This is a genomic window from Enterobacter cloacae complex sp. SHL020 (assembly GCF_049236945.1).
GTDB classification, from domain to species: domain Bacteria; phylum Pseudomonadota; class Gammaproteobacteria; order Enterobacterales; family Enterobacteriaceae; genus Enterobacter; species Enterobacter dykesii.
Genome location: NZ_JBMKJF010000002.1, coordinates 1 through 229924, shown reverse-complemented (window position 1 = coordinate 229924; position 229924 = coordinate 1). Strand labels below are relative to the sequence as shown.

Genomic DNA, 229924 nt, shown 5'->3' with positions numbered 1-229924 from the left:
GTTTTACCCTCGGGCCAGAGGCGGTGGTGGCCAAAGTGCGCCATGCTTTTGAGAGTGAACATCCCAAAATGCGCTATCCGGTAACGCTGGTCACCCATGCCGTAGGCTGGTTAAAGCGCCTGCTGCCGGGCCGGATGATGGACAAAATTTTGCGCGGTTGAGTTGAAGCGACGACGCTCATCCCCATGTAAAGAACAAACCGACAAAAGAGAAAGCCGCATGTCCGTACAGAATATCGTCAATATTACAGAAGCTAACCTGCAACAGACCCTTGAACAGTCGATGACCAAACCGGTCCTGTTCTACTTCTGGTCTGAACGCAGCCAACACTGCCTGCAGCTGACGCCAGTGCTGGAAAGCCTTGCTGCGCAGTACAACGGTCAGTTCATCCTCGCTAAGCTGGACTGTGACGCCGAGCCGATGGTCGCGTCCCAGTTTGGTCTGCGCGCCATTCCTACCGTCTATCTGTTCCAGAACGGCCAGCCCGTTGACGGTTTCCAGGGGCCGCAGCCGGAAGAGGCGATCCGCGCCCTGCTGGATAAAGTGCTGCCGCGTGAAGAAGAGCTGAAAGCGCAGGAAGGCATGGCGCTGATGCAGGAAGGTAAATACGACGAGGCGCTGCCGCTGCTCAAAGAGGCGTGGCAGCTGTCGAATCAGAACAGCCAGATTGGCCTGCTGCTGGCGGAGACGCAGATTGCCCTGCACCGCTCGGAAGACGCGGAAGCCGTGCTCAAAACGGTTCCGCTGCAGGATCAGGACACCCGCTATCAGGGGCTGGTCGCGCAGATTGAGCTGCTGAAGCAGGCCGCAGACACCCCGGAAATTCAGCAGCTGCAGCAGCAGGTTGCCGACAACCCGGCCGATGCCGCGCTGGCAAGCCAGCTGGCGCTGCAGCTGCACCAGGTGGGGCGTAACGAAGAGGCGCTGGAGCTGCTGTTCAGCCACCTGCAAAAAGACCTGGCAGCCGCAGACGGTCAGGCGCGCAAGGTGTTCCAGGAGATCCTGGCCGCGCTGGGCACCGGAGACGCGCTGGCGTCGAAGTATCGTCGTCAGCTGTACGCCCTGCTGTACTGATAAAAAAAAGCCCGGTGGCGGCTTCGCCTTACCGGGCCTGGAAAAGCCGATATTACCCCGTCTTTTTCAACTGCGTCACCACCAGCTGGTGGCGCGCGTTGTAGAACTTCCGATAGGTCAGGTAGCAGGCAATGATGGTTGACAGGCTTGCCGTGGAAAGCAGCATAAACGTCACCATGATCTGATACTTAATCGCTTTTACCGGATCGATACCGGCAAAAATCAGCCCCGACATCATGCCAGGCAGGCTCACCAGCCCCACCGTTTTGGCTGAATCGACCGTTGGGATCAGCGATGAACGAATGCTCTCACGGATCAGCCGCGCCGAGGCCACTTTTGGCGTCGCCCCCAGGCTTAGTTTCTCCTGGAGCTGCTGCTGTTCGCTGCTGAAGCGCTGGCCGAGATTGTTATAACAGAGCCCAACGGCCACCATGGCGTTCCCCGCAATCATCCCGGAGATAGGGATAACCTGCATCGGCGTAAACGCAATCGAGCCGGAGAGCACCAGCACCGCCAGCGTGAGCGCCGTCCCGGTGGTAATGGCGATAAACGACGAGATAAACGCCTTATCAATGTATTTACTGCGCTTTTTCGCATTCCACGCCGCGTTGAAGCAGATAAAGAGCACCATCAGCAGCGTCAGCACCGCGTGGTTGACGTTGAAAATATACTTCAGCACATAGCCGACGATGATGAGCTGAACCACCGCGCGGCAGATACTCCACACAATATCTTTTTCCAGCCCCAGCTTTTCCCGGTAGCTGACCACAATCGCAATCAGCACCAGCACCATCGAAAACGCCAGTGATTCGTTGGTAATGTTATGCTCACCCACGGTTTGCCTCCTGCATTTTCCCGCCGTGCGGCTGGAGCGTAATAACGTCATCCGCATGGGTTATCTCGTTAGCGTCGTGCGTCACCCACAGCACGGCAATATTTTGCTCCCGGGCATAGCGATGAATAATCTCGTTGACGTTGCGCTTGTTGACGTCATCGAGCGCGCTGGTGATTTCGTCCAGCAACAACACCTTGGGTAAAAACTGCAGGTTGCGGATCAGCGAGACCCGCTGCTTTTCTCCGCCCGACAGCGAAGTGATGGATTTGGTCAGCGTCTCCTGCGCCAGGCCAAAGCGGGCCAGATCGTGGAGAAACTTTTCCGGCTCCGGCGTTTTATTGCGGATTTGCCACGGGAAAATCAGGTTGTCATAAACCGTGTCGCCAAACAGCGCGGGGGTTTGCACGCAGTAGGAGACCTGCTGGCGGTAGCTTTCCGGGGACAGCGTTGCGATATCCTCTCCTTCAAACAGAATGGTTCCCTCCGTCGGGCTGAGGAGTGAAGCCACAATTTTCAGCAGCGTGCTTTTACCGCAGCCTGAGGGGCCCGTGATTAATTTAAACTCGCCCGGCGACAGGCTAAACCCGACGTGCTGAAGAATAATGTTTTCTCCAACACGAAATCCAATATCCCTGAGTTGTAATAGTTCTTTTTTATCGTTCATTACGCTTCCGTTAACCGCTTCGTGTAATAACCGCCTGTAGCATAATCCTTTCGCGCGCACAGCGCGAATAGCCTCACGCTAAAGCAAGTGTTAAACTTTTTGTTTGTCATTTGTCTCCACCATCACTACAGGAAGTAAGCAGCATGGCACATATCTTTTATGAGTTTCCTTCCCTGAAGCCTGGTGTTCCTGATGTCGAAACATTAATGGAAGTCATCAAATCTTCGGAACTCACGCGTTTTGTCATTGGTGCAGAGGTGGTGGATTTTGTTAAGAAGGCGCTCATCGTGAACACCACGATTGGCAGTTTCAAAAATTGCTATTTCGCCTTCGGCAACGGGACACACTTCCTGGAATTTGACGGCAAGGGAAAATCAAAACGTTTCAATGAAGTACCCGACTGGTTCGTCTCTCCGGCTGAATTTTCTCGTACCCAGTGGCTTATCAACCACGATCTTGCGGATGTAAAGGCCACCCAATTCATTGACGTGCTGATGTCCTACCCGCTGAAAGAGCGCCGCGCGCACTGTAATTTGTTATTCGGACTGGAGCTGGAAAAGGTGAATGCGGTTCCGGCCGCAGCGTCAGCCGCAGGGAAAATCGGCAATAAAAACGGCAAAACGACCAAACCGCGCGTGACCGATCTGGGATCGTTTGAATTGTTCAGCCAGTTCTTTGCGCGCATGAAAACCGCCGTGCTGGCCGATGAGTTCCCTACTCTGCAGGTCCTGACGGGCATGGATAACCTGACTAAAGCGCCGCATAATTTAAAGCAGGGTATCAGGACGTGGTTCAAGGCCATCGCGGGCGACCTTCCTCCCAATAACAAACGCGTAGAAGCGGGGAATGCCGTTCTGTTCTGCGCCCCTGTCCGCGAACAGATCCAGCGTATCGAAGCGCTGGGGCTGGAGAAGTACTACCAGGGATTATCGAAAGCCATTGCCGAAGCGGGTGATGGATTCATCTCTGACTTTACCTATACTTACGAGCAATAAACACACACTTTCACTCATCAAAGCATGCAAAACAGGAGGTTTTTATGCTTATCGTTGTTCCTGTCCTTATTTTCGTTGCGCTGGTTATCGTGGGCGCAGGCGTCAAAATTGTCCCTCAGGGCTATCAGTGGACCGTCGAGCGTTTCGGTCGCTACACCAATACCCTCCAGCCAGGCTTAAGCCTGATTGTTCCGTTCATGGACCGGATTGGTCGCAAGATCAACATGATGGAACAGGTACTGGACATTCCTTCTCAGGAGATCATCTCCAAGGATAACGCCAACGTCACCATCGACGCCGTCTGCTTTATTCAGGTGATTGATGCGCCGAAAGCGGCCTATGAGGTCAGCAACCTGGAGCTGGCGATCGTCAACCTGACGATGACCAACATCCGTACCGTGCTCGGCTCGATGGAGCTGGACGAGATGCTTTCCCAGCGCGACAGCATCAATACCCGCCTGCTGCACATTGTCGATGAGGCAACGAACCCGTGGGGGATCAAGGTCACTCGTATCGAGATCCGCGACGTGCGCCCGCCGGCGGAGCTGATCGCCTCCATGAACGCCCAGATGAAGGCCGAGCGAACCAAGCGCGCCTACATTCTGGAAGCCGAAGGGGTGCGTCAGGCGGAGATCCTCAAAGCGGAAGGGGAAAAGCAGTCGCAGATCCTGAAAGCGGAAGGCGATCGTCAGTCCGCGTTCTTACAGGCAGAAGCGCGTGAGCGTTCAGCCGAAGCGGAAGCCCGCGCCACTCAGATGGTGTCTGAGGCGATTGCCGCAGGGGATATCCAGGCCGTGAACTACTTTGTCGCGCAAAAATATACCGATGCGCTGAAAGAGATAGGCTCCGCGAACAACAGCAAAGTGGTGATGATGCCGCTGGAAGCCAGCAGCCTGATGGGCTCTATCGCCGGTATTGCCGAGCTGATTAAAGACAGCGGAAACGAGCGTAAAAAATGATTGAGCTGATTGTTGCACATCCTCACGCCTTCTGGCTAAGCCTCGGTGGCTTATTGCTGGCGGCGGAGATGCTGGGCGGCAACGGCTACCTGCTTTGGAGCGGTGTTGCCGCCGTCATTACGGGCCTTCTGGTCTGGATCCTTCCCCTGGACTGGGCGTGGCAGGGCGCACTGTTTGCCGTGCTCACGCTGGTGGCAGCGTGGCTGTGGTGGCGCTGGCTCAACCGGCGGGTTAACGAGCAGAAACCGCTGGACGCGCACCTTAACCAGCGCGGACAGCAGATTGTCGGCAAGCGTTTTACGCTCGACACCGCGCTGGTGAACGGGCGCGGGCACATGCGGGTGGGCGACAGCTCGTGGCCGGTGGTCGCCGACGACGACCTCAGCGCCGGCACGCGGGTTGAGGTCATTGCGGTGGAAGGCATTACCCTGCGGGTGAAAGCCTGCTAAGCAGAAGCCTTACGATGACAGCAGCCGGCAAGATTGTCGATAATAGGGCAGTCGGCGCTGTCATCCCCCGGACAGGATTCCGCGAGCTGCAGCAGCTGTTCGCGCATCGCCTGCAGCTCGAGAATATGGCGTTCGATCTCGGCCACCTTTTCCAGCGTGCGTTTTTTCACGTCGGCGCTGTGACGCTTCGGATCGTTGAACAGATTTACCAGCTCGCCGCACTCTTCCAGATTAAAACCGACCTGTCTTGCCTGGCGCAGCAGCGTCAGCTCATCCAGATGCAGCTGCGTGTAGCTGCGGTAGCCGTTTTCACTGCGCAGCGGCGGCGTCACCAGCCCCTTCTCTTCATAAAAGCGAATCGCTTTGCTGGTTAAGCCGGTTTTTTTTGCCACGTCACTGATATTCACATTTCCCCCTTGACCTTCCCCTTGATGGAAGGTTTAACCTTTATAACAGTCAGTGAAAAGCACTGTATCGGTCAACAACTGACCAGATCATTATACGGGAGTTTTGTTATGTCTCACACTATCGACCTGACGCTGGACGGCCTCTCATGCGGCCACTGCGTCAAACGCGTTAAAGAAAGCCTGGAACAGCGCCCTGACGTTGAAAGCGCTGACGTGACTATCGATCATGCCGCCGTAACAGGCAGCGCCAGCGCGGATGCGCTGATTGATACCATCAAGCAGGCCGGTTACGGGGCGGAGTTAAGCCACCCAAAGGCTAAACCGCTGGCAGAGTCATCATCCCCGTCGGAAGCGCTGACAGCGGCCACTCCTGAGCTTCCGGCAGCGGATGATATTGATGACAGCCAACAGCTGCTGATCAACGGCATGAGCTGCGCCAGCTGCGTCTCCCGGGTACAAAACGCCTTGCAGGCCGTTCCGGGCGTCGCGCAGGCACGGGTAAACCTCGCGGAGCGCACTGCGCTGGTAATGGGCAGCGCCTCCGCCGCAGAGTTAGTGCAGGCCGTTGAGAAAGCGGGCTATGGCGCAGAGGCCATCGAAGATGATGCCGAGCGCCGCGAGCGCCAGCAGGAAACGGCTATCGCCACAATGGAGCGCTTCCGCTGGCAGGCGATCGTCGCCCTGCTGGTGGGTATTCCGGTGATGGTGTGGGGCATGATGGGTGACAACATGATGGTCACCGCTGACAACCGCACGCTGTGGCTGGTGATTGGCCTGATTACCCTTGCGGTGATGGTGTTTGCAGGCGGGCATTTCTATACCAGCGCCTGGAAGAGCCTGAAAAACCGCACCGCGACCATGGATACGCTGGTGGCGCTCGGAACCGGCGCGGCGTGGCTCTATTCGATGAGCGTGAACGTCTGGCCGCAGTGGTTCCCGATGGAGGCGCGCCATCTCTATTATGAAGCCAGCGCGATGATTATCGGCCTGATTAACCTGGGCCACATGCTGGAAGCCCGCGCCCGCCAGCGCTCCTCGAAAGCGCTGGAAAGATTGCTTGATTTAACCCCGCCGACGGCCCGCGTGGTCACGGACGAAGGGGAAAAAAGCGTCCCGCTGGCGGAAGTTCAGCCCGGCATGACGCTGCGCCTGACGACGGGCGATCGCGTTCCCGTTGACGGCAAGATAACCCAGGGCGAAGCCTGGCTGGATGAAGCGATGCTGACCGGCGAGCCTATCCCCCAGCAGAAATCAGACGGCGACGCCGTTCATGCGGGTACGGTGGTGCAGGACGGCAGCGTGCTGTTTACCGCCAGCGCCGTCGGCAGCCACACGACGCTGTCGCGTATTATCCGCATGGTGCGCCAGGCCCAGAGCAGCAAGCCGGAAATTGGCCAGCTTGCTGACAGGATCTCGGCCATTTTTGTGCCGGTGGTGGTCGGCATTGCCCTGCTGAGCGCGGCGATCTGGTATTTCTTCGGCCCGGCACCGCAGATTGTTTACACCCTGGTGATCGCCACCACGGTGCTGATCATCGCCTGTCCTTGCGCCCTTGGCCTGGCGACCCCGATGTCGATTATCTCCGGCGTAGGCCGCGCGGCCGAATTTGGCGTACTGGTGCGGGACGCGGACGCACTGCAGCGGGCCAGCACCCTTGACACGCTGGTGTTTGATAAAACCGGTACGCTGACCGAAGGCAAACCGCAGGTGGTGGCCGTCACTACCGCTGGCATTGCGCAAGAGGAGGCGCTACGCCTCGCCGCCGCGCTGGAGCAAGGCTCCAGCCATCCGCTGGCGCGCGCCATTCTCGATAAAGCGAATGCTTCTGCCGTGGCGCAGGTCAGCAATTTCCGCACCCTGCGCGGGCTCGGCGTCAGCGGTGAAGCAGAAGGCCATACGCTGCTGCTGGGCAACCAGGCATTGCTCAATGAAAACGGTATTGATACCGCCGCCCTGGAAAGCGAGCTGAAGGCGCAGGCGTCTCAGGGCGCCACCCCGGTTCTGCTGGCGGTGGATGGCAAAGCCGCCGCGCTGCTGGCCGTGCGCGATCCGCTTCGCCAGGACAGCGTGGACGCCCTGCAGCGCCTGCACCGTGCGGGCTATCGTCTGGTGATGCTGACCGGGGACAATCCGACAACGGCCAACGCCATCGCGAAAGAGGCCGGAATTGATGAGGTCATTGCAGGCGTACTGCCGGACGGTAAAGCGGACGCCATCAAGAAGCTGCAAAGTCAGGGTCGTCAGGTGGCGATGGTCGGCGACGGCATCAACGACGCCCCGGCGCTGGCCCAGGCGGATGTGGGGATTGCCATGGGCGGCGGGAGCGATGTCGCCATCGAAACCGCTGCGATTACGCTGATGCGCCACAGCCTGATGGGCGTTGCCGACGCGCTGGCCATTTCAAAAGCCACGCTGCGCAACATGAAGCAGAACTTACTGGGAGCGTTCGTCTATAACACCCTCGGTATCCCAATCGCGGCCGGGATTTTATGGCCGCTGACCGGCACGCTGCTTAACCCGGTGGTCGCGGGCGCGGCGATGGCGCTCTCCTCCATTACCGTGGTGAGCAACGCCAACCGCCTGCTGCGCTTTAAACCGAAGGATTGAACCTTGTACCCGTACGCGCTAGCATGAACCTTTCCATTCATGGAGCGCGTATGGGTCTGTTTAATCGTATAAAAGCATCGTTTCGCGCCCTCTTTCCTCGCCGTTACGCCTGGCCCGGTCTGGATATCTCTCTCCCCGGCGGGCAGCACCTGCATCTGGTCGGCAGCATCCATATGGGTACGCAGGATATGTCTCCCCTGCCCCCCGGCCTGATTAAACTGCTGAAACACGCCGACGCGCTGGTCGTTGAAGCGGACATTTCGGGTCAGGAGTCGCCGTTTGCCGGGCTGGAAAGCGATCTCAGCCTGGCGGAACGTCTGGATGATGCCCGGCTTGCCGAACTGACGCGCGTCGCGGATGAAACCGGCGTGTCGCTCTCCATGATTGACACCCTGCCGCTCTGGCAAATTGCGATGGTGCTGCAGGCCACGCAGGCGCAGCGTCTGGGACTGCGCGGTGACTACGGCATTGATTATCAGCTGCTGAACGCGGCAAGGGCGCGCAGCCTGCCCGTCATCGAGCTGGAAGGGACGGACAGCCAGATTGCGCTTCTGCGACAGCTTCCCGACGACGGCCTGATGCTGCTGGATGATACGTTGACCCACTGGCACACCAACGCGCGCCTGCTGCAGACCATGATTGGCTGGTGGCTGGACGCGCCGCCTGAAGACGGTAAGCTGGCGTTACCGTCGACGTTCAGCGAATCGCTGTATGATGTGCTGATGAACGCGCGCAACAAAGCCTGGCGGCAGACGCTGCACGCTTTGCCCGCGGGGCATTACGTGGTGGCGGTTGGGGCGTTACATTTGTACGGAGAAGGGAATTTGCCGTCACTGTTGAAATAAAAAAATGGCCAATATTTCTATTGGCCCGTCAAAGAGGAATTTCATCGTTTTTATTATGCCGAAGGAGACCTTCGGTTGAGCCGATTGTCGCTCAAAGTAACCATCACTGCCAATACTATTGCGCAAGATGGTGCTATTTTTTAGACAAACGTCAGGCGTATGCTGTGGGCATGATTTGTCTGTCGTAAGAAGGATAGCTATGACTCCCGCCGTTAAATTACTCGAAAAAAACAACATTTCTTTCCGGATCCACACTTACGATCACGATCCGAATGAAACTAACTTTGGTGATGAAGTGGTGCGCAAACTGGGGCTGAATGCCGACCAGGTTTATAAAACGCTGCTGGTGGCGGTGAATGGCGATATGAAACACCTCGCCGTCGCGGTCACTCCGGTGGCGGGGCAGCTGGATCTGAAGAAAGTCGCCAAAGCGCTGGGGGCGAAGAAGGTGGATATGGCGGACCCGATGGTTGCGCAACGCACCACGGGCTATCTGGTGGGCGGGATCAGTCCGCTCGGGCAGAAAAAACGCCTGCCGACGCTGATTGATGCCCCTTCACAGGAATTTGAAACCATCTTTATATCCGGCGGCAAACGCGGGCTGGATATCGAGCTTGCCGCGGGCGATCTGGCAAAAATGCTGGACGCGAAGTTTGCGGATATTGCGCGCAGGGATTGATGAATGTGCCCGGCAAGCGCAGCGCCGCCGGGCAACACAACCCCACTACTGCCAGCTCACCTCACCTTTCGGCTCGTAGGCATTCACGTCAATCGGCGAATTCTGCTCGATGAACTGCTTCAGCACTTCCGCATCAATAAAGCCGGTATTCACGTAGCCCGGTTTGTTATCGATGTGCGGATAGCCGTCGCCGCCGGTGGCGTTAAAGCTTAACGTTGCCAGACGGTACGTTTTGGCGGGATCAATCGGCTCGCCTTTGATCTTCAGGTCGTTAAGCTTGCCGTCTTTCGCCACAAAGCTGACGTTGGCAAACTGCGGATAGGCCCCGGAATCCGGCTTCATTTGCGCCACGGCGGTCAGGTAGTCAATCACCTCTTTCCCGCTCATGTCGGCATAGACCACCACGTTGCCGAACGGCTGCACCTTCAGGACGTCCTTATAGGTAATGTTTCCACCCTCGATGGAATCACGAATACCGCCGCCGCTCATCACGCCAAAATCAGCGCCGGTGCGCGCGATTTGCGCCGCCAGCACCAGGTGCCCCATGTTGGTCTGCACGAAGCGAACTTTACTGCGGTCCCCTTCCAGACGACCATTTAGCGTGCCGATTTTCACGTCCAGCTGCGCCTTGCCTTTGTTCTGGAACGGCGTCAGCAGGGAGAGCATCTGCTGGTTTTCAGCGATCTCTGGCGTGTAGAGTACGCGCTCACTTTTCCCGTCCGGGTAGGTGACTTTCTTCTTCAGGTTGACCGGGATGAGCTGATAATGGACCAGCTTCATCTCGCCGTTACGGAACTCGAAATCCGCCCGGCCAACGTATTTGCCCCACTCGTGCGCCTGAACAATCCAGATACCGTTCTGACGGTCCGGCGCGCACGGCGTGCCCGGCACGTAGTCCACCTGCTTTTTGTTCTCCGAGGCCATACACACCGGATCCTGTGAGTGACCGCCCACAATCATTGCCAGCGAGCCCGCAGGCAGGCTGCGCGCCATCTCCACGTCGCCGGGCGCGTTAGAGCCGTGCTCGCCGTTGTCGTAGTGCCCCATGTGCGTGGTGGCGATGATCACGTCCGGCTTTTCGTTTTGCTGCAGCTCCTGAATCACCAGCTTCGCTTCGTCTGCCGGTTTACGGAATTCGATATCGGTGAAGAACTCCGGGTTGCCAATTTTTGCCGTGTCGTCGGTGGTTAAGCCGATGACCGCAATCTTCAGATCCTGACGCTTAAACAGCGCCCACGGCTTGAACAGGCGCTCGCCGGTGCTTTTCTGGTAAATATTGGCGGAGAGGAACGGGAATTTTGACCACTTTTCCTGCTGACGCAGCACGGTCAGCGGATTATCGAATTCGTGGTTACCCACGGCCATCGCGTCGTAGCCAATCAGGTTCATGCCGCGAAAATCAGGTTCCGCGTCCTGTAAATCGGATTCCGGCACGCCGGTATTGATATCGCCCCCCGACAGCAGCAGCACGCTGCCCCCCTGGGCCGCCACCTCTTTGCGAATGCCGTCCACCAGCGTTTTTTGTGCCGACAGGCCATATTCGCCGTATTCGCTGCGCCAGAAATGACCGTGGTGATCGTTGGTATGCAGAATGGTGATTTTATAGGTTTTATCTTTTTCATACGCCTGCGCGGGCAGGCTTACCAGGCCCCATGCGGCGATGAGCGCCAGCGCGACGCCCCGCTTCATTAACTTCATCTTCTCTCTCCCTGACCAATAGACAAAGGCAAAAATTACAGTGACTAACAAGAATAGACAAATAAGTTTTCAGAATTGCGACTTTCTTCAAATGTCCCGGGCGGGTATGTTAGTCGGATAATAATTACACCCTGCATAACTAATAACTAAAGACGTGGTACTTCTCTCTATGGCAATCAGTGAATCAACCCAGCCCGTTCCGGGCGCACCGGCGTCTCGCACCTCCTTTAAGGTCTTAGGCGCAATCAGTCTCTCGCACCTTCTCAACGACATGATCCAGTCGTTGATTCTGGCCATTTATCCGCTACTTCAGTCCGAGTTTTCGTTAAGCTTCGTGCAGATCGGGATGATCACCCTGACCTTCCAGCTGGCTTCCTCGCTTCTGCAGCCCGTGGTGGGCTACTGGACGGATAAATACCCGATGCCGTGGTCGCTGCCGATTGGCATGTGCTTTACCCTAAGCGGGCTGGTGCTGCTGGCCATGGCGGGGAGCTTTGAAGCCGTGCTGATTGCCGCCGCGCTGGTGGGTACCGGCTCGTCCGTTTTCCATCCGGAGTCTTCCCGCGTGGCGCGCATGGCGTCCGGGGGGCGTCACGGCCTGGCGCAGTCGCTGTTCCAGGTAGGCGGTAACTTCGGTAGCTCTCTGGGCCCGCTGCTGGCCGCGGTGATTATTGCCCCTTACGGCAAAGGCAACGTGGCCTGGTTTGTCCTGGCCGCACTGCTGGCCATTATCGTGCTGGCGCAGATCAGCCGCTGGTATGCCGCTCAGCATCGCGTGAATAAAGGTAAACCTAAAGCGAAGATTATCAATCCCCTGCCGCGCAACAAGGTTATCCTGGCGGTTTCCGTGCTGCTGGTACTGATTTTCTCGAAATACTTCTATATGGCGAGCATCAGCAGCTATTAAACCTTTTATCTGATGCAAAAATTCGGATTATCGGTACAGAATGCGCAGATCCACCTGTTTGCCTTCCTGTTCGCCGTCGCGGCCGGTACGGTTATTGGCGGGCCTGTGGGTGATAAGATTGGGCGTAAATATGTCATTTGGGGCTCTATCCTCGGCGTGGCGCCGTTTACCCTTATTTTGCCGTATGCGAGCCTTGAATGGACGGGGATTTTAACCGTGATCATTGGTTTTATCCTCGCATCCGCCTTTTCCGCCATTCTGGTCTATGCCCAGGAGCTGCTGCCTGGCCGTATCGGTATGGTTTCCGGGCTCTTTTTCGGTTTCGCCTTCGGCATGGGCGGGCTTGGCGCGGCGGTGTTGGGGATGGTGGCGGATCACACCAGCATCTTCCTGGTTTATAAAATCTGCGCTTTCCTGCCACTTCTTGGGATGTTGACCATATTCCTGCCTGATAACCGTCACAAAGCGTAAATTACGGGTAGCCAAAGTTTAACTTTGGCTACCTGATACCCTGATGCCATAAGGGTTTCTTCTTCATCCCCTCGCTGAATTTATCAAAACGCGCTTTTTTACGTACATATTGCTGTTTTATTCAAACTTCAACAATAATTCATAAACATAAGGGTAAAAATTGTCATAAACTATTACTCGGTTTTTTGGTTTTCGCCAAAAAGGAACACCCACAACGAAAGGAGACGGAATGCACCACGCCACACCGCTTATCACCACCATTGTTGGTGGACTTGTGCTCGCTTTTATCCTCGGCATGATTGCCAATAAGCTGCGTATTTCTCCTCTTGTCGGCTATCTGTTAGCGGGTGTACTGGCGGGACCGTTTACGCCAGGCTTCGTGGCGGATACCAAACTGGCCCCTGAGCTGGCGGAATTGGGCGTGATTCTGCTGATGTTTGGCGTCGGCCTGCACTTCTCCCTGAAGGATCTGATGGCGGTAAAGTCGATCGCCATACCGGGAGCGATCGCCCAGATTGGGGTGGCGACGCTGCTGGGGATGGCGCTTTCGGCGGTACTGGGCTGGTCGCTGATGACCGGCATCGTATTTGGGCTGTGTCTCTCCACCGCCAGCACCGTGGTGCTGCTGCGCGCGCTTGAGGAGAGACAGCTGATAGACAGCCAGCGCGGTCAGATCGCGATTGGCTGGCTGATTGTGGAAGACCTGGTGATGGTCCTGACGCTGGTACTGCTGCCTGCCGTCGCCGGGATGATGGAAAAAGACAACGTCGGTTTTGCCTCGCTGGCGCTGGATATGGGCATCACCATCGGTAAGGTGGTGGCGTTTATCGCCATCATGATGCTGGTGGGACGCCGTCTGGTGCCGTGGATCATGTCCCGCAGCGCGGCAACCGGCTCGCGCGAGCTGTTTACCCTCTCCGTGCTGGCGCTGGCGCTGGGTATCGCTTTTGGTGCCGTAGAGCTGTTTGATGTCTCCTTTGCCCTGGGCGCGTTCTTCGCCGGGATGGTGCTGAACGAATCCGAGCTGAGCCACCGTGCGGCGCACGACACGCTGCCGCTGCGCGATGCCTTCGCCGTGCTGTTCTTCGTCTCCGTCGGGATGCTGTTCGATCCGCTGGTGCTGATCCAGCAGCCGTTGGCCGTGCTGGGCACGCTGGCGATCATCATCTTTGGTAAGTCGCTTGCCGCCTTCTTCCTGGTGAGAATGTTCGGCCACTCCCCGCGCACGGCGTTGACCATCGCCGCCAGCCTGGCACAGATCGGTGAGTTCGCCTTTATTCTGGCCGGTCTGGGCATGGCCCTGAACCTGCTGCCGCAGGCGGGGCAAAACCTGGTGCTGGCGGGGGCGATTCTGTCGATTATGCTGAACCCGGTGCTGTTTGCCCTGCTGGAAAAATACCTCGATAAAACCGAAACGCTGGAAGAACAGACGCTGGAAGAGGCCATCGAAGAAGAGAAGCAGATCCCAGTGGATATTTGCAATCACGCCCTGCTGGTCGGCTTTGGCCGCGTGGGCAGCCTGCTCGGTGAGAAGCTGATGGCACAGGGCATTCCGCTGGTGGTGATTGAGACCTCACGCACCCGCGTCGACGAGCTGCGCGAGCGCGGTATTCGTGCGGTGCTGGGCAATGCGGCAAACGAAGAGATCATGAATCTGGCGCATCTTGACTGCGCGCGCTGGCTGCTGCTGACCATACCTAACGGCTATGAAGCGGGTGAGATTGTGGCTTCCGCACGCGAGAAGTGCCCAACGATTGAGATTATCGCCCGGGCGCACTATGACGACGAGGTGGAGTACATTACCGAGCGCGGTGCTAATAAGGTGGTGATGGGCGAGCGCGAAATTGCGAACACGATGCTGACGCTGCTGGAGAGTCCGCCGGTTGAAGAGGCTGTGACGAGTTAAGTTTTAAGCGGTCTGATGCCCTTACCCTGACCCTCTCCCACAGGGAGAGGGAACGAACACTAAAAACGGCAACCCCAGGTTGCCGTTTTGCTTTTATCTGTCCCAGTACGCCTCTTCGAGACTGTCTTCCCGTTCCGGCAGGCCGCGCGTTAAGCGCGGGGAGTGCTGGTTCAGCACCTGATAGCTCACGCGGTTGGCATATTTACACACCTGCGCCAGTGAGGAATAGGTCAGCCAGCTGAACTTGTGCTTGCTGGAGTTCGGCACGTTGGTTTTGTGGTAGGCGTTAGCGGTGATGTCGTGCAGCAGTGCGGCCAGCGCGCCGTCGCCCGCACCGTTGGTGTTCATGATCTTCTCCGGTCCGCCCATGTATGGCGCGATATGAGAGTAGATACGCAGCGGATTCACGCAGTCTTTGTAGCGCATGCCGCGGCTGAACTCGTACTGGTTGAACTCGGCAATCGCACCGGGCAGCAGCGGGTGCTGGGTTTTGCGTTTGCTCTCTTCTTCCGTGAAGCCCGCCATGTACAGACCAACCGGGCCGGCGGTGCAGAGCACCAGATCCACCCAGTCCAGCGCTTTGTCAGACGCCAGCAGCGGATCGCTTTCGCCGGTCAGCGCTTCGGCCTCTTCTTCGTTCATCGCCAGAATCGAGACGTGCTCTTTCAGGAACGCCTGCCACCACTCCGGGTTATCGGCGATAACAAATTTCGTGCCCAGCGTCAGAACGACAGGCACGTTGTATTTCTTCGCGTACTCGATCGCCTTCATGGTCGCTTCCGGCATCGGCTCGCCCGGCTTACAGCGCACCAGGTAGGAGGTCAGCACCAGTGCCGAGGCGCCCGCAATCACCTCTTCCGGAATACTCTCGGCGCGCAGCTTGTTCATATGACCCGGGCTGATGGCAAAAGTACGCTCGCCGGAATCACTAATCAGCGTAAAGCAGCGGCCAATAGGCCCGTCGACGCCCTGAAGGTAGTTCAGATCGGTACGGCTGGAGGTGTTGCAGAGATAGCGGTAGGCATAGCCGCCGATTTCGATATTGCTGCACATCACGCCGAGCAGCACCGAGCGGTCGTCGGCCAGCACGGAGTAGTTGTGCATGGTATTGCCGATGGTGCCACCGGCGAACTGATGGGTAATCAGGTTTTCGCGCACCAGCTCCTGGTACAGCGCTTCGGCAACGTCGTCCTCAATCACCAGCGAGTGACCGGCGCTCAGACCGTAACGGGCGACAAACGCATCATCCACTTTCGCTTCAATGTCCACCAGCGTCTGATCGATACCGACGACCCATGCCGCGCTGGTTTCGTTTTCAGGCTGGATTTGCTGCAGGAGCGGATCGCGGGCATCGACGGGGAAGTAGTGTTTGGATTTGCGTTTACCGGGAAATTTCATGGTCTGAACTGTACGAAGAATATGGGCCGGGAATGGTAGCACAAACCCGGCCCGGAGTGCGATCAGCGGCTGTTCGTTACCAGCGAGACCATCATGTCGATATGCTCAGGCGAGTCGTTAAGCGCCGGAATGTACTCGTACTTTTCGCCGCCAGCCTCAAGGAAAAATTCCCGGTTTTGCACCGCGATCTCCTCCAGCGTTTCCAGACAGTCAGCCGAGAAGCCCGGCGACATCACCTGAATGTGCTTCACGCCCTTCTCACCCAGCATTTTGAGGGTTTCATCGGTGTACGGCGTCAGCCACGGCTCGCGGCCGAAACGCGACTGGAAGGTCATCATCACCTTCTCCGGCGGCAGGCCAAGGGCGGAGACCAGCTCGCGCGTGGTATCGCGGCAGCGCTGCGGATAATCATCCCCTTCGTTGGCGAAACGCTGCGGGATCCCGTGATAGGAAAGAAGCAGCAGATCTGGCTCGCCGTGCTTTTCAAACGACGCGCGCGCGCTGTTGGCAAGCGCCTTGATGTAGAGATCGTTATCCGCATAGTCGCGAATAAAGGTCACGCCCGGAATGCGGCGGCGGGTCGCCAGAATGCGGGCCAGCTCGTCCCAGACGGCGGCCACCGTCGAGCAGGAGTATTGCGGGTAGAGCGCCAGCACGACGATATGGTCCACGCCCTGCGCCAGCAGTGATTCCACCGCGCTTTGCAGGGACGGTTTTCCGTAGCTCATGCCGAGCGCGACGGGCATATCCGGCAGGCGGGCGGCCAGCGCTTTTTCCTGGCGACGGCTGTAAACCATTAGCGGCGAGCCCTCTTCCATCCAGACGGACTGATAGAGTTTGGCGACGCGCGGAGAACGAATCGGCAGAATGACGCCACGCAGCAGCGGCCACCACAGCAGTCTCGGGAAATCCACGACGCGCGTGTCGCTTAAAAATTGTCGCAGGTAGCGTTTTACCGCGTCTGATGTAGGTGCTTCTGGAGTGCCCAGATTGGCAAGCAGGATGCCGGTTTTCGCCTGACTCATTCACGCCTCTTAACCATTTGATAGGTTGTCAATTGTAGCGGAAATGCGTTTAAACGAAACCCATTGCTGTAATAGGTAAGATGAGAATATTTCTCACCCGGGAGCCCGGGTGAGAGGCGCGCGATTAGCCGAGGATTTTTTCCAGCTCTGCACGTACGTCAGCCACGGCTTTGGTGCCGTCAACTTTGGCGTATTTGGTGTTACCCGCCTGCGCTTCTTTGGTGTAGTAGCCGATCAGCGGCGCGGTCATCTGATGGTATTCCACCAGGCGTTTACGCACGGTCTCTTCCTGATCGTCTTTACGGGTGGTCAGCTCTTCGCCGGTCACGTCATCTTTGCCTTCAACCTTAGGTGGGTTGAATTTGATGTGGTAAACGCGGCCAGAAGCAGCGTGTACGCGACGGCCAACGATACGGTCAACGATCAGCTCGTCCGGTACGTCGAACTCCAGAACGTAGTCCACGTTGATGCCCGCTTCTTTCATGGCGTCAGCCTGAGGAATGGTGCGTGGGAAGCCGTCCAGCAGGAAACCGTTACGGCAGTCTTCCTGCGCAATGCGCTCTTTGACCAGAGCAATAACCAGCTCGTCGGTCACCAGCTTGCCTGCGTCCATGATGTCTTTCGCTTGTTTACCCAGCTCGGAGCCAGATTTTACAGCGGCGCGCAGCATGTCACCGGTGGAGATTTGCGGAATACCGTATTTCTCCATGATGAACTGAGCCTGAGTTCCTTTACCCGCGCCCGGAGCGCCAAGCAGAATAATACGCATTGCGAAAATCCCCTCAAAAGTCGTTTCAATTTTTCAAAAGCGCTAAACAATACCACCAGAACGGACATCGCTCAAGGAAGGCGGGAAGGCTGAAACGGTTAACGGAGGGAGATTATTTGGGTTAGTGCGGTCTGGCGCCCTCACCCCGGCCCTCTCCCACGGGAGAGGGAGAAGACCAGGGGAGGCGTGCTCAGTTACGCCAGCAGCAGCGCATTCACACGTTTAATGAAGAGGTTAGGATCTTCCAGCGTGCCGCGCTCGGCCAGCAGGGACTGATCCAGCAGCAGTTCAACCCACTCGGCAAATCGGGCGTCGTCCTGGGTATCCGCCGCGCGTTTCACCAGAGGATGATCCGGATTAAGCTCAAAGATATATTTCACTTCCGGTACCGCCTGGCCCGCCGCAGCGAACAGTTTCGCCATCTGGGTGCTCATTTCGTCCGCATCGGTGGTGACAATCGCCGGGGTGTCGGTCAGACGGTGCGTGAACCGCACCTCTTTCACGCGCTCGCCCAGCAGGGTTTTCACGCGCTCAACGAACGGCTCCAGCGCCTTCTCGGCTTCTTTCGCGCTTTCGTCAACTTCATCCGCCAGCTTGTCGATGGACTCGTCGGCTTTGGCTACGGACTGGAACGCCTTACCGTCGAACTCGGTCAGATAGTTCATCATCCACTCGTCGATGCGGTCAGAAAGCAGCAGCACTTCGATGCCTTTCTTACGCAGCAGCTCCAGGTGCGGGCTGCTCTTCGCCGCCGCGTAGCTGTCGGCGGTGATGTAGTAGATCTTCTCCTGCCCTTCTTTCATGCGGGAGACGTACTCTTCCAGCGACACGGTCTGCGCGGATGAGTCGGTATGCGTAGAGGCGAAGCGCAGCAGTTTGGCGATCGTTTCAACGTTCGCGGTGTCTTCTGCCGGGCCTTCTTTCAGCACCAGGCCGAACTGTTTCCAGAAGGTCTGATATTTTTCCGCATCGTCTTTCGCCAGTTTTTCCAGCATCTGCAGCGCACGTTTGGTCAGGGCGTTGCGCAGGTTACGGGTGACGGTGCTGTCCTGAAGGATCTCACGGGAGACGTTCAGCGGCAGATCGTTGGAATCTATCAGACCACGCACGAAGCGCAGGTAGTTCGGCATGAACTGCTCGGCGTCGTCCATGATGAATACGCGCTGCACGTACAGCTTCAGGCCGTGCTTGTGATCGCGGTTCCACATGTCCCACGGCGCCTGTGCCGGAATGTACAGCAGGCTGGTGTACTCCTGCTTACCTTCCACGCGGTTGTGGCTCCAGGTCAGCGGGTCGGTAAAGTCGTGGGCGATGTGCTTATAGAACTCGTTGTATTCGTCGTCTTTAATTTCAGCCTTATTGCGCGTCCACAGCGCCTGCGCCTTGTTGATCTTCTCCCAGGAAACCACGGTTTCACCGTCTTTCTCTTCCTGTTTTTCAATCTCTACCGGCAGGGCGATGTGATCGGAATATTTGCTGATGATGGAGCGCACGCGCCAGTCGTTCAGGAAATCATCTTCCCCTTCACGCAGGTGTAGGGTGATTTCGGTCCCACGATCCGCTTTGGTGATGTCATCAACGGTATATTCGCCTTCCCCTTTAGACTCCCACAGCACGCCGTTCTCGGCGCTGTCGCCCGCCGCGCGGGTGCGCACGGTGACTTTGTCGGCCACGATGAACGCCGAGTAGAAACCGACGCCGAACTGGCCGATGAGCTGGCTGTCTTTCGCCTGGTCAGAGCCCATGGACTCGAGAAACGCTTTGGTGCCGGATTTGGCGATGGTGCCGAGGTGGTCGATCACCTCGTCGCGGTTCATCCCGATGCCGTTATCGGCGATGGTCAGGGTGCGGTTCTCTTTATTGAACGAGACGCGCACGCGCAGCTCGCCGTCGCCTTCGTACAGGTCCGGGTTAGACAGCGCGCGGAAGCGCAGCTTGTCCGCCGCGTCCGAGGCGTTGGAAATCAGCTCACGCAGGAAAATTTCTTTGTTGGAATACAGGGAATGGATCATCAGGTGCAGAAGCTGTTTTACTTCTGACTGGAAACCACGGGTTTCTTGTCCTTTCATCTATGTCGACCTCAACAATGCCATTTAATGGGGTTTTAAAACGTTGAGTGAGAGATGGGGATAAGGGGGGGAATTTTCAAGCGGAGGCCGCGCGCGCAGCCTCCGTTTGGTCAGAAAATAATCTTGTGACGCCCGGCCAGAGAGTGCGACAGCGTGGTGCCGTCGACCATCTCCAGCTCGCCGCCCACCGGCACGCCGTGGGCGATGCGGCTGGCGTCAACGCCGTACTGCGAGCACAGTTCGGCGATGTAGTTGGCGGTTGCTTCCCCTTCCACCGTTGGGTTGGTGGCGAGGATCACCTCTTTGATGGTTTCGGACTCAAGACGCTGTTCAAGGCGGTCAAGACCGATATCATCCGGGCCAATACCGTCCAGCGGGGAGAGATGCCCCATCAGCACGAAGTAGCGACCGGAAAACTGCCCGGTTTGTTCGATGGCGTAGATGTCCGCCGGACTCTCCACCACGCAAATCTGACCGTTCTCCTGACGACGCGGGTTCGTACAGATGTTACACACGTCCTGCTCGGTAAAAGTACGGCAATCCGCACAGTGACCAATTTCTGACATGGCGCGGGTTAAAGCCTGCGCCAGGCGCATCCCGCCGCTGCGGTCGCGCTGCAATAGCGTAAACGCCATGCGCTGCGCCGACTTCGGGCCAACGCCCGGCAGGCAGCGCAGTGCTTCCATTAACTGCGTGAGCAGCGGACTGGTTTGCATCAGAATGGCATCTTGAAGCCAGGCGGCAGCTGCATACCGCTGGAAACAGAGGCCATTTTCTCTTTCTGAGTTTCGTCGATACGGCGAGCGGCATCGTTAAACGCGGCTGCAACCAGATCTTCCAGCATCTCTTTGTCGTCTTCGAGCAGGCTCGGGTCGATTTCCACGCGACGGCAGTTGTGCGCACCGTTGATGGTCACTTTGACCAGACCGGCACCAGACTCACCCGTGACTTCCAGCTGAGCGATCTCTTCCTGCATCTTCTGCATTTTTTCCTGCATCTGCTGAGCCTGCTTCATCAGGCCACCCAGACCGCCTTTTCCACCAAACATAGGCTTCTCTCTTCTTTCACGTTTAAGGATTACAACCGTAAGTCAGACTCACGATCAAATGGGGCGAATACTCTCTTCATCCAGATCGGCGTCGAAGAACCGGCGCAGGGTCTGAATGTTGTTATCCGCAATAATCGCCTCGCGCGCCTGCGCGAGCTTTTCTTCATAAATAGCCTGGCGCCACTCGAGCGGCGTTTTCACTGCCGGATTATCATCTTCAATGATAGTCAATTCAACCGGCGCCCCCTGTAATGCGGTGAGCGCCTCCGCCAGCGCCTTTTGCGCGCCAGGAGAATTGAGGTGCCGCTGACCCGGACGCAGGTGCAGACGCACCTGATTGCCGTCCTGCTCTTTCCAGGCATTCAGCGCGACCTGCTCAACCAGCTTCGGCAGCTGGAGTTTGCTGACCTCGGCGGCCCAGGCGTCGCGCGCAATGGACTCTTCAGCAAGCTTCGCGGAAAGCTCCGGCGTTTTTTCATGCTCCAGCGCCTTTTTCAGCGCTTTCGGCGTGGCGACCACTTCCTTCACCTCTTCGGTGATGGTGGTTGCCTTCCAGCGGTAAGCCTCTTCTTTCACCGGGGCTTTCTGCTCGAGCGCGGACGGTGCAGGACGCGACTGCACGCGCTCCGTTACCGAGGCCAGTCGTTCAAGCGCGGCGTTGTTCACCGGCCGCGCTCTTGCAGGCGCTGCCGGTTCACTCTTTTTTGGTTTGGTTACTCCCTGGGCACGCTGCAGCTGGCTGCGTGCGGCAAGCACCGAACTGGTGGCATCCGACAGCGGCACGTTCTGCTGCGGCGGCGGTGTCGGCTGCGGTGGCACCTGCTGCGGCGACATCACCGCCGTAGGGGCAACCGGCGCGAAAGACTGCCGCGGCACTTCCGGCTCCGGCAACGGCATGCGCGGGTGGAACGCCAGCGCGCGCAGCAGCGTCATTTCAACGCCCATCCGCGGATCCGGCGCGAACGGTAATTCTTTGCGGCCTATCAGCAGCGTCTGGTAATACAGCTGCACGTCAGCAGGCGGCACGGTGCGGGCAAGCTCACGCATCCGCTGTTCAATAGCGGCCATGTCCGCACCGATGGCGGACGGAGAAAGCTGCAGCATTGCCACGCGGTGCAGCAGGCTGAGCATCTCAACCAGCAGCCCTTCCCATTCAATACCCCGTGCAGCGGCCGCGTTCACCTGCGACATCACGCGTTCGCCGTTGGCGGCAATCATCGCTTCGATAAGCGACAGCGCCTGATCGTCATCCAGCGTGCCGAGCATGGTGCTGACCGCCTCGGTGGAGAGCTTGCCGTCACCGCTGGCAATGGCCTGGTCGGTCAGGCTGAGCGCATCACGCAGGCTACCGTCCGCCGCGCGGGCCAGCAGCTGCAGGGCGCGCGGTTCGTGGACAATTTTCTCTTCATCAAGAATGTGCTCAAGCTGAGCGCGGATCTGCTCAACGTCCAGCGCCTTCAGGTGGAACTGCAGACAGCGTGACAAAATCGTGACCGGCAGCTTTTGCGGATCGGTAGTCGCCAGCAGGAACTTCACGTGCGCGGGCGGCTCTTCCAGCGTCTTCAGCAGGGCGTTAAAGCTGTGGCGCGACAGCATGTGCACTTCATCGATCAGGTAGACCTTGAAGCGGCCGCGCGCCGGGGCGTACTGCACGTTATCGAGCAGATCGCGCGTATCTTCCACTTTGGTGCGCGAGGCGGCGTCGATCTCGATCAGATCGACAAAACGCCCCTGCTCGATCTCCCGGCAGTTATCACACACGCCGCACGGCGTGGCGGTGATCCCGGTTTCGCAGTTGAGACCTTTTGCCAGCAAACGGGCAATAGAGGTCTTACCGACGCCGCGGGTGCCGGAGAAAAGATAGGCGTGATGGATGCGACCTAGCGACAAGCCGTTCGCCAGGGCCGTCAGCACATGTTCCTGACCGACAACGTCAGCAAAGGTTTGTGGTCGCCATTTACGGGCTAACACCTGATAACTCATGGGCAGGCTCTGCAACGCTGGAAGGTGAATTTATGGAGGGGAATGCTATCACAACCTCACCCATTGAGCGAGGTTGTGAAAACCGGGATTAATGACCCGGGAAAGGCACCAGGCTGTAGCTGGTAATACCCTGTTTTTCCAGGCGCTGTTCACCGCCGAGATCGAACAGGTTGATGATGAAGGCCGCGTCGGTCACTTCCCCACCCAGACGACGGATCAGCTTCACGGTCGCTTCAATGGTACCGCCGGTTGCCAGCAGATCGTCCACCACCAGCACCTTGTCGCCAGGCTTGATCGCGTCAACGTGGATCTCCAGCTGATCGGTGCCGTACTCCAGCTCATAGCTCTCAGCAATGGTTTCACGCGGCAGCTTGCGCGGCTTACGCACCGGCACAAAACCCACGCCCATTGCCAGCGCAACCGGTGCGCCAAACAGGAAGCCACGGGCTTCGGTACCTACTACTTTGGTGATCCCGGCGTTTTTATAACGCTCGACCAACAGTTCAATGCTGAGCGCGTACGCTTTCGGGTCTTCCAGCAAGCTGGTGACATCACGGAAAAGAATGCCAGGCTTTGGATAGTCCTGGATACTTTTGATGCTGTTTTTCAGATATTCAAGCTGCTGTGCAGTTGCGGTCATCGGTTTTGCCTAAATGAAACAGTGTTACTCACAGCGCGCAACGAGTCGGCCAAGGCAACAATTGTTTAACCTTTGACCAGGCGCACCTGTGCTCGAAAACGGTCGAATTTACTGGCTGTGCGCAATAATTGCAACAGCCATGATAAGGCTTCAGTGCTTTTGTTGCTTTTCATCAACCACGGGGATCCGCCACATGAAGATAAGCAGGCAGGAGAGGATCGCCAGCAGCAGAATGCGTACCCACATCATTTTCACCAGCCATAATGAAATAGCGAAGGTGATAAGGATCACCGCGATCGCGCGCGGCTTCGCGCCGGGCGGCATGGCCCGGTGTTTTTGCCAGTGCCGCAGATAGCCGCCAAACCACGAACGATAGAGCAGCCAGTGGTGAAAACGCGGCGACGAGCGGGCGAAGCACCAGGCCGCAAGCAGGATAAACGGGGTGGTCGGCAGCAAGGGTAAAAACACACCCAGCGTGCCAAGCACTACCGCGAGCCAGCCAATGATGATTAAAATAGTACGCTTCATAATGCGAATCGTTATCAAACTGAACGGCTACTTTACCACTGGAGAGCGCCTTGAAAACAGTACTGCTTCTTGAGAGGCTGCAAAATCAGCTCATTGCTCTGCGGGAGCAGGCTACACCGCTGATGGGGCACGCCACGCTGAAACCGCGCTTTGACCGGCAGCTTTTTCGTACCCGCAGCACCGTCATTCAGGATTATCTGGCGGAAGCGCAGACCAACCTCGACGAGCTTCGCCATGCGGTTGAGAGTGAACAGCAGGAACAGGTGGCGTGGCTTGCGGAGCATCTCACAGAGCAGATCACTGCTCTGCATCGCGAAATCGCCGCCTGGCCGCTGCGCGCCTGGGACAGCGCCTCGCCGGGACTCGGTAAATGGCAGCGCAAGCGGCTGGAGAACCAGGAGTTTGAGCGCCGACTGTTTGAGATTAAACGCGAGCGCGAGACGCGGCTAAACAACAGCGAGACGCTGGAAGAGCAGCAGCTATTGATGCGCGAGATTAGCGCGCTGGAAGGACGTATCGTCCGCTGCCGTCAGGCGCTGGATGAGATTGAGCGCGTCATTGAACGTTTGACCCGTTAACAGGAGCCACGCCCATGTCACTGGAAAATGCACCCGATGAGGTCAAGCTGGCCGTCGATTTGATTATGCTTCTCGAGAATCATGAGATCCCCACCGAGACGGTGCTTAAAGCTCTGGACATTGTGCGGCGGGATTTTGAAGGTAAATTACCCTCACCCCAGCCCTCTCCCTGAGGGAGAGGGGGAAAAACGTTCCCTCGCCCCTGAGGGCAGAGGGAAAATAGATTATGCAGGCGTAGGATCGTCACCCTTAATGTCGCGCTTCACTTCCGTATGCTCATCACCTTTCTCGTTACGCAGGTGAACCTCGAGCTGGTTGAAGGCGATATTAATATCGTTTTCACGACACAGACGATCGATAGAACGGTTGAGTTCATCCACCGTGTAGCTGCGGTCGCGCAGCTCGCGCACGTATAAACGCAGCTCGTGATCCAGCGTGCTCGGCCCAAAGGTGGTGAAGAAGACCGCCGGGGCCGGATCGTGCATCACTTTCGGATGTTCTGACGCCGCCTTCAGCAGCACCTCTTTCACCTTCTCCAGATCCGATCCATAGGCAACGCCCAGGCGGATCACCACGCGCGTCACCGTATCGGAGAGCGACCAGTTGATCAGACGCTCGGTCACGAACGCTTTGTTCGGGATGATCACCTCTTTGCGATCGAAGTCGGTGATGGTGGTGGCGCGAATACGGATCTTGCTGACCGTTCCCGAGAACGTGCCGATGGTGACGGTATCGCCGATACGTACCGGACGTTCGAACAGGATGATCAGGCCGGACACGAAGTTACCGAAGATCTCCTGCAGGCCAAAACCAAGACCGACCGAGAGGGCCGCCGCCAGCCACTGCAGTTTATCCCACGAGACGCCAAGCGAGCCAAAGACCGTCATCGCCCCGACAATAATGATCACGTAGTTGAGGATCGTGGTAATGGCGTAGGACGCCCCCTGGCGAAGATTCAGACGTGACAGGAGCAGCACTTCAAGCAGGCCTGGCAGGTTGCGAATCAGCGCCCAGGCCACCACCGACGACACCAGCGCAAACAGCAGGCTGCCCATGGTCACGCTTTTCATGACCGCAGCGCCCGCTTCGGTACCGTTGTATTGCCAGAGGGTAATACTGTCGAGATAGGCGAAAACGGTAATAAGATCTGACCAGATAGCCCAGAACATCACCGCAAACAGGGCGATCATCACCAGCATGGTGATACGTAGCGTCTGCTGGTTAACCTGCTCCAGGGCGATGGTCGGCTCTTCCTGCGGCTCCGCGCCTTCGGCCCCTTCTTTCACCTGATGCTGACGACGCGCGATAGCACGGCGATAGGCGATACGGCGAGCCGCCACGCTCAGGCCGCGCAGCACGGTCTGATAGAGCAGGTTCCAGACGATCACCAGATAGACCGTTTCAATCCAGCGCCCGGACAGGCGCAGCGTGGTATAGAAGTAGCCCGTTGCCGTCAGCACCATCAGCGCCAGCGGAATGATCGCCAGCACCGTTACGGTGGCCAGGCGAATATTGTGGGACTCTTTATCACGCCAGCTGTCGCGGCACATCGGCCACATCAGGATCGCAATCAGCAGCAGGTTCAGCAGGATGACCAGCTGGCCCAGCACGTCATCCATCAGGTGCAGCGGAGAAAGCTCAGAGACAACCGACCAGAAGTGCAGCGGCAGGAGCGCCAGGCTAATGCGCACAATCTGACGGCGCCAGTGGCTGGTCAGCTGCGCTGGCATGTTGAAATGACGCACCGCCACGCCGTCTTTTTCCAGCACCTTCCAGCACACGCCAAACACCAGCCAGAACAGCGCCAGTTTTTTACTGAACGCCCACAGCAGATCGCTGACGTTGAGCTGCATGGTGAGCAGAATCAGGCCCACAGCCAGAATAATCAGACACACCGGCAGGGCGCGGATGAGATCGATGAGAATCGCTTTTGGCGTATGGAGCTGGCTATCGTTGCGCAGCTGCCCCACTTCGGAGGCCAGCTTCGCCTGGTATTTTTTCAGCCAGCCCAGACGCCAGCGGATCAGACCGGCAATCAGCAGCAGCGGTAAACCGGCCAGGAAAGCAATCATGACCGCAGGCCAGGCTTTCTCCCAGTTTACGGTGATCTTCATGCTCTTAATCTGCGTTTTCAGCGTCTCCGGGAAGGATTTGACCCAGTCCCAGTCCATCGGCTTGTTGCTGTTCACCCAGAAAATCTGCTGGGTCAGGATCTCCTGCAGACTTTTCGAGACGCTCACCAGCTGCTGCTGGTTGATTTGCAGGTTAATGGCCATCATCAGCTGGTTGCCCAGCTGTTTGTTGAGCTGGTCCAGCAGCTCGCGACGCATATCGACGACCTGGAGCAGCGCGTCGTGCACTTCCGGGTTCACGTCGCTGGAATGCCCCTCTTCAATTTTGGCGACAAAGGCATCGCTCTGGAAAAGGGCATCGCGCTGCTGGTTGACGTCAAACTGTTCCAGACGTAAATCCGCAATGCGGTTGGTCATGTCTTCCAGCTCATCGGCGGACGGGAGGGTCTGCTGCTGCTGGTAGAGAATACGCGACAGCAGGAGGCTGCCCTTCAGGACCGCAATCTGCTCTTTGATGTTGCGCTCAGCCTGCAGCGCGCGATCCAGCCAGTTCTTCACTTTGATATTTTGCTGAACCAGCGAGTTGCCGTTTTCCGTCGCCAGTATCAGGCGCTGGCTAAGCTGGTGGTTAGCCTCGAGCTCCTGTTTCACCAGCGGATTCGCCTGAATGCGGGCGGTTTCGTCAGGCGATACGGCCTCCTGGGCGGTTTTTTCCGTCAGGGTCAGGCGTTTGCTGTTTACCGCCTCCTGCAACAGCTGAAGCTGGTGTTCCAGGCGATTAATGTTCGCGGTGACGTAATCACGCTGTTTCTGAAGCGTGTCCTGCAGCACCGTATTCCCTTCCAGGCTTTTACGCTGCTGTTCGATCTGCGCATTGAGCAAGGTCTGCTGAACCAGCAGCAGGGTTTGCTGCGTCGGGCGCAGCGTACCTTCGCCTACCGTCGTGCCGTTCAGACGGTTGCGGATTTGCTGCAGCTGCTGAGACGCGGCGTACATCGCGTTTTGCACGCGCTCGGGCTGGGTCTGCAGAGAGACAAGCTGGCTGTTATACGTTGCAAGATCCGACTGCGCGGTTTGCAGATCGTCGAGCAGTTGCGCGACGCGGGACTCCAGCTGGCGTAAGGAGAGCGTCGAGAGCGTCTTGCGCGTCTCGTCGTCGTTATCCACATCGCTGAGGGCATTCAGCGCGTCGGTGGCCTTACGCATGTTTTCAGGCGCCTGCGCCACCTTCTGACGAAGCTGGACGGTTTCCGCTTTAATGCGTTCGATTTTATCCAGCGTTTCCAGCGTTTCCGTCAGATCCTGCTGGACGAGTTTCTCCTGAGGGGAGAGATCTTTTTGTTTGTTCAGCGTGTCGAGCTGCGACTGAACATCGCCGCGCGAGGGAATATCATTGCTGTTATCGGCGCGGGCCCAGGTCAGCGGCGCCGTGGCAAAGAAAAACAGCATCGCAAAGAGCAATGCAAAAACAGGATGTTGCGAGCGATTGATGGGCAGCATAGTTGTGAATGATGTCAGAAGATGACCGAAAATAGTCCGGCGTGAAGAATATCACGCTCGCTGAAAGCAGAATAGCGCGAACGTTATCCTCTGAGATAAATCCTGGAAAGGGATCAGGCCGTTAGCGAAGGCGCGTCGCTGCGCAGCGTGGGGCAGAGCTGTAGCATTTCCAGTAAAATCGCCACGTAGCTGCGGGCTTCCTCTTTGAGGTCAAAGGATTGCGGCGCGAAAAGCCAGTTTTCCATCAGACCTGAAATGTAGCTGCGCATCAGGATTGCCGCCCGTCGGGTCAAGAGATTGGCCGGTAATAATTTTGCCTGCATACACAGGTTCAGATTCTGTTCAATACGATCATAGCTCTCCAGGCTAAGGCTGCGTTGCGCCTGCTGCACCACCGCCATCTCGCCCACGAACTCGCATTTATGAAAAATAATCTCCATCATTAATCTGCGACGTTCTTCAACTACCGTTGCTTCAAGGATATATACTAATATTTCTCTCAATACTGAGAGTGGATCGTCAGGGAATTTTGCCCGATACTCACTCTCGAGATCGCTAATGCTGGACTCTGAAAGTTCCCAGATTTCACTGAACAGATCTGACTTATCTTTAAAATGCCAGTAAATCGCTCCTCGCGTCACACCGGCAGCCTGAGCAATCTGCGCCAGCGAGGTGGATGAAACACCCTGCTGCGAGAACAAACGTATTGCCACATCCAGAATGTGTTGCCGGGTTTCCAGCGCTTGTTGTTTAGTTTTTCGTGCCATAGGTGGGTGAATTTACAGGAGTCAGATTTACATACATTTGTGAATGTATGTACCATAGCATGACGATAATATAAACGCAGCAATGGGTTTTTAGACTCAGGACCCTTGATCAATTTGAAATCGGACACTCGAGGTTTACATATGAACAAAAACAGAGGGTTAACGCCTCTGGCGGTCGTTCTGATGCTCTCAGGCAGCTTAGCGCTAACAGGATGTGACGACAAACCAGCTCAACAAGGAGCTCAGCAGGCGCCAGAAGTAGGCGTCGTGACGCTCAAATCTGAACCTCTACAAATCACCACCGAATTACCAGGCCGTACCAATGCTTACCGCATTGCGGAAGTGCGTCCTCAGGTCAGCGGCATTATCCTGAAGCGTAACTTCACCGAAGGTGGTGATGTGAAAGCCGGTGAGTCTCTGTATCAGATTGATCCAGCAACCTATCAGGCCTCTTATGAAAGTGCGAAAGGTGACCTGGCGAAAGCACAAGCCGCGGCCAAAATTGCTCAGCTGACGTTGAACCGCTACCAAAAGCTGCTCGGTACCAAGTACATCAGCCAACAGGATTACGATACCGCCCTGGCAGATGCACAGCAGGCTAACGCGGCCGTGGTGGCAGCCAAAGCGGCCGTCGAAACCGCGCGCATTAACCTGGCCTATACCAAAGTGACCTCCCCTATCAGCGGTCGCATTGGTAAATCCTCCGTCACGGAAGGGGCACTGGTGCAAAACGGTCAGACCAATGCGCTGGCAACCGTGCAGCAGCTTGATCCGATCTACGTTGACGTGACGCAGTCCAGCAACGATTTCCTGCGCCTGAAACAGGAGCTGGCTAACGGCACTCTGAAACAGGAAAACGGCAAAGCCAAAGTGGAGCTGATTACCAACGACGGTATCAAGTTCCCGCAGGAAGGTACCCTGGAATTCTCTGACGTGACGGTCGATCAGACCACCGGTTCCATCACCTTACGTGCGATTTTCCCGAACCCTGACAAAAATCTGCTGCCAGGTATGTTCGTTCGCGCGCGTCTGGAAGAAGGAACGAATCCAACCGCACTTCTGGTTCCACAGCAGGGTGTGACCCGTACGCCACGCGGCGATGCGAGCGCGCTGGTTGTTGGGGCTGATGACAAAGTCGAAACGCGCAATATCACCGCCACCCAGGCGATTGGCGATAAATGGCTGGTGACGGAAGGTCTGAAAGATGGCGATCGCGTGATTGTTACTGGTTTGCAAAAAGTTCGTCCTGGCGCGCAGGTTAAAGCACAGGAAGTGAAATCTGACGATAAACAACAAGCTTCGGCCGCTGGCCAGTCAGAACAAACCAAGTCTTAACTTAAACAGGAGCCGTTAAGACATGCCTAATTTCTTTATCGATCGCCCCATATTTGCGTGGGTGATCGCCATAATCATCATGCTGGCCGGGGGACTTGCGATCCTGAAGCTGCCTGTCGCGCAATATCCAACGATTGCGCCACCGGCGGTAACAATTTCCGCAACCTACCCGGGGGCTGATGCGAAAACGGTGCAGGACACCGTCACCCAGGTTATCGAACAGAACATGAACGGTATCGATAACCTGATGTACATGTCCTCAAACAGTGACTCCACCGGTACAGTGCAGATCACCCTGACCTTCCAGTCAGGTACGGATGCTGACATTGCGCAGGTTCAGGTGCAGAACAAACTGCAGCTGGCAATGCCTTTGCTGCCGCAGGAAGTACAACAGCAGGGTGTGAGCGTCGAGAAATCGTCCAGTAGCTTCCTGATGGTTGTCGGCGTTATCAACACCAACGGCACCATGACGCAGGAGGATATTTCCGACTACGTGGGCGCCAACATGAAGGACGCCATCAGCCGTACTTCCGGTGTAGGTGACGTGCAGCTGTTCGGTTCCCAGTACGCGATGCGTATCTGGATGGATCCGAACAAGCTGAACAACTTCCAGCTGACGCCGGTTGACGTGATCAGCGCGATTAAAGCGCAGAACGCCCAGGTAGCGGCCGGTCAGTTAGGCGGTACGCCGCCGGTGAAAGGCCAGCAGCTTAACGCCTCGATCATCGCGCAGACCCGTCTGACCTCTGCCGATGAGTTCAGCAAAATTCTGCTGAAAGTGAATCAGGACGGTTCGCAGGTTCGCCTGCGCGACGTGGCGAAAGTTGAGCTGGGCGGTGAGAACTACGACATCATCGCGAAGTTTAACGGTAAACCGGCTTCCGGTCTGGGTATCAAACTGGCGACAGGCGCGAACGCCCTGGACACCGCCACGGCGATCCGTGCAGAGCTGAAGAAGATGGAACCTTACTTCCCGTCAGGTCTGAAAATCGTTTACCCGTACGACACCACGCCGTTCGTCAAAATCTCGATTCACGAAGTGGTTAAAACGCTGGTTGAGGCGATCATCCTCGTCTTCCTGGTCATGTACCTGTTCCTGCAAAACTTCCGCGCGACGCTTATCCCAACGATTGCCGTGCCGGTGGTATTGCTCGGGACCTTTGCGATCCTGTCGATATTTGGCTACTCGATAAACACCCTGACGATGTTCGGGATGGTGCTCGCCATCGGCCTGCTGGTTGATGACGCCATCGTCGTGGTCGAGAACGTCGAGCGTGTGATGGCGGAGGAAGGTCTGCCGCCGAAGGAAGCGACCCGTAAATCAATGGGTCAGATCCAGGGCGCGCTGGTCGGTATCGCGATGGTGCTGTCTGCGGTATTTATCCCGATGGCCTTCTTCGGGGGCTCCACCGGTGCGATTTACCGCCAGTTCTCCATTACCATCGTTTCCGCGATGGCGCTGTCGGTGCTGGTGGCGTTGATCCTGACGCCTGCGCTGTGTGCCACCATGCTGAAGCCGATTCAGAAAGGCGGTCACGGCGAGCACAAAGGGTTCTTCGGCTGGTTTAACCGCATGTTCGATAAGAGCACGCACCACTACACCGACAGCGTGGGCAACATTCTGCGCAGCACCGGTCGTTACCTGCTGCTCTATATCATCATCGTGGTGGGCATGGCCTTCCTGTTCGTTCGTCTGCCAAGCTCGTTCCTGCCAGATGAAGACCAGGGCGTGTTCCTGACGATGGCACAGCTTCCGGCGGGTGCTTCGCAAGAGCGTACTCAGAAAGTGCTGGATGAAGTGACGGACTACTATCTCACCAAAGAGAAAGACAACGTTGAGTCCGTGTTTGCGGTTAACGGCTTTGGCTTTGCGGGTCGTGGTCAGAACACCGGTATTGCCTTCGTTTCTCTGAAAGACTGGTCTGAACGTCCGGGCGAAAAGAACAAGGTTGAAGCCATCACCGGCCGTGCAATGGGCACCTTCTCGCAGATTAAAGATGCGATGGTCTTCGCCTTTAACCTGCCAGCGATTGTTGAACTGGGTACCGCGACCGGCTTCGACTTCCAGCTGATTGACCAGGGCGGTCTGGGTCACGAGAAACTGACGCAGGCGCGTAACCAGCTGTTTGGTGAAGTCGCTAAACACCCTGACCTGCTGGTCGGCGTGCGTCCAAACGGCCTGGAAGATACGCCGCAGTACAAGATCGATATCGACCAGGAGAAAGCCCAGGCGCTGGGCGTATCCATCAGTGACATCAATACCACGCTGGGCGCAGCCTGGGGCGGTAGCTACGTTAACGACTTCATCGACCGCGGTCGTGTGAAGAAAGTGTACGTGATGTCAGAAGCGCAGTACCGTATGTTGCCGAACGATATCAACAGCTGGTTCGTGCGCGGCAGCAATGGCCAGATGGTTCCGTTCTCGGCGTTCTCAACCTCACGCTGGGAATACGGTTCACCGCGTCTGGAACGCTATAACGGTCTGCCATCGATGGAGATCCTGGGTCAGGCCGCTCCGGGCCGAAGCACCGGTGAAGCCATGAACCTGATGGAAGAGCTGGCGAGCAAATTGCCTTCGGGTATCGGCTACGACTGGACCGGTATGTCCTATCAGGAACGTCTGTCCGGAAACCAGGCCCCTGCCCTGTACGCGATTTCACTGATCGTCGTCTTCCTGTGTCTGGCGGCGCTGTACGAGAGCTGGTCGATTCCGTTCTCCGTTATGCTGGTGGTTCCACTCGGGGTTATCGGTGCGCTGCTTGCGGCAACGTTCCGTGGACTGACCAACGACGTTTACTTCCAGGTAGGCCTGCTGACAACCATTGGCTTGTCGGCGAAGAACGCGATACTTATCGTTGAATTCGCCAAAGATCTGATGGAGAAAGAAGGTAAAGGTCTTATTGAGGCGACGCTTGAAGCGGTTCGTATGCGTCTGCGCCCAATCCTGATGACGTCGCTGGCATTTATCCTCGGCGTACTGCCGCTGGTTATCAGCTCCGGTGCGGGCTCCGGCGCTCAGAACGCGGTAGGTACAGGCGTGATGGGCGGTATGGTTACCGCGACCGTACTGGCTATCTTCTTCGTACCGGTGTTCTTCGTGGTGGTTCGCCGCCGCTTCAGCCGTAAAAATGAAGATATTGAGCACAGTCATTCGGTAGAACCTCACTGATACCGGTTCCACATGATAAAAAGGCCGCATTAGCGGCCTTTTTCATTTTCAGAAAAAATCATAAATTACGCTTATTGTGGCTCTATTTATTTTCTGCCATCTTAAATAGACATATCATAATTAACTGATACCTTAATCGGTGAATTCAGGATTTTTTTAATTTCATTTCCCCGCCTAAGGTATTAGGAATATTCCTAATAAGAAGTTCTTACAAAGATAAGTCTGAATCTGAACTTTTCTCATCATTTTTGCTAAGCCGATGAAACGTAAGGAAGCGATAAAACCCCGTCGTTAATTTGGATAAAAACGTTGAGTCCAGGGTGACCATTTGCGTACACGCTCCCAGCCTGCGGATTTTATTTGTAATTTTTCGTAATAGCGCGGTGAAATCCAGGAAGGAGTGGCTTATAGTTAGGTTATCAGGAACACAGCACTCATGTAGCTAAGTCAGTTGTATCCATCCCGACAATGATGTTCGGTGAGTAAGAAATCACTCAGAAGGGGATGCGCTATGGACGAGTACTCGCCAAAAAGGCATGATATCGCGCAGTTGAAATTTCTCTGCGAATCCTTGTACCATGACTGCCTTGCCAATCTTGATGAAAGCAACCATGGCTGGGTAAACGACCCAACGTCTGCCATCAATTTACAGTTGAATGAGCTGATAGAGCATATCGCAACCTTCGCACTTAATTATAAAATTAAGTACAATGAAGATAATAAGCTCATTGAGCAAATTGATGAATACCTGGACGACACCTTTATGTTGTTCAGCAGTTACGGCATTAACGCTCAGGATTTGCAAAAATGGCGTAAATCGGGAAATCGGCTATTCCGCTGTTTCGTCAACGTGAGCAGAGCTAACCCGGTGAGTCTTTCCTGTTAAAATTATTACAATTACTAAGGTGAATTTATGTCTGATAAACCACTCACAAAAATCGATTATTTGATGCGCTTACGACGTTGTCAGTCAATTGACACGCTCGAGCGCGTCATTGAAAAGAATAAATACGAGCTTTCTGATAATGAACTGGCGGTATTTTATTCAGCCGCTGACCATCGTCTTGCTGAACTGACAATGAATAAGCTGTATGACAAAATCCCTACTTCTGTGTGGAAATTTGTCCGTTAATCTTTGAAGGGTGTCTGTAGAGTTCTACGCCTCGTTCTGAGTATTTACCTGTCCCGTTATGCTCCCTGTGCGTAAGCCAGGTCTCCGTATAAAACGTGTTCATCAGCAGCAATGTTGTGACGACAGTCACAACGGCTTTTCGGGAACGTTCCCCTTTGGCCTGTTCCGATTATCCTGCGGTAATAACATCCAGAGAGGTTTCCAATGAGCTTAGAAAAACAGAAAATGATTGCCGGTGAACATTACCGCCCCGGCGATGAGACGTTACGGGCTGACCGACTGCGGGCCCGCCATCTGGTTTACCGCTATAACCACACCGCGCCTGATGAAAAAACAGAACGACAGAACATTCTGGCGGAACTTCTGGGACAAAGCGCAGGAGCTTATATTGAGCCGAGCTTCCGCTGCGACTACGGATATAACATTTATCTGGGCAAAAACTTTTATGCAAACTTCGACTGCGTGATGCTGGATGTCTGCCCTGTTCATATTGGCGATAACTGCATGCTCGCGCCGGGTGTTCATATTTATACGGCTACCCATCCCCTGGACGCGGAAGAACGAAACAGCGGCGTGGAATTTGGAAAACCTGTCAATATTGGCAATAACGTCTGGATTGGTGGCCGGGCGGTCATTAACCCTGGCGTCACCATTGGTGATAATGTGGTCGTGGCCTCCGGCGCCGTCGTGACGAAAGACGTCCCGGCTAACGTCGTCGTTGGCGGCAACCCGGCAAAAATCATCAAAACGCTGTGAGGTTGCGGGGAGTCAACTGTTATAGTCTTTTAGCTCCAGACTGTTACTTTTTTCAGCCTGATGGCTCCCCTAAAATTGGCAGACACCCTGTATTGTCAACTCTCATGAAGGCAAAAAATGACCGAGATACAGCGCCTGCTTACCGCCACCATCGACGATCTTAACCTCCGCGAAAAGCGCGATAATCGCCCGCGCTTTAGCATTAGCTTTATTCGCAAACATCCTGGCCTGTTTGTCGCCATGTATGCCGCCTGGCTGGCGACGCTTATTGTGATGCTGAAGTCCGAAACGCTAGTGGACTCCGTCTGGCTGCTGATTGTACTGTTTGTCGTCTTTAACGCCTTTTTCTTTTTCGACGTGAATCCGCGCTACCGTTACGAAGACATCGACGTGCTCGATTTCCGGGTCTGCTATAACGGCGAATGGTACAACACGCGTTACGTGCCAGAGGAGCTGATCGAAAACATCATGCACTCTCCGGCGGTTGAAAACGTGCAAAAAGAGAAGCTGCAGAAAATGGTCTCCACCAAAGGTCAGCTCTCTTTCTATGATGTCTTTACCCTTTCCCGCCCTGCTGCTGCGTAATTAACGTCTGCAGACGTCGGATCCCCGGCGCAAACTGAGAAGCAGGGGTATTGCCGTAACCTAAAACCAGACCGGTTTGCCCCTGCTTCGCCTCCAGGTAGTACCCGCTCAGTGCAGCGGGTGCCAGCTGAAACGCCCTCGCCTGCTCCACCATTCTCTGATCGTCAATACCGTCTATTTCCAGCGTCAGATGCATCCCGCCTTCGCCAGCGAGAATACGGTGCGGCGTATTAAGCTCTGCGCCCAGCACTTCCCGCAGCTGTCGGTAACGCTTACGATAAAGGCGACGCATGGAAGCCAAATGACGGGCATAGTGCCCCTCCTCAATAAACCGCGCCAGGGTACGCTGCTCCGCACGATGCCCCCCACGCAGCAGCGAGCCGATGGCCGGATGAGCAGCTTTCGCCAGCGCTGGCGGTAACACCATGAACCCCACTCTGAGCGACGGAAACAGCGTTTTACTGAACGTCCCCAGATACATAACGGGCGCGTTAGCGACCATTCCCAGCATCGCCGGTACGGGCTCACCGGTATAGCGGAACTCGCTGTCGTAATCGTCTTCAATGATCCACGCGTTGTGCTGCCGTGCCAGCTCCAGCAGCGCCAACCGCCGCCGCGCGCTGAGCACGCTCCCGTAAGGGAACTGATGCGAAGGTGAGGTAAAAATCATTGAGGGCGCAGGCGCATCCAGCCCTTCCCAGCACATTCCCTCGTCATCAACCGGTATTCCCGTCATTGCCAGGCCAGTTTTAACAAACGCACTCTTTGCCCCGCTATAACCGGGGTTTTCTACCCAGGCGACATCCCCAGGCTCGCTTAACAGCATCGTGCAGAGGTTGACGCCCTCCAGCGCTCCTTCGGTTATCACAATCTGGCTGGCGTCGCAGTCGATACCGCGGGACAGGGCGAGATGCCGGGCAATCGCGGCACGCAGCGACGGCTCGCCGGCCGGGTCGCCATAGCCTAACAGGGCACTCCCCTCCTCGCGCAGGACGCGATCGTACAATCGCCGCCACAGCGGCAAGGGGAAATAGTTAATAGCAGGCGTTCCCGGCGTAAACGCCATCACCGGGGTGTCGCGCGGCACGGGCGCGGACAGCAGGGCGACCCGTTTTGTCAGCCTGACGTCAGGATCCGGCAATGCCCGGGCAATCGTACGATGAGCGAATTGCCCCACCCGCGTACCCTGACGGTTACGCAGCAAATAGCCTTCGAGCGCGAGCTGGTCCAGCGCCGCATTGACGGTGTTTCGGGAAACCGAGATCTGCTGCGCAAGCGTTCGCGAACCGGGCAGCTGGCTGCCGGACCGAAGCCTTCCGCCCAGTATGGCCTCCCGCAAAGCGAGATAGAGCGCGCGCTGGAGCGTCTCCTGCCCACGCTTTTTCAGCGCAGCATGGAGCAAAGTGTAAAGCTCATCACCCGGTATATTCATCTTCCCTCCTCTTGGTACCAGAAAAACATAGCCTGGTGGTTCTTTTTAAGGAACCAGCAATTCACTAATCTGGAGATCTTTTCAACGTCATGGAAATAAAGATGAATACATTCAACGAGTTTGGACAGCCTGTAGGCGAAGCCCTTATCGACTGGCAGCCTCGTCCGCACCCGTCCCGGGTGGTCCTTCAGGGTCACTATTGTCGGCTTGAACCGCTGCGCGTGGAGCATGCCCACGCGTTGTTCTCAGCCTATTCCCTGGCCGAAGATACCCGCAGCTGGACGTGGCTGCTGCGTGAACCCGATGCCACCGCAGAGGAGTTTGCCGAATGGGTGGCGAGCGTAAGTGAGTTATCCGATCCCATCCACTTTACCGTTATGGACAACCGGACCCAGTCTCCTGTCGGGACGCTGTCCCTGATGCGGATCGATCCTAAAAACGGGGTCGTGGAAGTGGGGCATGTTCACTTCTCCCCTCTGTTAAGCCGCACGCCAGGGTCGACAGAAGCGCAGTATCTGCTGATGCGGTATGTGTTCGATACCCTGGGCTACCGGCGTTATGAGTGGAAGTGCAATAGCCTGAACGAGCCTTCCCGCAAAGCGGCGCTGCGTCTGGGCTTTCAGTTTGAGGGGCGTTTTCGTCAGGCGCTGGTTATAAAAGGCCGTAACCGGGATACCGACTGGTTTTCGATTCTCGACAAAGAGTGGCCTGCGCTGGCGAGCGCCTTTGAAAGCTGGCTTGCCACCGACAATTTTACTGCCGATGGCAAACAGATTAGATCCCTGGAAAGCTGGCGAGAAACGCGCATTTAGCGTCTTTTTTTACGTCCCTGAACCGCCTTAAAGCGCGGATTGGATTTGCAAATCACGTACAAGCGCCCCTTGCGTTTGACTATCTGGCAATCCGGGTGACGCTGCTTTGCACTGCGTAATGAGTTAAGTACCTGCATGGTTAGCCCCGCTTCGCATTGAGAAAACCGCCAAAACGCTTGCGGAAGCGTGCTGCGCTGCCGTCCGTGGAGAACGTTTTCTGCTTACCGGTATAAAACGGGTGCGATTTTGAAGAAACCTCGATGGTGATGTACGGGTACGTCTCACCGTCGAGTTCAATTTCGCGGTCGGTTTTAATGGTTGAGCCGACTTTAAAGTATTCATTGGCACTGGTGTCGTGGAAAACCACGGTGCGATAGGCTGGGTGGATATTGGGTTTCATCGTAAATCCTTTATGTTTTGTTATAACATAACAAAATAATATCCAGGCCAGTTAGAAAAAACAACCCCCTCTCGCCTGGCGATATTTTCTCATTTGCCTGAGATAAAATGAAAACCATGCCAACCACGTGCTATAACTATATCATTTCGCGGTAAAATCTTTCTCTTCAGGCAGGGAACTCAATGCCCAGGAACGGGTGTACGAGGAAGGACACTACAGCATGAAAACCCGACATCTGGTCAGTCTGGTGACTGGCGTACTTATCTTTTCCGTGCTGGTCCCCATTTGCCTGAGCATCTGGCTGGCCCACCGCCAGGCGGAAGATAAATTTGCCGATGCGCTGGATAACTATGCCTCCCGCGTGCTGGTACGCACCGACAGGGTTGTGGATCAGGCAAAAGAAGCGCTCGATCACCTGCAGGCCTTTGAGGGTGTGCCGTGTAGCCCCTTGCAATTGCGGGAAATGCGCCGGGTCGCTTTCTCGTGGCGATATGTCCAGGAAGTGATTTATATCGACAACCTTCGACCGCTCTGCTCCTCCCTGGAGCAAACCAGTCATGCGTCCCCTTTCCCTCCTCCAATGCGCATTACCGAAGATGGTTACAGCGCGTGGCTGACCACGCAAAACGATCTTGGGTTTAACCGCTACATGACGGTGCTGGGAAAAGGCAACTATCTTGTGATGGTCGATCCTGCCTCGCTGGTGGACGTGATCCCTTTCGGCGAGATTGCGATTGATGCCGCCCTGGTAGGAAGCGCAACGCACCGCATATTCGCCAGCAGCAGCAAGCTTGATTCTCACATCCGCGACATGGTTCAGGAGCGGGGTGTGAAAAGCGTGCAGTACAACGGTTCAATGTACGTTATGAAGTCTGTACCTGAGCTTGGGTTTACCGTCGTCGCATGGGCAACGCTCAAACCGCTCGCTGAAACCTGGCACCGGCAGCTTCTTTTCTGGTTACCGTTCGGCATGTTGATAAGCCTGCTCGCCGCACTGTTTGTCCTGCGGATCCTGCGGCGTATCCAGTCGCCGCGCAATCGCCTGCTTGACGCCATTCACAGCCGGGATTTTGTGGTTCACTATCAGCCCATCGTGGCGCTGTGTAGCGGAAAAATTGTGGGCGCTGAGGCGCTGACGCGCTGGCCCCAGCCGGACGGAAGTAGCCTCTCGCCGGATATTTTTGTCCCCCTTGCCGAGCAAACGGGGCTTATTTCGCAGCTGACGCAGTTAGTCATCGAAAAGGTGTTTGAAGATATGGGACACTGGCTGCAGCGTCATCCGGATCAGCATATCTCCATTAACCTCGCCCCTGCCGATTTAACCTCCGGTATCCTGCCGCCTCTGCTGAGTCAGCTCCTGAATAAGTGGCAAATCCATCCCCGACAGATCGCCCTTGAGCTCACCGAGCGTGGCTTTGCCGATCCCAAAATTAGCGCACCGGCTATCGCCGCATTCCGTCGTTCGGGCCACCCTGTCTATATTGATGATTTTGGCACGGGCTATTCCAGCCTGAGCTATCTGCAGGATCTGGACGTCGATACGCTAAAAATTGATAAATCGTTCGTGGATGCGCTGGAGTATAAAAACGTGACGCCGCACATCATTGAAATAGCGAAGTCGCTGAAGCTGGCGATGGTGGCGGAGGGCGTTGAAACCGCAGGGCAGCTCGCCTGGCTACACCGCCACGGCGTGCAGTACGGTCAGGGATGGTTTTACAGTAAAGCGCTGCCAAAGACGGAATTTATTCTTTGGGCAGAAAATAACCTCGGCATGCATTCTACTTAAGATAGGATTTCATCACCCGCAACACCACGCCAAGATCGGCTTCACGCTGCGCTTCTTCAGGCTCTTTCACCACATGATCGGTTAAATGCCCTTCGATCACCTGCATCATCATGCCATTGACCGCTCCGCGGATCGCCGCCAGCTGCTGTAACACCTCGGCGCATTCGTGATCGCTGTTGAGCATTTTCTCCAGCGCAGTGCTCTGCCCCTGAATTTTCTTCAGGCGAGTCAGTAACATCTTCTTGTCGCGAACGGTATGTGACATCTCTGTATCCCTTATTTTTAGGCTTTTAAAGCATATCACGCTCTACTCCCCCTGAGTATTTTTCTACTGGGGGGTAGTATTAAACTACTGGGGGGGAGTAGTATCTCCGCACGCTTTCCACTCCGGAATTTCCCATGACCGATTTTGCTTCACTCCTTCAGCAGGGCAACGCCTGGCTGTTTGTTCCCAGCGCTATCCTGCTCGGTGCACTGCATGGCCTGGAACCGGGCCATTCAAAAACAATGATGGCCGCCTTTATTGTTGCCATCCGCGGCACGCTGAAACAGGCGGTGCTGCTCGGCCTGGCGGCCACGCTCTCCCATACGGCGGTGGTCTGGCTCGTTGCGATGGCGGGACTATGGTTTGGTCGGGGCTGGGATGCGCACACGTCCGAACCCTGGTTCCAGCTGATCTCCGGGGTGCTGATCGTTGCGATCGCCCTGTGGATGGCGTGGCGAACCTGGAAAGAGAGTCAGCCGCACGATCATCATCACGACCACGATCACCACCACCATGACCATGACCATGACCATGACCATGACCACCATCATGATCATCATCATCACCACGAACACTCGCTGGTTGAAGAAGAGTGGCAGGACGCCCACCAGCGCGCTCACGCGCAGGATATTAACCGGCGCTTCAGCGGTCAAAATGTCACCACAGGACAGATCGTGATGTTTGGCCTGACCGGCGGGCTTATCCCCTGTCCGGCGTCCATCACCGTGCTGCTGATCTGCCTGCAGCTGAAGCATTTCGCCCTCGGCGCGACGCTGGTGTTCAGCTTCAGTATTGGTCTGGCGTTAACGCTGGTCGCTTCCGGCGCGATTGCCGCCTTAAGCCTCAAGCACGCGACCAAACGCTGGCCCGGGTTTAGCGAATTCTCCCGTAAAGCGCCGTGGATCTCCGCTGCGCTGATTACCATAGTAGGGATTTACATGAGCCTGCATGGCCTGAGCGGCATTCTGGCGTAAGACTGCGGCCACGCTCTGTGGCCGCATCTTCATGGTCAGTTAAGGGTTCTGCTGCCAGCTGAAGGTATAGCGAAGCTGGCGTGTCTGCAGGAGGAATTCCGGCGAGACGCTGGGGCTCCAGGAGTCGTCGCCGCCCACGCCCATATGGAACGCATCGAGATTGAACCAGCATCCCGGCTCTTCCCGCAGCAGGTGATGATGGGTGGTCTCACGCAGCTGCTGCTGGCCGTAGCGGCTCACCGAGAAGTGGAACCAGCCGTTCAACTGATGCGCTCCCACCACAAGTTCCCGCGTATCACAGCGCAACCCATTTTCCGTCGGGAAGATATACGGCGTGTGCATCTCCGCCAGGGGTAATGTCCAGCGCCCCTGCCGTGCAGCCAGCTTTCTGTCCGGATAGTTTTCATGCGGCCCCAGCCCCAGCCAGTGAACGTTTTCCGGCGTTTCGGCAAGATGAACGCTCAGGCCAATGCGCGCAGGCTCCGGGATATCAGATGCAACATCGATCTGAATATCGCCATGCAGAACGCCTCGCTCGTCCACCCGCCAGACTTTACGGCTCATGAACAGGGCTTTGCCGCGATGCTCAAGGACGTGCTGGGTTGTGACCACCACTTCACCCGCATGCTGCTCTGCCTGACAGTGTAGAACGCGCGAGGTGAGATCGTACATGCCCGCCGCTTTCCAGCGTTCAACCCAGGCGTTCGGATCGATCTTCGTCGCTTCACTCACGCCAATGTCGTTGTCCAGCGGCGCGCGGCTGACGTTATCCGTCAGAGGTGAAAGCAGCGTTTCAACGCCATTTCGCCACCATTGAGTCAGATTTCCGGTTGCGCGATCGAATTGCCAGCGCTGTTGACGATGGGAGATCTCCAGGATGCGATCGTTTTGCGTTAACACCGGCGGCTCGCCCGCCGGGACTGGGGGAGCAATAAAGAGGGGAGCCGGAAGCGGCCACTGCTCCCACGCGCAGCGATGGTCAGCCGGAGACCACGGCGTTGCCCGCGGCTGGCGTACTTCAAGGTTAAGCCAGACCTCACCCGGACCGGCTTTCAGCGCCGGCAGGTCGATCTCCAGACGCTGGGTGCCTTCAGGCGCCATCGAGAGCGTCACCTCGCCCGCGGCCAGCACGTCCCCGTCCCGGACAACCGTCCAGTTCAGCACTTCGTTATCGGTATGGCGGAACAGGTAGCCGCTTTGCACCTCAATCACCAGCGGAGAGGTGCTGACCCGCGTAAAGGTAAAGAACTGCTGGGCGCGCTGCGCCTCGAACAGCGCCGGGTGCGGCGAGCGATCGGGGAACACCAGCCCGTTTAGACAGAACTGCCGATCGTTCGGCTTATCGCCGAAGTCTCCGCCGTAGGCCCAGAACGTATTGCCCTTTTCGTCCCGTTTCGTCAGGGCCTGATCGACCCAGTCCCAGACAAACCCGCCCTGCAGGCGAGGATGGCTGCGAAACGCTTCCCAGTATTTCGCAAACCCGCCAAAGCTATTTCCCATCGCGTGGGCATATTCACAGAGGATCAGCGGGCGCGTTTCATCCGGCATGCCGATCCATTTCTTGATTGACCATTTAGGCACTGCCGGGAAAGGCTGATCCCAATCGACCCGGGCGTACATCGGACAGACAATATCGGTCGCCGCGGTGTTCGCGCCGCCGCCTTCATACTGTACCGGACGCGTAGGATCGGTGGTTTTCAGCCAGCGGTACAGCGCATCGTGATTCGCGCCGTGGCCCGACTCATTGCCCAGAGACCAGATGATAACCGAGGGATGATTACGATCGCGCTGCACCATGCGGGTCACGCGCTCGCTCATGGCGGGCAGCCAGCGCGGATCGTCAGCAAGGCGGCTCATCGGCACCATGCCGTGCGTTTCGATATTGGCTTCGTCAACGACGTACAGCCCGTTGCGGTCGCAAAGCCGGTACCACAGGGGATGGTTCGGGTAGTGCGAGCAGCGCACGGCGTTGAAGTTGTGCTGCTTCATGATTTCGATATCGCGGCGCATGGTCGCTTCATCCATCACCTGGCCGTTTTCCGGATGATGCTCGTGCCGGTTAACCCCGCGGACTAGCAGCGGTTTACCGTTAAGCTTCAGCAGGCCATTGCCGATCTCAACGCGGCGGAAGCCAACGTCGCACGCCTCAATCTCCAGCAGCTCACCCTGCGGGTCAAGAAGCGCAATCGTCAGGCGGTACAGTTCTGGCGTTTCAGCACTCCAGAGCGCGGGCTGGTCAACGGGGATCGACGCCGTTAAGCGCTCTGCCCAGCTGCCGCGCTCGTCGACGATGGCAGATCCCGGACGCCGGGAAACGCTGGCGCATTTTTCACCCCTGCGCCACAGGGTCATGACCACCTCGCAGTCCGCAAAGCTGGCGCCTGCCAGCGCGACATCCACCTTCAGCACCGCGCGGTCCAGCTCCGCATTCAGGTCCGTCACCACGTGATAATCGGCAATCTGCGTCTCGGGTTTATGCAGCAAGGTCACATCACGGAAGATGCCGCTCATGCGCCACATGTCCTGATCTTCCAGATAGCTGCCGTCGCACCAGCGCAATACCATGACCGCCAGGCGGTTCTGCCCGGGGCATAGTGCCCCTGAGAGGTCAAATTCAGCGGGCAATCGGCTGTCCTGGGAATAGCCCATCCACTGACCGTTGCACCACAGATGGAACGCCGAATTCACGCCGTCGAAGATGATGCGGGTCTGCCCGCTCTGAAGCCAGGCGTCATCCACCTCAAATGTGAGCGAGTAACAACCGGTCGGATTTTCCTGCGGCACGAAAGGCGGGTTAACGGGAATGGGATAGGTGACATTGGTATAGATGGGTGTGTCGAACCCCTGCATCTGCCAGTTAGACGGCACGGGCATCGCAACGGCATCTGCGCAATCTTCGGTTACCCATGCCTGAGGAACCCGCTCCGGCGCGGTAAAGTAGCTAAACTGCCAAAGCCCGTTGAGAACGTGTCTGCTGGCGGATCCGGCGTCATCTCTGGCCGAAAGCTCATTGCGCCAGCTGTGCAACGGCGCGTGTGCGGCCAGACGGTTCCACTGGGTGACGCCAGGATTTTCCCAGTCCCGACGGGCCAGAATGGCGCTGAGGGTCAGCGGTGAAGTGGTGGACATAGTAACCTCTTTGCGAAGCGCTCACAATTTTAGTTAACATGCCCTGGCACCCGACAACGGTAAAGCGTTCAATCGCGGGGTAGCGAGTCCGATCACAAAGTTTTATTTGCGGGCAATCTGCTCGGCAAGCAGTGCCAGGCTTCTGAGCTGCTGCGCCAGATCCTCGCGTTCGGCCTGCTTCGGGTTGCAGCGCGCGCTGGAATGACGGGTAACCAGCGTCACCGGCAGTTGAACCTGCCAGCACGCCTCGTCCCCGGAGGGGGCCAGCAGCCACTCCACGCTGCGTTCGCCCGCCTCGCGAAACGCCTGACGAATAGTCGTCAACGGCGGGGAAAACCATGCGCTGTCGGCCGTATCGTCAAACCCCACCACCGAAAGCTGGCCTGGGATCGCGATCCCTTTTTCCGCGCAGGCGCGCATCACCCCGAGCGCCATCTGATCGTTCGCCACCAGAATCGCGTCCGGTAATGCCGCACCCGACAGCAGCACGTGTCCCTTCTCATAACCGCTGGCCGCGCTCCAGTCACCGTAGGCCACAGCCGTCGCGTTAAGACCCGCCTGCGCCAGCGTCGCTTTCCAGCCCGCCAGGCGCGCCCGCGCAGAGACCGAGCTTTCCGGCCCGCTCAGCAGAGCAATATTCCGATGTTCCAGTGAAAGCAGATGCTCAACGCCCAGACGCGCCCCCTGCTCCGCGTTAAACACGAGGCTGTTTACCCGCGCTGAGGGTGCCACATCGAGGAACAGCACCGGGACGGGCGACGCCAGCGCCCCAAGCTCTTCGGCATGCGGATCGTCAAGCGGCACGTTCACCAGCAACGCGTCCACCCGCTGTGCCAGCAGCGCCTGAAGCGCGGCCTGACACTGCTGGGGTTGCTCCACCATGGAAATCAGGACGCTCGCCCCCTGTTCCGCCGCACGCGATTTGACCGCCGACACAATTTGCGAAGGCGCGTGCAGGGCCAGGTCGGTGGTGATGAGGCCCAGCGAACGAGTGCGTTTACCCGCCAGCTGCTGTGCCCGAAGGTTTGGAACGTAGTGCAACTCCGCCATCGCCTGCTGCACCTTTTCTCGCGTGCGGGCAGACACATGTTCCGCATCGTTAATGACGCGCGAAACGGTCTGGTAAGAAACCCCCGCAAGGAGGGCGACATCATAGAGAGTGATTGCTTTCATGCTTTCTGGCATCGCGATTTTCGAAGAGCCTATTCTGGCACAGCGACGCCGTTAAAACATGTGAGCGCTTCGCAAAATTAAACAACCTGCTCCGGCTGGGGGATTTCCGCAATGCGCGGCTTCTGGCGGAACCAGGGCAGACAGAGCTGGATAAGCGGGCCAATGGTCAGAGCATACAATACGGTTCCCACCCCAAACGTGCCGCCAAGCACGCACCCAATCAGCAGAACGGACACCTCAATTGAGGTACGCACGCTGCGAATGGACCACCCCAGCCGGGCGTGAATCCCGGTCATCAGGCCGTCGCGCGGGCCTGGTCCGAAACCGGCCCCGATGTACATGCTGGTCGCAATCGCGTTCATCACGATGCCCGACACCAGGAAAGCAATTCGAACGGGTAACGAATCCAGCTCCGGGATAAGCGCCATGCTGGCGTCCGCCGCCAGACCGATACAAATCACATTGCTTATCGTGCCAAGGCCCGGCATCTGGCGCAGCGGGATCCACAGCAGCAGCACCGCAGCGCCGGTCACAATGATCACTGTCCCGATAGTCATCCCCAGCTGCATCCCCACCCCGAGGTGAAACACATCCCAGGGATCGACACCCAAATCGGAACGAATGAACATCGCGGTGGAAAGGCCATACAGTCCTAAACCGACATAAAGTTGTAGCAGACGACGTACCATTTTTATCTTCTCCAGTGAACCAGGCTTTCATCCTGACCTAAAATGGCACTATGATTAATGTCCAGTTTTCAAATAGTGGACTGCATATGTCATCACGTCGCTTCGGAAGCCAGTCGCTGGTACGCCTTTTAGGCCACTGGCAGCAAGCCTCATCCCGCACCCCGCTCTGGCGACAGCTGGCCGACGCGCTGCGTCTATTAATCCTTGATGGACGGCTGGCACTGAATACGCGGCTGCCGGGCGAGCGTGAGCTGGCCGCGGCGCTGGACGTGAGCCGTACCACCGTCAGCAGCGCGCTCGCCCACCTGCGTGAAGAGGGATATCTTGAAAGCCGCCACGGCAGCGGGTCGCGGGTCATTCTCCCGGACACGCGCGCCGTTCCCACTCTTTCCGCGGCGAGCGCCGCACTGGATCTCTCCACTGCCGCCCTCAATGCCGGGCCGGAGATCCATCAGGCTTATACCCATGCGCTCACGGCCATTACCCCGCATCTCTCGCTAACGGGCTACGATCAGCTAGGGCTACCGACGCTGCGGGAGGCCATCGCAGCGCGCTATACCGCGCGGGGTCTTCCCACCCGCGCAGACGAAGTGATGGTCGTCAATGGTGCCGTCAGCGGCTTTGCGCTGGTACTGCGAATGATGACCGGACCGGGGGACCGCGTCGTGGTCGATCATCCCACCTATCCGCTGGCGATTGCCGCCATTCAGGGGGCGCAGTGTCGGCCCGTAGGAGTGTCGCTGCCGGAAACCGGCTGGGATACGGATGGCTTTGCCGCAACGCTTGCCCAGACGGCGCCGCGCCTGGCGTACCTGATGCCTGATTTTCATAATCCGACCGGGCGCTGTATGGATATCGCCACCCGTCAGGCCATCACGGATATTGCAGCCCAAACCCGCACGGCGCTGGTGGTGGATGAAACGATGGTGGATCTCTGGTTTGATGCGCCTCCCCCGCCGCCGCTGGCTGCCTTTAACCCGCAGGCCACCGTCATCACCTTAGGCTCTGCCGGTAAAAGCTTCTGGGGCGGGCTGCGTCTCGGCTGGATCCGTGCCTCATCGCGCATCATCGCCACCCTTGCCCAGACGCGGGATACCCTGGATTTAGGCTCGCCGCTGCTCGAACAGCTGGCAATGCAGTGGCTCATTAATAACAGCGAGACGTTTCTGCCCGCACGCCGGAAGATGCTGGCGGAACGGCGCGATCGCTGTGGTGACCTGCTGCGCGAACATTTCCCGGAGTGGAAATTCCACGAGGCGGAAGGCGGGCTCTCTTACTGGATAGAACTCCCGGGCATGCTGGCGACACAGCTTGCTGCGCGGGCTGAAATTCTGGGGATCAATCTGGGGACCGGTACGCGATTTGGTTTATCGGGGGCGTTTGACCGCTATTTACGTATGCCCTTCTCGCTGGAATCGACAGAGCTTGAGCAGGCATTGCTGAGGATCAAACCGTTATGGCTCGCCCTGAATAAAAACGTGCCATCGTTAAAACGCAGCGTGATCTAATATTAGAATATTTGAAGCAGATCATAAAATAAAAACTGCTGACTGTAACATATGCAATCAGCAGTTTTCACTGGTCAGGTTTTAATGCTGAGGAGGAATAGGAAAGCCTTTTAGTGAAATAACGAAGTTATCACCGTCTTTCTTTATTTTTGCACCGGTATCACACCAGTCAGACGCAATACGAAAGAACTCATCGCTTCCAACATTCCAGCCAAGACGTACATGCTTCACGTAGCCTGAACGCAACAGATCGCAGGCCTCGTTGTAGTCACTGGCGGTTGACAGTTGTTGTTTCATTTTCTCTTCTTCAGAAGTTTACGTAGAGCCTTGATTTCTTTGGGAGTAAAAGGAGAAACACTCTCTTCTTCCGTATGCTGATTATCAATATCCTCTTCCGATACTCCCGCCTCTTCTACTGCTTCGAATGCCAGCAGCAGCAGTTTCTCTGTCGTCACGCTTAAATTCTCGTTATTGCTTTCCGCATAGTGGCGAAGCCTTTCTTTTAGCGCGTCATCAATCTTAACGTTTAATACCGCTGTAGCCATGTTTGTCACTTCCCTTCGGAATAAGTACTTTATTTAATACACGAAGTTAACAATATTATCCAGATATATATATTTTCGAGTTGTGGAAGAAAATAACCGTCCGATTATAAAATGACAGTCTATTATTACAGGTTTATGACAATATTATTTCAGTGCCATGAAATATATATTACACGATATAGGCGCATTTTTATTGTGGGATAATGATTTAATGGAGAGGCGAAGCTGAAGACTCTTATGAGGCCACAAATGGGTGGGGGCCCTGCCAGCTACATCCCGGCACACACGTCGTCTGCCCTGGCTGCTTCCTTCCGGACCTGACCTGGTGAACAGAGTAGCGTTGCGGGAGAACCAACAGAGCCCCCATTGAGAGCGTTGATAACCAACGCGCTGGCGCATTATCCCTGTGCTAAGGCCCAATTGCAAGCGACCAGCAACCGGATGCTGGTTTCTTGCGCAAACAGGCGCAGCAATCATGACGATCTTCGTTTACCATAGCTTTGCATAAACTCCCCACAGGTAAAGGTATGGACGAACACGACTCCTTTCCACAGCGCGTATGGCAAATTGTGGCCTCAATCCCGGAAGGCTTTGTCACCACCTATGGTGATGTCGCGCGTCTGGCCGGTTCCCCGCGCGCGGCACGGCAGGTTGGAGGCGTCCTGAAACGACTGCCGGAAGGCAGTACGCTGCCCTGGCATCGGGTGGTGAATCGTCATGGTGCCATTTCGCTCACCGGACCGGATCTCCAGCGTCAGCGTCAGGCTTTACTTGCAGAGGGAGTGCAGGTGTCGGGGTCGGGTCAGATCGATTTGCAAAAGTTTCGCTGGGTGTATTGACCCCTCTCCTGAAGGAGAGGGGTCAATACAGACATTACATCTGAGTCGGTGGGGTTGGCAGGGACGGCTGATTGGTCTGCGGTGCGATCGGGACTTCGGTCTGCTGCACCGGCACCAGGTTCAGATCAATTTTGGTACCACCGTTGTTGATCGCTTCCTGGACCGTATCGGTGATAAAGACCAGCTTACCGTTAATCGTTACCGCAGCACTCAGCAGGATGCGGGCGTTAGGCTGCACGTCCGACGGGTTATACGGCAACACGAAGCTAAACGGCGCCTGCTTGCCTTCAGTACGAACGGCACGCTGGGCCACAACTTTCGACGGCGCGTCAGCCAGAGAAGCATCCGACAGTGTTACGGTTAATACCGCATCTGGCGGCAACGCAACTCTCTGTTTAATCCAGATGGTACCGGAAACGTTAGGCTGCTGAATGGATTGCTGCGAAAGGGTATTAATCCCGTTCGGGTCTGCAGCTGGTACCGGCACCTGGGCGCTCTTACCGGCACAGGCGGACAACGCCACCGCAATCGCTACACCACCTAGCATAGGCACGAGTTTCATTGAAGTCTCCTTATCAATGCACCAGCGGGATCGATCCCATCCGATGTCGTTTCAATCACATAACGTATCCAAGTGTGGCACAGATCACCGATTTATGCCTGAAAACGTCACGATATTCAGATTATTCTACCCATCCGACCACTTTCATTTCTGCGTTATACTCTGCCTATCTTTCGCTACGGCGTTTATTGAGGACAACTATGAGTCAGGCACTGAACAATCTGCTGACATTACTGAATCTGGAAAAAATTGAGGAAGGACTCTTTCGCGGACAGAGCGAAGATCTCGGCTTACGTCAGGTTTTCGGGGGGCAAGTCGTCGGACAGGCTCTGTACGCAGCAAAGGAGACCGTCCCGGCAGACCGTCTGGTGCATTCATTCCACAGCTACTTCTTACGCCCTGGCGATAGCGCAAAACCAATTGTGTATGACGTTGAAGTTCTGCGAGACGGCAACAGCTTTAGCGCGCGCCGCGTAGCGGCCATTCAGAACGGCAAGCCGATCTTTTACATGACCGCCTCTTTCCAGGCGCCGGAACCCGGCTACGAGCATCAAAAAGTGATGCCCCCGGCTCCGTCGCCCGACTCTTTAAAATCAGAGACGGATATCGCCCGCGCGCTGGCGCATCTGCTTCCGCCGCAGGTCAAAGAGAAATTTCTCTGCGATAAGCCGCTGGAGATCCGCCCGGTTGAGTTCCACAACCCGATGAAAGGCCATACCGCCGAGCCGAAACGCCAGGTCTGGATCCGTGCCAACGGGACCGTGCCGGAAGATTTCCGCGTGCATCAGTATCTACTCGGCTATGCGTCAGATTTCAACTTCCTGCCGGTGGCGCTGCAGCCGCACGGGGTAGGTTTCCTGGAAAAAGGAATGCAGGTCGCGACAATCGATCACTCTATGTGGTTCCACCGTCCGTTCAACATGAATGAGTGGCTGCTTTACAGCGTGGAGAGTACGTCAGCGTCGAGCGCGCGCGGGTTTGTGCGTGGGGAGTTTTATACTCAGGATGGCGTGCTGGTCGCGTCTACGGTGCAGGAAGGGGTGATGCGTAATCGCGGGTGATTGTGTACGGCCTGATGCCCTCACCCTGACTATCTCTCGCGAGGAGAGGGAATAAACATTAAAAACGGCAACCGAAGTTGCCGTTTTGCTGTTTATTATGCGTTATACGCATTCTCGCCGTGGCTGTTGACGTCCAGACCTTCGCGCTCCTGCTCTTCCGGTACGCGCAGACCCACCGTCATATCCGCCAGCTTATAGCCAATGAAAGCGACTACGGCAGACCAGACAACGGTGATAGCGATACTTTCCAGCTGCACCAGCACCTGATGAACCATGGTCACGCCTTCTGCGTAGCCCACGCCACCGAGCGATTTCGCGGCAAAGATACCGGTCATGATACAACCCACGATGCCGCACACGCCGTGCACGCCAAACACATCGCATGGGTCGTCAACGCGCAGCACACGTTTCAATGCGGTCACGCCCCACAGACCCGCCAGACCGGACACCAGGCCGACCAGCAGCGCACCGCCCACGCCGACATAACCACACGCTGGCGTAATGCCAACCAGACCGGCAATGGCCCCCGAACAGGCACCCAGCAGAGAAGGTTTGCCACGTACCGCCCACTCACCAAACACCCAGGAGAGGATTGCACCCGCAGTTGCCACAACGGTGTTCACGAAGGCCAGCGCGGCGATTTCGTTTGCTGCACTTGCCGAGCCGGCGTTGAAGCCAAACCAGCCAAAGTAGAGGATAGCCGTACCGGTAAATACCATCGGCAGGTTGTGCGGTTTGAACGCTTCTTTACCGAAGCCCACGCGTTTGCCAATCAGGTAGGCACCCACCAGGCCCGCTACCGCGGCGTTGATGTGAACAACGGTACCGCCCGCGAAGTCCAGCGCGCCGTGCGTTGCCAGCAGACCGCCACCCCAGACCATGTGCGCAATCGGCACATAGGAGAGCGTCATCCAGACCACCACGAAGATCAGCACGGCAGAGAAACGGATACGCTCGGCGAGCGCGCCCACAATCAGCCCGACGGTAATACAGGCGAAGGAGCCCTGGAACGCAACGTGGATGTACTGATAGAAACTGCCCATCAGCGCGGTCAGCTCAATATTTTTCAGCATCACCCAGTCGAAGTTACCAAAGAACGCGTTGCCCGTACCGAACGCCAGCGAGTAACCGTAAACCACCCACAGCACGCAGACCAGTGCGAACGTCACGGCAACCTGCGTCAGCATGGAGAGAACGTTTTTGCCACGGATCAGGCCGCCGTAGAACAGCGCAATGCCCGGAATTGACATGAACAGCACCAGCGCGGTGCTGATCATCATAAAGGCGTTATCGGCTTTGTCGACCACCGCTGGGGTAGCAGCCAGCGCCAGGCCCGGCAGCAGCGCCAGCGAACCCAGACCCGTTTTGAGTGTTGCTATCTTCATTTTCTCGATCCCTATCACTGTGTGCCAGGAGTTACTTACAGAGCCGCTTCGTCAGATTCGCCGGTACGGATGCGAATGACGCGCTGCAGTTCGGCAACGAAAATTTTGCCGTCGCCAATTTTGCCGGTATAGGCCGCTTTGCTAATGACATCAATGACTTCATCAAGCTGATCGTCAGCAATCGCGACATCAATTTTTACTTTTGGCAGAAAGTTAACGCTGTATTCCGCCCCGCGATAAAGCTCGGCATGACCCTTCTGACGACCAAAGCCTTTCACTTCGGTGACAGTCAGTCCCTGAATACCCATTGAAGACAACGCTTCACGCACGTCTTCGAGTTTGAATGGTTTGATTACAACCGTAACCAGCTTCATAGATCCCCTCCAGTCAGAATTCGGTAATGGCCGCAGCTTACGCAGAAGGTATTGCAAGGGGTGTGCCAGAAATGAAAACGAGGGGGAACGGCGGCGCACAGAGCATTACGCAGCCGTAATAAACAAACAAGCGAAAAAAAACGCACCATGCCGGTGCACGGTGCGTTTCAGTTTTGCACCAACAGGAATGACTGTTAGCGCGTCGCCTCATTTTGGTGCATCAGGCGCTAAGCGACTCTTCATCACGCACGCTGGCCGCCAGCTCTTCGCCCGCCAGCTGCAGCTGGTACATCTGCCAGTAGCGACCTTTTGCTTCCAGCAGTTCACGGTGCGTACCGCGTTCAACGGCCTGTCCGCGGTGTAGCACCAGAATGGTATCGGCATCAACGATGGTGGAAAGACGGTGGGCAATCACTACCAGCGTCGTATGGTCGCGTACCGCGGCCAGCGCCTGCTGGATGGCCTGCTCGGTACCGGAGTCAATACTGGCCGTGGCTTCATCCAGAATCAGAATCTGCGGCGTTTCAATCAGCACCCGCGCCAGCGCCAGGAGCTGCTTTTGCCCGACGGAGAGATTGTTCCCCTGCTCGCCCAGTTTGGTATTGATCCCATCGCTAAACCCGCGCGCCAGCTCTGCCAGCTGCACTTTTTCCAGCACGTCCCAGACCTGCTCCTGCGAGTAGTCTCGCCCCAGGGTCACGTTGGCGTAGAAGGTATCGGCAAGCACGACCGGATCCTGCTGCACCATCGCGACGCCTTTACGCAACACGGTGTGGCTGAGAGACGCGAGCGGGCGCCCGTCGAGGCGGATTTCACCGTGCGTGACCGGGTAATAGCCCATCAACAGGCTGGCAAGCGTACTCTTACCGCTGCCGGTATGCCCCACCAGGGCCACAAAACCGCGCGACGGAACGTCAAGCGTGATGTCCTGTAGCACAAGCCGGTCTTCGCGATAGGCAAACGAGACGTTATCAAAGGCGATAGTCCCGCTTTGCAGAGGCCGCTCGTCATTGCCGTAGGCCTGGCGCGGCCTGTCCATCAGCTCAAAGACGCGCTCCCCGGCGACCACTGCCTGCTGCAGCATCGATTGCTGGGTGGTGAGCTCTATCAGCGGCTCGTTAAGACGCCCGAGATAGCTGATAAAGGCGTACAGCACGCCCACTTCAATCGTACCGTTTGAGCTCAGCCCAAAGAGCATCAGCAGCCCGCAAAGCACCAGCGCCGAGAAAAGGCTCAGCAGCGGACGCAGCAGGAAACCATCAAGCCGCAGCGTCTGCATACGCGCCATATAGTGCGAACGGCTGGCTTCTCCCATGCGTTCGCCAAAGCGGGCCTGCTGGCGGAACTGCTGGATGACGCTCATGCCGTTGATCACTTCGTTGAAGCCATCGTTGATGTCGGCCAGATACGCGCGAACCCGACGCACGATTGGCGTGCTGTAGCGCTGGTAAATGACCATGACAATCAGCACCGCCGGGAAGATGGTGATCGCCACCAGCGCCATGCGCCAGTCGAGGCTGAACATCGCCACCAGCATCGCGCCAATCAGCGCCGCGCTGCGTAACACCGTCGCAACCACGGTAACGTACAGATCGCGGATCACCTCGGTATCGTTGGTCACGCGCGAAATCACCTGCCCGACCGGCTGGATATCAAACTCGCTGAGCGGCTGGCGAAGCGCCGCGTCCATCACATCCGTACGCAGCTGCTGAACGACGCCCACGGCTGCGCGGTTAAACAGCAGAGACTGAGCATAGTGCAGCCCTGCCGCCGCCAGCTGCAGGCCAACGTAGGCCACGCCTAAGCCCGCCACCAGCCCCAGCGGAAGGTAGCTTTTGGCGACCATGTTGTCGATAAAATAGCTGATGAGCAGCGGACCGCTCACTTCAGCAATCGCCGCTATCCAGAGTAGAAGCACGGCCACGGAGAGCGGTTTACGCCACGGTGAGCCGTAGGCCAGCAGACGTTTGAGCGTCGGCCACATCGTTCCAAGCTTACGCACTGGCGGTCTCCTCATCCTGCTCAGGCGCATCGTCCAGCGCCGCCTCAAGCTGTTGATAGCGGTACATATCGCGATACCAGCCCGGCTGCTCGGCAAGCATTTCATGCTGCCCGCGCTGGGCAATGTGCCCGTGCTGTAAGACCACAATTTCGCTGGCTTCGGTGAGCGCCGACAAACGGTGGGCGCTGATAATCACCGTGCGTCCGTCGCCCCACTGGCGCAGGTTATGCAGGATCTGATGCTCGGTACGGCCGTCCACGGCGGAAAGCGCATCATCCAGGATCAGAATTTCAGCATTCAGCAGCAGCGCGCGGGCAATGGAGATGCGCTGTTTTTGTCCCCCGGACAGCATGACGCCACGTTCCCCGACTTCCGTTTCGTACCCCTGCGGCAGACGCAAAATATCATCATGTACGCTGGCCAGACGCGCCACATGTTCAATCTCGTCCTGCGTCGCTCCGGGGCGTCCCAGGGCAATGTTGTTCGCCACGGTGTCTGAAAATAAAAACGGCGTCTGGCTGACGACCGCCAGGCGACCGCGCCACTCATCCAGCAGCAGTCTGGTCAGGGGAATATCGTGGAAGCGGATATCGCCCTCGGTGACGTCAAAGTGGCGCTGAAGCAGAGAGAGCACCGTACTTTTGCCGGATCCCGTCGGGCCGCAGATGCCCAGCATTTGCCCTGGCTGCAGGGTAAAGCTGACGTTCTCCAGCACCGGATGCTCCGTATGCGGATAGACAAACTTGCGGACGTCGACGGTCATGACGCCGCGTCCTTCCGGCACGGCTTCGCTACCGTCGATGACCACCGGCGCTTCGGCCAGCATGGCGCGAATGCGGCTGTAGGCAGCGCTGCCGCGCTCCACGATGTTAAACATCCAGGCCAGCGCCAGCATCGGCCAGATCATCAGCCCCAGATACATCGCAAAGCTGGTCAATTGCCCCAGGGTAAGCGTGCCCTGCACCACCATCCAGCTTCCGCCACCAATGGCCAGCATATTTGCCATGCCGATTGCGATATAAATCGTCGGATCAAATCGCGCATCAATGCGCGCGACGCGCATGTTTTTCGCCCCGGTGTCTGCCGCATCGGCGGCAAACAGCGCAGACTGCCGGTCTTCCAGGCCAAACGCTTTGATCATGCGGATGCTGGTCATGCTCTCCTGGGTGCGATCGTTCAGAGACGAAAACGCCGCCTGCGCCAGCTTGAAGCGCTCGTGCAGCTGTTCGCCATAGCGATTGATCGCCAGCGCCATGATCGGCATCGGCAGCAGGGCGAGCAGGGTCAGCTGCCAGCTGATCTGCGTGGACATCACGATCAGCACCGCACATCCCATCACCAGCGAGTCCACCAGCGTCAGCACCCCTTCCCCGGCGGCAAAAACCACGCGATCGACGTCGTTTGTCGCGCGGGCGATGAGATCCCCGGTGCGATGACGCAGATAAAATTCGGGATGCTGTCGGCTCAGCTGGCGGTAAAAATCTTCACGCAGCTCAACGGCCAGCTGATAGGACGCACCAAACAGCAGCACGCGCCAGACGTAGCGCAGCAGATAAACAATGACCGCCGTCAGCACCAGCGTGCCGACCCACATCAACACCCGTGCGGTGGTGTAATGCTGTTCGGTGACGCCATCAACGACGTACCCCACCACTTTCGGCGGGATCAGCTGCAGGATGGCAATAATAATAAGCAGGGCGACTGCACCGAGGTAGCGTTGCCACTCCCGACGAAAGTACCAGCTTAATTGGGCAAATAATCGCACGCGGTTTGTTCCTGAAGGTATTTTACGAAGTTATTCAATGGGTAATGCTGTGGTGTATTTAATCTGTTCCATGGCGAAGCTTGAGGTGACGTCCGACAAACCCGGTACGCTGTTCACCAGCCGCTTGTAGAAGTCATCATAGCGCTTCATGTCGGCCACCTGGACGCGCATCAGGTAATCATACTCTCCGGCCATACGCCAGAAACCGAGCACCTCGGGCATCTCAGACACCTGAGTAACGAAGCGGCAATACCACTCGCTGCTGTGATGCTGGGTTTTTATCAGCACAAATGCCGTCAACCCAAGCCCCAGTTTTTCGGGATCTAACAACGCGACGCGCCCCAGAAGAATGCCGTCATCTTCCAGCTTCTTAAGGCGCTTCCAGCATGGAGTGGTGGTCAGATTAACGGCATCTGCCAGCGCCTGCAAAGAGAGGGTACAGTCATTTTGCAGCAATGAAAGGAGCTTGCGGTCAATTTTATCTAGCATACCCACCTCACAGAGAAAATTTTTCTCTCTTCATTCTATTTTAAAGGCCAGATAGCAACAATTTTTTCTGTGCTTTTCGCTATCCTAGGCACAAAATGACAAACGGATAACGATGATGAATAGCACCTGGGTTAAACATGCGATCAGCGAAATCAATGCCGACTATCAGCGCTCGGCGGATACGCACCTGATTCGCCTTTCCCTGCCGGGATTTGACGGCATTCAGCTCTATCTGAAAGATGAAAGCACCCATCCCACCGGTAGCCTGAAGCATCGCCTGGCGCGCTCGCTGTTTTTATACGGTTTATGTAACGGCTGGATTAAAGAAGGCACCACTATTATTGAATCTTCATCCGGTTCAACGGCGGTGTCCGAAGCCTATTTCGCCCGCCTGCTGGGCCTGCCGTTTATCGCGGTGATGCCGTCCTGCACCGCAAAACGCAAAATCGAACAGATCGAATTTTACGGCGGACGCTGCCACTTTGTGGAAAGCGCCTGCGAAATCTACGCCGCCTCCGAAATGCTGGCCCGCGAGCTGAACGGCCACTATATGGACCAGTTCACCTTCGCCGAGCGCGCGACGGACTGGCGCGGCAATAACAACATTGCCGACAGTATTTTCCGCCAGATGACCCACGAACCGCATCCGGTTCCGTCCTATATCGTCATGAGCGCCGGTACCGGCGGCACGTCAGCCACGATTGGACGCTACATTCGCTGTCAGGGCTACGATACCCAACTGATGGTGGTTGACCCGCAGAACTCCGTGTTCCTCGACTACTGGCAAAATCGCGATGCCGCTCTGCGCAGCCCGGTGGGCAGTAAAATTGAAGGGATTGGCCGCCCGCGCGTGGAGCCCTCTTTTATCCCCGACGTCGTGGATGAGATGATGCGCGTGCCGGATGCCGCAAGCGTGGCAACGGCGCACTGGCTGGAAACGCAGCTGGGCCGCAAAGTGGGCGCATCAACGGGCACAAATATGTGGGGCGCACTGCAGCTTGCCGCCCGTATGCGCGAAGAGGGGCGCACCGGTTCCATCGTCACGCTGCTGTGCGACAGCGGCGAGCGCTACCTTGAAACTTACTATAACGCGGAGTGGGTGCAGGCCAACATCGGCGATATCGCCCCGTGGAAAGCACAGATTGCAGACCTGGTGAAATAAAAAAAGCCAGACCGAAGTCTGGCTTGCTGGAAGGGTCTCACTATTCGGGGGAATACGGGAGATTGTTGTTGTCCAGCCAATGCGTCAAAAAATGGGACACTGCTTCATTGCGGCAGTGGCCAATAACCGGCAGATGAGGAAGTTCAGCTTTCAGCTGCGCCATCGCATTCCCCATGATCAGACCGCGACCTACGCTACCCAGCATTTCGCGGTCGTTCATGGCGTCACCAAACGCCATACACTCCTGAAGCGTTAAGCCCAGGTGGTCGCTCAGCACCGCCAGAGCGGAGCCTTTGTTACAGCCCACCGGCAGCACTTCCAGACAATCCTCCGCCGAGAAGGTCAGATGCGCCCGGTCGCCCAGCGCCTCATTCAGCTGAATCCTTAAGCGGGACAGATCGTCATGATCGCCGCAGAAGCAGATCTTGGTTACCGCATGGGCGGGGATCCGTCGAAGATCGATAAGCTGATATTTGAAACCGCTGTATACATGCGCGTGCAGCAGTTCAGGAATTTCACGTCCGGTAAACCAGCCCCGATCGTTAAAAACGTGGATACTGGCCTGCGTGTCCCAGGTGCTGTGCAGCACGATATCCGCGACTTCCGGGTTGAGATCCTGGAGGTGCAGCACATCCCCTTCTACGGAGTGAATTCGCGTCCCGTTGCCGGTGATGAGAAAGGCGTCGAGGGAAAACGCGCCCAGCAAATGGCGCATCTCCAGCACATGGCGGCCAGTGGCAAACGTCAGGGTGACATCACGCTCGCGCAGGCGCTTCAGCGTGTTCAGGGTTTTTTCCCCTAAACGGTGATCCGGCATTAACAGCGTACCGTCCATATCAAATGCAGCGAGCCGAGCCATGATTACTCCCGAAATGTGATGCGGTTAACTTGTGCAACAGTATCGTGTGAGATATACGGAAGTAATAGTGAATAGATGAAAATTATTGTTCCGGGTTTCTTATGCGCCAGCTCAATCGACTCAACCAGTATCACCGCCTCTGGCAGCCTTCTCAGGGCGCAACGCAACAGGTCACCATCAGCGAGCTGGCCGCCCGCTGTTTTTGTAGCGAGCGGCATGTCCGAACCCTGCTGCGCCAGGCTCAGGAGGCGGGCTGGCTCAGCTGGCGCGCGCAGTCTGGCCGCGGTAAGCGCGGTGAGCTAACGTTCCATGTCGCCCCGGAGTCACTGCGCAATGCGATGATGGAAGAGGCGCTGAAAAGCGGGCAGCAGCATAACGCGCTGGAACTGGCCCAGCTTGCCCCTGAAGCGCTGCGGTCATTACTGCATCCTTTTTTGGGCGGGCAGTGGCAAAACGACACGCCGACGCTGCGCATACCCTACTATCGCTCCCTGGAGCCGCTTCAGCCGGGGTTTTTACCGGGCCGGGCAGAGCAGCATCTGGCGGGACAGGTCTTCTCAGGCCTGACGCGTTTTAACGGTAACAGCAGTGAACCCACGGGCGATCTGGCGCATCACTGGGATGTCTCTGATGACGGCCTGCGCTGGCATTTCTACATTCGCTCCACCCTGCACTGGCATAACGGCGATAAAATAGAAACGGCGCAACTCCAGCGAAGTCTAACAGCACTGTTGACGCTTCCCGCCCTGCGCACTCTGTTTCAGAGCGTCTTATGTATTGAAACAACGCATCCACAGTGTCTGACGTTTACGCTGCACCAACCTGACTACTGGCTGCCGCACAGGCTGGCAACCTACTGTAGCCGTCTGGCGCATCCCGACCATCCTGCGGTTGGCAGTGGCCCGTTTCGGCTGGCTGCCTTTGAGTCCGACCTGGTTCGTCTGGAAAGCCATGAGGAGTATCACCTGAGCCATCCGCTGCTCAAAGCCATCGAATATTGGATCACCCCCCAGCTTTTTGATTACAGGCTGGGTACCAGCTGTCGCCACCCGGTGCAAATCGCGATCGGCGAGGCTGACGAGCTGGAAAGTCTGCGGCTGGTAAGCAGCAGCACCAGCCTGGGGTTCTGTTACCTCACGCTAAAACAGAGCGCGCGCCTGAGTGAGATCCAGGCAAAGCGGCTTATCAATATCATTCATCTCTCCAGGCTTCTCCACACACTTCCGCTAAACGAAGGGCTTATCACGCCCACCCAGGAACTGCTTCCCGGGTGGACCATCCCCGAATGGCCTGATTTATCGGACGTAACCCTCCCTGAAGCGTTGACGCTGGTTTACCATCTCCCTGTTGAGCTTCACACCATGGCCAGCCAGTTGAAGGCATACCTGGCGCTGCAGGGGTGTGAACTGACCGTCATCTTTCACGACGCCAAGACGTGGGGCGGATGCCTGGAGCTTGCCGATGCAGACATCATGATGGGGGACAGGCTGATTGGCGAAGCGCCGGAATATACGCTTGAACAGTGGCTGCGCTGCGATGCCCTCTGGCCGCACGTTCTTAGCGCTCCGGCTTACGCTCATCTGCAAGCGACGCTGGATGCGGTACAGACTCAGGCCCAGGCTCGGGATAGACACGCGGGACTGCAAGCCATCTTTAACCGGTTAATGGAGAGTGCGGTGCTGACGCCACTCTTTAATTATCAATACCAAATCAGTGCTCCACCTGGCGTGAATGGTATACGCCTCAATACCCGCGGCTGGTTTGACTTTACCGAAGCCTGGCTGCCCGCGCCCAAATCGTGAAGAAGCTGGTCGCCGTCGTGGTCAGACGGTAACATAACGTTTTTACCGTAACAGTCGAGATGATTTATGAAACGTGCCGTCGTCGTGTTCAGCGGAGGACAAGACTCAACTACCTGCCTGGTCCAGGCCCTTCATCAGTACGATGAAGTTCACTGTGTCACTTTCGATTATGGTCAGCGTCATCGCGCTGAAATCGACGTTGCTCGTGAATTAGCCCTGAAACTGGGCGCACGCGCGCACAAGGTGCTGGACGTTACGCTGTTAAATGAACTGGCCGTGAGCAGCCTCACCCGCGACAGTATTCCTGTACCAGACTACGAACCCGATGCCAGCGGCATTCCAAATACCTTCGTGCCGGGCCGTAATATCCTCTTCCTGACCCTGACGGCGATCTACGCCTACCAGGTAAAAGCCGAAGCGGTGATAACGGGCGTGTGCGAGACCGACTTCTCCGGCTACCCGGACTGTCGTGATGAGTTCGTGAAAGCCTTAAACCACGCCGTCAATCTGGGGATGGCGAAAGAGACGCGCTTTGAAACTCCGCTCATGTGGCTGGATAAAGCCGAAACCTGGGCGCTGGCGGACTACTGGGGCAAGCTGGACCTTGTTCGCAGCGAAACGCTCACCTGCTATAACGGCATCAAAGGCGACGGTTGCGGCCAGTGCGCGGCCTGTAATCTGCGCGCTAACGGGCTAAACCACTATCTTGCCGATAAATCCGGCGTGATGGCCGTGATGCAGAAAAAAACCGGACTTAAATAGGGCTACTTGACCGTGCTGTCGAACAGTTTCACACCGGCAGCACGGGTGACTTTCATCAGCGTTGTCAGCGTTGGGTTGCCGTTGTCTGATAGGGTTCGGTATAGCTGCTGACGGGACAGACCTGCTTTGGCAGAAATTTCTCCAATACCGCCTCGCGCTTCAATGACCTGACGGAGTGCAATGAGATAGGCGGGGATCCCCTGGTCTTCATAGATCTCTTCCAGGGCTGTTTGCAGATAACGCTGAGCGTAGGAAGGATTCTCTCTCAGCATTTTCACAACAGCATCATGGTGGCTAACGGAGCTCGAATATTTTCGTTCAGCGGCGCTCATTGGAATGTCCTTTTGTTTGACGATCTTTCCAGTAATTTATTGCCAGTTTGATATCTGCTTTTTGGCTCTTTTTGTCACCACCGATCAGTAACAATAAAACCTGCCGATTCTCTACTGAAAAATAGATCCTGTAGCCGGGGCCACTGTCGACTCGCATCTCCCAAACACCTTCCCTGAGATACCGGTAATCGCCAAAATTACGTTTTATCGCACGGTTAATCCGCATAAGGATCCGGAAAACCATATCCGGATCCTTTCGATTCATTCTGGCAACCCACTCCTCAAACGGTACTTTCCCGTCACGGGTCCGGTAGCGTTCAACAACATAGTCCCTGTCCATTATTCTATCCCTGAAAAATCCTTTTGTCTTTTATAAAAGACAAACTTTCTATGCGATCATCAACTCCAGCTTTTCCCGCAATTCCCCTTCCAGTGGTAGCGCTTTCTGCGTTTTCAGATCGATACAGACGAACGTGATCAACGCATCTGCGATCACCTGCCCTTCTGGATCGAGCGTCACCACCTGGCTTAAGACCCCACTTTTGCCATTGATCTGTTGCACCTGGCTGGTGACCGTGAGCACATCACCCAGCACGGCCGGACGGCGGTAGTTGATGTTGATATTGACGACCACAAACGCGATGTTGTGCGCGGTCAGCCACTGAAAGCTTTCGCTATTTTCCAGTCCGTCCCAGCGCGCTTCTTCAAGAAACTCAAGATAGCGAGCGTTGTTCACATGCTGATAAACGTCGAGATGAAAACCGCGTACTTTGATTTTTGTCTGCATAGCGCAATAGCCTTTACTGTTATTGTAGGAAGAGAGGTCATAACTGGTATGACCTCTTTATCCTGGCAAAATTTTGCCGCAGTGCAAGAAATTGCGTAATTACAACGTCAGGTGTGAGAGGTTGCGCTCAACCAGCGCGCTGCCCATGCCCGGCACCTGCTTGAGATCGTCGACCGTTTTGAAAGGACCATACTCTTCGCGGTAACTAACGATGGCCTGCGCTTTTTTCAGGCCCACACCATTCATCGCGCGGGCGAGATCTTCCGCTGAGGCCGAATTGATACTGACCCGCGTACCGTCATCATCCGCATTTTTACCGGCGTCTGTCGCTTTGGTTTGCCCTTGCGCCGGCGCTGCCGCGTCGGACTTGCTCTGGGTAGCTTGTGTTTTGGCGGCGGGGGCCGAGGCCATCGCACCCGCGCTCATCCCGGTGGTGGCAATAGCCAGCGTAATTAACAGTGCTTTGATTCCACATTTCATGCTGTATCTCCTTGTTTGTTGACAGCCAGGTCACAATAGCCACCAGATAAAACCGGCACAAACAGCAGATTGCAGAAATGGAAAAGGCCGCGAAAGCGGCCTTTAGTTTTTGCAGAGCGTTACGAAAATCTGCGAGCAGACACGTAATTACTGCTGCTGAGTCATGACATCACCCAGCTTGATTTTGGCTTCTTTACGCAGGTTACTCATCATGGCTTCGAAGGCAATCTGGGCATTGTTCTGGGTAATTCCCTGAACCATCGCTTTCTTCTGCGCTTCTGGCAGGGTGCCGGCTTTTACTTCATCAAGCGCCAGCAGAACAACGTTACCCTGCGTATCGGTGGTGGTACCAAAGCTTGGCTTGTCCTTTGCAGGCAGCGTCAGACCAAACGCGGCCTGGCTGATTGGGTCCTGGCCGGTACGGCTCAGCGTTTTCGCTTCACCGAAGCTCAGGCCAGCCGCTTTCAGCGCGTCTTCTTTACCCGCTTTCAGATCGGACAGAATCTTCTCAGCATCCAGTTTCGCCTGCTGTTCCGCTTTGTTGTGCTTAACCTGAGCGACAACCTGATCCTTCACTTCCGCCAGCGGTTTGACCGCTTCTGGCTTGTGTTCGCTGACGCGCAGCACAAACGCACGATCGCCGTCGACGGTAATGATGTCAGAGTTACTGCCCGGCGTGCCGTTCTCACCCACCAGACCACCGTTGAAGATGGCATCGGAAACCGGTTTGAAGTTCAGCTCTTCCGGCAGGTTGTCGCGACCAAACCAGCCCGTCTCAACCGCCTTCACGCCGGCCGCCTGCTCTGCACCTGCCAGAGATTCGTTGTCGTTGCTGGCGGCATCGCTCACCTTCTGCTGCAGCGCGTAGTAGGCATCCAGCGCTTTTTCCTGTTTCACTTTCGCCGCGATATCATCGCGAACGTCAGCCAGCGGCTTGGTTTTCGCCGCGGTGATGTCGTCCAGGCGAACGACCAGGAAACCAACGGAAGACTTAATAACACCAGAAAGCTGGCCTTTCTCTTTCAGACCGGCATTTTTCAGCTCGTCAGGGGTGGTCGCGTCTTCCAGCCAGCCCATATCACCGCCGTTTTTCGCCGAGATAATGTCGGTGGATTTCGCTTTCGCAACGGTCGCGAAATCAGCGCCTTTGTTCAGCTCATCCAGCGCCGCTTTAGCATCGGCCTCGGTTTTCGTCTGAATCACGCTGTAGCGGTTACGCTGCGGCTGAGTGAACTGATCCTGATGCTGATCGTAGTAAGACTGGATTTCAGCATCAGAAGCGGTTTCCTGCAGCGCGGCCGCATCCAGCTTGATGTAGCTCACGCGGAACTGCTCTGGAGAAACAAAGGAATTCTTGTTCTGCTCGTAGTAAGCGTTAACGTCAGCATCGCTTACCTGCTGTTTCGCCGCCAGGGCGTTCACATCAATGGTCGCTTCGCGAACAACACGCTGCTGCGCCACCAGCGCGGCCAGTTCATCCGTTTCACCTTTGAGCATGAAATCGGTGCCCACGACGGCATTGATGAGCTGCTGGGTGGTCAGCTGGTTACGCAGCGCCTGAGCGTACTGATCGGCCGTCATCCCCATCTGATTGACGATGCTGTTGTAACGCGCGTTGTCGAATTTACCGTTAGACTGGAAGGCTTGCGTGGAGAAGATGGCTTTTTTCACCTGCTCATCGCTGATGCCAAGGCCCAGTTTTTTGGCATACTGATCGAGCAGCGCTTCGTCGATAAGACGGTTCAGTGTCTGTTGGCGCAGGGTCTTCATGTACCCTTCGTTTGCCGCCAGTTCAGAGAATTGGTCGCCCAGCTGTTGCTGCATACGGTTACGTTCACCGGCAAAAGCATTCTCGAACTGACCACGGCTGATTTCCTGGCCATTCACTTTTGCGGCGTAGTTTGCGCCACCGCCAATAAGGTAACTGCTCACGCCGGTCAATATGAACGACACGATAATGATACCGAAAATAATCTTGAGCACGAGACTGTTAGCAGCCGTGCGTAAGCTGTCCATCATGGTGTAACAACACTCCGCTGTAGGTGACTGGTTACCTGACGCTGACGGAAAATCCTGCCCGTCGCGCGTGAAGGCGTATTGTGACAAGAAAACGGGGCGATTGTCAGCCCACAACTCGCATAAACTCGCACAAATCAGGTCTGGACAAACAAAAAAGGCACATCAAATGATGCGCCCTTGTACTTTCCGGCTTCCCTGAAACGGGAAAGCAATCAGTTTACTGCGTCTTTCAGCGCTTTACCTGCACGGAAACCCGGCACTTTAGCAGCAGCAATGGTGATCTCTTTACCGGTCTGAGGGTTGCGGCCAGTACGGGCAGCACGCTCTTTAACAGCAAAAGTACCGAAACCTACCAGTGCAACGTCGTCCCCAGCCTGCAGAGATTCAGTAACAGAAGCAATTAAGGCATCTAACGCACGTCCAGCTGCAGCTTTAGAAATATCAGCACCCGCAGCAATTTTGTCAATCAGTTGAGATTTATTCACTGTTCTCTTCCTCTCTTTATAATTTATATCGCGCCTGAATCCTTCACAACGCGACCGCGCAGCAGTTATATCAGGCCTGCCATGACCTTACAACACCCGTTGTTGATGACGGACCTAATCAGCAATCTAAATTAGCTATACAAAAAAAGGCTGGCAAGTGCGAAATGACTTACCAGCCTTGTTTTTATTGACGCTCTTTGCGCGAGGTCACTATTTTGCGGTTACAACCTGCATTCCGGAGGGTTCATTCTGCAGTGCGAGACTGAGAACTTCCTCAATTCGCTTCACAGGATGGATCTGCAGATCGGCAATCACGTTGTCCGGAATCTCTTCCAGATCGCGTTTGTTTTCGTAAGGGATCAATACGGTTTTGATCCCACCGCGGTGTGCCGCCAGCAGTTTTTCTTTTAAACCCCCAATCGGCAGAACCTGACCACGCAGCGTAATTTCACCGGTCATTGCCACATCGGCACGCACCGGGTTCCCTGTCAGGCAGGAAACCAGAGCGGTACACATGGCAATACCCGCGCTTGGACCGTCTTTCGGCGTCGCCCCTTCCGGAACGTGCACGTGGATGTCGCGTTTTTCGTAGAAATCAGAGTTGATACCCAGTTTCTCCGCGCGCGCGCGCACCACGGTCAGCGCCGCCTGGATGGATTCCTGCATCACTTCCCCCAGCGAGCCGGTGTAGGTCAGTTTGCCTTTACCCGGTACACAGGCGGTTTCGATGGTCAGCAGATCGCCGCCCACTTCCGTCCATGCCAGGCCAGTTACCTGACCAACGCGGTTTTCGTTGTCCGCGCGACCGTAGTCGAAGCGCTGGACGCCGAGATAGGCATGCAGATTGTCGCCGTTAATCACAATGTGTTTCAGGCTCTTATCCAGCAGCAGCTGTTTCACCGCTTTACGACACAGTTTAGAGATTTCACGCTCAAGGCTACGCACCCCCGCTTCACGGGTGTAGTAGCGAATAATGCCGATAATCGCGCTGTCCTCGACGGTCAGCTCGTTGGATTTCAGCGCGTTACGCTCAATCTGTTTCGGCAGCAGGTGCTGCTTAGCGATATTCAGCTTCTCATCTTCGGTATAACCGGAGAGACGAATCACTTCCATACGGTCCAGCAGCGGGGCCGGAATGTTCATGGAGTTGGAGGTCGCCACGAACATCACATCGCTCAGGTCGTAGTCCACTTCCAGGTAGTGATCGCTGAACGCCACGTTCTGTTCTGGATCAAGCACTTCCAGCAGTGCAGACGCAGGGTCACCGCGCATGTCCGACGACATCTTGTCGATTTCATCGAGCAGGAACAGCGGGTTTTTAACCCCCACTTTCGCCATCTTCTGGATCAGTTTACCCGGCATAGAACCGATGTAGGTACGGCGGTGACCGCGGATTTCCGCTTCATCGCGTACGCCACCCAGCGCCATACGGATATACTTGCGTCCGGTCGCTTTGGCGATGGACTGACCCAGAGAGGTTTTACCCACCCCCGGCGGTCCTACCAGGCACAGAATTGGGCCTTTGATTTTGTTTACACGGCTTTGTACCGCGAGGTATTCAAGAATGCGGTCTTTCACGCGTTCCAGGCCGTAGTGGTCGGTATCCAGGATTTCCTGCGCCTGACGCAGGTCTTTTTTGACCTTGCTGCGGGCGTTCCACGGAACCTGCACCATCCACTCAATGTAGCCGCGTACAACGGTCGCTTCAGCCGACATTGGAGACATCATTTTAAGCTTCTGCAGTTCTGCTTCGGCCTTCTCTTTCGCCTCTTTCGGCATCTTCGCCGCGTCGATCTTACGCTTCAGCGCTTCGTTTTCGTCCGGCGCGTCGTCCATCTCGCCCAGTTCTTTCTGAATGGCCTTCATTTGCTCATTCAGATAGTACTCACGCTGAGATTTCTCCATCTGCTTTTTGACGCGGTTGCGAATGCGCTTCTCAACCTGCAGCAGATCGATTTCAGACTCCATCATCGCCATCAGGTATTCCAGACGTTCGTTAACGTCGGACATTTCCAGCACGGACTGTTTGTCAGCCAGCTTCAGCGGCATATGTGCAGCGATGGTGTCCGCCAGACGCGCAGGATCGTCGATGCTGTTCAGCGACGTCAGCACTTCTGGTGGAATTTTCTTGTTCAGCTTGATATAGCCTTCAAACTGGCTAATCGCGGTGCGCACCAGCACTTCCTGCTCGCGCTCATCAAGCTCAGGCGAATCAAGGTACTCTGCCTTGGCAGAGAAGTGTTCGCCGTCGTCTGACAGAGTGGTAATACGCGCACGCTGCAGGCCTTCTACCAGCACCTTCACGGTGCCGTCAGGCAGCTTCAGCATCTGCAGAATAGAGGCCACGGTCCCGACGGTGAAAAGATCGTTTACACCCGGCTCATCCGTTGATGCTTCTTTCTGCGCCACCAGCATGATTTTTTTATCATGATCCATGGCGGCTTCGAGGCAACGGATAGATTTTTCCCGCCCTACAAATAAGGGTATGACCATGTGCGGATAAACCACCACATCGCGCAACGGCAATACGGGGATTTCAATGCGTTCAGAACGCTCAGGATTCATAGAGCTCTCTCTTAGTTAGTGTCCGCCAGGTAAGCTGGTCATGTCACTGTGCTTCACATAACCATTAACATGTATCCAGTATATGGGGATGTTTCCCACACATTCAACGCTATGAATACGGAAAAAGTAAAGGGGAGATAAAATCCCCCCTTTTTGATTAACTGCTTGTATGATTTGGTTAATTATTCGCCAGATGCCTGCTGCGCTTCCGGTTTGCCGTAAATCAGCAGCGGCTTGGTTTGACCGCTAATGACGGACTCGTCAATCACCACTTTCTCAACGTCTTCCATTGATGGGAGATCGTACATGGTGTCGAGCAGTGCCGCTTCAACAATTGAACGCAGACCACGGGCACCGGTTTTACGAACCATCGCTTTCTTGGCAATCGCATCCAGCGCTTCGTCGCGGAATTCCAGATCAACGCCTTCCAGATTGAACAGCGCCTGGTACTGCTTGGTCAGCGCATTTTTCGGCTCTTTCAGGATCTGGATCAGCGCGTCTTCGCTCAGCTCATTCAGCGTTGCCACAACCGGCAGACGGCCGATGAATTCAGGGATCAGACCGAATTTGATCAGATCTTCCGGTTCAACCTGAGACAGCAGTTCGCCTTCGTTTGGTTTTTCTGACGTCGATTTCACCGTTGCGCCAAAACCAATGCCGGAGCCGGTTTCAACACGGTGGGAGATGACTTTGTCCAGACCAGCAAACGCACCGCCACAGATGAACAGGATCTTGGAGGTATCAACCTGCAGGAACTCCTGCTGCGGATGCTTACGACCACCCTGTGGCGGAACGGCGGCAACCGTACCTTCAATCAGTTTCAGCAGCGCCTGCTGTACGCCTTCACCCGATACGTCACGGGTAATGGACGGGTTGTCTGATTTACGGGAGATCTTGTCGATCTCATCGATGTAAACAATCCCGCGCTGCGCTTTCTGTACATCGTAATCGCACTTCTGCAGCAGTTTCTGAATGATGTTTTCGACGTCCTCACCCACATAACCGGCCTCGGTCAGGGTGGTGGCATCCGCCATCGTGAACGGAACATCAAGCAGGCGCGCCAGAGTTTCAGCCAGCAGCGTTTTACCGGAACCGGTTGGGCCGATCAGCAGAATGTTACTTTTACCCAGTTCTACGCCATTGCTGGTATCGCCGTTACGCAGACGTTTGTAGTGGTTGTAGACCGCTACCGCCAGCACTTTCTTGGCCTGCTCCTGTCCGATGACGTAGTCGTCAAGGTGATGACGAATTTCATGCGGCGTTGGCAGCGCGCTGCGCTCACGGTGCGGTGCGACTTCTTTAATCTCTTCGCGAATGATGTCGTTACATAAATCGACACATTCGTCGCAGATATACACGGACGGCCCGGCAATCAGTTTACGCACTTCATGCTGGCTTTTGCCGCAAAAAGAGCAGTACAGCAGTTTGCCCGAACCATCTTTGCGTTTATCTGTCATGAGTCCAAACCTCTTTTTAAGTTCTTTGTGCCGCACATGACGACGCAAATGCCATTCTAAGACGCAAGCTGCAATCAGCAGCGTGCCGCCCTACCTTAGTATAGCGGCACACTCGCGTCGCGGGCATCAATTACGATGGGTCAACACGGAGTCGACTAAGCCGTACTCAACTGCCTCTGGAGCAGAGAGGAAGCGATCGCGCTCGGTATCGCGCTCGATCTGCTCGAGTGGTTGACCCGTATGCTGCGCCATAAGTTCATTCATGCGCGCTTTTACTTTCAGAATTTCGCGGGCGTGGATTTCGATATCCGTCGCCTGCCCCTGGTAACCGCCCAGCGGCTGGTGAATCATCACGCGGGAATTTGGCAAGCAGAAACGCTTACCTTTCGCCCCTGCTGTTAACAGGAACGCACCCATAGATGCAGCCTGACCCATACAGATAGTGCTTACATCAGGCTTGATGAATTGCATGGTGTCATAAATGGACATACCTGCTGTAATCACGCCACCCGGGGAGTTAATGTACAGGTAAATGTCTTTTTCCGGGTTTTCCGCTTCCAGAAACAGCATCTGCGCCACGATCAGGTTAGCCATGTGGTCTTCCACCTGGCCGGTCAGAAAGATAACGCGTTCCTTGAGCAGACGGGAATAGATATCAAAAGAACGCTCACCACGTGAGGTCTGTTCAATAACCATTGGCACCAGAGCCATATGGGGTGCAAAGTTATCTCGTTCGCCACTGTATGACATTTCCGTCTCCTGGATCAAAATTGAAAACACCTGCTGTACTGATTGTAACCTTACGGACGGATTATCAGCCAGTCTCATTCATCATGATTACGTACTTATGGGGTTCACAGTGCCCTATTTCAAGCATAACAACCTTTTGTTGTTACGCTAACACCGAAAGGGCGTTTTAGCACTCTTCCTGGGCTATCGCTGCGATAAAAAAAACCCGCTGCCGCAAGGCAACGGGTTTTCTGTTCAAACTTTAAACCGTTGGGGCGAAATTACGCCTGCTGGTTCATCAGTTCGTTGAAAGAGGTCGCTTTTTCAGTCACTTTCGCTTTCGCCAGTACCGCTTCAACAGCCTGCTCTTCCAGGGCAACATTGCGCATGTTGTCCATCAGCTCTTTGTTCTTACCGTAGAACTCGATAACTTCTGATGGATCTTCATATGCAGAAGCCATCTCTTCGATCAGGCCCTTCACACGCTCTTCGTCAGCTTTCAGCTCGTGGGTACGAATCACTTCGCCCAGCAGCAGGCCAACAACAACGCGGCGTTTCGCTTGCTCTTCGAACAGCTCGCGTGGCAGTTCCATCGCTTGCTGCTGGTTGCCACCGAAACGCTGTGCAGCCTGACGGCGCAGAACGTCGATTTCGCTGTCGATCAGGGCAGCTGGAACGTCGATTTCGTTGGCTTTCACCAGACCTTCGATCGCCTGAGATTTCACACGGTTACGCATCGCGCCGTTCAGTTCACGTTCCATGTTCTTACGCACTTCGGTACGCAGACCCGCTACGGAACCATCTTCCACGCCGAAACGCTTGATGAATTCTTCAGTCAGTTCTGGCAGTTCGCGCTCTTCAACTTTCTTCAGGTTGATAGCGAACTTCGCTGCTTTCCCTTTCAGGTTTTCAGCGTGGTATTCTTCCGGGAAGGTCACGTCGATGGTGAACTCTTCGCCAGCCTTGTGGCCTTTGATACCGTCTTCGAAGCCTGGGATCATACGACCCTGGCCCATCGCCAGTACGAAGTCAGACGCTTTACCGCCTTCGAACTCTTCGCCGTCTACAGAACCGGTGAAGTCGATGGTGACACGGTCTTCAGCGTCAACAGCGCCTTCTTTCTCTTTCCAGTTCGCCTGCTGCTTGCGCAGGGTATCCAGCATGCCGTCAACGTCTTCGTCAGTCACGGAAACAACTGGTTTTTCAACTTCGATAGATTCCAGACCTTTCAGCTCAACTTCCGGGTACACTTCGAACTCTACGGAGTAGGTGAAGTCTTCGCCCAGTTTGTATTCGCCTGGAACGTAGTTCGGCGCGCCGGCTGGATTGATTTTTTCTTTGATGATCGCATCGATAAAGTTGCGGCTCATCAGTTCACCCAGCACATCCTGACGCACGGAAGCGCCATAACGCTGAGCAACAACATTCATTGGTACTTTGCCCTTGCGGAAGCCGTCAATACGTACTTTTTTTGCTACGTTGACCAGCTCGCTTTTCACAGCAGTTTCGATGCTGTCAGCAGCGATAGTAATCGTTACACGGCGGCCAAGGCCTTGAGTGGTTTCAACTGAAACTTGCATCTTGTTACCTCAAAAAAATCACAGTGCTCGGTCAACTCTGAATCTGTCTGTTATACCGGGATGCTCTCTTAGTGCAGATTCACATTCCCTGTCGCCAGAATCATCCCGAAGACATTCAATAAGACGCGGCATTATAGCGGCATCACTTAGGTGAGTCGAGAACGGTTGGGGCATGTTGCTGCGGCTTTTTTCACACTTTAAGGCTATTTTTAGCCTTAAAATCGCACCATCCGCTCAAAACTCAAACAAAACAAAACGGCCCGGAGGCCGTTTTGAGGAAATCTGTAAGCAACATACTGGAAAAGCTCCAGCCGTTGCAAATCCGATTTATCAGGCGATAGTGCCTGCTCCGCGACAGGGCGGTGATGCGAAGACCGTATCCTGCAGGCCTTCCCATTCCTTAATGGTGTAGGTATGCAGTGCCAGCGCATGCACGGTCGTGGAGAGTTCTTCCGTCAAGGTGCTGTAGATCAAGCGGTGTCGATTCAGGAAACGTTCTCCCGTGAAGCGATCGCTAACCAGAACCACTTTAAAGTGGCTTTCAGAACCTGCCGGCACGTTATGACGATAGCTTTCGTCGACGACTTCGAGGAACACAGGGTTGAACGCTGCCCTTAATTTATCTTCTATATGCTCACGTATCATCATGAAATTACTCCTCCGACAACGCCAGGATGTCACCCATCCCTTTAAATGTTAGCCGCTTTTACCGTTTCCATTACACCTTGACAACAAATATTTAGCTTTCGTCTGATTTTCTCATTCAAACGAATGAAGTTCACTGTGAGACTCATACCTTTTGTCATACACGGATTGGGAAAAACGGTGAACTGGTCAGTTTTCGGACAAGGCGATGAATTTACATGCGTTGACCACTTCCCCTCGCCGTTGGCGATGTTATGATGGCGGCAATTTTTCTCTTTATATGCTTACGATTCGTTGAGAACCCGAAAATGTTAAAAAAACTCTTCTTTCCGTTGGTAGCCCTTTTTATGCTGGCAGGCTGTGCTACCCCGCCTACCACCATTGATGTCTCACCAAAAATCACCCTGCCTCAGCAGGACCCAAGCCTGATGGGCGTCACCGTGAGCATTAACGGTGCCGATCAGCGTCAGGATCAGGCGCTGGCAAAAGTGACCCGCGATAACCAGCAGGTTACCCTCACCGCGTCCCGCGACCTGCGCTTCCTGCTCCAGGAAGTGCTGGAGAAACAGATGACCGCTCGCGGCTACATGATTGGCCCAAGCGGCGCGGTCGATCTGCAGATCATCGTGAACAACCTGTACGCTGACGTGTCTCAGGGCAACGTGCGCTACAACATCGCGACCAAAGCGGATATCGCCATCATTGCCACCGCGAAGAATGGCAACAAGATGACCAAAAACTACCGCGCCAGCTACTCTGTTGAAGGTGCCTTCCAGGCTTCTAACCAGAACATTGCTAACGCCGTGAACAGCGTGCTGACCGACACCATCGCCGATATGGCGCAGGACACCAGCATTCACGACTTCATCAAGCAGAACGCGCGTTAATCCCGCTCTCTGACCCGGTGTATCACCGGGTCAGTTTTATAAGAATATGTCCAGCCATTACTTACGCATTTTCCAGCAACCGAAATCAGCGATTCTGCTGATCCTCGGCTTCGCCTCGGGTTTACCCCTCGCGCTCACTTCCGGCACGCTTCAGGCGTGGATGACGGTTGAGAACATCGATCTTAAAACCATTGGTTTCTTCTCGCTTGTCGGCCAGGCCTATGTCTTTAAGTTCCTGTGGTCTCCGGTCATGGATCGCTACACGCCGCCTTTCCTCGGGCGTCGACGCGGCTGGTTAGTAATGACGCAGATCCTGCTGCTGCTGGCCATCGCGGCGATGGGATTTCTTGAACCCACCACCCAGCTTCGCTGGATGGCCGCGCTTGCGGTGGTGATTGCCTTCTGTTCCGCCTCTCAGGATATCGTGTTCGACGCCTGGAAGACGGACGTGTTACCTGCGGAAGAGCGCGGCGCCGGTGCGGCAATCAGCGTGCTGGGCTATCGCCTCGGGATGCTGGTCTCCGGCGGGCTGGCGCTGTGGCTTGCCGACCGTTACCTTGGCTGGCAGGGCATGTACTGGCTGATGGCCGCCCTGCTGATCCCCTGCATTATCGCGACGCTGTTCGCGCCCGAACCGAGTGATGTCATCCCGGTTCCCCGCTCGCTGGAGCAGGCCGTCGCCGAACCGCTCCGAGACTTCTTTGGCCGCAACAACGCCTGGCTGATCCTGCTGCTTATCGTTCTTTATAAGCTGGGCGACGCCTTTGCCATGAGCCTCACCACCACCTTCCTGATCAGGGGCGTCGGTTTTGACGCCGGTGAAGTGGGTGTGGTGAATAAAACTCTGGGGCTGTTTGCGACCATCGTCGGCGCGCTTTATGGCGGCGTATTGATGCAGCGCCTGACGCTGTTTCGCGCGCTGCTGATTTTTGGCATCCTTCAGGGCGCCTCTAACGCAGGCTACTGGCTGCTGTCGATTACCGACAAACATACGATCAGCATGGCCGCGGCGGTGTTCTTCGAAAACCTCTGCGGCGGCATGGGAACAGCGGCGTTTGTTGCCCTGCTGATGACCCTGTGCAACAAGTCGTTTTCCGCTACCCAGTTCGCTCTGCTCTCGGCGCTTTCCGCCGTTGGCCGCGTGTACGTTGGCCCGATTGCCGGCTGGTTCGTGGAAGCCCACGGCTGGCCAACATTTTATCTCTTCTCGGTCGTGGCTGCCCTGCCGGGAATTTTATTGCTGCTGGTCTGCCGTCAGACGCTGGAATATACCCAGCGGACAGAACACTTTATGCCGCGCACCGAATATCACAGCGCCTACCGTTTCGCGCTACGTCTGTTAATGGTGGGCTGCATTGCTCTGGCGCTCTGGCTTGTGGTGCTTATTATCAATGCCAGTACCTCTCTGGTACTCCCTTTCGAAGCCCTTCTGCTTGACGCAGGCGCCCTGCTGGCTATCGCCGGGATCCTGATCGGAGGTCTGCTTGATTTCATGGCGTTGCGTAAAACGCAGATGACCTGAAGAAAAATGCGAAAGGTTATTTCCCGTTGTAATCACTAACCGAAATTATAACGGCGAAATAGCCGCCAGGCGCAAAAAAAATATTTGTTGTTTTGTGCGGGATAGGATTTGGAAATTATTGGCTCCCATTCCAAAACCCTATTTTTCATTAAACGATTCAGCATCCGAGAGTTTGATTTTTCGTTTTTCAGATGTCTTTTTATTGATAATTAATTGTTAATTTTTTGTTTATTTTCAACAATGGTTATACCAATTGCCCCTTTTAGGGTATGCTTGGGGGTCCTTTCGTTATAAAGCCCATGCCATGCGGCTTCGGTCATAAAAACCGACATAATTTGCAACACTTGTGACATGTGCGGCAGAACCCAGTAACACCTTCCTGACACAGGCCTAATGATGTTTACAGTAATGTAACCTTCCCGTAAAATGCCCGCACACTTTAAACGCCACCAGACTCCGTGGAATTGAGGTCGTTAAATGAGACTCGGGAAATACAATAAAAGTTTGGGATGGTTGTCATTATTCGCGGGCACTGTATTACTCAGTGGCTGCGATTCTGCACTACTAGACCCCAAAGGACAGATTGGACTGGAACAACGTTCACTGATATTGACGGCTTTTGGCCTGATGTTGATTGTGGTTATTCCTGCCATTTTGATGGCTGTTGGTTTCGCCTGGAAGTATCGTGCGAGCAATAAAGATGCGAAGTATAGCCCTAACTGGTCACACTCCAATAAAGTGGAAGCTGTGGTCTGGACGGTTCCTATTCTGATCATCCTGTTCCTTGCCGTACTGACCTGGAAAACCACTCACGCACTTGAGCCAAGCAAACCGCTGGTTCACGATGAGAAACCTATTACCATTGAAGTGGTCTCCATGGACTGGAAATGGTTCTTCATCTATCCAGAGCAGGGTATTGCTACCGTGAATGAAATCGCCTTCCCGGCGAACACTCCGGTTCAGTTCAAAGTGACCTCCAACTCCGTAATGAACTCCTTCTTCATCCCACGTCTGGGTAGCCAGATTTACGCGATGGCCGGTATGCAGACCAACCTGCACCTGATCGCGAATGAAGCAGGCACCTACGATGGTATCTCCGCCAGCTATAGCGGCCCGGGCTTCTCAGGTATGAAGTTCAAAGCTATTGCGACGCCAGACCGTGCCGCTTTCGACCAGTGGGTTGAAAAAGCGAAGCAGTCTCCAAACACCATGTCTGACATGGCGGCGTTCGAAAAAGTGGCTGCACCAAGCGAATACAACAAGGTGGAGTACTTCTCTAATGTGAAACCAGATTTGTTCAAAGACGTTATTGGCAAATTTATGGATCACGGCAAGAGCATGGACATGACCCAGCCTGAAGGCGAGCACAGCGCGCACGAAGGTATGGAAGGCATGGACATGAGCCACGCGGAAACCGCTCACTAAGGGGCCGAGGAAGAAAATGTTCGGAAAATTGACACTGGATGCAGTGCCCTACCATGAACCGATTATCGTGGTTACGGTGGCTGCAATTATCATTGGTGGCGCGGCCTTACTGGCCCTGATCACTTACTTCGGTAAGTGGAGCTACCTGTGGAACGAGTGGCTGACTTCGGTTGACCACAAAAAACTCGGTATCATGTACTGCATCGTCGGTATCGTCATGTTAATTCGTGGCTTTGCGGATGCGATCATGATGCGTAGCCAGCAGGCACTCGCTTCTGCGGGTGAGGCCGGCTTCCTGCCACCGCACCACTACGATCAGATCTTTACCGCCCACGGCGTTATCATGATCTTCTTCGTGGCGATGCCGCTGGTTATTGGTCTGATGAACGTGGTCGTTCCGCTGCAAATCGGCGCGCGCGACGTGGCGTTCCCGTTCCTGAACAACCTGAGCTTCTGGTTCACGGTTGTCGGCGTTATCCTGGTTAACCTGTCACTGGGTGTGGGCGAATTCGCGCAGACCGGCTGGCTGGCTTACCCGCCGCTGTCAGGAATTGAGTACAGTCCGGGCGTTGGCGTCGACTACTGGATTTGGGCGCTTCAGCTCTCCGGTGTCGGTACTACCCTGACCGGTATCAACTTCTTCGTGACCATTATCAAGATGCGTGCCCCAGGCATGACCATGTTCAAGATGCCGGTATTTACCTGGGCATCTCTGTGCGCCAACATCCTGATTATTGCCTCCTTCCCAATTCTGACCGTCACCATCGCGCTGCTGACCCTGGACCGCTACCTGGGCACCCATTTCTTCACGAATGATATGGGTGGCAACATGATGATGTACATCAACCTGATTTGGGCCTGGGGTCACCCGGAAGTGTACATTCTGGTTCTGCCTGTGTTCGGTGTGTTCTCCGAAATCGCGGCAACCTTCTCGCGTAAACGTCTGTTTGGTTACACCTCTCTGGTGTGGGCAACCGTGTGTATTACCGTCCTGTCGTTCATCGTTTGGCTGCACCACTTCTTCACCATGGGTGCGGGCGCGAACGTAAACGCCTTCTTCGGTATTACCACCATGATTATCGCCATCCCTACCGGGGTGAAGATCTTCAACTGGCTGTTCACCATGTATCAGGGCCGTATCGTGTTCCACTCAGCGATGCTGTGGACCATCGGCTTCATCGTGACCTTCTCCGTAGGTGGGATGACCGGCGTACTGCTGGCGGTACCAGGTGCTGACTTCGTTCTGCACAACAGCCTGTTCCTGATTGCGCACTTCCATAACGTTATCATCGGTGGCGTGGTCTTCGGCTGCTTCGCTGGCGTAACCTACTGGTGGCCAAAAGCGTTCGGCTTCACGCTGAACGAAAAATGGGGTAAACGCGCATTCTGGTTCTGGATCATCGGCTTCTTCGTAGCATTTATGCCGCTGTACGTGCTGGGCTTCATGGGTATGACCCGTCGTCTGAGCCAGCAGATCGATCCGCAGTTCCACCCAATGCTGATGGTTGCAGCAGGCGGTGCGGTGCTGATTGCCTGTGGTATCGCGTCTCAGCTGATTCAGTTCTACGTGTCTATTCGCGACCGCGACCAGAACCGTGACCTGACCGGTGACCCATGGGGTGGCCGTACGCTGGAGTGGGCGACCTCTTCTCCACCGCCTTTCTATAACTTTGCCATCGTGCCGCAGGTTCATGAACGCGACGCATTCTGGGAAATGAAAGAAAAAGGTGAAGCGTACAAGCAACCTGCTCATTACGAAGAGATCCACATGCCGAAAAACAGCGGCGCGGGCATTGTGATTGCCGCCTTCGCAACGGTATTTGGTTTCGCAATGATCTGGCACATCTGGTGGATGGCGATTGTTGGCTTCGCCGGCATCGTAATCAGCTGGATTGTGAAGAGCTTTGACGAGGACGTGGACTACTACGTACCAGTCCGTGAAGTTGAGAAGCTGGAAAATCAGCATTTCGACGAGATTTCTAAAGCGGGGCTGAAAAATGGCAACTGATACTCTGGCGCACTCAACTGCCCACGCGCATGAGCATGCGCACCACGATACAGGACCGACTAAAGTCTTCGGTTTCTGGATCTACCTGATGAGCGACTGCATTCTGTTCTGCTGTCTGTTCGCGACCTATGCCGTTCTGGTGAACGGCACGGCGGGCGGCCCGGCCGGCAAGGACATCTTTGAACTGCCGTTCGTTCTGGTTGAAACCGCACTGCTGTTATTCAGCTCCATCACCTACGGCATGGCGGCTATCGCCATGTACAAAAACAACAAGAGTCAGGTTGTGTCCTGGCTGGCGTTGACCTGGCTGTTTGGTGCTGGATTTATCGGGATGGAAATCTATGAATTCCATCACCTGATCATGGAAGGCTTCGGCCCGGATCGTAGTGGCTTCCTGTCCGCGTTCTTCGCGCTGGTTGGTACCCACGGTCTGCACGTGACCTCCGGTCTGATCTGGATGGCAGTACTGATGTTCCAGATTTCCCGTCGCGGCCTGACCAGTACTAACCGTACCCGTATCATGTGCCTGAGCCTGTTCTGGCACTTCCTGGACGTGGTGTGGATCTGTGTGTTCTCTGTTGTTTATCTGATGGGGGCGATGTAATGAGTCATTCAAACGATCATGGCGCTTCCCACGGCAGCGTAAAAACCTACATGACAGGTTTCATCCTGTCGATCATCCTGACGGTGATCCCGTTCTGGATGGTGATGAGCGGTTCTGCGTCTAAGCCGGTTATCCTGGGTGCAATCCTGGTGACCGCGGTGATTCAGATTCTGGTGCATCTGGTTTGCTTCCTGCACATGAACACCAAGTCCGATGAAGGCTGGAATATGACCGCCTTTATCTTTACCGTGATTATCATCGCTATCCTGGTAGTCGGTTCCATCTGGATTATGTGGAACCTCAACTACAACATGATGGTTCACTAAGAGCGGCGAGTATGTTTAAGCAATACCTGCAAGTAACGAAACCAGGCATCATCTTTGGCAACCTGATCTCCGTGATCGGAGGGTTCCTGCTGGCCTCTAAGGGCAGCATTGATTACACCCTCTTTATCTACACGCTGGTCGGTGTGTCACTGGTTGTTGCGTCCGGTTGTGTATTTAACAACTACATCGACATGGATATCGACAAGAAGATGGAAAGGACCAAAAATCGGGTGCTGGTGAAAGGCCTGATCGCCCCTTCCGTCTCGCTGGTGTACGCCACCTTGCTGGGTATTGCTGGCTTTATGCTGCTGTGGTTTGGTGCTAACCCGCTGGCCTGCTGGCTGGGGGTGATGGGGTTCGTGGTGTATGTGGGCGTCTACAGCCTGTATATGAAACGCCACTCCGTCTACGGCACGCTGATTGGTTCTCTCTCCGGCGCTGCGCCGCCGGTGATTGGCTACTGCGCGGTCACGAACGAGTTCGACAGCGGTGCGCTGATCCTGCTGGCTATTTTTAGCCTGTGGCAGATGCCGCACTCCTATGCCATCGCGATTTTCCGCTTTAAGGATTATCAGGCAGCGAACATCCCGGTTCTGCCGGTCGTGAAAGGCATTTCTGTTGCCAAGAACCACATCACGCTGTACATCATCGCCTTTGCCGTGGCAACGCTGATGCTCTCTCTGGGTGGTTACGCTGGATATAAATATCTGGCGGTAGCGGCTGCGGTGAGCGTCTGGTGGCTCGGTATGGCGCTGCGCGGTTACAAAGTGGAAGATGACAAGGTCTGGGCGCGCAAACTGTTTGTGTTCTCGATTGTGGCCATCACCTCGCTGTCCGTGATGATGTCCGTGGACTTCATGGTGCCAGATTCACACAACCTGCTGACTTACGTCTGGTAAGCCAAACAGGTCAATAAAAGGGTGCTTCGGCACCCTTTTTTATTCACTGAATCGACTAATAACGCATGTAATATTTGTTAAATAACCCTTTATTTACCCCGCCCCTTCCCCGCACTACACTATGGCCTGCTTTTGAACTGAGGTGGTAATGAACGATTATAAAATGACGCCAGGCGAGCTTCGCGCGACCTGGGGCTTAGGGACTGTCTTCTCGCTACGGATGCTTGGCATGTTTATGGTCCTGCCTGTTCTGACCACGTACGGTATGGCGCTGCAGGGGGCCAGCGAGGCGCTCATTGGCCTCGCAATCGGCATCTACGGTCTGGCGCAGGCGGTTTTCCAGATCCCCTTTGGCCTGCTCTCTGACCGGGTGGGCCGAAAGCCGCTGATCGTCGGCGGGCTGCTGGTCTTTGTGCTTGGAAGCGTGATTGCCGCCCTCTCCCACTCCATCTGGGGGATTATTCTCGGCCGCGCCCTGCAGGGCTCCGGCGCGATTGCCGCCGCGGTGATGGCGCTGCTGTCCGACTTAACCCGTGAGCAGAACCGCACCAAAGCGATGGCGTTCATCGGCGTGAGCTTTGGCGTGACGTTTGCGATTGCGATGGTGCTGGGCCCCATCATTACGCACACGCTGGGTCTGCACGCCCTGTTCTGGATGATTGCCGTGCTGGCGACCATCGGTATTGCCTTAACACTGTGGGTCGTGCCGGACAGCAAAAACCACGTTCTGAACCGTGAATCGGGGATGGTAAAAGGCTGCTTCAGCAAAGTGATTGTCGAGCCGCGCCTGCTCAAGCTTAACTTTGGCATTATGTGTCTGCACATCCTGCTGATGTCGACCTTTGTCGCCCTGCCCGGCCAGCTTGCCGCAGCGGGTTTCCCGGCGGCTGAGCACTGGAAAATCTATCTGGTCACGATGCTGATTTCGTTTGTCTCCGTCGTGCCGTTCATCATCTACGCCGAAGTGAAGCGCAAAATGAAGCGCGTCTTCGTGGGCTGCGTGGCGGTCCTGCTGATTGCCGAAATTGTGCTCTGGGGTGCCGGCCCGCACTTCTGGGAGCTGATTGCCGGCGTACAGCTGTTCTTCCTGGCCTTTAACCTGATGGAAGCGCTGCTCCCGTCGCTGATCAGTAAAGAATCCCCCGCCGGGTATAAAGGCACCGCGATGGGCATCTACTCCACCAGCCAGTTTCTCGGCGTGGCGATCGGCGGCTCGCTCGGCGGCTGGGTGGACGGCCTGTTTGATTCACAAACCGTGTTCCTCGCCGGTGCGCTCCTGGCGACAGTCTGGCTGCTGGTCGCCAGCACCATGAAAGAGCCGCGCTACGTGAGCAGCCTGCGGGTAGAAATCCCGGATGATGTTGAGATTAGCGATACGCTGAAACAGCGTCTGGAAGCCAAAGAGGGTGTGACAGAGGTGCTCATCGTCCCGGAAGAGCGCAGCGCTTACGTCAAAATAGACAGTAAAATGACCAACCGCTTCGAGGTCGAGCAGGCGCTCAAAGCGTGAAAAAAAAGCCCGGTTAAACCGGGCTTTTTATATTAATCGCGGAAGTTTTTAAACTGGAACGGTTGTCCCAGATCGCCACCGCGCACCAGCGCCATTACGGACTGGAGATCGTCGCGGGACTTACCGGTCACGCGAATTTCTTCGCCCTGGATCTGCGCCTGCACCTTCAGCTTGCTGTCTTTAATAAGCTTAACGATCTTCTTCTGCACCGCGCTCTCGATGCCCTGCTTCAGCCTGGCTTCAACAAACCAGTTTTTACCGCTGTGCACAAACTCTTCCGGCACGTCCAGAGACGTCCCTTCGATGCCGCGCTTTAACAGCTTGGCGCGCAGAATGTCGAGCAGCTGATTAACCTGGAAATCAGACTCGCTCAGCACCTTAATGGTCTTATTTGCATCGTTCAGCTCAAACGACGCCTCAACGCCACGAAAATCGAAACGTGACTCAACTTCGCGGGTTGCGTTCTCAACGCCGTTGCGAACTTCCTGGATATCAACTTCGGAAACAATATCGAAAGATGGCATCTTTTCTTCTCCCTTCACTTTTGTTGCGTTGCATAATACCCGCTACGAGGCATAACTCAACAGAAGCTTAGCTGTATAATTAAGCTGTAACACCTGGCGCAGTTGCAGGTGAGGAGGAACAATGAAAATTACGGTGCTCGGATGCGGAGCGCTTGGTCAGCTGTGGCTGACCGCGCTGTGCAAGCACGGACATGAGGTTCAGGGCTGGCTGCGCGTGCCCCAGCCCTATTGCAGTGTAAACCTGATTGGTGAAGACGGAAGCATCTTTAACGAATCCCTCACCGCGAACGATCCTGATTTCCTGGCGCAAAGCGACCTTTTACTGGTGACGCTCAAAGCCTGGCAGGTCTCAGACGCGGTAAAAACGCTGGCCGCGCAGCTCCCCCCCACTTCGCCCATACTGCTGCTGCATAACGGCATGGGGACACTTGATGAGCTGAAAAGCGTCCCGCAGCCCCTGCTGATGGCGACAACCACGCACGCAGCTCGTCGCGACGGCAACATCATCGTGCATGTCGCCAGCGGCGTGACGCACATCGGTCCCGCCAGAACGCAGGATGGTGATTACAGCTATCTTGCCGATGTGCTGCAGAAGGTGCTGCCGGACGTCGCATGGCACAACAACATCCGCCCTCAGCTGTGGCGCAAGCTGGCGGTAAACTGCGTGATCAACCCGCTGACGGCACTGTGGAACTGCCCGAACGGGGAGCTGAAAAATCATCCGCAGGACGTTGCCATACTGTGTGCGGAAGTCGCGGCGGTCGTTGAGCGGGAAGGCCTGCATACCTCGGCAGACGATTTACGCTGCTATGTCGAGCAGGTCATTGAGAGCACGGCAGAAAACATCTCCTCGATGCTGCAGGATGTTCGGGCATTACGCCACACGGAGATCGACTACATCACCGGCTATCTGCTAAAACGCGCCCGCGCGCACGGCATCGCGGTGCCGGAAAACGCCCGTCTGTATGACCTGGTTAAACGTAAGGAGAGTGAATATGAGCGCGTCAGCCCTGATCTGCCTCGCCCCTGGTAGCGAAGAGATGGAAGCGGTCACCACCATTGATTTGATGGTGCGCGGCGGCATTAAGGTCACCACCGCCAGCGTCGCCAGCGACGGCAATCTGGCAATCACCTGTTCACGCGGGGTGAAAATCCTCGCGGATGCCCCCCTCGTTCAGGTCGCTGACGGCGACTACGACATCATAGTGCTGCCCGGCGGCTTAAAAGGCGCGGAATGTTTTCGCGACAGCCCGCTGCTGGTCGAGACCGTGCGTCAGTTTCATTTATCCGGCCGTATCGTCGCGGCTATCTGTGCCGCAGCAGGAACGGTTCTGATTCCGCACGATATCTTCCCCATCGGCAATATGACCGGTTTCCCGGGGCTGAAGGATACGATCCCGGAAGAGCACTGGGTGGATAAACGCGTCGTCTGGGATCCGCGCGTCAACCTGCTGACCAGCCAGGGGCCAGGCACCGCGATTGATTTTGGCTTAAAGATTATTGACCTGCTGGTCGGGCGCGAGAAAGCGTACGAAGTAGCGTCATCGCTGGTGATGCCTGCGGGGATTTATAATTATTACGAATAGGTGTTCTCCCTCACCCTGTGGGAGAGGGGCGGAGGCAACAGGTCGCCCCCGCCCTGCAATAAACTACGGGCGATACACCTTCACATTCGCAAAGCCCTGCTCGCGCAGATACAGCGCCTGCAGACGGCTCATCACCCCACGCTCACACCATAGCAGATAGGTTTTGCTCTGGTCGAGGTCGCCGAATTTGGTGCTCAGCTTGTAGAACGGCAGAGAAACCACTTCGACGCCTTCAACCTGCAGCGGCTTGTCATCCTGCTCATCAATGGAGCGAATATCCAGAATCGCATCGTTAGCGCCGAAACCGCTCACGGTTTCAACTTCTACGACTTCCTGCTCGGTCTGCTGGGCAATCTCGCGGATGTCGATGTTGGAGGCTTCCTCCACCACTTTTTCCAGAATGCTGAAATCGAAGTTCTCTTCTTCCGCTTCGATCTTCGCCTTCACCGCCTTCACCGTTGGGCTTTTTGAGATCACGCCGCAGTATTCCGGCATGGTGCGGGCAAAATCTTCGGTGCCGATTTCGCGCGCCAGGTCGATGATGTGCTCTTTGTCGTGGGAGATCAGCGGACGCAGGATCAGCGTATCAGACACGTTGTCGATAAGACGCAGGTTGGTCAGCGTCTGGCTGGATACCTGGCCCAGCGCTTCACCGGTGACCAGCGCCTGCACGCCGTAGCGCTCGGCAACTTTGGACGCCGCACGCACCATCATACGCTTCAGCACCACGCCCATCTGGCCGTCGTCCACTTTTTCGAGGATTTCGCCGACCACAGGTTCGAAGTTGATCGCCACGAAACGCACGCGGTGGGAGCTGCCGAAGCGGTTCCACAGGTAATGCGCGACCTGACGAACGCCGATTTCGTGCGCCGCGCCGCCCAGGTTAAAGAAGCAGTAGTGCACGCGGCAGCCGCGACGCATCAGCATATAGCTGGAAACGCCGGAGTCGAAGCCGCCGGAGATGAGGGACAGGACGTCTTCCTGGGTGCCAATCGGGAAGCCGCCGATACCTTCATAGCGCCCTTTCACCAGCAGCAGGCGATCGTTTTCGATCTCCAGGTTCACGGTCACGTCCGGGTTGGTCAGACGAACGCGCGCCGTTTCAACGTGCTGGTTCAAACCGCCGCCGACGTAACGTTCCACTTCAATGGAGCTGAATTCGTGCTTGCCGCGACGCTTCACGCGAACGCAGAAGGTTTTGCCTTCGATCTGGTCGCGGTACTGCACCAGCGCTTTCTCGAAGATGTCGTGCATATCGCTGAACGGAACATCTTCCACTTCCAGGATATGGTGGATCCCTGGAATACGGGTCAGCGCGTCGCGAATATCCTGACGTTTGTTTTCGTCTTTGGCGCGCACTTCAACGTGGTCCCAGTGGCGCACCACGGCGAGGGTTTCGTCGTAGTGCTTTAATACGTTACGAATGTTCCCGGTGAGAATTTTAATAAAGCGCAAACGCACAGATTGGCTTTTGATGGTGATTTCAGGGAACAATTTAATGATAAACTTCATGGCGGCAATGTTTCTTAGGCAAGCGTATTAAGGCTTGTAATGGAAAAGAGTACAGCAGCCCACACCCGTGGCTGCATCCAGGCGCGCAAGTATACCACCATCGCGCTGCTCCTGTGCACATTGCGCGTTATTTGATAATTGCCCTGAGTCCGTTACCATGTCGGGGCTGAGAATATAAGAGTCAATTCACTATGCCGAAGAAGAACGACGCACCGGCCAGTTTCGAAACTGCGCTGAGTGAACTGGAGCAAATCGTTACCCGTCTTGAGAGCGGCGATCTCCCGCTGGAAGAGGCGCTCAACGAATTCGAGCGTGGCGTGCAGCTGGCGCGCCAGGGGCAGGTCAAACTGCAGCAGGCCGAGCAGCGCGTGCAGATCCTGCTTTCCGACAGCGAAGACGCGAAAACCACGCCTTTCACACCGGACGCTGAGTAAATGGATTTTGCCAACGAGCTTCAGGCGCGTGTCGTACGCGCCAACGACGCCCTGCGCCGTTTTATTGCGCCACAGCCTTTTCAGAACACTCCTCTGGTTGAAGCCATGCACTATGGCGCACTCTTGGGCGGAAAGCGCCTGCGCCCGTTCCTGGTGTACGCCACAGGCAATATGTTTGGCATCAGCGATAACACGCTGGACGCCCCGGCAGCCGCCGTGGAGTGCATCCACGCCTACTCGCTGATCCACGACGATCTCCCGGCCATGGACGACGACGATTTGCGTCGGGGTCAACCCACCTGCCATATCAAGTTTGGCGAGGCGAATGCCATTCTGGCGGGTGATGCCCTGCAAACGCTGGCGTTCTCGATTCTGAGCGACGCGCCGATGGCGGAAGTGGCTGACCGCGACCGCCTGGCGATGATCTCCGAACTGGCAATGGCCAGCGGCGTGGCCGGCATGTGCGGGGGACAGGCGCTGGATCTGGAAGCGGAAGGACGTCAGGTTAATCTGGAACAGCTGGAGCGTATTCACCGCCATAAAACCGGGGCGTTGATTCGTTCAGCCGTTCGCCTGGGCGCGCTGAGCGCGGGTGAACAAGGGCGCAAAGCCCTGCCGATTCTGGACAGATACGCAGAAAGTATCGGTCTGGCATTCCAGGTTCAGGATGACATTCTGGATGTGGTGGGCGATACTGCAACATTGGGTAAACGTCAGGGTGCGGACCAGCAGCTTGGCAAAAGTACCTACCCCGCCCTGCTGGGCCTTGAGCAAGCCCAACGTAAAGCCCGGGATCTGATTGACGATGCCCGCCAGTCGCTAAATGAACTGGCCGCGCAATCGCTGGATACCTCGGCACTGGAAGCGCTAGCGGACTATATAATCCAGCGTGATAAATAAACTATATATCTCGATGAGCCTTTGATGAGTTTTGATATTGCCAAATACCCGACACTGGCGTTAGTTGACTCCACCCAGGAGTTACGTCTGTTGCCGAAAGAGAGCCTGCCGAAGCTGTGCGACGAGCTGCGTCGCTACCTGCTCGACAGCGTAAGCCGCTCCAGCGGCCATTTCGCCTCCGGGCTTGGCACGGTAGAGCTGACCGTGGCGCTGCACTACGTCTATAACACGCCGTTCGATCAGCTCATCTGGGACGTGGGCCACCAGGCTTATCCGCACAAAATTCTGACCGGACGTCGCGATAAAATTGGTACCATTCGTCAGAAAGGCGGCCTGCACCCGTTCCCGTGGCGCGGTGAGAGCGAGTACGACGTGCTGAGCGTCGGCCACTCCTCAACCTCCATTTCTGCGGGCATCGGGATTGCCGTTGCCGCCGAGAAAGAGAACAAGCAGCGCCGCACCGTCTGCGTAATTGGCGACGGCGCCATCACCGCCGGTATGGCCTTCGAAGCCATGAACCACGCGGGCGACATCAAGCCGGACATGCTGGTTATCCTCAACGATAACGAAATGTCGATCTCCGAGAACGTCGGCGCGCTGAACAACCATCTGGCCCAGCTGCTCTCCGGCAAGCTTTACTCCTCGCTGCGCGAAGGCGGCAAGAAAGTCTTCTCCGGCGTTCCGCCGATTAAAGAGCTGCTCAAGCGTACCGAAGAACACATCAAAGGCATGGTGGTGCCGGGCACTCTGTTTGAAGAGCTGGGCTTTAACTATATTGGCCCGGTTGACGGTCACGACGTGCTGGGCCTGGTGACCACGCTCAAGAACATGCGCGACCTGAAAGGCCCGCAGTTCCTGCATATCATGACTAAAAAAGGGCGCGGTTACGAACCGGCGGAAAAAGATCCGATCACCTTCCACGCGGTACCGAAATTTGACCCGTCCAGCGGCTGTCTGCCAAAAAGCAGCGGCGGTATGCCGAGCTATTCCAAAATCTTCGGCGACTGGCTGTGCGAAACCGCAGCCAAAGATAACAAGCTGATGGCGATCACCCCGGCCATGCGTGAAGGCTCTGGCATGGTGGAGTTCTCCAGAAAATACCCTGACCAGTATTTCGACGTCGCCATTGCCGAGCAGCATGCGGTGACGTTTGCAGCGGGCCTGGCCATTGGTGGCTACAAGCCGGTTGTCGCTATCTATTCCACCTTCCTGCAGCGCGCCTACGATCAGGTCATCCACGACGTGGCGATTCAGAAGCTGCCGGTACTGTTTGCTATCGATCGTGCGGGCATCGTCGGTGCCGACGGCCAGACGCACCAGGGCGCGTTTGATCTCTCCTTCCTGCGCTGTATTCCGGATATGGTTGTCATGACGCCAAGCGACGAGAACGAATGTCGTCAGATGCTGTTTACCGGCTATCACTATCAGGATGGCCCAAGCGCCGTTCGCTACCCGCGCGGCAATGCGGTAGGCGTTGAGCTGCAGCCGCTGGAAAAACTGCCTCTGGGTAAAGGAGTGGTTAAGCGTCGCGGTGAGAAAGTGGCGATCCTGAACTTCGGCACGCTGATGCCAGAGGCGGCTAAAGCGGCTGAAGCGCTGAATGCCACTCTGGTGGACATGCGCTTTGTGAAGCCGCTCGACGACTCTCTGATCCTGAGTATGGCTGAGACGCACGACGTGCTGGTCACGCTGGAAGAAAACGCCATCATGGGCGGCGCGGGCAGCGGCGTGAATGAGGTGCTGATGGCGAATCGTAAAGCCGTGCCGGTGCTGAACCTCGGCCTGCCGGATCACTTCATTCCGCAAGGTACTCAGGACGAAGCCCGTGCGGCGATTGGCCTGGACGCCGCCGGTATCGAAGCCAAAATCCGTACCTGGCTGGACTGACCCCTCCCCCCTTTTCCGCTCCTGCTATGCTTAAACCTGGTGTTTAAACAGCAGGAGCGGAACCGTGCAATACACAACATTAGGAAAAACGGACCTTAAGGTTTCCCGACTTTGTCTGGGATGCATGACCTTTGGCGAGCCCGCTCGGGGAAACCACGCGTGGACACTGCCGGAAGAGAGCAGCCGTCCGATTATCAAACGCGCCATCGAGGGCGGCATTAACTTCTTTGACACCGCCAACAGCTACTCCGACGGCAGCAGCGAGGAGATTGTCGGCCGCGCCCTGCGCGACTTTGCCCGTCGTGATGACATCGTCGTCGCCACTAAGGTCTACTATCCGGTGGGCGACCTGGCTGAGGGCCTTTCTCGCGCGCAGATCCTGCGCTCCATTGATGACAGCCTCAAACGCCTGAACATGGATTACGTCGACCTGCTGCAAATTCACCGCTGGGATTACAACACGCCAGTCGAGGAGACGCTCGAAGCGCTGGACGACGTGGTCAGAGCCGGTAAAGCACGCTACATCGGCGCGTCTTCAATGCACGCGTCGCAGTTTGCCCAGGCGCTGGATCTCCAGGCGCAGCACGGCTGGGCGCGCTTTGTCACCATGCAGGATCACTACAATCTGATCTATCGTGAAGAAGAACGCGAGATGCTGCCGCTGTGCCATCAGGAGGGCGTGGCGGTGATCCCGTGGAGCCCGCTGGCGCGCGGTCGCCTGACCCGTCCGTGGGGTGAAACCACGGCTCGCCTGGTATCGGATGAAGTGGGAAAGAATCTCTATGGCGGTACAGAAGCCAGCGATGCGCTGATTGCCGAACGGTTAGCCGGAATTGCCGACGATACCGGTGCCACCCGCGCACAGGTAGCGCTGGCGTGGCTGCTGGGCAAGCGCGGGGTCGCGGCACCGATTATTGGAACGTCGCGGGAAGAACAGCTGGATGAGCTGCTGAATGCGGTGGATATCACGCTGACGCCGGAGCAGATTGCCGAGCTGGAGACGCCGTATCAGCAGCATCCGGTGGTAGGGTTTAAGTAGGCCATCTTTTGTAGGCCGGGTAAGGCGGAGCCGCCACCCGGCAATACAGAGCGCACACTCACGCGAAGTGATCGTACCCTTTCCAGTCCAGCGTAACGGGCGAACCGTCTTTCACAAACTTCAGCCCTTCGCTCTCCGGCATGATCTGACCGATGCAGGTAAACTTCGCGCCGAGATGCGCTAACGCCACGTCCAGCGTTCCGCGGTTGAGCTCAGGCACCGTGAAGCACAGCTCGTAGTCTTCACCACCGGACAGCGCCCAGCGCAGCGCCTGCTCAGGTTCCACATGGCGAAGCAGTTGCTCAGACAGCGGGAAGAGATCCAGATCAACGCGCGCGCCGACGCCGCTGGCCTTCAGGATATGCCCGAGGTCTGAGATCAGCCCGTCAGAGAGATCGATAGCCGAGCTTGCCCGTTCGCGCAGCGCCTGGCCGTGCAGAATACGCGGCGTTGGCCGCAGATGGCGTTTCACCAGATACGCCACATCGTCAGCATCTTCAACCGTTAAACGGTTCTGAAGGATCGCCAGCCCTGCCGCGCTGTCGCCCGGCGTACCGGTCACGTAGATCCAGTCGCCCGGTTTTGCGCCTGAGCGCTTCAGCGCGCGGCCGAGCGGCACGTAGCCGTGGATCGCCAGCGTCATCGACAGCGGACCGGCAGTCGTGTCGCCGCCAATCAGCTGCATATCGTAATAGCTAAGCTGCTCAAACAGCGCATCGCTAAAGGCTTCCAGCCAGGCCTCATCTACCTCAGGCAGCGTCAGAGCCAGCGTCAGCCACGCGGGATCGGCCCCCATCGCCGCCAGATCGCTGACGTTAACCGCCAGCGCTTTATACGCCAGATCGGCAGGATCGATATCCGGTAAGAAATGACGGCCGCACACCAGAGTGTCGGTGCTGATTGCCAGCGTCTGTTTTTCGGGAATATTGAGAAGTGCACAGTCATCGCCAATGCCGGTTTCAACATCAAGACGAGAGGTTCTGACACGGTCGAAATAACGGGCAATCAGGGAGAATTCGCCGCATGCCATACGTTATGCCTCAGCAAATAAAAGAAAAAACCGGAGCCGCACTGCCCGTCAGGCAATGCAGGACTCCGGTTTGCGGATCACTTTTTGTGGGGACGGATCGCAGGTGCTGCTTTATCAAGTACGCCGTTTACAAACTTGTGGCTGTCTTCAGCGCCGAAGGTTTTCGCCAGCTCGATCGCTTCGTTGATGGCCACTTTATACGGCACATCATCACGTTTAGACAGCTCAAACAGCGCGATACGCAACACTGCTTTTTCCACCTGGCCCAGCTCTTCGAGCAGACGGGACAGGTATGGCTTCATCAGGCCATCGAGATACGCGCTATTAGTCGCCACTCCCGACAGCAGTTCGCGGAAGTACAGAACGTCAACGTCTTTTACGTCCTGTTCTGACAGGAACTGGTATTCGACATCAGCGATGTCGTTCTGGGACAACTGCCAGGAGTAAAGTGCCTGGACGGCACATTCACGGGCGCGGCGACGAGCAGCAGGTTTCACGGAATTCCCCTTACAAAAAAATCAGGCCTTGATGGCTTTCAATACATTGATCATTTCAAGCGCGGTCAGTGCAGCTTCTGCACCTTTGTTACCGGCTTTGGTGCCAGCACGTTCGATGGCTTGTTCAATACTTTCAGTGGTCAGCACGCCGAACGCGACAGGAATTTCAGCATCCTGTGCAACGTGTGCCAGACCGTTGCTTGCACCGCCCGCAACGTATTCGAAGTGCGCAGTGCCGCCACGAATAACGGTACCCAGCGCAATCACCGCGTCGTATTTACCGGTTTTCGCCAGCGCGCCCGCCGCCAGTGGCAGTTCGTAAGCGCCTGGAACCCAAACAACGGTAATGTTGTCATCTTTAACCTGGCCGATACGTTTCAGGGCGTCAATCGCACCTTCCAGCAGGCTGTCGTTGATGAAGTTGTTGAAACGCGCAATGGTGATGGCGACGCGAGCGTCCGGGGTAGCTACAGCAGCTTCAATAATGTTCATACTCTTCCTTTACGGGTTCATTTGGCCCCGCAGGGGGGCGGATTTTATCATAATACTTTGCGCACTGCTTCCCTATTTAAGGAGCAATTACGCTGTCGTTAAGTGGAGGCAGACATCCGGACCTACCGGACGAATCTCGCTAAATTTGAGTTGCGGTGCGTCGGCCAGTTTTTCAAGGCCGGGCAGCACAAACAGGCCGCGCGCGTCGTGACCTAAGAGTTTAGGCGCAACGTAAACAAGCAGTTCATCCACCAGCCCGGCCTGCAAGAGCGCACCGGCGAGCGTTGGCCCCGCTTCAACCCAGATGCTGTTCACCTGCTGCTTGCCGAGCAGCATCATCAGCACCACCAGATCCAGATGACCGTTATGCTCCGGCACCATAATGCTGCGCACGCCTTCCGGCCATTCGCGCGTATCTTCGTTAGTGCGGGCAATCCAGGTTTCACCCGGCTGCTGGACGATGCGGTGCTCCGGCGTCACGCGGTTCTGGCTATCAATGATAATACGCAGCGGCTGGCGCAGGTTCTCCTGCGGGTACAGCGCCTGGGTATCGGCATTCAGTTCGTCCCAGCGCACGGTCATGGCCGGATCGTCAGCCAGAACGGTTTCACTGCTGGTGAGGATAGCATGGCTTTGCGCGCGCAGACGTTGCACATCGCGCCTTGCCTGTGGCGAGGTTACCCACTGGCTTTCGCCGTTTGCCATCGCCGTACGACCGTCCAGCGAGGCGCCCAGCTTGAGCTGAATATACGGGAACCCCGTGCGCATGCGCTTCAGAAAGCCTTTGTTGATCGCTTCCGCGTCCTGCATCATCAGCCCATGGCTGACGTCAATGCCTTCCTGCTGCAGGCGGTACAGACCGCGTCCGGCCACCTGCGGATTTGGGTCCTGCATCGAGGCGACCACGCGCGACACGCCCGCCGCGATCAGCGCTTCGCAGCACGGCGGCGTACGGCCGTGATGGCTGCACGGCTCAAGCGTGACGTAGGCCGTAGCCCCGCGAGCCTTTTCTCCCGCCATGCGCAGGGCATGAACCTCAGCATGGGGCTCGCCCGCGCGGTAATGGAAACCTTCGCCCACGATCTCGCCATCTTTAACGATAACGCACCCGACGTTCGGGTTGGGATGGGTGGTAAAACGACCGCGCTGCGCCAGCTTCATGGCTCTCGCCATGTAAATCTCATCCTGCATGAGCTTAATCCTGTAAGCGGGCGATCTCTTCGCCAAACTCTTTGATGTCTTCGAAGCTGCGGTAGACCGAGGCGAAGCGGATATAGGCGACCTTATCGAGCTTTTTCAGCTGCTCCATCACCAGGTTGCCGATCATTTTGCTCGGCACTTCACGCTCACCCAAACCACGAAGATAAGATTTTATGTGGTTTAACGCCATCTCAACGTCATCCGCGCTTACGGGACGTTTTTCCAGGGCTTTCAGCATCCCGCTGCGCAGTTTCTCTTCGTTAAACGGCTCGCGCACGTCGTTGCTTTTCACCACGCGCGGCATTACCAGCTCTGCAACCTCAAAGGTCGTGAAACGCTCGTTGCACACCAGACACTGCCGACGACGGCGTACGGATGACCCTTCGCCCACAAGACGAGAGTCGATGACTTTGGTATCCACAGCGGAGCAGAATGGGCAATGCATACGGTATCCCTGTTATGTGGTTAACTAATTTTCATTTTACCCTGATCTGGCCTGACAACAAAGGAAGAGCTTTTTGAGACAAAGGATCTATGTCTGACACGATGATGCTGGCTACCATTAAGGCGATCCGTTATTTCAAGGAAATAAACGCAATGACAAGACGTTACCTTAAAATTTTGCTGGTGGGGAGCCTCTTCACCCTTAGCGCCTGTGCACAGCAAACCGAAGTCCGTCAGATGAAACAGAGCGTGAATACGCTCAATACGGCGATGGACAAGCTAAACAAAGAGACGGTGAAAATCACCCAGCAAAACGCGCTGAACGCCAAATCCAGCAGCGGGGTTTATCTCCTGCCGGGTGCGAATACGCCTGCCCGTCTCAATAGCCAGATTGGCACGCTGAAAATGTCTCTGGTGAATGTGGCGGCGAATGCAAATGGTACTCGCGCAACATTACGCATTCAGGGCGAGTCCAACGATCCGCTTCCGGCCTTCAGCGGCACCGTCGAGTGGGGTCAGATCCAGGGCACCACGGAGAATTACCAGGAGGTGAATGTTAACAGTCAGCTATTCACCGCACCAGCCAGCGTGCTGGCTCCGAGCGATGTCGATATTCCGCTGCAGCTTAACGGACTGACTCCGGAACAGTTAGGTTTCATCCGCATTCACGATATCCAGCCCGCCGCGCAGTAACCCCCCTTTTAGCGGAGTGAAATGTCACTCCGCTAACATTTACATTTCGTATGGATTGGCAACATAAATGATTGCCGCTACAATCCCGCCCGTTTAAAGTACGCAAACGTGAACGCAATCGATTACGCGTGTGAGAGATATGTGAAACAACACATATTTTTGTGAGCAGGGATTCCTATAATAGGCACCGCAGAAACACGAAATATTTAGAAACGCAATTCGCGCATTTTTCACTCCCGGAAGGGAATTTCAATCAGTGGCATGATTATGAAAAAAACATTACTCGCAGCTGGCGCCGTGCTGGCACTGTCCTCCTCTTTCACTGTTAACGCAGCGGAAAACGACAAACCACAATACCTCTCCGACTGGTGGCACCAGAGCGTTAACGTTGTCGGCAGCTACCACACCCGTTTCGGACCACAGATCCGCAACGATACCTACCTGGAATACGAAGCATTCGCCAAGAAAGACTGGTTTGATTTCTACGGCTATATGGATGCTCCGGTCTTCTTCGGCGGTAACACGCAGGCAAAGGGTATCTGGAACCACGGTTCTCCGCTGTTCATGGAGATCGAACCGCGCTTCTCCATCGACAAGCTGACCGGCACCGACCTGAGCTTCGGTCCGTTCAAAGAGTGGTACTTCGCGAACAACTATATCTACGACATGGGCCGCAACGCGTCCGGTCGTCAGAGCACCTGGTACATGGGTCTGGGTACCGACGTTGATACCGGACTGCCAATGAGCCTGTCCCTGAACGTGTACGCGAAATACCAGTGGCAGAACTACGGTGCTGAAAACCAGAACGAATGGGATGGCTATCGTTTCAAAGTGAAATACTTTGTGCCAATCACCCAGCTGTGGGGCGGTAACCTGAGCTACATCGGCTTCACCAACTTCGACTGGGGTTCAGAGCTGGGCGATAAGAGCGGTTACGCAGAGAACGGTATTAAGCAGCGTACCAACGACTCAATCGCCTCCAGCCACATCCTGGCGCTGAACTACGATCACTGGCACTATTCTGTTGTGGCGCGTTACTGGCACAACGGTGGACAGTGGAACGACGATGCCGATCTGAACTGGATGAAAGAAAACGTCCGTTCAACCGGTTGGGGTGGTTACCTGGTTGTAGGTTACAACTTCTAATCAGTGCGGGATTGTGCGGGCTGATGCCCTCCCTCCTTCCCTCTCCCATGGGAGAGGGTACAAACACTAAAAACGGCAACACACGTTGCCGTTTTGCTTTTACCTCGCCGCCCGGCTTTTTACTGCTTAACCTTGCGCAAAAAATCTGCCAGAGACCTGTCCGCACTCTCGCTAAACCGCCTCTCCGTCTGCAAAATATTGAGGCATCGGTCGAGCCGGAAACAGCGATAGTCATCGCGCCGTTCGCACCACGCCGCCAGCAGCCAACGCTCCCCCCAGAAGAACAAGCCCAGTGGCTGCACCTCGCGCTTCGAGAGCTGTCCGGCTTCATCACGGTAATGCAGCGCCAGCACGCGCTGGGCGGAAATCGCCTGATGGATCCTGTCAAAATCGCTGCGGGAGTGGCTTTGCATGCAAAAATCCGGGGCGTAGATCCGCGTCTGCTCCGCCTTTCGACGACTCTCCTCGGGCAGGATAGCCAGCACCTTCTCCTGAGCCGACTCCAGCTCGCGCGACAGCGATTCCCCTCCCCAGGTTTTGAGCAGGCGAATCGCGACGATCAGCGCCTCGGACTCCCTGTTTGTCAGCATCAGCGGCGGCAGGTCAAAACCCGACATCAGCCGATATCCGCTCCCCGCCTCACCTTCCACCGGCACGCCGGAAAGCGACAGGTCGCGGATATCGCGGTAGACCGTGCGCTCGGATACGCCAAGCCGGTCCGCCAGATGCGCTGCCGTTGTCAGACGCCTGCCCCGCAGGATCTGCACAATCTGAAACAAACGGTCAGCGCGTCGGGTCATATCTTAGTCCGCTCTCAGGCAGGTTGATGGAGGCCGACGCGGTTACCCTCGCTGTCGGTAAACAATGCGATAGTGCCAATGCCATGCGGCAGTTCCAGCGGGCCAAACACGCACTCGCCGCCCGCAGAGGCGATGCGATCGAGCGTGGCCGCCAGATTGTCAGTATGCAGGTAAATAATAGCGCCTTCGTGAGACGGTACAATGCCCTCAAATTTTGCCAGCGCCCCGCCGGTACCCGGATCCTCATGCGGGAAAACGGCCAGCTCGGCACAGTCCATTTTCTCGCGTTTTAACGAAACCTGCATCACTGGCTCATAAAAATTAATCGCGCGATCCATATCCGCGACCGGAATTTCAAACCAATTAATGACGCTTTTCATACATCCTCCTGCCTGTTGTTTGGGTTCAGAAGGAGTCTACGACAGGGCTCCTGACAGCATAGTGTCAGGAGTGTTTGTCAGGAGCAGATAAAAAAAATCCCGATCAACAGACCGGGATTTCGATAACGCGCTACACGTCGCCTTACGGCAGAATGGACGGCTGATCCGCCCCTTCTTTCTCGACCTTCTGCTGGAGCAGGTGCTCGCGCTTCATGCCAAGTTTCAGTGCCAGAGCGGACGCGACGTAGATAGACGACGCCGTACCGATGGTGACACCGATCAGCATGGTCAGCGAGAAGCCTTCCAGTACCGGACCACCGAAGAGGAACAGCATCAGGATCACCATCAGGGTGGTACCGGATGTGATCAAGGTACGGTGCAGCGTCTGGGTCAACGACACGTTAAAGATTTCGTACGGCGTACCGCGACGGATCTTACGGAAGTTTTCACGGATACGGTCAGATACCACGATACTGTCGTTCAGTGAGTAACCGATAACGGACATCAGGGATGCCACAATCGTCAGGTCAATCTCAATGTGGAAGAGCGACAGTATGCCCATGGTGATCACCACGTCGTGCGCCAGGGCGATAACCACACCGGCTGCCAGTCGCCACTCAAAGCGGAAACCGACGTATACCAGAATGGAGATCAGCGCCACCAGCAGCGCCATCGCACCGGTCTGCGCCAGATCAGCACCCACGCTTGGGCCGACGAACTCAATACGCTTAACCGCCGCGTTCTGGCTGGTTGTTTCGTTAATCACGCTAACAACCTTACTGCCCAGCTCCTGGCTGCCGTTGGCATCGTGCACCGGCGGCATACGCACCATGATGTCGCGGCTGCTGCCGAAGTTCTGCAGCAGCGGCTCTTCAAAGCCCGCTTTCTGCAGAGACAAACGCATCTGGTCCATATCGACCGGTTTTTCCAGGGAGATCTCGATGACCGTACCGCCGGTGAAATCCAGCCCCCAGTTAAAGCCTTTCACGCCCATAATGACGATGGACAGAATCAGCAGGAAACCTGAAATGCCGAAGGCCCAGTAGTCCCAGCGCATAAAGTCCCAGACTTTACGGCCGTGGTTCAATTGTTCAACAGTATATTCCTGTGCCACAACGCACTCCTCAGATAGACAGCTTTTTGACGCGCTTGCCGCCGTACAGCAGGTTCACGATGGCACGGGTGCCGACAATAGCGGTAAACATTGACGTTGCGACACCGATACCGGTTGTAATCGCAAAGCCTTTGATCGCGCCAGTACCCACTGCATACAGGATAAGAACCTTAATCAGTGTTGTTACGTTCGCATCGAAGATGGAGCTGAACGCGCCTTTATAGCCTTCGTCAATCGCCTGCTGAACAGAACGACCGTTGCTCAACTCTTCTTTGATACGTTCGTTAATCAGTACGTTGGCGTCGACCGCCACCGCAAGGGTAAGAACGATACCTGCAATGCCCGGCATAGTCAGCGTCGCCCCCGGCAGCAGGGACATAATGCCGATGATCAGCACCAGGTTGGCGATCAGCGCGGAGGTCGCAATCAGACCAAACTTCTTATAGAAGAAGATCATGAAGAGGATAGAGACCACCAGACCGGCCAGACACGCTTCCAGACCCTGCTGAATGTTTTGCATACCCAGAGTTGGACCAATGGTACGTTCTTCAACAATCTGAATTGGCGCAATCAGCGCACCGGCACGCAGCAGCAGGGAGAGCTGACGCGCTTCGTTCGGGTTGTTGATACCGGTGATACGGAAGCTGTTACCCAGACGAGACTGGATATTGGCGATGTTAATCACCTCTTCCTCTTTCACCAGCACCGCACGACCGTTTGCATCTTTCTTACCGCTGTCTTTGTACTCCACGAAAAGGGTCGCCATCGGTTTACCGATGTTGTCCTTGGTGAAGTTAGACATGATGTTACCACCCGCGCTATCCAGCGAGATGTTAACCTGCGGCTGGTTGTATTCGTCCTGGCTCGACGTGGAGTCGGTGATGTGGTCACCGGTCAGAATCACGCGTTTGTACAGCACAACTGGCTGACCTTCGCGGGTCTGTTTCACTTCGGAGTCACCCGGAATACGCCCTGCGGCAGCAGCGGACTGATCGACGTTGGAGTTCACCAGACGGAATTCCAGCGTTGCGGTCGCACCCAGAATCTCTTTCGCACGCGCGGTATCCTGGATACCCGGCAGTTCAACCACGATACGGTCAGCACCCTGACGCTGTACCAGCGGCTCAGCCACGCCCAGTTGGTTTACACGGTTACGCAGAATGTTGATGTTCTGCTGAACGGCATATTCACGCGCTTCTTTCAGACGCGCATCGGTCATCACCGCGCGCAGCTGGTTGCTGCCCTGAGAGGTGATCACCAGGTCACGGTGACGTTGGGTCAGGTAATCTACAGCCTGATCGCGCGCCGCACTGTCGCGGAACGTGATGCTCATGCCGTAGTTATCTTCTTTACGCACGGTGGTATAAGCGATGCCTTTATCACGCAGATCGCTGCGCAGGCTGTCGATATTCTGTTCCTGCAGCTTGCCGAGCGCGGTATCCATATCCACTTCCATCAGGAAGTGAACGCCGCCACGAAGGTCAAGACCGAGTTTCATTGGCTCTGCGTTCATCGCAGCCAGCCAACGCGGGGTTGCAGGGGCAAGGTTAAGCGCCACGACGTATTTGTCACCCAGCACGCCCATCAGCGCTTCGCGAGCGCGGAGCTGCGTGTCGGTGGTGTCGAAGCGAGCAAGAATAGCACCCTCTTCCAGAGCCACAGACTTAGCGGTAATTTTTTCTTCTTGTAACGTTTTCTGGACCTGGATCAGCGTTTGCTCACTGGCGGCGACACCGCGCGCGCCAGTGATTTGAACAGCCGGATCCTCACCATACAGGTTGGGAAGCGCGTACAGCAGGCCGACGAGAATCACGACGACCAGCATGATGTACTTCCACAAAGGATAACGGTTTAACACGGCAGTTCCCTTTGGGAAAAGTTGGGATTACAGCGCCTTCATGGTGCCTTTCGGCAGAACGGCAGCTACGAAGTCACGTTTGATGACCACTTCAGTGGTGTCGTTCAGGGCGATAGCAATGTAGCCGTTTTCAGCCACTTTGGTTACGCGACCCACCAGACCACCGTTAGTCAGCACTTCATCGCCTTTTGCAATGGAGTTCATCAGGTTTTTGTGCTCTTTGGTGCGCTTCTGCTGTGGACGCAGGATCATGAAGTAGAAGATCAGACCGAACACAACCAGCATCAGAATCAGAGACATCGGGCTGCCCTGCGCTGGAGCACCTGTTGCCGCTACCGCATCAGAAATAAAAAAGCTCATTCAAATTCCCTCATTATTAAAATTAATCAACGTTCAACGGTGGAACATCCCGCCCCTGACGTTGGTAGAAATCGGTCACGAAGCTCTCTAATTTACCCTCTTCGATAGCCTTACGTAAACCAGCCATTAAGCGCTGATAATAACGAAGATTATGAATGGTATTGAGACGCGCGCCCAAAATCTCGTTGCAACGATCGAGATGATGCAGATACGCGCGGGAATAATTGCGACAGGTATAGCAATCGCACTCGGAATCGAGCGGGCTGGTGTCACTCTTATGCTTCGCGTTACGGATTTTCACCACGCCATCGGTAACGAACAAATGGCCGTTACGCGCGTTGCGGGTTGGCATGACGCAGTCGAACATATCAATGCCGCGGCGTACGCCTTCAACCAGATCTTCTGGTTTACCCACGCCCATCAGGTATCGTGGTTTATCCGCCGGGATTTGCGGGCAGACATGTTCCAGAATGCGGTGCATGTCTTCCTTCGGCTCACCCACAGCCAAACCGCCGACAGCGTAGCCATCAAAACCTATCTCTACCAGACCTTTAACAGAGATATCGCGTAAATCTTCGTAAACGCTGCCCTGGATAATGCCAAACAGCGCATTTTTGTTCTGCAGGGAGTCAAAACGGTCACGGCTACGCTTCGCCCAGCGCAGAGACATCTCCATGGAGCGTTTTGCGTAATCCCAGTCGGCAGGATACGGCGTACATTCGTCGAAGATCATCACGATGTCAGAGCCGAGATCGTACTGAATCTCCATCGACTTTTCGGGATCGAGGAAAATCGGATCGCCGTTGATCGGGTTACGGAAGTGTACGCCCTGCTCGGTGATCTTGCGGATATCGCCCAGGCTGAAGACCTGGAAGCCGCCGGAGTCGGTCAGGATTGGGCCTTTCCACTGCATGAAATCGTGCAGGTCGCCGTGGAGCTTCATGATCTCCTGACCCGGACGCAGCCACAGGTGGAAGGTGTTGCCGAGGATAATCTGTGCGCCAGTGGCTTCTACTTCTTCCGGCGTCATCCCTTTTACGGTGCCGTACGTGCCCACAGGCATAAACGCGGGGGTTTCCACCACGCCGCGATCAAACACCAGGCGACCGCGACGCGCGCGACCGTCGGTGGTATCGAGTTCAAATTTCATTTTTTCTCCGACGTCAGAAAAACAGTCCAACGTTGTAAAACGGTGCCGCGGACTTATTCCCCGACACGCTCATTCAAAGCCAGCGGATTGTACGTGATAAACATCGCGTCCCCGTAGCTAAAAAAGCGATATTTTTGTTCTACCGCAGACTTGTAAGCATTCATCGTATGCTGATAACCCGCGAATGCGGAGACCAGCATAATCAGCGTCGATTCAGGCAGATGGAAGTTGGTCACCAGCGCGTCAATCACTTTGTACTGATAGCCCGGGTAGATAAAGATCTGCGTATCGCCAAAGAACGGCTCGATAAGATTGCGCTTCGCCGCCTGCGCAGCGCTCTCGAGTGAGCGCACAGACGTTGTACCGACCGCCACGACGCGGCTGCCGCGCGCTTTCGCCGCCAGCACCGCGTCCACCACGTCCTGAGGCACTTCGGCATACTCAGAGTGCATGATGTGATCTTCAATGCTGTCCACGCGCACCGGCTGGAAGGTTCCCGCGCCGACGTGCAGCGTCACGAACGCCATCTCCACGCCCTTCGCGCGCAGTTTCTCCAGCAGCGGCTCATCAAAATGCAGGCCCGCGGTCGGCGCCGCGACGGCGCCAGGCTTCTGGCTGTAGACGGTCTGGTACAGCTCGCGGTCGGCCTCTTCATCCGGACGCTCAATATACGGCGGCAGCGGCATGTGGCCGATGGCGTTCAGGATATCGAGCACCGTGCGTTCGTCATCGAACGCCACCTCAAACAACGCATCGTGGCGCGCGGTCATGGTCGCTTTGATGCTCTCATCATCGCCCAGCAGCAGTTCAGCGCCCGGCTTCGGCGCCTTTGAAGCGCGAATATGTGCCAGAATACGTTTATCATCGAGCATACGTTCGACCAGCACTTCAATCTTGCCGCCGCTGGCCTTACGGCCAAACAGGCGCGCCGGGATCACGCGGGTATTGTTAAAGACCAGCAGATCGCCAGGGTTGAGCTTGTCGAGCAAATCGGTGAAAGTACCGTGCGTCAGCTCGCCCGTTGGCCCATCCAGTGACAGTAAGCGACAGCTGCTGCGCTCAGGCATGGGATAGTGAGCAATCAGGGATTCAGGTAATTCAAAGGAGAAATCGGCGACGCGCATGACGTATACTCGTGACTTAAAAACAGGCGGCATAGTCTAGTGCTCACACCCTTTTGCTGCAACAACTAGCCGCCCCCGGACAAATAAAACGCATGAATTTTCTCGCTCACCTGCATCTCGCTCACCTCGCTGACAGCTCCCTGTCCGGCAATTTGCTGGCCGATTTCGTACGCGGCAACCCCGCTGAGGACTATTCCCCTGAGGTTGTCGATGGGATTTTTATGCACCGCCGCATCGACGTGCTTACTGATAAGCTGCCGGAAGTGACGGAAGCCAAAGCGTGGTTTCGCCCTGAAACGCGCCGCGTTGCGCCGATCACGCTCGACGTGATGTGGGACCACTTTCTGTCGCGCCACTGGGAACAGCTGTCGCCGGAGATGCCCTTGCCGGCGTTTGTGCGCTATGCCCACCAGCAGGTGTCGATCATTCTGCCCGACTCGCCGCCGCGCTTTGTGAATCTGAATAACTATCTGTGGTCGGAACGCTGGCTGGAGCGCTATCGCGAAATGGACTTCATCCAGAACGTGTTGAACGGGATGGCGAGCCGTCGTCCGCGGCTGGATGCGCTGCGCGACTCCTGGTATGACCTGGATGAACATTACGATGCGCTGGAAGCGCGTTTCTGGCAGTTTTACCCGCGCATGATGGTGCAGGCGAAAAACAAACAGCTGTAACAGAATTCACATTGATAGGTAAAAGCTGGCGGAACGATTGTCACCACCTCTTTGTCTTATCCATGAACACTCTCTATACTGGCTCGCGTTGCGTTCCAAATAACCTTAGTATCTACAGGAGAATCATATGGTTCTGGTAACTCGTCCGGCTCCGGATTTTACAGCTGCAGCAGTTCTGGGCAACGGTGAAATCGTTGAAAACTTCAACTTCAAACAGCACACCAACGGTAAAGCGACCGTTCTGTTCTTCTGGCCAATGGACTTCACTTTCGTTTGCCCGTCTGAGCTGATCGCATTCGACAAACGTTATGAAGAATTCCAGAAGCGTGGCGTGGAAGTTGTTGGCGTCTCCTTCGACTCTGAATTTGTACACAACGCATGGCGTAACACCCCTGTCGACAAAGGCGGCATCGGTGCGGTGAAATACGCAATGGTTGCGGACATCAAACGCGAAATCCAGCAGGCTTACGGTATCGAACATCCGGACGCTGGCGTTGCGCTGCGTGGTTCCTTCCTGATCGACGCTAACGGCATCGTTCGTCACCAGGTTGTGAACGATCTGCCGCTGGGTCGTAACATCGACGAAATGCTGCGCATGGTTGACGCGCTGCAGTTCCACGAAGAGCACGGCGAAGTGTGCCCGGCTCAGTGGGAAAAAGGTAAAGAAGGCATGAACGCGTCTCCAGACGGCGTGGCTAAATACCTGTCTGAGAACGTATCCAGCCTGTAATCGGCACGGTTTACGAAAAAGGCCCGCTTATGCGGGCCTTTTTTTATGCCTTACGCTGCGTCTCTCGCCAGATGCGCCAGGCCATGCCCGCCAGCAGAATCACTCCCGCAATCAGCACGCCCCATACCAGCAGGGTGTTCATCCTGCTCTCCCGCTCGGCCGCAGAAGTGGCGGTCAAACGCCCCTCGCCGCCTAATGCGACATTATCCAGAATGTCGGCCTGCGGCAGGTTCGCCATATCATAGGTCTTGCGCAGGTCGGCCGGGATCAGCATGCCGGGCTCTACGCTGGCAGGCTTTGCGGCGCCATTGCCCCAGGCGAGCACGTACGGCGCTTTCCCCTGCGCGTTGAACACCAGGTCATAGCGGTCGCGATGGCCCGTGACGCTCGGCAGGTATTCCGGCAGACGCGCATTCAGCGTCGTGATTTTCACGGCCTGCACCAGGCCCCCGCTAAGCGAAACCGGTCCGGACGTTTTTCCCTCCAGACGGTAAATCACCTCTTTCTTCAGAGGATGCCATGCGTCTTTCTCCGTACTCCGCCACGCGATCTCCACGGGAAGGACGCCATCGCCATTCAGTGAGATGCTGACAGCACTCAGCGGCTGCGGTCGCGCCCAGTGCCACTGCGCTTCGCTTGTCGATAGCTGTTCCCCTTCGCCCTCAAGGTCGACCGCTTCCGGGGCCGCCTGGGCAGGTGCGCTGATTGCGTTTACGCCGGTCAAGGTTATCCCCTGGCTCTGCGCATTCAGCACCACCATGAGATAGCGATTCGCATCGGGAGATAAAACCGTATCGGTATCGATCCGATCGAGCTTAAGACGATCCTGGCCGCTGACGACGTCCAGCAAGGGCATATCCTCGCGCAGGGTATACCAGCGCTTAAGATCCTCGCTGTAATAGACCGACGCCGTTCCCTGCCATGGCGTCTGCGGAGTATTCCAGAGCAGCTGCAGCTGGGATATAGCGATCTCGCCCGTCGCCTTTTCGGGCAGGGTCAGCAGATAATGTTGCCCGGCTGCGGCGGCTTTTTGCCCCTCCAGCACAATCTCAACGCCGTTTCGGGAACGGAGCAGGATCTTATCGCTGTCACCGGCTCCTTGCGAAGCCGCAAGCGGCGAGGCGTCCAGCGGGAAGAGGCGCAGCACGGTGGATTGCGCTGGCGCCTGCGGACGCGTCGCGCTGACCAGGCTGAAGGGAACCGGCTCGCCCGACTGGTTAAAGACGCGGACATCATGCAGATCCGGCGACGTGCTCTGCTCATAGACGGCGAGCGGCAGCATCACCCGATACCACTGGGAAGGAACCGACGTATCGAGCGAACGACCATAAGCATAGTCCCGGGGCGATTCCGTTTGTCCCTCGTCGCAAAACGCCGGGCCGGAAAGCGCCAGCAGCGCGGTACAGGCTACCGCTTTCATCCATTTCATTTTTCATCTCCTGTTTTGGGCGGTAGCGGTGAGAAATACCCCACGATCAGAACCAGTATCGCCACGCCGATAAACGCCACCGCGCGCGACAGACCGCCTCCGCCCGCGCTGTCCACCAGCATCAGTTTAACCATCACCACGCCCAGCAGCGCGGCACCGCAGACCCACTCCTGCCGGGAAGCCCGACGGGTGGCATGGATCATGACCACCAGCGCGCTCAGCATCCAGAACAGGGCAAAACTGGTCTGGATAAGCCGCGAATCCCACAGCGATGCCATATTCCAGGCTACGTCGCCGTACCAGGCCAGGGCGCGCATCAGCGCACCGTTTAGCCACCAGAAGCCAAACGCCATAATCGCGACGGCGGGCCACGGACGCGCTTGCGCAAGCCATGCCGGATAGTAGCGATCTACCGCCCGATAAAAGACCACCAGCCCCAGCAGCGCGAACGCCGCGCCTTCCTCAAGCGGGTTTACCAACGGCAGCCAGGTCTGACGATAGACCACGCCGTCCTGGAAATTGGTCACCACCAGCAGTACCAGCAGCGCCACGACCGCAGGGATAGGTGCCAGGCAGGCGTAGAGCGCAGGCCACTCCCGGAACGGCCACACGCGACGCCGTACGGCTGCAGAGAGCGCTATAATAACCCCTCCGCCTGCGGCCATCGCTAATCCGCTGCCCCAGGCCGCCATGCCCCACGGCAACGACCGGGCAAACCAGTAAAGCTCGGCGGCCAGCGCCAGCAAAATCATCCAGAACAGCGACAGATGCAGCCCCATCGCGATGCGCGGCAGGAGTCTTTCACCGTCGCGCCGCAACAGCATCAGCGCGGCAGGAAGCGCAACGCACCAGGCGAGATTTGACCAGCCGGCGGCAACGATCTGCTGGTGCCAGAGCTGATAACCCACCATCAGCAGCATAACCGGCCACAGCAGCCATTTACTGACATCCAGCTCCCGCCACGCCAGACGAGCAGCCGCCTGCCGCCAGCCCCAGGCCGACGCCGCCGTCAGCGCCAGCACGCCTGCGAGAATCGGCAATTCGTGCTTCAGCACCATCCGCGACGCGCCCAATAGCGCCACGAGCCAGAACAGCAGCCCGCCTGCCAGCAGCGCCCAGCTGACCGGCAGAAAGAGAGTCCGCCACAGCCAGGCCGCAGTCAGCCAGCAAAGGCTGAGGATGGTGAAGATCAGCAGCAGGCTCAGGGACGTAACGCCGTTGGTTTGCGCCCATAGCGCGCTGCCGAGCGCCAGCACCAGCAGCGCCGTCCCACTATAGCTCATGCGCCGCTGCTGCTGCTGCACGCCCAGCCAGAGGATACCCAGCCCTTCCAGCGCCCAGGCCATCGCCGTCCAGCGCGCCGACAGCGCCAGCGGAATGGCGAGCGTGGCAAATCCGCCGCCGATGGCCAGCGCCGCCATGACCAGCGGTCGTCCGAGGGAGGGATAGCGCCGCAGCGCAAGGAACGCGAGGGTAAGATAAAATGCGCCGTATCCCAGCGCGCTCAGGGCCGGGCCATATTCCCAGTGCCGGGTCATGCCGTACTGCATTCCAAAACCAACCAGCGGCGGGGCAAACAGCAGCACGCCGTCAATAATTTGCTTCCCTTTCTCCTGCGCCCGCAGCGACAGCGCCACGCTCAGGACGCCGAATATCAGCGTATTGGCAATCAGGAACAGCTGGCAGACCCAATAGTCTTCAGGCTGGTAGTCACTCAGCCCCCACAGGCCGCCCACGCCGAACGTAAACAGCAGCCCGAGCAGATTCAGCTCGCGCCAGTGCTGCCAGATACTGATAACGAGAATGCCGATGGAAAGCAGGAGATAGAAAGAGAACAGCGCGACAAAGCTGCCGCCCCCGGTAGACAACAGCAGCGGCGCAAGATACCCGCCGAGGCTCGCCAGCATGGCAAGGCTCAGCGCCTTCTGCAGCACCGCCAGCCCGACGCTCGCCGCGCAAATCACCACCAGAAGCGCAAAGGCCAGCGTCATCGGCAGCATTTGCCAGAGCCGAAACGCGCCAAACACCGTCAGGTAGAGCACGCCGGTCGCCCCGCCCTGGAGGATCAGCGCATAGACGCGCTGCCTGTGCCGCAGCCGCCACCCCACCGCCAGCAGAACGATGGCAAACAGCGCCGTTGCCACGAGGCGCAGCTCAAGCGGGAACAGGGAGTGTTCGACGGTATAGCGCAGCAGGAAAGAGAGGCCGAGGAAGAGCAGCAGGATCCCAAGCTTCGCCAGCGGGTTACCCTGCATGAACCAGCGCACCAGCGACGTCAGCATGCCGCCAAAGGCAGAAGGCTGTTTTGCCGCAGGCGCCGGGGCCGGGGCCGGGGCGGGTTCTGCCACGGCTGCGGGAGTATCGGAACGCCAGGGGTCGACAGGCGCGGGAGCGTCCTCTACCGCCGGCGCGGTCACAGCCACTGGCGCGGTAGGCTGCACCGGCTCCGGCGCGCTTTCAGGCACGCCGCGCTGCTCAAGCGCCTCAATGCGCTGTCGCAGCAGGGCGATCTCCTGTCGCGCCGCCGTACTTCGATTAAAGCCAATAACCGCAAGCACGGGCGCAACCACCAGCGCAAATACCAGGAACAAACAGCCAAGGATGTAAAGCTCGTCCATGTTTCCACCTTCACCGTAAACGATCCGTTAAGATTGACACAAATAGTTGCATTTACGCCATCTTAAAAGGTGGAAACATTAGCAGGTCTTAGCTGCCGAACCAGATCGTCGCGGATACCGCAGGCAGCGCCAGGACGCCGTCCTGTATCGTCGCCTTGCCCTCTTTATTCTTCCACGCAGCCACCTTCAGCAGCGGTGAATCATCCAGCACCACTTCGCAGGCCTCGCCCCGGTTGATCGCCACCAGCACGCGCTGCTGGTTATAGACGCGAGCAAACACCACCACGTTATCGTGGGCGTATACCACCTGGCAGCCGCCGTAGCGCAGGGCGAGACTCTGCTTACGCAGCTTCGCCAGCCGCTGATACAGGCTGAACAGCACTTTGTGCTGCTTCTCTGGCTCCCACGGGAAGGTTTTGCGGCAGAACGGATCGTTGTTGCCGTCCAGCCCCACTTCGTCTCCATAATAGATGCACGGCACGCCCGGCCAGGTGAAGAGCCAGGTGACCGCCAGCGGCAGACGCGCCGCATCCTTGCCGAGCAGGGATTTAAAGCGGGCGGTATCGTGGCTATCGAGCTGGTTGAACATCCGCAGCTGCTGCTGATGGGACAGGCCGGCGCGATAGTTCTCCATCCACGCCATGCAGGTTTCAGCGTCGATATGATTCGGATCGTAGGAAATATCGGTGTTAGCGAGGAATCCCCACAGCGGGAAGGTAAAGCCGCGATAGTTCATCGCCGCATCTTCCGCATCGTTCTGCAGCCACTGGCGCGCGTCGCCGAAGTGCTCGCCAAAGACGAACGCCTCCGGCTGGGCCGCTTTCGCCGAACGCGTAATCCCGGCGACGTGCTGAAGGTTATTCCGCGCCCCGCCCGCTTCACCGAGCATATGCACCACGTCCAGCCGCCAGCCGTCCATATTCCACGGCGCCTTCAGCCAGTGACGGACGATGCTGTCTTCACCGCCGTAGATTTCATTCACGAGCGTTGGCGACTGGAAATCCAGCTTCGGCAGGCTCGCGTAGCCCAGCCAGTCCAGCGCGCGGCCCTCCTCGTTAAAGCTGTACCAGTCGCGATGCGGCGACTCCGGGTTATGACAGGCCCCGCCCATCGACTGATTATGGCGGTCAAACCAGGCATGCGAATCTCCGCTATGGTTGAACACGCCGTCCAGAATCAGGCGCATGCCTTCGTTTTGGGTGTTCTTGCGCAGGCGCAGCAGCGCCTCGTCACCGCCAAACTGCGCGTCGACGTGGCGATAATCTTCGGTATCGTATTTGTGCACGCTCGGGGCTTTAAACACCGGGTTGAGATACAGCGCCGTCACGCCGAGCTTTTTCAGGTACGGCAGCTTTTCGCTGATGCCGTCGAGATCGCCGCCGTAAAACGTCGAGCCGCCCGCCTGTGCGGTTAAGGGCTCATCCCACGCTTTCAGGATAATGTCGTGGCCCGCCGCATGATGGTGATAGATCTTATCCTGGTCGGCAGTGCGTTTTTCGCTGCGCGCAAAACGGTCCGGGAAAATCTGGTAAAACACCTGATCGTTAACCCACTGCGGGCCGCTATCCGGGTAATCGACCGCGAACTGCTCCAGCCGTGCGGGCGGGAAACGGCTAAACCCCTGCGGGGTAAACCACAGCTGGCGGTTATTCCACAAAAGCTTAAAGCTGTAACGGCGGCGCGGCTGCCCGCTGCGCAGATCGATATTCGCCCGCCACGCCGTGATCCCCGGCTGCGGCTGGCTGCGCAACTTGTGCATTTTCAGCCCGGTCTCTTCGTTATCTATTTCGGCGCGAAGCGTCACGCGTTCAGGCTGATTTTCCCCCGCCAGCCAGAGCGTAATCACAAGGTTGTCTTTGTTTTGCTTAACAAATGGGGCAACCGGAAGGTGCCAGGCGTTTAACATCACGAATCCCCTCTGATGAAATTGACGTCACCTTGCCACAGGGTGGTTAAGGATAGCTCACCATGACGTGATTTATTGGGGGAGGAGGACGGGGGAGGAGGCAAAAATCCCCTCTCCCATGGGGAGAGGGGAAGGCTATTACTGCGCTTCCGCCAGCTGACGGTCACGGCGGCATTTAAACACCCAGCCCACCAGCAGCAGGACGATCCACGCGCAGCCCACGTACAGGGAAATGCGGGTATCCGGATGGTAGCCAATCAGGCCAATGATAAACACCAGGAATATCAGCCCGACGACGGTGGTTGCCACCCCGCCAGGTACTTTGAACTTCAGCGCTTTCGCCTCATCCGGCGACAGGCGACGGCGGAAGGCAATCTGCGACAGCAGGATCATAATCCACACCCACACCGTCGCGAAGGTCGCCAGCGATGCGATCACCAGGAAGACGTTCTCCGGCATGATGTAGTTCAGGTAAACCGAGAACAGCAGCGCTACGGTCATCACCACAACTGTTACCCACGGCGTGCCGCGGCGTGAGGTTTTGGCGAACACCTTCGGCGCACTGCCCTGCTCCGCCATGCCGTGCAGCATACGGCCCACGCCAAAGACGTCACTGTTGATCGCAGAGAGCGACGCGGTCAGCACCACAAAGTTCAGAATGCTGGCCGCAAAGGCAATTCCCATATGCTGGAAGGTCAGAACAAACGGGCTACCGTTGGTGCCGACCTGATTCCACGGGTAGATGGACATAATCACGAACAGCGTGCCCACGTAGAACACCAGAATACGCATCGGCACCGAGTTGATGGCGCGCGGAATGGATTTCTCCGGATCTTTCGCTTCCCCGGCGGTGATACCGATAATCTCGATGCCGCCGTAGGCGAACATCACCATCTGCAGCGACATGACCATTCCGAGCCAGCCGTTGCTGAAGAAGCCACCGTTGCTCCAGAGGTTGTGAATACCGGTCGGCTGCCCGCCGTTGCCGATTCCCCAGATGATGATGCCAAAACCGGCAACAATCATGATGATGATGGTGGCGACCTTGAAGAAGGAGAACCAGAATTCGAGCTCGCCGAACACCTTCACGCTCATCAGGTTGACGGCACAGATTATTAGCACCACGCTCAGCACCCAAATCCAGTGCGGCACCGCCGGGAACCAGACGCCCATGTAGATGCCAAACGCCGTGACGTCGGCAATCGCCACAATCAGGATTTCAAAGCAGTAGGTCCAGCCGGTGATAAACCCGGCCAGCGGGCCGAGGTTTTCCTGCGCATAGCGGGAGAAGGAGCTGGCGGAGGGGTTGTGAACCGACATTTCGCCGAGGGCGCGCATGATGATATACGCCGCCACGCCGCCGATAATGTACGCCAGCAAAACGCTGGGACCGGCCATTTTGATGGCATCTGCCGAGCCATAAAAAAGACCGGTGCCGATAGCCGAGCCCAGCGCCATAAAGCGGATGTGGCGCGTGCTCAATCCACGTTTAAGTTTGTTAGTGCTTTCCATTTAAATCTTGCCATTCAACACGAAAAAAACAAAAAACCACGGGGCCTTAAGCCCCGTGGTTAAACAGTTTGTTGCCGTTGATTAATGAGCGTTCGATGCAACCTGACGCCCTGCAGCACGGTCCCAGATAATCGCCAGAACCAGTGCAACAACGGTAGGCATCAGCCAGGCCAGACCCTGCTCGGACAGCGGCAGACGCTGTGTCCATGCCGGCAGTATGTGCGCGAAAGCTGATGCTTTAATCCCGTCAAGGATACCAAAAATCAGGCTGATAAACATGGCTGGCGCAATAATTCGTGAAGAGTTGTTCCACCACGGGCGAGTAAAGCTCAGCACCACCAGCACGATACACGGCGGGTAAATCGCCGTCAGCACAGGAATAGAGACCTGAATCAGGTGGCTCAGACCGAGGTTGGACACTGCCATGGAGAAGATACCGAGGATAAACACCAGGGTGCGGTAAGAAAGTGGCAGATACTGCGCAAAGAACTCTGCGCAGGCGCAGGTCAGGCCAACGGCAGTGACCAGACAGGCCAGGAAGATGAGCGCTGCCAGCAGCATACTGCCCGCACCGCCGAAGGTGTGCTGAACGTAGGCGTGCAGGATAGCCGCACCGTTGGCGTTCTGCTCAACCAGCATGGCGCTATCGGACCCCAGACGGAACAGCGCCAGATACAGCAGCGTCAGCCCCACACCGGCCATCAGACCGGCCCAGATGGTGTAGCGGGTCAGCAGACGCGCTTCGGTCACACCGCGGGAACGCGCGGCGTTAACGATAACGATACCAAACACCATGGCGCCCAGCGTATCCATCGTCAGATAGCCGTTCACAAAGCCGTTAGAGAACGCGGCGTTTTTATAGGCGTCCATCGCGTCGCTAATCGGGCCTGCTGGCCAGACGATGGCCGCTACCGCCAGAACAATCAGCGCCACAATTTTCAGCGGAGCCAGGAAGTTACCCACGGTATCCAGTAGCTTGCCCGGATAGAGGGAAACCAGAATCACGATCGCGAAGTAGATCAGACTGTAGATGAACAGCGGCATCGCACCGTCACCGGTCAGGGGGGCAATCCCCACTTCGAAGGACACGGTTGCCGTACGCGGGGTGGCAAACAGCGGCCCCACGGCCAGATAGCAGACGGTTGCCAGCAGAACGCCCGCCACTTTGCCAATCGGGGTGCTGAGGCTATCCACACCGCCGCCGACTTTCGCCAGCGCGACGACGGTCAGAACCGGCAGACCCACGGCAGTAATCAGGAAACCAAACGCGGCGGTCCAGACGTGTTCACCCGCCTGTAGGCCAACCATTGGAGGGAAAATGATGTTGCCTGCGCCAACGAACAGCGCAAATGTCATAAAGCCCAGCGCGATGATGTCACGCGATTTTAAGTGATGGGTCATAAAACCTTACTGCCTGTGGATGTGGTGTTGAAAACATTGAGATTTTCGATATCCCTGACGGGACGATACAGCCGAAAATTTGCTCAATTTCAGCGGGAAATGCTCCCGTCCTGGCGTGGAGAAGAATAGTTTTTCGATTTACCACGCAAATACAGTCGGTCTGACAGTATCTGGGGCGCAATTTAAACGCTTATAACGTTTAAAGGCAAGGTGGGATCGTAAAACCAGAACAATATGCCAGCATGAAAATACGACTCAGAACAATACGCTATTTATAAGAAAAACCCATGGCTAATCATGCGAACAAAAAACCATCAGCCGTATATAATTCATCCACGTTTCGCCTGGCTGCAAAGCAAACGGGCCAGCAGACGCTGCCCCGTGGAAAGGTAAAATGACACGCCTGCCGTCAGGCGATCTTTTTGGCAATTAATCGTTCCGGAATAACGAAGCTGAAGCGGGTTCCTTTACCCAGCGTACTCTGAATATCGAGACGGCTTTCATGGTGATTGACCGCGTGTTTCACAATTGCCAGCCCCAGGCCGCTTCCGCCTGTTTGCCGGGATCGCGCCTTATCCACACGGTAAAAGCGCTCGGTCAGACGCGGAATATGCTCAGGCGCAATCCCCGGCCCGTTGTCCTCCACGCTAAACTCAGCCCCCGTTTGGGTATGCTGCCAGCGCACCACGATATCCGTCCCCTCCGGCGTATGATTCACGGCGTTATACACCAGGTTGGAAATGGCGCTGCGCAGCTCATCTTCGCTGCCTAATACCTTCAGCGTGTTGTCGACGTCAAAAGTCAGGTGATGCTTTTTGTGGCTTAACGTCTGCGCTTCACGCTCCACGACCCGCAGCATCATCGGGACATCAATAGTGTCATTTAGCGCGAGCGTTGGTGCCGCTTCAATCTTCGAGAGCGTCAGCAGCTGCTTCACCAGCCCTTCCATTCGGTGCGTTTGCTCGCGCATGGTGTGCAGCGCTTTTTCACGCGGCGCGCCTTCCAGCGTTTGCTCCTGCATCATCTCGAGGTAGCCCTGAAGCACGGTCAGCGGGGTACGCAGTTCGTGGCTGACGTTGGCGAAGAAGTTGCGACGCGCCCCTTCCAGCTGGTGCATCTGGGTGACATCGCGCGCCACCATCAGCCACTGCTTATCGCTGTAGGGCATCACGCGGATTTCCAGATGGCGACCATTATTGAGCTTCAGATTGTGCGGACGGGTAAAATCACGCTTTTTCAGATACAGCGTGAACTCGGGATAGCGCAGAAGGTTGAGGATATTCTGACCATTATCATCGGGCCAGCGCAGGCCCAGCAGCTGTTGCGCCAGGCCGTTACACCAGAAGATGGTCCCTTCTTCGGTCGTCAGAATCACGGCATCCGGCAGCGACTCTGCACCGCTGCGAAAACGCTTAATCAGGCTCCCCAGCTCGCGGCGGCGCTTTTTATTACGCATCTGCATCTGATGCAGACCGTACAGCAGCGGCTCCCAGCTGCCGCTTCCCGGCGGCGGCGTCATGCTTCGGTCAACCCACAGCCACCAGGAGAGGCGCAGCAGGTTCCAGAAATGCCAGATCAGCAGCCCGGTGACCGACGCCAGCAGAAACCACGGCAGGTGTCCAAGAAAGGCCCCCAGAAGGAAGGCCGGAATACAGCATAAGATCAGTTCAAAGACGAGCCTTTTCCATGACAGACGTTCCAGCACGCGTCACACTCCTGTCATTGTTCAGAAACGGGTAGAAAAACGATAACCCGTGCCGCGGACCGTCTGCACCATGCGATCGTGGCCGCTCAGTTCCAGTGCTTTTCGCAGGCGGCGAATATGTACGTCAACCGTCCGGTCTTCGACATACACGTTAGTTCCCCAGACGTTATTCAGCAACTGCTCGCGGCTGTACACGCGCTCCGGGTGGGTCATAAAGAAGTGCAGGAGTTTAAATTCGGTAGGCCCCATGTCGAGGGGATTTTCACCGGTCATCACGCGGTGTGAGGTGGGGTCAAGGCTCAGCCCCTGCATCTCGATCACCTCTTCCACCGCCATCGGCGAAATACGGCGCATCACGGCTTTAATGCGGGCAACCAGCTCTTTTGGGGAGAACGGTTTTGTAATGTAATCGTCCGCGCCGGTCTCCAGACCGCGCACGCGATCCTCTTCTTCTCCGCGCGCCGTGAGCATCACAACCGGGATGTCGCGGGTCAGCGCTTCACGCTTCAGGTGTTTGATAAACTGCAGTCCGGAGCCGCCGGGCAACATCCAGTCCAGCAGAATCAGATCGGGCCAGGGTTCATTCAGCTGGTTCACTGCGCTGTCATAATCTTCCGCTTCAACCGGCTGGAAGCCGTTTTGCTCGAGCACGAAGCACACCATTTCACGAATTGGAGCTTCATCTTCTACGACCAGAATACGTCTCGCCATACTTTGCCCTGTCTTATCTTATTTAAGTTACAAGTTTGTAATTCGGCGCCATTATGCGTCAGATTTATGACAGATTTATGAAAAACAGTACCACGATAAGGGGCAAACCGTTGTTTTATTACAGCGGTTATTTTCCCGTCTCTGAACGTTTATAATCCTGCTTTCTCTTTTTTGCCACGGATCAGCTATGCGCATACTTCACACCTCGGACTGGCATCTGGGTCAAAATTTTTACAGCAAAAGCCGTGCGGCTGAACATGAAGCCTTCCTGAACTGGCTGCTGGAAACGGCCCGGACGCACCAGGTGGACGCGATTATTGTGGCGGGTGACATCTTTGATACCGGCTCGCCCCCCAGCTATGCGCGTGAACTGTACAACCGCTTCGTGGTGAATTTGCAGCAAATCGGCTGTCACCTGGTGATTGTCGCCGGCAACCATGATTCCGTCGCGACGCTCAATGAATCCCGCGACATCCTGGCATTTCTCAATACCACCGTCGTCGCCAGCGCCGGGCACGCCCCGCAGATCCTGAAAAAACGCGACGGCACGCCGGGGGCGGTGCTGTGCCCCATTCCCTTTTTACGGCCGCGCGACATCGTGCAAAGCCAGGCGGGGTTGTCGGGCGCGGAAAAGCAGCAGCATCTCCTGCAGGCCATCACCGATTATTATCACCAGCAGCACGCCGATGCCTGCGCCCTGCGCGGCGACCAGCCGATTCCGGTGATTGCGACCGGGCATCTCACCACCGTCGGGGCCAGTAAAAGTGACGCCGTACGCGACATCTATATCGGCACGCTGGACGCCTTTCCGGCGCAGAACTTCCCGCCAGCCGACTACATTGCGCTCGGGCATATCCACCGCGCGCAGGTTATTGGCGGCAGCGAGCACATCCGCTACTGCGGCTCGCCTCTTTCGCTCAGTTTCGATGAAACCGGCAAAGCCAAGTCCGTCCATCTGGTGAGCTTCTCCGAGGGAAAACTTCACGCCGTCGAAACGCTGGAGGTGCCCGTCACCCAGCCGCTGGCGGTGCTAAAGGGCGATCTTGACGCCATTACCGCCCAGCTTGAGCAGTGGCGCGGGGCAGCGCTTAACCCGCCGGTCTGGCTGGATATTGAAATCGCCACCGACGACTACCTGCACGATATGCAGCGTAAAATACAGGCGCTGACGGAAGATTTGCCCGTCGAAGTCTTGCTGGTACGCCGCAGCCGCGAGCAGCGCGAGAAAATTCTGTTAAGCGCTCAACGCGAAACGCTCAGTGAGCTTCGGGTTGAAGAGGTATTTGAACGCAGGCTCTCGCAGGAGGAGATTGACGACGCGAAGCGCGAAAGGCTCAGCGAACTGTTCAGCCATACCCTGCATGCGCTCAATGATGAGGAAGAAAACGCATGAAAATTTTGAGCCTGCGCCTGAAAAACCTCAATTCCCTCAAGGGGGAGTGGAAAATTGACTTTACCGCGGAGCCGTTTGCCAGCAACGGGCTGTTTGCCATCACCGGCGCGACCGGGGCAGGTAAAACCACCCTTCTCGACGCCATCTGCCTGGCGCTTTATCACGAAACGCCGCGACTGCAGAAGGTTTCTCAGGCGCAAAACGACCTGATGACGCGCGATACCGCCGAGTGCCTGGCGGAAGTGGAGTTCGAGGTAAAAGGCACCGCCTATCGCGCATTCTGGAGCCAGAACCGCGCGCGCAATCAACCTGACGGGAACCTGCAGGCGCCGCGCGTTGAGCTGGCGCGCTGCGAAGATGGCAAAATCCTGGCCGACAAAGTGACGGATAAACTGGAGCAAACCGCCGCGCTCACCGGGCTGGACTATGGCCGATTCACCCGCTCCATGCTGCTCTCGCAGGGGCAGTTTGCCGCCTTCCTTAATGCCAAACCGAGCGATCGTGCCGAGCTGCTGGAAGAGCTGACCGGCACCGAGATCTACGGCCAGATTTCCGCCATGGTGTTTGAAAAACACAAAGCCGCCCGCAGCGTGCTTGAAAAGTGCGAGGCGCAGGCGGCGGGCGTCGTGCTGTTGAGCGAAGAGCAACAGCAGCAGTTACAGCAAAGTTTGCAGGCACTTACTGACGAAGAGAAAACCCTGCTGGTTCAGCAGCAAAGCCAGCAGAAAGATTTTCAGTGGCTTACGCGCCATGATGAGCTTGTACGCGAGCAACAGCGCGTCACCGCGATGCAGCAGCAGGCGCAACAGGCGCTGACGAACGCTGCGCCAGAGCTGGCAAAGCTCCAGCTCGCTCTCCCCGCCGCCCAGCTTCGACCGCTTTGGGAGCACCAGCAGGAGCAAACCGCACGTCTGACGCAAACCCAGCAGCGAATTATCGAAGTAAATACTCGCTTACAAGCCAAAACCGCACTGCGCGCGCGGATCCGTCATACCGCCCAGCGGAATCATCAGCAGCTTCAGACCGAACTGACGGCGCTGGCGCAGTGGCTGGCGGAGCACGAGCGCTATCGGCTGCTGGGCCAGGAGATTGCCGGCTGGCGCGCCCAGTTCTCGCAGCTTAACCGCGATAAAACGCAGTTAGCCTCGCTTGCTGCGCGGATGAGCGAATTACGCAACAGGCTGGCTGAGATGCCGGAAAATGCGCTGACGCTGACGGCGGATGAGGTCAGCGCGGCCATGGAGCAGCAGTCCCGGTCACGCACGCTGCGCCAGCGGCTGACGTCACTGCATGCCCGCTATCAGCCGCTGCAAAAGCGCCTGCGCCAGAGCGGTGAAAGCGTGCAGAAGGCCCAGGCCGATCAAAATAAACTCAATGAAACGCTGACGCTGCGCCGCCAGCAGTACAAAGAGAAACACCAGCACTTTCTGGATCTTAAAGCCCTGTGCGAACGTGAAGCGACGATTAAAGACCTGGAAAGCTATCGTTCCCGGCTTGAGGCAGGCAAACCCTGTCCGCTGTGCGGCTCCAGCGAGCACCCCGCCGTTGCGCAATACCAGTCTCTTGAGCTGACGGATAACCAGCGCCGCCGTGATGCCCTGGAAAAAGAGGTCGCCGCGCTTAAAGAGGAAGGCCTGCTGGTGCTGGGACAGGTTAATGCCCTGACGCAGCAGATCCAGCGCGAGACTGACGAAGCGCAGACGCTCTCTCAGGAAGAGCAAGCGCTCACTAAAGAGTGGATGGAGGCCTGCGCTTCTCTGAACATTGCGTTGAATATTCAGGAAGATATCACGCCATGGATGAACGAGCAGGAACAGTACGAGCGCCAGCTCTATCAGCTCAGCCAGCGTCTGACCCTGCAAAACCAGCTAAACGAGCAGGAAGTGCAGGAGCGACAGTATCAGCAGCAGCTGACGGCCGCGCGCCATGCGCTGGAGCACACCCTGCTCTCGCTATCGCTTAACGTACCTGAAGACGGTAATGAAGCCGCCTGGCTGCACGCCCGCGAAGCGGAATTCGCGCAGTGGCAGGAGAAACAAACGCAGCACGGCGTGCTTCTGGAACGCATAAACGCTCTCAAGCCGCTGCTCGACACGCTTCCGGAAACAAACGGCGAAGAGGCCGAACCGGCCATTCCGGACGGCTGGCGAGACGTTCACGACGAATGCGTGTCGCTACAAAGCCAGCTCACCGCACATCAGCAGCAGGAAAAGCTGGAGCAAGAGCGCCTGCTTCAGTCGCAGGCACAGTTCACCGCGGCGCTCTCAGCGAGCTGCTTTGCCGATCGGGACGCGTTCCTTGCCGCCCTGCTGGATGACGACGCTATTCGTCGCCTCGAACAGCTGAAGCAGTCGCTGGAAAGCCAGATACAGCAGGCCGCGGCCCTCTCCGGCCAGGCTAACCAGCAGCTGCAGGCTCATCTGGCGCTGCGGCCGGAAGGGCTCAACGCCGATGCACCTGAGCTGCAAAGCCAGCTGCAGCAGCTGGCGCAACGGCTTCGCGAGAACACCACGCATCAGGGCGAGATCCGCCAGCAGCTTAAGCAGGACAGCGATAACCGTCAGCACCAGCTGGCGTTGATGCAGCAAATTGAAGAGGCCGCGCGAGAGGCGGACGACTGGGGTTATCTGAACGCGCTGATCGGCTCCAGCACCGGCGACAAGTTCCGTAAGTTCGCGCAGGGGCTGACGCTGGACAATCTCGTCTGGCTTGCTAACCAGCAGCTTAACCGCCTGCACGGGCGTTATCTGCTGCAGCGCAAGGCCAGCGACGCGTTGGAGCTGGAAGTGGTTGATACCTGGCAGGCGGATGCGGTTCGCGATACCCGCACGCTCTCCGGCGGTGAGAGCTTCCTGGTCAGCCTGGCGCTGGCGCTGGCGCTTTCCGATCTGGTGAGTCATAAAACGCGGATCGATTCCCTTTTCCTGGATGAAGGGTTCGGCACGCTCGACAGTGAAACGCTGGATACCGCGCTGGATGCGCTCGACGCGCTGAACGCCACCGGGAAAACCATCGGCGTGATCAGCCACGTTGAGGCAATGAAAGAGCGCATTCCGGTTCAGATCAAGGTGAAGAAGATCAACGGGCTAGGATACAGCAGGCTGGATAAGGTGTTTGCGGTGGAATGAATGGGAGGAGGGTGCGGTCTGATGCCCTCACTCTGGCCCTCTCCCACAGGGAGAGGGAATAAACACTATCAGATTTTATTCGGGCCACAGCCACGCCGCGCCGCGCACGCCGCTGGAGTCACCGTGCACAGCTTTGCGGATTGGGGTTTCACACTCGCCGCCGAAGACCCACTGTTTCACCAGGTTCGGTACCGTGGCGTACAGCCGGTCAACGTTGCTCATGCCGCCGCCGAGCACAATCACGTCCGGATCGAGAATATTCACCACGTGCGCCAGGGATTTCGCCAGCCGCATTTCGTAGCGGCTAAGGGCCAGCTCGGCGACCGGATCCTGTTCTTCGACCAGACGCATGATTTCGTTGCCCTTTAACGGCTGGCCGCTCAGACGATGGTAGTCGGTCGCAAAACCGGTGCCGGAGATAAACGTCTCAATACAGCCCTGCTTTCCGCAGTAGCACGGCACTTCAGCGCGGTATTTAATCTCGTCTTCATCCATCCACGGCAGCGGGTTGTGTCCCCACTCGCCCGCGGTGCCGTTACCGCCGATATGGGCGCGTCCGCCGAACGCCACGCCCGCGCCGCAGCCGGTACCGATGATTACGGCAAACACGGTCTGGGCACCGGCCGCCGCGCCGTCGATGGCCTCAGAGACCGCCAGACAGTTGGCGTCGTTGGCCAGACGCACTTCCCGGTTCAGGCGCGCGCTTAAATCTTTGTCAAACGGCTGACCGTTGAGCCAGGTGGAGTTGGCATTTTTAACCACCCCGGTATACGGCGAGATCGACCCCGGGATCCCCATCCCGACGCTGCCGGTTTGCCCTGTCGCCTGCTCGGCCATCTCAACCAGGCTGGCAATCGTCTCGATTGTCTGGTGATAATCATCGCGCGGCGTCGGCAGACGGTGGCGAAACAGCTGCTCCCCCTGTTCGCTCAGCGCGATGACTTCTGTTTTGGTGCCGCCCAAATCGATCCCAATACGCACAAGACTCTCCTCATTATTTTGATTATCAACAGAGTAGAAGCACGCTTCCCGATTAGCAATGCAAGCGATGCGACAATTCGTTATCATGCCCGCTGATTTAACGACAAGGCCGTGGAAATTATCATGCTGTGGTTCAAAAATTTGATGGTTTACCGTCTCAGCCGCGACGTTTCGCTGCGTGCAGAAGAGATGGAAAAACAGTTAGCCGCTTATACCTTTTCCCCTTGCGGTAGCCAGGATATGGCGAAAACCGGCTGGGTGCCGCCAATGGGTTCACAAAGCGATGCACTGACCCACGCCAGCAGCACGGGTCAAATCATCGTCTGCGCCCGTAAAGAAGAGAAAATCCTGCCGACGCCGGTGGTTAAGCAGGCGCTCGAAGCGAAAATTTTCAAGCTGGAAGCCGAACAGGGCCGCAAGCTGAAAAAGACCGAAAAAGATTCGCTGAAAGACGAAGTGTTGCACTCACTGCTGCCGCGCGCCTTCAGCCGCTTCAGCCAGACCATGATGTGGATCGACACCGTTAACGGGCTGATCATGGTGGACTGCGCCAGCGCCAAGAAAGCAGAAGACACGCTGGCCCTGCTGCGTAAAAGCATCGGATCTTTACCGGTCGTTCCGCTGGCGCTGGAAACGCCGATCGAGCTGACGCTGACCGAATGGGTACGCAGCGGCGCTGCGGCTCAGGGTTTCCAGATCCTTGATGAAGCCGAGCTGAAAGCCCTGCTGGAAGATGGCGGCGTGATCCGCGCGAAGAAGCAGGATCTGGTGAGCGACGAGATCGCCGTCCACATCGAAGCGGGTAAAGTGGTCACTAAACTGGCGCTCGACTGGCAGCAGCGCATTCAGTTCGTGATGTGCGACGACGGCTCCGTGAAGCGTCTGAAGTTCTGCGACGAGCTGCGCGATCAGAACGAAGATATCGACAGGGAAGATTACGCCCAGCGCTTTGACGCGGACTTCATCCTGATGACCGGGGAGCTGGCCGCGTTGATTCAGAATCTGGTGGAAGGTCTCGGCGGCGAAGCGCAGAGATAACAGGCAAAACGCAGGCCGGGTAAGCGTTAGCGCCACCCGGCTTATTTTTTATTTCAGGTAGCGGCACAGATAAGAGGTAGGTTCAGCGACCTGCAAATGAAATTCGCTGTGGCCAGGGACGTTGAAAACTTGCCCGGCAGCGTAAACTTTCCATTCCGTTTCACCCGGCAGTAAGACGTTCAGTGCACCGCTGACGACCGTCATTTCTTCAGCTTCCGCCGTGCCAAAGGTGTATTCCCCTTCCGCCATAACGCCGACACTGGCGCGGCCAGTGCTGCTGCTGGTAAAACCAATGGATTTCACTTTACCGGAAAAGTATTCGTTACTTTGAAGCATGAACTGGCCCTTATATTTTTAGATAAAAATTCACTATAGGGGCCACGCTCATCACCTGTCACGCAAAATCATTACATAAGGAGTTCCGAGGCCAGGCGAGCCATCAGAACGTTGGATAACAGCACGGGAACATCCAGCGCTTTTTGCAGCAGATCACGATGATGCTGATGGAAACCGAGGCAGTCCAGGATCAAGACATCTGCCCCTCTCTCAAGCAGTTCCTTCCCGGCAGCAATGAGCTTGGCCTCACTGTCCCAGAACGGATTTGCCAGCGCATACAAGGGCACTTTTTCCAGCACGTGCCACTTTGCCTCCTGGTTATCCATGAGCTCCTCAATAGGTACAATCACCCCCACCTGATGACCATCCACGATGGAGGCCACCAGCGGTGGAATGATCCGCATCGGCTCCAGCAAAATCGCATTACGCGCCGTGAGGCCCTTAATGGGAGCGGTACTCATCAGCAAAATAACGTCATAACCTTGATTATCGAGCACTTCTATTACGCCCTGCAGCGAGCGCTCGATTTTCTGGCGTGAAACATGCGCCAGTTTACCGTCGCTTAATAACGTCGCCAGGGGATCCTCCCCCGCCTCGACAGCGTAGTCTTCCATGACCTCTTCCCGACTCATCTTCCCCAGCAGGCTAAGATGCGTTATCTGTTGTTCAGATACATGCTCGGTTAAGAGCGGTAACACTTCGCTTACAGGGACCACACCAATGGTGAGGATCGCCAACGTTGCCTTCATCTTGATCGCCTTCCATTACTCCAACATCGTGCATACAGGTACAGGCTCACTACGCTGCACAGTTCATTTTTTCAACAAAACAGCACCAAGCGTAGCAGGTGATCCCGACATCGAAATGTAAAGATCGCCTGCCGATACCGGAGTTACTTGTAATAACTAAATATTAACTCCTGCTTAACTTTCCCGATGAGTAAAAAGTGTGATTCAGGCACGATATTGGAGCGTTTAGGAAAACGGTCAGGTTTTATCGGGATCTTCGTAGCGCCGTTTCGCGTCCAGCGCTTCCTGTTCAGTCTCGTGTTCACTGATCAGCGAGTCCGGCTTGGGGTGATCGGCGCGCAGTTGATACCAGGTCACGGTATGACCCGTCTGGCCTTTTTCAACGGTAACAATGCGCGCTTCACGCGGATAGGGAGGTCTGGTTGGCATAGCTCATCCTTTTTTTATGTCTGAGCTATAAGTATAGACGCCGGTTAGCTGGCACAAGCCAAACGCAGGGCGGTAATAATCTGAATCACAACCTCTTCGGGAGAGGCAGACGCATCCACCACGTGGTGAGCCGCTTCGCGGTATAACGCATCGCGTTCGGCCAGCACTTCGCTCACCTCTTCGCTGAGCGGCCTGGAGGTCAGCGCGGGGCGTTGCCCCTCTTCTGGAAAGGCTTCCAGCCGCCCTACCAGAGCCGACACCGGCGCGCTGAGATAAATCACAATCCCCTTTTCGCGCATAAAGTGACGATTGCACTCCGCCAGAACGATGCCACCGCCGGTCGCGATCACGGCAGACGGGATAGTGACCGCCTTCAGCGCGGCCGTTTCGCGCGCGCGAAAGCTCTCCCATCCCTCTTGCTCAACAATCTCAGCGATGGTTTTTCCGGCCTCGGTTTGCAGCCAGTGGTCGGTATCAACAAACTGGCGATGACACACGCGTGCCAGCTCCAGGCCAACGGTGGTTTTCCCACAGCCGCGGGGGCCAACTAAAAAGATGGGTTGGGTCATGCCAGGTGTTCCCCTTGATGCCGAATGGCTGAAGAGTGTAAAGAAATAATTGCAGAAGATGTTGCGATTACTTTACTGCAAAGCGGTACGGGATGACAACCCTGTGGAGGCCACACTGTACCACAAATTGACAATAATTATCATTACGCTGTGCGGCGCTTCACTTCCAGCAGCCATTTATCCAGCTCGGCAGCGAACTGCTGACGGTCGCGCTGGGACAGGCTGTCCGGTCCACCGGTCTGCACGCCGCTGGCCCGCATCGTATCCATAAAATCGCGCATGGTGAGCTTTTCCCGAATGGTCGAAGGCGAGTAACGCTCCCCGCGCGGATTGAGCGCCGCCGCCCCTTTCTCCAGCACTTCGGCAGCCAGCGGAATATCCGCCGTGATCACCAGATCCTCCGCGCTGCACAGGCGAACAATTTCGTTATCCGCCACGTCGAACCCGGCCGGCACGCGCAAAGAGCGGATAAACCGCGAAGGCGGTACGCGAATATTCTGGTTAGCCACCAGCGTCAGCGGCATCTGAACGCGCTCGGCGGCGCGAAACAAAATCTCTTTAATCACATTCGGACACGCGTCCGCATCAACCCAAATCGCCATATTGTCTCCCCATAATGACTCTGTCGACTATTGTCGCCTGCATTTCGTTGTTAAGCTATCAATCAGAGAAAACAACGCATAATGACGGAGAATCGTGATGGACAAGAAAATCGGGTTTATCGGCTGCGGTAACATGGGCAAAGCCATCCTGGGCGGTCTGATCGCCAGCGGACAGGTGCTGCCGGGTCAGATTTGGGTCTATACCCCGTCACCGGATAAGGTCGCCGCGTTGCGCGATCAATACGGGATCAACGCCGCCGAAAGCGCGCAGGAAGTCGCCCAGGTCGCCGATATCGTCTTTGGCGCCGTCAAGCCAAACATCATGATCAAAGTGCTGAGCGACATCACCTCCAGCCTGAACAAAGAGACGCTGGTCGTGTCGATTGCCGCGGGCGTCACGCTCGATCAGCTGGCGCGCGCGCTGGGCCACGACCGCAAAATCGTCCGCGCGATGCCCAACACCCCCTCGCTGGTCAACGCCGGCATGACCTCCGTCACGCCTAACGCGCTGGTGACCACGGAAGAAGTAGCCGACGTGCTGAATATTTTCCGCTGCTTCGGTGAAGCAGAAGTGATTGCCGAATCGATGATCCATCCGGTGGTTGGCGTGAGTGGCTCAGCCCCTGCCTATGTGTTCATGTTTTTAGAAGCGATGGCCGACGCCGCCGTGCTTGGCGGAATGCCGCGCGCGCAGGCGTATAAGTTCGCCGCGCAGGCCGTCATGGGCTCCGCCAAAATGGTGCTGGAAACCGGCAAACATCCGGGTGAACTGAAAGATATGGTCTGCTCCCCGGGGGGTACCACCATCGAAGCGGTGCGGGTGCTGGAAGAGCGCGGGTTCCGCTCGGCCGTCATTGAAGCGATGGCAAAATGCATGGAAAAATCAGAGAAGCTGAGTAAATCCTGATTTCTGACCGGGCGTCAGGCGGCCACTTCGGTGCGGCCGCGCCCGGCATTTTTCGCCCTGTACAGCGCCACGTCGGCCGCCTTCAGCCATTCCCGATAATGTCCAAACTGCGGCCCCCAGGGGGCAACGCCTACGCTGATGCGCAGCGCTTCTTTTGGCGCGCACGGTAACGTCAGTTTTTCCAGCCGCTCATGCAGCCGCGACATCACGGCGATGGCACTTTCCGCCGCAGTCTGCGACATGATCACCGCAAACTCATCTCCGCCAAACCGGCCGATCGCATCGCCTGACCGTACCGACCGCTGGAGCTGACGCGTAATGGCAACGATCGCCTCGTCGCCCACGTCGTGCCCCCAAGTGTCGTTGATGTTTTTAAAGTGGTCTATATCAATCAGCAATATCGTGGCGGTGCTGTGGTCGCGCCGACAATGCTCAAATTCATTTCGCAGCAGCATTTCCCAGTGGCGACGGTTAAAGACTCCGGTCATGCCGTCGCGGGTGCTCATCATTTCCAGCCGCCGCTTGTGCTCCGCAAGCCTGACGGCGGTGCGGTGGCTGAGCCAGGCAAACAGCATGGGATAAAGCATAAGTACGGGCAGCGTCAGGATCCACTCTACGGGGTCGGGGTTGAAGACGACCACCTTCCCGACGAGAGGCAGGGTCACCAGCGCGGAGAGCAGCGTCAACGCCATCCCCGGGATGAACAGACGACAGCCGCCGGAACCCATCATATTCATCCCTACCATCATCATCAGCGCTGCCGTGGGTAACGCATTCATCCCCATCACGCCGATCCACAGCCCGGCAATAATGGCATCGATTTTAAGATTGAAAATTTCCTGCTGATGAGGTGAAGCGGCGCGGCAGGACAGCTGCCAGGCAAAATGGGGCCAGACGAACGACCAGCCCACCAGTAAAAGCCACCAGCCGCCGGGTAAAAAATGGGTGACCAGCATCCCCGCAACGGGGAAAAACATCGCCGCCAGCCCGACGGCGCGCGCCAGCCGGACTCGCCGGGCAAACTGAATGCCGGCGCGGTGAGGGTCATCCTGAGAAAGGGTTAAATTCCACTCTTCCCGAATGCGCTTTTTGTTGTAATACGTTTCATCATTCATCATTTTTGGGAATATTCTGAAACATTTTCCCAAATTATAGAGAGGGGGTCTGCGGGGAAAGTATGAAATTTCGGGTGAGCCGCCGGAGCCGCTCACCCGTTTGAACTACACTTTTTTCTTCAGGCACGCGCTCATGAACTTGCTGCGGTCGTCACCTTTAAGGGACTGCTCGGTCGCTTTCGCATTACACTCGCGCATTTTTTGCTGCTGCGGCGTCAGGCTTTTTTCAGCCGGTTTCGCGGCGCCGTTTTTAAGGCAGTCGCTCATGTAGGTCTTGCGAGCATCTCCCTTCAGACTCTGAGACGTCGCCTGTTGATTACAGGTGGTCATACGCTGCTGTTGCGGCGTTAACGTTTTCTCTTCCGCGTTCGCCGATGCGACCAGGAACAGGCCGGAGAGCAGAGTAACCAGTAATGTTGTTTTCATTGCACCATCCTTTTGTGAACATTCCCTGTAAGTCTGGTTCGTGACAGGAAAAAAACCACCCGGCAGATGTGATTTCCGCCGGGATTTTTATCATTTCAGACCCAGCGCCGCCTTCATGGTGTAGAACAGATCCGTTTGATCGGTCAGGCCTACCACATTTGCCGCGTGCGGGCCGTAGGCGGCAATACGCAGCTGGGTGCCCGTGTGCTCCATGGACTCTTCCTCAGAGTTGCCGTAGCTCAACACCATAACGGCGCCATCTTTGGTGTTCAGCGCCAGCGTCAGGCCCGGGGCTTTGGTATCTGTCGGGATGATCTGGCTGGCGTGCGCATGGTCCGCGGTGACGATCACCAGGGTGTTGCCGTCTTTTTTCGCAAACTCAAGCGCCTTCTGCACCGCTTCGTCCAGATCGACGGTTTCGCCAATCTGGCCGCACGGGTTCGCCGCATGATCCTGCTTATCGATCGACGCGCCTTCTACCTGCAGGAAGAATCCTTTTTCGCTCTTGCTCAGCAGAGAGATGGCTTTATCGGTCATCGCCGCCAGCGTCGGTACGCTGTCCGTGCGTTTCGGGTTAGGCGTACAGGTTACGACAGGTTTATCGATATTGCCGTGATAAGAGGCTTTTGGTCCTTCCCAGCGCACGGGCATGTTACCGTCAGAGAATAGCCCCAGCAGCGGTTTGTCCTGGTTCGCCTCGGTGATGGCTGCCAGAGAATTTGCGTCACTCACCAGCTGATAGCCGCGGGCCTGCGCCTGCTCGCGCAGCGTTTTGCCCTGCCACTCGCCCGCCGTTGCGGTTTCCGCGAAGGTTTTCGCGCCGCCGCCCAGGGTCACGTCAGGACGCGCGTTCAGCAGCTGTTCCGTAATCGAGCCTTTTCCGCCTTTTTCCAGCGCGTTCGTCGGACATTTTTCGCTGGTCACTGACGGACCGTAGCATTTACGCGAGGTCACGTGCGCCACCAGCGCCGCGGGGGTTGCATCCTGAAGTTCAGCGGTGGAGACGTTGCCGGTCGCCAGGCCCGCCGCTTTTGCCATCTCCAGAAGGGTTTGGTGATCTTTTTCGTGTATATCCACACCCAGCGCGCCATTATAGGTTTTCACGCCGGTGGACCACGCCGTAGCAGAGGCCGCGGAGTCCGTGACGTAATCCGGTTTACCGGTTTTTTTATCCAGCGCGTAATGGGTATATTGTCCGGTCAGCGGTAATGCGTCGATGCCTTTAAAAAAGCCACCCGCACCCTCGGCGTAATTTCGCGCCGCCGTGATTTCGGAATCCCCCATTCCATCACCAATCAGCAGAATAATATTTTTCGCCGGTTTATCATTCAGCGAAGCGCGAATAGCGGCAGTTTGATCTTCTGATAAACGGCGTGCGCCGCCAGGCTGGGTGATATCCCCTTTTGCCGCGCGATTATCCAGCACGCTGGTTTGGGCAGTATCGGCATAAATGGCAGGGGTAATTAACAGGGGAAGTAATGCGATGAAAAGTGCGCTCTGTTTCAATTTATTTTCTCCATGTACAAATACATAAAAATAAAAACAGAGCGACTATAGGCATCCTGCATGACAATTCTATGACACGTCGTTACGTCCTGTGACGGTTTAGCTGCGCGGATGCCTTAACAGCTTCTTTACGTACTGGTGGAGCATCTCGGCATCCTCAACCGGAACTTGCGATTCAGGCCTGACGCTCTCCAGCGCGCCTTCCACGCTCTCAATCAACGCCTGCTGATCGGTTTTTGCCATTTGTCGCAGCAGCGCGGTGACCACAATTTCAAGCGCTTCGACCTGAGCCACCAGCTCTTTTGACTCCTCTTCCTTTTGTGCCAGCTTGACCAGCAATTCAGCAATGAGATTTTTCATCGTGCCAGTTCCTTTTTCAGTTTTGTCTGAAGTTAGCATTCTGAATCCATAATGCAAAGAGAAGAAATTTATTATGGTATGCAAAAGTGATGCAGGAATGAAAATAGAAGATCGCCGCGGCGAGCGAAACGTTTTTCTATAAAAAAACGCCGCATTTTGTTATATAAAAATGCGGCTACCATAAGAATATATAATACATCAACGAAACGATTATCTCGACGATTTCGCTTCCGCCATTTGTCTGCGGCGACGCAGCGCAATAGCCAGCTGGATAATATTGATTAAAACGACAATCGCCGTGGCCGCAAATACCCAACGAAAACCGGCCATCGCGGAAACGGATGCGCCAATAAGCGGACCGGCAACATTCCCCAGATACATAAATGACTGGTTATATCCAAAAATACGCCCCGTCACCTGGTCGCTGGAATATTTAACCAGCAGGGTCTGTACCGCAGGCAACATGGCGCCATCGGCAAATCCGAGCAGAAATCGCAGTACACCAAGCTGAAGCGGAGAGGTGACAAACGACATCGCGAAGAAGAGCACGACCGCAAAAATCAGCGTCGCCATCAGGATGCGCGCCGTGCCGATCCTGTCACCCAGTTTTCCCAGACGCGGTGCGGAAATCAGGGCGGATACGCCCGGCACGGCGGCAATCATGCCGCTCAGAAAAGCAATATTTGTACTTTCCGGCTCCATCGACTTGATAAACAGCGCCAGAATCGGACCGACCGAACCGTTACAAAGCTGGATAACCATAGTGGTCACAAACAGGCTGATCATCAGTCCCGGATAGGGCAGCGAGGCAAAGACGGCCTTGCCGCTCAGGCGTTCAGATTTACTGATAACCGGGCGGCCTCCCTCTTTGATAAGAAAGAGCGTGACCAGAAAACTGACCACCAGCAGGATCGCGGTGATGATAAATACCGCGCGCAGCCCGACGTGGTCCGCCAGAAAACCGCCCAGCAGCGGACCGCCGATGACGCCGCTGATCTGTGCCGTGGAGAGCGTACTTAGCGCCCAGCCGCTACGCTCGCGCGGCACCTGAGAGGCGACCAGCGCCATGGCATTCGGAATGTACCCGGACGTCAGCCCCATCACCGCGCGCAGGAAAAACAGCTGCCAGACGTTGGTGGCGAAGGCCTGCAGCAGAATGGCAATCGCCATCCCGAGCGAGGCGCGCAGCAGCATCAGTTTTCGGCCTTTCCGATCCGCCAGGCTGCCCCACATCGGTGACACAATGGCGGAGACCAGAAACGTGACGCTGAACGTCAGGCCGGACCACATGGAGAGCGCTTCATGCGAGGTCACCCCCAGCTGCGAGACGTACAGCGGCAGGAACGGCAGGATCTGGCTGATCGCCAGCCCGGTAAAGAAGCAGCCGAACCAGACCGAGATGAGATTAACTTTCCAGGATTCCATAAAGAAATAGTCTTCATTTTTAGGCGAATTCGCCGACAGATTAGCAAGTTACGCGTACTAACGTCGCACCAGAGATGCGGCCCAACTGACTTTGGTGTTTTATCTTCCCAGTCATCATATTTGTGAAATAAGTCACAATTCATCCATTTTCTGGCGGAATATTATGCTTCACCGACAGAGTCCGAAACCGCGCATTCCCAGATGAAAATGGTTGGCATGCGCCGCGTTATACTCCGGCCCGAGGCCGTTTCCGTAGTAGCCGCAGCTTGCCGCCAGCATGGCCTTCAGCCATGGCTGCGTTGTTGCCGCCTTCCAGCCGTTCAGCACCGTGACGCGCTCCCCGTTCGCCAGCCGAAAAGCGGCGATATCCAGCGCCTCAGCCGTGGCATGTTCACTGCGTCGCGCATCAGGGCGGTGGTAAATATTGCGGCAGGCAAAGCTGCCGAGGTGGTCGATACGCGCAAGGTCGCTGCCCGTATAGCGTTTTGTCAGCGGCCGGGCCTGCTGGCTGATAAACAGCGCAGAGCTTAGCGCCAGCGTACAGCTGGCAAGAAAGCTTCCGTTCAGGCCGACCGGACCGAAGTCACGCACGCGCACGACGTTGTTAAGCGGACACGCGCCGCCGCTGTCCGCCACCGGCTGGGTGTGGATGAGATCTCTTTGGTTAGCCTGCGACAGCAGGCTCGCGCAGGCCTCGGGAGTTAAGCGCCGAAGCTTATACTGGGTGATTCGGCCCGGCGGGTCGTCAAGCGTCAGCGGTATGAAAGGGTTGTAGTAAGGCGGCAACCAGCGGTAACCCACCGTTGCAACGGCCACAATGATGAAAACGGTCAGCAGCGTTTTTCCTTTCACTCTCCCCCCTCAAGATTCCCCAAAACATTATGGCAGAAGGCCGCGAAACCCGCCGGGCATCGTGGTATGTTATTGGCTTTTCGTCAGACTGGAAGAGAGTGAGATGGCTAAGCAGCGCGTAGGTATTGTCTTTGGGGGAAAATCAGCGGAGCACGAAGTGTCATTGCAATCGGCTAAAAATATCGTTGATGCAATCGATAAAAGCCGTTTCGACGTGGTGCTGCTGGGCATTGATAAACAGGGCCAGTGGCACGTTAACGATGCCAGCCAGTATCTGCTGAATGCTCACGATCCGGCGCACATCGCCCTTAATCCTTCGGAAGTGAGCGTCGCCACCGTACCCGGCGTCGTGAAGGGGCAGCTTATCGACGCCGGAAACGCACAGGCTCTCGCCCAGATCGACGTTGTCTTCCCTATCGTTCACGGCACCCTGGGCGAAGATGGTTCCCTGCAGGGGATGCTGCGTATGGCCAACCTGCCGTTCGTCGGCTCGGACGTTCTCGGCTCTGCTGCGTGCATGGACAAAGACGTCACCAAACGCCTGCTGCGCGATGCCGGGCTGAACATTGCGCCGTTCGTGACCCTCACCCGCGCCAACCGCGACAAACACAGCTTCGCGCAAATAAGCGAAGAGCTGGGTCTGCCGCTGTTTGTGAAGCCGGCAAACCAGGGCTCCTCCGTGGGCGTCAGCAAAGTCACCAGCGAAGCAGAGTTCACGCAGGCCGTCCGTCTGGCGTTTGAGTTCGACCATAAAGTGGTGGTTGAGCAGGGCATCAAAGGCCGTGAAATTGAGTGCGCCGTGCTGGGCAACGATTTTCCACAGGCGAGCACCTGCGGCGAAGTGGTCTTAAACAGCGATTTCTACTCGTACGACACCAAATACATTGATGACAAAGGCGCGCAGGTTGTCGTTCCTGCGGATCTCGATCCGGCGGTTAACGATAAGATCCGCGCGATCGCCATTAGCGCCTATCAGACGCTCGGCTGCTGCGGCATGGCGCGCGTGGACGTGTTCCTGACGCCGGAGAACGAAGTCGTGATCAATGAAATCAACACGCTGCCGGGGTTCACCAACATCAGCATGTATCCGAAGCTGTGGCAGGCGAGCGGCCTGAGCTACCCGGAATTGATCACCCGCCTGATCGAACTGGCGCTGGAACGTCACGCCGCCGACAGCGCGCTTAAAAGTTCCGTAAACGGTTAATCGGCACTCTTCGCCTCATCCGCTGTCGTCTCTTCAGGACGACGGCGGATAATCAGCCCCGCCAGCCAGAAACTGATTACCCAGGTCACCAGCCCAACGGCATACGTTTGCCAGCCTTTTGCTTCAAACCCCAACAGGCCCACGACACCGTTAAGAATAAAGATCAGCCCGATAGCAAAGGCATAGTAATGCCAGTCACGGCGTAGTTTGGACGTGAGCTTCATAACAACTCCGGCAGGAAAAAAAGACATCCTCTCACAGTTTTACGGCCAGGTCTGTGGCAGATGCAGAAATTCTGAAACGCGACGCAATTTCACTTAAGTAATGAAATTGTGATGTGCTGCAGAAATCGACAATCCAGGAGGATTCCGGCGCGTAAATTACCACGATTCTGATATTGACAAATACGATGACCTGTCAAACTCACCCTGTAAGACGCGTATTAAATCAGAGTGATATTTCGGGAGGTCATATGGCTGACTTTACATTGTCGAAACCGATTTTTGGCGGCAAACCAAAAACCTCCACGGCGGGTAATATCGCTTATGCCCTGTTTGTCCTGTTCTGCTTCTGGGCCGGTTCCCAGCTGCTTAATATGCTGGTCCATGCGCCTGGCGTTTATGAACACCTGATGCAGGTGCAGGATAACGGACGCCCGCGGGTTGAGATTGGCTTTGGCGTCAGTACCCTGTTCGGCCTGATCCCCTTCCTCGCGGGATGTATGATTCTGGGCGTTGTGGCCTTAGTGCTGCGCTTTCGCCGCCGCCGTTAAAGCCCCATACAGCGCGCCCGGCGATCGTCCACGCGTTTTGCGAACCATGCAGTGGTCAGGTTACGCGTGATCTTTGGGCTCTCCAGCTGAATGCCCGGCAGGATAGCCCTCGGTAACGTTTTCCCGCTTTTCTGCTCCGCAAGCGCAAACACCTTCCTGTACAGATCCGTTTTCTCAAAGGCCAGGCTGTCGCCTTTATCAAGCTGACGGCGAATGTCGCTGTTGCTCATATCAAGCGCTGTCGATAGTTTCCGTATCGCCCGCTCGGTGCTTCCCGCCTCGCTGCTGCCGTAAGCGATGAGATCGCCGTCCAGCGCCAGCTTGACGCCGCTTACGCGGCTGACCGCACTCTGGAATGCCGCATTACGGCTGGCATACCAGCCGGCGTTAAAGTCGGCAAAGCGGTACAGCGGCTCATTGTAGTTCGCCGGATAGTTCAGCAGATGATACGTGCCGAACCACAGCCCACCGCGCAGGGAGAAGACCTCCTGACGCACCGTACCGTCGATTTTCCACGGGTAGCCGTCGGTATGCTTCTCCGCGAACGCAATGCTCACCTGCATCGGGCCACCGGTGTGGACCGGGTTCAGTGAGCCAAACAGCTTCTGCCCCATCGGGACCATACTGATGAAATCATGAAAGATGGCGCTAAGCTGTTTTTCGGTTTTCACCGCGTCCAGCCGTTCGCTGTAGCTTTTGCCGTTCGGCGAGGTGATTTTAAGCGCGGTATGCACCAGGAAAACCGGGATATGCATGGACTCCGCGCGGCGGTCGATCTCTTTCCAGGCAATTTTGTTCAGGCCCGGCACCACCGGGTCTGACTGGTACATCGACTCCTGCTGCGCCACCGCCAGCACCGAGCAGATATTCTCCTCGGTCGGCGCAATCTTTTGGCTTTCAAAGGTTTTTGCCAGCGCATCTGCCCACGCATTGCGATCCTTTACGCTGGCGGGCATTTTCTGCCGCACAACGCTCGCCACATCGACGGGCTTCTCCCCCTTTTTGAGCGGAGCGGCCCCTTTTTCGGCACAGCCTGCCAGCACAAGAGCGGCCAGCAAGGACAACGGTAACGCGCGCGGTACGGCAAAAGACATAGCAACTTCCTGTATTAGCTAAATGTGTTGGTGACTTCCTGCAGGTCACGATCGTCCAGCTCACGTTCAAAACTGCGTAAACGTTTATAGATAGACATCAGTTCTACCAGGGTGGTCCAGGAGCTGATCAGGTACTGGAACGACCCGCGAACCTGACCGAAAACGTTGGTGATCTGCGTCATCAGACCGAGCGTAATCGTACCCGCAACAATCGACGGGAACAGCAGGAACAAACCGAAAACGTTATCCACCTGAAGATACAAGATACGGGCAATGTTGAAATACATATAGTGGAAGTAAAGTCGGAAGTAGTTACGACGCACGGCGCCAAACAGCTCACGGACGGTAGGCGGCGAGGCGCGGTTGGCATCATCTTCACCGTAAACCAGCTCTTTACGGTAAGCGGCTTCCACGCGTTGATTTTTAAACTCCAGACCCGGCAGTTTGATCCCCACCACCGCCAGCAGGCCCGTCCCCATCAGCGACCAGACGATCGCGGCAATCACCAGACCATACGGAAGATGACCAACAATCGGCAGATCCGGCACATGCGCAGAGAGCGTTACCAGCACGGGCAGGAAGGCGATCAGCGTCATGATGGCGTTGATAAAGCTTACGCCCATGTCTTCAAGGGTGGAGGCAAAACGCATGGTGTCTTCCTGCACACGCTGCGCGGCGCCTTCGATATGGCGCAGGTGCTGCCAGTGCGCCATGTAATGTTCGTTCATCGCGGTACGCCAGCGGAAAACGTAGTGGCTGACGAAGAAGTTGTTCATCACGCCGATGATCACCGCAATCAAGGCGATACCGAGGAAGATCCCGACTTCATGGTAGAACTGGTTGATGGTCACCTTATGCGGCGAGCTCAGCGCGGTCTGGATCAGATCGTAGAACGGCGCATACCAGGCGTTAACCGCCACGCCCACCTCCACGAGAAACCAGGTGACAAAGATAATCAGCGATGTGCCAAGAATTGACCAGTACTGCCAGCGGTGCGGAGAATACATAAACCAGAACAGGGCAAATAGCCCCACGCATACCATGTAGTAGGCGTAAAACAGCAGGTAGCTGAGCGACCAGAAGCGCGCCGCGCTAATCGGCACCTCGCCCGTTGCCCCCGTGATGCGCATCAGCCATGCGCCGCCGCCCGCCTGCCAGAAAATGACGGCGATGAGTGCCCAAATAAATGCCGACAGGAAAAAAGGCCCCGGCTTTGGGAAAAAAGACTTAAACATAATGCTTCCTTCTTGTTGTTATGGCTATTGCTGTGCACAACACGTTACCACACGAAAAACGTGCCCAGGCCAGCCTCCCGACTCAGGCAAAAAGGTCAGACCCGAGGGTTGATTATTAGTTCGCTTTCCAGTTTTCGAGAATTGTTTCGGTGCATTTCACCGCGAGAGGATTCGCCGGCGCGATGAAGTTACGCCAGACGTCGTTGTGATGGTTAATCAGGATCTGTGCTTCAGCAGCCGGGCGGTTGGATGTGGTATGGGCATCTTCCGCCACGGTGATGTGATAACCCCGGCTGACGCCGTTCTTTATCGTCGCGTCAACGCAGTAATCGGTGGCGCAGCCGCAGATGACAAACTCGCGAATGCCCTGCTCACGCAGCAGCGCCTCAAGCGCGGTCTTATAGAAGGCATCACAGGCGGTTTTGGTGACGTAAAGCGCGTCAGCAGGCTGATGGAGTTCAGGCAGTAGCGCAAAGCCTTCACTTCCCTCTTCCAGCCCCCCGGCCTCGGTATGCTGAATAAAAATCACCTTGTCGGCTGCCTGCGTAAGCTGGTTGATCAGAGAGACACACTTTTCGCGCTGATGACGAGGGGTTTCAAATACCCCGTTCTGCATATCGACAACCATAACCACACGCTTTTCAGACATACCGTTCTCCGTAAGATTGAGTGACACTGGTGCCTATCATAAGCCCGATGTCACAAAATGGGAGATGGCTCGTCAGTAAATTGTTCATATTTACCCATGGTTACGTTTTTCTCGCTATCGTTATGCAATTCGGGGCATTGCGCGGTACCGTTTAGTAGTATAAATACCCATTACTTTCCTCATACACTTCATGGATGCTTTTCGTTGAAACGTTGTCTGCTCTCTTTTGCCGCGCTGTGTGCGGTGAGCTTTTCTACCGCCCAGGCAGCCCAACCGCTGACGGCGCCCGTTTTAGCTTCAGATATTGCCGATCGCTACGCGAACCTTATCTATTACGGCAGCGGCGCGACCGGGATGGCGATGGTCGTCATCGACGGCAACCAGCGTGTGTTCCGCAGCTTTGGCGAAACGCGACCAGGAAATAACGTTCACCCGCAGCTGGATTCCGTTATCCGCATCGCGTCCTTAACCAAGCTGATGACCAGCGAAATGCTGGTGAAACTGCTCGATCAGGGCGTGGTGAAACTCGACGACCCGCTCAGCAAATACGCGCCGCCAGGCGCCCGGGTACCCACGTATCAGGGGACCCCGATCCGGCTTGTGAATCTTGCCACCCACACCAGCGCCCTGCCGCGTGAGCAGCCAGGCGGAGCGGCGCACCGTGACGTATTTGTCTGGCCAACGCGCGACCAGCGCTGGAGCTACCTGAGCACCGCCACGCTGAAGGCAGCTCCGGGTTCGCAGGCCTCTTATTCAAACCTGGCCTTTGACCTGCTGGCGGACGCCCTTTCAACGGCGGCTGGCAAACCCTACACGCAGCTTTTTGAAGAGCAGATAACCCGTCCGCTGGGTATGAAAGACACCACCTTTACCCCGTCCCCGGATCAGTGCCGTCGCCTGATGGTGGCGGAGAAAGGCGCCAGTCCCTGTAATAACACGCTCGCGGCCGTGGGCAGCGGCGGGGTCTATTCCACGCCTGGCGACATGATGCGCTGGATGCAGCAGTTCCTCTCCTCAGATTTCTACGCTCGCACCAGCCAGGCCGATCGCATGCAGACCCTGATTTATCAGCGTACTCAACTGCACCGCGTCATCGGGATGGACGTGCCGGGTAAAGCCGATGCGCTCGGCCTGGGCTGGGTCTATATGGCACCGAAAAATGGCCGTCCGGGAATTATTCAGAAAACCGGCGGCGGCGGTGGATTCATCACCTATATGGCCATGATCCCACAGTCAAACGTGGGCGCGTTTGTGGTGGTCACCCGCTCCCCGCATACGCGTTTCGTCAATATGAGTGACGGGATTAATAACCTGGTGGCAGAACTGAGCGCCAATAAGGCCCAGGTGCTCACCGCGTCTAACTAAATTTAATATTCCGTGGGCAAGCGGTTAATGCTGACCAGCTTGCCCCGGCTCATATTGATATAGTTTCCTTGCCTCAGGGCGGCAAGAACTTCGGCAACAACGGAACGTGAAATTCGTGTGCTTTGTTGAATATGATTCATCACACCGATTTTTGAACGCAGCGTTTCATCCCATTCCGCCATATTCAACAGCATCGAGCGGATCTGGTGATAGGAGTTATTTCCAACCAACTGCTTATCGCGTTTCTCAAGAATGTAATTTATCCAGGATAACCAGCAGAAGGCCTCTTTCCAGAGTGAATACTGCTGGATGAGCTGACGGGTGGTTTCCGTGGGCAAATAAAAACCGGTACAGACCGTTTTAGCCATCACCCTGTATTCCTGAGAGTGATTAATCATCACCGTAGACAGACCGAAAATAAAAGGGGCTGTCGCAATCCCTACCAAAAGCTCATCAGAAGAACGATAAACCTCAATAACACCGGTTTGTAATACGATCGTACAAGGCTCATTCCATTCGCCTGACGTAATTAATTGCTGGGGCGCACATGTAAAAGGGGTACTGGCCGCTGTTAAATACTGTTCGAGCCGGCGTAATTCAGAAAGCGGTTTCGCATTAACGTTCATGCAGACCTCAAGACATCCGTATTTGTCGGTTCAATATTATTTTATTACTTCTATAAAAAGCGGGGGAGATAACTACTCCCCCCGCGTTTATTCATTACCAGGTATATTTCACACCCAGATTTGCGCCCCAGTTCTGGTCAACGTCACCGCCGTCCAGATAAGTGGCATCCGTGTAAGCGCTGAAGTTCTTCGTGAAGCTGAACTGGGTACCCAGCCCAACGCGAACAGCGGAACCTTTCACGCCATTATCAATGCTGTCACCGTTAATATCGGCATTGTTATTGGCGTCGTCATAGACGTAGGCCAGTTTGAAGTAAGGCGTCAGGGCCTGTTCGCCGCCGTAGTTGAAGGTGTAGCCCGTATCAACACCGAGTTCATAACGCAGGCTATCGTAAGATTGCCCATCCATGCGCATGTCATTGCTAAGACGATAATCATCACCAGACTGGAACAGGCCAGATACGGCTGCATATGGCGTAACGTAGCCAGAGAGGTTTGGTTTCCAGTCATAGCCCAGCTTCAGCCCAAAACCAACAGCATCATTAGTGGTATTGCCGTCAACATACTGACCGTTGCTCATGTTAGCGGAGAGATCGCTGTTGAAGCGGGTGTAGCTCAGGGAGCTGTCGAGGAACAGATCGTTCATGAACTTCGCAGACGCGTAGATCATCGCCGTCTGACTATCCTGATCGACCTGACCGGTACGATCGCTGATATCACCTTTCGCGAAACCTGCCGCCCCACCGACGATCCACTTCGCATTATTACCGTCAATCTGGGTATCCAGACCCACCATAATACCGCTCACGTCCTGATCGTAGCTGATAACGCCATTGTCACCGTCGAAGTTGCCGCCGAAGTAGCTCACCCACGCCCCGCCGTTATCCGCCAGGCCGTGACGGCTGTTGGTCAGACGCGAGCCAACGGTATCCTGCTGCAGATTCCAGATATTGGTATTGGCTGATGGGATGCTCAGCGCCATATTCGCAGAGTCGGTCAACTCTTTCTGCTGAAGGACAACGGCGTCACCCTGCTGCTGCGCCTGATAGGTGTAAGCACCTAAATCCGCTTTGTTTGCGGCAGTAAAGCTGGCAGCGGTATCCGCGTTATTGTCATAGACGCGAATAATCTCTTTGTTTTTGTAATCAGCAACGGAACCGGCACCGGTCGCATCGTCGATGCGTACCTGGTAGTTACCTGCCACGTCACCGTTCACTGACAGATGGCCATCTGAGTTCATCGCCACAACACCGTAGTCGTAGTCGGCATTGTACTTGTCGTTAGTGATATAGCGTGCGTTGTTCAGATCGCTGTTCAGGACGTAATCACGGCTGGCAACGTTAAGCACCCCGCCATCAGTCAGTTCCAGATTATGCGTATCAACCTGACCCAGCCCCAGCGCCAGCTCTGCACCGTTATCCACGGTGATGGTGTTGGCATACAGTTCGGCCGTTTCTTCCGTCAGTGCCGCACGGCTATAGCTGTCCAGATACAGATGGTCGGTCGCCACGCCACCGCCGTCCCCAATATTTATTGATGAAGCATTGGTCAGGGTGATGGAGTCCGCCAGCAGACCAGAGTCTTCAACGTTAACCTGAGACTGGTTGTTTACCGTCAGCGTGTCGATATTAGAAAGCTTGCGGGTATCCCACTCTGAGCCGTTATCCAGCGCGATGTTAAAGAGCCCGCTCTGATATACCGCTTCACCCGTAACGTGTCCGTTGCTGTCATAGGTGGAGTCCGGCCAAATGCTGTTAGGGGACAGAGTGCTCCAGTCTACGTTGCTGTAGCCCTGGCCATACATCTGCGCAGTGCCGATAGCCTCGACGCTGGACTGCGCTGCGCCGACCCATTTGCTGCCGTTGGTGAGAGTCACATCCAGCTTATCGGTGCCATCCCAGCCGTTGGTGGTTGGGTTATAGATGCCATCGTCGGTGGTATCGGTTGCCGGATCGCCGTTCGAATAGAAGTTGTTGTCGAAGGTGCTGGAGAACAGAATATCGCCAGTAACGGTGGAGTGATCGAACGTGGCAGTGGTCTGCATCGCGTTATCAGACGCGCTAGCAGCAACGATCAGCGCCGCATCATCCGCTGCCGTGGCATTCGTTTCACCGTAGTCGCCAGGCTTCGCGGTTTGACCGTAGAACCCGCTGGTCCCCAGATCGCTATATGCGCCTGAGGTCAGAACGGAGTCTTTCACCACCAGCGTGTCTGTAAATACTTTGCTGCTGTTGGCTACGCCTTCAATACCGTCGTAAGGAGTGTTATCCAGCTCCTGATACCCCTGCGTCAGGGTAATACCGGCAATGTGGGAATTATTCTGGATAACAATATCGGACTCCACATCCAGGGTAATCGCATTACCCAGATTATACGTGTCCAGATAGTGTCTTTCCGTATTTTCCCCATTCACGACGTCATACGCATAATGCTCATAGGTATCGTTAATGGTGGAATTATCAACGGTCAGGCTAAAACGATCGTATTGAGAATAGTTGGTGCCATCGGTATCCAGGCCGTCAGCACACGAGGAAGTCATACACTCCGAGGTAATCATGCCATTAATAGTACTGTTGGAAATACTTAACGCATTTGCCCGGCCATTAACGCCATCATCCAGATAGTATGTTGAAATAACGCCATTCACTGTGCTTTTATTAATCACCGGATAAATATCACCGTCGTGGGTCGCGTCTGAGTAATCCCAATCGGCATAGCCATAATACCAGGGAGTGGAAGCGGTATTATCGTATCCGAATGTATTATAGGTCGTACCGGAAATATCCTTCGCATTGGCCTGAGAAGCGATAGCCAGGGTGCAGGCTAATGCAAGTTGAGATACAACGAGTTTCTTTTTCCATGTTTGCATTGGGTCATCCCTCCTCAGGGACGTAAGCAAGTTTGTCCATCATTGAATTTGCAACATCTAATTGCGGAGAGAATTATGCAGTTTCATTTGAAAAAGGTTCAATGAATGTTTCCATTAAGTCCGTATTCAGACTAATAACACTTCAAAAGCGACAAACGCATGGGTCACTCGAGATTAATATTATAAAAACAAAAAGTTAAAATACAGGCACACCAATGCAAAACATATAATAACAAATAATAAATCATTTTTAATGATGCATACCCATTAATATAGAAACAACACGAATATCTCACCTCCGTTCAAAAATATCCTGAACGGTATTATAGACTGATGATATGAAACCCGATCTGCCGCATTTCGCAAAAAACAAAATGCCCACTTTAGTAAAACACCTGGCTTCACTTTGCGGTACACTAGCCTTCTTTGTTCCACAAACATCAGGCATACCATGACCGATTTAATTGCACGTCCCCGCCGCCTGCGCAAGTCACCTGCCCTGCGCGCTATGTTTGAAGAGACAACCCTGACCTTAAACGATCTGGTGTTGCCGATTTTTGTCGAAGAAGAGATCGATGACTACAAAGCCATCGAAGCCATGCCGGGCGTAATGCGCATTCCGGAGAAATATCTGGCGCGTGAGATCGAACGTATCGCCAACGCGGGGATCCGCTCGGTGATGACCTTCGGCATCTCTCACCATACTGATGCCACCGGCAGCGACGCGTGGAAAGAAGATGGCCTCGTCGCCCGCATGTCCCGCATCTGCAAAGAGACCGTGCCGGAAATGGTGGTGATGTCCGACACCTGCTTCTGTGAATATACCTCTCACGGCCACTGCGGCGTGCTGTGCGATCACGGCGTGGATAACGATGCTACCCTGCTTAACCTCGGCAAGCAGGCGGTCGTGGCTGCCGCTGCGGGTGCGGACTTCATCGCGCCTTCTGCCGCAATGGACGGACAGGTTCAGGCGATCCGTCAGGCGCTGGACGCGGCGGGCTTTACCGACACCGCCATCATGTCTTACTCCACCAAATTTGCCTCCTCCTTCTACGGCCCGTTCCGTGAAGCTGCGGGCACAGCGCTGAAGGGCGATCGTAAAACCTATCAGATGAACCCGCTTAACCGTCGGGAAGCGATTCGTGAATCCCTGCTTGATGAAGCCCAGGGCGCAGACAGCCTGATGGTGAAACCGGCTGGTGCGTATCTTGATATCCTGCGCGACATTCGCGAGCGCACCGAGCTGCCATTGGGCGCTTACCAGGTCAGCGGCGAGTACGCGATGATCAAATTCGCCGCGCTGGCCGGTGCGATTGACGAAGAGAAAGTGGTCCTCGAAAGCCTCGGCGCCATCAAACGCGCAGGCGCGGATCTGATCTTCAGCTACTTCGCGCTGGATCTGGCTGAGAAAAAAATCCTCCGCTAATCTTCACCAAACTGCAATACAACCGACATCTGCTCCTTCTACTGTCTTCGCAAGACGGCAGGAGGAGTAACCATGTTTAGCCTCGATAGCGTTCTCGACGATCTTTGGCCTCAGGCGAGGCCTGCACCCTGGCAAAAAAGTCTGTTAAAAAGACTGTTTTACGAAGACGAATTTCAGCAATTTGCCGCAGCACACCGCCACCTGAAAGGGCTGGATATGGTGGAGCAAGTTCTGGAGCACCTTGATATTCTCTGCACCGTTTCCGCCCGCGATCTCGAACAAATCCCCGAACATGGCCCGCTGGTCATTATTGCCAACCACCCGACGGGTACGCTGGACGGGCTGGCGCTGATGTACGCCGTCTCCCGCGTGCGTCGCGATGTTAAAGTCGTGACCAACCGGATGCTGACTCACCTTGAGCCCCTCAGCTCGCTGTTTATTCCGGTGGACAATATGGGCGGCAGGACGGCGAAATCGTCCCTGGTTCAGATGGAACAGCATCTGCAAAACGCGGGCGTGCTGATCTTCTTCCCGGCCGGAGAAGTTTCCCGCCCCACGCGCAAAGGCATTCGCGATAAAAAATGGCACTCCGGCTTTATCAAACTCGCCAGCAAGCTGCGCGTCCCGCTGCTGCCGGTGCATATTCAGGCGCATAACAGCCTGCTCTTTTATGCCAGCACGCTGGTCTCCCCGACGCTGTCGATGCTGTTACTCATGCAGCAGATGTTCCGCCGCCGCCACAGCCAGCTGCCGATTAAAATCGGCCAGCAGATTGCGTGGCATCACTGGTACAGCGCCGCCCTTTCGTCGCGTGAGATGGCCGAGCAGTGCCGTCAGCACGTGATGCGTCTTGGCAAGGGAGTGCCCGGCGTCTTTAAAACCCAGTGCGCGATTGCCCGTCCGGAAGACCGGGCCACCCTGAAACGCGCGCTGGCTCAGGCCGAATGTCTGGGCAATACCAGTGACGGTAAAACCATCTATCTTTGGCAGCGCAACGGTCAGGAAGACGCCCCGCTGCTGCGCGAGCTGGGCCGCCTGCGCGAGATTGCCTTTCGCGCGGTCGAGGAAGGGAGCGGCAAACGTCGGGACACCGACAGCTACGACGATGATTATCTGCACCTGATCCTGTGGGATGATGAGGATCTGGAGATCGTCGGCGCGTATCGCTTTATGCCGACCGCCAGACAGGTTGAACGTCGCGGTCTGGAAGGGTTGTACAGCTATAGCCTGTTCCACTACGACGACAAAATGCAGGACGTGCTGGAGCACGGCATAGAGCTGGGGCGCAGCTTTATTCAGCCGCGCTACTGGGGACGCCGCGGCCTGGATTATTTATGGTCCGGCATTGGGGCTTACCTGGCGCGTTATCCGAACTACCGCTACCTGTTTGGCCCGGTCTCAATTTCTGGGGGGTTACCGCCAGCCGCGCGGGATCTGCTGGTGGCCTTTTACCGTCTGTGGTTCCCGGCGACGCATCCGCTAGCCGCCTCGCGCCAGCCGTATCCCGCGTCCCTGCCGGACGTGCTGGCGCAGTTTGGCGGCGTGGATTACGTGGACGATCTGACAAAGCTGAAATCCCTGCTCGGCAATCTGGGCTGCGGCATTCCGCCGCTCTACAAGCAATATTCCGAGCTGTGTGAACCCGGCGGCGTGCAGTTTATTGATTTTGGCAGCGACCCGGCTTTCAACAACTGCGTCGACGGGCTGGTGCTGGTGGATTTGTGTTACCTGAAGGCAAACCGCTACCAGCGGTATATTGAGGCGCATTTAATACCCTCATCCCAGCCCTCTCCCTAAAAGGGAGAGGGTGAAAACCGCACCGGGCAGTCCCCTCGCCCCTTTGGGGAGAGGGTTAGGGTGAGGGGATCAAGGCGCACGATAAAACGGCTTATCCCCCAAAATCGTCGCCCGCTGCATAATCCGGCGCTGCGGCAGATAGTCCGCATTGGCATAATGCTGCGTCACGCGGTTATCCCATATCGCCAGGTCATTCTCCTGCCAGCGCCAGCGCACCTGAAACTCCGGCTTGGTAATATGCGCGAACAGGAATCCCAGCAGCGCATCACTCTCTTTCTCGGACACTTCCACAATGCGCGTGGTGAACCCTTCGTTCACGAACAGCGCCTGCTTGCCGGTGACCGGATGGGTCCGCACCACCGGGTGCAGCAGCGGAGGATGTTTCGCAACCGCCTCCTGCCAGCGCTGATGCTCCTCTTCCGTTTTACGGTACTTGTACTCCTGGAACGATTTTTTGAAGTCGTGCTCCGCCCGCAGCCCGCTCAGCAGTATCCGGAACGGCGGGGAGAGCGCCTCATACGCTGCAATCCCGCTGGCCCACAGCGTATCTCCCCCCGTATCCGGCAGCAGCTTCGCCGCCAGAATCGCCCCGGCGGGCGGCGTCTCGATAAAGGTCACGTCGGTATGCCAGTTGTCGTTATCCGGCGGGTTATCGTTGTGGGTGTCCAGAACGATAATCTCCTCCACACCTTCCGCATGCGGATAGACGGGGTGGATATGCAGATCGCCAAAGCGCTGGGCCAGCGCGCGCTGCTGCTGCGGGGTGATCGCCTGCTCGCGCAGGAAAACGACCTGATGACGCAGCACCGCGTGGTACAGCTGCTCGAACTGGTTATCGCTCAGCGGACGGGTCACATCCAGGCCCGACACCTGCGCGCCAATGTACGGCCCCAGCGGGGTAATGGTCAGACGTTCACTCATTGTATTTCTCCATGCCAGGGCGTCAGGCGGCGCTGTAACGCGCGCAGCCCCAGTTCTAATCCAAAGGCGATCGCGGCGATCACCGCGATCCCTGCCAGTACCACGTCAGTCGCCAGGAACTCTCCCGCCGACTGCACCATAAACCCAAGGCCGCGCGTGGCTGCAATCAGCTCAGCCGCCACCAGCGTGGACCAGCCCACGCCGAGGCCGATGCGCAGCCCGGTTAAAATCTCCGGCAGTGCGCCCGGTAAAATCACGAACAGCAGCACCTGCGTGTGGCTGGCTCCCAGCGACTGCGCCGCGCGGATCCGCACCTGCTGGGCGCTCTTCACGCCTTCCAGCGTTGACATTGCAACCGGCGCAAAGATCGCCAGATAGATGAGTAAAACTTTGGGCGTTTCACCTATGCCGAACCAGATAACCACCAGCGGCAGCCAGGCCAGCGGCGGCACCGGACGGTAAAGCTCAATCAGCGGGTCGAGGATGCCGCGCACCGTCGGGCTTAAGCCCATCGCGATCCCGACCGGAATCCCGATAATTACCGCCGCCAGCAGCGCCACCAGAATACGCGCCAGACTTGCACCCAGGTGCTGCCAGAGCGTGGCATCCATAAAGCCCTGCGGCCCGGCGATGGTAATGAGTTTGGCCAGCACCTGGCCCGGCGGGGGCAGAAACAGCGGGCTGACCCACTGCTGGGCAGCAACCGCCCACCACACCGCCAGCAGCACCAGCAGCGTACCGACGCTCAACGTGATTTGGCGCGAGAAAGGCCAGCGCAGCGCCAGACGCGTGCGGAGCGTTTTTTCACTGAAGACGATGCTCATGAGAAGGCCTCCCGTTGTTCAAACACGCGGCTTAAAACGTATTCACGCTGTTCGATAAACAGCGGATCGGATTTAATGCTGCGCACGGGTTCTCCCGCGACGTAGCGGCGGGCGAAATCCAGCGGCAAACGCTCAAGCACGCGGCCCGGCCCCGGCGAGAGCAGCACCAGCTCCGTCGCCATAAACACCGCCTCTTCGATATCGTGGGTAATCAACAGCACCTGCTTGCCCGTCTCGTTCCACAGGCGCAGCAGCAGGGTTTGCATCTGCTCGCGGGTGAAGGCATCCAGCGCCCCGAACGGCTCGTCCAGCAGCAACAGCTGCGGATTCGCGGCCAGCGCGCGGGCAATACCTACGCGCTGCCGCTGGCCGCCGGAAAGCTGCCAGATAAAGCGTTTTTCCGCCCCTTCCAGCCCCACTTTTTTCAGCATTGCCCGCGCCGTTTCCAGCCGCTTTTCGCGGTTGATGCCCGCAAGCTGCAGCCCAAACGCCACGTTTTCCTGCACGTTGCGCCAGGGGAGAAGCCCTTCATTCTGGAAGACCACTCCGCGCTCGGCACCCGGGCCTTCCACCTTTTTGCCTTCCAGTTGAATGGTGCCATGCTGATAAGGGACAAACCCGGCGATCAGATTCAGCAGCGTGGTTTTTCCGCACCCGGACGGGCCCAGCACCACCAGCAGCTCACCGCTGTCCAGCGTCAGGTTGATCTCCTCCAGAGCGGGCTTACCGCCGTAATCGGCGTACAGGTTCGTAATATTCAGCATGGCGGACTCCTTATTTCACAAAACGATCGGTCACGTACTGGCTGTAATCCGCTGCCACCGCAGGTACTTTGCCCTGCTCTTTCAGGAAGGTGGCGGTATCCACAATCGCTTTGTTCACCGGCCCGGTCAGCTGCTGCACCTGCTGCGCGGGCGTCAGATAGGTATTGCCTTTCACCAGCCCCGGCACGTCCGCTTCCGGCACGCCGCTCAGGCGGGAGAGTTTTTCCAGGTTGGTGGGCTGCTTCAGCCATTCATCCGGGTTGCTGATGTACGGCTGCTGAGCGTCAATCGCGCTTTTGGCGAAGGCTTTCACCACCTCTGGATGCTTCTCAGCGAAGTCTTTACGCACGACCCATACGTCGAGGGTTGGCGCGCCCCACTGGCCCACTTTTTCAGAGTCGGTCAGCACGGTGCCGTCTTTTTCCAGCTCGTTCACGGCCGGTGCCCAGACGTAAGCACCGTCAATATCCCCGCGCTGCCAAGCGGCGATAATCGCCGGCGGCTGCAGGTTGATAATTTGTACCTGACCCGGCTTGATGCCCCAGTGTTTGAGCGCCGCCAGCAGGCTGTAGTGGGTGGTGGAGATAAACGGCACGGCGATGCGTTTGCCGATCAGATCTTCCGGTTTGGTTATGTTTTTCTTCACCACCAGCGCTTCAGAGTTACCGAGCTGCGAGGCGAGCAGGAAAACCTCGATCGGCACCTGCTGGCTGGCCGCAACCGCCAGCGGACTGGATCCGATATTGCCGATCTGCACGTCGCCGGAGGCTAACGCACGCACGACGGAGGCGCCGCTGTCGAACTTGCGCCAGTCGACTTTCGCGCCGCTCTCTTTGGCAAAGGTGTTGTCCGCCTGCGCGACTTTCGCCGGTTCCGCAGAGGTTTGATAGGCGACGGTGACGTCCACCGCCTGCGCCTGAAATGCCCACAGCGCCAGTGCGCCGAGAAGTGTGATTCGCGATGAAATTGCCATAGTGCCTGCTCCCCTTGTTGTTATGAGGGCAGTATTTCCGGCGCGGGAATTTTGATAAAGGAATAAAAATGAATCGCTCATAACGATTCGTTTTTAGATAAAAAGCGGGAAAGGATAGTTGGTTTTGTGCGGTTGTTTTTTTCCCTCTCCCGTGGGAGAGGGTCAGGGTGAGGGCATCAGCGCTTCGCGGTAAGCTCAGCAATATCCTTCGGCGTGGTGCGACAGCAGCCGCCAATCAGCTTCGCTCCGGCGTCCAGCCACTGGGGCAGATACCCCGCCAGCGTCTCGCACGCTTCGCCGTGGTGGTGCCAGGTTTTAGTTACCGCGTCATAGTGCTCGCCCGAGTTCGGGTAGACCACCAGCGGCAGCGACGTCAGGCTTTGCAGATGCTTCAGTGCCGCCGTAGTGTTTTCCAGGGCGATGCAGTTGATGCCCAGCGCGACAATGTGCGGAGAATTCGCCAGTACGCTGACCACCTCACGCAGCGGCGTACCGTCGCTCAGGTGCTCGCTGTCGCGTAAGGTGAACGAGAACCACGCCCGGGCGCGGGGATATTCAGACAGCAACGCCGCCAGCGCCTTAATCTCCTCAAAGGATGGTAGGGTTTCGCAGGCCAGCAGGTCAGCGCCCGCATCCAGCAGCGCTTCCACTCGAGGACGATGGAAGGTGGTAAATTCTTGCGCACTGCGCACATAGTCGCCGCGATACTCTGAGCCATCCGCAAGATACGCGCCGTACGGCCCAACGGATCCCGCCACCAGCAGCGTACCCGCGTGCGGATTTTCAGCCAGATACGCTTCGCGCGCCTTACGCGCCAGTTCCACGCTTTTACCAATCAGCGCGCGGGACTGCGCCTCGTCCAGACCTCGCGCCGCAAACCCCGCAGGCGTGGCCTGATAGCTGGCGGTGATCGCCACCTGCGCGCCCGCTCGGTAGTAGTCGAGATGTACTTCGCGGATAAGATCCGGGTTTTCAACCAGCACTTTGGCAGACCATAGGCTGTCTGCAAGGTTACAGCCGCGCGCTTCCAGCTCCGTTGCCATCGCGCCATCCAGCACCACAAACGGCTGTTTTTTAAGGATGGCGGTAAGCGGGTTATTCTGCGACATGTTCAGGCTCCTGCGATGTCATGTTTCGGGTCAGGTAGTAGGCACCATAACACAGGGCGACAAACGGGATCCCGCAATAAAGGGCAATGCGCTGGCTTGGGTCAAACCACAGGCCGACACAGGCCACCACGCAGAGGATAAAACCAAGCACCGGCACCAGCGGATACCACGGCGCGCGGTACTGCAGCGCAGAGAGCGGCTGCCCGGACTGTAGATGACGACGGCGGAAAACGAAGTGCGACGCGCAGATGCTGATCCACACCGCCACCACCGCAAAGCCAGAAATCGCCGACAGCGCAACAAACACCGTGTCCGGCGCCACCACGCTTGAGAACAGCGCCAGCACGCCGCCAAGCATGGAAACCGAGAGCGCCGTCAGCGGCACGCCGTTTTTGTTCACCCGGGCAAAGCAGCGCGGGAGTGTTTTCTCATTCGAGAGCGACCACAGCATGCGCCCGGACGCGTACAGCCCGGAGTTTGCCGCCGAGAGGATCGCCGTCAGGATCACAAAGTTAAAAATATCCGCCGCGTAAGGAATCCCCACCTTCTCAAACACCAGCACGAACGGGCTCTTTTCTACCCCCGCCTGCTGCATCGGGATCAGCGCCGCCAGCACAAACACGGTGCCGATAAAGAAGATAATCAGGCGCGCGATGGTGGTGCGGATCGCAACCGGAATCACCTTGTGCGGATTTTCCGTTTCGCCCGCCGCGATGCCGATGAGTTCTGTCCCGGAAAAGGCAAAGTTCACCGCCACCATGGTCATCAGGATCGGCAGGCCGCCGTGCGGGAACCAGCCTTCGGCAGTGATATTGCTTAAGCCCGGCGCGGGGGAACCGTCCTGCATCGGGATAAAGCCAAAGACCGCCGCCCCGCCAAGGATAATAAAGGCGATGATGGTAATGACTTTGACCAGGGAGAACCAGAATTCGCCTTCAGCAAAGAAGCGCGTCGAGATGACGTTCAGGCCAAAAATCACCACGCAGAAGACCACGCACCAGGCCCAGACGGGCACCTGCGGGAACCAGTACTGCATGCAGAACCCGGCGGCGGTAAAGCTCGAGCCGAGCGCCACCGTCCAGGTGAGCCAGTAGAGCCACGCCACGGTGTAGCCCGTCGCCGGGCCAAGATAACGCGCGGCATAGACGTGGAACGCGCCGGTTTCCGGCATCGCCACGGAAAGTTCGCCCAGACACTGCATCACCAGCCAGACCACCAGCGCGCCTATCAGGTACGCCAGCAGCGTCCCTGCCGCCCCGGTCGTTGAAATGATGTAGCCGGTATTGAAGAATAACCCTGTCCCAATCACGCCGCCCAGCGAGAGCATAATCAGGTGGCGTGTTTTCATGGTGCGCTTAAGCTGCCCATTTTCTTGTTGTGTTTGCATATTACCTTCTATACGTATGGACATCTAAACATCCAAAGAAGGTGTGTTATACCGCGATTGTTAATAAAAAGCTAGATGACAAGACGCAAACGGGCACGCCTCGCGCTGAGTCTGGGGTGGGTTGTGAGGATCACATAGAGAATTGGACGCCAGGCCATAAGCACCTCCGCAAGCAGATACTTACAGCATGGTGCGGGAAGCGGCGATCTTCGGTCAGTCGAAAGTGGTATCCGTGAAGAGCGGATTCATACCGCAACACTGCCCGCCCCCTGACGCAAGGTTGGTAATTCTCACAATCAGTTCTATAGTCGACACAGTTTCTTAGTAACCAGGATTGACTGATGCGCTTTAACGGACTGACCAAAGGTTTCTTTATCTTTATTCTTGCCCTCGTGACCTGGGCCTTCTTCGACGTGCTGTCGCCCTACTTCTCCGCGATACTCTGGGCTGCCATTCTGACCGTCATCTTCAACCCGGTAAAAAACAGGCTGCGCGCAGCGCTGGGGGATCGCAACGGGCTTGCCTCGCTGTTGACCATTGGCATTATCTGCCTGATCGTCTTTATTCCGTTGATGGTGATCCTCTCCTCGCTCGCCATTGAGCTGAACGTGGTGTATACGAAGCTCCAGGAGAACAACACCCAGTTCCCGGAAGTGGTGGCGAGCATCTTTAACCATCTGCCTGACTGGGCCAGCGGCTTCCTGGCGGATCATAACCTGACCAACGCGGCGCAGATCCAGAAAAAACTCTCTGATGTCGCCCTGCAGGGCGGGCAATATCTCGCCGGCAGCGCGTTCCTGATTGGCAAGGGGACGTTTGGCTTTGCGATTAGCTTCGGCATCATGCTGTATCTGCTGTTCTTCCTGCTGAAAGACGGCCCGTATCTGGTGCGCCAGATCCTCGACTCCCTGCCGCTGTCTGATTTCGCTAAACAGCACCTGTTCGCCAAATTCGTCGGCGTTTCTCGGGCGACGGTAAAAGGCACGGCGGTGGTCGCGGTGGTGCAGGGCACGCTCGGCGGGATTGCGTTTGCCATTGCAGGCATTGATGGCAGCGTGCTCTGGGGCGCATTGATGGCCTTCCTCTCGCTGGTGCCCGCCATCGGCTCGGCGATTGTCTGGGTGCCCGCCGCCATCTTCCTGTTCGCCACCCATCAGCTTTGGCAAGGGCTGTTTATTGTCGGCTTCTTCGTAATTATCGTCGGGCTGGTGGACAATATTCTGCGCCCGCTGCTGGTGGGGAAAGACACCAAAATGCCGGACTACCTGATTCTGATCTCCACTCTCGGCGGCATGGAGCTGTACGGCATTAACGGCTTTGTGATTGGGCCGCTCATCGCCGCGCTGTTTATCGCCTGCTGGAACCTCTTCTCCGGACGCGATCACGAAGGTAACGCCGAAGAGCTGGACCCCGACTTCATCGAAGAAGGAAAAAATCCTCCAGAATTGTGAGGATGTGACGATATAGACCACACCAGGCGGCGCTGTGCCGCCTTTTTTTTCGCCTTAAATCAAACGTTTTCTATAATTTGAAGAACGCCATCCTACTCATGTCGTAAAAGGATCACCAGGTGCGAATCGCGACGATAACAAACTGGGCCTATGGTGCCACGGTCTGCCTGACCATCGCCTCCGGCATCATCATGCTGATGGCGTCCAGCGCTGATACCCTCGAGCGTCAGGCCGTTGAACAACGGCAGAAATTTGATCAGCTGACGGAAGATATCGAAACCGATATCTGGGCGCAGTCTGATTTAGCGCGGCTGTACGTCATTAAAAAAGATCCTCAGGTTCTCAAGGAATACAACCAGGCAGAAAATAGCCTGAAGCGCATCGAGCTTCGGCTGGAAAAGTTGCAGGATAATGGCGCATCGGATGAAGAACTGGCCCTGCTGCATGAAGGAATAAAGATCGTCGATGAGCTGCAGGACGAGCAGCAGACGGCACTAACGAGCGCGGCGCAGGGAGAAGATGCCCAGGCCGTTGCGCTGCTCTACGGTGCGCCCTATGAGCAGGAGCTTGAGCGCGCGCAGAGCCAGCTCGATCACTTCCGCCAGATACTCGACAAACGCGTCATCGCCTCCGTTCAGGACGCGACAAAAAAATCGAAAGCGCTGCGTACGGCCTCTGAGCTGATGGTCGGCCTGACCGCCCTGCTGTTCCTGTTTGTTCTCGGCTTTATATTAAAGCGCCGCGTGCTGCGTCCCGTGGTGCGTCTGAGCGACGTGGTGCATCGTCTGGCGTCCCAGGATTACGCGGTTGAAACGCCCAATTTCCACCAGATTGATGAGATTGGCGATATGGCCCAGGCCATCCGCATTTTCCGCGAAAACGGCCTGGCGCGACAGCGTCTGGAAAAAGAGCGCGATGCCGACTGGTCCATCCGCGAGCTGCTGGCGCGCATGACCCAGCGGCTGCAGGGGTGTGAAAACTTTAACGATGTGATTAACGTGGCGGAGCTGTTTGCCCCCAATATCGCGCCGGGGATCGCGGGCCGACTCTACGTCCTTGACCGGGAGCCGTGGCAGATGCGCTGCGTCGCGCAATGGCTTTCACCGGTTGGTGAAGAGATAAGCTTCCATCCGGACGAGTGCTGGGCCGTGCGCCGCGGGCAGAGCCACCCGCCGGTAAACGGTGAGCCGGATGTCGCCTGCTACCATCTGCCGTCCTCCCAGGCGGAAAGTTCCCTGTGCGTGCCGCTTATCGCCCAGGGCGAGGCCATTGGCCTGCTCTCCTTCCAGAATATTACGGCGGACAACGCCCCTTCCCGCGCCTATCTGGAACTGATGGCCGAAGCGCTCGGGCTGGCGCTGGCCAACCAGCGTCTGCGCGACGCGTTGCTGGAAAAAGCCTTGTTCGACCCGCTCACCGGCCTGCGTAACCGTCATCATCTGGAAGATACCCTGCAAACCCAAACGGCACAGGCGTTACGCACCGGCGAACCGTTAAGCTGCATGATGATAGACATCGATCACTTCAAGAGCATCAATGACCGATTTGGCCATGAAGCGGGCGATCAGGTAATTAAAAGCGTGGCGTCAATCGTTCAGCGGGTCGCACATGACAACGGACTGGCGTTCCGCTACGGGGGCGAGGAGTTTTTGGTGCTGCTTTCTGGTGCCGATGAAGCAGGCGCGTACGCCTGTGCGCAGAAGATTTACACCGGCGTACATGAGCTGTCGCTTCGCTACGGACTGACCGAGATTGGGCCGGTTGATGTGTCGATTGGCATTGCAAGCTACCCGCAACATGCCCAGACCGACAACCTGCTGCGCGCCGCGGATGTGGCGCTATACCGGGCAAAAGAGCTGGGACGCGCGCGGATTGTGAGTTTTGGGATGCTGGAGGCGGGCTGACGCTGATTCTCGCGCCCTGACTTTCCCTGATTCAGGCGCGCGTGATAGCCCAAAGCACCACAATCCCCAGGGCATTGCTCCGCTTTTCCACATACAGTGTGGTATCGGAATAAACGTGACCCTGCGGGTTACAGATGCGGATCTCCTTCTTTAATTCCGGCTCGTAGACTTCCGCACCCGAGCAGGTGTGGCGGGTACTGGATTCATACCGGTAAGGTTTGCTCCAGGCCGAATAGTCCCCCTCCAGCAGCCAGGCCGTTGTAAAGACCACGAACATGGCAACCGGCAGGCTGCAAATAAAAAAGCCGAGGTAGATTTTTACCGCGTCAGCAAGGCGCTTACCTTTCAGTCTCCCCTTTCTGATGAAATAGACCATCGGCACCAGTGCCAGCAGTAACGCCCCACAGGCAAGGTACTGCTCCCCGCGGATCGAAAGGTACGTCACGCGGTAAATATTGACTGACCAGACCACAAAACCCGATATCAGTACTATCCCGCTCGCGATGAGTGGGATCCAAAAAGAAAAACGCGCTTTTTTCATGGTGGACACGTCCTTGTCATTCTTGCCGGGTCAGAAGGTCAATCATTGCCCGGGTGGCTGTTGACTGACGTCGGTGCGGGGCAAACAGCACGGAGAAAGGTCGCGATCGTCCCCGGAGGTGTGGCAGGACCTCAACCAACTGGCCGCGCTGTATTCTGTCGCGAACGATAAACTCATAGCTCTGGCAGATCCCCATCCCCTGCTCCGCCAGCGAAACCACGCCGAGTACATCGTCTGATATTTCGATAGTTGAACCCGGCATCCAGTCAATATCGCGCCCTTCATCATGAAATACCCAGGGGGCGATGCGCCCGGTGCGCGGCATGATAAACGGCAGGCACTGATGGCCCTGCAGCTCTTCCAGCGTCTGAGGCTTTCCTCTCCGATGCAGGTAGTCCGGGGAGGCGACCAGAAGCAATGCCGCGTCTTCCAGCTTACGCGCCACAAGTCCACTGTCAGGCAACTGCCCCAGACGGATCGCCAGATCGAACCCCTCTGCGATCAGGTCAACGTTGCGATTGGTAATGTTCAGCTCCACCTGTACGCGTGGGTAGCGTTGATTATAGTGCGCCAGCAGCGGCGGCAGACGGTAGTGGGCATAGGTGGTCGGGACACTCATTCTCACGCGACCGGTCAGATCCCCTTCCTGACCCCGGCCAATGCGTTCGGCGTCATCGAGCAGAGAAAACGCTGAGCGAGCCTGCTCAAGATAGACGCGTCCGGCTTCGGTCAGCCCCACCCGGCGGGTCGTGCGCTGTAACAGCTGCCGTCCAAGACGCGCTTCCAGGCGAGTGATCGCGCGGCTCAGTACCGAAGGGGTGCTTGAAAGGGCAACCGCTGCGCCCGTAAATGAGCCGTGTTCAACCACAGCAATGAAGACTTCAACGTCGCCGAGGTAATCAAATTTCCGGCTCATTTTGCTCTCTCAGGAACAAATGTTTTTCAATTTGGCTAATTTATCTTCCGTTGGACGATGAGTAAAGTGGCCAGCATTCATCACCTGAACGTTCCACTGGAGCCTGTCAATGTTCAATCGCCCCCTTATTCTGCCCGCCATCACAATGGCGGTGTTGTTCTCTTTCCCGAGTGTTGTCAACGCGGTGAACCACCCTCCTCTGGAGCGCTGGCGAAGCTACGCCGGTGTGAGCTGGGATACCGCTCAAGATGGAAAGATACCTGCGACGTTTTCCGGTTCGGTCAATGCCCCAGTTGCGGGTATCCACTTTGATGCAATGGACCGTGCCTTTGTCAGCACGCCCCGGCTGGTTTCCGCCGCATCCCCCGCCACGTTAAGCATTCTGGATACGACGGCGCAGTCTGGCCCTGCCCGCCTGACGGCGTTTCCCTCCCGCGAGGGGAATGCGGTGAACACCGATCCGGCTCAGAACCTGCGCAACGTGCTCGGTTTTTATATTGACCGTAAAAACGGCTGGCTATGGGCGCTGGACATGGGTTTTGTTGCAGGCGAAACAGAGTCCCCCGTGGGGGCGCAGAAGCTGGTCGTACTGGATCTCCACTCTGGCCGTACCATCAAACGCATCGCCCTGGACGGCGTAGCGGACCGCAAGGCCAGCTTTCTGAATGATGTGGTGGTCGATGAGTATCGCCGTGTCGCCTATATCTCCGACAGCGGCTCGCGGAGTGCGCCTGAAAACCAGGTGGGACTAATTATCGTTGATTTCGCTACCGGTACGGCCCGGCGCGTGCTCGATCGTCACCCTGCGCTGCAGATTGAGCCTGGCGGTAAAGTCGTCTCACACGGGGTTGAAGTCTGGCCAGGTAAACCATTACTGATTGGTATCAATGGTATTGCGCTTTCACCCGATGCGGGCACGCTGTACTGGACGGTGACAACCGGCACGCACGCATATGCGGTACCAACTGCCATACTGAGGCAGCCTGCGTCAACCAATGCGCAAATTTCCGGGCAGATCCGCGATCTGGGTCGCGTGGGGGGCAACACCGACGGAATGGTGACAGATGTAAAAGGTAACCTCTACATTACCGATGTCACACGCAATGGTATCGTCAGATATGATCCTGAAACCCATTCCATGTCGCTGATTGCGGCAAGCGAAGAGGTGCGCTGGCCAGACACACCGGCAATCCGTCCGAACGGAGACCTGGTATTTACCTCGAGTCGCCTCAATGACCACTTCGCGGGAACCGTTAAACCGGGAGAAGAACGCTATGATTTGTGGCGCTTGCGTCTCGATGCTTTACAAAAATAAGGGCAAGTAAACCAGGAGACCAGCATATATGGGCTCATAATTTCACACGTTCTTATTTCCTTAAAGGCTGAACGTGATCTCTTCTCCCTGCTCAGAAAGAAGTGGTTAACTTTGCGCTCCTGGAAATTCGGTGAGGCGCGTTTTACTTCGCGCTTCACCGAAGTAACGCACGTTTGCACGACGTAGACTGGGTCTCCTTTAATCAGAGGATGATAAAATGAAAACCCAGCAGGTCGATTTTGCTTCTTTATATTTTGGTACACCTGTCGCCATTATCTCCAGCCAAAATCCTGACGGTTCAACCAACCTAAGCCCGGTCTCGTCGTGGTGGATCCTTGACCGGAATATCGTGTTCGGGCTTGGCACCTCCGGAAAGTGTTATGAAAATATCACGGGTAACCCCGATATTGTTCTGAACATACCGGACAGCAGGCTCTGGCAGAATATTGAAGCTATCGCCAATAAAACGGGAAAAGCATCGCCACCGGAATGGAAGAAAAAGATGGGATATGTTTTTGAACAGGACAAATTTAGCTGCGGGAATTTCCATAAGGAAAAGGCAGTGACGATTAACTCGTTGAGAATTAAACAGTGTCCTGTACAAATAGAGGCTAAGGTTGGCGGGATATCGCCCCTGACCGGTTCGCAGGGGAACCTGGTGTCCGTTGATGCCACGATAACATGCGTCCACATATCTGAGGCATTATTAATTCGTACTCAGAGAGGGGTAAAATTTAATGTGGAAGAATGGAAACCCCTCTATTATCTATTTCGCCACTATTTCTCGCTGGGTCACCGACTCGGTCACAACTTCCGACACGATGCGTAACCCAGTCTTTTTGACAGCGGAAAAGTTTAAACTTTTCGTGATATTCTTTCTTTACGCCCCTTAGTTCCTATACTCGAGCCATATACGCCACTGTATTAACACCTGTCACGCGCAATACGTTGCGCATGACAGGTGAAGATATTTTGTTCTGGAAAAAAGTCTATGCAGAAACTGGATTTGAGGTCCAAAAAAACCTGGGGCGCGCTGGCAGCGATCGCCGTTGTCGCCGGTACGTTAGCAACTGCTTTTGCATGGACGGCGGGCTGGCTTAGTTCACGCACGGTCAGTCAGGCACTGGTAGGGGAAACACCGAAACCCTTCCCGCCGGGTTTTCGCCGCGCGCATGGAAAAGGCATCTGCTTTGCCGGCACCTTTACGCCAAACGGCTCGGCGGCTTCTCTTTCAACCTCCCGCCTCTTCTCGCAGCAGGAAGTGCCCGTGGTGGGTCGATTCTCTATTGGTACTGGCGATCCGCATGCCCCGGATACTACGACCAAAACCCTGAGCATGGCGCTGCTGCTGAAGACAGATGATAAGCAACAATGGCGGATGGCGATGAACAACGAGCCTTTCTTCGCCACGCACAGCCCGGAAGGTTTTTTGGCCTTGCGAAAAGCCACCGCCGTTGATGTGGCCACCGGCAAACCGGATCCGCAGCGTCTCAAAGACTTTTTGAAAGCGTACCCGGAGGCGGAGAAATACCTTAAATGGGCGGCACAAAAACCCGCGCCCGGCAGCTTCGCGGGGGCGACGTTTTACAGCATTAACGCCTTTTACCTTGTGAACGCGCAGGGGGATCGTCAAGCCGTACGCTGGATGATGCGTCCGCACGAGCCTTTCCTGTCGATAAGCGATGAGCAACGACAGAAAGTCGATGACAACTTCCTGTTCGAAAACCTGCGTCAGCGCCTGGCGCAGAAGCCACTCTACTGGGATTATGTTTTGCAGCTCGCACAGCCGGGCGATCCCGTGGATGACCCTTCCCAACCATGGCCGGACGATCGCAAAAAGGTGGTAGCCGGCACGCTGGAAGTGACGCGCGTCGAAACACAATCCACAGGTGCGTGCCGCGACGTTAACTTTGACCCTTCGATTGTTCCTGCAGGCGTTGCGGTGTCTGATGATCCCATTTTAAACGCCCGCTCCGCGGCCTACTCCCACTCTTTCAGCCGCCGTGAGCGGGAAATCGGCTACGGCAAGGCCACCGAAGCCGTGCAAAAGCAGGAGGTAAAATGAGCTCGAATAAAGACATGCGAGAGCACGCGCCGCAGCATTTCAATACCCTGGCGCGAAGCCTGCACTGGCTGATGGCGGTGATGATCCTGGCCATGCTTTTCATCGGTACCGCGATGATGACGTCGTTACATCACCGGATTTGGTTAATCGACCTGCACCGGCCGCTGGGTATCGCCATTTTACTGCTGGCACTGGTGCGTCTGGTCAACCGGCGTCTTAGCCGGACCCCGCCACTTCCTGCCGATTTGCCCATCTGGCAGGTGCTTGCAGCAAAGGCATCACACTGGATACTGTATGGGTTAATGCTGGCAATGCCGCTGCTGGGGTGGGCGCAACTGTCGGCAGCGGGCCTGCCAATCGTAATGTTTGATGGCGTCAACCTGCCGGCGATTGTCCCCACCAGTCCATTGCTGTATGCCTGGTGTCACGATGCCCATAGCCTTCTGGCAAAGTTGCTTTTTGCTGTGGTGCTGGTCCATCTCTCTGCCGCACTCGTCCATGCGTGGATCTACCGGGACGCAGTGTTTGCCAGCATGGCGAAAGGGGGATCCAGGAGGACATGAAGTAAAGCAAGCGCTATGGGACACGCTCAATCGGAATGTTAGTCTCCTCGCTTATCATCGTGATCCTGAAACAGCGTACACACCCGGGGCGCGTATTTAGTCTCCAGATTCGCGCCCCCAAAAAGCTACGGGTACCCCAAAATTGTCGTGGAAGTTAATATCAATCAATTAAAGCGATTATTTTTTAAACAGAAGAGCATTCATGCCCGCAATTTTAGCTTTTATCAAAAAGTTAAGCGTCGCTCGAGTATCAAAAATCCTGTCACCCACAACACATAACCCATTGATTAAACTGGGTTTACATCAATAAAAACGATAAAAACCCTTACTCCCCAACAAAATATATCAACTCGTGTGATATCTAAATTATAATTCTTATACTTCTGTTAAAAAGGTGGAGGCCAAAATGCGATTAACCCTACTGCTGTTATGCTGTCTGGTACAAAGTGTAACCTGGGCTGGCGAACTGCCAAAACCAGTTGGTAAACCCATTTTAACGATTTACGGTAATATAGAAAATACCAATGAAAATGGAAAAGCAGTGTTTGATCTCGCCAGCCTTGAAAAACTGGGTGTGGTGAGTTTCGAGACGACATCCCCTTGGTATAATGGACGTACAAAGTTTGAGGGTGTCCCCATGAACAAACTCATGGATTATGTGGGTGCGAAGGGGACTAACGTTAATGTTATTGCGCTCAATGATTACTCTACCGTGATCCCTCTCAGTGATTTCAAAAAATACAACGCCATACTTGCTTTAAAGGTCAATGGCGAATATATGCGCATCCGAGACAAAGGGCCATCTTTCATTGTTTACCCTTATGACAGTCTTCCTGAGTTGAATAATCAGATTTATTACTCGCGCTCAGCATGGCAGGTTAGCAAAATGAAGATTGAGTAGCCGTTCAGGAGAACATAATGAACAGGATACTGGTTGGTATCATTTTTTCTCTTTTTATCACGACAGGATATATTGCATTTCTTGTTTACGATCGACAGCAGGAATTGCAAAAACTGACTCAATACACTGAGTCCTGGTCCGTGGCACAACTGGTATCAGAGTATTACCGTTTTGAATCATGGCTTGGTCTATACGCAACCGATACTGATGACGTTACGATAGACCAGGTCCGCATGCGTCTCGAAATTATGCTAAGCCAGAGCGATTTAATGAACGGGGGAGATTTAGGCCGCTATATTGACAGCGATAAAGCGCATCAGGAACTCGCTTTGCGCTTAGAAAAAATACTGACCTATCTGGATAGCCATCTTGAAAAAATGAGCCATCCGGAGTTACAGGCATACCTGACAAATATGCATGATCTCGATGCGCCGCTAAGTCAGCTTTCTGCAACGGCATTGACGAAAGATATTAACACGGTTAATGAATCCAACCATAAAATACAGATCCTGTACTATATTTATTCCGTACTTTCATTACTCCTTGTGATTTTAAGCTTTATTCTGGGTTTCTTAATGATCTACCAGAATAAAAACATTCTCAAAGCACACATGCAGGTTAAAAGCCTTGCCGACGAACTTCAGATATCAAAAGAAACGCTGCAAATTCAGAACTCGAAGCTGGAGTATGATGTTTATCATGACTCCCTCACCGGCATGAAAAACCGCCTTTTTTTCTGGGACGATCTCAACAAAATTAATCTTCAGGCAGATCAAAACCATATCCCCGTCACGGTGATGTTATTTGATTTAGACCGCTTCAAAGAGGTCAACGATACCTATGGCCATGATGCCGGAGATTTGCTGTTGAATCAGGTATCCAGACGCCTCACCTCAATGAGCAGCGCCACTGATACATTTTACCGTTTGGGCGGAGACGAATTCGCTCTGCTGTCCAGCGGCCTCACCGAAACAGCAGCCGTTTCGCGCGCCAAAGAGATAAGCGAGCATATCAGCCAGCCCTATACGATTAATAACCAGCTGATAAAAATCGCCACCTGTGTGGGTATCGTGTTATCGGATAATGAACGGCGCTCTGATTATCTTTATAAATTTGCCGATTTGGCGCTCTACGAAGCCAAAAAAGAGGGTTCACAGCAGATAAAAGTCTTCCGTCAGTGGATGCTGCAAAAGCTGCAGGAAAGTAGAACCCTTGAACATGATATGGCACTGGCGATCGATAACCATGAGTTCGTTGTTTATTATCAGCCTATTGTCGATTCATTCAGCAATGAAATTTACGGCTACGAAGCGCTTATTCGCTGGATACACCCGGTGAAGGGGATACTGTCACCTGATTACTTTATCTCTGTCGCTGAAAAAACGGGGATGATCAATCAGATTGGCAAAAATGTGCTTGAGCTTGCCTGCCGGGAAGCGGTCTCATGGGCGGTTCCGGCAAGGATCTCTGTGAACGTATCACCCGTTCAGCTGGGCACGAAATCCTTTACGGCGATGGTACAGTCAATCCTGAAGGAGACAGGACTTCCGGCAAACCGTCTTGAATTAGAGGTTACGGAGTCTTCGCTCTTCAGTAACAGCAATACGCCGATCACTATTCTCAAAAAGCTCAGAACGCTGGGTGTAAAAATTTCTATCGATGATTTCGGAACGGGCTATTCGTCGCTATCAAGACTGAGTGAACTGAATTTTGATAAAATTAAAATCGATAAATCCTTTGTGAACCCGATATCCACGCAGGATGATGCCCTTAATATCGTTAAATTGATTACCGGCATGGCGAAGAGCCTCAATATGAGGGTCATTGCAGAAGGCGTTGAAACCGAAGCGCAGCTTGAACGTCTTCAGGCGCTTGGCTGCGATCTCGTTCAGGGATATCTGTTCGGAAAACCACAGGCTGAGATTGACAGGAAGATTAGATACGGTTGAAATGGTTGCGCGGTTGTTTCTGACCCAAAACCCTTCAGGTGATTGATAATCAAAGGTTATAATATGAAAAAAACAGCCCCGGACTATACGCCTGTTGATTTATCTCGTTGGGCAAGGAAAGAGCATTTTGAAGTCTTCCAGTCATTTGCTGAGTGTACAATTAACCAAACGGTTCTGATCGACATCACCGCGCTGCGAAAACATATCAAAGAGGTGGGCTGGAAGTTTTACCCTACGATCATTTTTCTCCTGTCTAAAATCATGAACCGGCATCCTGAGTTCCGTATGGTCATGAAGGACGATGAGCTTGTCATATGGAATGAAGTTCATCCCAGCTACACCATCTTCCACCCAGAAACGGAGACCTTTTCGTCATTGTGGAGCCACTTCGACGGCAATATTCATCACTTCCAGAACACCTATGCAGAAGATACGGCGCACTATGGCAATAACCTTTCATACTGGCCTAAGGAAGAGACCCGCGAAAACGTCTTTTTCGTCTCGTCTATTCCGTGGGTAACGTTTACGAACTTTACGATGAATATTGCGCATATGAAAAACTTCTTTTCCCCAATGTTCACGTTTGGCAAATACTACGAACAGGATGGAAAAGTGCTGTTGCCTCTCGCGGTGCAGGTCCATCATTCGGTGTGCGATGGTTTCCATGTGGCAAGGATGTTTAATGAGTTGCAGGTGATGTGTGATGGTTTGCCGGCGCTATCGAAGGAATGTAATGGCTGATGCGCAAAAATTAGGCATACTCTTTATCTTAAGTTATAGAATATCAGGGTGATACTTTTCTATAACTCCCCCTTCCGCTCGGCAGGCTAGTAGACAAAGCTCCTCTCGTGTCAGCCCTCTGTTTCTGTCAGGGGTATTTTACCGATCATTTTCCACCATTTTTTTGCAGTGGTAATCAGTAATCGTAACCGGATATCCATAGCTTTTACCCGCCGCCTTTGGCCTCGATAGCATTTTTACACACTGCTCCAGTGTAAGCTTATGGCACGAATAATGTTTCCATGAGACAGGCGCCCCCCCTGCCTTATGTATTAATCCTGTGATTAGATACATTTTTCCTTTCTCAATGCTTCTATATAGATAATATTAATTATCTGAAACTTATACTGAGTCAACCAATCCAGCATTAACAATCTTTTGTTGTTTCAGGTTCCGAAATATATTTAGCTCAGTCCAACCTGAAAGCCAGACCATCAACATATGACTTACAGCGATATATTCTGTAAGAAATAAATTATGAACGCTTACGCTCTCAATGCCTGCAGACTTTTTGACAGCACGGTAATGTCTTTGGACTACTTTAGCATCTTTACTGCTGGCCTTAATCCAGGTGACATAATTTTCAACACCCTGTGAAATTAATTCCGTACTTCTCTGAGCCGCAGAAGTTAATGTGGAATGAATATTATAATTGTAATTGAGTGAGACCTGTGCTGTTCTTTTCCGTAAAGAGTGAAGATCTATTTTTGCAGGCCAGAAGTAATACCTAAACTTCGCTTCAACATCATAATGTGCGTTTGGCAAAAAAATATGAATTTACATGTCATATATCTTAAGTAATGACAAAGCAGTTGATGCAACCTTCTGTTTTTTATGTACACATAACAAATCCCTCCTTCCAGGACTTGTTTTTTATCAAATATATCTTGCGGGCAAATGATGTTCACATTTACCTTATAAAAAAGACCAGCCATACCCAGTGCAAAATATTGATCATCAGAGATAATATAAACTCTACGCAAAATAAACATCCTGTTGTACGTTCTTCCTGCCACGCCTGAAATAATTATTATCTCTGATTCCGTGACGATTATCCTAATATTTTAGCGGGAGATTATGAACTCCACGTAGAATCCCTCTTTCAATCGTAATATAACCACCTGTTTTAAGATCTGATAATATACGCATTATACTGCTTCGGGACATCCGGGTTTTACAGCGGATATAGTTCTCAGCCGTAATGAGTTCCCTGATTTCACTCGGCTTTGCCATCAATTCAATCAACTGATGGCGGATTGAATCATAACTGTTAGGCGTCGATAGTCTGTAAATGACTTCTGATACAGATGAAATAAGCGCCATTTGATAACGTGCGAACTCTTCCCATAAATTTTGAGTCGATAATAAATTAAACAATGCTTCTTTGGAAACGATCGCAACCTCGGATGTTAATAGTAGTTTGATGACATATTCTGTTTCACTGTCTTTAATGAGTGGTATATAACCTCTTAGTGTTGGCGCATCAAAAATTTCCAGTAATACTCCGTCAGGATACCGATACAACGAAACCGCACCGCTTTTAATGAAATAACATTTTTCATTATGTTTTTCATTAATAGTAAACCGAGTATTTGCACCATAATTCTCATAATTCAAAAATGGTTCAATTTTTTCCATTATCACTTTAAGATAATGGGTATCAGTGCGGGTTGATTTTTTTTTCATAGTTGCAACCAAAACAAGCCAGTAGGTATAATATATAGCACAGGTTTTGCATTTATCAACTTAATGCTTATGTTTTAAAGTGATGGACTTCAACTGTTCGCACCAGCAGTTTACAGACGTTGCATCAAAAAATATAAGATTCATATTCTTATCAAGGATCAGGGGTATACAGGGATAATGCTCAGGTTTCCCCTCATTCAGAAGGGCACTCACTTCACCTTCGGCAAAGATACTCAGATCAAAAAAACGCAAATACCATTTTTTAAACTCCTCAAAGGAGTGGAGGACAATAAGCGTCTGTTTTTCCGTTTTTAAGTTAATCACGGTTTGCATAAATCTCCCGTTGAACCTTTTATACGATATCAGATAATGCTCTTAAGCATAGCCTTAAGGCGCAGAAACTCAAATGAATATCGAGTCCAAATTGGGATCTATGGCAAGCCCCCCTTAAATATATAACTTATTGGAATATAAAAATTTTTATTAAACCCCAATTTATAGCCATACAGAATTGTCACTTTTTTGCATTAGTCACATAACAACAGCATAAAAGAATTTTATCTTTTGGCTTTACTTAATGAAAGCATAGCAATAGCAGATGCTGACCAATCATTATTATGGGCATGCATTTATTTTTTATATTTTATATTTTATATTTTATATTTTATATTTTATATTTTATATTTTATATTTTATATTTTATATTTTATATTTTAATTCGTTTAAAGTAAAAAAGTTGGTTCATTAACACAATTCATGAGGTCATAATTAATCCTAACTTAAATAAATTCTCGGATACAAAGCAAACCACTCGCATTCAGTGGGATAAAAAATGCCTGGCTTCCGGATTGAGATGACTTTGATGTTCCCAGTTCTGCTGTAAAAATTAACAGGGAATGCCCCCTCGCTGAGTCATAACTTCATCCGGAGAGCTTTCCGGTGAAAAAATTCTGACATACGGCCAAAACGAATAACATTCTGCGCCCATTTTGCCAGGCTGAGATAACGTTCCCGCCATGCGTAAAATACGCCTGCTGGTGTTCCAGAAGGGAACACGTCTTATTGAGAGCTTCCATAATGTCCGAAGCATATCCCTCAGACCATTTATAAAGCTTACTGGCGTGCCACTAACAAACGATTTCCTGAAAGATGTTTCGGACACTAACCTCTCGGGCTAGTTCTCTTCTCTCTTCGCTACATTGGGAGCAATCCCACCAGCAATGCTCCTTTTAGCCTCTTAACGTTTACTACGAGCTTCAGCCAAAGTCACGTCGGGATAAACCCCAGAAGCACGCAACTTCTCCTTACCGGCAACACGGTATTTAAGTCCCCAATAGCGTTTTCCATTAGGGTTAACCAAAAGGTAAAGTCCCCCCGTCATCACAGAGTTTGTAAGGTTTATCTTTTGGCTTTACTGTGTCAACCTGGCGGGCGCCATCTTTCATAGGGGGTATATCCATAAGACAGAACAGCATATCCCCCCAAATGTACCCCATATGCATGTAAACTTTGCGGTGTGTCAGTGGTCGTCAGAATACAATCGAGAGCTGGAAGGTGCCGATTATAATAGGTCTCAGTGAACTTGAGTTGACTTTGAGATATGATTGAATGGTGCCGATAATAGGAGTCGAACCTACGACATTCGCATTACGAAAACAAAAACAACCGTTTTCACAATGTCTCACCACATTTCACACTCATTATAATTAATGACTAATATCAATAAATTAACAAATTCACCGTCTCATTTTGTTCCATATAACCTCACTCTATATTATGCTATTTAAGTACGCCAACAAGTACGCGAGATGAGTTCAAAATGGCAACTATGCTCACCCAAGACAGACAGGTAGCAAACCTGACACCAGACGAAGGGAAAGCACGTATTGTCGTCTGCGTTAAGTCAAAAGCCGGTTCAGGATTATCAGTTGAATCCCGATCAGGGAGTCGAACAAAGAGCTGGCTGTATCGCCCTTACCTCAATGGTAAACAAATCAAAATCACCTTGGGTGCTTATCCTGCGATGACGCTGGCTCAAGCGCGTGAAGCGCATGCAGAAGCAGTAGAGCTGGTTAAGCAAGGGATTGATCCACGCTACGTTCGAAAAACAACAAAACAACAAAACGAACAAATGCCTATTTTTTCCCAATTGTGGGAAAGCTGGCTGGCCTTCAGAGCGGAAAGCAAGCCCATTGGTGCACGTACCCTGTCAGATTACGAGGGAACATTTCGTCGTCATCTGGAAAAAGGTTTAGGTTCAGTAAGGGTCTGTGATTTAACACGAGCATTAATCTATGAACACCTCATTAGGGTAAGAAAAACCAGCGCTGAAGGTGTTCGTAAAGGTTTGATCTTGCTCAACATGACTCTTGATCACGCAACATTACAGGGGTTTATTGATCATAATCCAGCACGGTTACTCAAGCCTGCGATGTTTGGAGCCTCAATGGGTAAACCACGTGAGAGGTGGTTGCAGCAAGACGAGTTGCAAATGTTATGGAAAGCATTGGAAGAAGCTGGAAATGGTGGTGGTTCTATTGCCACAGGAGGGCAAGGTATCGCATCCAGCGTTATCCTTTCCCAAGCTGTTGCCAATGCATTACGCCTCATTATTTTCACGGGAGTTCGTCGTTCTGAAGCAGTAAATATGCGCTGGGAGCAAATTAATGGCGATCACTGGACAATACCTGAAACCAAAAACGGTAAAAGTCATATTGTGACCTTGCACCCGTTTGCTATAGCCCTACTGAAAACACAGCGCATCATTTCAACAGGGGCTTGGGTATTCGAATCTCTCAGCAAACCAGGATTCCCCATCACTGGTGATGCCACAACTCGAGCTCTCGAACGGTTGAGAACAAAATACATGGCAGAAACGGCCCCATTTTCTCCACACGACCTACGCCGAACAGTTGCCACTGGTTGCGCGGAATATCTGGATGCGCCTGAGCGCTTGATCGAGTTACTTCTAAATCACATCCCTAAAGACCGCTTGATCAGAACTTATCAAGTTGGTCAGCAAGCAGAGAAATTGCGGAACCTGTTTCTAAGATGGGGGGATTTCATTGAGCATAAAATAATTCAGCCCAATAATGATGTCCCTGATAATGTTGTCGAGGTTAGTTTTAGTAGGAAATAGGTAACGCCACAACGAACCATGAGGCCAAACACCTTATGCATTGGTGTGTTATTGCTGTTTAATAACGATTATTTTCCACCAGAGCATTAAAACTACATTTTAACCCACACCTTTGTAACAATCTGATTTTACTAATATTATTTACCGTGCTCATCCAGCGCTATAATCCCTCTGTTTTTCCATCCCTCCAATAACACACAGCATCCCATGAGCCGATAAGCAACCAGATGTTTCTCAAACGCCTCCATGTGTTCAATGATGGCATTACTTATGGACTGGAATTATCTATGTTCTCTAGTCATTACTGTGCTAACTAGCCAAACCTAACGAAATTTATAAATAGACAGCATCAAGTACGCCTTCATATTCCGGCTTATGTTTGAACCCATCCAAGTAAGCGATACAAAAACTAGAAAATGGTGCTCTTTTACTTGTCATGTCCATTAAACGGCAAATAGTCTGTTCATATGCGAAGTCGTTGTCCGCATCACCTGTCTCCAGTTTGTTAAAGTATCTTTTGGCAGCGTTGACTTCCCTATCTATTTGATCTCGTAGTTCCATACGGCAACGTACAAAGTCTGAATGATTTAGGTTGTAAAATAAAATTGACTGGTCGGCACGCATAAACTTACGGGCATGCTTTTCCTTAGAAAATCGGGGCATAACTTCCCCATCCGGTTTAAATTGTAGTAATTGCACGTCAGTAGCCTTTAATGGATCCAGTAATATTGGTTGCTCCTCTTCCAAATCACAATCTGGAGTTCTTGCTCTCATACCTTCGTCACACAGGGGAAAGTGATCGGCTTTACCGCCTGTTACCCCAGTTTTTACATCAGTTCTTCGACGATTCGCAACAATACAGCTGCAACGATAATTTTGAATGGAGAATGTCAGCCACCAGTAACCTTCATGAGGCTCTGCAGTCGATAGCGTTTCTTGCACGCGCTTTTTAGGACGAAAATGATCGACGTCAACATCCGTCCCTTGCTGTGGAGCCTCTGTGTACCAACACTTATAATTGAACAAAGACTCCAAAACGTGTTTCACTGCTTTCCAGTGATCCTGATTTCTCTTAATAATCTCTGAGCGTTGTACATCGTTTTGCGCCGCTTTAAGTGAGTCCAACAGTTCCTGTGATTTCTTATGCCATCCATCAGGCAATTGGAGCTGATTGAAATCAATGTCTAAATGCCTCATTTATTGTTCTCTTCCCGTTCTGCAGCAAGCATACGTTGAACAATCGCTTTGGCACGTTCTTTCCGTAAACGTTTAAGTTCAGGCGTAACGTTGAAAGCTTCAGATTCTATTTCGACTTCTCTACGTACACGTAAATACTGAGCGTATTCTTCATCCCAATGTGCAGTCGTAAAGCCAAGCCCCTCAATCGCTTTATCAATTTTTTTTAGACGTCCAGCCTGAATAGGAGATAATTCAGATTTTTCAGTAAAGCGACGACGCAATCGCAATAAACGTTCCGTTGGGTTATCTAAGGTCGTTCGTAGACCAAACATGTCACTAGTGAGAATTCCACCATAGCCCATGCCCCTGGGGCTCTCCTCCGGCTCTTGCGCGTGTACTTGAAATTTAGAGTCCCTCCACATTACTTGAACTTGCTGCTTCTCTAATTCAGCAATAGCTAGTGGGTGATGTGTTACCATCAGCAAATGGCAGGTCTCATGGTTAGGTACGAATTCACGCAGGAATTTAAGGTACTTAACGGCCCATGAGGGATTAAGGTGCGTATCAGGTTCGTCTAGTAAAAATAGGGAATCTTTACCACCAGTGAATTTAAGTAGGCCTAACACGGTCAGTAGCTGTTGTTCACCTTCACTGAGTTCCTGGAATGTAATTGGGTTTTGAGCGTAAGTAACCTTAACTCGAACATGAACTTCAGAAATAATTTCAGAGAGAACTGTGCTTTCGAGCATCTTGAAGAAAATACTCGGCGTTAGCTGCTTGGCTATTTCATGCAGAGTTTCAACTGATGGCAGGAATATATGAATGAAGTCATTTTTTTTATTTTTCCCTGTGAGACTAGTATCCTCATTTCGAGTCACCTTCACGGGAGCTAGAGCATGGGGATAAAGTAGATCTATAAATTCACGAACAACACCATCAGCGCCCCAGAATCTGTCCTCTTTGTCTCTTTCCCATGCCGGTCGTCTCAATACAAAATGTATTGAATCAAGACTTTCTATGCCAAGTTCTTTTTCTAGAAATGTACGTTCTCTTTTAAGCTCAGGGCTAAGAAAAAAAGCCATCAAAACAAATTGGCTATGAAGAGACTTTGCATAAAATAGTGATCGAATATCAGCCCTCAAGTCTAGGTTGTTATAGAGCAGCTCTCGATAATAGTCATCACGATGCTTTCTAAAATATTTCTCTAAACGATCTGATGGGCCGGAGTAATAGGCAAACAGAAAGTTAGGAAGAAATTCTGCTTGCTTAGTTCTCCTATCACGCTTCACTTTAGAGAAAGGAATGGGCTTGAAGTCTGCTTTGCTATTGTGTTTATCTTTGACAGAAACTTGATATTGCTTTGCTAACGTTCCGCGATTTGGGTCCGCATCAACCTTTACGTCATACCACTTGATACCGCCCTCTTCACCAAGTTGAAAGTACAACTCATAAGAAAACGTTGGGGCTTCTCCTAAATCAAGATTGCGGAATATCGCTACCAAAGCTTCAAGAACGTTGGATTTACCGGAACCATTACGACCTACCACAACTGTCATTAGGTGGTCTTCATCAAAGTCCACTTTCACATTTTCAAGATTTTTGAAACGTGTACGAATATGCAGTTTGTCGACTTTCATGGACTATCCTTAATTCTTTGCTCTATTTATTGGTAATTTAGCCAAAGCGAACCAATCTTGGCTATCGTCACCGCGATCAAGTTTTACAATAGACTCTTCGATTACAAGAGAATCACGAATATCTAAAAAGAACTGCTCCAGTTGCTCGGTGCTACTGTCGCTGGGGTAGCCTGCCGCAGCTAATAATTGTTGGCCACTAAGCGGCTCTCCAGCATGTTTTAACGCTTCAACAACTTTGATGATTTTTTTGCTCATACGGCTACCAGCCTTCCTTTTAATAGAAGTCTTAGGTTGTTTTACGATAGCTTTACGCTGTACCTGAATTTTTTCAAGCAAGGCTTTAGCGCTGTTATCACCTCTGATCAACTCTGGGTTGGCGGTGCGCCAATCAGCAGTGAGTTCACCGCGAAAAGCTTTAGTCAGAATAGATTGAGTTAGCTTATTTACTCGTTCTAATGCGACACTAGTTTTTTGTGTGATGTTATCTGCAAACGAGAAAATCTCTTCAATGCGGCGGACAATTTCCGTTTGTTCTACCATTGACGGAACACTAATTGTATATGCTATAAGTTTTTGAGCGTTGATATTTGACTGACTTACACCGTCAGACTTTACTTGATAACAATAATCTTTGGCATCTTGACTATTTAAAAGGTAATTCAAAAACTCAGGATTCAAATTTTCTTTGCATTTGATTCGGATTAAATAGCCAGCATATACAGCATCTCTTTCCCCCCGGAAAATCGAGGTTTTACCAACTAACTCAGGGCTATTTGTACGATTAAAAAGTACGTCACCAGCAGACAGCTTATACTTTTTTATTTCTTCTGGGTCTGATGTATAAGCTAAGTTTGCCCAGTCAATCTTACCATCTTGTAAATTTCCCATTCTCAATACAGGCACGAGGCCTTCAGGCTGAGATTTAGCTGATGAGCCGTAAGTGGGTTTTTCAACAAAATCACCGAGAGCTCCATGCTTCCACATGTCAAGGCTTTGTTTATTTAATTCTCGCCAATCATTCGTCAATCTGCCACTTATAGCGGCAGTAAGAACTGATTGACGAAAGGTTTTTATGATTGTTGAGACACGTTCGAGATGGGCCTTAATGACTTCTACCTGCACCAAAAGGGCATCAAGTTTGTCGGCGATAACTTTTTGTTCAGCTAACGGAGCTAAAATAAATGGGGCAACTAATCCATCCTTAGTCCCCAGCCGAGGCATATTCACACCGTAGCTTACAGAGTTTACAAAGTCTAAAAAAACGTCACTTTTTAACCAATAAAAAAGATACCGATTGTCAATATACGGTTCAGCATTTAGAGGAATGATTTCAGTCGAACAAACCCCTGAGTTATCCGCAATAACAACCTTATTTAAGTAAGGTCGTAGTTTTCCGTAAAGAACGTCTCCTTTATTGAATTTATTTTTTGTGCTTTTAAATGGTCGTGCACTTGCATCTAACCGTTGAATGATCTTCGAGCTATCTTTTTCTATATCTTCAAGCTCAAGTATCCAAGTGTCGCCTGTAACGTCAGATAATTCACATTTTTCAGTTTTACCGTAGGGAACTACGTCACCGAGCTGAACTGTCAGCCATGGTAGAGAAGTCGCAACCATTATTCAGCCCCTTCCAATGCGACCAGCAAACAATTCAGCTCACTAAGTGCAGCTTCCAATTCTTCTTTTGCCGCCCGTGCCAATATGTCCGGTTCGGGTAAACCAGCTGCATCTACGCTGTTGCTATCTTTCAACCAAGAGATATCCAGTGAGTCACCTTTGTTGTTGGCAATCCACTCACGGCTAAAGCTGCGCCAGCGAGAATGGGCGAGATAATCATCAATGTCCTGATTTTCATCTACGGCATCTTCATCTACTTCAGTATCTTGAGCACCAAAACTATATTCACCTTCTGTACGCTTGCTGGTTCCATCAGGGCTGTCACCAAACACTTTCTCAAATGCGCCAAGGTGTGGGTCTATGCCAAAGTCCTCTGGTGCAAAGCCAATGTCGGGATTACCAAAGGGTGTGCGCTTACCAAAACTTGGCATATTGGTTCGTAGATCGTATACCCAGACATTCTTGGTACAGTTCTCTTGCTGATATTTGTCTTTGTCGGAGCCCTTGGTAAAGAACAAGACATTAGTTTTGACACCTTGTGCGTAAAAGATACCGGTAGGCAAGCGCAAGATAGTATGGAGATTACACTTATTCATTAAGTCGCGGCGTACATCGGTACCGACACCAGATTCAAACAGTACGTTATCTGGTAATACTACAGCAGCCCGTCCACCAGCTCTAAGCCCCAAATAAATATGCTGTAAAAAAGCTAGTTGCTTATTTGTATTTGGGAATGGAATATCGTTGCGTAAAGGGCGTTGCCCCCCTGCTTTATTGCCAAAAGGGGGGTTGGCTACGATGATATCGGCTTTGTCCAACCCGGCAACGTCATCAGTCAGTGCATCACCATAAATAATATTTGCATCTAAATCATGCAAAAAAGTATTCATTAAGCAAATTCGACGAGTATTTTTCTCTATCTCCACCCCTTGATATTTAGGAGGGTTAGAATTGTATTTTTCTCTTGAATACTTAGTCCGAATAAAGCTATCAGCAGAAATTAAGAAGCCGCCACTTCCTGTTGCGGGGTCCTGAATTAATTCGCCACACTTAGGCTGTATTAACCGCACTATAGTGTTAACTAAAGAGCGTGGAGTGAAATACTGTCCAGCCCCCGAACGAGTATCCTGAGCACTCTTATCAATTAAGCCGCTGTAGAGGTCGCCAAATCTATCTTTGCCTACTTGGTGCCACTCTATTTTTGAAATACCATCTATAACGGCTTTTAAATTTTCAGAATGGGAGAAAACAGTTGTAGGGAATGCGTAAATCTCTCTTATGACTTCATTTTTAACATGCGCGCCTAGGTGGGTGAGCATTTCCTGATAAAAACCTAATAATCCTTCCTCTGTATGAGACTCTAGATCGGCCCATCGATAACCTTGAGGTATCAGCTTCTCTGAACCATTTTCTTGAGCAATCTTCAGAAAAAGCAGATAACTTAGTTCAGAAACATACTGATAATAGGTGATACCATCACCTCTTAGTATGTTACAGAGATTCCAAATTTTTTGAACGATCGTTTCTTGCTTCATATTGTCAATTAACTCAGGGTACAGTTGTGCTCATTATATCCAAGAGTACACCATAACATCATGAAAAGATACAGGTAATTTACAGTAACCCTATCCAATTTGTGAGACTTGAATAATTCACAATATCGTCGTTCAGTGAGTTGGATTAGTAACAACATACGATTCAGAGTTAAGCGATACATCTTTACGGTAGTACAAGCAAACGCTACCATATAAAATCATTATTTTTCAAATTCTTAATAAAATAACAGCAACGCAACAGCAACGATTCATCAAATAATATTGATTTGCATGAAACGTTGCTGCATAGTCTCAGAACTTAAAATGGAGCACTATGATGACAAAAAATATTTCACCATTAGAGTTGGGCCAACATTTAACACTTGTTCGTGAACGTGCCGGTATGAAACAAGCTGAACTTGCCCGCAAGGTAACTTGGAGTGCTGCCGTTTTATCTCGTATTGAAAGTGGAGATCGTTCGGTTGATGCGGGCGAGCTATCCATGCTATTGGGGGCTATAGATACACCTGAGGCCCTAAGACTTCGCACAATTATAGAGCGAAACTGGCAGGTGATCGAACGTCCAAGCTTAGATCATCCAGATCAAGATCTTTTGTGGTCAGCAGAAGAAGTAGCTAAACAGTTATTAGCATTAGCGCAAAGGCCCGATACTAAACATGCTTTTGAACGCCGTCTATCGACTTACGTAGATGAGCTAAAGGCTTCAGCTAGCCTGTTGCTTAAACGCGAGCATCAGGTTGCTTTTATAGGAAGTATTGGGATTGGCAAATCCACTGCAATCTGCAGACTCACAGGTCTTGAGGTATCAGTAACTGAAACAAGCCCTCTGGCCCCCGTGCTTGAGGCTGGTGCTGGCGGTATTACTGTTTGTGAAGTACATCTAAGACAGGGGCCAGGTTACGGTCTTCTAATCGAACCAACATCAGATGATGCTATTCGCGCACATGTCTCCGATTTTGCAGATTATATAAAAGGAACTGCTTCTCAAGGCATTACCGGAGAAGAGTCACAAGGCATTTCAAAAGAAATCGAAAGGGCTATTCGTAACCTTGCAGGATTACGCATTAGTAAAAGCAAGGGAGGAGACGGAAAAATGGTCCGTAGCGATGAAGCTAAAGAACTAGCAAAAACATATGGAAGCACCCGCGAGGTTGTTGTCGAAATACTTTCCAGAATGGAACTGCCTCGCCGTGACCGTCGGGATGTCTGGTACGATGCCAGCACAGGAAAACAGCCTTTAAATTGGTTAAAAGATACATTTGAGGAAGTTAATAATGGACGCCATCCGGAGTTTACACTCCCTGCTCGTATTGAGGTAATTGTACCGGAGCAGTTGCTTCATATTAATGACCTGTCGGTTCGTTTCATTGATACTAAAGGCATTGATCGCACCGCGGCAAGATCTGACCTTGAAGGCCTGCTTTATGACCCTCATACACTGGCAATCCTTTGTTCTGGCTTTAACAATGCCCCAGCAGCGGAGGCCAGGTTACTGCTAGAGCGAGCCAAAGATGCTGGTGTTCGCGATCTTAATCATAAAGCAGCTCTATTAGTCCTGCCTCGTTCCGGTGAAGCGCTTGAAGTAAAAGATGAAGTGGGAATGAAAGTAGAGAATGTTGAAGAGGGGTATGAATTAAAGCATGAGCAAATTTCTATGAGTTTAGCCCCTCTTGGTTTATCAGAATTAGGTGTGGGTTTCTTTGATTCCCGGCAGGATGACCCTGCATTATTCCAATCTTTTCTATCAGATCAATTGAATAATGTTCGATTGTCTTTCGGTCAACAAATGAATGAAATCATCGACAATGCCAAAGTTCTTCTGCAGAACTACCAACAGGCACAAACCCAAGAAGTTATTCGTCAAGCAGCGCAACAACTTCGAACTTGGATAAATCGCCATCGCATGCCGGAGCATTTAAGTCTGCGTGTCCAAGACAGTCTTATTGAGCAACTGGGTTACGCTTACGCTGCGACAATAAGAGCCTCCGTCAACCGAGATGGAGACTGGTATAACTTAAACTTCGGTCATCATCTAGGATATGGAGCTAGGAAAATAGCGGTTCAATCACTTCATTCTGCGGTATTAGGTTTTACTGAAATTTGTCAGAACATGGCTGTAACTCCTGATCTTGAAGAAGCAGCCGAGTTACTTGGACAATCCCAGCGCTTACTTCAGACAGCCTATGATGAGTTGCTCGCTAAAATTCAGATCATGGGTCAAACCTCCTTCCGTGAAGAACTTAGGCAGGATAGAGATTTTTGGGTCAGTTGTCAGAGAGAATGGGGACTAGGGAGTGGTTACAAAGGTAGAATTATTTCGCATAGTGGAAACTGGTTTAAAAATCCAGAGAAAAAGCAGCTAGAAGATGAGCTTTGGTTAATGATTGAACGCGAATGGAATATGGCTCTAACTCGCGTTGAATCATTGCTTGTTACTGATGATTAACAATCGAGTGAATTCCCTTGACTCTATGGCGGCCAGGATGCCGTCTCAGAGTTATTGTCCAAAGCCTACACTCACACCGGGAACGCTTGCCTGACAATCTTCGTTTTTTTCTTACAACCTAGGCTTGTGATTTCTGCTTTTGATTGCTGCTTGCACTGCTATTTCCAGTTAAGGCAGCAATTCACTGACCCGGTTTGCCAACCAGTCGGCTATTCGCACTGTCGGGTTCAGTCTTGTGGGGATACTAGATCGAAAGAAAAGCGGCGATCATCACAAGATTCTCGCTCATATTCGTAATCAGTAAGCGCATAACGTGAATCCCTTCAAAGGGTAATTCTCAGGGTGCGAATGACTATATCTAAGGGCAAACGTTACTTATATCTGGCTATGTTGATCCTTGAACAAGAGGACACCAAGCTTAGTTTATCAACTGGTGATGACACTCAGCTAACTGAATAGCCCTTAGTGTTTTTTATCAATCAAAAGGTATGGATGGGACCAGTCCGTTACCTCTTCATAAGAAACAAACCCATCGTGCTCCAGTGCGCAAACGCCCTTATGGCGGGCAACGTAATCGTATACAGCCTGACTTTCCAGTCCCTGTAACATGTGCGACAACAACTTCCGGCGCATCACATCTGACTTCCTGCGTTTACGCGCTGCCACATCTTTCTAGGTAATGTTGAAAGATTGCCTTACCGCGTTGGTAACGCATTTACCGTAACGATTGGTTTTAGCAGTGCCTTCATAATGATCCAGCAGTAAAGCCAGATCTCGCCTCAGGGGTTTCAGAAGGTGCTTCCAGCGTTTAAGTACCCGTTCAGCCTCGACCTTACCTAGCTCACGATTCAGCAAGCGTCGGGTACTGGATTTAAGCGATAGCGTAACGAACCCGGCGTTGAATACGCTAGAAAACCTGAATTGTTTCACGAGTTCTTCAGCAACACGTAATACACGGCAGATATATTGAGTTTCCAACACCTCCAGCGACTTGGCCGAAATGCCAATACTCAACAGCTCATGTCGCAGTATCTCAAGCTGGCATCCCTTGATGTCATAGTTCACACCACGTGCCAGACACGCCCACTTCATTTTAGACGGTAGAGTCTGGAAGCCAGTGCCAACCTCAAAGGATCTCCCGCCGATGCACGCTGTTTTATACGACTGCCTGTAAGAAACCGTTAGCGGTGATTCCTTCACCAAATCCACGCCTGTTTCAGCCAGTCGCGACAGAAAGTTGAAAATGAATATTTTGTTCTTCTTCGTGGAATGTTTGCGATAATAAGCAAGTAGTGCATCCAGATTGATTTCAAGCGGCTCAAGGTTGTTCCAGACACTCACAACCCGTTCCCTGAAAGCAGCGTTAGGGATATCGCGTTTAGACTGCTGATGTTTAGCATTCTGCCCACGGTCGATCGCAACGCCGATCAATTCATCAAATGAGTAACTTTTACGCTTGGTGAAAATATCAGTCAGATAATGGTAGCGATCCTTACGGCTAAGGTATGCCTCGCGGTCGTTGCCAAACAACTTACGCAGGAAACGTTGAGAAACCGCATATTCCCGGCAAGAACTTTGAGCATTGGAATACCCGGTTAGTTTAATGATTCCCGCGCTTGCCAGTGCCTCCATTGCACGTTCATGCGTCGGTCCACTTTTCTTAAATACTCCAGGAAGTTTATCCCTACCCAGCTCAAATGGTACTGGCACAGAATAAGACCATTTTTTACTCGCCTTAATCTTTGCTTTTTTCTTATTTTTACGACTACAGGTCGACACACAAATAACATGCTGAAGAAATACTGCTATATTACGATAAAATGGACGCCGAAGACTTGGCACACCATTATAAGGAATACTAAAAACGACCGACTTGAAATAGTCCAGCGTTGAATCTGTCACAAGGATATTGTTATGCGTAATGTATGGTTTCATAATTCACCTGTATATTGAGATCAAAGCACCATGCCCTGACCTCATTTATTTACAACTGAATTACGCAAATCATATGTGAACCCAACAAGGTTCAGATGCTAGATAATGATCATAACATTGGGGGCTGGAGCCTCATGATAGCTGATACTGGATAATGGCTATAGTATGTAATAACATATATACAGTAATATAGAGATAGAGTGTATACAGAGTATAATAGATACGTCTATATACCTTGTAGACGCAAATAGCGAATAAATATCAGCTTGGCCAGAATGGGATTAGCGGATACGTAAAACGTTACCGGTTATTAAGCGGTACAACCTCCTCCCGGTGATATTCAATAGCGGTTATAGGCACATGTACACATTCTGGAATTTGATCTTTTGATACCTCGACTTTGCTCAAAACCGCCGCTCCTTGCAATTGGCAGAGTCAGGAAAAACCATCGGTGGTTTTCTCCTACCATTGTACGAGGTGCAGATGTGACACTAAACAGCTGCGGTAGTTAGCCGGTCTACTAGGTCAAAATCCGGCAACGTTGGGCGATCTGGAAGGGTGTTTTTTGCAGGTCACTCATTTCAGTTCTGCCTGTTAACCGATTAATCAGTGAAGTAATTGGCCTCTGAATCTGCCGGGCTGGTCTCCGTACAATAGGCTGATGACGAAGCGGACTGCCCCCTTGCTTAGGGATGAATTGCTGGTGAAGAACCGCAACCCAGCTCAGAGCTGAATGCAGAATTGCACAGCCAGAGACCAGGCTCGCCTACAAAGCCGCAATCACTAAATCACTTTTTTCAAAGCGCCAAATGTTTTCACCATTGTTAGCCTACCAGTGCTGAGTAGTGTTGATCACCCATTTTCAGCAACTAGGCGAGTTAACGCATCTACATACCCTCCCGATATCCTCTTTGAACGATTTCAGCGAAAAGCTCATCAACAAACCTTGTTGCGATTATGGGTATTCAGCGACAGAATAGTCATCACAATCGATCCGCATTTCAACAGATTGCGATCACTTACAACGTAAGGTTAAGAGGCCTATGAATACCGATTTGATGCCCAATTTCTGGAAGCTGTCACATGGCTGGAAGGAGTTCTCATTCCTGGATATGGTCGAATGTATTGATGAAAAGCTCGTCTACATTCACCGCACGACCGCTGGTAAAGGGCAGTCTTCCGTCAGCCAGGCAGAGGAGTTTGTAAACGCTCCGATTGGTGATTACTTCTACCTGACCCACGGTAATCAGGGTGTATACCTGCTTGGTCAGTTCACTGGTCCGGTTAACTACTTCACAAAACACAGTGATGGTTGGATGGACAGGCCATTCCGGCTGATTCACAAAGCTAATGCCAGAGAAGCATATTATGGTGTCGAGAAATGGTGGACACCTAATCACAACTCTACCTTTGTTAAGGTTCCGCACCACGAATATGATTTATTTGAAGAACTGATATTGACGCCTTATTTCAATATTAACCTAAAAGATTTTTAACTTAAAAAGCGAGCAAATATGAAGGGAGTTTTAGAGAAATGTACTGTGGAAGACTTTAACTACATATCGGCCACTCTGGATAGCTATGTATCTTTCACAAACGATAAGCGCAGAAAAACACTATTATCTACATATCAAAACAACCCAGCATTGCATGCTGAATTAATATCACTTATTGACACACAAATAAAATACTTCGGTTCTTCCGATTTGGCTTATCTGAAGAGGCATTTAATTAATGGGGAAGGTTCTATTCCAGCCACGGAGATCATTGATGATGTATGCAAAAAACTAAAGGTCAATGTTAAAGTCGGCGGCTCGATAGAATCAAAACTTGAAAAGCTGGTGCTCTCCGTTGTTGAGAAGGAACTATTAAGCAAGACGCCAGAAGAATTATCAAAATGTTTCAATGAGCTGGGAGTAGGTGATATTGACAGAGAGGAGATAATCTCCCATATCAAAAAGAATGGCAAAGTGGCAATTTTGCCTATTGTATTTCAGATCCTTGGTCCCAAAATTGCACTTGGGATCGTAGAAACCATTATCGTCAGTCTCATCGCTCAGATGATTGGAAGGGAGGCGGCGAAACAACTCGTCAAAGAGTTACTCAAGCGTAACCCCTGGATTAATAGCTTAGGACCCATTCTATGGGCTATATCTGGAGCATGGATTGCTTATGATCTGCAAGGCCCAGCCTATCGCAAAACCGTGCCAATTTGCCTGTATCTGGGAATCGTAGCTTTGCGTGATGGCGAAGAAATGTTTTGAGGTAAAAATGGAGTGGTTATCAGCCACTCCATTTAACCTTTACCATGCTGTAAAACTATTCTGTCATAAACTTATCGAACTTGCTGCATACAAAACAGTAGCGACGACCAACTTGCTTACGCTTATAGATAATCTGAATAGTACTGTACTCCTTATTCGTATCGGATAATAATACCCCTTGCTTGGTTAATAGCATCAGGATGCCTTTGCGCTGAGATTTCGGCAAGCAGTTATGTACCAGATCCTTATCAACTGCATATACCATACGTCCTTTAACTTTGTGGATAATGACCGGTGCCTTTTTAATCGCCGTTTGGGTTACGCGATCATTTCCAATCAGATTTAAAAGATCATCCTTTTTGCAAAAATCAATAATTGCATCAAACGAACGACCTAATGGTGACTTCATTACCTCAGGTTCAGATAAAACCACCTCAAGGGAGTCTAGGTAGCAGGTTGAGATCCCCTTCATCACATCCTGCTTTGTAAAGGGTAAAACACCATATTTCACAGCCATGGAACCTGCTACATAAGCGATGGCAAAACGTTTGGCAATACGTACCTGAATGCCGGAGTTACGATCTACCTTGTGCTTATTCAGAAAGAACTCAATCCCTTTTTCGAGCTTCCGTTTCACACTCTAACGATCATCCTGAATATCCGCTACCAGGCGCTTGAGAAAGGCAGGTTTGGCACTACCGCAATATCGGTGAGTTGCATCCTTGATCGCATGAACAAGTTCGTTGCTAGAATTAATACCATCTGGCAGTGATTCGAAGATCCCCATTTCAGCACCAGCATCTGCATTAACGTCGATTACACGCACATTTTCGCCTTCAAGGCGCTCAACGTTCCCGGAAGCAGCAAGTTGTTGAAGGCTGCACTCACCCGTACTGAAAATACTTACCTGCCATTCAGCAACTTTGTTCTCATACATTGCAGAGCGTGTTTTCCCTTTACCACCCGATAACGTATACACGCGGTTCTGCATGATTTTAGCGGCTGCCAGTACGTCTTTATCTAACAGCTTCGACTCATCGAGAACCAGGTAGCTGTCGTTATGGGCCACGGCAATCTCCTCAAGCCCTTTATCCGTATTGTTCCACAGTACGACAATGTCTTTTGGCGATCCTGCTAATGACGCCAGCATGTAGGCACTGGAGGTTTTTCCTATACTACTCATCCCCCATAAATGAAACCCGCCCCCTTCCATACCTGAAAGCTTAAGGAGAAAGCCAGAAAATCCGCAGCACAGAGCCAGCATAATGCGCGAGCTATGTAGCGCGTATGGAGCGACATTCATTTTCCATAATTTTAATGTCTGCTGTTTATCCTCAACTGGTAAATGATTTTTTGCGCTGGGGTGTAATATTGGTTTATCTCCTTTTATCTCACCAACGACTTTATCATTAGCACGCAAATAAGCATCACCATAAAAACCAGGCTTATAGCACAGTGTGATTACCTTATCCGTTTCCTTAACGACCTCCTGATGCGCCCGACTCCAGTATTCTTTAGTTACATTGGGATTATGCCCACATTTTAATAATGTTTTCTTTAACTCTAATACACTGACAAGTGCCAAAGCAGGAATAAGTACACATGTCGACTCCAGCCCCTGCGAATCAGTGATTTTAATAAACCGGTATGCAACTGGACATGATTCGGACATCTTTGTACGAGCCAACAATGTAACAAGCAATTTTTCCTCTTTGTCACTTAACTTTCCTTTATATATTTTCATTAATAGAGCCTTGTTTTACTTAAAGATTCCCTCACAGCCATTACGATTAACGTCATAATTAGATCGTGAGAATTCCCAGCATGATTTCTCATACAATATTATTACTTGGTAGAAAAATGCAGAAACAGTTTACAACTGGTACATATCGCTAATAGATCATGAAATTATTTTAATACCAAATGGTCACCATACTTCCTTACCTTATACATAAAGGATAATCCGGTTATTCCAATAGAATCTAGCTTAATCAGAGAATCAACATATTGCTTACGCAACAGACGGTATTTTTTAGTCCAGCGCTTCCTTTTCCTTTCCTTGCTCCCTTGTATATGATAATCATCATGCTGGATTGATTCGACTCGCCACCAGATAGCTTTAAAACGGTAGCTCACCTGTCGTATTGGCTTTTTTAACTTGCTCACGAGCATAGGACGATTTACTACATTTTCCCGCGTATTCATATTCTTCTTGTTCTTCATCCTGATACGTAGCCTTTTAATAGCCTGTTTGTCATTGGGAATGATAAGGTGAAAATGGGGCATCCACTTTTTAATATCTGTGTGATAATCCATTTCGAACCCACCAATCACCATTCCAGAGAAGCCACATTCATTTAACCAGCGACGAAGCCGTGCTATTAATGTATCGGGCTGCCATTTTAATAGTTGATTGTCATAAAATGCATCCTGATAGAATATTAAAGTGATACTTCGCCATTTTTTGCTTTTCTTACATAAACGGAGCACTTCTCCAATGATTTCCAGTCGGTGTTTCCTGAAGCATTCAGGACATGCAGCGCTCCCGCAAGGATAGCTCGGATGGCAATCTTTAAGTTTTTTAAAGAGATCCTGGTAAACTTTCCCCTGGCATTTCTGCAATGATTTTACCCTGAAGCACTTTTCCGCTCTGACCTTCACCACTGTTTCAAATTTTGGCAATGCTTCGGCTAGCGCTTCATTCTTATCACTTAACCTTGCCAGTGGTATTTTCATTACTCTCCTTACTGATTTATGGTTGGACGCTCTTCAATCCAACGCTGGATATCCTCATCTCGCCAGGCAACGGAACGATTTCCAGTTAGCGAAACTTGGTTTGGAAAACTTTTATTGGCAATCAGGCGATATAACGTTGCCCGGCTAATGGCACAGCGCTTTAATACTTCTTGAATCTTAATTAACTTGCTCTCTTTCATGTTTGCCTCCCCGTTAGCTGATGGAGCCATTCTATCAAACTCGAAATATCAGGCTTACAGGAGAAGCGGCTCTTAAAAATGCACAAACTCTTGGATTTTCCGGGCTAAAACCCTGATAGTTGAATCCTAAGAGCCGCTTCTCATCATTGAGGAGTCCTCGACTCTAAAATACTTAATTAATAGTCAATATATCGTAAGAAATTCATGTAATGAGAGGCCATTGATGGCAAATGACAGTAAAAAAACCGATTCTACAGAATATAACTCTGTTCACGTAGACATTTCAGACATCAAACGCCAAAGGGATGCCGCCAACAAAGCAAGGAAAGAGAAAAAATACACTGATGCGGGATTTTCAAGAACAAAGATATACTTAGGAAGAGACACCTATGAGAAACTTGCCGAGATATTTGAAGACCAGCGGGGAAGCGTACTCAACATAGAAGGGCGTAAAGACATTGATTCACTTAGCCGGGTTATCAGCTACTGCATCAATAAGGTATATCAAGAGGTTCATATCAAAAAGAAGAAAATCGGTCAGTTACCTGATGTTATCCCCGCTTTTAACGCAAAGAGTCAGGAACTATACGATCTCTACCAGGCTGCCAGCTTCATGCAAAGTGAAGGGCATAGTATTGCGAAAATCAGGACAAAAATGAGTGCTAATGAATATCCGGCACCAAACACTATCACGCTGAACGGTTCCCGAAATCGTTTATCGGCATGGACGGAGCAGCAAGTAAGAGACCTACTGGATTTAGAGATCCTCAACGAAGATCTTAAAGACCTTCAGTCACGCTGACATCGACGGCTATGATTTACGAGCACTAAACCCGCTTGCTGGCGTTTACTTTCATGCTATCCCCCCGTTTCAGAAAGCGGATGATGAAATGAGATTGTAGTTTTGATGTTGTGGCTGGACTATTTGTCGGTCAGAGCGTTATTAATAAATTATCATGGTTACCAAGGAGATAAGCTATGCCTTTTGATATCGACCAGAACGCACTTCGGGCCTCAGTATTCAAACAGCATTATGTTCCTGCTGTTGAGTCAATCGGAAAAATTGGGCGTTACTGGTTTGGAGGAACAAGGCAGGCCGCCTCAATGGTGGCATCCTTGTTAAGAGAAAGTGGGATGTCGATCATCTTGCATAATGCACCACCTCGCTGGGAATTCGTGGTTTACCTGACAGAAAGTAACGTCGATAGTGACGACTTAGATGAAATTGCGCTTCGTCGACATGAGCTGATTGAACAAGGTGTTGCAGAACGGGATTTACCTCTTTAATCATCACCAGCACCGTAAACTCTGTGATGCTTTGGCTTTCATACCCTCACCACGATAGTCATAGCGCGTCGTCGTGGATATGTCGCTGTGGCCTGCCAGCTGGCGTACGGTGTTGATATCCACGCCCTGCTCCAGCAAACGGGTAATGAAGGTACGCCGCATATCATGCGGGGTAAACCGCGCAATGCCGGACGTCTGTTGTAACTCTTTCAGGATGCCCGTTAACCCGGTTGTTGTCAGAGGCTGGCTGGCGACCTTACCGTTGCGCTGAATACGGCTGAACAGTGCGCTGTCAGTCTCGTCTGCGCCAACTTTCAGCCATGCGCGGATGGCCTTGTCCACCGCATCCGCCACGTGAATTTCACGGTATTTACGCCCCTTCCCTTGCCTCACCGTCAGGATACCGCTGTCGTAGTCACGGCGCTCAAGTTTAACCAGTTCCCCGGCCCGCAGGCCCGCTCCACAAAGTGTCAGCACAATAGCGGCATCACGACAGCGCCGTACCTGGTGCGGATGTTGTTTTGCTGCCTGAATCAGTGCTCTGATTTCCTGCTTGTCCAGCGCCCTTCCCTTGCGCTGGATATCGCCGCTCACGCGCTTAACTGACCGGATACGGGCCAGCGTTTCGGCATCCATGCAGTTGAGGTTAAAGGCCGTCTGCGCCACGCCCCGCAGTGCTGATAACGCCATGTTCACCGACGACACGGCGTAACCGTCACCCAGCAGTGCCGTACGTACTTTAGCGACGGCGGCGTAGTTGAGTTGTTCCCACGGACAGTCTTCTGCATCCACACCGCGTTTAAGTATGCTGGCGCTGCGGTTTAACAGGCTGGTGATACCTCTGCGCCCCGAGGGAGCCAGACCGCCAATATACGCATCAAACACGGTGGTTTGTACCACCGGCACAACCTGACGTAACGCAGCCCTGCTCATGCGCCTAACCCGCAATAACGTACATTAAACCAGGTAACTTTCAGCATCACACCAGTCCCCGTTCTGCCATCGACACCGTTTCAGTTCCTGCCACAATAAAGTGATCAAGTAACCGCACATCCAGCATTTCGAGTAGCTCCTGAAGCTTTTTAGTCAACTTGATATCGCAACGGCTGGGCTCAGGCTCGCCGCTGGGATGGTTGTGGACAAGGATGACTGCGGCGGCATTATGTTTCAGCACGCGTTTGATAACTTCACGGGGGTGAACGCTGACCGAGTTTAGCGTACCCCTGAACAGGATTTCACGGTGCAGCAGCTGATTCTGATTATCGAGCAGGATGATGCCAAACTCTTCATGTTCAAGCGGTGCCAGCTCAACCATCACACACCGCCGAACATCATCAGGGGAACAGAGTTGAGACCCACGCTGGTAGTATCTACTGATAATGTCACGCGCCTGGTCGAGGATACGGGTTTCGCGCTGAGTAAACATGGTCATTTCAGAACCCCCGTTCAATGAAGTAAATGGCGTCGGGAAACAGCTGGCGGCGGGTTACGCCAGTACGCAGGGAGAAAGCTTTACGGGGCATGGTAGTTCGCCCGTTGCTGTCGAAGAAACAGAGCGTTACTTCATCTATTTTGACCAGAAGCGACCAGTGAAACTGGTCGCTGAGCATAATCAAGCGGGAGTGGTCAGTGACGTCAAGAAACCGCTGCATTTCTCTGAAAAGTCGCCCGTCTGTTAATCCCCGCTTCCCTGCAAAGGGTCTGGTGATTTCAACCGGGAACTGGCGGCTGTAATGTCCTTTCTGCAACACCTGCGCCATCAGCCAGTCTAAACGGTCTTCTTCAATCCCTTCAGTAAGCCATTCATGCAAAGGCCAGCGCTGCTGATAAGCCTGAATAAGCCGGTTCATTAACGGGCGTCGTTTCACTCTGCCGTCATACAGCCAGCTCAGCATGTTAACCACGCAATAAGCACCGCAAAGACAGTCCAGTTCGCCCTGTTGAGACGCACGTATCCCTCTGTCAGTTCTCACAGATAATTCCCCATAAAGTAGTAATAGTTAGTGCAGAGGGATTAGCTTTCCCACAGGACGGTAATGGTGTAGACGTTCATGGCGTGATACTGAATAAAGTTGGATTGCCAGAGTTCAAACAGCTCCCTTCCGGCGTTAACAGGCAGGTCACCAACATAAGCAAGAAAGACATATTGCTGACTCCAGCTAAAATCAATTTCCTTTTCAAGTTGGGGGTATACCGTCCCCATATAACTGAAGTCGGTAATGTAATCGAAATACCATTCATCATTACGAGAAATAAGCCGTATTTCGACAGGATGGTAACCGCCTTTTTCAGCGCTGTAACTCAGGTCTTTAAATAACAGACTGACGGCTGTTATTTTGGCTTTAAGCGGTGGAGGATTTCCCGCTTCATTTATTATGATATTTATTAATTCCTGATCGACGGGCATAGCTAGCCCTTCCTGATGGACAATATTCATCAGTGATTTTCCTGTTCAATATTCTGATAAGACGTTATGCCTGCACCAGCATAGGTGGGATTTAATCACCTAATAAATGGTAAGTGCATGACAACGTACTGACTGAGTGAAATATAGTTCATCAGCAATATCATTATATCAAAAATATACTTTTATCGCAAATAGTAATAACAAGAAACTAATATGCAGTTCAGAAATGAAATAACTGAAAACTGTTTTTATTCATTAATAAATAATGGCATACTTTTCATTTCGCCATGTCAGACGGGTCAGGATTTCGGGGTGGTTCCTTCTGTCTGACATGGCGGAAAACTGACGCTATCACACCTTCCCGTTCAGCTTTTCAAAGAGGCGCTTACGCTCATCTTCGGGCAGCTTCATGATTTGTACCGCCAGCTCAGAAACTTCAGGCCCCTTAGACATTAGATCTTCCTTAACCCGCTTCAAAGCCAGCTCCATCAGTTGCGCCCGCGAAGCTGGTGACATATTGCGATACAACTGTATCCAGAGGCTAAGCTGGCGATCGCTGTCGGTAAGAGTAAACGCTTCGCCCTTAGCCCTGCTTCTCTCATCGTCAAGAGACATTGTGGCTGCGCTGATATGGTAAACCACGCCTTTCCCGGCAGTCCTTTTACGACGTATTTCCGGGTGCAGGGATGCCAGCTTTTCCAGGCGCATTCGTGCACCGCGAGGTGTGCCCGGCATTCCCTCAATATGAGTGAACTCCTCTGCTGTCAGCCAGTCTTTAGCCTCTTCAACAGAGGCTTCAGAATGGGTCGGTATAGCCGATACTGATCTCTTACTGCTCATATAAATTTCACCAGATATCAATGCGTTAATATGAAAACCCATAAATAGATACCAAAAGAACTTGAAAGGTATCTTTTATTCGCATTTAATATCCATGTACTGATTCCATGGAGTTAATACTGTGCGTAACTCAACAGCATCGCAGAAAAAGCAAAGCAAAGGAAGTTCAGGGAACTGGCATCGTGCCGATATTGTGGCAGCACTTCACAAGCGAGGGTTAACGCTGGCGTCACTGTCACGCAGTCACGGCCTTGCGCCACGGACATTAAATAACGCCTTAGAGCGTCATTATCCCAGAGCTGAGCGCATTATTGCCGGGGCTCTGGATACCACACCGGAAACATTATGGCCGGAAAGGTATGCCCTTAAAACTGGACCTAAAAGCAGGTAAAGGATGCAGTCATGGCAACCACCATCACTGAAATAACGGAATGCTTTGAGTATTTTTTCAGTTCTCTTTATCGCAGGGAGTTCGTCAAAACACTGCGTCTGAACGAATGTAGCGAGCGGGAATTACTGCCTCTGGTACGTTGCTATTTGCTGGGTTGGTTTGCAGATAACGTCTCACCGGAAGTAAAAAGCAAACTGCCAGGAACTGTATCCGGGCACGGTTACATTGATTTTGTCATTGACGATGTGGCCGTTGAGTTTGCAGTACGTAAACCAACTGCGTCACGTTCCAATGTCTCCGCGACCGTCAACAGTACAGAAGTAAAGAAATTGATGAAGCACAATGGCAAAGCCTTGCTTGTGCTGTTTGACTTCTCAGACACGCCCTACTCAGAAGAACAGATCGAATCTTTCCGCAACTGGCCCTCTCTTGGTCGAGGGAATCATCGCAAGTCCGCATTCAACGTCGTTTATTTCTTTGCGGAAAAACGCAGACCGCTGGCACTGGGGAAAATCACTAAAAACATCCGTATCACTTAACAGGGAATTATTTAATGAACAGAAAACTGTTGGCCTTATTGATGGCAGCCATAACGCTACCTGTCGCAGCAGCGCAGTACGTAAAACCCGGAGCGGTTCTAACCCTGAATCCGGGAAAGAGCAATGCTGAATTCAACATTAATGCCTCAACGCGGGATGGTTCGGGCGTATGCAATATGGATGGTACGGCACAGCAAATAGCTGCTGGAGAAAACCAGATGCGTCGCTGGGTCTGGAATGACAAAACCAGCCAGTGTGTTGCAGTAATTAGTGAACTGAAAAACGGTAAGGCCAGCGTTATGACTCGTGGTTGCGAGGGATACTGCGGGGCTTCTGCGGCAGGTGCAATGGATGGCCTATTTAATAAGAAATAAAAGTATCATTAATTTACGAAGGAACCTTAGATGAAAAGAACAATGTTTCTGGTATTAATAGCGGCTGGTTTACTGGCTGGCTGCGGCGAGAAAACACCAAAATGTAGTAGTGATAATGCAAAAAATCTGGTCGTGGATATTGCTCACAAAAAAATAGAGAAACAATTTGAGCAACTCAGAAACTCTCAGATGTCAGAAATGGTGCCGGGAAATACTGATAGCCTGCTGTTAAAGGTAATTAACGTCAGAACATTAAAACATGACTCCTCTGTCGATACTTATTAGTGCGCTGCCAATCTTCAAATGACCATGACAGATGAACAATCTAAACTTCCAAATACAACCAGCATACCGATAACTTACAACATCCAAAAGACAGATGACAGTAACGGGAAGTTTTATATAAACGTATTCGGATTGTAATTACTCAAAGGTCGGTTCATTGAGCCGACCATTATAAAAAACACTAATATTTTATTCCTTTTTTATCCAGGTAATCCTTAATGTTTTTAGGTAAAGATTCTTTGTCAATCATTCCGTATGTATTTCCTTTAGAAAAATACTGCTTATCCTTAACCTCCGTACTCTCATCCAAAAATAGATCTAATTTTTTAACACTAGTCTCATCTAAAATTTTGGCCCACAATGCATTATCCTTAAGTAATTCAGGATACGGGTATTCATTCTTTATGATTGGGGGAATGTTAAAATCCTTCACTAAATTATTCATTTCAGCAAATGGGATGTTAAACTGAAAAGCATACCCACCAAATGAAATGCGCGCAAAAAGAAATGGTATATTTATCAAATCAAACTTTCTCTCATACAAATCCACAGTTATAAATGGATAAATATTCCTAACTGGCCATTTTATCTCAGTAAAACAAAATTGTGATCTATCCTCGTCTTTAGTCTTGTAATCACCTTTCAACCATTTGATAGTTTTTTCAAAGTGTACAAGTTTATCTTTAGGTAAAATTGACATTGCCATTTTGACAAATATTTTATAAACATTTTGAGGATGATATTTTTTACTTTCCTCAACTATAATAAACTCTTCTGTTTCGCTATAATAAGTACTATTTTCAGTTGATGCAAAAACAAAGTCACCATCAACTATATCAATAAACTCGTTATCATTAAACTTTGTTTTAGGGATGCCATTTCTTCCACTTATCTTACCTGTAGTTCTGGATACACCTAAGAAACGCGCCAGATCATTCTCTAAAAGACTAAAAAACTCATTGCAGGTATTACATTCATCTTTAGCTATTAGGTTCTTATTACCAATGAGCGTAGGTACAGCATGCGCCAATTTGCTAAAAGAAGATAACTGAGGAGAAACAAGATTGCCAGACTTGATAGATTGCTTTACTACCGAATCATTTTGATCATATGCTCCACAATAACGGCAATTATTTTTTTTACTAACATGGTGATGCTTTTGATGATTATCCACTTGAGAAACCAATAAATTATAAGAAGATATCACTTTTGTCATAACCATGACTGGAAACTTTTTTTCCATCGTTACCATCCATGCTAAAAAACTCATTTGATCTATCATCTATTATACATTCCTTTTGGGTTTTAAAATTCAGTTCTACTTATGATCATCTCTACATACTATGCTTTGTACGTTAGCTACAGAACTTAATTTAATAACTAAATTTGAGACTGACTGTAAAGTCATTAAATCATTTAAGCTTGAATCCTTTCATTAGAATACGTATAGTTTTAATGTGGATTATTTGATTTCTCGAGATAATCTGCCCATACCTGCAACCACTTTCGGCACTCAGCATCATACTTATACAAGTTGTAGATCCCTTCAACACCGCAACGTGTATGCCCCAATACGGCCTCAGCCACCTCATTTGGACACTGTAAACGAGATAAGCCCGTTCCTACTGTACGACGCAGATCGTGCGGCGTCCAATGAGGTATATCAAGCATTTGACCGATTTCACGTAAACGCCATGAGTCTTCAGTCAGGTATTTCTGCTGGATAGGCTTTTTAGTCGCCTGCGAAGGAAACAGATATTTGTCGGAGGTAAGGCGTAGAACCTTGAGAAAGTCGATTGCCTGATCAGATAGCTGTACGTAGCGTTCTACCAATGTTTTGGTTTCTCGCAGATGGATGGTGCCTTTTTCAAGAGCGACGGCCCCATCCAGTCGATCTGACGTAACACGTTTACCTGTAGTGCTTAAAACAGCAAATGAACCTTACCCAGTCCTCAGGATGAAAAGAACGTCTTTAAAGTTTGAATTTGTGTGAAAGGGCACATGGCACTCAGCTATGTAATGCTAAATAAGTACGCCAGTAAGTACGCGGGGTAGAAAACAGTAGGATTACATGCAGATGAAAAACTTTAACTCATTGATTTTTATGGTGCCGATAATAGGAGTCGAACCTACGACCTTCGCATTACGAATGCGCTGCTCTACCAACTGAGCTATATCGGCCCTGAGAGGCCGGTTACGAGCGTAACCACGGGGGAAAAGGTTAGATCTATCCGGGTGATGCGTCAATGCCCTTTTGAATCAAACGGCTATTTTTGCATCACCCGTGATTATTTACGCACGAATCGTATCGTCACCGAAGCCGATCCACTTGTACGTGGTCAGCGCTTCCAGCCCCATCGGGCCGCGCGCGTGCAGTTTCTGCGTGCTGACCGCCACCTCTGCGCCGAGGCCGAACTGGCCGCCGTCGGTGAAGCGGGTGGAGGCATTCACATATACCGCTGAAGAATCCACTTCGCTCACGAAGCGATCGGCATTGCGCAGGGTGCGCGTCAGGATCGCGTCAGAATGCTGCGTGCCGTGTTCACGGATGTGCGCAATGGCGTCGTCGAGATCGGCAACGATTTTCACGTTCAGATCCAGTGACAGAAACTCATCGTCGTACTGCTCCGCTTTTACGGGAACAACGTTAGCCGGGCCATCCTGAAGCAGTGCGAGCGCGCTGGCGTCAGCATGCAGCGTCACGCCGCTCTCTGCCATCTGTTTGCTCAGAGCCGGCAGGAAGATGTTCGCAATACCCTGATGAACCAGCAGCGTTTCTACGGTGTTACAGGTGCTTGGACGCTGGGTTTTCGCATTCACGATAATCTTCAGCGCCGGTGCAATCTCAGCGCTGTCGTCGACAACGATATGGCACACGCCGATACCGCCGGTGATCACCGGAATCGTCGACTGCTCGCGGCACAGCTTGTGCAGGCCCGCGCCACCGCGTGGGATCAGCATGTCGATGTATTTGTCCATGCGCAGCATTTCGTTAACCAGCGCGCGGTCCGGGCTCTCGATCGCCTGCACGGCGCCTGCCGGTAATCCACACTCTTCCAGCGCCTGCTGAATGACTTTCACCGTCGCGGCGTTGGTGCGCCATGTCTCTTTCCCACCGCGCAGAATAGCGGCGTTACCGGTTTTCAGGCACAGGGACGCAACATCCACCGTCACGTTTGGACGGGCTTCATAAATAACGCCGATAACGCCGAGCGGCACGCGGCGGCGCTCCAGGCGTAAACCGCTGTCGAGCAGCCCGCCGTCGATCACCTGCCCTACGGGGTCGGCCAGATTGCAGACCTGACGCACATCGTCGGCGATGCCTTTCAGGCGAGCCGGCGTCAGCGCCAGGCGGTCGAGCATCGCTTCGCTCAAACCGTTACGACGCGCTTCCAGTAAATCCTGCTCGTTGGCGAGCAAAATTTCCTGGGACTGAGATTCCAGATAATCAGCGATTTTTTCCAGTACGCGGTTTTTCTCGCGGCTGGAAAGGAGCGCCAGTTTGTAAGAGGCGGCCTTCGCGGCAGCGCCCATTTGTTCCAGCATGTTCTGGCTCCTTAACGAATAATCATGTCATCGCGATGAACGGCAACCGGGCCATATTCATAGCCCAGGATGGCGTCGATCTGCTGCGAGTGGTGACCCGCGATGCGGCGCAGGGCATCGCTGTTATAACGGCTTACGCCGTGGGCGATGTCGCGGCCTTCGAGGTTACGGATACGGATCACTTCACCACGGGAGAAGTTGCCTGTCACGCTTTTAATTCCTTTAGGAAGTAATGAACTTCCTCGTTCCAGAATCGCGGCGGTTGCCCCTTCATCGACGACGAGTTCGCCAGCAGGAGGCGCGCCAAATATCCAGCGCTTGCGGTTTTCGAGCGGGGATTCCTGGGCGTGGAAGCGGGTGCCGACGGAGATGCCTTCCATCACGTCGCCAATCACGCCGGGGCGGCTGCCCGCTGCAATGATGGTGTCGATACCAGCGCGGCAGGCTACGTCAGCGGCCTGCAGCTTGGTCCCCATACCGCCCGTTCCGAGGCCTGAAACGCTGTCACCGGCGATGGCGCGCAGCGCATCGTCGATACCGTGAACGTCGCTAATCAGCTCGGCTTCCGGGTTGGAGCGCGGATCGGCGGTGAACAGCCCCTGCTGATCGGTCAGAAGCAGTAATTTATCGGCACCCGCCAGAATCGCGGCCAGCGCAGAGAGGTTATCGTTATCACCCACTTTGATTTCAGCGGTAGCAACGGCATCGTTCTCGTTAATGACCGGAACAATATTGTTGTCCAGCAGCGCGCGAAGGGTATCGCGAGCGTTCAGGAAGCGCTCTCTGTCTTCCATATCCGCACGCGTCAGCAGCATCTGCCCGACGTGAATGCCATAGATGGAGAACAACTGTTCCCAGAGTTGAATGAGTCGGCTTTGGCCCACGGCGGCCAGCAGCTGCTTGGAAGCGATCGTCGCGGGGAGTTCGGGGTAACCCAGGTGTTCACGCCCGGCGGCAATCGCCCCGGAGGTCACAATCACAATACGATGCCCTGCGGCATGTAGCTGAGCGCACTGACGTACAAGCTCAACAATGTGGGCGCGATTTAGGCGGCGCGATCCGCCTGTTAAAACACTGGTACCGAGTTTTACCACCAGCGTCTGGCTGTCACTCATGATTCTCTGCCGTTCAACGATAAGGGAAAGTAATGTCGAACGAACGTTTTAACAGGAGTCAGCCCCGTTGCCAACTGCCTTAGCACATCGCGAAACACTTTGTTGCGCGGGATCAGGAAGCGTAACGGGGAATTTTGACGCTTTTATTACCGAAATAATAAATCACAGTTTTTTAAAATTATTCTTAGTTTGTCATAAAACTTTCATTCCAGAACGATAAAACCCTTCCTGTTTTTTCACGGGACTTAAGCATGAGCTTATCGTCCAGCGAATTTTTTAGCGCGTTTATAAGACAGGATCGAAAATGAAAAAGAGCACTCTGGCATTAATGGTTATGGGCGTAGTGGCTTCTGCATCCGTTCACGCAGCTGAAGTTTATAATAAAGATGGTAATAAACTGGACGTGTACGGCAAAGTAAAAGCCATGCACTACATCAGTGATGATGCCACCAAAGATGGCGATCAGACCTACGTTCGTTTCGGTTTTAAAGGCGAAACTCAGATTAACGATCAGCTGACGGGCTATGGCCGTTGGGAATCTGAATTTGCAGGTAACAAAGCCGAGAGCGACTCTACTCAGAAAACGCGTCTGGCGTTTGCGGGTCTGAAGCTGAAAAACTTTGGCTCACTGGATTACGGCCGTAACCTGGGTGCCCTGTATGACGTCGAAGCATGGACCGATATGTTCCCTGAGTTCGGCGGCGACTCTTCCGCGCAGACCGATAACTTCATGACCAAGCGTGCTACCGGCCTGGCCACCTACCGCAATACCGACTTCTTCGGCGCGGTTGACGGCCTGGACATGACCCTGCAGTACCAGGGTAAAAATGAAAACCGTGACGCCAAAAAACAGAACGGTGACGGTTTTGGTACCTCTCTGACCTATGACTTCGGCGGTAGCGATTTCGCAGTCAGCGGCGCCTACACCAACTCTGACCGCACCAATGCCCAGAACCTGCTGGCGCGTGGCCAGGGTCAGAAAGCAGAAGCCTGGGCAACCGGTCTGAAATATGATGCAAACGATATTTATCTGGCTGCAATGTATTCTGAAACCCGCAATATGACGCCAATTTCCGGTGGGTTTGCTAATAAAGCGCAGAACTTTGAAGTGGTCGCACAATATCAGTTCGACTTCGGTCTGCGCCCGTCCCTGGGCTATGTCCAGTCTAAAGGTAAAGATATCGAAGGTATTGGCGACGAAGATCTGGTGAAATATATTGACGTTGGCGCGACTTATTACTTCAACAAAAATATGTCCGCCTTTGTTGATTATAAAATCAACCAGATTGACGACAAAAATAAACTGGGCGTGAGCAGCGATGACATCGTTGCACTGGGTATGACCTACCAGTTCTGATGATGCGAAATAAAAAAACCGGCTTGATGCCGGTTTTTTTATTGTCGGGGATTCATGCGGTCTGGGTGCCCTCTCCCACAGGGAGAGGGAGGAGAAGACTATCAGGCAGTCAGCTTCACCGCTTCGCTGGAAAAGTCATCCGCGGGTTCGAACTTGAGATCCAGGGTAGCCAGCAGTGCGCGTGCCTTATCGTGAAACTCTTTTAGCGTATATTCCAGGCGGTCAATCACTTCCTGATCTTTAATCGTGGTGGCCTGCCAGTTGCCGTCTTTATTAAACAGGCCAAACTGGTAGCTATACGTAAAGCGTTTTTCCTCTGCTTCCATTTCCATCCACCAGCCCCAGAATTCACGTTTTTCGGGTGCAGGCTTCACGTTGACGCATACAGCCAGGCAGTCGAAAAAAAAGCGATTCTCTTCACACTGCTCTTCTCGAATATACGGGCCGAGAGCCATAAACTTCTTAATCAGTCTACTTTTCGGGTGTCCACTCGGTAACGTCATTGCGATCTCCTTTTGTGAAGCCACTGTTTTACCAAACCAGCGAAATTTAGCAATCTATTAACACAATCTCTGAGCGATCCAGCGCGTAATCTCTTTCAGTGATTTGTCGAAATTCTGATAGACCGGGCTGAACGGCACTTCAAGCAATTTGCCATCCGCAGATGACGAAGTGATTAATCGCGACTCTTCTTCCGGGCTGAACGGATCGTTTTTCCAGAACCCGGACAGCATCGGCGTTGGGCAGCGACGTCCCAGCAAGCCCTGCGTTTTTAACGAGTAGCGATTGAGCTCAACGCGCAGCGCTTCGTCTGATGCATCATGCATGCCAAGACGGCTGGCCAGCACATCAAGGTACATTTCAGGTACGCTCCCCTGACGTGCAGGATCGCTAAGCAGAGCGTGAACGACCGGCCCAAGGCAGGCGACGGCTTTCAGACGAGAAGATTCAAGATAAGCCAGACGCACCGCGACGTTCGCGCCAAAACGGAAGCCGAAAGCCGCCACGCGGGTGTGGTCAACCCACGGTATGTTTTCCAGCGCTTTGAGCGCATGCTGGTGCAGCAGGCTGGAATCCTGAGTCAGTTTCCATTTAGATGAAAAACCAATTGAAGGCATATCAAGCGTCAGCATCGCGATCCCTTTTGGTGCGAAGTAACGCTCATACAGGCTGTAATAATCAATTTGCAGCGAATCCAGCCCGCCGCACATCAGCACGGTCGGGAACGGACCGTCGCCTTCAGGCATATGCAGGAACCCGGTGACGGGTGCGCCACCAGGAATGCTGAACTCAAGCTCGCGCATTTGGCCCGGCAAACGCTGCGCCGCCTCTTCATAAGCACGGTTCGCCAGAGCCTGAGCCTGCTCCGCCAGTTCATCCCCTTTTAAATGAGGGTAGGCAGCAATCCCGTAAAGGTTAGCGGCGTGCAGCCAGTGCTTGCCGCTGAGCGTAGCATCCTCTTCCTGGCTGGCTTTTTGCTGCCAGAGCATCGCCTGTTTCGACCACTCGTAGATCCAGTTGCCACCGCGGTAGCCCACCACCGTATCGTAGAGTTCGCTGTCGGTACGCTCGGCTTCACTCATCACGATACGCGCCTGCACGTCGAGGATTTCACGAGGGTCAATGCCGCGCCAGATCCACATCAGGCGGTTAATCATGCGATACCAGTGAGGCACGTTTTTACCGTCTAACGCGGACTGGACGGCAGGCTGGATACCCGGATTAAAGCGACGCACCAGCGTCGACGTTTCAGGGTGTTTGAAACGGGGTTTGAAGAGAGTCTCGGTGAGATTCGCCTGCGTCATTGCGTTGCCTCCATGAATACGTCATATGAAGACTATTGTAACGCGTGGCAGGCCAAAAAGAACAACGCCCGACATAGCCGGGCGTGTAAAGTTACGTACTGGTATTAACGACCTGAAATAGGCGGTACGAAGACCACGCCCATATCCCATGGCTGTTCAATCCAGGTGTCCTGCGGGATATCAATCACGTAATCGTCAACCAGCGGGCGGCCAGCAGGCTTCGCGAAGATAGTGACGAAATGGGCTTTCGGATACATTTCGCGGATAGCGACCGCTGTACCGCCGGTGTCCACCAGATCGTCGATAACGATGAAACCTTCACCGTCGCCTTCAGCACGTTTCAGCACGGTCAGCTCGCGCTGGTTGTCATGGTCATAGCTGGAGATGCAAACGGTATCGACATGACGAATACCCAGCTCACGTGCCAGCAGCGCCCCCGGTACCAGACCGCCACGGCTGACGGCAATAATGCCTTTCCACTGTTCGGAAGGCATCAGACGCGCAGCCAGTTTGCGTGCGTGAATCTGCAACATGTCCCAGGTGACGACGTATTTTTCGCTCATGTGAAGTGTCCCAGCCTGTTTTTATACGGCTTAAAAAGTGTTCGAGGGGGAAATAGGTTGCGCGAGATTATAGAGATCTGACGCACTAAAAACCAGTGTTTAGCGCCCTCTGCCTGAGTTTTTACATGCTTTATGCTACCAGCCAGCAGAGAAAGTGGTATTCTCAGTTTCATCTCGCAAGCCTGACTTGTGGTAACTATTAACCTGCTAACCCTGTGACCTGCAACCCTGTTTGCAGCGCCTCGACAAGGAGACTTATCGTGTCTGAACTGTCTCAATTATCTCCGCAGCCGCTGTGGGATATTTTTGCGAAAATCTGCTCCATTCCACACCCTTCCTACCATGAAGAACAGCTTGCCGAACATATTATGGGCTGGGCGAAGGAAAAAGGTCTGCATGCTGAACGTGACCAGGTTGGCAACATTCTGATCCGCAAACCGGCTACCGCAGGTATGGAAAACCGCAAACCGGTTGTGCTGCAGGCGCACCTGGACATGGTGCCACAGAAGAACAACGACACCGTTCACGACTTCACCAAAGACCCGATTCAACCGTACATCGACGGCGACTGGGTGAAAGCGCGCGGCACCACGCTGGGCGCGGATAACGGCATCGGTATGGCCTCTGCGCTGGCCGTGCTGGCCGACGATAGCGTTGAGCACGGTCCGCTGGAAGTGCTGCTGACCATGACCGAAGAAGCAGGCATGGACGGCGCGTTCGGTCTGCAGGCGAACTGGCTGCAGGCGGACATCCTGATCAACACCGACTCTGAAGAAGAAGGTGAGATCTACATGGGCTGCGCGGGCGGGATTGATTTCATCTCTACCCTGCCGCTGTCGCGCGAAGCGATTCCTGCCGGTTTCCAGACCTTCAAGCTGACGCTGAAAGGGCTGAAAGGCGGCCACTCCGGCGGTGATATTCATCTGGGCCTGGGTAACGCCAACAAGCTGCTGGCGCGCTTCCTGGCAGGCCATGCAGCCGAGCTGGATCTGCGTCTGGTGGACTTCAACGGCGGTACCCTGCGCAATGCGATCCCACGCGAAGCGTTCGCCACCGTAGCGGTTCCCGCGGCAAAAGCGGACGAGCTGAAAAAACTCTCCACCGTATACCTGGATATCCTGAAAAACGAACTGTCGGCGAAAGAGAAAAACCTGACCGTAGTGCTGGAATCCGTGACCACGGATAAAACCGCCCTGACCGCGCACTCTCGTGACACCTTCGTTCAGCTGCTGAACGCGACGCCAAACGGCGTGATCCGCAACTCTGACGTGGCGAAAGGCGTGGTGGAAACCTCACTGAACGTGGGCGTGGTGAGCATGAGCGACGACAGTGCGGAAATCATCTGCCTGATCCGCTCGCTGATCGACAGCGGTAAAGAGTACGTGGTGAGCATGCTGGAATCTCTGGGCACGCTGGCGGGCGCCAAAACGTCTGCCAAAGGCAGCTACCCGGGATGGCAGCCGGATGCGAGTTCTCCGGTGATGGCGCTGGTGCGTGAAACCTATCAGCGTCTGTTCAACAGCACCCCGAACATTCAGGTGATCCACGCCGGTCTGGAATGTGGTCTGTTCAAGAAGCCGTATCCAGACATGGATATGGTGTCCATCGGGCCAACCATTACCGGCCCGCACTCCCCGGATGAGCAGGTTCATATCGAAAGCGTCGGTCACTACTGGACGCTGCTGACTGAGCTGCTGAAAGCGATCCCTGTTAAGTAATACCCTCACTCCAGCCCTCTCCCAAAGGGAGAGGGTGAAAAACGTAGGCCCGGTAAGCATAGCGCACCGGGCTTTTTTACAATCCCAAAACCAGCTGTCGCTCTAGCTGCGGATCCAGCAGCGTGACGTGCAATCCCACCAGCCTCACCCCTCGCCCGCCCCGGCGTTCTTCCCATGCCTTTTTCGCCGTCGCGATAAGATCGTCTTTATTCAGACGCGGCCAGACGTGTTCCTGCGTGGTCTGCTGGAAGTCGTTGAATTTGAGCTTGATGCCCTGACGGGCGATGAGCAGGTCCGGCTTCACCTTGCTTAAGCGTCGCTCCAGTTCCGGGTAGAGCTGTTCCGTGATAATAGATTCGCACTCGGCCCAGTCATGAATATCTTCAATAAGTGTGCGCTCAACGCCGACGGATTTCCGCAGCCGCTCGCTGTTCACATCGCGATCGTCAATCCCCTGGCTGCGCTCCCACAGCACGCGGCCAAACTTCCCGAAGCGCTTAAGCAGCATCGCGAGATCGCTTCGCTGCACGTCTTCGCAGGTCCGTAACCCCATGCTTTCCAGCTTTGCGGCGGAGACTTTCCCAACCCCAGGGATTTTGCCAAGCGGCAGCGTTTTTAAAAATGCGGGCACCTCTTCCGGCGTAATGACGTACTGACCGTTGGGCTTATTTAAATCGGAGGCGATTTTGGCAAGGAATTTAACGGGTGCCACACCCGCCGATGCCGTCAGATTCAGCTCGTTGAAAATCGTCTGACGGATCTCCTTAGCCATCAGCGTGGCGGAGCCGTGGCAGTGCACGCTGTCGGTCACATCCAGATAGGCTTCGTCCAGCGACAGCGGCTCTATCAAAGAAGTATAGCGGGAGAAGATTTCCCGAATATGAAGGGAAGCCTCTTTATAGGCTTCAAACCGGCCGGGCAGAAGCGTGAGATGAGGGCAGAGCTTTAAGGCCATCGCCGTCGGCATCGCGCTGCGCACGCCAAATTTGCGCGCAGGATAGTTGGCGGTGCTGATGACACCACGCTGAACGCGGCTGCCGCCAATGGCGATGGGAATATCCCGCAGCGGCGGGTTGTCACGCATCTCCACTGCGGCAAAAAAGCAGTCCATATCGACATGGATTATTTTGCGCATAGTAAGCCCTCACTCATCACTGGATAAGTATACAGTAAACAAATGAGGGTTGAGAAGCAGATGTGAGAACGCCGGGTGGCGGCTTTGCCTTACCCGGCCTACAAAAAAATTAAATAATGCGCTGCTGTTCGCGGGCCATCCTTTTCTTCCGCGCATCGCACGGTTCCGGGCAGTCGCAAACCTTTTCCATCCCAATAGAAGAAATACCGCCGCAGCTGCCCTGAATGCTTTTCCGCTTAACGATCCAGCCTAACGACATGCCGAAGATGACAAGCACAAACACCACAAAGGTTGCCAGAAACGTCAGCATCATCAGCCTCCAAAGTCATCGAGCAAGATGTTCTCATCTTCGACACCGAGATCTTTCAGCATCTTAATCACGGCGGCGTTCATCATCGGCGGACCACACATATAGAACTCGCAGTCCTCAGGCGCCGGGTGCTGTTTGAGGTAGTTTTCATACAGCACGTTGTGGATGAACCCCGTATAGCCCGTCCAGTTATCTTCCGGCTGCGGATCGGAAAGCGCCACATGGAAGGTGAAGTTCGGGTTTTCACGCGCCAGCTGTTCAAACTCATCTTCATAGAACATCTCGCGCAGCGAGCGCGCCCCGTACCAGAAGCTGATCTTACGCTGGCTACCCAGCCGCTTGAGCTGGTCAAAGATGTGCGAGCGCATCGGGGCCATACCGGCACCGCCGCCGATAAAGACCATTTCCGCGTCGGTATCTTTCGCGAAGAACTCCCCGAACGGGCCGGAGATCGTCACCTTATCGCCAGGCTTCAGGGACCAGATGTATGACGACATGACGCCCGGCGGTGCATCCGGCACATTCGGTGGCGGCGTGGCGATACGCACGTTGAGCATGATGATGCCCTTCTCTTCCGGGTAGTTGGCCATCGAGTAGGCGCGCAGCGTCGGCTCTTTCACCTCCGATACAAAGCGGAAGAGATTGAATTTGTCCCAGTCGGCGCGGTACTCATCCGGCACGTCAAAGTCCGCATAGGCCACAGCGTGCTCCGGGCACTCAATCTGAATGTATCCGCCGGCGCGGAACGGGACATGCTCGCCTTCCGGCACCCGCAGCTTCAGCTCTTTTATAAAGGTGGCTTTGTTATCATTAGAGATAACCTCGCACTCCCATTTTTTGACGCCGAAGATCTCTTCCGGCAGCTCAATCTTCATGTTCTGGCGCACCGCGACCTGACAGGCCAGACGACAGCCCTCTTTTGCCTCACGCTTTGTGATATGCGCCAGCTCGGTTGGCAGAATATCGCCACCGCCCTCTTTTACCGTCACGCGGCACTGCCCGCAGGAACCGCCGCCGCCGCAGGCTGAGGAGACAAAAATGCCGTTACCGGAGAGCGTGTTGAGCAGCTTGTCTCCCGCCGGCGTGCGGATCTGATTCTGCGGCTCGTCGTTAATATCAATGACCACGTCGCCGGAATTCACCAGCTTCGCGCGCGCCGCCAGAATAAGCCCTGACAGCACCAGTACAATCAGCGTGAACATCACCACGCCAAGGATAATTTCCATCTGTTTGCCCTTATAGCTGCACACCGGAGAAGGACATAAAGCCCAGCGCCATCAGCCCGGTGGTGATAAAGGTGATCCCCAAGCCACGCAGACCTGCAGGCACGTTGGCATACTTCATTTTCTCGCGGATCCCCGCCATGGTGACAATCGCCAGCATCCAGCCGATGCCGGAACCAAAACCGTACACTACGGATTCGCTGAAGTTGTAATCACGCTGCACCATAAACGAGACGCCGCCAAAGATGGCGCAGTTCACCGCGATCAGCGGCAGGAAGATCCCCAGCGCGTTGTAGAGCGACGGGAAATACTTATCGAGGATCATCTCGAGGATTTGCACCAGCGCCGCGATCACCCCGATAAAGGTGATGAAGTTCAGGAAGCTGAGATCAACTCCTTCCACCAGCGCGCCGTCCCGCAGCACAAAGTTGTACACCAGATTGTTGATCGGTACAGATAAGCCGAGCACCACGGTAACCGCGATACCGAGACCAAAGGCCGTCGACACTTTTTTGGAAACCGCAAGGAACGTACACATGCCGAGGAAAAACGCGAGCGCCATGTTTTCAACAAACACCGCCCGCACAAACAAACTCAGGTAATGAGCCATCGTCGGTTACTCCTTTTCCTGCTGTTCTGGCTTCAGCGTACGAATCAGCCAGATCAACAAACCGATAATGAAAAACGCGCTAGGGGCCAGCAGGAACAGGCCGTTTGGCAGATACCAGCCGCCGTTCTGCACCGTGTCGAGCACCGTGATGCCAAACAGCTTGCCGCTGCCAATCAGCTCGCGCAGGAACCCAACGGTAAGCAGGATCACGCCGTAGCCCAGGCCATTGCCGATGCCGTCCATAAAGCTCGCCAGCGGCGGCATTTTCATGGCGTAGGCTTCCGCACGCCCCATGACGATACAGTTGGTGATAATCAGCCCGACAAACACCGAGAGCTGTTTGGAGGTTTCATAGGCAAAGGCGCGTAGCAGCTGATCGACCACGATCACCAGCGAGGCGATGATCGCCATCTGCACGATGATCCTCACGCTGTTGGGGATATGGTGGCGAATCATCGAGATAAACATGCTGGAGAACGCCGTGACCAGCGTTACCGCCAGCGTCATCACGACTGCCGTTTCCAGCTTGGTCGTCACCGCCAGAGCCGAACAGACACCCAGCACCTGGAGCGTGATCGGGTTATTGGCTAACAGTGGGCCAATGAGCACCTTTTTAACTTCTTTCAGTTCACCGGTATCAGCCATTGTTCAGCGCTCCTTCACGTACGTTTTTCAGGAAAGGACCAAAGCCCAGCTCGCCCATCCAGAAATCAAAACTGTGCTGCACGCCTTTTGAGGTGAGCGTGGCGCCGGAAAGCCCGTCAACGGCGTAGTCGTCACCGGGACGTGCCGCCCCTTTCATCACCTTCAGCGCAGGCAGGCCGTTATCGTCGAGCACTTTCTTGCCGACAAACTGTGCCCGCCAGTTAGGGTTTTCAACTTCGCCACCCAGCCCCGGCGTTTCGCCCTGGTCGTAATACGTAATGCCTTTGACCGTGCGGCCATCGGTATCAAGGGCCACAAAGGCATACATCATTGACCACAGACCGTTACCGTAAACAGGCAGTACCACTTCCTGAATACGTTTTTGGGGGTCGCGAACCAGATAAATTTCGGCAAGGTTGCTGCGACGCTTAATCCCGGCGGGATCTTGCGATGCATCCAGCGTCAGGCTCATCTGTGGATCTTTCAGCGCCAGCGCCTGGTTGAATGTTGCCGGGTCTTTATCCAGCAGTTCACCTGTTTTTAAATCCACCAGACGCGCCGAAATACGTTCGGCAAAGACGGCCGAAACGTCGTCTGCGCTCATTCCTTCCTGCATCAGTCCGGCGACGGCCAGAATGTTGCGCTGTTTATCCAGCGCACGTTGCTCCTGCTGCAGGGGTTTTAACCCCACGGCAGAACCGGCCACGACAATAGAACAGACCAGACAGAGCACCAGCACCACCAGCAGCGTTTTGCTGATGCTGTCGTTATTTTTAACTTCAGCCACGCGCCTTCCTCCGCTTAATGTTGGCCCGCACCACCAGGTAATCGAAGAGCGGCGCAAACAGGTTGGCAAACAGAATGGCCAGCATCATCCCTTCCGGGTACGCCGGGTTAACCACGCGGATCAGAACGCACATCGCGCCAATGAGCACGCCATAGCTCCATTTACCTTTATCTGTAAACGAGGCAGAGACGGGGTCCGTCGCCATAAACATCATGCCGAACGCAAAGCCACCCAGCACCAGATGCCAGTACCACGGCATGGAGAACATCGGATTGGTGGTCGAACCGATAACGTTGAACAGGGTGGCAGTCAGCACCATGCCGATCATCACGCCCGCAACGATCCGCCAGGAGGCCACGCGACCAAAAAGAATGATCGCGCCGCCAAGCAAAATCATCAGCGTAGAGACTTCTCCGATAGAGCCCGGAATATTGCCAATAAAGGCATCAAACCAGGTGACTGGCTGACCCGTTGCGTTGTTAACCAGCGTTTCGCCGCCGTGTGCCGCCCACTGTGAAAGCGGCGTCGCGCCGGAAAAACCGTCTGCCGCCGTCCACACGAGGTCGCCCGAGATTTGCGCCGGATAAGCAAAGAACAGAAACGCGCGTCCCGCCAGCGCCGGGTTGAGGAAGTTCCGACCGGTGCCGCCGAAGATCTCTTTGGCTATCACCACGCCGAAGCTGATGCCCAGCGCCGCCTGCCAGAGCGGCAGCGTCGGGGGAACAATCAGGGCAAACAGGATAGAGGTAACGAAGAAGCCTTCATTGATCTCATGTTTACGGATAATGGCAAACAGCACTTCCCAAAAGCCGCCCACGACGAATACCGTGATGTAAATCGGCAGGAAGAACACCGCGCCCAGCATCATCATGCTGATCCAGCCCGCGTCTGGCGCAAAGTTCACCCCTAACGACTGGGCTAGACGGTAGTGCCAGTCGGACTGGATCACCTGCGCCAGCTGCTGTGCATCGTACATGTGGTGCAGCGCCGGAATGGTCTGCAGGCCAACGTTGTACATGCCCCAGAACATCGCCGGGAAGACGGCAAACCACACCAGAATCATCATGCGTTTCAGGTCGATGGCATCGCGAACGTGCGCCGCCCCTTTCGTCACCAGGCCCGGCGTGTAGAAAATGGTCGTCGTTGCTTCATATAACGGGTAGTACTTTTTGAGCTTCCCTTCGGTAAAGTGCGGCTCAATTTTTTCAAAGAGGTGTTTTAAGCCCATCGGTTATCCTTCCTGCTCAATGCGGGTTAACACCTCGCGCAATACCGGTCCATATTCGTATTTGCCCGGACAGACATAGGTACAGAGCGCCAGATCTTCTTCGTCAAGCTCCAGACAGCCCAGCGCCTGCGCGCCGTCGGTATCGCCGGCCAGAAGATCGCGCAGCAGCACGGTGGGAAGAATATCCAGCGGCATGACGCGCTCGTAGTTGCCAATCGGGACCATGGCGCGCTCGCCGCCGTGCGTGCTGGTTGAGAAGCTAAACAGCTTATTACGCAGGAAGTGGCCCAGCGTGGTCCGGGTGACGGAGTATTTTTCTGCGCCTGGCAGAACCCAGCCAAACAGCTCTTTCTCACGCCCTTCCTGCACAATGCTGACCTGCAAATGGAAGCGTCCCAGGTACGCGTGCGCATTGACAGCATGGCGGCCGCTGAGGACCGATCCGGAAATCAGGCGGTTTTCGCCCTCTTTCGTTTCCCCCACCAGTAGTTCGTTGATGTCAGCGCCCAGCAGCGTCTTCACCAGGCGCGGGTTTGCGGCCTGCGGTCCGCCGATGGCGATTATCCGTTCAGCGCAGAGTTCGCCCCTAGTAAAGAGCTTACCGATGGCGATGACGTCCTGATAGTTAAGGTGCCAGACCTGTTTCGTCAGGCTTACTGGCTCAAGGAAATGGATGTGCGTCCCGACCAGACCCGCCGGATGCGGGCCAGCAAACTCATTAAACGTGACCTGCCCCTGCGGATGGCCGCCAAGCTTGCCGCCGCCGGCCTGGCAGACGTGCACTTTTCCGGACGTGAGGCGGGTTAAAACGGTCAGACCGGCGTCAAAGGCTTTACGCTGCGCCAGGATAACCGGCTGCGGATCCACGCTGAGCGGGTTGGTGTCGACGGCCGTGACGAAAATCGCGGCCGGTTCCGTGCCCGGAACAGGGGATTTGCTGAAGGGGCGCGTACGAAGCGCGGTCCATAAACCGGACGCCAGGAGCTGTTCCTGAACGGCGTCACGGTTCAACGACGCGAGTTCTGCGGTGTCGTAATGGGCAAATTCACGCTTTTCATCGCCCTCAATGCGGATAACCACCGACTGCAGAACGCGACGCTCGCCGCGGTTGATGGCAACAACGGTGCCGCTCGCGGGGGCCGTGAACATCACGCCGGGATTTTTTTTGTCCTCAAAGAGCGGCTGTCCTTTGATAACGCGATCGCCCTCCTGTACCAGCATTGAAGGACGCATACCCAGGTAGTCTTTGCCCAAAATGGCGACATGACGGACGCTTACGCCTGTCGAAACGTGCTGCGCTGGCACGCCTGCAATCGGCAGATCAAGTCCTTTTTTAATTTTAAACATGTGGTTAGCAGGTTTCCATGAACAACAATCCAGTGGGCGCAAAGTGTAACATTTTCCCCTTCCCGCGGGCAGGGAATCCGCCGTCGCGCGCGCCAAATTGCGACCTAATGCGCAAAGTTCCTGGAGCCATCGCAATTTTGATGGTTTATAAAGTAAAACTAATTTGTAAACTCACCGCCCGGCTCTTGCGAAAATCTATAGCGGTGCTAATGTGAGCGCTCCTAACAGAATAATCTGATTTCGGGTCTCTTTTGCCGTCCTGGCAAGTTGGTCATGGTTTTATCAAGGAACTAGTAGTATGCGTAAAATCGCATTGTTCATTGCGATGCTTCTGATGCCGTGCATGTCGTTTGCCGGGCTGCTCAGCAGTAATAGCTCAACGACGCCGATCAGCAAAGAATATAAACAGCAGTTAATGGGATCGCCGGTTTATATTCAGATCTTCAAGGAAGAGCGCACTCTCGATCTGTTTGTCAAAATGGGCGAGACATATCAGCTGCTTGATAGTTACAAAATTTGTAACTATTCCGGCGGACTGGGGCCAAAACAGCGTCAGGGCGATTTCAAAAGTCCGGAAGGGTTCTACAACGTTCAGCGCAGCCAGCTCAAGCCTGACAGCCGCTTCTATAAAGCCATTAACATCGGCTTCCCGAATGCCTATGACCGTGCACACGGTTATGAAGGTAAATATCTGATGATCCACGGTGCCTGCGTGTCTATCGGCTGTTATGCGATGACCGACTCCGGCATTGATGAGATTTTCCAGTTCGTGACGGGCGCGCTGGTCTTTGGGCAGCCTAACGTACAGGTCAGCATCTATCCGTTCCGCATGACGGACGCCAACATGGCGCGTCACAAGTACTCATACTACGCGGATTTCTGGAAACAGCTGAAGCCGGGTTACGACTACTTTGAGCAGACCCACAAGCCACCTGTGGTCTCTATCGTCGATGGCCGTTACGTGGTCAGCAAACCGCTGAGCCACGAAGTCGTCCATCCACAGCTGGCGTCAAATTACACGGTCCCCGAGACAAAATAGCACCCACTCGCCTGGCATAATCTTTTGCCAGGTTTCGTTGCCCGTCAGCGGCTGCGTTGCGATAACAGTGACCACATCGTTCGGTGTGGTCTCCTTCTGAAAGTCTATCTCCACATCCTGATCGAGCAGCGTCGCAACGCCAAACGGCGCACGGCGGGTGATCCAGAACAGATTCGTCGAGCAGAACGCCATCACATAGCGGCCGTCAGAGAGCAGCATGTTGAACACGCCTTTTTCACGCAGTTCAGATGCCAGCGTCGCGATATATTTGAACACGGCAGTCATGTTGCCGGGCGTGCGGGGATAGCGCTCCGTCAGCTTGTGCAGCAGCCAGCAGAAGGCTTTTTCGCTGTCCGTTTCGCCTACCGGGCGGAAATTGCCCGTTTCCAGCGACTTATAGCCCGTGAGCTGCCCGTTGTGCGCATAGGTCCAGTTACGGCCCCACAGCTCGCGGGTAAACGGATGGGTATTTTCCAGCGCCACTTCGCCACGGTTAGCCTGACGGATGTGGGCGATCACCGAGCGGGACTTGATGGGATAGTCCTGCACCAGTTTGGCAATCGGTGAGTTAAAGCTGGGCTGTGGATCTTTGAACGTGCGACACCCTTTGCCTTCGTAGAAGGTGATGCCCCAGCCGTCTTTATGCGGCCCGGTTCCTCCACCGCGCTGAACCAGCCCGGTGAAGCTAAAGCAGATATCGGTTGGCACATTGGCGCTCATCCCGAGCAGTTCGCACATACAACACCTCCACAACAGCGGGGGCAAGAGTGCCCCCAGCGAAGTCTTACTTAACCATCTCTTTTTCGATCAGTTGAATCAGGATGTGGATCACTTTGATGTGAATTTCCTGAATACGGTCAGCATAACCGAAGTGCGGAACGCGAATTTCGACATCCGCCGTACCGTCCATCTTACCGCCATCTTTACCGGTCAGGGTGATGACTTTCATCCCTTTTTCACGCGCGGCGGCGATCGCTTTGATCACGTTGCCGGAGTTACCGGAGGTAGAGATCCCCAGCAGCACGTCGCCTTCACGGCCTACCGCTTCAACGTAGCGAGAGAAGATGTGGTCGTAACCGAAGTCATTGCCTACGCAGGAGATGTGGCTCACGTCTGAAATCGCAATCGCCGGGTAGCCCGGGCGGTTTTCGCGATAGCGTCCCGTCAGCTCTTCTGCGAAGTGCATAGCGTCACAGTGGGAACCGCCGTTACCGCAGGAAAGCACTTTGCCACCGGCTTTGAAACTGTCGGCCAGCAGGACCGCTGCGCGCTGAATAGCGTGAATATTGGCATCATCTTTTAGAAAGTTAGCCAGCGTTTCCGCCGCTTCGTTCAGTTCGTTACGAATAAGATCCTGGTACATGAGGATAATCCTTCAGTATTGATGAAATAACACAGTGGAGTGTACCGGATAGCGGGAAAAGCGAGAAGCTAAAGCCATGCGAATCGTCCGGCGTTTTGATTTTTTGTGCCGGCTAAAACGCGAACAATGTGAACCAGGTTGTAATTATTTTGTAAACACATTGCTAAAGGAATTCACATCAACTACAACCATATCATCACAAGTGGTCAGACCTCCTACAAGCAAGGGAGCTTTTCTTTATGATGATTTTGAGCATTCTCGCAACCGTTGTACTGCTCGGTGTGCTGTTCTATCACCGCGTAAGTTTATTCCTGAGCAGCCTGATTCTTCTGGCCTGGACGGCTGCGCTTGGCGTCGCAGGCCTCTGGAATATCTGGCTTTTAGTCCCTCTCGCTATCATTCTTCTGCCATTTAACCTAGCCCCGATGCGTAAATCCATGATCTCCGCGCCGGTGTTCAAGGGCTTCCGCAAAGTGATGCCGCCAATGTCGCGTACCGAGAAAGAAGCGATTGACGCGGGCACCACCTGGTGGGAAGGCGACCTGTTCCAGGGCAACCCGGACTGGAAAAAGCTGCATAACTATCCGCAGCCGCGTCTGACCGCTGAAGAACAGGCCTTTATTGATGGCCCGGTGGAAGAAGCGTGCCGCATGGCGAACGATTTTGCCATCACCCATGAAATGGCCGACCTGCCGCCTGAGTTATGGGCGTATCTGAAAGAACATCGCTTCTTCGCGATGATCATCAAGAAAGAGTACGGCGGTCTGGAGTTCTCCGCTTACGCTCAGGCTCGCGTCCTGCAAAAGCTGGCGGGCGTTTCCGGGATCCTGGCGATTACCGTTGGCGTGCCTAACTCCTTAGGCCCGGGTGAACTGCTGCAGCATTACGGTACCGAAGAGCAGAAAGATCACTACCTGCCGCGTCTGGCACGCGGTCAGGAAATCCCTTGCTTCGCGCTGACCAGCCCGGAAGCGGGCTCCGATGCGGGCGCGATCCCGGATACCGGCGTGGTCTGCATGGGCGAGTGGCAGGGCGAGCAGGTGCTGGGCATGCGCCTGACCTGGAACAAGCGTTATATCACCCTGGCGCCTATCGCCACCGTGCTGGGTCTGGCCTTTAAGCTCTCTGACCCGGAAAAACTGCTGGGCGGTGAAGAAGATCTGGGCATTACCTGTGCGCTGATCCCAACCTCTACCCCGGGCGTTGAAATTGGTCGTCGTCACTTCCCGCTGAACGTGCCGTTCCAGAACGGTCCGACCCGCGGCCAGGACATCTTTGTGCCGATTGACTACATCATCGGCGGTCCGAAAATGGCCGGTCAGGGCTGGCGTATGCTGGTGGAATGTCTGTCTGTGGGTCGCGGCATTACCCTGCCGTCGAACTCAACCGGCGGTCTGAAGTCGGTCGCGATGGGGATTGGCGCATACGCCCACATCCGCCGTCAGTTCAAAATCTCCATCGGCAAGATGGAAGGTATCGAAGAGCCGCTGGCGCGTATCGCGGGCAACGCCTACGTGATGGACGCCGCTGCTTCTCTGATTACCTACGGCATTATGCTCGGCGAAAAACCGGCCGTGCTGTCCGCGATTGTGAAGTACCACTGTACCCACCGCGCGCAGCAGTCGATCATTGACGCGATGGATATCGCGGGCGGTAAAGGCATTATGCTCGGCGAAGGCAACTTCCTGGCGCGCGGCTATCAGGGCGCACCGATTGCCATCACCGTGGAAGGGGCAAACATCCTGACCCGCAGCATGATGATCTTCGGTCAGGGCGCAATCCGCTGCCATCCGTACGTGCTGGAAGAGATGGCTGCCGCGCAGAACAACGACGTGGATGCCTTCGATAAGCTGCTGTTCAAACATATCGGTCACGTGGGCAGCAACAAGGTACGCAGCTTCTGGCTGGGCCTGACGCGCGGTCTTACCAGCGCGACGCCGACGGGCGATGCGACCAAACGTTATTACCAGCATCTGAACCGACTGAGCGCCAACCTGGCTCTGCTGTCTGACGTCTCCATGGCGGTGCTGGGCGGTAGCCTGAAGCGTCGCGAGCGTATCTCTGCCCGTCTGGGGGATGTGCTGAGCCAGATCTTCCTGGCCTCTGCGGTCCTGAAGCGCTACGACGACGAAGGCCGTCAGGAAGCGGATCTGCCGCTGGTGCACTGGGGCGTTCAGGATGCGATGTATCAGGCTGAACAGGCGATTGACGACCTGCTGGCGAACTTCCCGAACCGCTTTGTGGCGGGCGCCCTGCGCGTGGTGATCTTCCCGACCGGTCGTCACCACCTGGCGCCGTCCGACAAGCTGGACCACAAGGTGGCGAAGATCCTGCAGGTACCGAGCGCAACCCGCTCCCGTATCGGTCGTGGTCAGTATCTGACGCCTACGCCGCATAACCCGGTGGGTCTGCTGGAAGAGACGCTGCTGGACGTGATGGCTGCCGATCCGATTCACCAGAAAATCTGTAAACAGCTGGGCAAAAACCTGCCGTTTACCCGTCTGGACGAACTGGCAAAACAGGCGCTGGCCGGCGGCATTATCAATAAAGATGAAGCCGCTCTGCTGGTGAAAGCCGAAGAGAGCCGTCTGCGCAGCATTAACGTGGATGATTTCGAACCGGACGAGCTGGCGACGCAGCCGGTAAAGCTCCCGGAGAAGCACCGCAAGCCTGAAGCAGCGTAACGCGTTTCGCTTGTACAAACCCCGCCTCGCGCGGGGTTTTTTATTGCCACATTTTCTCGTAATGACGTGCTACAGTGTCAAAAAGCGGTCTTTTGAGGAGTCTGTATCGTGCCTGGTTTGAAGATTTCGATTTTGCAGCAACCTTTAGTGTGGATGGATGGCCCCGCCAACCTGCGCCACTTTGATCGTCAACTGGAAGAGATTACCGGGCGCGATGTAATTGTCCTGCCGGAGATGTTCACCACCGGCTTCGCTATGGAAGCGGCACAACAGTCAATGCCGCAGGATGAGGTGGTCGCCTGGATGCATGCCAAAGCGCAGCAGACCAACGCGCTGATCGCCGGGAGCGCCGCCCTGCAAACGGATCGCGGGCCGGTGAACCGCTTCCTGCTGGTGGAGCCGGAAGGGAACGTGCATTTTTACGATAAACGCCACCTGTTCCGCATGGCGGATGAGCATCATCACTATGAAGCGGGTCACGAACGCGTGGTGTTCGAGTGGCGCGGCTGGCGTATTTTGCCGCTGGTCTGCTACGACCTGCGCTTCCCGGTGTGGTCGCGCAACCGCAACGATTACGACCTGGCGCTGTATGTTGCCAACTGGCCTGCACCGCGCTCCCTGCACTGGCAGTCGCTGCTGGTAGCGCGCGCGATTGAGAACCAGGCGTACGTGGTGGGCTGTAACCGCGTGGGAACCGACGGCAACGGGCATCACTATCGCGGCGACAGCCGGGTGGTGAATCCGCAGGGCGAGATCATCGCCACCGCTGAGCCGCATCAGGCGACGCGGATTGATGCGGAGCTGTCATTGACGGCGCTGAAGGAGTATCGGGAGAAGTTTCCGGCGTGGCAGGATGCGGATCCGTTTAGCATTGGGTGAAATTTTCCCCTCACCCCGCCCCTCTCCCAAAGGGTTGAGGGATCCCCGGTAATTTTTTTAACCGGAAGCGGTGAATGTTGCTTCAGGAAAATGAATGGCTTACAGCGATGCCCTGGTCCGGCTGTAAATCGCCGAGGCGTTTCCGTAAGGCCGGGGCGAGGCGCAGGGATGCGCCGAGAGGGCGTGGCCTGCAGGGATGCAGGCTCATGCCCGACCCGATAGCCTGAAGGAATAAGCTGAGGGAACCGCGAAGCGGCGATTTACCGCCGGGAGCCCGGGTCGCCAGGGTGGTGGCGATTGAGCCACCCTGGCACGTTCACCGGTCATGTCGTTACAGAGTAGCAAGGAACATGAAGTGAACGGAATGACCACCAGAACCGTATGTTCTTTCCCCCTCACCCCAGCCCTCTCCCTCAAGGGAGAGGGAGGATAAAACATTAACTCACCAACGCCTGCCCGTCTTTGCGGCTTTCCGTCGCGGCCACGTAGTGTCCTTCCGGCAGGCGATAAATCACCTGCGCCCCGCCGAAGTTGTAATCCTGAAGCGGATCTTCCACCACGATCTGATGCCCCCGCTCGCGCAGCGCGGCGATGGTATTGCGATCGAAGGTCGATTCAACGATCACCTCCCTGCCCTGCACCACGCGCCAGCGCGGGGCATCGATTGCCGCCTGCGGGTTTTGCCCGTGCAGCATAATGCGCAGCGCCATCTGCATGTGCCCCTGCGCCTGCATCGGGCCGCCCATCACGCCGAAGGACATCAGCGGCTGGCCGTTGCCGTCCATCGCAAAGCCCGGAATGATGGTGTGGAACGGTCGCTTGCTGCCCGCCAGCGCGTTCGAGTGATTGGGATCCAGCACAAACCCGCAGCCCCGGTTTTGCAGGCTGATCCCCGTATCCGGCACCACGATGCCTGAACCGAAGCCCATGTAGTTGGACTGAATAAACGACACCATCATCCCGCTGGCGTCGGCGGTGCTGATGTAGACCGTGCCGCTCTGGGTCGGGGAACCGTAGACAAAATCAGAGGCGTGCTCGTGATTGATAAGCGCCGCGCGCGACTTCAGATAATGGTCGCTCAGCAGCTCTTTCGCCGCGAACGCCATGTGTTCTTCATCCGCCACGTAGCGGTCGAGATCCGCCAGCGCCAGCTTCATCGCCTCAATGGACAGGTGCAGGGACTGCACGGAATCCGGATGATGCTTCTCAATGCCGCACTGCTCCAGAATGCCGAGCGCGATCAGCGTGGCGATCCCCTGCCCGTTTGGCGGCAGCTCCTGCACCGAACCGCCCGCGAAGTCGCGCGACAGCAGCTCTACCCAGTCCACGCGGTGGTTTGCCAGATCTTCAGCCGTCAGGTGCGCGCCGTGTTCTTTAGCGAAAGCGGCAATTTTCTGCGCCAGCTCGCCGCGGTAAAAGGCTTCACCGTTGGTGCGGGCAATCAGCTCCAGCGAGTTCGCCTGCGCCGGGTTACGGAAGATTTCCCCCACGCGCGGGGCGCGGCCTTCCGGCGCGAAACAGGCGCTAAAACCCGGCTGATCTTTCAGCTTGCTATAGCCGCGCTGCCAGAGATGGCCGATCAGCGGGGAGACAGGGAAACCGTTGCGCGCGTAGTCAATGGCAGGCTGCGCCAGCGTGGTCAGCGGCAGCGTGCCGAAGCGTTCCGCCAGCGCCACCCAGCCGGATACCGCGCCCGGCACGGTCACCGCGTCCCAGCCAATTTCCGGCACCGCGGTTTTTCCGGCAAACAGATCCGCATGCCAGCTCGCAGGCGAACGACCGGACGCGTTCAGGCCGTGCAGCTTTTCGCCGTCCCAGACGATGGCAAAGGCGTCGCTGCCGATCCCGTTGCCGGTCGGCTCAACCACCGTCAGCGCCATCGCGGTGGCAATGGCCGCATCCACGGCGTTGCCGCCCAGCTGCAGCATCTTCATTCCCGCCTGTGCCGCCAGCGGCTGCGACGTGGCGACGGCGTTATGGCCCATCATCGGCGGGCGGCGTGAAGCGTAACCGGACGTAAAATCAAGCGCTTTGGTCATCATGACTCCTTAGTCGTGGCGCGGATCGAGCGCATCGCGCAGCCCGTCGCCGAGTAAATTAAAGCCCTGCACGGCAAGGAAAATCGCCACGCCGGGGAAAACGGACATCCACGGCGCCTGCTCCAGAAACCCTTTTGCGGTGTTGAGCATGGAGCCCCATGACGGATTGGGCGGCTGCTGCCCCAGCCCTAAAAACGACAGGCTGGCTTCGGCGATAATCGCCGAGGCAATCGCCAGCGTGGCCTGCACCAGGATCGGTGACATCACGTTTGGCAGGACGTATTTGATGATGATCCAGCGGTCCGGCAGGCCAATCGCCCGCGCGCCGTCGATGTACTCTTCGTTGCGAATGGCGATCACCTGCCCGCGCGTCAGGCGGGCGAAGATCGGCATCGCCGAAAGACCGATGGCGATCATCGCGTTGGTCAGGCTCGGGCCCAAAAATGCCCCCAGCGCGATCGCCATGATCAGGAACGGACAGGCCAGCAGCGCCTCGATAAAGCGCGAGATCACCCCGTCCCACATCTTCTGGAAGTAGCCCGCCACCAGCCCCAGCGGCACGCCGATAACCACAGCAATCACCACCGACATACAGCCCGCCATCAGCGAGGTGCGCGCCCCCCAGATAATGCGGGATAAAATGTCGCGCCCCAGTTCGTCGGTGCCGAACCAGTACATCGCCGACGGCGCTTTGCGCACCGCCAGGAAGTTAGCCTTGACCGGATCGAACGGGGCGATCCACGGCGCCAGGAGCGCCACCAGCACAAAGAACCCCACCACTACCGCGCCAATCACCGCGCTTTTATTGGCAAGAAATTTCTTCAGCACCCGGCTCTGCGCGCGCGGCAGCGCGGGCGTAACGGTTTGCGTCGTCAGTTCCGCCATGGTTAACCTCTCATTTTCGGGTTGATGAGGACGTAGAGCACGTCGGCCAGCAGGTTCAGCATCAGGAAGCCGATCGCCACGATCAGCACCACGCCCTGCACCACCGCGTAGTCACGGTTGAATACCGAGTCGACGATCATCTTGCCGAAGCCCGGAATGGTGAAGACCTGCTCGGTCAGCACCGCGCCGCCCAGCAGCTCGCCGAACAGCAGCGTGGTGAGGGTGATGACCGGTACCAGCGCGTTGCGAAACGCGTGCTTCAGGATCACCGCCTTTGGCAGCAGCCCCTTAGCGCGCGCGGTGCGGATGTAATCCGCCTTCAGGACCGCAATCATCGAGGCGCGGGTATGGCGCATCAGCGTCGCCGCAAGGCCGGTTCCGAGCACGGACGCGGGCAGCAGCAGCGTGCGCAGGTTCTGAAGCGGATCTTCACTGAACGGCACGTAGCCGGATGCGGGCAACCACTGCAGGTTCACCGAAAAGACCAGAATAAGCAGGATCCCCAGCCAGAAGTGCGGGATCGAGATCCCCGAGATCGCCACGAAGTTCGCCCCGTGATCGACCCAGCTGTTTTTGTTCACCGCCGCGAGGATCCCCATGCTGATGCCAAACACCAGCGCGATAATCATCGCCAGCAGGGACAGCTCCAGCGTGACCGGCAGCTTGCTGGCGATCAGCTGCGTCACCGGTTCGTGCGTGCGTAAGGAGACGCCCAGATCGCCCTGCAGCGCCCGCGTCAGCCAGTGGAAATACTGCACGGGAATGGGCGCATCGAGATTCAGCTCCGCGCGCAGCTGAGCGATGACCGCCGGGTCGCGCTCCTCCCCGGCCATGGCGATCAGCGGGTCGCCGGGCAGCAGCTTTTGCAGCCCGAACACCATCATGCTCACCAGCAGCAGGGTTGGTATAGCCAGCAGCAGACGTTTGCAAATCAATTCCAGCATGGGTTCTCCTCAGGACCTTTATTTCGCCAGCGTTAAACCCGCCAGACGCACGATGCCGTCCGGGTACGGCTTAAAGCCCTGCACGCTTTTGTTCAGCCCGAAAATGCGCGGCTCGAAGTAGAGGTAGGCAATCGGCATGTCGGTTTGCAGCTGCTTCACCACCTTGTCGTACAGCGGCTGGCGTGCGGCCTGATCGGTGCTCTGGCGCGCCTGGGTCAGCCACTCATCGACCTGCGCGTTGCTGTAGCGGCCGTCGTTAAGGGTGCCTTTACTGTTGATAAAGCCGTAGATGCTGCCGTCCGGATCCGGGCGTCCCGACCAGCCGGAGAAGCTCAGCTGATAGTCGCCGCTCTGCTGTCGATCCAGCAGCGTGGCGAATTCGGTCATCTGCAGGTTCAGGTTAAATCCGGCCTCGGCGACCATCGCCTGCAGCACCTGGCCCACCTGCTGCGAGGTTGGGTTGTTCGGCACCAGCAGGTTGACGGTCAGCGGCGCGGTGACGCCTGCCGCCTTCAGCAGCGCTTTGGCCTTGTCGACGTCACGCGGCGGAACCGGTAGATTCACGTGATACGGGCTGACCGGGGAAAACGCCTGGTTGGCTGGCGTATACAGCCCTTCAAAGACCACCTGGTTTAACGCATCGCGGTCGATGGCCTGAGAAAACGCCTCGCGCACGCGGGCGTCCTTGAACGGATCGTTCGCCGGCACCTTGCCGTTGTTGATGTTAAAGGTGATGCCCTGATAGCCGAGACCGGTTACCTTCGCCAGCGCCAGCTTGCTGTCGGCTTCGACCGTTTTCACGTCGCTGGCGGCGATGCCTTCGGTGAGGTCAAGATCGCCCGCGCGCAGGTTCGCGAGGCGCACGGAGGCATCCGGGATCGGCAGATAGATGATTTTGTCGAAGTGGTAGGCGTCTTTATTCCAGTAGTTGTCGAAGCGGGTCAGCGCGATGCGGTCCTGGGACACGCGGCTGTCAAACTTGTACGGGCCGGAGCAGACCGGGTGGGCGGCAAAGTCAGGCTTTTTCGCCGCCTCCGGGGCCATCATTGCGCCCGCACGGTCGGTGAGCTGCATCAGCAGCGCGGCATCGGGCGTTTTCAGGTGCAGCGCAATCTGCATCGGGCCGGTGACCTCGACCGATTCAACGGAGGAGATCTCGCTTTTACGCAGGGAGCCTTTCAGGGTCAGGGCGCGGTCGAGGTTGTATTTTGCGGCGGCGGCATCGAATTTCTCACCGTCGTGGAAGGTGACGCCTTCGCGCAGATTGAGCGTCAGGGTTTTACCGTCGTCACTCCACGCCCAGTCTTTAGCCAGGCCGGGGACGACCTTCAGATTTTCATCCACGTCCACCAGCCTGTCGCACAGGGAGGCAAACACGAAGCGGCCATAGTAGGTGCGCGCCAGATGCGGGTCGAGCATGTCCGGGTCTGCACCCAGGCCGATCCGCAGCACGCTTTCAGAATGGGCGGGCAGCGCCGCGCCAAGTAACATAACACTTCCCAGTACGGTCAAAAGAGAATTACGCATTGTCATTATCATGAGTTCCTTGAAGGAAGGGACGAGTGAGTGGCCGCGTGTTCAAACAGCGCGCGGCGGCGCAGAAAAGCGGCGGATGGCGGTGCGCTCAGGATAACGCTGCGATCGCGGTTGATCTCCTGCCAGCGGTGGCAGGCAACCTGACGCCCGCCGTCGAGCACCTGATTGATCGGCTCGGCCTGGCGGCATTCATCGGTAACGTACGGGCAGCGGGTGTGGAAACGACAGCCGGACGGCGGGCTGGCCGGGTTGGGTAAGTCTCCCTGCAGCAGCGGCGCATCTCGCTCAACGCCAGGCTGCATCTGCGGTGCCGAGGCGATCAGCGCCTGGGTGTAGGGGTGCAGCGGCGCGTCGAAGATCTCGTCGACGGTGGCCAGCTCGACGATTTGCCCGAGATACATGACCGCCACGCGGTCGCTCATATGGCGGATCACCGCCAGACCGTGGGCGACAATCACCATCGTCAGCCCCAGCTGGTGCTTCAGGCTTTCCAGAAGGTTGACCACCTGCGCCTGAACGGAGACGTCCAGCGCGGACACCGGCTCGTCACCCAGCAGCAGCTTCGGTCCCGAGGCCAGCGCGCGCGCAATGCCGATACGCTGGCGCTGTCCGCCGGAAAACTCGTGCGGATAGCGCCCGGCCCAGGCGGCAGGTAGGCCTACGGTTTTGAGCAGCTCGGCAACGCGGTACTGACGGTCAGCTTTTTTCATGTTCTGGTGCAGCCACAGCGGCTCACCGACGATCTGCTCCACCGTCATGCGCGGGTTCAGCGAGGCGAAGGGATCCTGAAAAATAATCTGCAGCTCGCGCCGGAGCTGGTTCAGGCGGGCACCGGAGGCGTCGGTGATCTCCTCCCCCTGGTAAAACACGCGCCCTTCGCTGGCGGCCAGCAGGCGCAGCAGCAGACGACCGAGGGTAGATTTCCCGGAGCCAGACTCGCCGACAATCGCCAGCGTTTCGCCCGGCATCACGGCAAGCGAAACGCGATCGACCGCCGTGACAAACCGTGCCGGGGTAAAGAGTTTTTTGGGGCCGGGGAAAAGCTTGCTGAGATCACGGGCTTCAAGAATGGGCGTGGTCATGCGATTTCTCCCAGGGCAATGTGCTGTTCGAGCGGCACGCGGAAGCAGGCCACCTGATGGCCCGCGCCGAGCGCGGTGAGCGACGGCTTTTCAGCATGGCAGCGGGACTGCGCAAACGGGCAGCGGGTGGCAAAACGGCAGCCTTTCGGCATGGATTCCGGGAGCGGGACCGCGCCGGGAATGGTGGAGAGCTGGCCCTTGCGTGCGCCCAACGAGGGGATCGACCCCATCAGGCCGATGGTGTACGGGTGCTGCGGATCGGCGAATATCGCCTCCACGCTCCCCTGCTCCACCACCTGCCCGGCATACATCACCGCGACCTGCTGGGCGACTTCTGCCACGACGCCTAAATCGTGGGTGATCATCAGCACCGCCGTGCCGGTTTCCTCTTTTAAGGCGTTGAGCAAGGCGAGGATTTGTGCCTGGATGGTGACGTCGAGCGCGGTGGTCGGCTCGTCGGCAATCAGCAGTTTGGGGTGGTTAATCAGCGCCATCGCAATCATCACGCGCTGGCGCATGCCGCCGGAAAGCTGGTGGGGATACGCTTTCAGGCGCATCTCGGCCGCCGGGATCTGTACCTTCTCGAGGATCTGCAGCGCGACCTTCGTCGCCTCTGCGCGCGAGACGTTCTGGTGTCGCATAACCGCTTCGCTAAGCTGATCGCCCAGCGTAAACGCCGGATTGAGCGAGGTCATCGGCTCCTGGAAAATCATGGCCAGCTCGCTGCCGCGCAGATCGGCATATTCCCGCGGCGAGAGCTTTCGCAGATCGTGGCGGCGAAACTGCATCTCACCGCTGACAATCTGCGCGCTGGCGGGCAGTAACCCCATCAGCGCTAACGAGGTAATACTTTTTCCGCAGCCGGACTCTCCCACCAGCGCCAGCGTTTCGCCCGCTTTGACCGTCAGAGAAATGCCGTCAAGCACGCTCACCGGCGAGCCGGAAAACCTGACGTTGAGATTATTCAGCCGCAATACGGGCTTGGCGTCCTTAAAGGGTATTGTCGTCATGGCGTGAAGTCGTCCTCAAGGTGAATCGCCTGAATCAGGGCGGTTTGCAGGCTGAGCAGGTGTTCGCGCATGGCGGCCGCGGCTTCATTAGGCTGGCGATGGATAATCGCAGACATGATCTTATGGTGGTGGTCGTTATAGCTGTCGACACGTTCGGGTGTGCGGGCTAATTCGCGCAGATGCTGCCAGCCCGGTTCGCGCCGCACGGCATCAATGGCATCAAACAGGCCAAGCATCAGACGGTTGCCCGCCGCCTCGGCAATCGCCCGGTGAAAGGCGCTGTCCCAGAGTTCGTTGAGATCGCGGTCATCCGGACTGACCTTATCGATGCGTTCCAGCATGCGCTGCATGAGCGCGAGGTTTTCCCTGGTGGCACGCAGTGCCGCAAGCCGGGCTAAGCCGGGTTCGAGCTGTAAACGAGCTTCCATTACTTCCAGAAGGTTGGTCTGCTGAACCAATCCCTGAAGGGCCAGCGGTTCAACAGGTGCCGCCGGGCCAATAAAGGTCCCTTTGCCCTGCTTACGCCAGATGCGGCCCTCTTCTTCCAGCACGTCCAGCGCACGACGCACTTCACGTCGTCCTACGCCGAGAGTGTCCGACAGCTCACGTTCCGTGGGCAGCGGTATGCCTGGTGTTGACTCATGCTGGTTGATAAGCCCGCGCAGCTGCTCAAGCGCGGTGCTGGAATTTGCCAGAAACCGTGACGGTTTTTCCATATTGGTTCGCTCGCTTTCATCATTGCTTTATTTTTATTAACGATAAGTTATTGATATGGAATGAAGCTTATCGTGCTAATGATTAAGCAATAACCAAACCAATACTTAATTGGTTCGGCATATTTTTGGAAAGCAGGAGTTAACCAAATGATTCTGCGTGAATTATTTTTACAGAAAGAAACATTCTGAACGAGGTGCGAGGAGAGGATCGATGGAGAAATGCACAACCATAGTGCAAATAATGCACTACACCTGTGCAATTGTTAATAAATTGCACCATGCATATTAACTTTATGTTAACAATAAGTGAGAGGATGAGATTACAGAAGGCTGAAACGACGAAGGCCTGAATCATTTCTGATTCAGGCCTTCTGAATAGTGGCGGAACGGACGGGACTCGAACCCGCGACCCCCTGCGTGACAGGCAGGTATTCTAACCGACTGAACTACCGCTCCACTGTTCCCGTTTGGGGAACGAGGCGCATATTACGGTGCGCCTCCGATCTCGTCAACGCTTTTTCTCACGTTTTGAATCGTTTGCTGCAAAAATCGCCCAAACGATGATTTTACAGGCATTAAGGCGTTTTTCAGGCGCGCCACAAACAGCTGCCGCCCTTCTTCTGGACCAGATCAAGCCGGGATTCGTGATTAAGAAGCTCTTCGTCACTGGCTAAAATAACCCGCAACCGACTGGCCTGACGGACAACACGCTGAATGCCCGCTTCGCCTTGCGTCTGCTGGGATTCATTTTCCATACTGAACTTCATTGACGTCTGCCCGCCGGTCATCGTCAGATAGACATCGGCCAGGATCTGGGCATCGAGCAACGCCCCGTGGAGCGTTCGCTTGGTATTGTCTATCTCGTAGCGCGAGCAGAGTGCATCCAGGCTGTTACGCTTGCCGGGGAACATCTTCCTTGCCAGCGCCAGGCTATCCGTCACCTTACAGAAAGTGTTCGTCTTCGGGATATCACGATTAAGCTTGCTGAATTCATAATCCATAAAGCCGATATCGAACGATGCGTTATGGATGACAAGCTCGGCGCCCCTGATATATTCCAGGAACTCGTCAGCGACATCCGCAAAAGTCGGCTGATCCAGCAAGAACTCATCGGCAATACCGTGAACGCCGAACGCTTCCGGATCCACCAGCCGGTCGGGTTTGAGGTAGACGTGGAAGTTGTTCCCCGTAAGACGACGGTTCACCACTTCAACGGCGCCGATCTCGATGATCTTATGCCCTTCGTAGTGCGCGCCGATCTGGTTCATACCGGTGGTTTCGGTATCGAGGACAATCTGGCGAGTAATTGCAGTGCTCATAGCGGTCATTTATGTCAGACTTATCGTTTAACTGAACGTTTCGAATACAGGAAGTCTACCAGAGATGCGTAAACAGGTAGAAATTTTCACCGATGGATCTTGTCTCGGTAACCCAGGGCCGGGCGGCTACGGCGCGATTATGCGCTATCGCCAGCACGAAAAAACCTTTAGCGAAGGCTATTTTCTGACCACCAACAACCGAATGGAGTTGATGGCGGCCATCGTGGCGCTGGAGGCGTTAAAAGAACATTGTGACGTGGTGTTAAGCACCGACAGTCAGTACGTGCGTCAGGGGATCACCCAGTGGATCCATAACTGGAAAAAACGCGGCTGGAAAACTGCCGATAAGAAGCCGGTCAAGAACGTCGATCTCTGGAAACGTCTTGATGCTGCGCTGGGCCAACACCAGATTAAGTGGGAGTGGGTTAAAGGCCACGCTGGCCATCCGGAAAACGAACGCTGCGACGAACTGGCGCGCGCTGCGGCATCTAATCCCGCACATGAAGATGCGGGCTATCAGCCCGACGTCTAATCGGTTTTTTTGTACTGCCGCGTGGCGCCAACGGTCTGGCGGATGGGCGTTTTCGACTTGCTCTGCTTCATAGGGTTAAGCGTAAGGGGAATGGTTCGCTTACGCGCAACGATAAACTGCAAACAGCCCAATGCGGGGAGATGGGTGCTCAGTACCACGCCCCCCTGCCTCGCCCAGGGCAGCACCTGAAAACCGCCGTAGCAAAGCACTTCAAAGTTCAGCAGTGAAAGCCAGTCGAGCTGGCGCATCATGGTGAACATCCGGCTGTTGTAAGGTGGAGTCCGGCGTAGCACCGGTACTAGCTTACGCAGGCCCATCAGGCTTAGCGGATTGAATCCGCTAAGTACCAGCCAGCCGTCATCAATCAGCACGCGATCGGCTTCACGAAGCAGACGATGCGGATCGCTGCACCAGGGCAGCGTGTGAGCGAGCAAACACGCATCGACGGATTTTTCCGCAAACGGCAGATGCAACGGATCTGCTTTCACCTGGACCGGCGATCCGCCGAGAGAAACGTTAACCTGATGCGAGATAGCGCAGCTTTCGGTATTGATTTCCGCGCTGAGATTGCCAATCTTAAGCAGGTGAAAGCCATACATTTTCGCGAGCCAGGGCTTCAGCTGTTGTTCTAACGCTTCGCGATAGTATTCACCCCAGGGCAATTCCGCCCAACGTTCCGGTGCTGCGACAGTCTGAGGTATCCTTGCCGGTTTCATCAAAACACCCGCCACGCTCTAAGAGGTAATGTATGAATCTTATCAGTATTCCAGCGTTTCAGGACAATTACATCTGGGTTTTGGTTGACGACGAACGCCGCTGCGTCATTGTCGATCCCGGAGAATCCGGCCCTGTACTGCACGCCATAAAAGAGAACGGCTGGCAGCCAGAAGCCATTCTGTTGACGCATCATCATAACGATCACACTGGCGGCGTGCCTGAACTGCGCGCTCATTTTCCGCATCTTGTGGTTTACGGACCGGCAGAGGCACAAGATAAGGGGATCACGCAAGTAGTCGAAGAAGGCGAAAATATCCTCATACGCGAGTGGGAGTTTTCCGTATTTGCTACACCGGGTCACACTTTGGGACATCTGTGTTTCTACAGTAAGCCTTATCTTTTTTGCGGCGATACGCTGTTCTCCGGAGGCTGCGGAAGACTGTTTGAAGGCACACCAGCTCAAATGTACCAGTCTTTACAGAAGATTAACGCGCTACCCGATGAGACGCTCATTTGTTGCGCCCATGAGTATACATTAGGAAATATGAAGTTTGCCGTGAGCCTCTTACCCGAGGATCGAGCGATTCAGGATTATTATCACAAAGTGAAGGAGTTACGTGCAAAAAACCAAAAAACACTCCCCGTAATTCTGAAAAATGAGCGCCAAATTAATTTATTTTTACGCACAGATGATATTGATTTAATTAATAAAATTAACCAAGAAACAAATTTGCAACAACCAGAACAACGATTTGCATGGTTAAGGTCAAAGAAAGATAACTTCAGATAATTGCGGGTTGCCTTTTCAAAATTTCGCCGTTATCATCGCTCGTCTTTTAAGCAACTATTGACACACACATGAAGGCAAAAGCGATATTACTCGCCTCTGTCCTGCTTGTAGGTTGCCAGTCGCAAAACGGCAGCAACGTACAACAGCACGCACAGAGCCTTTCTGCGGCTGGTCAAGGGGAAGCAGGGAAGTTTGCAAGTTCGGCGCGCTGGATGGACGATGGAACATCTTACGCGCAGGATCAAGACTTGTGGACCTCTATTGGCGACGAGCTAAAGATGGGAATTCCGGAAAATCCCCGGATTCGCGAACAGAAACAGAAGTATTTAAGTAATAAGAGCTATCTCCACGATGTAACGTTACGGGCAGAGCCGTATATGTACTGGATAGCCGGGCAAGTTAAGAAACGTAACATGCCTATGGAGCTGGTACTCCTACCCATAGTGGAGAGCGCTTTTGACCCACACGCGACGTCTGGCGCCAATGCCGCAGGCATTTGGCAGATCATTCCGAGCACCGGGCGAAACTATGGTCTGAAACAGACCCGCAACTATGATGCGCGTCGCGATGTTGTCGCTTCAACGACAGCCGCTCTCGACATGATGCAACGTCTGAACAAGATGTTTGACGGCGACTGGCTGTTAACGGTCGCAGCGTATAATAGTGGCGAAGGTCGTGTACTGAAGGCAATGAAAGCGAATAAAGCACGGGGTAAATCCACCGATTTTTGGTCGCTCTCACTGCCACAGGAAACAAAGATTTACGTACCGAAAATGCTGGCATTGAGCGATATTCTCAAGAACAGCAAGCGTTACGGTGTACAACTGCCAACACCAGACGAAAGTCGTGCACTGGCGCGTGTTCGCCTCAGTAATCCGGTTGATATTCAACAGGTTGCTGATATGACGGGTATGTCGGTAAGTAAATTGAAAACCTTTAATGCTGGCGTTAAAGGCTCAACCCTGGGGGCAAGTGGCCCGCAGTATGTAATGGTTCCGCAGAAACATGCTGAGCAGTTACGTGAGTCTTTAGCTTCTGGTGAAATCGCCGCCGTTCAGTCAACGCTGATCGCGGATGCATCATCAGTTAACAGCCGCAGCTATAAGGTTCGTTCAGGTGATACGCTTTCGGGCATTGCTTCACGTCTTGGCGTGAATGCGAAAGATCTGCAGCAGTGGAATAACCTGCGCAGCTCCGGCCTGAAAGTGGGTCAGACTCTGACGGTGGGTGCAGGTAGCAGCGCACAGCGTCTCGCCAGCAACAGCGATAGCATTACCTATCGCGTGCGCAAGGGCGATTCACTGTCCAGTATCGCAAAACGGCACGGCGTAAACATCAAGGATGTGATGCGCTGGAACAATGATACTGACAATCTGAAACCTGGCGACCAGCTGACGCTGTTTGTGAAGAACAGCGCGACGCCAGACTCCTGATAACACGATCGAAAGATAAAAAGGCACCGATTCCCCTCGGTGCCTTTTTTGTTTATTCCGCTTTTTGCGCTTCGGCCATGATGGTATCGCTGGTAAACGATCCATCTTCCTGCAGTTCAAAGTACGCCTTTACCTCCGCGGACGCACTCTCCTGATAGAGCCTGATCGCCTGGCTCAATGCTTCCGGGGTGCGCATACGCGCGATCCAGGAGCTGAACTCCAGCGGTAAGCGATCGGTAATCAACGCACGCGCGATCAGCCCCGCTTCAGTGATAAGCGACAACCACTCTCCGCTGGCGTAGTTTTGCACGTGCGAGGTATCACGCAGCGCTTCTACCGTTTGCAGCCAGATATTGCGCACCGGGTGTCCAGGAGACATTACATCCATAATGATGAAGGTGCCGCCCGGCTTAAGAACACGTTTAACCTCGCGCAATGCCTGGCCGACATCATGCCAGTGGTGCGCGGAATAACGGCTGATTACCACTTCAAACGACGCATCTTCGAACGGTAAGGATTCGGCATAGCCCTGGCGCGTATCGATGTTGTCCAGCCCCTTCGCTTTCGCCGCCCCGGCAACGACGTCCAGCATCTGGCTGGATAAGTCATACGCGGTAACGTGCGCGACCTGCTGCGCAGCCGTAAAGCTGGCATGCCCTGCCCCGCAGCCTAAATCCAGAACGTGCGCCTGCGGGAACGCCGCCAGACGTTCACCGAGACGCACCAGATCGCGGCCAGAAGCATGCACGGCGCTGCTCAGATAGGCACTTGCCTGAGAACCAAACTGTTTTTCTACGTTGTCATGATGGGAGCGTGTTGTTGTCATCGTACTGTCCTTTGTGAGTGAAAAATAAAGGGCAGCACCCGCACAGGCCTGCCCCACGGCAGACCTGACACACCATTATTTATCAGGTTTGCCGGGACTGAATTCGACTAGTAGAGGATTATGATCGGAGGCACGCGTCACCAGAACCGAGGCGTCGTGCACGCTCAAACCACGATAGAAGACAAAATCGAGAGGACGACCAAAGGCTTTTTTGCGCTGGTCATCGCTAAAACGAACTTCACGCAGCGACATTTCGCGCGCAAAGCGGTACAGCGCATTCATGCGCGGACGGCTCCAGGCATTGAAATCGCCGGCCATAATAATGGGCCCGCTGTGATGGGCAATCTGATCGCCGATCGGAAGTAACTGCTTACTGTAGACATCCACACCCAAACTGAAATTTACCGCATGGATATTCACGACCATCAGCATTCGGGTGTCCGGAAGCGGATAGACGGTTACCAGCGCCGATTTAGCCAGACGCAGGATAGGCTCGCGCTCACGCAGAGGGCAGCAATAAACCGGATGCGCGGCGGAAAGCGTCATCACACCGGAGGGGTGTTGCGGCAGGACAAATGCAGGCACCTGGTCGGCGGCAAGATAGTTCGTGGTGGCAAAGCGTACCAGTTCAGGGGTGGTTTGTGCCTCCTGGAGCAGAACCAGGTGGGCATCTTTTCCAAAATTCTTGAGTACCGATAACCACTCGGCACGCTGCTGCTTAAAGATATTCCACACCAGGACCCGAATTTTATCATCGCTGCTTAACGGCGTACCGGCGGGCAATGCCTGGCTAATACTCGCAAATGACCCCGGAGGCATAATTCTCTCCGCGGGCATTCCGGCAACATAACGCATGGCATAGGTATTCTTTCGCACTTTTGGAAACAGCCTCTGTAACATGGACCAGCCCGGAAAACGGACTGGTTCTAATGTTATAGGGACTTTAGGTCATACTTTCAACGCAATTTCTGAGAAACCGCTTTCCAGTTTTGTAAGCAAGCACTTACTGATGTTAACCCAGCGCGATGCAGGCTGGCTTATCCAGACGTCCACTCAGGCCAATCAGCAGGAAGGCGACCAGGACAATCACCGCGCCAATCCACGGGGTCTGGGCTAATCCAATATGCGCTACGGTTTGCCCGCCAATGATGGAGCCCAGCGCGATGCCGATATTAAATGCGGCAATGTTCAGACCGGACGCCGCATCCACCGCATTTGGCGTATAGAGCTCAGCTTTCTGGACAACGTAAACCTGAAGCCCGGGGACATTACCAAAGGCAAAGATCCCCATGACCAGCACAGTGACCAGCGCGGCGTAGTGTACCGAAGCCGTGAACTGGAAAATCATCAGCAGAACCACCAGGGCGGCGAAGATGAATTTCAGCGCCGGTACCGCACCATGCTTATCTGCAAGCTTGCCGCCCCAGATATTGCCAATGGCAACGGAAATACCGTATCCCAGCAAAATCCAGCTCACGGCATTGGGTGAGAAGCCCGCCAGGTCCTGCATCATCGGCGCCAGGAAGGTAAAGGCGGTGAATACGCCGCCATAGCCCAGCGCAGTTACCGCATAGATAATCAGCAAACGCGGATGCATGAGCACCTTCAGCTGATCGCGTAGGCTGGCGCTTGCCCGGCCTGGAATATTCGACGGCACCAGCAGCAGGCTGGCCACCAGGGCGATTACACCCAGTAAGGAGACGGCAAGGAACGTTTCACGCCAGCCGAAGTGTTGTCCGATAAACGTTCCCAACGGTACGCCCGTAACGAGTGCGACGGTCAGCCCACCAAACATAATCGCAATGGCTGAAGCCGCTTTCTCTTTGGGTACCAGGCTGGTCGCAATGGTGGAACCTATCGAGAAAAACACGCCGTGTGCAAGGCCGGTTAACAGACGCGCAATTACCAGCGTGGTGTAGTCCGGCGCCTGCCAGGCCAGAAGGTTGCCGGCGGTGAACAACACCATCAGCGCGACTAACAGCTGCTTACGCGGAAAACGTCCGGTCAGGGCCGTCAGCACGGGCGCACCGACGGCGACGCCAAGGGCGTAGATAGATACCAGCAACCCCGCAGAGGGCAACGAGATCGCAAGCTGGTTAGCAATAGTGGGAACCAGGCCCACTATAACAAATTCGGTCGTGCCAATTGCGAAGGCACTGATCGTCAGGGCAAGTAGCGCCAGTGGCATAAAATACTCCGTATCATCAGGATTAAGATGACAGGCAGTATGCACCAGTGATTAAATAACAAAAATGGTCAAAATCTCAATAGAATTTTGCAGGTGGTGCAACAATGAAAGCAACATCGGAAGAGCTGACAATCTTTGTCGCCGTCGTTGAAAGCGGCAGCTTTAGCCGCGCGGCCGAACAGCTGGGACAGGCTAACTCGGCCATCAGCCGTTCGGTAAAAAAACTGGAGATGAAGCTTGGAGTGAGTCTGCTCAACCGTACGACGCGGCAGCTGAGCCTGACGGAAGAAGGAGAGCGTTACTTCCGCCGCGTGCAGTCGGTACTGCAGGAGATGGCTGCAGCAGAGACGGAGATTATGGAGAGCCGCAGTACGCCGCGTGGATTGCTGCGCATTGATGCGGCCACGCCGGTCGTGCTTCACTTTCTGATGCCGCTGATCAAACCTTTCCGCGAACGTTATCCTGAGATGACGCTTTCGCTGGTCTCCTCAGAGACGTTTATCAACCTCATCGAACGGAAAGTGGATGTGGCTATCCGGGCGGGAACCCTGACAGATTCAAGCTTGCGCGCCCGCCCTCTGTTTGCCAGCTACCGCAAAATTATCGCATCACCAGAGTATATTGCTGAACATGGTAAACCGGAGACGGTTGAAGAATTGAAGCAGCATCTGTGCCTGGGCTTTACGGAGCCTGTGTCGCTGAACACCTGGCCTGTCGCCTGTCATGATGGTCAACTTCATGAGATTACCTGCGGATTATCGTCTAACAGCGGAGAGACGCTCAAACAGCTGTGCCTGGAAGGGAACGGGATCGCCTGTTTATCAGACTATATGATTGATAAGGAGATAGCGCGGGGTGAACTGGTGGAGCTGATGGCCGACAAACGTCTGCCGGTCGAAATGCCCTTTAGCGCAGTGTATTACAGTGACAGAGCGGTAAGCACGCGCATTCGCGCCTTTATTGACTTCCTGAGTGAACATATAAAAACAGCTCCCGGAGGAGCTGTGTGAGGGTTCAGGTTACAGAGGGTGGGTCAAACTTAATCCCAGTCAGGAGCTAAACCTTCCGGGCTTACCAGGCGATCGTTGCACTCCAGTGCTGCGATCGCTTTTTTATCGTCAGCATCCAGATGAAGATCCGTTGCCAACAGATTGCTGGCCAGGTTTTCACGTTTAGTTGATGATGGGATCACGGCATAACCTTCACCCATTGCCCATGCCAGAATCACCTGCGCAGCAGTGGCGTTATGTTTCTCTGCGATACGTCTAATCACTTCATCTTTCAGCGCTTTACCGTAGGCCAGCGTCATGTATGAAGTGATGTGGATCCCGTGCTGTTTTGCCCAGTCCACGACTTTGCGGTTTTGCAGGTATGGAGACAGCTCAATCTGGTTGGTCGCAATATTTTCTGCGCCAACAGCGGCAATGGCTTTTTCCATCAGCGGAATGGTGAAGTTGGAGATCCCAATTTCGCGGGTTAAGCCCTGTTTTTTCGCTTCCAGCAGCGCCTGCATGAATTCTTCTACTGAGACGGCATCATTCGGTGATGGCCAGTGGATCAGCGTCAGATCTACGTAGTCAGTACGCAGTTTTTTCAGGCTCTCTTTCAGACTAGGGATCAGCTTATCTTTGCTGAGATTCTCAATCCAGATTTTCGTGGTGATAAACAGTTCGTTACGCGGTACACCGCTCTCTTCGAGAGCTTGTCCAACGGCAGCTTCGTTTTCATAGATCTGTGCCGTATCAACTGCACGATAGCCCAGTTCAAGTGCGGTTTTAACCGATGCGATAACAACGTCGTCTTTCAGGCGGAAAGTGCCAAGACCAAATGCAGGGAGAGTCATACTATTCCTCAATCATTATGTTCGTAAACTGAGGAAGATTATCGCTGGCGTTGTTATAGAGAAAAAGATCGCAAAACGCAGAGGATTTTTGCTAATTTCGCAATAATTAAACGTCAGATAAGAAAAAAGCCCTGAGCGTGAGCTCAGGGCTTTTAATAAGTGGCGGAACGGACGGGACTCGAACCCGCGACCCCCTGCGTGACAGGCAGGTATTCTAACCGACTGAACTACCGCT

214 protein-coding genes, 2 tRNA genes, 1 other RNA gene, 5 pseudogenes and 1 other annotated feature (1 of these 223 cut by a window edge) are annotated in these 229924 nt (G+C 54.4%); of the genes and pseudogenes, 82 read left to right on the top strand and 140 right to left on the bottom strand.

Annotation, left to right across the window (positions count from 1 at the left end; all coding sequences use genetic code 11):
- Together ACOTZB_RS06165 and ACOTZB_RS06160 are read left to right on the top strand one after the other, a co-directional pair.
- On the top strand, nt 1-161 hold the 3' portion of the coding sequence (locus tag ACOTZB_RS06165; RefSeq protein WP_421626700.1) for an SDR family oxidoreductase. Its footprint begins 610 nt before the window's first position; 161 of the gene's 771 nt are visible here — the last part of the coding sequence; the start codon falls outside the window, past its left edge; its stop codon occupies nt 159-161.
- 58 nt (nt 162-219) lie between these two features.
- Entirely contained in the window at nt 220-1074 is an 855-nt protein-coding gene (locus tag ACOTZB_RS06160) for a co-chaperone YbbN (protein ID WP_257832644.1), read from the top strand.
- Between the two features lie 52 nt (nt 1075-1126).
- Here the strand turns inward: ACOTZB_RS06160 and fetB are convergent, their stop codons facing one another.
- Entirely contained in the window at nt 1127-1960 is an 834-nt protein-coding gene (gene fetB / locus ACOTZB_RS06155) for an iron efflux ABC transporter permease subunit FetB (RefSeq protein ID WP_421626699.1), read from the bottom strand.
- Nucleotides 1902-2573 carry an iron efflux ABC transporter ATP-binding subunit FetA gene (fetA, locus tag ACOTZB_RS06150; protein WP_126329079.1) on the bottom strand — a complete coding sequence of 224 codons (672 nt, stop codon included), beginning with the start codon at nt 2571-2573 and terminating at the stop codon, nt 1902-1904. Before fetA ends, fetB begins: the two co-directional genes overlap by 59 nt.
- Nucleotides 2574-2716: 143 nt before the next feature.
- Between fetA and ACOTZB_RS06145 the strand changes: the two genes are divergently transcribed.
- The 3 genes from ACOTZB_RS06145 to ACOTZB_RS06135 are packed head-to-tail and all read left to right on the top strand — an operon-like array spanning nt 2717 to nt 4976.
- Nucleotides 2717-3568 (top strand): hypothetical protein, encoded by an 852-nt coding sequence (locus tag ACOTZB_RS06145; RefSeq protein WP_421626698.1) that lies wholly within the window; start codon nt 2717-2719, stop codon nt 3566-3568.
- Nucleotides 3569-3612: 44 nt separating this feature from the next.
- Complete coding sequence (locus ACOTZB_RS06140) at nt 3613-4527, top strand: SPFH domain-containing protein (protein ID WP_032661456.1); 915 nt, start codon at nt 3613-3615, stop codon at nt 4525-4527.
- A complete protein-coding gene (locus ACOTZB_RS06135; RefSeq protein ID WP_032661457.1) occupies nt 4524-4976 on the top strand; it encodes an NfeD family protein in 453 nt (150 codons plus the stop codon). Before ACOTZB_RS06140 ends, ACOTZB_RS06135 begins: the two co-directional genes overlap by 4 nt.
- Here ACOTZB_RS06135 and cueR read toward each other — a convergent pair.
- Nucleotides 4973-5383 (bottom strand): Cu(I)-responsive transcriptional regulator, encoded by a 411-nt coding sequence (cueR, locus tag ACOTZB_RS06130; RefSeq protein WP_059446547.1) that lies wholly within the window; start codon nt 5381-5383, stop codon nt 4973-4975. The genes ACOTZB_RS06135 and cueR overlap by 4 nt on opposite strands.
- Before the next feature lie 108 nt (nt 5384-5491).
- Here cueR and copA point away from each other — a divergent pair, with 108 nt between their 5' ends.
- The 3 genes from copA to ybaK all read left to right on the top strand — a co-directional run bounded on the left by copA (nt 5492) and on the right by ybaK (nt 9514).
- Nucleotides 5492-7990, top strand: coding sequence for a copper-exporting P-type ATPase CopA (gene copA, locus ACOTZB_RS06125; protein ID WP_421626697.1), 2499 nt, complete (start codon nt 5492-5494; stop codon nt 7988-7990).
- Nucleotides 7991-8040: 50 nt separating this feature from the next.
- Nucleotides 8041-8835 (top strand): TraB/GumN family protein, encoded by a 795-nt coding sequence (locus ACOTZB_RS06120; RefSeq protein ID WP_421626696.1) that lies wholly within the window; start codon nt 8041-8043, stop codon nt 8833-8835.
- A 199-nt stretch (nt 8836-9034) separates the two neighbouring features.
- A complete protein-coding gene (gene ybaK / locus ACOTZB_RS06115; RefSeq protein WP_023310615.1) occupies nt 9035-9514 on the top strand; it encodes a Cys-tRNA(Pro)/Cys-tRNA(Cys) deacylase YbaK in 480 nt (159 codons plus the stop codon).
- 45 nt (nt 9515-9559) lie between these two features.
- On the opposite strand, the gene ushA is transcribed toward ybaK, so the two are convergent.
- Nucleotides 9560-11212, bottom strand: a complete 1653-nt coding sequence (gene ushA, locus ACOTZB_RS06110) for a bifunctional UDP-sugar hydrolase/5'-nucleotidase UshA (RefSeq protein ID WP_421626695.1) — start codon at nt 11210-11212, stop codon at nt 9560-9562.
- 169 nt (nt 11213-11381) lie between these two features.
- On the opposite strand from ushA, the pseudogene ACOTZB_RS06105 reads away from it, so the two are divergent.
- Nucleotides 11382-12590, top strand: a pseudogene (locus ACOTZB_RS06105) (MFS transporter).
- 229 nt (nt 12591-12819) lie between these two features.
- Nucleotides 12820-14496 carry a YbaL family putative K(+) efflux transporter gene (ybaL, locus tag ACOTZB_RS06100; protein ID WP_421626694.1) on the top strand — a complete coding sequence of 559 codons (1677 nt, stop codon included), beginning with the start codon at nt 12820-12822 and terminating at the stop codon, nt 14494-14496.
- Between the two features lie 93 nt (nt 14497-14589).
- Here the strand turns inward: ybaL and ACOTZB_RS06095 are convergent, their stop codons facing one another.
- The 9 genes from ACOTZB_RS06095 to ACOTZB_RS06055 form a co-directional block, all read right to left on the bottom strand.
- Entirely contained in the window at nt 14590-15894 is a 1305-nt protein-coding gene (locus ACOTZB_RS06095; RefSeq protein WP_029741032.1) for an inosine/guanosine kinase, read from the bottom strand.
- A 62-nt stretch (nt 15895-15956) separates the two neighbouring features.
- Nucleotides 15957-16919, bottom strand: coding sequence for a ferrochelatase (gene hemH, locus ACOTZB_RS06090; RefSeq protein WP_023310610.1), 963 nt, complete (start codon nt 16917-16919; stop codon nt 15957-15959).
- Nucleotides 16920-17043: 124 nt separating this feature from the next.
- Nucleotides 17044-17688, bottom strand: coding sequence for an adenylate kinase (gene adk, locus ACOTZB_RS06085; protein ID WP_006809841.1), 645 nt, complete (start codon nt 17686-17688; stop codon nt 17044-17046).
- Nucleotides 17689-17882: 194 nt separating this feature from the next.
- The gene (gene htpG, locus ACOTZB_RS06080; RefSeq protein WP_421626693.1) at nt 17883-19757 is read right to left on the bottom strand and encodes a molecular chaperone HtpG; all 1875 of its coding nucleotides are present in this window, start codon (nt 19755-19757) and stop codon (nt 17883-17885) included.
- 110 nt (nt 19758-19867) lie between these two features.
- Nucleotides 19868-20473, bottom strand: coding sequence for a recombination mediator RecR (gene recR, locus ACOTZB_RS06075; RefSeq protein WP_008499298.1), 606 nt, complete (start codon nt 20471-20473; stop codon nt 19868-19870).
- Nucleotides 20473-20805, bottom strand: coding sequence for a YbaB/EbfC family nucleoid-associated protein (locus ACOTZB_RS06070; protein WP_003858972.1), 333 nt, complete (start codon nt 20803-20805; stop codon nt 20473-20475). The genes recR and ACOTZB_RS06070 overlap by 1 nt, the downstream gene beginning before the upstream one ends.
- 54 nt (nt 20806-20859) lie before the next feature.
- A complete protein-coding gene (gene dnaX / locus ACOTZB_RS06065; protein WP_421626692.1) occupies nt 20860-22788 on the bottom strand; it encodes a DNA polymerase III subunit gamma/tau in 1929 nt (642 codons plus the stop codon).
- Nucleotides 21466-21530 (bottom strand) — a sequence feature (DnaX frameshifting element). Its footprint overlaps the gene before it by 65 nt.
- 88 nt (nt 22789-22876) lie before the next feature.
- Nucleotides 22877-23428, bottom strand: coding sequence for an adenine phosphoribosyltransferase (gene apt, locus ACOTZB_RS06060; RefSeq protein ID WP_000127359.1), 552 nt, complete (start codon nt 23426-23428; stop codon nt 22877-22879).
- Nucleotides 23429-23578: 150 nt separating this feature from the next.
- Nucleotides 23579-23956, bottom strand: coding sequence for a DUF454 family protein (locus ACOTZB_RS06055; RefSeq protein ID WP_029741960.1), 378 nt, complete (start codon nt 23954-23956; stop codon nt 23579-23581).
- Between the two features lie 50 nt (nt 23957-24006).
- On the opposite strand from ACOTZB_RS06055, the gene priC reads away from it, so the two are divergent.
- Nucleotides 24007-24534, top strand: coding sequence for a primosomal replication protein N'' (gene priC, locus ACOTZB_RS06050; RefSeq protein WP_421626691.1), 528 nt, complete (start codon nt 24007-24009; stop codon nt 24532-24534).
- A gap of 14 nt (nt 24535-24548) precedes the next feature.
- Nucleotides 24549-24717 (top strand): annotated as a pseudogene (gene rsmS, locus ACOTZB_RS06045) (pleiotropic regulatory protein RsmS); the annotation flags it as partial.
- A gap of 41 nt (nt 24718-24758) precedes the next feature.
- Here rsmS and mscK read toward each other — a convergent pair.
- Nucleotides 24759-28106, bottom strand: coding sequence for a mechanosensitive channel MscK (gene mscK / locus ACOTZB_RS06040; RefSeq protein WP_045400726.1), 3348 nt, complete (start codon nt 28104-28106; stop codon nt 24759-24761).
- Nucleotides 28107-28219: 113 nt separating this feature from the next.
- Nucleotides 28220-28873 (bottom strand): multidrug efflux transporter transcriptional repressor AcrR, encoded by a 654-nt coding sequence (acrR, locus tag ACOTZB_RS06035; RefSeq protein WP_023310602.1) that lies wholly within the window; start codon nt 28871-28873, stop codon nt 28220-28222.
- Nucleotides 28874-29014: 141 nt separating this feature from the next.
- Between acrR and acrA the strand changes: the two genes are divergently transcribed.
- The 6 genes from acrA (at nt 29015) to ACOTZB_RS06005 (ending at nt 35850) form a co-directional block, all read left to right on the top strand.
- Nucleotides 29015-30208, top strand: coding sequence for a multidrug efflux RND transporter periplasmic adaptor subunit AcrA (gene acrA / locus ACOTZB_RS06030; protein WP_029741963.1), 1194 nt, complete (start codon nt 29015-29017; stop codon nt 30206-30208).
- Between the two features lie 22 nt (nt 30209-30230).
- Nucleotides 30231-33377 (top strand): multidrug efflux RND transporter permease subunit AcrB, encoded by a 3147-nt coding sequence (gene acrB, locus ACOTZB_RS06025; protein WP_421626690.1) that lies wholly within the window; start codon nt 30231-30233, stop codon nt 33375-33377.
- A 511-nt stretch (nt 33378-33888) separates the two neighbouring features.
- A complete protein-coding gene (gene tomB, locus ACOTZB_RS06020) occupies nt 33889-34263 on the top strand; it encodes an Hha toxicity modulator TomB (RefSeq protein WP_008499288.1) in 375 nt (124 codons plus the stop codon).
- A 27-nt stretch (nt 34264-34290) separates the two neighbouring features.
- Nucleotides 34291-34509: an HHA domain-containing protein gene (locus tag ACOTZB_RS06015; RefSeq protein ID WP_008499287.1), complete on the top strand. Its 219-nt coding sequence runs from the start codon at nt 34291-34293 to the stop codon at nt 34507-34509.
- A 204-nt stretch (nt 34510-34713) separates the two neighbouring features.
- A complete protein-coding gene (maa, locus tag ACOTZB_RS06010) occupies nt 34714-35265 on the top strand; it encodes a maltose O-acetyltransferase (RefSeq protein WP_023310599.1) in 552 nt (183 codons plus the stop codon).
- Between the two features lie 117 nt (nt 35266-35382).
- Nucleotides 35383-35850, top strand: a complete 468-nt coding sequence (locus ACOTZB_RS06005) for a YlaC family protein (protein WP_337280109.1) — start codon at nt 35383-35385, stop codon at nt 35848-35850.
- Here the strand turns inward: ACOTZB_RS06005 and ACOTZB_RS06000 are convergent.
- Nucleotides 35822-37282, bottom strand: coding sequence for a PLP-dependent aminotransferase family protein (locus tag ACOTZB_RS06000; protein ID WP_421626689.1), 1461 nt, complete (start codon nt 37280-37282; stop codon nt 35822-35824). The genes ACOTZB_RS06005 and ACOTZB_RS06000 overlap by 29 nt on opposite strands.
- A gap of 101 nt (nt 37283-37383) precedes the next feature.
- Here ACOTZB_RS06000 and ACOTZB_RS05995 point away from each other — a divergent pair, with 101 nt between their 5' ends.
- Nucleotides 37384-38094: a GNAT family N-acetyltransferase gene (locus ACOTZB_RS05995; protein ID WP_421626688.1), complete on the top strand. Its 711-nt coding sequence runs from the start codon at nt 37384-37386 to the stop codon at nt 38092-38094.
- Here the strand turns inward: ACOTZB_RS05995 and ykgO are convergent.
- Nucleotides 38091-38231, bottom strand: coding sequence for a type B 50S ribosomal protein L36 (gene ykgO, locus ACOTZB_RS05990; protein ID WP_003859006.1), 141 nt, complete (start codon nt 38229-38231; stop codon nt 38091-38093). The two genes, ACOTZB_RS05995 and ykgO, sit on opposite strands and share 4 nt — an antisense overlap.
- 2 nt (nt 38232-38233) lie before the next feature.
- Entirely contained in the window at nt 38234-38494 is a 261-nt protein-coding gene (locus ACOTZB_RS05985) for a type B 50S ribosomal protein L31 (RefSeq protein ID WP_006176933.1), read from the bottom strand.
- 220 nt (nt 38495-38714) lie between these two features.
- On the opposite strand from ACOTZB_RS05985, the gene ACOTZB_RS05980 reads away from it, so the two are divergent.
- A complete protein-coding gene (locus ACOTZB_RS05980) occupies nt 38715-40280 on the top strand; it encodes an EAL domain-containing protein (protein ID WP_421626687.1) in 1566 nt (521 codons plus the stop codon).
- On the opposite strand, the gene ACOTZB_RS05975 is transcribed toward ACOTZB_RS05980, so the two are convergent.
- Complete coding sequence (locus ACOTZB_RS05975) at nt 40273-40545, bottom strand: metal-sensing transcriptional repressor (protein ID WP_023310594.1); 273 nt, start codon at nt 40543-40545, stop codon at nt 40273-40275. The genes ACOTZB_RS05980 and ACOTZB_RS05975 overlap by 8 nt on opposite strands.
- A gap of 134 nt (nt 40546-40679) precedes the next feature.
- On the opposite strand from ACOTZB_RS05975, the gene ACOTZB_RS05970 reads away from it, so the two are divergent.
- Nucleotides 40680-41519: a nickel/cobalt efflux protein RcnA gene (locus ACOTZB_RS05970; RefSeq protein WP_421626686.1), complete on the top strand. Its 840-nt coding sequence runs from the start codon at nt 40680-40682 to the stop codon at nt 41517-41519.
- Nucleotides 41520-41558: 39 nt separating this feature from the next.
- Here the strand turns inward: ACOTZB_RS05970 and ACOTZB_RS05965 are convergent, their stop codons facing one another.
- The 3 genes from ACOTZB_RS05965 to ACOTZB_RS05955 all read right to left on the bottom strand — a co-directional run bounded on the left by ACOTZB_RS05965 (nt 41559) and on the right by ACOTZB_RS05955 (nt 46510).
- Nucleotides 41559-44648 (bottom strand): beta-galactosidase, encoded by a 3090-nt coding sequence (locus ACOTZB_RS05965; RefSeq protein WP_421626685.1) that lies wholly within the window; start codon nt 44646-44648, stop codon nt 41559-41561.
- A 102-nt stretch (nt 44649-44750) separates the two neighbouring features.
- A complete protein-coding gene (locus tag ACOTZB_RS05960) occupies nt 44751-45821 on the bottom strand; it encodes a LacI family DNA-binding transcriptional regulator (RefSeq protein WP_421626684.1) in 1071 nt (356 codons plus the stop codon).
- A gap of 77 nt (nt 45822-45898) precedes the next feature.
- Nucleotides 45899-46510, bottom strand: coding sequence for a YczE/YyaS/YitT family protein (locus tag ACOTZB_RS05955; RefSeq protein WP_214576069.1), 612 nt, complete (start codon nt 46508-46510; stop codon nt 45899-45901).
- A gap of 86 nt (nt 46511-46596) precedes the next feature.
- Here ACOTZB_RS05955 and ACOTZB_RS05950 point away from each other — a divergent pair, with 86 nt between their 5' ends.
- Entirely contained in the window at nt 46597-48018 is a 1422-nt protein-coding gene (locus ACOTZB_RS05950) for a PLP-dependent aminotransferase family protein (RefSeq protein ID WP_421626682.1), read from the top strand.
- An 81-nt stretch (nt 48019-48099) separates the two neighbouring features.
- On the opposite strand, the gene ACOTZB_RS05945 is transcribed toward ACOTZB_RS05950, so the two are convergent.
- The 3 genes from ACOTZB_RS05945 to ffs form a co-directional block, all read right to left on the bottom strand.
- Nucleotides 48100-48315, bottom strand: a complete 216-nt coding sequence (locus ACOTZB_RS05945; RefSeq protein ID WP_023310588.1) for a hypothetical protein — start codon at nt 48313-48315, stop codon at nt 48100-48102.
- Complete coding sequence (locus tag ACOTZB_RS05940) at nt 48312-48563, bottom strand: hypothetical protein (protein WP_126329096.1); 252 nt, start codon at nt 48561-48563, stop codon at nt 48312-48314. The genes ACOTZB_RS05945 and ACOTZB_RS05940 overlap by 4 nt, the downstream gene beginning before the upstream one ends.
- Nucleotides 48564-48823: 260 nt before the next feature.
- Nucleotides 48824-48920: signal recognition particle sRNA small type (gene ffs / locus ACOTZB_RS05935), an RNA gene on the bottom strand.
- Nucleotides 48921-49004: 84 nt separating this feature from the next.
- Here ffs and ACOTZB_RS05930 point away from each other — a divergent pair.
- Nucleotides 49005-49402: pseudogene (locus ACOTZB_RS05930) on the top strand (MGMT family protein).
- Between the two features lie 34 nt (nt 49403-49436).
- Here the strand turns inward: ACOTZB_RS05930 and ACOTZB_RS05925 are convergent.
- On the bottom strand, nt 49437-49964 hold the full coding sequence (locus ACOTZB_RS05925; RefSeq protein WP_421626681.1) for a YbaY family lipoprotein: 528 nt from the start codon (nt 49962-49964) through the stop codon (nt 49437-49439).
- Nucleotides 49965-50164: 200 nt separating this feature from the next.
- Here ACOTZB_RS05925 and tesB point away from each other — a divergent pair, with 200 nt between their 5' ends.
- Entirely contained in the window at nt 50165-51025 is an 861-nt protein-coding gene (gene tesB, locus ACOTZB_RS05920; RefSeq protein WP_023334719.1) for an acyl-CoA thioesterase II, read from the top strand.
- A gap of 95 nt (nt 51026-51120) precedes the next feature.
- Here the strand turns inward: tesB and amtB are convergent, their stop codons facing one another.
- From amtB to ACOTZB_RS05895, 5 genes are all read right to left on the bottom strand, one after another.
- Entirely contained in the window at nt 51121-52410 is a 1290-nt protein-coding gene (gene amtB, locus ACOTZB_RS05915; RefSeq protein WP_023310584.1) for an ammonium transporter AmtB, read from the bottom strand.
- A 35-nt stretch (nt 52411-52445) separates the two neighbouring features.
- A complete protein-coding gene (gene glnK, locus ACOTZB_RS05910) occupies nt 52446-52784 on the bottom strand; it encodes a P-II family nitrogen regulator (protein WP_008503304.1) in 339 nt (112 codons plus the stop codon).
- Nucleotides 52785-53004: 220 nt separating this feature from the next.
- Nucleotides 53005-54768, bottom strand: coding sequence for a SmdB family multidrug efflux ABC transporter permease/ATP-binding protein (locus ACOTZB_RS05905; RefSeq protein ID WP_126329164.1), 1764 nt, complete (start codon nt 54766-54768; stop codon nt 53005-53007).
- 10 nt (nt 54769-54778) lie between these two features.
- Complete coding sequence (locus ACOTZB_RS05900; RefSeq protein ID WP_368526192.1) at nt 54779-56551, bottom strand: SmdA family multidrug ABC transporter permease/ATP-binding protein; 1773 nt, start codon at nt 56549-56551, stop codon at nt 54779-54781.
- A 30-nt stretch (nt 56552-56581) separates the two neighbouring features.
- A complete protein-coding gene (locus tag ACOTZB_RS05895) occupies nt 56582-57040 on the bottom strand; it encodes an Lrp/AsnC family transcriptional regulator (protein WP_023310581.1) in 459 nt (152 codons plus the stop codon).
- A gap of 112 nt (nt 57041-57152) precedes the next feature.
- Between ACOTZB_RS05895 and ACOTZB_RS05890 the strand changes: the two genes are divergently transcribed.
- Nucleotides 57153-58202: a PLP-dependent cysteine synthase family protein gene (locus ACOTZB_RS05890; RefSeq protein WP_421626680.1), complete on the top strand. Its 1050-nt coding sequence runs from the start codon at nt 57153-57155 to the stop codon at nt 58200-58202.
- 40 nt (nt 58203-58242) lie between these two features.
- On the opposite strand, the gene cof is transcribed toward ACOTZB_RS05890, so the two are convergent.
- Nucleotides 58243-59061: an HMP-PP phosphatase gene (gene cof, locus ACOTZB_RS05885; protein ID WP_421626679.1), complete on the bottom strand. Its 819-nt coding sequence runs from the start codon at nt 59059-59061 to the stop codon at nt 58243-58245.
- A gap of 101 nt (nt 59062-59162) precedes the next feature.
- Between cof and ACOTZB_RS05880 the strand changes: the two genes are divergently transcribed.
- Both ACOTZB_RS05880 and queC read left to right on the top strand, forming a co-directional pair.
- Nucleotides 59163-60863 carry an SgrR family transcriptional regulator gene (locus tag ACOTZB_RS05880; protein WP_421626678.1) on the top strand — a complete coding sequence of 567 codons (1701 nt, stop codon included), beginning with the start codon at nt 59163-59165 and terminating at the stop codon, nt 60861-60863.
- Nucleotides 60864-60929: 66 nt separating this feature from the next.
- Nucleotides 60930-61625 carry a 7-cyano-7-deazaguanine synthase QueC gene (gene queC, locus ACOTZB_RS05875; RefSeq protein ID WP_047650436.1) on the top strand — a complete coding sequence of 232 codons (696 nt, stop codon included), beginning with the start codon at nt 60930-60932 and terminating at the stop codon, nt 61623-61625.
- A gap of 2 nt (nt 61626-61627) precedes the next feature.
- Here the strand turns inward: queC and ACOTZB_RS05870 are convergent, their stop codons facing one another.
- The 11 genes from ACOTZB_RS05870 to bolA form a co-directional block, all read right to left on the bottom strand.
- Nucleotides 61628-61957, bottom strand: a complete 330-nt coding sequence (locus ACOTZB_RS05870) for an addiction module antidote protein (RefSeq protein WP_126329100.1) — start codon at nt 61955-61957, stop codon at nt 61628-61630.
- A complete protein-coding gene (locus ACOTZB_RS05865; RefSeq protein ID WP_421626677.1) occupies nt 61944-62297 on the bottom strand; it encodes a type II toxin-antitoxin system RelE/ParE family toxin in 354 nt (117 codons plus the stop codon). Before ACOTZB_RS05865 ends, ACOTZB_RS05870 begins: the two co-directional genes overlap by 14 nt.
- Nucleotides 62298-62345: 48 nt before the next feature.
- Entirely contained in the window at nt 62346-62744 is a 399-nt protein-coding gene (locus ACOTZB_RS05860) for a YbgC/FadM family acyl-CoA thioesterase (protein ID WP_047650435.1), read from the bottom strand.
- A gap of 99 nt (nt 62745-62843) precedes the next feature.
- Nucleotides 62844-63224 carry a helix-hairpin-helix domain-containing protein gene (locus tag ACOTZB_RS05855; protein ID WP_063439852.1) on the bottom strand — a complete coding sequence of 127 codons (381 nt, stop codon included), beginning with the start codon at nt 63222-63224 and terminating at the stop codon, nt 62844-62846.
- Between the two features lie 147 nt (nt 63225-63371).
- Nucleotides 63372-65243: a peptidylprolyl isomerase gene (ppiD, locus tag ACOTZB_RS05850; protein ID WP_033144773.1), complete on the bottom strand. Its 1872-nt coding sequence runs from the start codon at nt 65241-65243 to the stop codon at nt 63372-63374.
- Nucleotides 65244-65455: 212 nt separating this feature from the next.
- Entirely contained in the window at nt 65456-65728 is a 273-nt protein-coding gene (gene hupB / locus ACOTZB_RS05845; RefSeq protein WP_002444653.1) for a nucleoid-associated protein HU-beta, read from the bottom strand.
- Between the two features lie 210 nt (nt 65729-65938).
- Complete coding sequence (gene lon, locus ACOTZB_RS05840) at nt 65939-68293, bottom strand: endopeptidase La (RefSeq protein ID WP_421626676.1); 2355 nt, start codon at nt 68291-68293, stop codon at nt 65939-65941.
- A 182-nt stretch (nt 68294-68475) separates the two neighbouring features.
- Nucleotides 68476-69750, bottom strand: coding sequence for an ATP-dependent protease ATP-binding subunit ClpX (gene clpX / locus ACOTZB_RS05835; protein ID WP_023310570.1), 1275 nt, complete (start codon nt 69748-69750; stop codon nt 68476-68478).
- 126 nt (nt 69751-69876) lie between these two features.
- Nucleotides 69877-70500 carry an ATP-dependent Clp endopeptidase proteolytic subunit ClpP gene (clpP, locus tag ACOTZB_RS05830; protein ID WP_010428105.1) on the bottom strand — a complete coding sequence of 208 codons (624 nt, stop codon included), beginning with the start codon at nt 70498-70500 and terminating at the stop codon, nt 69877-69879.
- 260 nt (nt 70501-70760) lie between these two features.
- Nucleotides 70761-72059 (bottom strand): trigger factor, encoded by a 1299-nt coding sequence (gene tig / locus ACOTZB_RS05825; RefSeq protein ID WP_421626675.1) that lies wholly within the window; start codon nt 72057-72059, stop codon nt 70761-70763.
- Nucleotides 72060-72389: 330 nt separating this feature from the next.
- Nucleotides 72390-72707, bottom strand: a complete 318-nt coding sequence (gene bolA, locus ACOTZB_RS05820) for a transcriptional regulator BolA (protein ID WP_021241655.1) — start codon at nt 72705-72707, stop codon at nt 72390-72392.
- A 305-nt stretch (nt 72708-73012) separates the two neighbouring features.
- Here bolA and ACOTZB_RS05815 point away from each other — a divergent pair, with 305 nt between their 5' ends.
- The 8 genes from ACOTZB_RS05815 to ACOTZB_RS05780 all read left to right on the top strand — a co-directional run bounded on the left by ACOTZB_RS05815 (nt 73013) and on the right by ACOTZB_RS05780 (nt 81885).
- Nucleotides 73013-73591 carry a lipoprotein gene (locus ACOTZB_RS05815; protein WP_023310568.1) on the top strand — a complete coding sequence of 193 codons (579 nt, stop codon included), beginning with the start codon at nt 73013-73015 and terminating at the stop codon, nt 73589-73591.
- A 46-nt stretch (nt 73592-73637) separates the two neighbouring features.
- Nucleotides 73638-75113 (top strand): muropeptide MFS transporter AmpG, encoded by a 1476-nt coding sequence (gene ampG, locus ACOTZB_RS05810; protein ID WP_421626674.1) that lies wholly within the window; start codon nt 73638-73640, stop codon nt 75111-75113.
- A 477-nt stretch (nt 75114-75590) separates the two neighbouring features.
- Entirely contained in the window at nt 75591-76538 is a 948-nt protein-coding gene (gene cyoA, locus ACOTZB_RS05805; RefSeq protein WP_014882770.1) for a cytochrome o ubiquinol oxidase subunit II, read from the top strand.
- 16 nt (nt 76539-76554) lie between these two features.
- On the top strand, nt 76555-78546 hold the full coding sequence (gene cyoB, locus ACOTZB_RS05800) for a cytochrome o ubiquinol oxidase subunit I (RefSeq protein ID WP_014168864.1): 1992 nt from the start codon (nt 76555-76557) through the stop codon (nt 78544-78546).
- Nucleotides 78536-79150 (top strand): cytochrome o ubiquinol oxidase subunit III, encoded by a 615-nt coding sequence (locus ACOTZB_RS05795; protein ID WP_421626673.1) that lies wholly within the window; start codon nt 78536-78538, stop codon nt 79148-79150. The genes cyoB and ACOTZB_RS05795 overlap by 11 nt, the downstream gene beginning before the upstream one ends.
- On the top strand, nt 79150-79476 hold the full coding sequence (locus ACOTZB_RS05790) for a cytochrome o ubiquinol oxidase subunit IV (protein ID WP_006176899.1): 327 nt from the start codon (nt 79150-79152) through the stop codon (nt 79474-79476). The genes ACOTZB_RS05795 and ACOTZB_RS05790 overlap by 1 nt, the downstream gene beginning before the upstream one ends.
- A gap of 11 nt (nt 79477-79487) precedes the next feature.
- On the top strand, nt 79488-80375 hold the full coding sequence (gene cyoE / locus ACOTZB_RS05785) for a heme o synthase (RefSeq protein ID WP_013095848.1): 888 nt from the start codon (nt 79488-79490) through the stop codon (nt 80373-80375).
- 148 nt (nt 80376-80523) lie between these two features.
- Nucleotides 80524-81885 carry an MFS transporter gene (locus ACOTZB_RS05780; protein WP_064673451.1) on the top strand — a complete coding sequence of 454 codons (1362 nt, stop codon included), beginning with the start codon at nt 80524-80526 and terminating at the stop codon, nt 81883-81885.
- A gap of 32 nt (nt 81886-81917) precedes the next feature.
- On the opposite strand, the gene ACOTZB_RS05775 is transcribed toward ACOTZB_RS05780, so the two are convergent.
- Nucleotides 81918-82409 carry a YajQ family cyclic di-GMP-binding protein gene (locus tag ACOTZB_RS05775; protein WP_033144770.1) on the bottom strand — a complete coding sequence of 164 codons (492 nt, stop codon included), beginning with the start codon at nt 82407-82409 and terminating at the stop codon, nt 81918-81920.
- 121 nt (nt 82410-82530) lie between these two features.
- On the opposite strand from ACOTZB_RS05775, the gene panE reads away from it, so the two are divergent.
- Both panE and yajL read left to right on the top strand, forming a co-directional pair.
- Nucleotides 82531-83442, top strand: coding sequence for a 2-dehydropantoate 2-reductase (panE, locus tag ACOTZB_RS05770; RefSeq protein WP_058841173.1), 912 nt, complete (start codon nt 82531-82533; stop codon nt 83440-83442).
- On the top strand, nt 83405-83995 hold the full coding sequence (gene yajL, locus ACOTZB_RS05765) for a protein deglycase YajL (RefSeq protein WP_023310563.1): 591 nt from the start codon (nt 83405-83407) through the stop codon (nt 83993-83995). The genes panE and yajL overlap by 38 nt, the downstream gene beginning before the upstream one ends.
- Before the next feature lie 63 nt (nt 83996-84058).
- On the opposite strand, the gene thiI is transcribed toward yajL, so the two are convergent.
- Nucleotides 84059-85507: a tRNA uracil 4-sulfurtransferase ThiI gene (gene thiI / locus ACOTZB_RS05760; RefSeq protein WP_023310562.1), complete on the bottom strand. Its 1449-nt coding sequence runs from the start codon at nt 85505-85507 to the stop codon at nt 84059-84061.
- Nucleotides 85508-85698: 191 nt separating this feature from the next.
- Between thiI and xseB the strand changes: the two genes are divergently transcribed.
- From xseB to ACOTZB_RS05740, 4 genes are all read left to right on the top strand, one after another.
- Entirely contained in the window at nt 85699-85941 is a 243-nt protein-coding gene (xseB, locus tag ACOTZB_RS05755) for an exodeoxyribonuclease VII small subunit (protein WP_008503331.1), read from the top strand.
- On the top strand, nt 85942-86841 hold the full coding sequence (gene ispA, locus ACOTZB_RS05750) for a (2E,6E)-farnesyl diphosphate synthase (protein WP_008503332.1): 900 nt from the start codon (nt 85942-85944) through the stop codon (nt 86839-86841).
- A 24-nt stretch (nt 86842-86865) separates the two neighbouring features.
- Entirely contained in the window at nt 86866-88728 is a 1863-nt protein-coding gene (gene dxs, locus ACOTZB_RS05745) for a 1-deoxy-D-xylulose-5-phosphate synthase (RefSeq protein ID WP_421626672.1), read from the top strand.
- Nucleotides 88729-88792: 64 nt separating this feature from the next.
- Nucleotides 88793-89767, top strand: a complete 975-nt coding sequence (locus ACOTZB_RS05740; protein WP_421626671.1) for an aldo/keto reductase — start codon at nt 88793-88795, stop codon at nt 89765-89767.
- A gap of 58 nt (nt 89768-89825) precedes the next feature.
- Here ACOTZB_RS05740 and thiL read toward each other — a convergent pair whose 3' ends face one another.
- From thiL to nrdR, 5 genes are all read right to left on the bottom strand, one after another.
- On the bottom strand, nt 89826-90797 hold the full coding sequence (gene thiL / locus ACOTZB_RS05735; protein ID WP_421626670.1) for a thiamine-phosphate kinase: 972 nt from the start codon (nt 90795-90797) through the stop codon (nt 89826-89828).
- A gap of 77 nt (nt 90798-90874) precedes the next feature.
- Nucleotides 90875-91294, bottom strand: a complete 420-nt coding sequence (nusB, locus tag ACOTZB_RS05730; RefSeq protein ID WP_006809908.1) for a transcription antitermination factor NusB — start codon at nt 91292-91294, stop codon at nt 90875-90877.
- 21 nt (nt 91295-91315) lie between these two features.
- Nucleotides 91316-91786, bottom strand: coding sequence for a 6,7-dimethyl-8-ribityllumazine synthase (ribE, locus tag ACOTZB_RS05725; protein ID WP_006176874.1), 471 nt, complete (start codon nt 91784-91786; stop codon nt 91316-91318).
- An 87-nt stretch (nt 91787-91873) separates the two neighbouring features.
- Nucleotides 91874-92977: a bifunctional diaminohydroxyphosphoribosylaminopyrimidine deaminase/5-amino-6-(5-phosphoribosylamino)uracil reductase RibD gene (gene ribD / locus ACOTZB_RS05720; RefSeq protein ID WP_421626669.1), complete on the bottom strand. Its 1104-nt coding sequence runs from the start codon at nt 92975-92977 to the stop codon at nt 91874-91876.
- Between the two features lie 4 nt (nt 92978-92981).
- Nucleotides 92982-93431, bottom strand: coding sequence for a transcriptional regulator NrdR (gene nrdR, locus ACOTZB_RS05715; RefSeq protein WP_008503337.1), 450 nt, complete (start codon nt 93429-93431; stop codon nt 92982-92984).
- 152 nt (nt 93432-93583) lie between these two features.
- Here nrdR and ACOTZB_RS05710 point away from each other — a divergent pair, with 152 nt between their 5' ends.
- Nucleotides 93584-94123, top strand: a complete 540-nt coding sequence (locus tag ACOTZB_RS05710; protein WP_047650660.1) for a DUF3251 domain-containing protein — start codon at nt 93584-93586, stop codon at nt 94121-94123.
- Between the two features lie 267 nt (nt 94124-94390).
- Nucleotides 94391-95269: a nucleoside-specific channel-forming protein Tsx gene (locus ACOTZB_RS05705; protein WP_047650659.1), complete on the top strand. Its 879-nt coding sequence runs from the start codon at nt 94391-94393 to the stop codon at nt 95267-95269.
- A gap of 119 nt (nt 95270-95388) precedes the next feature.
- Here the strand turns inward: ACOTZB_RS05705 and ACOTZB_RS05700 are convergent, their stop codons facing one another.
- The 7 genes from ACOTZB_RS05700 to queA all read right to left on the bottom strand — a co-directional run bounded on the left by ACOTZB_RS05700 (nt 95389) and on the right by queA (nt 102055).
- Complete coding sequence (locus ACOTZB_RS05700; protein WP_421626668.1) at nt 95389-96069, bottom strand: helix-turn-helix transcriptional regulator; 681 nt, start codon at nt 96067-96069, stop codon at nt 95389-95391.
- A 14-nt stretch (nt 96070-96083) separates the two neighbouring features.
- A complete protein-coding gene (locus ACOTZB_RS05695) occupies nt 96084-96449 on the bottom strand; it encodes a VOC family protein (RefSeq protein ID WP_421626667.1) in 366 nt (121 codons plus the stop codon).
- 142 nt (nt 96450-96591) lie between these two features.
- A complete protein-coding gene (gene secF / locus ACOTZB_RS05690) occupies nt 96592-97563 on the bottom strand; it encodes a protein translocase subunit SecF (protein ID WP_024906803.1) in 972 nt (323 codons plus the stop codon).
- A gap of 10 nt (nt 97564-97573) precedes the next feature.
- The gene (gene secD / locus ACOTZB_RS05685; protein ID WP_071787442.1) at nt 97574-99421 is read right to left on the bottom strand and encodes a protein translocase subunit SecD; all 1848 of its coding nucleotides are present in this window, start codon (nt 99419-99421) and stop codon (nt 97574-97576) included.
- Between the two features lie 27 nt (nt 99422-99448).
- A complete protein-coding gene (gene yajC / locus ACOTZB_RS05680) occupies nt 99449-99781 on the bottom strand; it encodes a preprotein translocase subunit YajC (protein WP_003859109.1) in 333 nt (110 codons plus the stop codon).
- Between the two features lie 22 nt (nt 99782-99803).
- Complete coding sequence (gene tgt / locus ACOTZB_RS05675; RefSeq protein ID WP_003859110.1) at nt 99804-100931, bottom strand: tRNA guanosine(34) transglycosylase Tgt; 1128 nt, start codon at nt 100929-100931, stop codon at nt 99804-99806.
- A 53-nt stretch (nt 100932-100984) separates the two neighbouring features.
- Nucleotides 100985-102055, bottom strand: a complete 1071-nt coding sequence (queA, locus tag ACOTZB_RS05670) for a tRNA preQ1(34) S-adenosylmethionine ribosyltransferase-isomerase QueA (protein WP_193804949.1) — start codon at nt 102053-102055, stop codon at nt 100985-100987.
- 92 nt (nt 102056-102147) lie between these two features.
- On the opposite strand from queA, the gene acpH reads away from it, so the two are divergent.
- A complete protein-coding gene (gene acpH / locus ACOTZB_RS05665) occupies nt 102148-102729 on the top strand; it encodes an ACP phosphodiesterase (protein ID WP_029741678.1) in 582 nt (193 codons plus the stop codon).
- Between the two features lie 127 nt (nt 102730-102856).
- Nucleotides 102857-103459, top strand: coding sequence for a peroxiredoxin (locus tag ACOTZB_RS05660; protein ID WP_014168840.1), 603 nt, complete (start codon nt 102857-102859; stop codon nt 103457-103459).
- Nucleotides 103460-103502: 43 nt separating this feature from the next.
- On the opposite strand, the gene ACOTZB_RS05655 is transcribed toward ACOTZB_RS05660, so the two are convergent.
- The 7 genes from ACOTZB_RS05655 to phoB all read right to left on the bottom strand — a co-directional run bounded on the left by ACOTZB_RS05655 (nt 103503) and on the right by phoB (nt 114741).
- Nucleotides 103503-104888, bottom strand: a complete 1386-nt coding sequence (locus tag ACOTZB_RS05655) for a DUF3999 domain-containing protein (RefSeq protein ID WP_421626666.1) — start codon at nt 104886-104888, stop codon at nt 103503-103505.
- Complete coding sequence (locus ACOTZB_RS05650; RefSeq protein ID WP_421626665.1) at nt 104885-107506, bottom strand: DUF2339 domain-containing protein; 2622 nt, start codon at nt 107504-107506, stop codon at nt 104885-104887. Before ACOTZB_RS05650 ends, ACOTZB_RS05655 begins: the two co-directional genes overlap by 4 nt.
- Before the next feature lie 88 nt (nt 107507-107594).
- Nucleotides 107595-109412 (bottom strand): maltodextrin glucosidase, encoded by a 1818-nt coding sequence (gene malZ / locus ACOTZB_RS05645; RefSeq protein ID WP_421626664.1) that lies wholly within the window; start codon nt 109410-109412, stop codon nt 107595-107597.
- Between the two features lie 138 nt (nt 109413-109550).
- On the bottom strand, nt 109551-110924 hold the full coding sequence (proY, locus tag ACOTZB_RS05640) for a proline-specific permease ProY (protein WP_008503261.1): 1374 nt from the start codon (nt 110922-110924) through the stop codon (nt 109551-109553).
- Between the two features lie 81 nt (nt 110925-111005).
- The gene (brnQ, locus tag ACOTZB_RS05635) at nt 111006-112325 is read right to left on the bottom strand and encodes a branched-chain amino acid transporter carrier protein BrnQ (RefSeq protein ID WP_023310545.1); all 1320 of its coding nucleotides are present in this window, start codon (nt 112323-112325) and stop codon (nt 111006-111008) included.
- Nucleotides 112326-112734: 409 nt separating this feature from the next.
- Nucleotides 112735-114030, bottom strand: coding sequence for a phosphate regulon sensor histidine kinase PhoR (phoR, locus tag ACOTZB_RS05630; RefSeq protein WP_421626663.1), 1296 nt, complete (start codon nt 114028-114030; stop codon nt 112735-112737).
- A 21-nt stretch (nt 114031-114051) separates the two neighbouring features.
- Nucleotides 114052-114741, bottom strand: coding sequence for a phosphate response regulator transcription factor PhoB (gene phoB, locus ACOTZB_RS05625; RefSeq protein WP_008503265.1), 690 nt, complete (start codon nt 114739-114741; stop codon nt 114052-114054).
- A gap of 187 nt (nt 114742-114928) precedes the next feature.
- Here phoB and sbcD point away from each other — a divergent pair, with 187 nt between their 5' ends.
- Complete coding sequence (gene sbcD, locus ACOTZB_RS05620; RefSeq protein ID WP_421626662.1) at nt 114929-116134, top strand: exonuclease subunit SbcD; 1206 nt, start codon at nt 114929-114931, stop codon at nt 116132-116134.
- Complete coding sequence (gene sbcC, locus ACOTZB_RS05615; protein ID WP_421626661.1) at nt 116131-119262, top strand: exonuclease subunit SbcC; 3132 nt, start codon at nt 116131-116133, stop codon at nt 119260-119262. The genes sbcD and sbcC overlap by 4 nt, the downstream gene beginning before the upstream one ends.
- A 75-nt stretch (nt 119263-119337) precedes the next feature.
- Here the strand turns inward: sbcC and mak are convergent, their stop codons facing one another.
- Entirely contained in the window at nt 119338-120243 is a 906-nt protein-coding gene (mak, locus tag ACOTZB_RS05610) for a fructokinase (RefSeq protein WP_421626660.1), read from the bottom strand.
- 123 nt (nt 120244-120366) lie between these two features.
- Between mak and rdgC the strand changes: the two genes are divergently transcribed.
- Nucleotides 120367-121281 carry a recombination-associated protein RdgC gene (gene rdgC / locus ACOTZB_RS05605; RefSeq protein WP_023310540.1) on the top strand — a complete coding sequence of 305 codons (915 nt, stop codon included), beginning with the start codon at nt 120367-120369 and terminating at the stop codon, nt 121279-121281.
- A 48-nt stretch (nt 121282-121329) separates the two neighbouring features.
- On the opposite strand, the gene ppnP is transcribed toward rdgC, so the two are convergent.
- The 5 genes from ppnP to ACOTZB_RS05580 form a co-directional block, all read right to left on the bottom strand.
- A complete protein-coding gene (gene ppnP, locus ACOTZB_RS05600; RefSeq protein WP_008503270.1) occupies nt 121330-121617 on the bottom strand; it encodes a pyrimidine/purine nucleoside phosphorylase in 288 nt (95 codons plus the stop codon).
- 71 nt (nt 121618-121688) lie between these two features.
- Nucleotides 121689-122366 (bottom strand): AroM family protein, encoded by a 678-nt coding sequence (locus ACOTZB_RS05595; protein WP_008503271.1) that lies wholly within the window; start codon nt 122364-122366, stop codon nt 121689-121691.
- A gap of 237 nt (nt 122367-122603) precedes the next feature.
- Complete coding sequence (yaiA, locus tag ACOTZB_RS05590) at nt 122604-122795, bottom strand: protein YaiA (protein WP_032638425.1); 192 nt, start codon at nt 122793-122795, stop codon at nt 122604-122606.
- A gap of 44 nt (nt 122796-122839) precedes the next feature.
- Nucleotides 122840-123364, bottom strand: coding sequence for a shikimate kinase AroL (aroL, locus tag ACOTZB_RS05585; RefSeq protein WP_047650413.1), 525 nt, complete (start codon nt 123362-123364; stop codon nt 122840-122842).
- Nucleotides 123365-123507: 143 nt separating this feature from the next.
- Nucleotides 123508-123966, bottom strand: a complete 459-nt coding sequence (locus tag ACOTZB_RS05580; RefSeq protein WP_010428006.1) for a YaiI/YqxD family protein — start codon at nt 123964-123966, stop codon at nt 123508-123510.
- A 97-nt stretch (nt 123967-124063) separates the two neighbouring features.
- On the opposite strand from ACOTZB_RS05580, the gene proC reads away from it, so the two are divergent.
- Nucleotides 124064-124873, top strand: coding sequence for a pyrroline-5-carboxylate reductase (proC, locus tag ACOTZB_RS05575; protein ID WP_024906789.1), 810 nt, complete (start codon nt 124064-124066; stop codon nt 124871-124873).
- 14 nt (nt 124874-124887) lie between these two features.
- Here proC and adrA read toward each other — a convergent pair whose 3' ends face one another.
- From adrA to ACOTZB_RS05545, 6 genes are all read right to left on the bottom strand, one after another.
- Nucleotides 124888-125991: a diguanylate cyclase AdrA gene (gene adrA, locus ACOTZB_RS05570; protein WP_421626659.1), complete on the bottom strand. Its 1104-nt coding sequence runs from the start codon at nt 125989-125991 to the stop codon at nt 124888-124890.
- Between the two features lie 102 nt (nt 125992-126093).
- Entirely contained in the window at nt 126094-126414 is a 321-nt protein-coding gene (psiF, locus tag ACOTZB_RS05565) for a phosphate starvation-inducible protein PsiF (RefSeq protein ID WP_023334671.1), read from the bottom strand.
- 90 nt (nt 126415-126504) lie between these two features.
- Entirely contained in the window at nt 126505-127920 is a 1416-nt protein-coding gene (gene phoA, locus ACOTZB_RS05560) for an alkaline phosphatase (protein WP_421626658.1), read from the bottom strand.
- Nucleotides 127921-128019: 99 nt separating this feature from the next.
- A complete protein-coding gene (iraP, locus tag ACOTZB_RS05555; RefSeq protein WP_023293178.1) occupies nt 128020-128280 on the bottom strand; it encodes an anti-adapter protein IraP in 261 nt (86 codons plus the stop codon).
- 210 nt (nt 128281-128490) lie between these two features.
- Entirely contained in the window at nt 128491-129705 is a 1215-nt protein-coding gene (locus ACOTZB_RS05550; RefSeq protein ID WP_029739748.1) for a multidrug efflux MFS transporter, read from the bottom strand.
- Between the two features lie 168 nt (nt 129706-129873).
- A complete protein-coding gene (locus ACOTZB_RS05545) occupies nt 129874-130557 on the bottom strand; it encodes an extensin family protein (RefSeq protein WP_368525797.1) in 684 nt (227 codons plus the stop codon).
- 103 nt (nt 130558-130660) lie between these two features.
- Here ACOTZB_RS05545 and ddlA point away from each other — a divergent pair, with 103 nt between their 5' ends.
- Complete coding sequence (gene ddlA, locus ACOTZB_RS05540) at nt 130661-131761, top strand: D-alanine--D-alanine ligase (protein WP_047650408.1); 1101 nt, start codon at nt 130661-130663, stop codon at nt 131759-131761.
- Here the strand turns inward: ddlA and ACOTZB_RS05535 are convergent.
- Entirely contained in the window at nt 131758-131985 is a 228-nt protein-coding gene (locus ACOTZB_RS05535) for a DUF2754 domain-containing protein (RefSeq protein ID WP_023310528.1), read from the bottom strand. The genes ddlA and ACOTZB_RS05535 overlap by 4 nt on opposite strands.
- A 248-nt stretch (nt 131986-132233) precedes the next feature.
- On the opposite strand from ACOTZB_RS05535, the gene ACOTZB_RS05530 reads away from it, so the two are divergent.
- Nucleotides 132234-132533, top strand: coding sequence for a DUF2755 family protein (locus tag ACOTZB_RS05530; RefSeq protein ID WP_008503287.1), 300 nt, complete (start codon nt 132234-132236; stop codon nt 132531-132533).
- On the opposite strand, the gene ACOTZB_RS05525 is transcribed toward ACOTZB_RS05530, so the two are convergent.
- The 3 genes from ACOTZB_RS05525 to ACOTZB_RS05515 all read right to left on the bottom strand — a co-directional run bounded on the left by ACOTZB_RS05525 (nt 132530) and on the right by ACOTZB_RS05515 (nt 135511).
- On the bottom strand, nt 132530-133627 hold the full coding sequence (locus ACOTZB_RS05525; RefSeq protein ID WP_421626657.1) for a DUF1615 domain-containing protein: 1098 nt from the start codon (nt 133625-133627) through the stop codon (nt 132530-132532). The two genes, ACOTZB_RS05530 and ACOTZB_RS05525, sit on opposite strands and share 4 nt — an antisense overlap.
- Nucleotides 133628-133641: 14 nt before the next feature.
- Nucleotides 133642-134862: a peptide antibiotic transporter SbmA gene (sbmA, locus tag ACOTZB_RS05520; protein WP_032661602.1), complete on the bottom strand. Its 1221-nt coding sequence runs from the start codon at nt 134860-134862 to the stop codon at nt 133642-133644.
- A gap of 115 nt (nt 134863-134977) precedes the next feature.
- Nucleotides 134978-135511, bottom strand: coding sequence for an isochorismatase family protein (locus ACOTZB_RS05515; RefSeq protein ID WP_421626656.1), 534 nt, complete (start codon nt 135509-135511; stop codon nt 134978-134980).
- 204 nt (nt 135512-135715) lie between these two features.
- Here ACOTZB_RS05515 and ampH point away from each other — a divergent pair, with 204 nt between their 5' ends.
- On the top strand, nt 135716-136876 hold the full coding sequence (gene ampH, locus ACOTZB_RS05510) for a D-alanyl-D-alanine-carboxypeptidase/endopeptidase AmpH (RefSeq protein ID WP_420255777.1): 1161 nt from the start codon (nt 135716-135718) through the stop codon (nt 136874-136876).
- Nucleotides 136877-136878: 2 nt separating this feature from the next.
- Here ampH and ACOTZB_RS05505 read toward each other — a convergent pair whose 3' ends face one another.
- Both ACOTZB_RS05505 and ACOTZB_RS05500 read right to left on the bottom strand, forming a co-directional pair.
- Nucleotides 136879-137502 (bottom strand): helix-turn-helix domain-containing protein, encoded by a 624-nt coding sequence (locus ACOTZB_RS05505; RefSeq protein WP_047650403.1) that lies wholly within the window; start codon nt 137500-137502, stop codon nt 136879-136881.
- Nucleotides 137503-137596: 94 nt separating this feature from the next.
- Nucleotides 137597-140371: an autotransporter outer membrane beta-barrel domain-containing protein gene (locus ACOTZB_RS05500; RefSeq protein ID WP_421626655.1), complete on the bottom strand. Its 2775-nt coding sequence runs from the start codon at nt 140369-140371 to the stop codon at nt 137597-137599.
- Between the two features lie 451 nt (nt 140372-140822).
- Here ACOTZB_RS05500 and hemB point away from each other — a divergent pair, with 451 nt between their 5' ends.
- Together hemB and ACOTZB_RS05490 are read left to right on the top strand one after the other, a co-directional pair.
- A complete protein-coding gene (gene hemB, locus ACOTZB_RS05495; RefSeq protein ID WP_421626654.1) occupies nt 140823-141797 on the top strand; it encodes a porphobilinogen synthase in 975 nt (324 codons plus the stop codon).
- A 72-nt stretch (nt 141798-141869) separates the two neighbouring features.
- The gene (locus ACOTZB_RS05490; RefSeq protein WP_421626653.1) at nt 141870-143594 is read left to right on the top strand and encodes a lysophospholipid acyltransferase family protein; all 1725 of its coding nucleotides are present in this window, start codon (nt 141870-141872) and stop codon (nt 143592-143594) included.
- 69 nt (nt 143595-143663) lie between these two features.
- Here ACOTZB_RS05490 and tauD read toward each other — a convergent pair whose 3' ends face one another.
- The 6 genes from tauD to mmuP all read right to left on the bottom strand — a co-directional run bounded on the left by tauD (nt 143664) and on the right by mmuP (nt 149572).
- Nucleotides 143664-144515 carry a taurine dioxygenase gene (gene tauD / locus ACOTZB_RS05485; RefSeq protein ID WP_421626652.1) on the bottom strand — a complete coding sequence of 284 codons (852 nt, stop codon included), beginning with the start codon at nt 144513-144515 and terminating at the stop codon, nt 143664-143666.
- Nucleotides 144512-145339: a taurine ABC transporter permease TauC gene (gene tauC, locus ACOTZB_RS05480; protein ID WP_421626651.1), complete on the bottom strand. Its 828-nt coding sequence runs from the start codon at nt 145337-145339 to the stop codon at nt 144512-144514. Before tauC ends, tauD begins: the two co-directional genes overlap by 4 nt.
- Nucleotides 145336-146103: a taurine ABC transporter ATP-binding subunit gene (gene tauB, locus ACOTZB_RS05475; protein ID WP_421626650.1), complete on the bottom strand. Its 768-nt coding sequence runs from the start codon at nt 146101-146103 to the stop codon at nt 145336-145338. The genes tauC and tauB overlap by 4 nt, the downstream gene beginning before the upstream one ends.
- A gap of 10 nt (nt 146104-146113) precedes the next feature.
- Complete coding sequence (tauA, locus tag ACOTZB_RS05470) at nt 146114-147076, bottom strand: taurine ABC transporter substrate-binding protein (protein WP_213330020.1); 963 nt, start codon at nt 147074-147076, stop codon at nt 146114-146116.
- Between the two features lie 176 nt (nt 147077-147252).
- Nucleotides 147253-148185 (bottom strand): homocysteine S-methyltransferase, encoded by a 933-nt coding sequence (gene mmuM / locus ACOTZB_RS05465; protein WP_421626649.1) that lies wholly within the window; start codon nt 148183-148185, stop codon nt 147253-147255.
- Nucleotides 148172-149572: an S-methylmethionine permease gene (mmuP, locus tag ACOTZB_RS05460; RefSeq protein WP_008503244.1), complete on the bottom strand. Its 1401-nt coding sequence runs from the start codon at nt 149570-149572 to the stop codon at nt 148172-148174. Before mmuP ends, mmuM begins: the two co-directional genes overlap by 14 nt.
- Before the next feature lie 341 nt (nt 149573-149913).
- Between mmuP and ACOTZB_RS05455 the strand changes: the two genes are divergently transcribed.
- Both ACOTZB_RS05455 and ACOTZB_RS05450 read left to right on the top strand, forming a co-directional pair.
- Entirely contained in the window at nt 149914-151023 is a 1110-nt protein-coding gene (locus ACOTZB_RS05455; protein WP_193804977.1) for an AI-2E family transporter, read from the top strand.
- Nucleotides 151024-151142: 119 nt separating this feature from the next.
- A complete protein-coding gene (locus tag ACOTZB_RS05450; protein ID WP_421626648.1) occupies nt 151143-152927 on the top strand; it encodes a diguanylate cyclase in 1785 nt (594 codons plus the stop codon).
- 31 nt (nt 152928-152958) lie between these two features.
- Here ACOTZB_RS05450 and ACOTZB_RS05445 read toward each other — a convergent pair whose 3' ends face one another.
- Together ACOTZB_RS05445 and ACOTZB_RS05440 are read right to left on the bottom strand one after the other, a co-directional pair.
- Nucleotides 152959-153468, bottom strand: a complete 510-nt coding sequence (locus ACOTZB_RS05445) for a hypothetical protein (protein WP_421626647.1) — start codon at nt 153466-153468, stop codon at nt 152959-152961.
- A 16-nt stretch (nt 153469-153484) separates the two neighbouring features.
- Nucleotides 153485-154384, bottom strand: coding sequence for a LysR family transcriptional regulator (locus tag ACOTZB_RS05440; protein ID WP_193804980.1), 900 nt, complete (start codon nt 154382-154384; stop codon nt 153485-153487).
- Nucleotides 154385-154493: 109 nt separating this feature from the next.
- On the opposite strand from ACOTZB_RS05440, the gene ACOTZB_RS05435 reads away from it, so the two are divergent.
- The 7 genes from ACOTZB_RS05435 to catA all read left to right on the top strand — a co-directional run bounded on the left by ACOTZB_RS05435 (nt 154494) and on the right by catA (nt 161918).
- Nucleotides 154494-155699: an L-dopachrome tautomerase-related protein gene (locus tag ACOTZB_RS05435; RefSeq protein ID WP_421626646.1), complete on the top strand. Its 1206-nt coding sequence runs from the start codon at nt 154494-154496 to the stop codon at nt 155697-155699.
- A 217-nt stretch (nt 155700-155916) separates the two neighbouring features.
- The gene (locus ACOTZB_RS05430; RefSeq protein WP_421626645.1) at nt 155917-156528 is read left to right on the top strand and encodes a flavin reductase family protein; all 612 of its coding nucleotides are present in this window, start codon (nt 155917-155919) and stop codon (nt 156526-156528) included.
- A gap of 162 nt (nt 156529-156690) precedes the next feature.
- Nucleotides 156691-157764, top strand: a complete 1074-nt coding sequence (locus ACOTZB_RS05425) for a catalase family peroxidase (protein WP_421626644.1) — start codon at nt 156691-156693, stop codon at nt 157762-157764.
- Nucleotides 157761-158327 carry a cytochrome b gene (locus tag ACOTZB_RS05420; protein ID WP_421626643.1) on the top strand — a complete coding sequence of 189 codons (567 nt, stop codon included), beginning with the start codon at nt 157761-157763 and terminating at the stop codon, nt 158325-158327. The genes ACOTZB_RS05425 and ACOTZB_RS05420 overlap by 4 nt, the downstream gene beginning before the upstream one ends.
- Nucleotides 158328-158733: 406 nt before the next feature.
- The gene (locus ACOTZB_RS05415; RefSeq protein ID WP_047650391.1) at nt 158734-159228 is read left to right on the top strand and encodes a molybdopterin-dependent oxidoreductase; all 495 of its coding nucleotides are present in this window, start codon (nt 158734-158736) and stop codon (nt 159226-159228) included.
- Between the two features lie 17 nt (nt 159229-159245).
- The gene (locus tag ACOTZB_RS05410; protein ID WP_421626642.1) at nt 159246-161177 is read left to right on the top strand and encodes a putative bifunctional diguanylate cyclase/phosphodiesterase; all 1932 of its coding nucleotides are present in this window, start codon (nt 159246-159248) and stop codon (nt 161175-161177) included.
- Nucleotides 161178-161240: 63 nt separating this feature from the next.
- Nucleotides 161241-161918 carry a type A chloramphenicol O-acetyltransferase gene (gene catA / locus ACOTZB_RS05405; protein ID WP_348940195.1) on the top strand — a complete coding sequence of 226 codons (678 nt, stop codon included), beginning with the start codon at nt 161241-161243 and terminating at the stop codon, nt 161916-161918.
- Nucleotides 161919-162056: 138 nt separating this feature from the next.
- Here the strand turns inward: catA and ACOTZB_RS05400 are convergent, their stop codons facing one another.
- The 4 genes and pseudogenes from ACOTZB_RS05400 to ACOTZB_RS05385 all read right to left on the bottom strand — a co-directional run.
- Nucleotides 162057-162251: a DUF1187 family protein gene (locus ACOTZB_RS05400; protein ID WP_072015499.1), complete on the bottom strand. Its 195-nt coding sequence runs from the start codon at nt 162249-162251 to the stop codon at nt 162057-162059.
- A gap of 762 nt (nt 162252-163013) precedes the next feature.
- Entirely contained in the window at nt 163014-163643 is a 630-nt protein-coding gene (locus ACOTZB_RS05395) for a helix-turn-helix domain-containing protein (RefSeq protein WP_072015498.1), read from the bottom strand.
- Nucleotides 163644-163703: 60 nt separating this feature from the next.
- Nucleotides 163704-163976 (bottom strand): hypothetical protein, encoded by a 273-nt coding sequence (locus ACOTZB_RS05390; protein WP_047650388.1) that lies wholly within the window; start codon nt 163974-163976, stop codon nt 163704-163706.
- A gap of 725 nt (nt 163977-164701) precedes the next feature.
- Nucleotides 164702-165088 (bottom strand): annotated as a pseudogene (locus tag ACOTZB_RS05385) (tyrosine-type recombinase/integrase); the annotation flags it as partial.
- A gap of 374 nt (nt 165089-165462) precedes the next feature.
- Between ACOTZB_RS05385 and ACOTZB_RS05380 the strand changes: the two are divergent.
- Entirely contained in the window at nt 165463-166782 is a 1320-nt protein-coding gene (locus ACOTZB_RS05380) for a tyrosine-type recombinase/integrase (RefSeq protein ID WP_421626641.1), read from the top strand.
- Between the two features lie 333 nt (nt 166783-167115).
- Here the strand turns inward: ACOTZB_RS05380 and ACOTZB_RS05375 are convergent, their stop codons facing one another.
- Genes ACOTZB_RS05375 through ACOTZB_RS05360 form a run of 4 tightly spaced genes read right to left on the bottom strand, consistent with a single transcriptional unit; the run spans nt 167116 to nt 172750 of the window.
- Entirely contained in the window at nt 167116-167979 is an 864-nt protein-coding gene (locus ACOTZB_RS05375; protein ID WP_048979320.1) for a hypothetical protein, read from the bottom strand.
- On the bottom strand, nt 167976-169598 hold the full coding sequence (locus ACOTZB_RS05370; protein WP_048979319.1) for an AAA family ATPase: 1623 nt from the start codon (nt 169596-169598) through the stop codon (nt 167976-167978). Before ACOTZB_RS05370 ends, ACOTZB_RS05375 begins: the two co-directional genes overlap by 4 nt.
- A 9-nt stretch (nt 169599-169607) precedes the next feature.
- Nucleotides 169608-171215, bottom strand: a complete 1608-nt coding sequence (locus tag ACOTZB_RS05365; RefSeq protein ID WP_421626640.1) for a restriction endonuclease subunit S — start codon at nt 171213-171215, stop codon at nt 169608-169610.
- A complete protein-coding gene (locus ACOTZB_RS05360; protein ID WP_048979318.1) occupies nt 171215-172750 on the bottom strand; it encodes an N-6 DNA methylase in 1536 nt (511 codons plus the stop codon). Before ACOTZB_RS05360 ends, ACOTZB_RS05365 begins: the two co-directional genes overlap by 1 nt.
- 334 nt (nt 172751-173084) lie before the next feature.
- On the opposite strand from ACOTZB_RS05360, the gene ACOTZB_RS05355 reads away from it, so the two are divergent.
- On the top strand, nt 173085-175217 hold the full coding sequence (locus ACOTZB_RS05355; RefSeq protein ID WP_421626639.1) for a helix-turn-helix domain-containing protein: 2133 nt from the start codon (nt 173085-173087) through the stop codon (nt 175215-175217).
- A 672-nt stretch (nt 175218-175889) separates the two neighbouring features.
- Here ACOTZB_RS05355 and ACOTZB_RS05350 read toward each other — a convergent pair.
- On the bottom strand, nt 175890-177152 hold the full coding sequence (locus ACOTZB_RS05350; protein WP_421626638.1) for a hypothetical protein: 1263 nt from the start codon (nt 177150-177152) through the stop codon (nt 175890-175892).
- 1043 nt (nt 177153-178195) lie between these two features.
- Between ACOTZB_RS05350 and ACOTZB_RS05345 the strand changes: the two genes are divergently transcribed.
- Complete coding sequence (locus ACOTZB_RS05345) at nt 178196-178648, top strand: hypothetical protein (RefSeq protein WP_001090726.1); 453 nt, start codon at nt 178196-178198, stop codon at nt 178646-178648.
- Nucleotides 178649-178693: 45 nt separating this feature from the next.
- Entirely contained in the window at nt 178694-179416 is a 723-nt protein-coding gene (locus ACOTZB_RS05340; RefSeq protein ID WP_239658676.1) for a hypothetical protein, read from the top strand.
- Nucleotides 179417-179471: 55 nt separating this feature from the next.
- Here the strand turns inward: ACOTZB_RS05340 and ACOTZB_RS05335 are convergent, their stop codons facing one another.
- The 4 genes from ACOTZB_RS05335 to ACOTZB_RS05320 form a co-directional block, all read right to left on the bottom strand.
- A complete protein-coding gene (locus tag ACOTZB_RS05335; protein ID WP_421626637.1) occupies nt 179472-180053 on the bottom strand; it encodes a hypothetical protein in 582 nt (193 codons plus the stop codon).
- 3 nt (nt 180054-180056) lie between these two features.
- Nucleotides 180057-181160 (bottom strand): DUF927 domain-containing protein, encoded by a 1104-nt coding sequence (locus ACOTZB_RS05330; protein WP_421626636.1) that lies wholly within the window; start codon nt 181158-181160, stop codon nt 180057-180059.
- A gap of 164 nt (nt 181161-181324) precedes the next feature.
- The gene (locus tag ACOTZB_RS05325) at nt 181325-182152 is read right to left on the bottom strand and encodes a hypothetical protein (RefSeq protein ID WP_421626635.1); all 828 of its coding nucleotides are present in this window, start codon (nt 182150-182152) and stop codon (nt 181325-181327) included.
- A gap of 8 nt (nt 182153-182160) precedes the next feature.
- Nucleotides 182161-182352, bottom strand: a complete 192-nt coding sequence (locus tag ACOTZB_RS05320) for a helix-turn-helix transcriptional regulator (protein ID WP_075204837.1) — start codon at nt 182350-182352, stop codon at nt 182161-182163.
- Between the two features lie 223 nt (nt 182353-182575).
- Between ACOTZB_RS05320 and ACOTZB_RS05315 the strand changes: the two genes are divergently transcribed.
- Both ACOTZB_RS05315 and ACOTZB_RS05310 read left to right on the top strand, forming a co-directional pair.
- A complete protein-coding gene (locus ACOTZB_RS05315) occupies nt 182576-183154 on the top strand; it encodes a hypothetical protein (RefSeq protein WP_131341047.1) in 579 nt (192 codons plus the stop codon).
- Between the two features lie 176 nt (nt 183155-183330).
- Nucleotides 183331-183639, top strand: coding sequence for a hypothetical protein (locus ACOTZB_RS05310; protein ID WP_048979311.1), 309 nt, complete (start codon nt 183331-183333; stop codon nt 183637-183639).
- A 3-nt stretch (nt 183640-183642) separates the two neighbouring features.
- On the opposite strand, the gene ACOTZB_RS05305 is transcribed toward ACOTZB_RS05310, so the two are convergent.
- From ACOTZB_RS05305 to ACOTZB_RS05285, 5 genes are all read right to left on the bottom strand, one after another.
- Nucleotides 183643-184572: a tyrosine-type recombinase/integrase gene (locus ACOTZB_RS05305; RefSeq protein WP_421626634.1), complete on the bottom strand. Its 930-nt coding sequence runs from the start codon at nt 184570-184572 to the stop codon at nt 183643-183645.
- A gap of 46 nt (nt 184573-184618) precedes the next feature.
- Entirely contained in the window at nt 184619-185071 is a 453-nt protein-coding gene (radC, locus tag ACOTZB_RS05300) for a RadC family protein (RefSeq protein ID WP_421626633.1), read from the bottom strand.
- Nucleotide 185072: 1 nt separating this feature from the next.
- Nucleotides 185073-185534, bottom strand: coding sequence for a hypothetical protein (locus tag ACOTZB_RS05295; protein ID WP_048979308.1), 462 nt, complete (start codon nt 185532-185534; stop codon nt 185073-185075).
- 119 nt (nt 185535-185653) lie between these two features.
- Nucleotides 185654-186046 carry a DUF2787 family protein gene (locus ACOTZB_RS05290; RefSeq protein WP_421626936.1) on the bottom strand — a complete coding sequence of 131 codons (393 nt, stop codon included), beginning with the start codon at nt 186044-186046 and terminating at the stop codon, nt 185654-185656.
- Nucleotides 186047-186397: 351 nt separating this feature from the next.
- Nucleotides 186398-186886 carry a hypothetical protein gene (locus tag ACOTZB_RS05285; RefSeq protein ID WP_421626935.1) on the bottom strand — a complete coding sequence of 163 codons (489 nt, stop codon included), beginning with the start codon at nt 186884-186886 and terminating at the stop codon, nt 186398-186400.
- A gap of 121 nt (nt 186887-187007) precedes the next feature.
- Between ACOTZB_RS05285 and ACOTZB_RS05280 the strand changes: the two genes are divergently transcribed.
- From ACOTZB_RS05280 to ACOTZB_RS05265, 4 genes are read left to right on the top strand one after another with little or no spacing between them, the layout of a single operon-like run.
- Entirely contained in the window at nt 187008-187277 is a 270-nt protein-coding gene (locus ACOTZB_RS05280) for a helix-turn-helix domain-containing protein (protein ID WP_024154144.1), read from the top strand.
- An 11-nt stretch (nt 187278-187288) separates the two neighbouring features.
- Complete coding sequence (locus ACOTZB_RS05275; protein ID WP_421626632.1) at nt 187289-187816, top strand: hypothetical protein; 528 nt, start codon at nt 187289-187291, stop codon at nt 187814-187816.
- Nucleotides 187817-187830: 14 nt separating this feature from the next.
- A complete protein-coding gene (locus ACOTZB_RS05270; RefSeq protein WP_048979306.1) occupies nt 187831-188190 on the top strand; it encodes a hypothetical protein in 360 nt (119 codons plus the stop codon).
- A 30-nt stretch (nt 188191-188220) separates the two neighbouring features.
- Nucleotides 188221-188475 (top strand): hypothetical protein, encoded by a 255-nt coding sequence (locus ACOTZB_RS05265; protein ID WP_421626631.1) that lies wholly within the window; start codon nt 188221-188223, stop codon nt 188473-188475.
- 181 nt (nt 188476-188656) lie between these two features.
- Here ACOTZB_RS05265 and ACOTZB_RS05260 read toward each other — a convergent pair whose 3' ends face one another.
- From ACOTZB_RS05260 to proB, 5 genes and pseudogenes are all read right to left on the bottom strand, one after another.
- The gene (locus tag ACOTZB_RS05260) at nt 188657-189757 is read right to left on the bottom strand and encodes a hypothetical protein (protein WP_048979304.1); all 1101 of its coding nucleotides are present in this window, start codon (nt 189755-189757) and stop codon (nt 188657-188659) included.
- A 170-nt stretch (nt 189758-189927) separates the two neighbouring features.
- Nucleotides 189928-190353: pseudogene (locus tag ACOTZB_RS05255) on the bottom strand (tyrosine-type recombinase/integrase); the annotation flags it as partial.
- Nucleotides 190354-190580: 227 nt separating this feature from the next.
- Nucleotides 190581-190656, bottom strand: a tRNA-Thr gene (locus tag ACOTZB_RS05250).
- Nucleotides 190657-190767: 111 nt separating this feature from the next.
- Entirely contained in the window at nt 190768-192021 is a 1254-nt protein-coding gene (proA, locus tag ACOTZB_RS05245; protein WP_421626630.1) for a glutamate-5-semialdehyde dehydrogenase, read from the bottom strand.
- Nucleotides 192022-192032: 11 nt separating this feature from the next.
- A complete protein-coding gene (gene proB, locus ACOTZB_RS05240; protein ID WP_023334621.1) occupies nt 192033-193136 on the bottom strand; it encodes a glutamate 5-kinase in 1104 nt (367 codons plus the stop codon).
- Nucleotides 193137-193440: 304 nt separating this feature from the next.
- Between proB and phoE the strand changes: the two genes are divergently transcribed.
- Complete coding sequence (gene phoE, locus ACOTZB_RS05235) at nt 193441-194493, top strand: phosphoporin PhoE (RefSeq protein WP_047653275.1); 1053 nt, start codon at nt 193441-193443, stop codon at nt 194491-194493.
- 101 nt (nt 194494-194594) lie between these two features.
- Here phoE and crl read toward each other — a convergent pair whose 3' ends face one another.
- The 3 genes from crl to gpt form a co-directional block, all read right to left on the bottom strand.
- Nucleotides 194595-194996, bottom strand: a complete 402-nt coding sequence (crl, locus tag ACOTZB_RS05230; RefSeq protein WP_023310506.1) for a sigma factor-binding protein Crl — start codon at nt 194994-194996, stop codon at nt 194595-194597.
- Between the two features lie 57 nt (nt 194997-195053).
- Entirely contained in the window at nt 195054-196298 is a 1245-nt protein-coding gene (gene frsA, locus ACOTZB_RS05225) for an esterase FrsA (RefSeq protein WP_421626628.1), read from the bottom strand.
- Between the two features lie 104 nt (nt 196299-196402).
- Nucleotides 196403-196861, bottom strand: a complete 459-nt coding sequence (gene gpt, locus ACOTZB_RS05220; protein ID WP_010427903.1) for a xanthine phosphoribosyltransferase — start codon at nt 196859-196861, stop codon at nt 196403-196405.
- A gap of 260 nt (nt 196862-197121) precedes the next feature.
- Between gpt and pepD the strand changes: the two genes are divergently transcribed.
- Nucleotides 197122-198579, top strand: a complete 1458-nt coding sequence (pepD, locus tag ACOTZB_RS05215; RefSeq protein ID WP_421626627.1) for a cytosol nonspecific dipeptidase — start codon at nt 197122-197124, stop codon at nt 198577-198579.
- 76 nt (nt 198580-198655) lie between these two features.
- On the opposite strand, the gene dinB is transcribed toward pepD, so the two are convergent.
- The 8 genes from dinB to ACOTZB_RS05175 form a co-directional block, all read right to left on the bottom strand.
- Nucleotides 198656-199714 (bottom strand): DNA polymerase IV, encoded by a 1059-nt coding sequence (gene dinB / locus ACOTZB_RS05210; RefSeq protein WP_421626626.1) that lies wholly within the window; start codon nt 199712-199714, stop codon nt 198656-198658.
- 109 nt (nt 199715-199823) lie between these two features.
- Nucleotides 199824-200027, bottom strand: a complete 204-nt coding sequence (nqrM, locus tag ACOTZB_RS05205) for a (Na+)-NQR maturation NqrM (RefSeq protein WP_023615899.1) — start codon at nt 200025-200027, stop codon at nt 199824-199826.
- Nucleotides 200027-201250: an NADH:ubiquinone reductase (Na(+)-transporting) subunit F gene (gene nqrF / locus ACOTZB_RS05200; protein WP_047653271.1), complete on the bottom strand. Its 1224-nt coding sequence runs from the start codon at nt 201248-201250 to the stop codon at nt 200027-200029. Before nqrF ends, nqrM begins: the two co-directional genes overlap by 1 nt.
- A gap of 10 nt (nt 201251-201260) precedes the next feature.
- The gene (nqrE, locus tag ACOTZB_RS05195) at nt 201261-201857 is read right to left on the bottom strand and encodes an NADH:ubiquinone reductase (Na(+)-transporting) subunit E (RefSeq protein ID WP_008500255.1); all 597 of its coding nucleotides are present in this window, start codon (nt 201855-201857) and stop codon (nt 201261-201263) included.
- A 6-nt stretch (nt 201858-201863) separates the two neighbouring features.
- Entirely contained in the window at nt 201864-202502 is a 639-nt protein-coding gene (locus ACOTZB_RS05190) for an NADH:ubiquinone reductase (Na(+)-transporting) subunit D (RefSeq protein WP_014882676.1), read from the bottom strand.
- Nucleotides 202495-203289, bottom strand: a complete 795-nt coding sequence (locus tag ACOTZB_RS05185) for a Na(+)-translocating NADH-quinone reductase subunit C (RefSeq protein WP_421626625.1) — start codon at nt 203287-203289, stop codon at nt 202495-202497. Before ACOTZB_RS05185 ends, ACOTZB_RS05190 begins: the two co-directional genes overlap by 8 nt.
- Nucleotides 203282-204517, bottom strand: a complete 1236-nt coding sequence (locus ACOTZB_RS05180; RefSeq protein WP_421626624.1) for an NADH:ubiquinone reductase (Na(+)-transporting) subunit B — start codon at nt 204515-204517, stop codon at nt 203282-203284. Before ACOTZB_RS05180 ends, ACOTZB_RS05185 begins: the two co-directional genes overlap by 8 nt.
- Nucleotides 204518-204520: 3 nt before the next feature.
- On the bottom strand, nt 204521-205864 hold the full coding sequence (locus ACOTZB_RS05175) for a Na(+)-translocating NADH-quinone reductase subunit A (protein WP_421626623.1): 1344 nt from the start codon (nt 205862-205864) through the stop codon (nt 204521-204523).
- A 298-nt stretch (nt 205865-206162) separates the two neighbouring features.
- Here ACOTZB_RS05175 and dpaA point away from each other — a divergent pair, with 298 nt between their 5' ends.
- Complete coding sequence (gene dpaA, locus ACOTZB_RS05170) at nt 206163-206903, top strand: peptidoglycan meso-diaminopimelic acid protein amidase (RefSeq protein WP_023334609.1); 741 nt, start codon at nt 206163-206165, stop codon at nt 206901-206903.
- Here the strand turns inward: dpaA and ACOTZB_RS05165 are convergent.
- The gene (locus ACOTZB_RS05165) at nt 206874-207641 is read right to left on the bottom strand and encodes a class II glutamine amidotransferase (protein WP_023310496.1); all 768 of its coding nucleotides are present in this window, start codon (nt 207639-207641) and stop codon (nt 206874-206876) included. The genes dpaA and ACOTZB_RS05165 overlap by 30 nt on opposite strands.
- A 46-nt stretch (nt 207642-207687) precedes the next feature.
- Nucleotides 207688-208266: a D-sedoheptulose 7-phosphate isomerase gene (gene lpcA, locus ACOTZB_RS05160; RefSeq protein WP_010427884.1), complete on the bottom strand. Its 579-nt coding sequence runs from the start codon at nt 208264-208266 to the stop codon at nt 207688-207690.
- 239 nt (nt 208267-208505) lie between these two features.
- Here lpcA and fadE point away from each other — a divergent pair, with 239 nt between their 5' ends.
- Together fadE and ACOTZB_RS05150 are read left to right on the top strand one after the other, a co-directional pair.
- Entirely contained in the window at nt 208506-210950 is a 2445-nt protein-coding gene (fadE, locus tag ACOTZB_RS05155; protein WP_421626622.1) for an acyl-CoA dehydrogenase FadE, read from the top strand.
- A 108-nt stretch (nt 210951-211058) separates the two neighbouring features.
- A complete protein-coding gene (locus ACOTZB_RS05150) occupies nt 211059-211829 on the top strand; it encodes an amidohydrolase (protein ID WP_214577607.1) in 771 nt (256 codons plus the stop codon).
- 437 nt (nt 211830-212266) lie between these two features.
- Here the strand turns inward: ACOTZB_RS05150 and ACOTZB_RS05145 are convergent, their stop codons facing one another.
- The 9 genes from ACOTZB_RS05145 to dnaQ form a co-directional block, all read right to left on the bottom strand.
- On the bottom strand, nt 212267-213868 hold the full coding sequence (locus ACOTZB_RS05145; protein ID WP_421626934.1) for a gamma-glutamyltransferase family protein: 1602 nt from the start codon (nt 213866-213868) through the stop codon (nt 212267-212269).
- 9 nt (nt 213869-213877) lie between these two features.
- On the bottom strand, nt 213878-214753 hold the full coding sequence (locus tag ACOTZB_RS05140) for an ABC transporter permease (RefSeq protein ID WP_421626621.1): 876 nt from the start codon (nt 214751-214753) through the stop codon (nt 213878-213880).
- A 2-nt stretch (nt 214754-214755) separates the two neighbouring features.
- The gene (locus ACOTZB_RS05135; protein ID WP_023310491.1) at nt 214756-215697 is read right to left on the bottom strand and encodes an ABC transporter permease; all 942 of its coding nucleotides are present in this window, start codon (nt 215695-215697) and stop codon (nt 214756-214758) included.
- Nucleotides 215698-215715: 18 nt separating this feature from the next.
- Entirely contained in the window at nt 215716-217230 is a 1515-nt protein-coding gene (locus tag ACOTZB_RS05130) for an ABC transporter substrate-binding protein (protein ID WP_421626620.1), read from the bottom strand.
- A 2-nt stretch (nt 217231-217232) separates the two neighbouring features.
- Complete coding sequence (locus tag ACOTZB_RS05125) at nt 217233-218315, bottom strand: ABC transporter ATP-binding protein (protein ID WP_421626619.1); 1083 nt, start codon at nt 218313-218315, stop codon at nt 217233-217235.
- Nucleotides 218312-219325, bottom strand: coding sequence for an ABC transporter ATP-binding protein (locus tag ACOTZB_RS05120; protein WP_193804997.1), 1014 nt, complete (start codon nt 219323-219325; stop codon nt 218312-218314). The genes ACOTZB_RS05125 and ACOTZB_RS05120 overlap by 4 nt, the downstream gene beginning before the upstream one ends.
- Nucleotides 219322-220041 (bottom strand): FadR/GntR family transcriptional regulator, encoded by a 720-nt coding sequence (locus ACOTZB_RS05115; RefSeq protein WP_023334601.1) that lies wholly within the window; start codon nt 220039-220041, stop codon nt 219322-219324. Before ACOTZB_RS05115 ends, ACOTZB_RS05120 begins: the two co-directional genes overlap by 4 nt.
- 379 nt (nt 220042-220420) lie before the next feature.
- Nucleotides 220421-220497: transfer RNA gene (locus ACOTZB_RS05110), tRNA-Asp, on the bottom strand.
- Nucleotides 220498-220628: 131 nt separating this feature from the next.
- Nucleotides 220629-221360, bottom strand: coding sequence for a DNA polymerase III subunit epsilon (gene dnaQ / locus ACOTZB_RS05105; protein ID WP_421626618.1), 732 nt, complete (start codon nt 221358-221360; stop codon nt 220629-220631).
- Between the two features lie 64 nt (nt 221361-221424).
- On the opposite strand from dnaQ, the gene rnhA reads away from it, so the two are divergent.
- On the top strand, nt 221425-221892 hold the full coding sequence (gene rnhA, locus ACOTZB_RS05100) for a ribonuclease HI (protein ID WP_023334599.1): 468 nt from the start codon (nt 221425-221427) through the stop codon (nt 221890-221892).
- Here rnhA and ACOTZB_RS05095 read toward each other — a convergent pair.
- A complete protein-coding gene (locus ACOTZB_RS05095) occupies nt 221889-222608 on the bottom strand; it encodes a class I SAM-dependent methyltransferase (protein ID WP_023310484.1) in 720 nt (239 codons plus the stop codon). The two genes, rnhA and ACOTZB_RS05095, sit on opposite strands and share 4 nt — an antisense overlap.
- A gap of 32 nt (nt 222609-222640) precedes the next feature.
- Between ACOTZB_RS05095 and gloB the strand changes: the two genes are divergently transcribed.
- Nucleotides 222641-223399, top strand: a complete 759-nt coding sequence (gloB, locus tag ACOTZB_RS05090) for a hydroxyacylglutathione hydrolase (protein WP_421626617.1) — start codon at nt 222641-222643, stop codon at nt 223397-223399.
- A gap of 68 nt (nt 223400-223467) precedes the next feature.
- The gene (gene mltD / locus ACOTZB_RS05085; protein WP_032661729.1) at nt 223468-224832 is read left to right on the top strand and encodes a murein transglycosylase D; all 1365 of its coding nucleotides are present in this window, start codon (nt 223468-223470) and stop codon (nt 224830-224832) included.
- A 52-nt stretch (nt 224833-224884) separates the two neighbouring features.
- On the opposite strand, the gene ACOTZB_RS05080 is transcribed toward mltD, so the two are convergent.
- The 3 genes from ACOTZB_RS05080 to ACOTZB_RS05070 all read right to left on the bottom strand — a co-directional run bounded on the left by ACOTZB_RS05080 (nt 224885) and on the right by ACOTZB_RS05070 (nt 227846).
- Nucleotides 224885-225658 carry a class I SAM-dependent methyltransferase gene (locus ACOTZB_RS05080; protein ID WP_047653254.1) on the bottom strand — a complete coding sequence of 258 codons (774 nt, stop codon included), beginning with the start codon at nt 225656-225658 and terminating at the stop codon, nt 224885-224887.
- Between the two features lie 75 nt (nt 225659-225733).
- Nucleotides 225734-226534 (bottom strand): endonuclease/exonuclease/phosphatase family protein, encoded by an 801-nt coding sequence (locus ACOTZB_RS05075; RefSeq protein WP_047653284.1) that lies wholly within the window; start codon nt 226532-226534, stop codon nt 225734-225736.
- 136 nt (nt 226535-226670) lie between these two features.
- Nucleotides 226671-227846 (bottom strand): MFS transporter, encoded by a 1176-nt coding sequence (locus ACOTZB_RS05070; RefSeq protein WP_421626616.1) that lies wholly within the window; start codon nt 227844-227846, stop codon nt 226671-226673.
- 104 nt (nt 227847-227950) lie between these two features.
- Between ACOTZB_RS05070 and yafC the strand changes: the two genes are divergently transcribed.
- The gene (gene yafC / locus ACOTZB_RS05065) at nt 227951-228856 is read left to right on the top strand and encodes a DNA-binding transcriptional regulator YafC (RefSeq protein WP_421626615.1); all 906 of its coding nucleotides are present in this window, start codon (nt 227951-227953) and stop codon (nt 228854-228856) included.
- A 29-nt stretch (nt 228857-228885) separates the two neighbouring features.
- On the opposite strand, the gene dkgB is transcribed toward yafC, so the two are convergent.
- Nucleotides 228886-229689, bottom strand: a complete 804-nt coding sequence (dkgB, locus tag ACOTZB_RS05060; RefSeq protein ID WP_047742768.1) for a 2,5-didehydrogluconate reductase DkgB — start codon at nt 229687-229689, stop codon at nt 228886-228888.
- Between the last annotated feature and the right edge of the window lie 235 nt (nt 229690-229924).

Excerpts from the sequence above, each read along its gene's own strand:
- yajC (WP_003859109.1), bottom strand. The coding sequence starts at position 99,781 with ATGAGCTTTTTTATTTCTGATGCGGTAGCGGCAACAGGTGCTCCAGCG.
- rnhA (WP_023334599.1), top strand. The coding sequence starts at position 221,425 with ATGCGTAAACAGGTAGAAATTTTCACCGATGGATCTTGTCTCGGTAAC.
- ACOTZB_RS05310 (WP_048979311.1), top strand. The coding sequence starts at position 183,331 with ATGCCTTTTGATATCGACCAGAACGCACTTCGGGCCTCAGTATTCAAA.
- ACOTZB_RS05490 (WP_421626653.1), top strand. The coding sequence starts at position 141,870 with ATGTTTAGCCTCGATAGCGTTCTCGACGATCTTTGGCCTCAGGCGAGG.
- queA (WP_193804949.1), bottom strand. The coding sequence starts at position 102,055 with ATGCGCGTCGCCGATTTCTCCTTTGAATTACCTGAATCCCTGATTGCT.
- yajL (WP_023310563.1), top strand. The coding sequence starts at position 83,405 with ATGAGCGCGTCAGCCCTGATCTGCCTCGCCCCTGGTAGCGAAGAGATG.
- thiI (WP_023310562.1), bottom strand. The coding sequence starts at position 85,507 with ATGAAGTTTATCATTAAATTGTTCCCTGAAATCACCATCAAAAGCCAA.
- ACOTZB_RS06160 (WP_257832644.1), top strand. The coding sequence starts at position 220 with ATGTCCGTACAGAATATCGTCAATATTACAGAAGCTAACCTGCAACAG.
- xseB (WP_008503331.1), top strand. The coding sequence starts at position 85,699 with ATGCCGAAGAAGAACGACGCACCGGCCAGTTTCGAAACTGCGCTGAGT.
- tgt (WP_003859110.1), bottom strand. The coding sequence starts at position 100,931 with ATGAAATTTGAACTCGATACCACCGACGGTCGCGCGCGTCGCGGTCGC.
- phoB (WP_008503265.1), bottom strand. The coding sequence starts at position 114,741 with ATGGCGAGACGTATTCTGGTCGTAGAAGATGAAGCTCCAATTCGTGAA.
- recR (WP_008499298.1), bottom strand. The coding sequence starts at position 20,473 with ATGCAAACCAGTCCGCTGCTCACGCAGTTAATGGAAGCACTGCGCTGC.
- ampG (WP_421626674.1), top strand. The coding sequence starts at position 73,638 with ATGTCCAGCCATTACTTACGCATTTTCCAGCAACCGAAATCAGCGATT.
- catA (WP_348940195.1), top strand. The coding sequence starts at position 161,241 with ATGAAAAAAACAGCCCCGGACTATACGCCTGTTGATTTATCTCGTTGG.
- ACOTZB_RS05435 (WP_421626646.1), top strand. The coding sequence starts at position 154,494 with ATGTTCAATCGCCCCCTTATTCTGCCCGCCATCACAATGGCGGTGTTG.
- ACOTZB_RS05970 (WP_421626686.1), top strand. The coding sequence starts at position 40,680 with ATGACCGATTTTGCTTCACTCCTTCAGCAGGGCAACGCCTGGCTGTTT.
- ACOTZB_RS05115 (WP_023334601.1), bottom strand. The coding sequence starts at position 220,041 with ATGGAAAAACCGTCACGGTTTCTGGCAAATTCCAGCACCGCGCTTGAG.
- ppnP (WP_008503270.1), bottom strand. The coding sequence starts at position 121,617 with ATGCTTCAAAGTAACGAATACTTTTCCGGTAAAGTGAAATCCATTGGT.
- ACOTZB_RS05710 (WP_047650660.1), top strand. The coding sequence starts at position 93,584 with ATGACAAGACGTTACCTTAAAATTTTGCTGGTGGGGAGCCTCTTCACC.
- dpaA (WP_023334609.1), top strand. The coding sequence starts at position 206,163 with ATGCGTAAAATCGCATTGTTCATTGCGATGCTTCTGATGCCGTGCATG.
- sbcD (WP_421626662.1), top strand. The coding sequence starts at position 114,929 with ATGCGCATACTTCACACCTCGGACTGGCATCTGGGTCAAAATTTTTAC.
- copA (WP_421626697.1), top strand. The coding sequence starts at position 5,492 with ATGTCTCACACTATCGACCTGACGCTGGACGGCCTCTCATGCGGCCAC.
- tauC (WP_421626651.1), bottom strand. The coding sequence starts at position 145,339 with ATGAGCATCGTCTTCAGTGAAAAAACGCTCCGCACGCGTCTGGCGCTG.
- ACOTZB_RS05880 (WP_421626678.1), top strand. The coding sequence starts at position 59,163 with ATGCGCCAGCTCAATCGACTCAACCAGTATCACCGCCTCTGGCAGCCT.
- ACOTZB_RS05355 (WP_421626639.1), top strand. The coding sequence starts at position 173,085 with ATGATGACAAAAAATATTTCACCATTAGAGTTGGGCCAACATTTAACA.
- ybaK (WP_023310615.1), top strand. The coding sequence starts at position 9,035 with ATGACTCCCGCCGTTAAATTACTCGAAAAAAACAACATTTCTTTCCGG.
- ACOTZB_RS06135 (WP_032661457.1), top strand. The coding sequence starts at position 4,524 with ATGATTGAGCTGATTGTTGCACATCCTCACGCCTTCTGGCTAAGCCTC.
- ACOTZB_RS05345 (WP_001090726.1), top strand. The coding sequence starts at position 178,196 with ATGAATACCGATTTGATGCCCAATTTCTGGAAGCTGTCACATGGCTGG.
- mltD (WP_032661729.1), top strand. The coding sequence starts at position 223,468 with ATGAAGGCAAAAGCGATATTACTCGCCTCTGTCCTGCTTGTAGGTTGC.
- ACOTZB_RS05125 (WP_421626619.1), bottom strand. The coding sequence starts at position 218,315 with ATGACCACGCCCATTCTTGAAGCCCGTGATCTCAGCAAGCTTTTCCCC.
- ACOTZB_RS05780 (WP_064673451.1), top strand. The coding sequence starts at position 80,524 with ATGAACGATTATAAAATGACGCCAGGCGAGCTTCGCGCGACCTGGGGC.
- ACOTZB_RS06140 (WP_032661456.1), top strand. The coding sequence starts at position 3,613 with ATGCTTATCGTTGTTCCTGTCCTTATTTTCGTTGCGCTGGTTATCGTG.
- dinB (WP_421626626.1), bottom strand. The coding sequence starts at position 199,714 with ATGCGCAAAATAATCCATGTCGATATGGACTGCTTTTTTGCCGCAGTG.
- panE (WP_058841173.1), top strand. The coding sequence starts at position 82,531 with ATGAAAATTACGGTGCTCGGATGCGGAGCGCTTGGTCAGCTGTGGCTG.
- glnK (WP_008503304.1), bottom strand. The coding sequence starts at position 52,784 with ATGAAGCTGGTTACGGTTGTAATCAAACCATTCAAACTCGAAGACGTG.
- ACOTZB_RS05795 (WP_421626673.1), top strand. The coding sequence starts at position 78,536 with ATGGCAACTGATACTCTGGCGCACTCAACTGCCCACGCGCATGAGCAT.
- ACOTZB_RS05145 (WP_421626934.1), bottom strand. The coding sequence starts at position 213,868 with ATGACCAAAGCGCTTGATTTTACGTCCGGTTACGCTTCACGCCGCCCG.
- ACOTZB_RS05290 (WP_421626936.1), bottom strand. The coding sequence starts at position 186,046 with ATGCCCGTCGATCAGGAATTAATAAATATCATAATAAATGAAGCGGGA.
- ACOTZB_RS05995 (WP_421626688.1), top strand. The coding sequence starts at position 37,384 with ATGAATACATTCAACGAGTTTGGACAGCCTGTAGGCGAAGCCCTTATC.
- cyoB (WP_014168864.1), top strand. The coding sequence starts at position 76,555 with ATGTTCGGAAAATTGACACTGGATGCAGTGCCCTACCATGAACCGATT.
- ACOTZB_RS05950 (WP_421626682.1), top strand. The coding sequence starts at position 46,597 with ATGTCATCACGTCGCTTCGGAAGCCAGTCGCTGGTACGCCTTTTAGGC.
- ACOTZB_RS05395 (WP_072015498.1), bottom strand. The coding sequence starts at position 163,643 with ATGAAAAAAAAATCAACCCGCACTGATACCCATTATCTTAAAGTGATA.
- acrR (WP_023310602.1), bottom strand. The coding sequence starts at position 28,873 with ATGGCACGAAAAACTAAACAACAAGCGCTGGAAACCCGGCAACACATT.
- ACOTZB_RS05505 (WP_047650403.1), bottom strand. The coding sequence starts at position 137,502 with ATGAACGTTAATGCGAAACCGCTTTCTGAATTACGCCGGCTCGAACAG.
- ACOTZB_RS05855 (WP_063439852.1), bottom strand. The coding sequence starts at position 63,224 with ATGAAATGTGGAATCAAAGCACTGTTAATTACGCTGGCTATTGCCACC.
- tomB (WP_008499288.1), top strand. The coding sequence starts at position 33,889 with ATGGACGAGTACTCGCCAAAAAGGCATGATATCGCGCAGTTGAAATTT.
- ACOTZB_RS05070 (WP_421626616.1), bottom strand. The coding sequence starts at position 227,846 with ATGCCACTGGCGCTACTTGCCCTGACGATCAGTGCCTTCGCAATTGGC.
- ACOTZB_RS05895 (WP_023310581.1), bottom strand. The coding sequence starts at position 57,040 with ATGCTAGATAAAATTGACCGCAAGCTCCTTTCATTGCTGCAAAATGAC.
- ACOTZB_RS05975 (WP_023310594.1), bottom strand. The coding sequence starts at position 40,545 with ATGTCACATACCGTTCGCGACAAGAAGATGTTACTGACTCGCCTGAAG.
- ACOTZB_RS05305 (WP_421626634.1), bottom strand. The coding sequence starts at position 184,572 with ATGAGCAGGGCTGCGTTACGTCAGGTTGTGCCGGTGGTACAAACCACC.
- ACOTZB_RS05080 (WP_047653254.1), bottom strand. The coding sequence starts at position 225,658 with ATGACAACAACACGCTCCCATCATGACAACGTAGAAAAACAGTTTGGT.
- ACOTZB_RS05275 (WP_421626632.1), top strand. The coding sequence starts at position 187,289 with ATGGCAACCACCATCACTGAAATAACGGAATGCTTTGAGTATTTTTTC.
- ACOTZB_RS06070 (WP_003858972.1), bottom strand. The coding sequence starts at position 20,805 with ATGTTTGGTGGAAAAGGCGGTCTGGGTGGCCTGATGAAGCAGGCTCAG.
- ACOTZB_RS05270 (WP_048979306.1), top strand. The coding sequence starts at position 187,831 with ATGAACAGAAAACTGTTGGCCTTATTGATGGCAGCCATAACGCTACCT.
- ppiD (WP_033144773.1), bottom strand. The coding sequence starts at position 65,243 with ATGATGGACAGCTTACGCACGGCTGCTAACAGTCTCGTGCTCAAGATT.
- ACOTZB_RS06145 (WP_421626698.1), top strand. The coding sequence starts at position 2,717 with ATGGCACATATCTTTTATGAGTTTCCTTCCCTGAAGCCTGGTGTTCCT.
- amtB (WP_023310584.1), bottom strand. The coding sequence starts at position 52,410 with ATGAAGATAGCAACACTCAAAACGGGTCTGGGTTCGCTGGCGCTGCTG.
- ACOTZB_RS05655 (WP_421626666.1), bottom strand. The coding sequence starts at position 104,888 with ATGAAATGGATGAAAGCGGTAGCCTGTACCGCGCTGCTGGCGCTTTCC.
- ACOTZB_RS05165 (WP_023310496.1), bottom strand. The coding sequence starts at position 207,641 with ATGTGCGAACTGCTCGGGATGAGCGCCAATGTGCCAACCGATATCTGC.
- sbmA (WP_032661602.1), bottom strand. The coding sequence starts at position 134,862 with ATGTTTAAGTCTTTTTTCCCAAAGCCGGGGCCTTTTTTCCTGTCGGCA.
- proY (WP_008503261.1), bottom strand. The coding sequence starts at position 110,924 with ATGGAAAGCACTAACAAACTTAAACGTGGATTGAGCACGCGCCACATC.
- mscK (WP_045400726.1), bottom strand. The coding sequence starts at position 28,106 with ATGCTGCCCATCAATCGCTCGCAACATCCTGTTTTTGCATTGCTCTTT.
- psiF (WP_023334671.1), bottom strand. The coding sequence starts at position 126,414 with ATGAAAACAACATTACTGGTTACTCTGCTCTCCGGCCTGTTCCTGGTC.
- nrdR (WP_008503337.1), bottom strand. The coding sequence starts at position 93,431 with ATGCATTGCCCATTCTGCTCCGCTGTGGATACCAAAGTCATCGACTCT.
- ACOTZB_RS05390 (WP_047650388.1), bottom strand. The coding sequence starts at position 163,976 with ATGCAAACCGTGATTAACTTAAAAACGGAAAAACAGACGCTTATTGTC.
- tig (WP_421626675.1), bottom strand. The coding sequence starts at position 72,059 with ATGCAAGTTTCAGTTGAAACCACTCAAGGCCTTGGCCGCCGTGTAACG.
- htpG (WP_421626693.1), bottom strand. The coding sequence starts at position 19,757 with ATGAAAGGACAAGAAACCCGTGGTTTCCAGTCAGAAGTAAAACAGCTT.
- ACOTZB_RS05500 (WP_421626655.1), bottom strand. The coding sequence starts at position 140,371 with ATGCAAACATGGAAAAAGAAACTCGTTGTATCTCAACTTGCATTAGCC.
- ACOTZB_RS05420 (WP_421626643.1), top strand. The coding sequence starts at position 157,761 with ATGAGCTCGAATAAAGACATGCGAGAGCACGCGCCGCAGCATTTCAAT.
- cyoE (WP_013095848.1), top strand. The coding sequence starts at position 79,488 with ATGTTTAAGCAATACCTGCAAGTAACGAAACCAGGCATCATCTTTGGC.
- cof (WP_421626679.1), bottom strand. The coding sequence starts at position 59,061 with ATGGCTCGGCTCGCTGCATTTGATATGGACGGTACGCTGTTAATGCCG.
- ACOTZB_RS05295 (WP_048979308.1), bottom strand. The coding sequence starts at position 185,534 with ATGCTGAGCTGGCTGTATGACGGCAGAGTGAAACGACGCCCGTTAATG.
- ddlA (WP_047650408.1), top strand. The coding sequence starts at position 130,661 with ATGGCTAAGCAGCGCGTAGGTATTGTCTTTGGGGGAAAATCAGCGGAG.
- ACOTZB_RS05445 (WP_421626647.1), bottom strand. The coding sequence starts at position 153,468 with ATGAAAAAAGCGCGTTTTTCTTTTTGGATCCCACTCATCGCGAGCGGG.
- tauB (WP_421626650.1), bottom strand. The coding sequence starts at position 146,103 with ATGCTGAATATTACGAACCTGTACGCCGATTACGGCGGTAAGCCCGCT.
- ACOTZB_RS05980 (WP_421626687.1), top strand. The coding sequence starts at position 38,715 with ATGAAAACCCGACATCTGGTCAGTCTGGTGACTGGCGTACTTATCTTT.
- ACOTZB_RS05985 (WP_006176933.1), bottom strand. The coding sequence starts at position 38,494 with ATGAAACCCAATATCCACCCAGCCTATCGCACCGTGGTTTTCCACGAC.
- nqrF (WP_047653271.1), bottom strand. The coding sequence starts at position 201,250 with ATGGAAATTATCCTTGGCGTGGTGATGTTCACGCTGATTGTACTGGTG.
- ACOTZB_RS05400 (WP_072015499.1), bottom strand. The coding sequence starts at position 162,251 with ATGTATCTAATCACAGGATTAATACATAAGGCAGGGGGGGCGCCTGTC.
- acrA (WP_029741963.1), top strand. The coding sequence starts at position 29,015 with ATGAACAAAAACAGAGGGTTAACGCCTCTGGCGGTCGTTCTGATGCTC.
- ACOTZB_RS05775 (WP_033144770.1), bottom strand. The coding sequence starts at position 82,409 with ATGCCATCTTTCGATATTGTTTCCGAAGTTGATATCCAGGAAGTTCGC.
- ACOTZB_RS05650 (WP_421626665.1), bottom strand. The coding sequence starts at position 107,506 with ATGGACGAGCTTTACATCCTTGGCTGTTTGTTCCTGGTATTTGCGCTG.
- ACOTZB_RS05325 (WP_421626635.1), bottom strand. The coding sequence starts at position 182,152 with ATGAAAATACCACTGGCAAGGTTAAGTGATAAGAATGAAGCGCTAGCC.
- fetA (WP_126329079.1), bottom strand. The coding sequence starts at position 2,573 with ATGAACGATAAAAAAGAACTATTACAACTCAGGGATATTGGATTTCGT.
- ACOTZB_RS05365 (WP_421626640.1), bottom strand. The coding sequence starts at position 171,215 with ATGGTTGCGACTTCTCTACCATGGCTGACAGTTCAGCTCGGTGACGTA.
- ACOTZB_RS05925 (WP_421626681.1), bottom strand. The coding sequence starts at position 49,964 with ATGAAACTCGTGCCTATGCTAGGTGGTGTAGCGATTGCGGTGGCGTTG.
- ACOTZB_RS05440 (WP_193804980.1), bottom strand. The coding sequence starts at position 154,384 with ATGAGCCGGAAATTTGATTACCTCGGCGACGTTGAAGTCTTCATTGCT.
- ACOTZB_RS05700 (WP_421626668.1), bottom strand. The coding sequence starts at position 96,069 with ATGACCCGACGCGCTGACCGTTTGTTTCAGATTGTGCAGATCCTGCGG.
- ushA (WP_421626695.1), bottom strand. The coding sequence starts at position 11,212 with ATGAAGTTAATGAAGCGGGGCGTCGCGCTGGCGCTCATCGCCGCATGG.
- ACOTZB_RS05870 (WP_126329100.1), bottom strand. The coding sequence starts at position 61,957 with ATGAGCGCCGCTGAACGAAAATATTCGAGCTCCGTTAGCCACCATGAT.
- phoE (WP_047653275.1), top strand. The coding sequence starts at position 193,441 with ATGAAAAAGAGCACTCTGGCATTAATGGTTATGGGCGTAGTGGCTTCT.
- yaiA (WP_032638425.1), bottom strand. The coding sequence starts at position 122,795 with ATGCCAACCAGACCTCCCTATCCGCGTGAAGCGCGCATTGTTACCGTT.
- aroL (WP_047650413.1), bottom strand. The coding sequence starts at position 123,364 with ATGACCCAACCCATCTTTTTAGTTGGCCCCCGCGGCTGTGGGAAAACC.
- hemB (WP_421626654.1), top strand. The coding sequence starts at position 140,823 with ATGACCGATTTAATTGCACGTCCCCGCCGCCTGCGCAAGTCACCTGCC.
- tesB (WP_023334719.1), top strand. The coding sequence starts at position 50,165 with ATGAGTCAGGCACTGAACAATCTGCTGACATTACTGAATCTGGAAAAA.
- malZ (WP_421626664.1), bottom strand. The coding sequence starts at position 109,412 with ATGTTAAACGCCTGGCACCTTCCGGTTGCCCCATTTGTTAAGCAAAAC.
- tauD (WP_421626652.1), bottom strand. The coding sequence starts at position 144,515 with ATGAGTGAACGTCTGACCATTACCCCGCTGGGGCCGTACATTGGCGCG.
- ACOTZB_RS06005 (WP_337280109.1), top strand. The coding sequence starts at position 35,383 with ATGACCGAGATACAGCGCCTGCTTACCGCCACCATCGACGATCTTAAC.
- mmuP (WP_008503244.1), bottom strand. The coding sequence starts at position 149,572 with ATGCAAACACAACAAGAAAATGGGCAGCTTAAGCGCACCATGAAAACA.
- ACOTZB_RS05415 (WP_047650391.1), top strand. The coding sequence starts at position 158,734 with ATGCGATTAACCCTACTGCTGTTATGCTGTCTGGTACAAAGTGTAACC.
- ACOTZB_RS05515 (WP_421626656.1), bottom strand. The coding sequence starts at position 135,511 with ATGTCTGAAAAGCGTGTGGTTATGGTTGTCGATATGCAGAACGGGGTA.
- ACOTZB_RS05315 (WP_131341047.1), top strand. The coding sequence starts at position 182,576 with ATGGCAAATGACAGTAAAAAAACCGATTCTACAGAATATAACTCTGTT.
- ACOTZB_RS05430 (WP_421626645.1), top strand. The coding sequence starts at position 155,917 with ATGAAAACCCAGCAGGTCGATTTTGCTTCTTTATATTTTGGTACACCT.
- ACOTZB_RS05330 (WP_421626636.1), bottom strand. The coding sequence starts at position 181,160 with ATGAAAATATATAAAGGAAAGTTAAGTGACAAAGAGGAAAAATTGCTT.
- acrB (WP_421626690.1), top strand. The coding sequence starts at position 30,231 with ATGCCTAATTTCTTTATCGATCGCCCCATATTTGCGTGGGTGATCGCC.
- ACOTZB_RS05180 (WP_421626624.1), bottom strand. The coding sequence starts at position 204,517 with ATGGGCTTAAAACACCTCTTTGAAAAAATTGAGCCGCACTTTACCGAA.
- ACOTZB_RS05580 (WP_010428006.1), bottom strand. The coding sequence starts at position 123,966 with ATGGCGATTTGGGTTGATGCGGACGCGTGTCCGAATGTGATTAAAGAG.
- adrA (WP_421626659.1), bottom strand. The coding sequence starts at position 125,991 with ATGATGAATGATGAAACGTATTACAACAAAAAGCGCATTCGGGAAGAG.
- adk (WP_006809841.1), bottom strand. The coding sequence starts at position 17,688 with ATGCGTATTATTCTGCTTGGCGCTCCGGGCGCGGGTAAAGGAACTCAG.
- ACOTZB_RS05535 (WP_023310528.1), bottom strand. The coding sequence starts at position 131,985 with ATGAAGCTCACGTCCAAACTACGCCGTGACTGGCATTACTATGCCTTT.
- ACOTZB_RS05380 (WP_421626641.1), top strand. The coding sequence starts at position 165,463 with ATGGCAACTATGCTCACCCAAGACAGACAGGTAGCAAACCTGACACCA.
- nqrE (WP_008500255.1), bottom strand. The coding sequence starts at position 201,857 with ATGGCTCATTACCTGAGTTTGTTTGTGCGGGCGGTGTTTGTTGAAAAC.
- bolA (WP_021241655.1), bottom strand. The coding sequence starts at position 72,707 with ATGATGATACGTGAGCATATAGAAGATAAATTAAGGGCAGCGTTCAAC.
- ACOTZB_RS05135 (WP_023310491.1), bottom strand. The coding sequence starts at position 215,697 with ATGCTGGAATTGATTTGCAAACGTCTGCTGCTGGCTATACCAACCCTG.
- crl (WP_023310506.1), bottom strand. The coding sequence starts at position 194,996 with ATGACGTTACCGAGTGGACACCCGAAAAGTAGACTGATTAAGAAGTTT.
- iraP (WP_023293178.1), bottom strand. The coding sequence starts at position 128,280 with ATGAAAAATCTCATTGCTGAATTGCTGGTCAAGCTGGCACAAAAGGAA.
- ACOTZB_RS06120 (WP_421626696.1), top strand. The coding sequence starts at position 8,041 with ATGGGTCTGTTTAATCGTATAAAAGCATCGTTTCGCGCCCTCTTTCCT.
- frsA (WP_421626628.1), bottom strand. The coding sequence starts at position 196,298 with ATGACGCAGGCGAATCTCACCGAGACTCTCTTCAAACCCCGTTTCAAA.
- ACOTZB_RS05530 (WP_008503287.1), top strand. The coding sequence starts at position 132,234 with ATGGCTGACTTTACATTGTCGAAACCGATTTTTGGCGGCAAACCAAAA.
- tauA (WP_213330020.1), bottom strand. The coding sequence starts at position 147,076 with ATGGCAATTTCATCGCGAATCACACTTCTCGGCGCACTGGCGCTGTGG.
- ACOTZB_RS05375 (WP_048979320.1), bottom strand. The coding sequence starts at position 167,979 with ATGAGGCATTTAGACATTGATTTCAATCAGCTCCAATTGCCTGATGGA.
- ACOTZB_RS05790 (WP_006176899.1), top strand. The coding sequence starts at position 79,150 with ATGAGTCATTCAAACGATCATGGCGCTTCCCACGGCAGCGTAAAAACC.
- ACOTZB_RS05660 (WP_014168840.1), top strand. The coding sequence starts at position 102,857 with ATGGTTCTGGTAACTCGTCCGGCTCCGGATTTTACAGCTGCAGCAGTT.
- queC (WP_047650436.1), top strand. The coding sequence starts at position 60,930 with ATGAAACGTGCCGTCGTCGTGTTCAGCGGAGGACAAGACTCAACTACC.
- yafC (WP_421626615.1), top strand. The coding sequence starts at position 227,951 with ATGAAAGCAACATCGGAAGAGCTGACAATCTTTGTCGCCGTCGTTGAA.
- proA (WP_421626630.1), bottom strand. The coding sequence starts at position 192,021 with ATGCTGGAACAAATGGGCGCTGCCGCGAAGGCCGCCTCTTACAAACTG.
- ACOTZB_RS06000 (WP_421626689.1), bottom strand. The coding sequence starts at position 37,282 with ATGAATATACCGGGTGATGAGCTTTACACTTTGCTCCATGCTGCGCTG.
- ybaL (WP_421626694.1), top strand. The coding sequence starts at position 12,820 with ATGCACCACGCCACACCGCTTATCACCACCATTGTTGGTGGACTTGTG.
- ACOTZB_RS05940 (WP_126329096.1), bottom strand. The coding sequence starts at position 48,563 with ATGGCTACAGCGGTATTAAACGTTAAGATTGATGACGCGCTAAAAGAA.
- ribD (WP_421626669.1), bottom strand. The coding sequence starts at position 92,977 with ATGCAGGATGAGATTTACATGGCGAGAGCCATGAAGCTGGCGCAGCGC.
- dnaQ (WP_421626618.1), bottom strand. The coding sequence starts at position 221,360 with ATGAGCACTGCAATTACTCGCCAGATTGTCCTCGATACCGAAACCACC.
- ACOTZB_RS05595 (WP_008503271.1), bottom strand. The coding sequence starts at position 122,366 with ATGAAGGCAACGTTGGCGATCCTCACCATTGGTGTGGTCCCTGTAAGC.
- ACOTZB_RS05095 (WP_023310484.1), bottom strand. The coding sequence starts at position 222,608 with ATGAAACCGGCAAGGATACCTCAGACTGTCGCAGCACCGGAACGTTGG.
- acpH (WP_029741678.1), top strand. The coding sequence starts at position 102,148 with ATGAATTTTCTCGCTCACCTGCATCTCGCTCACCTCGCTGACAGCTCC.
- proB (WP_023334621.1), bottom strand. The coding sequence starts at position 193,136 with ATGAGTGACAGCCAGACGCTGGTGGTAAAACTCGGTACCAGTGTTTTA.
- ACOTZB_RS05525 (WP_421626657.1), bottom strand. The coding sequence starts at position 133,627 with ATGTCTTTTGCCGTACCGCGCGCGTTACCGTTGTCCTTGCTGGCCGCT.
- ACOTZB_RS05965 (WP_421626685.1), bottom strand. The coding sequence starts at position 44,648 with ATGTCCACCACTTCACCGCTGACCCTCAGCGCCATTCTGGCCCGTCGG.
- ACOTZB_RS05455 (WP_193804977.1), top strand. The coding sequence starts at position 149,914 with ATGCGCTTTAACGGACTGACCAAAGGTTTCTTTATCTTTATTCTTGCC.
- brnQ (WP_023310545.1), bottom strand. The coding sequence starts at position 112,325 with ATGACCCATCACTTAAAATCGCGTGACATCATCGCGCTGGGCTTTATG.
- clpX (WP_023310570.1), bottom strand. The coding sequence starts at position 69,750 with ATGACAGATAAACGCAAAGATGGTTCGGGCAAACTGCTGTACTGCTCT.
- ACOTZB_RS05945 (WP_023310588.1), bottom strand. The coding sequence starts at position 48,315 with ATGAAACAACAACTGTCAACCGCCAGTGACTACAACGAGGCCTGCGAT.
- ACOTZB_RS05285 (WP_421626935.1), bottom strand. The coding sequence starts at position 186,886 with ATGAGCAGTAAGAGATCAGTATCGGCTATACCGACCCATTCTGAAGCC.
- maa (WP_023310599.1), top strand. The coding sequence starts at position 34,714 with ATGAGCTTAGAAAAACAGAAAATGATTGCCGGTGAACATTACCGCCCC.
- fadE (WP_421626622.1), top strand. The coding sequence starts at position 208,506 with ATGATGATTTTGAGCATTCTCGCAACCGTTGTACTGCTCGGTGTGCTG.
- ACOTZB_RS05550 (WP_029739748.1), bottom strand. The coding sequence starts at position 129,705 with ATGGAATCCTGGAAAGTTAATCTCATCTCGGTCTGGTTCGGCTGCTTC.
- dkgB (WP_047742768.1), bottom strand. The coding sequence starts at position 229,689 with ATGACTCTCCCTGCATTTGGTCTTGGCACTTTCCGCCTGAAAGACGAC.
- ACOTZB_RS05905 (WP_126329164.1), bottom strand. The coding sequence starts at position 54,768 with ATGTGGCCGACGCTCAAACGTCTGCTGGCCTACGGCTCACCGTGGCGT.
- ACOTZB_RS05360 (WP_048979318.1), bottom strand. The coding sequence starts at position 172,750 with ATGAAGCAAGAAACGATCGTTCAAAAAATTTGGAATCTCTGTAACATA.
- ACOTZB_RS05955 (WP_214576069.1), bottom strand. The coding sequence starts at position 46,510 with ATGGTACGTCGTCTGCTACAACTTTATGTCGGTTTAGGACTGTATGGC.
- gloB (WP_421626617.1), top strand. The coding sequence starts at position 222,641 with ATGAATCTTATCAGTATTCCAGCGTTTCAGGACAATTACATCTGGGTT.
- dxs (WP_421626672.1), top strand. The coding sequence starts at position 86,866 with ATGAGTTTTGATATTGCCAAATACCCGACACTGGCGTTAGTTGACTCC.
- ACOTZB_RS05960 (WP_421626684.1), bottom strand. The coding sequence starts at position 45,821 with ATGAAAGCAATCACTCTCTATGATGTCGCCCTCCTTGCGGGGGTTTCT.
- ACOTZB_RS05695 (WP_421626667.1), bottom strand. The coding sequence starts at position 96,449 with ATGAAAAGCGTCATTAATTGGTTTGAAATTCCGGTCGCGGATATGGAT.
- thiL (WP_421626670.1), bottom strand. The coding sequence starts at position 90,797 with ATGGCATGCGGCGAATTCTCCCTGATTGCCCGTTATTTCGACCGTGTC.
- ACOTZB_RS05175 (WP_421626623.1), bottom strand. The coding sequence starts at position 205,864 with ATGTTTAAAATTAAAAAAGGACTTGATCTGCCGATTGCAGGCGTGCCA.
- mmuM (WP_421626649.1), bottom strand. The coding sequence starts at position 148,185 with ATGTCGCAGAATAACCCGCTTACCGCCATCCTTAAAAAACAGCCGTTT.
- ACOTZB_RS05865 (WP_421626677.1), bottom strand. The coding sequence starts at position 62,297 with ATGGACAGGGACTATGTTGTTGAACGCTACCGGACCCGTGACGGGAAA.
- ACOTZB_RS06055 (WP_029741960.1), bottom strand. The coding sequence starts at position 23,956 with ATGAAGCGTACTATTTTAATCATCATTGGCTGGCTCGCGGTAGTGCTT.
- ispA (WP_008503332.1), top strand. The coding sequence starts at position 85,942 with ATGGATTTTGCCAACGAGCTTCAGGCGCGTGTCGTACGCGCCAACGAC.
- ACOTZB_RS05260 (WP_048979304.1), bottom strand. The coding sequence starts at position 189,757 with ATGATAGATCAAATGAGTTTTTTAGCATGGATGGTAACGATGGAAAAA.
- ACOTZB_RS05425 (WP_421626644.1), top strand. The coding sequence starts at position 156,691 with ATGCAGAAACTGGATTTGAGGTCCAAAAAAACCTGGGGCGCGCTGGCA.
- rdgC (WP_023310540.1), top strand. The coding sequence starts at position 120,367 with ATGCTGTGGTTCAAAAATTTGATGGTTTACCGTCTCAGCCGCGACGTT.
- radC (WP_421626633.1), bottom strand. The coding sequence starts at position 185,071 with ATGACCATGTTTACTCAGCGCGAAACCCGTATCCTCGACCAGGCGCGT.
- ACOTZB_RS05140 (WP_421626621.1), bottom strand. The coding sequence starts at position 214,753 with ATGGCGGAACTGACGACGCAAACCGTTACGCCCGCGCTGCCGCGCGCG.
- lpcA (WP_010427884.1), bottom strand. The coding sequence starts at position 208,266 with ATGTACCAGGATCTTATTCGTAACGAACTGAACGAAGCGGCGGAAACG.
- ribE (WP_006176874.1), bottom strand. The coding sequence starts at position 91,786 with ATGAACATTATTGAAGCTGCTGTAGCTACCCCGGACGCTCGCGTCGCC.
- ACOTZB_RS05370 (WP_048979319.1), bottom strand. The coding sequence starts at position 169,598 with ATGAAAGTCGACAAACTGCATATTCGTACACGTTTCAAAAATCTTGAA.
- gpt (WP_010427903.1), bottom strand. The coding sequence starts at position 196,861 with ATGAGCGAAAAATACGTCGTCACCTGGGACATGTTGCAGATTCACGCA.
- ACOTZB_RS05265 (WP_421626631.1), top strand. The coding sequence starts at position 188,221 with ATGAAAAGAACAATGTTTCTGGTATTAATAGCGGCTGGTTTACTGGCT.
- ACOTZB_RS05890 (WP_421626680.1), top strand. The coding sequence starts at position 57,153 with ATGATGAATAGCACCTGGGTTAAACATGCGATCAGCGAAATCAATGCC.
- clpP (WP_010428105.1), bottom strand. The coding sequence starts at position 70,500 with ATGTCATACAGTGGCGAACGAGATAACTTTGCACCCCATATGGCTCTG.
- fetB (WP_421626699.1), bottom strand. The coding sequence starts at position 1,960 with ATGACGTTATTACGCTCCAGCCGCACGGCGGGAAAATGCAGGAGGCAA.
- ACOTZB_RS05410 (WP_421626642.1), top strand. The coding sequence starts at position 159,246 with ATGAACAGGATACTGGTTGGTATCATTTTTTCTCTTTTTATCACGACA.
- proC (WP_024906789.1), top strand. The coding sequence starts at position 124,064 with ATGGACAAGAAAATCGGGTTTATCGGCTGCGGTAACATGGGCAAAGCC.
- lon (WP_421626676.1), bottom strand. The coding sequence starts at position 68,293 with ATGAATCCTGAGCGTTCTGAACGCATTGAAATCCCCGTATTGCCGTTG.
- hemH (WP_023310610.1), bottom strand. The coding sequence starts at position 16,919 with ATGAGTCAGGCGAAAACCGGCATCCTGCTTGCCAATCTGGGCACTCCA.
- ACOTZB_RS05350 (WP_421626638.1), bottom strand. The coding sequence starts at position 177,152 with ATGAAACCATACATTACGCATAACAATATCCTTGTGACAGATTCAACG.
- apt (WP_000127359.1), bottom strand. The coding sequence starts at position 23,428 with ATGACCGCAACTGCACAGCAGCTTGAATATCTGAAAAACAGCATCAAA.
- ACOTZB_RS05190 (WP_014882676.1), bottom strand. The coding sequence starts at position 202,502 with ATGGCTGATACCGGTGAACTGAAAGAAGTTAAAAAGGTGCTCATTGGC.
- ykgO (WP_003859006.1), bottom strand. The coding sequence starts at position 38,231 with ATGCAGGTACTTAACTCATTACGCAGTGCAAAGCAGCGTCACCCGGAT.
- ACOTZB_RS05705 (WP_047650659.1), top strand. The coding sequence starts at position 94,391 with ATGAAAAAAACATTACTCGCAGCTGGCGCCGTGCTGGCACTGTCCTCC.
- cyoA (WP_014882770.1), top strand. The coding sequence starts at position 75,591 with ATGAGACTCGGGAAATACAATAAAAGTTTGGGATGGTTGTCATTATTC.
- ACOTZB_RS06095 (WP_029741032.1), bottom strand. The coding sequence starts at position 15,894 with ATGAAATTTCCCGGTAAACGCAAATCCAAACACTACTTCCCCGTCGAT.
- dnaX (WP_421626692.1), bottom strand. The coding sequence starts at position 22,788 with ATGAGTTATCAGGTGTTAGCCCGTAAATGGCGACCACAAACCTTTGCT.
- sbcC (WP_421626661.1), top strand. The coding sequence starts at position 116,131 with ATGAAAATTTTGAGCCTGCGCCTGAAAAACCTCAATTCCCTCAAGGGG.
- ACOTZB_RS05320 (WP_075204837.1), bottom strand. The coding sequence starts at position 182,352 with ATGAAAGAGAGCAAGTTAATTAAGATTCAAGAAGTATTAAAGCGCTGT.
- nqrM (WP_023615899.1), bottom strand. The coding sequence starts at position 200,027 with ATGATGCTGACGTTTCTGGCAACCTTTGTGGTGTTTGTGCTTGTCATC.
- ACOTZB_RS05120 (WP_193804997.1), bottom strand. The coding sequence starts at position 219,325 with ATGACGACAATACCCTTTAAGGACGCCAAGCCCGTATTGCGGCTGAAT.
- ACOTZB_RS05130 (WP_421626620.1), bottom strand. The coding sequence starts at position 217,230 with ATGACAATGCGTAATTCTCTTTTGACCGTACTGGGAAGTGTTATGTTA.
- ACOTZB_RS05860 (WP_047650435.1), bottom strand. The coding sequence starts at position 62,744 with ATGCAGACAAAAATCAAAGTACGCGGTTTTCATCTCGACGTTTATCAG.
- ACOTZB_RS06015 (WP_008499287.1), top strand. The coding sequence starts at position 34,291 with ATGTCTGATAAACCACTCACAAAAATCGATTATTTGATGCGCTTACGA.
- ACOTZB_RS05815 (WP_023310568.1), top strand. The coding sequence starts at position 73,013 with ATGTTAAAAAAACTCTTCTTTCCGTTGGTAGCCCTTTTTATGCTGGCA.